The sequence below is a fragment of the Rugamonas sp. GW822-FHT03B10 genome (assembly GCF_058801745.1).
In genome coordinates, this window is the sequence record NZ_JBXANP010000005.1 from 1 (window position 1) to 228,310 (window position 228,310).

Sequence of the window (228,310 nt, forward strand, 5' to 3'; positions counted from 1 at the left end):
CCCCCCCCCCAGATTAACAGTGTTGTCTCGTGGGCTCGGAGATGTGGAGAAGAGACAGACAACGGCGCGACGGCCGGCGCCACGCCCGCCGCCGTGCCGGCCGCCACCGCCGGGGACGACAACGCGCCCGTGGTGGTCCGCGCCGAGCCGGCCCCGGCCGCCGTCAACGGCGGCTACGCCCCGGCCGGCCAGACCCCGGCGGCCGCCGACAGCGTCAAGCTGGCCGGCGCCCCGGACCAGTGGCGGCAACCGCTGCGCGAGGCGCTCGGCGACCGGCTGCAACTGCAGTTGCAGCGCAACGACGAGCACGCCGTGATCCGGCTCGAGCCGCCCAACATGGGCCGGGTCGAGATCTCGATCCGCCACACGGCCGGCGCGCTGCAGGTGAACCTGTCGGCCAACAACAGCGAGGTGCTGCGTCAGCTCAACAGCATCGGCGACAGCGTGCGCCAGGACCTGTCGCAGCGCCAGTTCGCCGACGTGGCCGTGACCGTGTCGGCGTCGCCGCGCGGCATGCTGGCCGGCGGCGACGGCAACGGCCGCGGCCAGCAGCACCAGCACGAGGATGCACGCACACCGGGCCGCGCCCTGTCCGACGACAGCGACGCGGCCGCCTCTTTTGCCATGTCGACCGAGCGGGAGTAAGTTGTAGATGAAAAATATGAAAATGATCATTGCGTTCGTGCTGGTGGCCGTGATCGGCGCGGGCGTGGCCGGCGGCGCCGTCTGGTACCTGTCCCGGGGCGCGTCCGCCGGCACCACCGAGGCCAAGAAGGCCGAGCGCCACGACGACGGCAAGCCGCCCAAGTACCTGACCGTGGAAAAGGTGATCATCATGCTCAAGCGCAGCCCCGGCGACACGACCACCCACTACATCTCGGCCGACCTGGTGATCACCACCAGCGAGGAAAAGGAGAAGGTGGCCAAGGAGCAACTGCCGATGCTGCGCAGCGTGGCCGTGCGCACGCTGTCGGCGCTGCCGCTGGCGACGGCGCAGAACATGACCATCGACCAGTACGCGGCCGAGCTGAACAAGGCGTACGACGAGACCTACGCCCACGACAAGCGCGACAAGCCGTTCTCCGAAGTCATGATCGGCAAGCTGATCCTGGAATAGCGCGCCATGAACACACTGGGGGCGGGCATGGCCTATAGCGAACCGGATGCGTACGGCGCCCTGCGCGGCGACGGCGCGGCCTCGGTGACGCTGAGCCCGGCGGACGAGCAGAAGCACCTGCTGTCCTACGCGCCGCTGGTCAAGCGCATCGTGCGCCAGCTCAATTCGCAGGTGGCCGGCGCCATCGACCGCGACGACATGGAGCAGATCGGCCTGATGGGCCTGCTCGAGGCGCTGCGCCGCTACGGCGAGCCCGACGCGGCCTTCGGCAGCTACGCCAGCCTGCGCATCCGCGGCGCCATCCTCGACGAGCTGCGGCGCCAGGACTGGCGCCCGCGCGCCGTGCGCCAGCACAGCCACAAGCTGCGCGACGCCGTGCGCGCGCTGTCGCGCAAGCTGGGGCGCGAACCGAGCGAGCAGGACATCATCGCCGGCCTGGGCCTGACGCCGGAGGCCTACCAGGCCTACCAGCTCGACGAGAGCGCCGAGTCGATCGCCAGCTTCGACGAGGTGCTGCAGGACAGCGTCGGCCACGACAGCGCGCCCAGCCCGGAGGAGCAGCTGATGGTGCGGCGCAGCCTGGAGCAGGCGCTGCGCGGGCTCGACGAGCGCGAGCAGCGCGTGGTGCAGATGTATTACGAGTTTGAACTGAGTTACAAGGAAATCGCCGCCGTGCTGGACTTGACCGACGCCCGGGTCTGCCAGCTGAACAAGGCGGCCCTGGGCAAGATGAAAGCGGTGCTGCAGAGCACCTGACACGCCAGCCGGCACCACAAGGATCAGAACATGAAGCAGAAAGGCGCATCATCATGCAACAAATAATCGGCATCTTCATCGTATTGGGCAGCGTCTTCGGCGGCTTTTTCATGATGGGCGGCTCGTTCCATCAGATCTGGCAACCGATCGAGCTGATCGTCATCGCCGGTTCCGGCCTGGGCGCCATCGTGCTCGGCAATCCGCGCCACGTGCTGGCCGAGATGGTCACGCAGATCAAGAAGATCGTGTTCCGCAAGAAGTACGACTCGGAATTCCAGCGCCAGTTGCTGCTGCTCATGTACGAGCTGCTGCAGCTGGCCGCCGGCGGCCTGAAGGCGCTCGACGCCCACGTCGAGGCGCCCAAGGACAGCCCGCTGTTCCAGCGCTACCCGCGCGTGCTCGAGGAGCCCAAGCTGCTGGCCTTCATCGTCGACAACTTCCGCCTGATGGCCATGGGCAAGATCAACGCGCACGAGCTCGAAGGCGTGCTGGACCAGGAGCTGGAGGCCATCCACGAGGAGCTGAACCAGCCGGCCAAGTCGCTCAACAAGATCGGCGAGGCGATGCCCGGCTTCGGCATCCTGGCCGCCGTGCTCGGCATCGTGATCACCATGAACACGGTCAGCGAGGGCGCCAGCTCGGGCGACATCGCCGAGCACGTGGGCGCGGCCATGGTCGGCACCTTCATCGGCATCTTCTTCTGCTACGGCATCCTGGACCCGATCTCCAACATGATGAAGCAGCTGGTGGGCCAGGAGGCGTCCAACAAGGAATGCGTGAAGGTGGTGCTGGTGACCCACGTGGCCGGCAAGCCGCCGCTGCTGGCGATCGACGCCGGGCGCCGCCTGGTGCCATTGAATATCAAGCCCAGCTTCGCCCAGCTGGAACGGTGGATCAACGACCTGGAGGGCCGCGACAGCGAGCCGGAAGCCACGTCGCGTCGCGGAGGTGGCCGTGCTAAAGCCGCATGACAAGGGCCACGACCAGACCATCGTCAAGCGCGGCGGCGGCAAGCACGCGCACGACGAGCACGGCGGCGCGTGGAAGGTGGCGTTCGCCGACTTCTGCCTGGCGCTCAGCTGCCTGTTCCTCGTGCTGTGGCTGATGGCCTCGCGCAACACGGAAAGCCTGCAGCAGATCCTGACCGAGGCCGACGGCGCCAAGACCGACCAGGGCAAGGGCGTGATGCCGGAGCAGGTGGGCGGCCCGCGTGGCAGCCTGATCGAGCGCTTCCCCATGCCGCGCACCGGCAACTCGGACGCCCCCGGCGCCCAGCTGGCCAGCGGCGAGGCGGCGCCCGTGGTGACGCCGGCCAAGGTCACGTACGACAGCCCGAGCGACCTGCAGGCGCTGTCCAAGGCCCTGACCCAGATGAGCGCCGACTTCGGCCTGACCAGCAACCTGGAGACCGTGATCACGCCCTACGGCCTGCGCGTGATGCTGCACGACACCGACCACCAGGGCATGTTCGTGCGCGGCAGCGCGGTGCCGACCGACAAGTTCCGCGCCCTGCTGCGCAAGATGGGGCCGCTGTTCGCGCGCATGGAGAACCAGATGCTGATCGTCGGCCACACCGACTCGCTGCAGTACGCCGACACCAGCTATTCGGCCTTCTCCAACTGGACCCTGTCGAGCAACCGCGCCATGTCGGCGCGCGCCCAGCTGCTGGCCGGCAGCATGAACCCCGAGTCCGTGCTGCAGGTGGTGGGCATGGCCGACCGCGCGCCGCTCGACGCCAAGCGCGCCGACGCCGGCGTCAACCGCCGCATCGAGCTGTTGATCCTGACCACCGGCCAGGCCAAGAGCATCGCCGCCATGTTCGGCGTGCCCAACAACAGGAACGCCCTGACCGAAGAGATAGACACGGCCCTGCCCGACAGCAGCGTGCTGCAGAAACTGCGCGAACGGCTGCTGCCGCAAGCGGACAAGCAAGTCCACCCGAGGTAAACCGCATGAGCAACACCAAGCGCCCCTGCCGGCGACAGGCAGGCTGACATGGACACCAAGCCCACACGAGGCAGCCGCATGAGAATCTCCACCACCACCGCGGACGGGCTGGCCGTGCAGCGCGTGGCCGACAGCGCCCCGCCCGAGGCCGCCGCCCCGGCCGCGCCGGCGCCGGCCGCGGCGCCGTTGCAGTCGGCCGTGCTGCAGCCGGCCCTGGCCGCCCTGCGCGCCATGCCCGACGATATCGACCACGACAAGGTGGCCCTGCTGCGCGACGCGCTGGCCAAGGGCGAGTTGCCGTTCGACCCGGCCAAGCTGGCCGGCCTGATCCAGCGCTTCCACGGGAGCGAGCCGTGACGGCCGCCGGCGCCATGCCGCCGCCATCGTCGGCGTCGCCCGCCCGGCCCGCATCGCCCACCTCGCGCCAGGACGCCATGCGCGCGCTGCTGCACGGCGTGGCCGCCGACCTGCAGGCGTACCAGGGCCTGCGCGACCTGCTCGAACAGCAGTTCGACGGCGCCGTGCGCCACCAGAGCGCCCGCCTGCACGAACTGGCCGAGGCCATCACGGCCCTGGTCGACACCATGGAGGCGCGCCGCGCCGAGCGCGTGGCGCTGGTACAACGCTTGCTGGGTCCCCACGGCACCATGGCCCAGGCATTTGCCTTGCTGAAAAATCCGGCACGGGAGAGAATGGAGGCCGATTGGCGCACGCTCGAAGACAGCGTGCGCGAGTGCAAACGCCTGGGCAAGCGCAACAGCGACTTGCTCGTCGAGCAATACACCATCATGCAGCGCGTGCTGCATGGCGAGGAGCAGATCTATGCGCCAGCTTGACGGCATGCAGGCCACGACCCCGACTGCAGCCACCGTCTCGAACATGCAGGACAGCCGCCCGGCCGGCGCCCTGCCGGCCGCCTTCGGCGGCTGGAGCGCGCCGGCCGGCGGCGCCGGCTTCGGCGCCACGTTCCGCCAGGTGCAGGACGAGGTGGCCGACTTCCTGGCCCACGGCAGCGGCGCGGGCGCGCCGTCGGCGCGGCTGCAGACGGCGCCGTCCGGCGGCCTGAGCGCGGCCGGGCTGGCCCTGCGCCAGCAAATGCAGGGCGGCGCCATCGATGGGGCAACCGCGGGCGCAACAGCCGGCGTCAACAGCGAAGTGCAGCGGCAGTTCCTGGCCTCGATCCAACCGTGGGCCGAGGAGGCGGGCGCGCGGCTGGGCGTGTCGCCCAGCATCGTGGCGGCCCACGCGGCGCTCGAATCGGGCTGGGGCCAGCGGCCGCTGCGCGCCGGCGGCACCGACAGCAACAACCTGTTCGGCCTGAAGGCCGGCGCCGGCTGGGCCGGCGCCGTGGCCGACGCCACCACCACCGAATACGTGCATGGCGCGGCGCTGAAGAAGGTGGAGCGCTTCCGCAGCTATCCGGACGCGGCCAGCGCGTTCCGCGACTACGCCGACATGCTCACCAGCAATCCGCGCTTCCAGGGCGCGCTGCGCACCGGCGACGACGCCCACGCGTTCGCGCGCGGGCTGGCCGGCGGCGGCTACGCCACCGACCCGGCCTACGCCGACAAGCTGGGCAGACTGGCGGCGCGGCTGCAGCGCGGCGCCGCCGACGCCGCCACCGCGCTTCAGTCGGGGGATTGAGCCGTGACCGGCGTGTCGGCAGGCTCCACCGTCCCCTCGCCCGTCACGCGGGCCCGCAGCACGGTGCCGTTGGCGTTGCGCACGCGCACCAGCGCGCCGCGCGCGCCGCTGTCGAGCGCCTCGCCGGCCATGCTGACCTCGATCTGCTCGCGCCGCGCCACGATGGTCACGGCGTCGCCGCGCTTGACGACGACGGGCGCGGCCAGCAGCGCCATGCGCAGCACCTCGCCGGCGCGCAGCGTGCGCTTGCCGCTCAGGCCCACCACCGCGCGCGGGCTGGCCGCCACGTCCGTCAGCGAGGCCAGCTCGTGGCGCTCGAGCAACACGTCCTCGTCGGTCAGCACCTTGCCGGCCGGGATCTCGGTGGCGCTCACCACCACCGGCGCCGACACCTGGGCCCGCACCACGAACTCGTACCGCCAGCCGTCCGTCCCCGGGCACACGGCCGCGAAGCGCATGCGGGCCGGCAGGCGCGCGTCGACCGGCTCGACCGTCACGGCCCGGCCGCAGGCGGCCAGCGGCCGGCTGCCCGGCACCACCGTCACCTCGGCCATCGGCTCGCTCAGGCCGGCGCTGGCCGCCTGCGCCAGCACGTGGGCGCGCGCCGCCTGCCGCACCTGGGCCAGCACCTGCTCGGGTCCGGCGGGCGCCGCCGACACCCCATTGAAAATTCCGATGAGCAACAGCGGCGCGAATCGGGTTACAATAGTTTTGTTGCGCATGAGAAATACCTCTACTATGATGCGGGAAGCGGCTGGGGCGCGTGGCGCCGTCGGCCGCCATTTTACATGGGGAAGCGCGACGCCGTGCCCGCGCATCCATGCTTAGCCAAAAGGGAATGACAATGGGGATCAATTTCAAGGACGCCGTGGGGCTGCACCCGGAGGCGCTGCAATTGCGGGCCGAGCGCACCCGCATCCTGGCGTCGAACATCGCCAATGAGAACACGCCCGGCTTCCAGGCCCAGGACATGGATTTCGGCGCCATGCTGGCCAGCACCCAGGAGGCGTCCGACGGCGTGCCGGCCTTCGACAGCGACGGCAACGCCCTGTACCGCGTGCCCTACCACCCCAGCCGCGACGGCAACACGGTCGAGATCGGCGTCGAGCAGGCCGCCTTCGCCCAGAACGCCAACGATTTCCAGACCAGCCTGACCTTCATCAACATGACGCTGAAGGGCCTGGCCAAGGCCATCAACGGACAATAACGCAGCAACAGATAACGGCGCACGCCCGCGCGCGCCAGGAGACGCCATGTCATTCAAAACCATTTCGGAAATCGCCGGTTCGGCCATGGCGGCCCAGACCGTGCGCCTGAACACCATCGCCAGCAACCTGGCCAACGCCGACTCGGTGGCCGGCACCGAGGCCGACACCTACCGCGCCCGCAAGCCCGTGTTCGCGGCCGTGATGACGGACTCGGTCGACGCGCTCGACCAGGCCAGCGGCAAGGTGCAGGTGCTCGACGTGGTCGAGTCGAGCGAGCCGCTGCGCAAGGTCTACGAGCCGGGCCATCCGATGGCCAACGCCGACGGCATGGTGTTCTACCCCAACGTCAACCAGGTGGCCGAGATGACCGACATGATGTCGGCCTCGCGCGCCTTCGAGACCAATGTCGAAGTGCTGGGGCGCATCCGCACCATGCAGCAATCCCTCCTTAAACTCGGTGAAGGTTAAGCCATGCAAACGAGCCTCCTCAACAACCCGTCGGCCACCCCGGCCGCCTCGAACGGCGCCAACGTCACCGGCAACACGGCCAGCCAGACCCAGGACATGTTCACCAAGCTGCTGGTGGCCCAGATCAAGAACCAGGACCCGCTGTCGCCGACCGACCCGTCGCAGTTCGTCAACCAGCTGACCCAGTTGTCGCAGACCGAGTCGCTGCAGAACCTGTCGACCCTCACCAGCGCCAACGCCAGCGTGCTGCAGAGCATGCAGGTGCTGGCCCTGGGCGCCCAGGTCGGCTCGGACGTGATGGCCGCCAGCGACAGCGTCACGCTCGACGGCGCCACCGTGCACGGCCAGATGACGCTGGCCAACACCAGCACCAGCACCACGCTGGTGCTGACGGACTCGGCCGGCAACAAGCACAACGTGACGCTGGGCGTGCAGGCGGCCGGCACGGTGCCGTTCGCCATCGACCCGACGGCGCTGGGCCTGCCGGCCGGCACCTACACCATGTCGGTGCAGACCAGCACCAAGGAAGTGCCGCCGATCGACCTGGCCGGGCGCCTGAACAGCGTGCGCCTGTCGCCCACCGGCAGCATCGTCATCAGCGTCGCCCACGTCGGCGACGTGGCGCCCACCGCCATCACCGCCTTCAACGGCAAATCCGTCGCCGCCGCCTCGGCCGCTCAATCCAGTCTCTAAGAAAGGACTCCGCCATGAGTTTTGATATCGCCTTGTCTGGCATCCAGGCCATCAACGAGCAGCTCGACACCGTCAGCCACAACATCGCCAACGCCGGCACCTTCGGCTTCAAGTCCGGCCGCGCCAACTTCTCGGCCATGGTGGCCGGCAGCCAGCCGACCGGCACCGAGATCGGCTCGGTCACCCAGAGCATCGGCCTGTCGGGCGGCGTGCTCAACACGGGCCGCTCGCTGGACGCGTCCATCAACGGCCGCGGCTTCTTCGTCACCAAGACCACCGCCGGCGAGACCCAGTACACGCGGGTCGGCATCTTCGACGCCGACAAGTCCGGCTACCTGGTGGACGCCTCGGGCCGCCGCGTGCAGGGCTTCGGCCTCAAGCCGCCCAGCACCATCCTGGGCGCCCAGGGCGACCTGGCCATCCCCACCGGCCAGATCGCGGCCGTGGCCTCGGGCAAGATGAACTACGTGGGCAACATGTCGGCCGACTGGACCGTGCCCGCCGGCGGCGCGTTCGGCCCGATTCCGGCCGCGCCCGTCACGCCCACCGCGCCGCCCGACCCCACCACCTTCAACATGTCGAAGACCTCCATCGTCTACGACTCGCTCGGTTCGCAGCACACGCTGACCCAGTATTTCGTCAAGGACGCGGCGGCCGCCACGATCAACATCCACTATGTGCTCGACGGCACCGAACTGACCGGCGCCGGCTTGCCGGCGCAGCTGGTGTTCGACTCGGCCGGCCAGCTCGGCCCGGCCGCCGCGCCCGTGACCAGCGTGGCGCTGACGCTGCCGACTCCGATCGTGGCCACCGGCGCCACCATGAAGCCGCTGGCCATCGACTACACCGGCACCACTATGTTCGCCGGCGAGGCCACCACCTCCACCAACGCCGTCGACGGCTACGCCTCGGGCGTGTTCGCCGGGGTCGACCTGGCCAACGACGGCTCCGTGATCGCCAAGTACACCAATGGCCAGAAGCAATCGGTGGGCAAGATCGCGATCGCCACCTTCCCCGACGAGGGCGCCCTGACCTCGGTCAGCGACACCAGCTGGGTCGAATCGAACAATTCCGGCACGCCGCTGGTGACCACGCCCGGCAGCGGCATGGCCGGTTCGCTCAACACCAGCGCGCTCGAGCAGTCGAACGTCGACATCACCTCCGAGCTGGTGGGTCTGATGACGTCGCAGCGCAACTACCAGGCCAACTCCAAGGTGATCCAGACGGAATCGACCATGATGCAATCGCTGATGCAGGCCATCTGAGGACTGAACCATGGATGCCCTGATCTACACCGCCATGAGCGGGGCCGAGCGGGCCCTGCGCGGCCAGCAGGTCCACGCCAACAACCTGGCCAACATGGACACCGCCGGCTTCCGCGCCAACATGGAGCTGGCCACCGCCCAGTCGCTGTCGGGCTACGGCTACGACGACCGCCACATGGCGCAACTGCAGGCCAACGCCGTCTCCGTGCGCCCCGGCACCATCAAGGCCACCGGGCGCGAGCTGGACGTGGCCATCAGCGGCAACGGCTATTTCGCGGTCCAGGGCCCCACGGGCGAGGCCTACACGCGGGCCGGCGCCATCACGCTCGACGCCGACGGCACGCTCAAGGTGAACGGCAACCCCATCCTCGGTGAAGGGGGGCCGATCGCGGTGCCCGAATACACCAAGATCGCCATCGGCCAGGATGGCACGGTGTCGATCCAGAGCCCGGGCACGGCCATCATGCAGACCATCGACAAGCTCAAGCTGGTCAAGGCCGAGGGCTCGGAGCTGACCAAGAACGAGGCTGGCCTGCTGGTGGCGCGCAGCGGCCAGCCGCTGCCCACCGACCCCACCGTGCTGGTGCGCTCGGGCCACCTCGAGGGCAGCAACGTGTCGGCCGTGGAGGAGATGGTGGCCACCATGAGCCTGAACCGCACCTTCGAGCTGCAGATGAAACTGCTGACGGCGGCCGATACCAACGTCCAGTCCGGCAACAAGCTGATGGGCGCCTGAGCGCCCGCTTAACGATTACAGGGGAAGACCATGAATCCAGCAATGTGGATCAGCAAGACCGGCGTGCAGGCCCAGGACGAGAAACTGCAGGCCATCGCCAACAACCTGGCCAACGCCAACACGGTCGGCTTCAAGAAGGACCGCGTGATGTTCGAGGACCTGTTCTACTCGATCGAACAGCAGCCGGGCACCCAGCGCGCCGACAACAACACGCTGGCGCCGTCGGGCGTGCAGCTGGGCAACGGCACCCACATGGTGGGCACGCAGAAGGTGTTCACCACCGGCAGCCTGCAGACGACCGGCAACGCGCTCGACGTGGCCATCACCGGCAACGGCTTCCTGTCGGTGCGCCGCCCCAACGGCGACACCGCCTACACCCGCGCCGGCCAGCTGCAGGTGGACGCCAACGGCATCCTCGTCAACGCCCACGGCCTGCCGCTGATCCCGCAGATCACGGTGCCGTCCAACGCCACCGCCATCACCATCGGCGAGAACGGCATGGTCACGGCCACCATCCCCGGCAACACGGCCGGCAGCGAACTGGGCCAGCTGACCCTGACCAGCTTCATCAACCCCACCGGCCTGCAGGCGCTGGGCGAGAACCTGTTCCAGGAGACGGCCGCCAGCGGCACGCCCACCGAGGGCAAGCCCGGCGAAGCCCAGCTGGGCAAGCTCAAGCAGGGCGCGCTGGAGGGCTCGAACGTCCAGGTGGTCGAGGAGATGGTCGACATGATCGCGGCCCAGCGCACCTACGAGATGAACACCAAGGTGCTGACGGCGGCCGACAACATGCTGCAATACCTGTCGCAGGCGGCGCGCTGATGAACACCGTGCTGTGCGCGCTGGCACGGCGCGCGGCGCCCGCCTCGCTGCTGGCCCTGGCGCTGGCCGGCTGCGCCGCGCTGGCGCCGCCGCCGGTGCGGCCCGGCCCCATCGACGAGCCGCCGGCCGTCTCGCGCATCACCGCCCCGCGCGGCACCTCGGGCGGCGTGTTCAGCCCCGACCTGACATTGTCGCTGACGTCGGACTCGCGCGCCTTCCGCGTCGGCGACGTGGTCACCGTCAACCTGCAGGAAACCACCCAGGCCAGCAAGAAGGCCGGCACCAGCTTCTCCAAGGACAGCGCGGCCAGCGTCACCGCGCCCAGCGTGCTGGGCAAGACGCTGCCCAAGCTGGGCCTGGACACGGGCGCCCAGCGCTCGTTCGCCGGCGACGCCACCAGCACCCAGCAGAACGCGCTGACCGGCGCCATCACCGTGATCGTGCAGGAGGTGCTGCCCAACGGCCTGCTGCGCGTGGCCGGCGAGAAGAGCCTGACCCTCAACCAGGGCGAGGAGTTCGTGCGCCTGCGCGGCTACCTGCGGGCGGCCGACATCGACGCCGACAACCAGGTGTCGTCGCAGCGCATCGCCAACGCCCGCATCGCCTATTCCGCCCAGGGCACGCTGGCCGACAGCCAGACCCCGGGCTGGCTGTCGCGCTTCTTCAACGGTCCCCTGATGCCTTTCTGAGGCCGCCGCCATGATTTCGCCCCGCACCCTCCGCTCCCTCCTTCCCCTCCTCCTGTGCGCCATGCTGGGCGCGGCCGCGCCCGCCCGGGCGGCCCAGGTGCTGCGCAACCTGGTCAGCGTCGAAGGCCTGCGCGACAACCCGCTGGTCGGCTACGGCCTGGTGGTGGGCCTGAACGGCAGCGGCGACTCGACCCAGGTCAAGTTCGCCAGCCAGTCCGTGATCAACATGCTCAAGCAGTTCGGCGTCAAGGTGCCCGACGGCACCGACGCGAAAAGCAAGAACGTGGCCACCGTGATGGTGAGCGCGGTGTTCCCGCCCGGCTACCGGCGCGGCCAGAACATCGACGTCACCGTGTCCTCGATGGGCGACGCCAAGAGCCTGCGCGGCGGGGCCCTGCTGCTGACGCCGCTGCGCGCGGCCGACAACGAGGTCTACGCGCTGGCCCAGGGCAACCTGGTGGTGGGCGGCCTGAACGCGACCGGCAAGAGCGGCTCGTCGGTCACCGTCAACACCCCGACCTCGGGCCGCATCCCCAGCGGCGCCACCATCGAGCGCGAGATCAGCACCGACTTCGCCACCAAGCCCACGGTGCGCCTGTCGCTGCGCCACCCGCAGTTCCAGACCGCCATCAACATCGTCGACGCCATCAACAAGCGCTTCGGCGACATCGCCACCACCAGCGACGCCACCTCGATCGACGTGGTGGCGCCGGCCAACCCGACCCAGCGCGTGGCCTTCATGGCCAAGCTCGAGGGCCTGTCGGTGGACGTCGGCGACGATGTGCCCCGGGTGGTGTTCAATTCGCGCACCGGCACCGTGGTGATCGCCGACGGCCTGCGGGTGCGGGCCGCCGCCGTCACCCACGGCTCGCTCAAGGTGGTGATCTCGGAAAGCTCCAAGGTCAGCCAGCCGGCCCCGTTCAGCCAGGGCAACACCACCGTCACGCCGCAGTCGCAGGTGTCGGTGGACCAGGGCTCGGGCCAGATGTTCAAGTGGCCGGCCGGCGCCAAGCTGCAGGCCATCATCGACGTCGTCAACAGCCTGGGCGCCTCGCCGGACGACATCATGGCCATCCTGCAGGCGCTCGACCAGGCCGGCGCCATCGAAGGCGAACTGGTCGTCATTTGAGCATTGATCCGGGACCCGCCATGCAAACACCATTCGATCCCAGCCAGCTGCGCCTGGGCACGGCCGACCAGCTGGGCGACGCCCCGGTGGCGCCGGCCCCCGGCGAGAACGCGGCCGACGCGGCCTACCGCGCCAAGGCCACCTCGGCCGCCATCAAGTTCGAGAGCTTCTTCATCGGCCACATGCTGCACCAGATGCGCGAAGGCACGCGCGCCATGGCCGGCGACGAGGGCGCGCACCACGATTCGATCAACGGCGACATGCTCGACATGGCCGACAACCTGGTGGCCGACAAGATGGCCGGCCAGCGCGCGTTCGGCATCGCCGACGCCATCCTGCGCCAGCTGCTGCCGCCGGCCCCGGCCGCCGCGGCGGCCGCGCCGGCCGGCCCGCCGGCCGCCGCCAGCGCATCCGATACGCGAAATTCCGCGCATTCTCTTAATCGGCGGCAATAAACGGTCGCCCTGTAGCGTTAACGGACCCGGCGCACCGGCCACGGCCAGCGGCCGGGACGCCCGGCCTCAACCAGGAAAGACCCTTGCCCTATGAGCATCTCCTATAACGCACTGACCGGCGCGCTGGCGGCCCAGGCCGCCCTCAACACGTCGAGCCAGAACATCGCCAACCTGCAGACCAAGGGCTACACGCGCCAGGGTGTGCTGCTGGCGGCCGTGCAGCCGGACGCCGGCAGCAAGCTGCCCGGCAACGGCGTGCAGGTGTCGGCGCTGCTGCGTTTCAGCGATTCGTACAAGACCCAGCAGATGTGGCGCGCCAACTCCGACCTCGGCGCGCGCACCCAGACCCAGCCCTACATGACCCAGATGGAACGGGTGATGAACGACAGCCTGTCGAGCATCAGCGCCGGCGTCGACCAGTTCTTCAAGGCCCTCAACGCGGCCGGCGTCGACCCCACCTCCACCCCGCTGCGCCAGCAGGTGGTGACGGCGGCCGGCGCCATGTCGCAGCACTTCAACAGCATCTACAACGTGACGGCCAACCAGCTGATCTCGATCCAGCAGCAACGCGACGCGATGCTGCCGCAGATCAACTCCACGCTGCAGAACATCGCCTCGCTGAACCAGCAGATCGCGGCCGTGGGCGTGCTCGGCACCAACACCTCGGCCCTGGTCGACAAGCGCGACCAGCTGATCGACGGCCTGGCCAACCAGGTGGCCATCGAGGTCAACGAGAACCCGGACGGCAGCCGCAGCATCTCGCTCAAGGGCGGCCAGCCGCTGGTGGTCGGCAACATCGCCGGCACCATGGCGTTCGACACCAGCGCCGGCGCGCCCGTGCTGACGGTGACCTTCGCCAACACCCCGTTCAAGCTCGACGACACCAAGGTCGGCGGCCAGCTGGGCGGGCTGAGCGACTACATGGCCAACACCCTGAAGCCGCTGCAGCAATCGATCGCCGACATGGCCGACCAGCTGGCGAGCAAGGTCAACACCCAGCTGGCCGCCGGCTTCGACGCCAACGGCAATCCGGGCGCGCCGCTGCTGGTGTACAACCCGGCCAGCGCCACCGGCCTGCTGGAGACCACGGCCGGCTTCCAGGCGGCCGACCTGGCCTTCTCGGCCGACGGCACGCCCGGCGACAGCGGCAACCTGCAGCAGCTGATCGACATCAAGAACCAGACCGTGAACCTGAGCTCGATCGGCACCGTGCTGCTGGGCGACGCCGACACCCAGCTGGTGGGCAAGCTAGGCATCGACAGCGCCAAGAACCAGTCGCTGCTCAACACCGCCACCACCGTCCGCCAGCAGGCCGAGGACGACTGGAAGTCGACCGCCGGCGTCAATTCCGACGAGGAAGCGATCAACCTGGTGGAATACCAGAATATGTACCAGGCCAACATGAAGGTGATCGCCGTCGCCAACACGCTGTTCGACGCCACCCTGCAGATGTTCGGTTAAGGAGTTTACGATGCGCATCGCCACCAGCCAGTTCCAGGCCACCATGAACCGCGGCCTGCAATTCAACCAGGACAAGCTGGCCCAGCTGACCGACCAGATGGCCTCGGGCAACAAGATCCAGCTGCCGTCGGACGACCCGGTCACCAACGTGCGCCTGTCGCGCCTGACGCGCGAGGAGGCCATCGTCGGCCAGTACCGCGAGAACATCGGCGCCATCAAGATCCGTCTGGAGAAGAACGAGACCTACCTGACGTCGATGACGGCCGACATCAACCAGGCCCAGGACCTGCTCGTGTGGGCCTCGGACGGCGGCAACGCGGCGGCCGACCTCGGCTCCATGGTCAACCCGCTGACCTCGCTGCGCGACAGCCTGTTCTACAACGCCAACACCAAGGACCAGGAAGGCCGCTACATCTTCTCGGGCACGCTGACCAACACCCAGGCCATCACCTACGACCCGGCCGCCCCGGTCGGATCGCGCTACACCTACACCGGCAACACCAGCCAGCAGCAGGTGGTGGTGGGCAACGGCATCACGCAGGTGGCCAACGCCAACGTGTCGGGCCTGGAGACGCTGCTCAACCAGCTCGACACCTCGATCGCCGAGCTGTCGGCGCCCGGCGTGACGCCGTCCACGCCGTCGCTCAAGGCGGCGCTGTCGGCCAACCTCGACGGCACCAGCAGCACGCTGGACCTGGTGTCGGGCAAGATCGCCGACCTGGGCGGCGCGCAGAACATCCTGTCCACGCTCGACAACAACCACGCCAACGTCAGCCTGTCGAACCAGACCGCCATGACCACGCTGGGCCAGCTCGACTACGGCCAGGCCGCCACCGAGCTCAACGGCTATAACCTGGCGCTGCAATCGTCGTACAAGGCCTACGCCAAGGTCAGCAACCTGTCCCTGTTCAACGTCCTGTAAATCGTATGCAAATCGCTCAATCGACCACCCCCACCGTCATTGCCCCCGGCACTGCCGGCGGCGCCAGCCCGTCCGATGGCACCGCGCTGGGGCTCGACGGCGAACGCGCGGCCACGGCCACCCCGGTCACGCCCACCCCCACGGCGGCCGCCCCGCTGCGCCAGGGCATCGCCAACTGGCGCCAGCCGCTGCAGGGCGACATCTCGGGCGCCCAGCAGGCGCTGGACTTCCTGGAGCAGAGCGCGGCCCAGCTGCGCAGCCTGAAATCGGAGTTGTCGGCCAAGCTGGCCGCCCACCCGGTGCGCGACGGCAGCATCGAGATGCGCGTGCGCCAGTTCGGCGCCACCTGGCGCACGCGCCAGAGCGCCTCCGGCGGCACGCTCGACGCCCGCCTCGGCTACGGCCGCAAGCCGACGCTGCAACATTTCTCCGTGCGCGGCATGAGCCTGGCCCACCTGCGCAGCGGCGGCAAGGAAGTGCTGGCCATCGCCGTGGGCGCCGGCACCCAGGGCCTGCGCTCGGTGAGCCTGGAGCCGGGCTTGAGCGACGACCAGATCGCCCAGCGCTTCGACGACGCGCTGGCGCCGTCCGGCGTGCGCGTGGCCGTCGGCGACGACGGCAACCTCGACTTCTCGACGCCGGAAGCGGACTGGGCCGGCGTGCGCGACAATTTCTCGGTGCAGGGGGCCGGCATCCGCTTCCCCGGCGGCCAGCTGAACCGCATCAAGACCGAGCCGGAAGCGCCGGCCATCAACCCCGACAACTGGCACACGTCGGACGCCGACGCCCTGCGCCAGACGCTGCAGCAGGTGGTGCAGGCGCTGGCCCAGGTGGAGGCGGCCATCGCCAGCGTCAACGGCGCGCTGAGCCAGGCCGACAGCCAGATCCAGGTGGCCGCCCCGGCCGGCGCCGACACGGCCGGCATGGGCCAGGTGGCGCAGAATTTCGTCTCCACGGCCAGCCAGCCCGGCTACCAGTCCTTGCTGTCGATCACCTCGGCGCTGGCCGGCATCAGCCGCGAACGCGTCGTTTCGCTGCTGGGCCTGCGCTGATCAGGCCGGCGCCGGGGGCGGCAGGCCGCGCCCGGCCAGCGCCGTGAACTGGTCGGCCGGCAGGGCCGGCGCATACAGATAGCCCTGCGCGAAGTCGCACCGGGCCAGCGCCAGCAGGTCGCGCTGCGCCGCCGTCTCCACCCCTTCCGCCACCACCCGCAAGCCGAGCTTGTGCGCCATCGCGATGACGGTCTCGCACAGGGCCAGGTCGCCGGTGTCGGCCGCCAGTTCGCGCACGAAGCTGTGGTCGAGCTTGAGATAGTCGATGTCGAAGCGCCGCAGGTGCGACAGCGACGAATAGCCGGTGCCGAAGTCGTCCAGCGCCACCTGCAGCCCCATCCCGCGCAGGGTCCGCAGCCGCGCCGCCACCGGGCTGGCGCCGTCGAGCAGCACGCCCTCGCCGATCTCCAGCACGATGCTGCGCGGCGGCAATTCCAGCGCCCGCACAAATTCCTGCCAGCCCTCGTAGCGGGCCGCGTCGCCGCGCAACTGGCCCGGCGACAGGTTCACGCTGATCTGGAACCCGGGTCCGAACTGCCGCTGCCACTGGCGCGCCTGGGTGGCGGCCTGGCGGAACACCCAGTCGCCCAGCTCCAGCAGCAGGCCGTTCGATTCGGCCTGGGACAGGAACTCGGCCGGCGCCAGCAAGCCGCGTTGCGGATGCTGCCAGCGCAGCAGCGCCTCGGCCCGTTCGATGGCGCCCGTGGCCAGGTTGACGATGGGCTGGTAATGCAGGACGAACTGGCCCTGGGCCTGGGCCAGCCGCAGGTCCTGGATGATCTGCAGCCGGGCCTGGGCCGCCAGCTGCAGATCGGGCGTGAAATAGCTGTAGCGGTTGCGCCCGCCATGCTTGGCCGCGTACATGGCCTGGTCGGCGTGGCGCAGCAGCTCGTCCGGTTCGGTCGCGTCCGACGGGAACAGGGCGATGCCCACGCTGGCCGACACCCGCCCCTGCTGCCCGCCGAGCTGGAACGGCTGGTTCAGGTTGTCGAGGATGTTGCGGGCGATGCGCTCCACGCTCGACACGTGGTCGAGGCCGGACAGGATGATGGTGAACTCGTCGCCGCCCAGCCGGGCCAGCGTGTCGGACGCGCGCACGCAGGCGCCGATGCGGCGCGCCGCCTCGACCAGCAGCGCGTCGCCCTGGGCGTGGCCGAGGGTGTCGTTGACCTGCTTGAAGCCGTCGAGGTCGATGAACAGCAGGGCCAGGAACAAGCCTTCGCGGCTGGCTTTCTTCATCTCCTGGCGCAGCCGGTCCTGGAACATATGGCGGTTGGGCAAGGCCGTCAGGGCGTCGAAGTTGGCCTGGTGCCAGATCAGCTCGGAGCTCTCGCGGCGCGCCGTGATGTCGGTCACCAGCGCCAGCGCGCCCAGGTACTGCCCCTGCGGATCGAAGATGGGATTGGTGGCCAGCGTGGCCCACAGCGCGCTGCCGTCGGCGCGCAGGAACTTGAATTCGTGGCGCTCGGCCACGCCGTCGCGGCGGCGCGCGATGTTGCGTTCGAGGATGGTGCGGCCCTCGTCGTCCATGAAGTTGACCAGCGGCTGCTCGAGCATCTGCTCGATCGTGTAGCCGAGCATGGCCGCCATCTTGGGATTGACGAAGCTGGTACGGGCCTGGTCATCGATCTCCCAGATGCCCTCCTCGGCCGTGTGGACGATGCGCCGGAACCGTTCCTCGCTGCGCTCGAGCGCGGCCAGCTTGCCTTCGGCCAGCTCCAGCACCACCCGCAGCGCCTGGCCGCCGAGGTCGGCGCTCGCGCGCAGCGTGGCGGGGAAACCATGCTGCTCATGCGCGCGCAGCAGCTGCAGGTCGCAATGCTGGGGCTCGCTGCTGTTGAGGGCGGCCTGCACCAGCCGGTCGAAGTCGGCGATGAACCGGGAACTGATGAAATTGCGGAAATGCACGCGGTCGGGATTCAGGCGCGGCACGCCCAGCAAGTCGGCCCCCACCAAGTTCATTTGCAGGATGGTGGTGTCCAGTCCCAGCACGAAATAGCCGACCGGCGCCAGCAGGTAGATGTCGTTGAAATACGCATGCTCCTGCTCCAGCCGCAGCCGCTCCGGCGACAGCCCCTCCCCGGCCCGCGCGGCCAGCGCCGCGCGCGCGCCCTCGCCCAGTGGCACGGCCGTGCCGGCCAGCGGCCCCATGGCCGCCGCGGACACTCCCGGCGCCTGCATCTCGTCGTCCATGATCCCCTTCCGCGCAGCGCGGGCGCAATGGCTAAGTCATGCAATAAGGATAAGAAATTCCGCTCATTCAAGACTAACATCGAAGATGGACGCTGTCGAGCATCCCGCGCAGGCTGGTAGTGACGCCGGGCGCAGCTCAGACGGCGTGGCGGCGGCGGCCGAACGGATGGCCCACCACCAGCATGGAACTGGCGATCAGGCTGCTCAAGCCTATCATCAGCTGGATCAGTTTGTCGTCCGGCAGCACCCACAGCGCGCCGGCCGGCGCCTCGACCCGCGCGGCGGCCATGATCAGCGGCGCCACCCAGGCCGCCTCGGGCGTCACGTCGAGGATGACGGCGCCGTCCGGGCTGGTCTGCAGGTAGATGTCGCCGCCCTCGGCCAGGGTGAAGCACACGCCGTAGCCGGTCTCGTGGCGGCCGATGTTGTCCTGCATGCTGCGGTTGTGCTCCTCTATCCACAGCTCGACGTCGGCCGCGGTCTCGAGCGCCATCCACGGCACCGGCTTGAAGCGCGGCGCCCGGCCCGCCTGTTGATCATCATGCATAGTGTTCCTGTGTTCGGTTCATTGGCGCCAGTCTAACCGATCGCGGACGACGCGCGCGGCGGAAAAGGGCTACGATGGCTGGTATCCGGCAGCTTCAGGGAGGACGCCATGAAACACCGATCCAGCTGGTACGGCCCCGGCGGCGCCGTCTACCAGTCCGAATTCACCCGCTTCATCGACGGCTATCTGCACGACCATCCGGACGTGGCGCGCGACCAGCAACTGGGCTGGCGCATCTGGTGGGAGCGGCCCGTCAAGCTGGACGAGCTGGAAAAGGCGCAGCACGACAGCGTGCCGCTGCCGCCCTACTATTACACGACCTGAACGACGGCGTCAGCCCTTCCAGGTGCGCTTGAGGCCGGTGTCGGCGTGGATCCAGCCGCCGCGCGGTCCGGCGCGGTAGTAGAAGCCCACGCCGCCCTGGCGGAAACTGCGCACCAGCCCGCCCAGCACTTCCGCGTTCAGGTTGGCGATGCGGATGTCGGCCGCCCGCCCCTCGATGTGCAGCGACTGGCGCGCGGCCGGCACGCCGGACTCGATCAGCTTGCGGTTGGAGGTCGCGGTGCGGAAGCCGGACAGGATTTCCAGCGGCTGCTCGATGCCGTAGCGGGCCACGAACGCCTGGGTGCCCCACAGCGTCTCGAACAGCTTGGGGTCGATCGGCGCCGTTTCCTTGCCGTTCACGTCGCGCAGCAAATGGCACAGTTCCTGGTAGGCCGAGTCGATGATGTCGCCGTCCTTCCAATACAGGATCTTGGCCCGCTCGCCGCTGGCCGGGCGTGTGACGTCGATTACGCGCGGCTTGAGCCAGAATTCCAGGTCCAGCGCCTGGGCGTCGAAGATGTCGGGCGGCGGCGCCAGTTCCGCCTGCGGGACCGGCCCGCCGTCCGTCTGCGCCTGGGCCGGCTGTCTGGCGGGCTTGGCCGCCACATGCGGCCGTCCGGCCGTGCCGGCGGTGGCCGTGTGCACGGCGCTGCGGGCCGCGCAACCGATCAGCGGCGTCCCCAGGAAAGCGGTGGTGGTGAGCCCCAGTCCCTGCTGAAGAAAAGTTCTGCGCGTAACCATATTGTTGCCTATTAAAACAATGCGCTTACTATAACGTAGCGGGGGGAAATGGAAAACCACCGCGGCGCGCTGAAACGCATCTTTTTTCTCGTTGCGCCCGGTAGAACCGGGTGGTCCGGGCCGATATCAAAGTTGCAGTTCGGCACTTCCATCGGCTACCATGTGTTTTCCGAGTACGCTTCAACGTTGCAGGACACGATGCCGACGACTATCGCGATCATTGAAGACAACCGCGACTTCCTGCGCCGCTACGCGGCCATGGTCGAGGCGGCGCCCGACATGCGGCTGGTGGGCACGGCCGCCAACGGCCGCGACGGCCTGGCCATGCTCGAACGCGGCCGCGCCGATGTCTACCTGATCGACCTCGGCCTGCCCGACATCAACGGCGTCGAGCTGATCCGCCAGGCCGTGCGCCGCCATCCCGATTGCGACGCCGTGGTGATCTCCGTGTTCGGCGACGACGCCCACGTCCTGGCGAGCATCGAAGCGGGCGCCACCGGCTACCTGCTGAAGGATAGCACGCCGGCCGACATGCTCAACGGCATCCGCACGCTGCGCGACGGCGGCGCCCCCGTCAGTCCCGTGATCGCGCGCAAGATCCTGCAGCGGCTGCAGGGCCGCGCGCCCGGCGGGCCGCGCAGCGGCGCCGACCCGCAAGCCCAGGGCTTGCTGACGGACCGCGAGGTGGAAGTGCTGCGGGCGCTGGCCAAGGGGCTGACCTTCATCGAAATCGGCGAGCTGCACGAGATCTCGCCCCACACCGTGGCGCGCCACGTCAAGAACATCTACAAGAAGCTGGCCGTGCACTCGCGCGGCGAGGCCGTGTACGAAGCGACCGCGCTGGGCTTGCTGTAATGCCGGCCGCCGCGCCCGCGCGTCCCGCCCTGGTGCGCCAGGTGGCCGCCGTGGTGGTCATCCTCAACGGCGTGATCGGCGCCATCCTGCTGCTGTTCCTGCAACAAAGCTACCGCCAGCAACAGGAACACGCGGCCATCACGGCCCACAACCTGTCCACCGTGCTGAAGGAGAATATTTCAGCGACGATACGGGAAATCGACGTGGCGCTCGACGCGCTCGCGCTCGACATCGCGCAACTGCCCGCGCCCCAGGCGGCCGGTCCGCTGGCCGCCCTGCTCCAGCGCCAGCAAGACCGCCAACCCGCGCTGCGCCCGGTGCGCGTGTACGACGCGGCCGGCCGCCAACGCTACGGGCCACCGCTGGACGCGGGCGCGCGCGTGACCGTGGCCGACCAGGACTATTTCCTCGCCCTGCGCGACAGCACGACGCCGGGCCTGGCGCTGAGCCGCCCGTTGCGCGATCCCGCCCTGCAAGCGTGGTATGTGCTGTTCGCCCGCGCCCTGCGCAAGGCCGACGGCAGCTTCGACGGCATCGTCAGCGCCGAAGTGCCGCTGCACCGCCTGGGCAACGCGTTTTCGCTCACCAGGGTCGGCCCGCGCGGCGCCATGACGCTGGTGTCGTCGGACGAACTGGTCTACGCGCGCTACGCCCGCCAGAGCGAGGACGACGCCATGATCGGCAAGGTGATCCCGTCGCCCAAATTGCGCGACTATGTGCGCACGGGCCACCGGCCGGACAGTTACCGGTTCCACTCGCGCTACGACGGCATCGAACGCTTGATCTCGCTGCAGCGCGTGTTCGACCAGCCCGTGCTGCTATTGCCGCGCAACCTCTATTTCAGCGTGGGACTGGCGCGCGACGACTACCTGCAAAAATGGCGCGATGAAGTGCTGCTGGCCACGGTACTGATGCTGCTGTGCCTGCTGTCGAGCGCCGGCGGGGCCTGGGCCCTGCTGCGCTTCTGGCATGAACGTGGCGCCAACCAGGAGCGATTGCGCGTCTTCGAACGCGAACATGCGGCCAACGAAGAACGCCTGCGCATCATGCAGGACTTGCACGACGGCGTCGGTTCCACCCTGGTGTCGACCTTGATGCTGGTGCAGGGCGGCAACGCCGACACGGCGCAAACCGTCGCCATGCTGCAGGAATGCCTGGACGACATGCGCCTTGCGATCGACACCCTGTCGCCGGACGAACCCGATCTGCTGCCCGTGCTCGGCAACTTCCGCTTCCGCATGGAGGCGCGGTTCAAGGGCGTGGGGCTGCCGCTGCGGTGGCACTATCACAACCTGCCCGAGCAATTGCATATCGCCCCGCACGACGGGCTGCAAGTGCTGCGCATCCTGCAGGAAGCGCTGACCAACGCCCTGCGCCATGCCCGCGCGCACGCGGTGACGGTGGACCTGCACTTCACGCCCACCTTGTTTTCGGCCCGGGTGGGCGACGATGGCTGCGGATTCGATGGGGAAGCGGCCAGCCACGGGCATGGGCTCGGCAATATGCGGCTGCGCGCGCAACGCATCGGCGCCACGCTGACCATCCATGCCCTGCATCCCGGCACGGCGGTCGAACTGTCGTTGCCGCTGCCGCCGCATGGCGGCGATGAGGAGCGCTAAGCGCTCAGCTGTTATTGCATTGACAGAAGCGCTTGCGCCCGGCCGTCGGTGCGCCTTCGCCCAGTTGCTTCCAGAAGAAGATGGTTTCCACGCCATACGGCGAACGTACCTTGCCCGAGTGGATATAGCCCTGGCTGGCGAAAAAGCCTTCGCCGGTGGCCGTGCTATGCAATTGCAGGGCCTTGACACCCCAGCTGCACGCCTGCTGCTCCACGCGCGCCAGCAGGGCCTTGCCCGCGCCCTGGCTGCGCGCCTCCGGCAACAGATAGCACAACGCCAGCTTGCCGGCCGCCGTCAGCAGGGCCACGCCGACCACCGCGCCGTCCAACACCGCCACCAGCGAATAATTGGTGGGCGAACTGAACCAGCTCGCCACCATCTGCGGCGTTTTGTTGCCCAGCCAGGCGTCCAGGATGGCCGGATCGTTCTTGTGATCCAGGACACAACATTCCGCGATCGATCGTCGCAGGACGTTGCATGCTGCAAATGCATCTGTCGAAGCAGCAAGTCGAATTTCAAGACTCATGTACGCTCACAAAATATTTCATTAGCAAAGTGAAGAGTGCCAGTGACGCTTCGCCGTGCATGCAGCGACTATACACCAAGCGTGAAAAGCCGTTGCGGACCGCCTCCGGCCGGCCTGGACGGCCGGGTCCGGACCGGCCGGCATTCTACACCAGCGCTCACATTTCCATCCGTTCGCCTGCGCGCGCCACAACAATCGGCGCGCCGGTGTGGTCTGGCCGGGACTGAATGGCCCAAGTACGATAGACGAGATACCACTTTAATGTTATTGTTTATCCTCAGGAAAATATTGCCGCATTGCCAGAAATGTTGTGCGACGCGCCGCGTCCCGCGGTCCGATAGATCCCCCTTTCCTTCAGAAACCACATGCTCAAGAAAATAGTTGCTGTAGTGCTGAGTTCGTTTGCTGTCGCTGCATGCGCAGTACCACTCGGTTCGCAGTCCGTGCTGGTGGTCGAAAACGACACCGGCAAAGTACTGCTCGAAAAGAACGCCAACGTTCAAGTCCCCATCGCCTCGCTCACCAAACTGATGACGGCGATGGTGGTGCTGGACTCCAAACCTGACATGGACGCCATGATCAGCATCGACAAGACGGACGTCGACACGCTCAAGCACAGCACCTCGCGCGTGCCCGTGGGCGCCGAGATCGCCCGCCGCGACGTGCTGCAACTGGCGCTGATGTCGTCCGACAACCGCGCCGCCGCGTCGCTGGCCCGCACCTACCCCGGTGGCCCGGCCGCGTTCGCCGCCGCCGTCAAGGCCAAGATCCGCGCGCTGGGCATGACCCAGACCGTGATCGAGGAACCGACCGGCTTGTCGCCGAACAACCGCTCGACGGCCGCCGATCTGGTCAAGATGGCCACGGCCGCCGCCAACTACCCTGAAATCCGCCGCATCACCACCGACGCCAAGGATGTGATCAACATCAAGGGCCGCCAGGTCGAGTACCACAACACCAACCGTCTGGTGGGTGCCAAGGGCTGGGATATCGGCATGTCCAAGACCGGCTACACGGAGGAAGCCGGCCGTTGCCTGATCATGCGCATCAAGTCGGCAGGCAAGAACGCCACCCTGGTGTTGCTGAACGCGAAGGCCAGTTCCGCCCGTTTGATGGACGCCCTCAACATCCGCCGCTTCATCGCCGGGCCGGGAGAAGAAGCCAAAGTGGTGCCCGTCTCCAGCCGCCATCACAAGAAACACGGCCATACCAATAGCCACCGCCGCCGCACCTGAACCAGGCGAACGCCGCAGCATTCACCAAGAACCGGGCCTCATGGCCCGGTTTTTTTATTCTCCGGACGGTGAACCGCCCCCCTCCAGCGACCGCCCTCTCATGCCAGGAATTGGTCGTTTTACACCAATAATTAGCACGATCCGCCCGCCATTGGCCGGGAACGAGCATACCGTCGTACCCGCGAAGGCGGGTACCCATGGAGAATGTGCGCCGTGCAAGCGCTAGTGTTGCACGGAGGCAATTACGACGCGGCTTAGTTGTCGAGCAGACCGCGCAACCCCGAGGCGCGCTGGGTGCGCTCGATGATGGCTTCCTGCAGCAATTGCGCGCTCGGCGACACCAGCGTGAAGAAGCTGCGCGCCCGCGTGATGCCGGTGTAGACCAGTTCGCGCGCGAGCGCACCGCCGCCCTCGCGCGGCAAGGCCAGCACCGTGTGGTTGAATTCGGAACCTTGTGATTTATGCACGGTCATCGCGAACGCCGTCTCCACGTTACGCAGCCGGGTGGCCAGCACGCTGCGGATACTTTCACCTTCCAGGAAATACACGCGCAAGGCGCCGGGGCGCGCCGGGTCCGCCAGCGTCAGGCCGATGTCGCCGTTGAACACGCCGGTGCCGTAGTCGTTGCGCGTGACCATGACGGGACGGCCCACATACCATTCGCCACGGCGCCGTATCAGCCCGGCCCCCTCCAGCTTGTGCTCGATGACATCGTTCAGCCCGGCCACGCCCCACTCGCCTTCCCGCACGGCGCACAGGATACGGAAGCTGTCGAATTCCCTGAGCACGGACGCCACCCAGCCCTCATGCGCCGCCCCTTCCGGCGCGCCAGCCAGTATCATCCTCAGGTACCCCTGGTAGCCGCCGCCCACGCCGGTCCGGCCCGCCAGCGCCAGTTGCACCACGTCCGATTGCTGCGCCGACTCGATCCACGCCACCGTGCCATCGCCCGTGCCGCGCAACACCTCCTGCGCCTTGACGCTGTCGCCCGCGTTGACGGCCAGCGCCAGCGCGCCGATGGGGCCGCCGAAACGCCGGCTTTGCCGCAGCATCACCGTTTGTTGCGCGATCGGGCCACCGTGGCCATGGAAGGCGGCCGGCAATTCCTGCCCGGTCGCGGCCGCCACATAAGCGACCGTGGCGTCATCGTAGCCGCCCGTCTCGGCCCGGTGGCACAGGTCGCCGAGCACGGCGCCCGCCTCGACGGATGCGAGCTGGTCCTTGTCGCCGAGCAGGATCAACCGCGCATGGGGCGGCAAGGCGGCCAGCAGCGACGCCATCATTTCCAGGTGGATCATGGACGCTTCATCCACGATCAGCACGTCAACTTCCAGCAGATTGCCCGCATGATGCTGGAACGCGCGCGTGTCGGGCCGCGCGCCAAGCAGACTGTGCAGGGTGCGCGCCGCGCCCATGCGGGCGGCCAGATCGTGCAGCGGCAGGGCCGGGCCGACCTTGGCGGCCAGCACGTCGAGCGCCTGGTCGATCGATTGCTTGAGCCGCGCCGCCGCCTTGCCGGTGGGCGCGGCCATGGCGATCCGCATGCCGGCCTGATGCTGGCCTTCGGTCGCGAACAGCAACGCCAGCAGGCGCGCCACGGTATAAGTCTTGCCGGTGCCGGGGCCGCCGGTGATGATGGCGAGCTGGCCGCGCAGGGCCACGGCGCAGGCGATCTTCTGCCAGTCCACCCCGCCCTCGCGCGGCGCGTGGTCGAACAGCACGTCGAGCCAGCGCCGCACGTCGGCCACATCCGGCGTGCGGGCCGCCAGCGCGCGGCTGCGCACGGCGTGCGCGACCTGGGTTTCGTCGCGCCAGTAGCGGCGCAGGTAGAGCCGTTCGCCATCGAGCACCAGCGGCTGCTGGCGGTCCAGGTCGCCCACGGACCACACTTGCGCGGCGCCGGCCAGCACGGCGCGCCAGGCGGCGGCGTTGTCGGGCCAGTCGCCCACGGCGGCGCGCACCGGCTGCCATTGCTCGTCCGTCCAGCCCATCAGGGTGGCCGGCGCGGCGGCCAGATCGGCCAGCAGCAGACAGCTGTGGCCGCGTCCCTCCAGTTCCGACAGCAACGCGCAAGCCAGCGCCAACTGCGGAGTACTGCCGCCAACCGCATCGATAAAGCGCGCAAACGCACCGCTCAGACGCCGCAACTGCCCCGCTTCCATCAACTGGTCGAGGGCGGCGAACAGGGCCGGTTCATGCATCATGGTCATATGCGAGCTCATTGGTTTCGTTCAGCAACTGGTCCAGCCCGTCCAGCAAGGCCGCGTCCGGCGCCAGCAGGTAGCAACCGTGGGTGTGCGGGTTGGCGATGCCACGCAGGAACAGGAAGATGGCGCCGCCCAGATGCTGCGCTGGATCGTAGGCGTCGCCCAACCGGCTGCGCAACAGCCGGTGCAGCGCCAGCATGTAGATCGCGCCCTGGATGTCGTAACGGTGCTCGGCCATGCCGGCCGCGAGCGCTTGCCGATGGTAGGCCGCGTCGCCCGCGCCCAGCGCGTTGGACTTGTAATCCATCACCCAGTACCGATTTTCATGCTCGAACACGAGATCGGTAAAACCTTTCAACATGCCGTGCAACTGCCGCTCGGGCAAGGAAGGACGCGGCAGGCCGTCCAGCAGATGCGCGCGGCACAACCTGTCCAGCCTGCCCGAACTGAGGCGCTCGCTCGGGAACCAGAATTCCATCTCCGGCAAGGCGGTGGCGATCCGGCACAGCGGCGCGTCCAGCACCGGCAGCGGCGTGCCGGCGATGACGCGCAGCCACGCCGCCGTATCGTCGAGCCGGTGGCTCCAGCCGGCCCGCTCCACGCGCCGCGCCAGTGCCGTGTCGAAATAGTCGCGCTCGACGATGTCGAAGCCTTCCTGCCCCATCCACTCCAGTTGTTCGTGCAGGAAATTACCGGGCACGGAACCACGCGGAAAACGGTGCCAGGGCGCATCCTCGGTGCGCACTGCGGACGGACGCTCGTCCGACTCCAGCAGTTTTTCCTGCAAGGCGTGGCGCGGCACGGGCACGCCGGCCGGCCCCGTGCGCCGCGCCAGCGAACTGAAGCTGCCGACCGACCAGTCGCGCTCGAAACTGCCCGTGTAGGGTGCCGTTTCCAGCAACGGCGGACGCTGCTCGACGCGGTTCAGCACCGTGAACTGCCGGTCCGGTTCCAACGCGCGCACGGCGATCGCGGCGCACTCGCCGCGCAGATGCTGCCAGCGTTCCAGCAGCAAGTCGGCCGGCAGGCTCTCGCCGCCCGTCAGCAGATAGCCGAGCGCCGATTCGTGCAAGGTGTTCTCGCCCGCCTTGCGGCCGGACAGCGCGGCCACGCCCAGCCACAGCGCATGCCGGGCGCGCGTGAGCGCCACGTACAGCAGGCGCAAATCCTCCTCGATGCGGGCCCGCTCCACCGCCTCCAGCGCGTCGTCCGTCAGCGCCAGATCGATCCGGCGCTGGCCGGCGTCGTCCGTGTATTCGAAGAAGCTGCGGTTGCGCCGCTCGACCTTGCGGGCCGTGACGGCGAACGGCAGGTACACGAGCGGATATTCCAGCCCCTTGGACTTGTGGACCGTGACCACCTTCACCAGTTCCGCGTCGCTCTCCAGGCGCAGCACGCGCTCATCACCACCGTCCGTGGGGCCGTCGATCTGCTCGGCCAGCCAGCGGATCAGCGCCTGCTCGCCATCGAGCTGGCGGCTGGCCGATTGCAGCAGTTCGGCCAGGTGCAGCAGATTGGTCAGGCGCCGCTCGCCGCCGGCCTGCGCCAGCAACGCGGCCGGCAGCCCCAGTTCGTGGATGAAGCGGCGCAGCATGGCCAGCACGCCCTGGCGCTGCCAGACGATGTGCAGCGCCTTGAGCTGCTCGACCCGCTCCTCCCACGCCAGTTCGTCCGACGTGAGGCGGGCCAGTTCAGCCAGCGGCAGCCCGGCCGTGCGGGTGGCGAAGGCGGCGCGGGCCAGCGCGCCGTCGAGCGGATTGGCCAGCGCCGACAGCCAGCGCAGCACGTCGGCCGCCTCGTCGCTGTCGATCACGGAATCCTTGTCCGACAGGTAGACGCTGGCCACGCCGCGCCGCTGCAGCGCGCGGCGGATGGCGGCCGCCTCCCTGCGGTCGCGCACCAGCACGGCGATGTCGGCCGGCTGCAGGCGCGCGAAACCGGCCGGTCCGTCGAAGCCGGCCCGTTCATCGTTCAGCTGCGCCACGATGTCCTCGGCGCAGTGGTGGGCGAAGAAGTCCAGGTAGCCTTCCTTGCGCAGGTCCGGCGTCGCCGTGCAGCACACGGCCATCGCCGCCACCTCGCCTGCCGCGTTGACCAGCCGCTCGTCGCGCCCGCGCGCGCCCACGGCGTCGAACGGCAGCGGATTGACGCCGTCCTTGCGGAAGCGGAACGCGCCGCGCGGGAAGCCAGGCGACACGCTATCGCCCTCCGCGTGCAGGAACAGGCGGTTGACGGCTTCGACCACGCCCGCCGTGGAGCGGAAGTTGGTGCCCAGCTGGTAGTGGCGCCCCGCCGTGGCCTGCCGCGCCGACAGGTAGCTGTGGATGTCGGCGCCACGGAAGCCGTAGATCGACTGTTTGGGGTCGCCGATCAGGAACAGGCCGAGGCCCCGGTCGTTGTCGGCCACGCGGTACAGCTGGTTGAAGATCTGGTACTGGTTGGGCGCCGTGTCCTGGAATTCGTCCACCATCGCCACCGGGTACTGCCCGGTGATGCGCCTGCGCAGCGCGTCGCCGTTCGCCCCTTGCAGCGCCGCGTTCAGCCGGTCCAGCATGTCGGCGAAACCGAACTGGCCGTTGCGGCGCTTGAGCTCCGCCATGCGCCGCGCCACGCTGGCCGCCGCGTGGCGGTACAGCGCGTGCGACAGCGGCACGATGGCCGCCAGCGCCTGCTGCAGCGGTGCGATGGCGTCGAAATCGTCGGGAATGTCGGCCACATGGTCTTTCGAGAACGCGTCCGCGATGCCGTCTGCCGTCAGGCGCTTCCAGCCCGCCTCCGACAACTCGGGCATCAGCTGCTGTGGCGACAGTGCCCACGTCCGCAGGGCGTCGAACCAGTTCACCAGCGAATTGGCCCGCATCTTGTTCCCGTTGAAGCACTTGGGACTGGCCTCGCGCTGGGCCGCGATCCACTGCTCCATGCGGTTGGCGCGCGCGTGCCAGTCGTGCTTGAGCGCCGCCAGCGCGGCCTGCTGCTCGCGCAGCCCGCGCGCGATCAGGGTCGCCAATGCCTCCCTGCCCTCGTCGCCTTCGATATCGGCCCGTCTGGCCAGTTCGCGCACCGACTTCTTGAGCGCCTCCACGTCGCTCCAGCAAGCCAGCAGCGCTTCCAGTCCTTGCGCGTCGAGCGGATAGACTTGCTGGCGCCAGTAATCGTTGGCCGCGTCGTCGAACAAGGTCTGCTCGTCGCTCACCAGTTCCTCGTCGAACAGGCTGCCGCTGTCGAACGCGTGCTCGCGCAGCATGCGCTGGCACCACGCGTCGATGGTGAAGATGGCCGCTTCATCCATCGTCTCGGCCGCCAGCATCAGGCGGTGCGCGGCCTGCTGGCGCGCCGCGTGGTCGGGGTAGGAGTCGAGCAGCGCGTCGAGATAGTCGTCGCGCCTGGCCGACTGGCCACGGAAGTAGGCGGCCGCCTCCACCAGCCGTTCGCGCACGCGGTTCGACAGCTCGCGCGTGGCCGCGCGCGTGAAGGTCATCACAAGGATATCGGCCGGCAGCAGCGGGCGTTGGTAGCCGTCGTCGCCGCCGTGGCCCAGCACCAGCCGCAGATACAGGGCGGCGATGGTCCACGTTTTGCCGGTGCCGGCGCTGGCCTCGATCAGGCGCGAGCCGTGCAGGGGAAAGGTCAAAGGTGCCAGCAATTGCGTCATGCGTGTTCCCCGTCGGGCGTGATCGGTTCGACCGAAATGTGATCCCGGAGCCATGCGGCGAGCGGGCCATACAGGGCCTGCGCGCAGTCGGCCCACAATTCCTCCGCCGACAGCGCGGCGAAGTCCGGCCACAGGCGCGCCAGGCACAGGTCCGCGTTCTCGCCGTCGACATCGAAGCCGCCGTCGTACACGGGGCGCGGGTCGACGCCCTGCATCAGCGCCAGCGCCGTCTTGCAGGCCGTGGGCAGCGGGCGGTGCATGCCATCGCGCCAGATGCTGACCAGATCGCGCAGCGTCTGCAGCGCCGCGCCCTGCTCCAGCGGCGCCATGGCCACGATGGCGTCGCGCGCCACCAGATAGCCGGTGACGGGCGTGCCGGCCGCCGCCGCCGCCAGCTGGCGCAACCACATGGGAATCAGCTTGTCGCCACGGGCCGCGCCGGCCTTGTCCGTCACCTTGGACGACATCTGCGTCAGCCACACGGTGTCGCTGCCGTTGCTGCGCAAGTGGTCGAGCCAATCGTCCAGCGGCACGCCGGACAGGTCCAGGCTCAGGGCCAGCTTGGGCGCGGCCTGCGGATAATGCTGGCGCAACGTGAGCCAGGCGCAGCGCACGGGCACCAGCGCGTCGACCAAATCGCGCTGCCACTGCTGGCCGATCAGGCCGATCGGCAGCACGCCCTCGCGCGCCAGCCGTCCGGCGCGGGCAGTCAGATGGTCGCGCACCTCGTCCAGCTGCTCTGCTTCGGCGCCCTCATCGTCGAGCATCACGTCCTCGAGCAGATAGCGTTCCAGCGCGTTGAGCGAGAACGGTTCCTCGTCCTCGCCCACCAGCGCCGTGTCGCCGAAGATCACGCCCAGGCGTTGGCGGAAGAAGTAGCGCACCGGCTGGCGCACGAAGCTGGCCAGCGCGGACAATTTGAGCCGGTACTTGTCGTCGATCTCGAACGGCGGCAGCTCGGTCGCCTCCTGTCGCGCATCGGCGTCGGCATGGGCGGCGCGCCATTCGCCGGCGTAGGTGAGCAGACCGCCGGCCTCGAAATAGCGGCGGCTGAACGGCTGCAGCGCGTGTTCCGTGGTGCGCGCGTGCAGGTCCAGCCCCCAGCCGTTGACGAGGTAGTCGCGCAGTTGCGACACCAGCACCGACGGCGGCTGCTCGCTGTTATCGCGCACATTGCGGCCGACCCAGCTCACATACAGTTTGTCGCGCGCGGCCAGCAAGGCCTCCAGCATCAGGTAGCGGTCGTCGTCGCGGCGCGAACGGTCGCCGGGACGGGCCATGCCCGGCTGCGCCAACAGATCGAAATCGGCCTTGGGCGCGCGGCGCGGAAAGTCGCCGTCGTTCATGCCGAGCAGGCAGACGACGCGGAACGGCACGGCGCGCATCGGCATCAGCGTGCAGAAGGTCACGCCGCCGGAGACGAACTGGTGGTCCAGCGTCGGCTCGTCCAGCGCGCCCAGCCACGCCTCGCGCAGCACCGCCAGCGGCACGGCCTCGTCGAAACCGGCCGCCTCGCAGGTGCCGAGCCAGTGGTTGAGCGTGTCGCTGAGCTGGGCCAGCGTGAGGCGGTCGTTCTCCTCGGCGCCGTCGAAGAACGCGGCCAGCAGCGCGCGCGCCTGCACACCCCAGTCGGCCGGGGAACGGGGCTGGGCCAGCAACGCGCGCCAGTGCAGCAGCGCTTCCACCAGTTGCGCCAGCGAGCCGGCCAGCGCCGCATCGAGACCACCCACTTCCGCGTACGGCTCGATGCCGGCGAAACTGGCGCCGTCGCCGCTCGCGTAACCGAGCAGCATGCGGCGCACGCCGAAGATCCACGCGTTCTGCTCGCCGGCCGAGCCCAGGCCCAGGCCATCGCGGTGCGCCTGGTCCAGGCCCCAGCGCACGCCGGCGCCTTCGATCCACAAGCCCAGCGTGGGCAAGTCCTCCGCGCCCAGACCAAAGCGCCGGGCCAGCGCCGGCACATCGAGCAGGTCGCGCACCTCGCTCTGGCGGCAGCGCTGCTGCGGCAGGCGCAGCAGCCATTCCAGCGCCACCAGCAGCGGATTGACGCTGCGGTCCTTCACGTCGGCGATCTCGAACGGGATGTAGCGCGGGTCGCTGCGCTTGTGCTGCGCGAACACGGCGTGGATGGCGGCCGAGCAGGTGTCGATGTCGGGCACCATCACCACCACGTCGCGCGGGCGCAGCGGCGTAGCGCCTCCGGCGGCGAACATGGCCAGCAACTGGTCGTGCAGCACTTCCACCTCGCGCTGCACGCTGTGGGCGATGTGGAATTCGATCGAGCGGTCCGCATCGGGCGGCGCCTGATGCGGATGCTCGGACAGCGGCAGCAGGTCGCGCACGGCCGCCTGCACCTGACCCAGCAGGGTATCGGCATGGCCATCGCTGAACAGGTCCACCCGCAACGGCGCGCTGCCCTCCCCGCCCTGCGCCTCGGCGGCGGCCGCCGCTTCGGCGTCGAATTCGTCGAGCATGCGGATGAAATCGCGCCCTTGCCGTCCCCAGCTGGCCAGCAGCGGGTGGCTGTGCGCGTGCAGTTCTTCCAGCGGGATCTGGCCCAGATCCTGGCCGTTGCGCAGTTGCTGGCGACGGTGGGCGGCGCGCAGCAGGTCGCGCCCCTCGATGATATCGCCCCAGTAGAACTGGCAGGGATTGGGCACGGCCAGCAGCACCTGCGTGTGGCGTGCCAGCGAAGCCAGCGCCTGCAAGCTCTGGTACGGCAGCGCCGACACGCCGAACAGCACGATGCGGCGCGGCAGACGGCCGGCCGGCGCGGCGCCAGCGGCCGTGGCGCGCACGAATTCCGTATGCACAGTGGCGCGGCCCAGGCCACGCTCTTCCGGCGCCACGTCGTCGATCACGGCGCGCCATAACTGGCCTTGCCAGCACTGGTCGGGCGGCAGCGGCGCCGTTTCACCGCGCGCGCTGCGCAACTGGTCGCGGCCGGCGGCCCAGTCCTCCAGCCAGTCGGCGCGGTACACCTGGTACTGGTCGAACAGATCGGCCAGCCGTTCGGCCAGTTGCAGGCGGCGCTCGGGCTGGCCGTCGGCCAGGAAATGGCGCAGCGGCGCGAACACGGGCTGGTCCAGCAGAGTGGGCAGCAAGCGCATCAGTCGCCAGGTGAGCGGGCCTTTGTCGAAGGCCGACACGGCCGGCACGCGCTCGCGTCCCAGCATGCCACGGTAGGTGTCCCACAGGAAGCGGGCCGGCAGCGCCACGCGGGTGGCCGCGCACACGCCCAATTCCTCGGCCAGCGCGATCTTGAGCCACTCGGCCACGCCGTTCGACTGGACCAGGAAGATGTCCTGTTCCAGCGGACCCAGCGGATGGTTGCGCAGCCATTGGAACACAGCCGCGCGCAGTTGTTCCATCTGGTTGCCGTGCAGGATAAGCAGGCCGGGTGTGATGCTCGATTGCATGAGGCTCCGTTTCATGGCGCGCCGGACTGGCGCCATGCGCATTATCGCCGTTGGCGCGTCCGCGCGCAGCATTTTGAGTGGGGGTCGTTCGGGTTTTATCCGTTCGTTGGTAATTGGGGAAATAGACAAGCGTGCTGATCGGTGCAACGACGGACCGCTGGGAGTTGATCCATAAATTGCAGCGTCCTTTTGGCCTCGATCTTTCCACCTACTCGCAAGAGAAACTGGACGAGGTAGCTAGACGACTCAATGAGCGCCCTAGAAAGACGCTACACTATCAAACACCAGCTCAAAGATTTGAACAGTGTGTTGCGCTGACCAATTGAATCCGCACCCCAAAGCGGAAGTTAGCTCTATTCAAAGCTCAAAGAATTAAAGAACCGTTCTTTAGATTTTAGCGACTCAGTCTGACCTTTATTGGTAACTACGCCAAGCATAAACGTGCCACCAGGTACTCTAAACCACAATCCGTGGGTAATCTTTTGGCCGTTACTTCCAGGTATCTCACCCAAGGTTGAAACTGCTTCAGCCCCCTTGAAATTGGATATCGCCGCATTAGGCTTCAAAATAGTAGAATCGAAGGTGCCGCCCATGCCGGAGTTAGGCCCCGAGCGCTCAAAAACAGCAATAAAAGTAGAGCCGTACTTGTCCGTTCCTCGCAGCATAAACGCTGGCTGTTCGCCACTTCCCTTGGTGATATTTTCAAACGGGCCTGGCATCTCGATTGAAAAATGTCCGTCTGTTGAACGCGCTTTTACCCAACCATCTTGTGTCGTAGCCACAGCCTCAGAAGCATGTTTCTTGTCTAAGAATTCCGTTCGGCTCTGTGGTATCGAAGGCATGGGCTGCTGCGCAGGCTGGATAAAGAAAAAACGACGCCCTCGGCCAGATGTTAGCTTAGTCCCAAAAAAACGAATTCGCTTTCCAACAATCTTTTCCGCGGCTTTCCCCCACAGGGTTTTTTGCGCATCTGGGAAACAGGAATCTGCTTGCAACATTGCTGTGAAAAATTGAGGAGACTTTTCACTCTCATAAACCATTTTCACATTTTCAATACTAACATCAATGCGGATCGGGTTGGCGTTCATTTTGACCGTATCGACTACGTCGCCTTCGATTACCCAATCTGCGATATTAGCAGCCTCTTGAGCCGACTTGATAATGGTGGTGCAGCTTCGATTATTCTGAGCTTCGGACGAGGGAGCAACCATGAGAATAAAACAAGCTATTGCAAAAGATAAAAATTTCAACTATCTCCCCTTTAAATTAATTGACTGCTATTGGCCGAACTCAGCCGGAGGTAATCAGGATATCAGCTTACGATTGCACAAAAGTCACGAATACACACGCTGAACCGATAACTCCCCCAAGCGGTAGTTATCAGCTTGGAAAAACGAATTTCAGGAACGCCAGATGAAACGCACGGAACACGCGCAATTCGGCAAAGTGACTTCACAATCTGTTAGATGCGAACTCGCAATTTCTTTCCAATATGGTACAGCGTCTGTGCAGATTGCAACGCTTTTAGTACGTTGCTCCGTTGGCCGTCGAACGACTCGAATCGGTCAACCTGTGGCACTGTCACACGAACCGCAGCAGATTTTCCCACTACAACCACATCTAAGTTAAACCCGTTCACCCAGGAACGGATTTCGTCCAGCCTTTCTGCGGCACCTCGGATTTGGAGATCGACGAAGCCCTGCGCCATCTTGTGAACAATATTTAGCCCATTGCCAAGTCCGCTTGGGCGGAAGTCTGGCCAGTCTGAATTAGCAGGCTTTATACCAGGACGTGGCATTTTTAACACAGGAAATTCGGATCGAGCTAGCTCCCAATAGGATTGCCAGAATGAGGTGACATTTTCGTCGGCAACTGGTAAATAGCCTCGGCGATTTTGTTCGATTGCATCATCAAAGACCTTTGCGCGATATATGTGGCGGGTAGATTCGTGTCCATTGAACCAATCCCGGACTTGCTCGTAGCTAATACGAATATCGTATTGTTGTGCCTCAGAATTTCCTTTTAGGTATCTCTCAGGAGCAACTATGCATGTGATAAAATTATTCCAAGCCCCATCCTTAAGACCTTCCCTCCCTCGGCTTTGGTAACGCGCAGCCTGTTCAGGTTGAGCAGGCGCGTCGACCTTGTTCTCTATTAGAATGGCCGACCCATTCTGGTAAATCACCACCAAATCAGATTCTCCAAGCTGAGGATGAGTTACGGAGTGCCATGCCCCCATGGACATGGGGACACTTGTTACCTTATCGAATGATCGAGTATAGAGCCAACCTGAAAATTCTTGGTTTACATTCAATTCTTCGAGCAAAACTAGATCAACGTCGCGCTCAGCAACATATAGAAGTTTTTTGATATCTTTCATAGCATCTAAAAGATATTTCAGGTGTAATAAAACATCTTGGATATCCTGAATAAATAAACTTCGCGTAATTTAATGTTTCCGACCTTCTCATATCGCTTAATATAATTCATCTTCAAGCTCATTTCCTAGGGACGTTACTGGCCGTTAGGAGGTATCGCTTTTCAGTAGTTCGCCATCGAACCACACATCTTCATAGTCCGGGGCAAGCAAAACTCGCCAACCAGGCGGCAATGCCAAGTAGGGCATAATTTCCGGGCAACGTTCAGCTAAGTGTGAAACGTGAAGTGGCTGATAAAAATCGGCATCCTTTGAATGCTCGCCGCAGTGAATATACCAGCCACAGGTACCGTTTTCTGGACGAAGCCGTGTCGCATGAAGCGGCACTCGTCCTAACGAGCCCAGCGCAATCCCCACCTTCTGCCCAGCCTCTGGCGGCGTATATTCCGTGCCGAATCGGCGGCAAATTTCGCTTGGGTCGCTATGCATGGTGAGAAATACTTTGCGTTGGATTCTGGGTGGCGACTCCTGGACGAACCCGGCTAAGTCGCCTCAAGATAGCACTCTTGCCGAGTGGGAAGGCTCACATTTTTTACACCTAGCGCTTACGCCACGAAAGGCGCGATCCGCAAGTTGAACCGCAGAAATTTACAGTCACTTCCTTCAAATAGCCTCTACTCGCCGCTCACCTTTGAGATCCATTCATGAACAGGTTTTAAGTGGTCGATTGCAGATGACAACTCTTCGATAGAGTCGCGCAATGGATCGATTGGAGTCCATATCGTGAGATGAGGCGAAACCGGCATATCCGTCGTATTCACATCCGGCCCAGCTTTCCTCACCACAGTCACAGCTTGACGACCTCGCCCACGATAACCACGATCTTTGTTGAGGCAATTAATGCCTTCGGTAAGTATCGCATGCCATAAATCTTCTGTGATTTCGGGCAAACGAAATTCTCGTCCACCCAAATTTTTCTCGAGGATGTCCGGCCTTGAAGCTGCCTGCCAAGCGTCGCGAGCGAATCGCAGGGTGATGTCCCTGGGGGCGCGCAGAAGAGACACAAGTCGTAATAATGTCGGCACCTCTAGTTCGGACTTTATCAGTCTAGCAATCGGCCAATCACGATACTCCATGCCTTCTAGATTGACTCCTACACACGCTTTCCGGTCGTTCGGGTATATCGCAAGATTCCATTGAACTCCATCACATCCATCACTAATCCCAAAATACGGCTTGTTTAATTGACCGAATGGACGGCCTTTAACATTCAGCAGTTCATTGAAACCATCTAATAGATTGGCGTATATTGCATCCTTGTTTGAACGCACAGATTGTTTTTGGCGTACAACACTTCTAATTGACGCAACGGGATCTTCTTTCTGATTTTCTGCAATCGCTACTATTCTTACGTCTGGCGCTGAATTCAGTATGGACTGAATTGCAACAATTGCGTCGTCCGGATGAAGATTGAAAAACTCGCGCCTTTTCTGCCGAAGTGGCTGGAGCTTTGTATGAACAAGAGATTCAAACTTCCGGCAGTCGTTCACTGCGATCTGATGTGTTACTTCCCAAAGAAAATCACCAGTCGAACTTTTATTGATTTCGGCACAGCGAACAGATGGATTTCTAGCTGTTCTTCCGATCTTGGATACCGGAAGATCGATGTCCTTTACCCCAAGGACATATAAATAACCTTCCTCAACATCAGGTTGTTTTTCCATATTAGGTTACGCAGTTATTAAAGAAATGAACTCTCGAAAATATCCACATGGCGTGAGGACGGGGACCACAAGTTTGGATTTCTCCCATTGTAATGAGATAGCCTCCTGCCGTCTTGTTATGGCCGAACCTGGCCATAACAATTCACGATAGCATTCTTGCCTGGTCAGAAGTCTCGTATTTTTTCATGCCAAGCGCTTGCGCCTTGAAGCAGTCAGATACTAAGGCCAATGAAGTAGCTTACTCGTCCTTCTATTATTGTGCCGTCCCGTGTAACGAAGCTTTCCGCCCTTCCACGAAAGCAGTGGATGGATTTTTTAAACAATGGTTTTGCCCACGTTAGGAGCGCAGTTGAATCAATCGGTTTTGCAGCAGACCGTAGAGTCAACTGATGAATATCGTCTTTATCACGCTTGTATGCATATGCAGTAATGAAGCGAAAATCCTGGTACGTTGCCCGACTCGCGACAGGTTCGCCTAAGCACTGTAGCTCGGTATATAGGCCGACCTGAATCGATGGAATGCCCAATTTCTCGAGTCGCTCACGGTCTGCTTTGAGCGTCACCTCAAGCCGAGTAAGTGTGCCTTGCTGGCGACTGTGGTGCTTGAGCTCTATCGCAACGATAGGTCGGTATGCACGGTCAAACACCATGATGTCAATGCTGTTGCCGCGACCATTCCCGCTGGCCAGCTCTTCATCGAGCCTGTGATGTCGATATTCCAGTACCGGTCGCAACTGTTCTTGTTGCTTCAAGTAGGCGAACAACTCGCCCTGCATTGTGCGTTCCGGATTGCCCATGCATGCTGTACGGAGCAAGCACGGCTCGCCCGCCTCTGGCCGCAATCCGGTATCGCTTTCCGTACCAGATGCGGCGACGAAGAAATCGGAAACGTGTAGGTAAACATGCTCTGGGGTAATGCTTGTTTCTTCTCGCATATTTTCTCGAATAATATGAAAGCTGGGACCTGATCGCCATCAGCAACGTCACCCCAAAGAAGCCTCGGCTACCTGCGAACGACAGCTTGTGGCCGATTACGGCATTACAAATTTACTTGTCCCAATCAGGGACCGAGTATCCAGAGTCACGGAATATTGGCAGCAATAAGCCGTCAAGACTGGCGTCACTTAGACCTTGCGTCTTGCCGGGGCCCATCCAATGCCAGACGAGCTGCACGGCCTCACTGTTGAGCTCAACGAATTCATCTCCGAGCATTTCTCCGAGGCGAACGTTACTCATCATCGGGTCAGCAGCAAAAATGCGCCGGAACACATCACTTGGTGCACGGCCAGAAAGAATTTCATGTAACACGGCAAACCTTTCTCACTGCTTAAAAAAAACTGACCGGCGGCTTCTGGCCGGTTCCGGCCCAGCTAATCGCGCCGTCGGCATCACCTACCGTTATTCTTTCTTTTTCATCAGACCGGCCAATGAGGCAAACGGATTATGTGTTGCCGGCGCGACCTCGGCCGATTTCAGAGCAAGTCCCCGGTCGGCCTCAAGATAACGCGAGTGCTCGTTATCGTGGCAATAAAGGCACAGCAATTCCCAGTTACTGCCATCAGGCGGATTATTGTCGTGATTATGGTCACGATGGTGCACTGTAAGTTGCGACACATTGGCATGCGTGAATTCGCGCATGCAGCGCCCACACACCCACGGGTACATTTTCAGCGAGCGCTCGCGATAACCCAGTTCGCGCTGGTCGGCAGCACGCCGTGCGTCGGCCACAATTTTGTCCAGCCGCGCGGCGTCCGGCTTTTTTCCAACAGTCATGCTTATTTCCTTCCCTTGCTGTTACTACCCCATCTGCTTTTGGGCGAACGCGGCCGACGGCGATCAGAATAGCAGCTTGCTTATCTGCAAAACTAACGAATTCTCACGCCGGACCGAGAATGCCCCAAAGAGGAACAAAAAATGGAAGTGGCAGCACCGGGCCGCACACTCCCCTGCCGGTAAGCATACAATTCTTGCCAAAATAGAAAATTCTTAAATTCTCACACTATTGGCGACGGAGCACCACGTGGGTCGCCTTTTCCGTGCCGACGAACTCGACGCATCCATAGCCGAGCGCCCGCAAGTCCAGCCCCTCAAACAAGGGCTCGCCCCGGCCCAGCAGGATGGGCGAGATCGCGATATGCATTTCGTCGATCAGCCCCGCCTGCAGATATTGCCGGATCACGTTAGCGCCGCCGCCGATGCGCACGTCCATGCCGTTCGCGGCTTCGCGCGCCCGGTCCAGCGCTTCATGGATGCCGCCGGTGATGAAGTGGAACGTCGTGCCGCCTTCCATCTGGAGGTCGGGACGCGCATGATGGGTCAACACGAAGACGAGGACGTGATAGGGCGGGTTGTCGCCCCACCAACCTTGCCAGCGCAGGTCGGGCCAGGGGCCGCGCATCGGTCCGAACATATTCCGGCCCAGAATCCATGCGCCGATGTTGTGGAAACCCCGTGCGGCAAAATCGTCGTCAACGCCGGTCGTGCCCTCTCCCCCACCGTGGTTGCGCTGGAATGTGCGGGTCGGGATGAACCACTGATGCAAGTCCCGCCCGCCCACGCCGAGCGGATTGTCGACGTCCTGGTCCGGACCCGCCCCATAACCGTCGAGTGAAATCGTGAAGCTTTCAACGCGAATGCGTGCCATGCTGACTCCTTCATTTGTTCGCCAATGGAGAATGCTTCGGGAAGGAAGCTGCCTTGCTCCACCTTAGCGCGGCTTTCTGTTTTGGGAAAGGTGAAATGCAGGCGTGCGCGCCCCCCTTTTTTCCAGACGGGCGGCAGGCCGTAATTGTCCGGCGGACCGCCGCCCGAATAATGCAACATTTGGAGAGAATTCCACATGGCAAGATGCAGTAACATCTACGCCATCACGTTTCCGGAGCACCGCATGTCGTTTCGCCCCGCAGGATTTTGCCTCGTTTGTGCGCTGGGAGTGGCCGCGGCCGCCACGCAGGCCCGGGGCGTCGAGGACGTGCCGCCGCCGCACTTTTCCATCTCCATCCAGGGCACGGGCATCGCCGGAAAGACGCTGGAATTCGATGCGCCGCCCTACAGCAAGACCGTGGTGGAATCGCTCGGCGATCTGACGGTCGAGCTGACGCCGCGCCAGGATACCGATCCGAATGGCCGTGCCGTCGTGCGCTTGCTGCGCAATTACGAGGGTGCCCGCGTGTTGCTGCATACAGCCAAGGTGGCCGGCAACAATCAGGGGAAATGGCAGTTGGCTTATTTGATCTGTAACGACGCGGTGACGTTCCTGTCGCCGGCGCCGCAAAACCTGCCCGGCTGCCGTCCGTAGGCGCCGCGCCGCCGTCCGTGCGGCGCATCATTTCAAGGTTCAGTCGGCCGCCAGCGCGACCAGTTCCTGCGCCACCAATTCATTGAGCTGGGCCAGCATGCTGTGCATCTGCGCGACCAGTTGACGCGCGCGCGCCAGATCGGGCTCCTTGCGCATCTGTTCCAACGCCAGACACAGGTTTCCGAAGCGCATGGCGCCGACGGCCCGCGCCGACGATTTGATGCGGTGGCCCAGTTCCGACAATTGCGCAAGGTCCTCTTGCGCCAGGGCCGTGTCCACCTCCACCATGCCATCGCGGGCCGAGTCCAGGAACAGCATCGCATACTTGCGCATCTTGTCCGGCTTGTTGCCGAAGGTGAGACCCAGGGCGGCCAGGTCGAACATCTCAGCGTCGTCGGCCTCAGTGGCCGGCACGGGCTGGCCTGGCGGCACGGGCGCCGCATTGATAATGTCGGCCGGTGCCGGCGCCGGTGCCGGTGGCGCCACGGCATTTGCGCCCACGGTGACGGCTTTGGGGCCCACCGTCTGGACGGCGGCGGCAACCGCCGGGTCGCCCGTCGTCGTCGCCGGTTTAAAAGCCGCCGCCGGACCTGCACCCGAGCTCGCCTCGGGCAGTGGCACGGCGGGCACGGCCCCCACCCCGGCCGCGACGCCGGCGCTGGCCGGCGGCGGCGTCAGCGCTGCCTTGGTGGCGGCGCCGGCGGCCGTGCTGGCTGTCGCTGTCGCGGGCATGGGGGCGGTCGCCGGCGGCACGGGCACGACCACGTCCGGCACCAGCCCGGTGGGCGACGCATCGGCCGAAGCGAGCGGGCCGGCTGCCCGCGCCCGCTGATTCATCCATTTCGACAACACGTTGAACAGCAATTGCGGCGCGATCGGCTTGGTGACGAATTCATCCATACCCGCTTCGATGCAGCGGCGCTGGTCTTCGCGGCCGGCGTTGGCCGTCATGGCGATCACGAGCGTCGCTTGCATGCGGGAATCGGAGCGGATCAGGCGCGTCGCCTCGAAGCCATCCATCACCGGCATCTGCACGTCCATCAGCACGCAGTCGTAGCGATGGCGCAACAGCATGTCGATCGCCTCCTTGCCGTTGTTGGCCACCGCCACCAAGGCGCCCGCGTCCTCGAGCAACTCCTTGCCCACTTGCTGGCTGAAGACGTTGTCCTCCACCAGCAGGATGGAAGCGCCGCGTATGCTGTCGAGCACGTCCGGTTGCACGGCCGCGTCGTTCGGCGCGAGGAAGCTGGTGCCCTTGGCCAGCCGCGCCGTGAACCAGAACGTGCTGCCCTCGCCCAGCCGGCTTTCCACGCCCACCGTACCGCCCATCAGTTCGGCCAGTTGCTTGCTGATCACGAGTCCCAGCCCCGTGCCGCCATACCGGCGGGTGGTGGACGTGTCGGCCTGGTGGAACGACTGGAACAGGTTGCCCATCTGGCTCAAGGTCATTCCTATGCCCTCGTCCTGCACCTCGAAACGCACCAGGGTGGTGTTGTCGCGGTCCTCCACGGGGCGGGCGCGGATGTGGATCTTGCCGTTTTCGGAGAACTTGATGGCGTTATTGACGAAGTTGAGCAGCACTTGTTCAAGCCGCAATGGGTCGCCGCGCAACTGGTGCGACAGGCCCGGCCATACTTCGTACACCAGCTCCAGCCCCTTCCGGGCGGCGCTTTCGCCGAGCTGGCTGGAAATGTTGGCGAGCAGCGTGTCGAGCGCGAAATCGGCCACTTCCAGTTCCATCTTGCCGGCCTCGATCTTCGAGAAGTCGAGGATGTCGTTGATGATGCCCAGTAAATGCTGGCTGGAATGGAAGATCTTGCTCAGGTAATCGCGCTGCTTGGGGTCGCTCACGGCTTTCAGCGCCAGATGGGCCATGCCGATGATGCTGTTCATCGGGGTGCGGATCTCGTGGCTCATGTTGGACAGGAAGTCGCTCTTGGCCTGGTTGGCTGCGTCCGCCTGTTCCTTGAGGTTGTGCAACTCCGTCACGTCCGTCGACAGCGCGATGACGGCCGTTTCGGCCCGGTCGATCTCGACCGGCACTTTCACCGTCCACAGGTGGTGGACGGCGCCGTCGCTGTCCGTGTACTGTTCCTCGCCGGCGCGCTTGACGTTGTCGGCGATCACGGAACGGTCGTCGGCCCAGGCCGCGTCGGCCGCCGCCGCCGGCATCAGTTCACGGTCTTCCTTGCCGATGATGTCCTGCGCGGGCACGCCCATCACTTGCGCCACCTTGGCGTTGGCGTAGATGTAGCGCCGGTCCTGGTTCTTCATGTAGACGCGCGCGTCGACGTTGTTGAGCACGGTGTCGAGCAGCAAGCGCTGCTTGATGGCGCTGCGCCGCGACGAATACAGCATGAAGAAGTAGCCGTAGATGAGCATGGTGCCGGCGAAGCCCGTGGCCAGCGCGATGGTGGGGAAATAGGTGTCGAACACGGTCAGCAAGTCCGCCTTGCGCACCACGAAATGGGCCTTCCACAAGCTGCCGTTGAAATCGATCGGCAACACGGATTGGTAGAAATCGGCCTCGCGCCCCGCCGGCACCAGGCTCGGCTGCATGGAACCGTTGTCGTTGAACAGCAGCCGGTCGGTCTTCTCGATCACCAGACGGCGCTGTTCCACGTCCGTGCTGCCGTCGGCGTACAGGGTCAGGTGCACCTGGCGCACGGCCATCTCGTCGATGGCGCCCTGCACCAGCTTGGGCACGCTGAAGCCGATGCCCACCGTGCCGAGGTAGGCGGCGCGCCGGCTGACCACGTCGGTCAGCGCCGCGCCGCGCCGGTACACGGGCAGGCGCATGCCGAGCCCGATGTGCGGCATGGGCTGCTTGACGACGATGGGCTGGCCGGAGGCGCCCACCTGGCCGTTGTCGCGCGACAGTTCCATGGCGCGGTCGATGGCGGGATTGGCGGCGATGTCCACCCCCATCTTCTCCTGCGCCAGCGCGGTCGGCTCCAGGTAGGTCAGCACGGCGTAATGGGGCCGCCGGCCCGGCGGCTGGATGTCGAACTTCGGGTAGCCTTGCGGCTCCAGGCTGCGGTCGGCCCGGACGGCGGCCACGAAAGCGTCGCGCTGGGCGTCCGTCACCAGTGGCGCCCAGGTCAGCGCCTCGATGGCGGGGAAGTGCTGCGGCAAGTCCAGGCTGGACACATATTGGTGGAATTGCAGGCGGCTCAGGTTGTCCGTGGTCTGGAACAGCGCCACCAGGCCGCGCACCAGGTCGGAATACGATTTGACGCGGGCCGAGATGCTGTACTGGGTGCTGCGCGTCAGGTTCTGGAAACGCTGCTCGGCGTCGTCCTCCACGGTTTTCAGGGCGGCCGCGTACAGCGTCATGCCGACCGCCAGCGCCAGCGACAAGCCCACGATCCAGATCAGCATGCGCGAGCTCGTCAGTGCCTTACCCAGCTTAACCAATGTGCGCATCGTCCATCACTTTATGTCTGAATAAAAGCCGGCCATGACAGCCCGCCCAGGACGCCAGATCGAAAGAAATTTGCATCACAGCAGCATACTATCAATGACGCCGAGTAACCACGTTTTCCTGCAACAGCCGGCCCCACTCTCCCGTCTTGCGACATGGATCAACATCGATGCACGCTATTTTCCACCTTGCGCGGAACTGGCGGCGGCGCCTTGCACTCTAAACTAAAGTTGCAAGGAGAAAGTCGTGAAGCCAGCCGCCGATCGGCAGGTAGCCGCTATATTAACGGGAAGCGCGCCGGCGCGCAGTGGCGCACATGCGACCTGCAATGCACATGCCTGCGCCGTCCTGCTGACCACCACGCTGGGCTGGGCCAGCGCGGCGCCGCCACCGCCACGCGCACCGTCGCTGCCCGACCACAGCGAATTCGACGCCACGCTCGACGTCCCCTACCATGCCGCGCCTGCCGCGCGGCCGGCCATCGCCATCTATCTAAGCTACCCGGGCCAGCGGCGGCGCCGTCGGGCCAGCTGGCGCCTGGAATTGCGCACGCGCAGCGGCGCCGTATTGCGGCGCTGGCACGGCGCCGTCACGCTGGACGCGCAGCCGCGGACCATCGACCTTGATTGGGATGGCGGCCGCGCCGCCGGCACGGCGCATGGGCTGGCGGCCGGCGGCTACCGCTTGCGCCTGCAAGCGCGTTCCGGCGCCAGCGTCGTCACACAGGAGTGGCCGGTCGCGCCCGGCGCGGCGCCGCGCGTGAAGATGCCGCCGTTCCGGCCGCTGGCGACGGGCGCGGTGCGCGGCATCGCCACCATGGCGTCCTCGCCAGCGGAGGCCGGCATGCCGCCCTATGTCGTGTATTACGGCAACCTGCACAGCCAGACCAACCACAGCGACGGCGGCGGCGACCTGGCCCATTGCACCGGCGCGCAAGATCCGCAAAGCGCCGCGCTCGGTCCGCCCGACGCCTACGCCTACGCCCAGGCCCACGGCCTCGATTTCCTCATGACGTCGGAACACAACCACATGTACGACGGCTCGGACGGCAGCAACCCCAACGCCGATCCGCAACAGGCGATCGCCCTGTACCGGCGCGGCTTGCAGGATGCAATGACCTACAACGCCGGCCACCCCGGCTTTCTCGCCATCTACGGCCAGGAATGGGGCGTGATCGCCAATGGCGGCCATCTGAACGTGTTCAACAGTCCTGAGCTGCTGGGCTGGGAGCGCAACGCCGGCGGCCGCTTGCTGGCCGACACGGCAACCCCGAAAGGCGACTACGCCGGCCTGTACAGCCTGATGCGTGCGCGCGGCTGGCTGGGCCAGTTCAACCATCCGGCCCCGGACCAGTTCAAGGTGGGCGCCGTCCCGCTCGCCTACACGGCCGACGGCGACGCGGTGATGGTGCTGTGCGAGGTGATGAACAGCAGCGCCTTCTCGCACAGCGCCGACGAGGGCGAGACGCACCGCAGCAACTACGAAGCCGTGTGCGACCGGTTGCTGGAGGCCGGCTACCACCTGGCCTTCAGTTCCGACCAGGACAACCATTGCGCCAACTGGGGCGCCGCGTACAGCAACCGCAGCGCCGTGCTGCTGCCGGCCGGCACGCCGCTCGACGACACCAGCCTGCTGGCGGCGCTGCGCGCGCGGCGCGTGTTCGCCACCATGGACAAGCAAGCCCAGATCATGCTCATGGCCAACGGCCACCTGATGGGCGAGCGCTTCGCCAATTGCGGCGCGCTGGCGCTCAGCGTGCGCTACGCCGGCGCGCCGGGCCGCGCGGTGGCCGAACTGACGATCATCGAAGGCGTACCGGGACGCAACGGCGCCGTCAGCGAGCTGGCGCGGACGGCCGACACCGTGATCACGCCCGCGCCCGGCGAACACTTCTACTATGCAAGGCTGACCCAGGACGATGGCAGGCTGTTGTGGTCGGCGCCGGTGTGGGTCAGCCAGCGGCCGGCGTCCCTATCGTGCGCTGCGCCCCCCTAATTTTCGCTAAGATTTTTCGTTCAGGAAATACACCAGCGGCCATTGCTTTCCAGACAGTTGGCGGGTGCCGCATTTGGCTTGACTCCCGCGCGCACTGATGTATCTTTCAGTCAAGAGAACAAGCGCCGACCTCACACCGATGAAGCCCGACCGTGCCAATTCCGAACGTGCTCCTTGTCAACGACGACCGCGCCAGCCTGTATGCGCTGGAGAGCCTCTTGGCGGACTCGGCCAGGCAACACGGCTATCAACTGCTGACGGCCAGCTCCGGCAAGGAGGCGCTGCGGCAGGTGCTGCGCCATGACTTCGCCGTCATCCTGCTCGACGTGAGCATGCCCGACATGGATGGCTTCGAGACGGCCGAGGCGATCCACTCCCATCCACGCTCGGCCGGCGTGCCCATCATCTTCGTCACATCCCATTACGCCGACGAGATGAACCGCCTGAAGGCTTACCAGAAGGGCGCCGTCGATTACCTGTTCACGCCCGTGATCCCGCAGATCCTCCAGACCAAGGTGGAGGTGTTCGTGGAGATGACCAAGCGGACCATCCAGCTGCGCGCCAAGTCGGCCGAGCTGGCGCGCCTGAACGAGGATTTGCGCGTGCAGCGGCTGCAGGAGCTGGAGCGCATCAACCAGGAACTGGAAGCGGAGATCAAGGAACGCAAGCACGCCGAGCAGCGCGCCCACGAGCTGTCCACGCGCGACGCGCTCACCAACCTCGTCAACCGCCGCTCGCTGATCCAGCAACTCGAACATGCGGTGGCCTCGGCCGACCGCCAACGCGGCCAGTTCGCGCTGCTGTTCCTCGACCTCGACAAGTTCAAGGAAGTCAACGACCACTACGGCCACGAGGTGGGCGACGAACTGCTGCGCCAAGTGGCGGCCCGGCTGACGGCCGCCGTGCGCGTGTCGGACGTGGTGGCGCGGCTGGGCGGCGACGAGTTCGTGGTGCTGATCGAGGGCGAGCGGGCCGCCGCCAACGCCGCGCGCGTGGCGCGCAAGATCGAGCAGGCCGGCGCCCGGCCCTATCTGATCGGCAGCCACCGCATCCTCAGCGCGCCCAGCGTCGGCATCGCGCTCTACCCCCAGGATGGCGACTGCGCGCGCACCCTGATGCGCAACGCGGACCTGGCCATGTACCAGGCCAAGCAGGAATGCGGCGGCAGCATCCGCTTCTTCCACGAGGAGCTCAACGCGCGCGAGCGCGAGCGCGAACGGTGGACGTGCGAACTAAGCCGGGCGCTCGACGAGGACCAGCTCGAACTGCGCTACCAGCCGCAGGTGGCGCTGGCGTCGGGCCAGGTGCACCGGGCGGAAGCGCTGCTGTACTGGCGCCATCCGCGGCTGGGCTTGATACCGGCGCCGCAGTTCCTGCCGTGCGTGCACGACCGCTCCCTGCTCGACCGGCTCGACGCCTGGGTCGTCGCCAGCGCCTGCGCGCAGGTCGCCAGCTGGCAGGCGGCGCGGCCGGCCACCGGGCTGGGCGTGGCCTTCAACCTGGCCGCGCCCCAGCTGCGGCCGGAACTGGCGCAGCAGTTGCTGCCGGCGCTGCGCCGGCACCGGCTGCGCGCCGGCAGCGTCACGCTGGAACTGAGCGAGACGCTGCTGCCGGGCGCCGGCGACGCCGCCCTGCCCCTGTTGCGCCAGTTGCGCGACGCCGGCGTGCGTCTCGCGCTCGACCATTTCGGCAGCGCCCACTCGTCGCTCGCCACCTGCAAGCAGCTGCAGTTCGACGCGCTCAAGATCGACCGCGCCTTCGTGCACGCGATCGGCCGCGAGGCAGGCGGCAGCGACATCGTGGCCGCCCTGATCCACCTGGCGCGCGCGCTGGCCATGCAGGTGGTGGCGCTGGGCGTGAACCATGAACAGCAGCTCGAGCAACTGCGGGCCCAGGGCTGCGACTACTACCAGGGCGAGCTGTATTGCCAGCCGATGCCGCCGGCCGACCTGATCGCCCATCTCCACCACACCGGCGCCTGCCAGCCGTGCGCGCCGTGTTCCACCCACCCTCCCAAACCAAGAGGATAGCCTCCATGAACAACATGACCGACATGCGCGAGGAGCTCGACGTCAAGCTGCTGCTGGCCACCCTGATGGCGCTCAAGAAAGGCGATTTCACGGCCCGCATGCCGTCCGACTGGACCGGCATCTCCGGCAAGATCGCCGACACGCTCAACGACCTGATCGAAACCAAGGAGAAGATGGTCAAGGCCGTGGTGGAGGTGAGCCGGGTGGTGGGACGCGAGGGCCGCCTGACGCAGCGCGCCGCCGTGCCCAATGTGGTGGGCGGCTGGGCCACCATCATCAGCTCCGTCAACACGCTGATCGACGACCTGGTGCGCCCCACCACGGAGATGGCGCGCGTGATCGGCGCCGTGGCCAAGGGCGACCTGTCGCAGACCATGGCGCTGGAGGTGGACGGCCACCCGCTCAAGGGCCAGTACCTGCGGGCCGCCACCACGGCCAACACCATGGTCGAACAGTTGTCGTCGTTCTCGTCCGAGGTCACGCGCGTGGCGCGCGAGGTGGGCACCGAGGGCAAGCTCGGTGGCCAGGCCCAGGTGAAGGGCGTGGCCGGCACCTGGAAGGACCTGACCGACTCCGTGAACTCGATGGCCGGCAACCTCACCTCGCAGGTGCGCAACATCGCCGAGGTGACCACCGCCGTGGCCAACGGCGACCTGTCCAAGAAGATCACGGTGGACGTGCGCGGCGAGATCCTGCAGCTCAAGGACACCATCAACGTGATGGTGGACCAGTTGCGCTCATTCGCCTCCGAGGTCACGCGCGTGGCGCGCGAGGTGGGCACCGAGGGCAAGCTCGGTGGCCAGGCCTACGTGCCCGGCGTGGGCGGCACCTGGAAGGACTTGACCGACAACGTGAACTTCATGGCCTCCAACCTCACGGGCCAGGTGCGCAACATCGCGGCCGTGACGACGGCCGTGGCCAACGGCGACCTGTCGAAGAAGATCACGGTGGACGTGAAAGGCGAGATCCTGGAGCTGAAGAACACCATCAACGTGATGGTGGACCAGTTGTCCTCGTTCGCCTCCGAGGTGACGCGCGTGGCGCGCGAGGTCGGCACCGAGGGCAAGCTCGGCGGCCAGGCGCAGGTGAAGGGCGTGGCCGGCACCTGGAAGGATTTGACCGACTCCGTGAACTCGATGGCCGGCAACCTGACGGGCCAGGTGCGCAACATCGCCGACGTGACCACGGCCGTGGCCAACGGCGACCTGTCGAAGAAGATCACGGTGGACGTGAAGGGCGAAATCCTGGAGCTGAAGAACACCATCAACGTGATGGTGGACCAGCTGAACTCCTTCGCCTCGGAGGTGACGCGGGTGGCGCGCGAGGTGGGCACCGAGGGCAAGCTCGGCGGCCAGGCCAACGTGCCCGGCGTGGCCGGCACGTGGAAGGACCTGACGGACGGCGTGAACTCCATGGCCGGCAACCTGACGGGCCAGGTGCGCAACATCGCCGACGTGACCACGGCCGTGGCCAACGGCGACCTGTCCAAGAAGATCACGGTCGACGTGAAGGGCGAGATCCTGGAGCTGAAGAACACCATCAACGTGATGGTGGACCAGCTGTCCTCGTTCGCATCGGAGGTGACGCGGGTGGCGCGCGAGGTCGGCACCGAGGGCAAGCTCGGTGGCCAGGCCTACGTGCCCGGCGTGGGCGGCACGTGGAAGGACTTGACCGACAACGTGAACTTCATGGCCTCCAACCTCACGGGCCAGGTGCGCAACATCGCGGCCGTGACGACGGCCGTGGCGCGCGGCGACCTGTCCAAAAAGATCACGGTGGACGTCAAGGGCGAGATCCTGGAGCTGAAGGACACCATCAACGTGATGGTGGACCAGCTGTCCTCGTTCGCCTCGGAAGTGACGCGGGTGGCGCGCGAGGTGGGCACGGAGGGCAAGCTCGGCGGCCAGGCCAACGTGTCGGGCGTGGCCGGCACGTGGAAGGACTTGACCGAGAACGTCAACCAGCTGGCGGCCAACCTGACCAACCAGGTGCGCGCCATCGCCGAGGTGGCGACGGCCGTCACGCGGGGCGACCTGTCGCGTTCGATCCAGGTGGAGGCGCGCGGCGAGGTGTCCTACCTGAAGGACAACATCAACGAGATGATCCGCAACCTGAAGGACACCACCCTCAAGAACGCCCAGCAGGACTGGCTGAAGACCAACCTGGCCCGCTTCACCCGGCTGCTGCAGGGCCAGCGCGACCTGCAGGCCGTGACCAAGCTGATCCTGTCGGAGCTGGCGCCGCTGGTGTCGGCCCACCACGGCGTGTTCTACATGATGGACTCGCAGGAGCGCGACGCCCGGCTGCGCATGATCGCCAGCTACGGCTACCGCTCCAGCCGCAGGCTGCCCACCTCCTTCCTGCCCGGCGAAGGCCTGGTGGGCCAGTGCGCGCTGGAGAAGGCGCGCATCTGGCTGACGGACGTGCCGCGCGACTATATCGTCGTCTCCTCCGGCCTGGGGGCGGCGCCGCCCACCAACATCGTGGTGCTGCCCATCCTGTTCGAACAGCAGGTCAAGGCCGTGATCGAGATCGCCTCGCTGGACCGCTTCACGGAAACCCACCTGTCCTTCCTCGACCAGCTGATGGAGTCGATCGGCGTGGTGCTCAACACCATCGAGGCCAACAGCCGCACGGAATCGCTGCTGACCCAGTCGCAATCGCTGGCGCAGGAGCTGCAGCAGACCAACCAGGAGCTGGCCGAGAAGGCGCGCCTGCTGTCGGAGCAGAACATCGAGGTCGAACGCAAGAACCGCGAAGTGGAGCAGGCCAAGCTGGCGCTGGAGGAGAAGGCCACCCAGCTGGCGCTGTCGTCCAAGTACAAGTCCGAGTTCCTGGCCAATATGTCGCACGAATTGCGCACCCCGCTCAATTCGCTGCTGATCCTGGCCCAGCAACTGGGCGACAACCCGGAGGGCAACCTGTCGGGCAAGCAGGTGGAGTTCGCCAAGACCATCCACGGCTCCGGCTCCGACCTGCTGACGCTGATCAACGACATCCTCGACCTGTCGAAGATCGAGTCGGGCACCGTCACGCTGGACGTGTCCGAATACCGCTTCCAGAACCTGCGCAACTACGTCGACCGCACCTTCCGCCACATGGCCGAGGCCAAGCACCTGTCGTTCAGCGTGGAGCTGCACGAGGCCCTGCCCACGGCCATGATGACCGACACCACGCGCCTGCAGCAGGTGCTCAAGAACCTGCTGTCGAACGCGTTCAAGTTCACCAACCACGGCCAGGTGTCGCTCACCATCAGCCTGGTCACCAGCGGCTTCACCAGCGACCACCCCAACCTGCTGCACGCGGACGCGGTGCTGGCCTTCGCCGTCAGCGACACCGGCGTGGGCATCGCGGCCGACAAGCTGCAGCTGATCTTCGAGGCCTTCCAGCAGGCCGACGGCTCCACCGCCCGCAAGTACGGCGGCACGGGCCTGGGGCTGTCGATCTCGCGCGAGCTGGCGCGCCTGCTGGGCGGCGAGATCCGGGTCGAAAGCGTGGTCGGCGCCGGCTCCACGTTCACCCTGTTCCTGCCCTATAACCGGGCCGGCTTCGTCAACTACGACATGGGGCGCCAGCCGCAGGTGCGCCTGCCCTCGCCGCCGCCGCAGGTCATCGTCGCCCCGCGCCCCCAGGCCGGGCATGACGGCGCGGAGTCCGATGGCGCCGGCCGCGACGACGAGCTGCCGGCGGACCACGACCTGGCCGGCTACAACGCCAGCGGCGACGACCGCAGCCTGGTCGCGGCCGGCGACCCGTCGGTGCTGATCGTGGAGGACGACGAGCGCTTCGCCAAGATCGTGCTCGACTTCGCGCGCGAGAAGAACTTCAAGGCCATCGTCACCCGCCAGGGCGACTCGGCCCTGAGCCTGGCGCGCGACTACCTGCCCTCGGCCATCCTACTCGACATCGACCTGCCCGACATCGACGGCTTCACGGTGCTGGACCGCCTCAAGCGCGACCCCAGCACGCGCCACATCCCCGTGCACGTGATGTCGAGCCTGCGCGAACGGGAGCGGGCGCTGCGCCAGGGCGCCATCTCGTACATGAACAAGCCGGTCGGCAAGGAGGCGCTGCAGGAGGAGTTCGGCCGCATCCAGAAATTCCTGTTGGGCGGCAAACGCAGCCTGCTGGTGGTGGACGACGAGCAGCCGCAGCGCGACGCCATCGTGGCCCTGATCGGCGACACCGACCTGCGCATCGTCGCCGTCGACACGGGCCAGGCCGCGCTGGCGGCGCTGCGCGAGTCCCATTTCGACTGCATGGTGCTGGACCTGACGCTGCCCGACATCAGCGGCTTCGACCTGCTCGACCGCATCGGCAAGGACCCCGAGCTGCGCGACCTGCCGATCGTGATCAACACGGCCAAGGATCTCAACCGCAAAGAGGTGGCCAAGCTCAAACGCTACGCCAAGACCATCGTCGTCAAGGACGCCCGTTCGCCCGAACGCCTGCTGGACGAGACGGCGCTGTTCCTGCACCGCTCGCAGGCCAGCCTGCCCGAGGCGCAGCGCCGCATGCTGGAGGAAATCCACGCCGCCGAGGGCGGACTGGCCGGACGCAAGGTGCTGATCGTGGACGACGACCTGCGCAACATCTTCGCCCTGTCCTCGCTGCTGGAGCGCCAACAGATGCAGGTGTCGTTCGCCGAGAACGGGCGCGACGGCATCGAAGTGCTGGAGAAGGACCCGACCATCGAGATCGTCCTGATGGACATCATGATGCCGGAGATGGACGGCTACGACACCATGCGTGCGATCCGGCGCATCCCCAAGTTCAAGTCGCTGCCCATCATCACGCTCACGGCCAAGGCCATGAAGGGCGACCGCGACAAATGCATCGCCGCCGGCGCCTCGGACTACATCACCAAGCCGGTGGACGTGGCGCAGCTGCTGTCGCTGATGCGGGTCTGGCTGCACTGATGGCGGCCGTCATGGGAGCGAACCATCCCGCCGCCCGCCTGCCCAGCGCGCCGGCCGTGGAGGAACTGGAACTGGCGCTGCTGCTCGAAGCGCTGGTGCAAGGCCATGGCTACGACTTCCGCGGCCACGAGCGGGCCATCCTGCGGCACAAGCTGGACGCCGTGATGACGCAACTGGGCGCGCGCACCATCTCGTCGTTGCAGGACATGGTGCTGCACGATCCGGGCGCCGTGAACGCCTTGCTGCGGGCGCTGCACGTGCCGCCGGCGCGCCTGTTCGACGACGCGCAGGAGGTGGCGCAGCTGCGCACCGTGCTCGACGCCAGCCTGCGCGGCGCGGCCCTGCCCAAGGTGTGGCTGGCCGACTGCGCCGGCGCCATGCAGGCGTGGACGCTGGCCATCCTGCTGCGTGAACGGCAGTTGGATGCCCACACGGAGATTTTCGCCACCGTCCCCAGCGACGAACAACTGGCCGAGGCGCAGGACGCCAGCCTGGCGCTGGCCGAGCTGCCGGCGCTGCAGGAGGATTACGTCCGCTGCGGCGGCCAGGGCGCGCTGCGCGACCACTTCACCGTCCAGGGCGACCGCGCCGTGCTGCTGCCCCAGCTGCGCAGCCGCATCACGTGGGCCCAGTACAACCTGGTGACGGACGCCTCGTGCAACGAGTTCCAGCTCATCGTGTGCCGCCGCGCCCTGCCCGACTTCGGCCCCATGCTGCGGCGCCGCGTGCTGCGCCTGTTCCACGACAGCCTGGCCCCGTGCGGTGTGCTCGGTCTGGACCGCCCGTTCGACGCCGACGACCCGCTGGCCGCCAGCTACCGGCCGCTGTCGTCGCAGCAAACATGGTACAAGCACATGGGAGACCAGCGGGGGCCGATCCGGCCGGTCCATGCCAGTTTCAAGCAATCCTAAAAATGAAATACGTCAGGCGCTTATCGACCCGACGCCAGGGTTGGCAATGGCCGGCCTTTCCGCGTTAATCGCCTGTCTTTTCAACAGGCGCGCCCGGACGGGGATGGAGGTCAATGTCAGGGCTGCACCAGCGAGAACGTCGGTGATGTAATGGCCACCGACCACCGGCGTGGAAAGCAGGACCGCAATATTCAATGGCACGATAATCAACGCCAACGGCGTTTTGCGTACCGCCCAGGACAGCAATATTGCCATCACAGTGTGGACCGACGGTGCCGACACGAGTCCCTGCATCGCGTTCAAATCGATAAGACGCATTGAGCCAGCCCGTAGCAACTCAAAATGGGACCACCCCGATATATCTGTATGAATTTTTGCGGCATAGAATTTCGGCGCACCCGCCGCCGGAATGAAGATGGACACGAAGATGGAAATAGCGAACAGCGCCGCCGTCAGTTCAAGAAACTCCCTGACTCTGGCCTGGCGCCTTGTCACACACAGATAAATGACGATCAGCCACGATTGCTTTGCCAGGCTGTCGTATGCGGCAACAATTATGCGGTTGAACGTGTCGTGGGAGACTGACCACCGATAATAGTCGACCCAACTAAAGGCGAGGAACTGATCGCATTCGGCCAGTGTCTGATCAACCAGGCTGAAATGCGCCGAAATAGCCAGGTAGCTGAAGACGGCGGCCACTCGCGCAAGCACCAGTGAAAATACCACGGACTCGCAGAGTGTCAACAGCAGCTCGTCCTCGCGGTAGCGTTTAATGGAAAGCGGCGCCGCGAATACAGTCGCAAGAAAAAGCGGCCCGACCAGGCTTCCTTGCTGAAGGTGCCAGCCATTGATAAACATCCACACGATATCGAGACCGGCCATCGCAACAAGCACTGACCACTTGAAATCCAGCTTCCACAACGCCGCGGCAGATCTGTTCATCCGAAGTCCCCGATATCATGTTCCGGCATGCCCGGCGGCCAATCAGCTCGCCGCCGCGCTGGGCCGCTCCGCGATGCGGTCGCGCCACGCCTGCAGATGCGGCATGCCCTCCTCGCCGGGACGGAACTTCATCAGGCCGCGCGCGAACTCCAGCGCGCAGAAGGCCGTGATGTCGGCGATGGTGAAGCGGGCGCCGGCCACGTAGGGCTGGCCGGCCAGGGTCTGGTCCAGCCAGCGCGCCACGTCGCGCATCTTGTTGCCCTCGGACGCGCCGAACTCGGGGAACTGCGGTTGTTCCAGCTTGGCCAGCCCGGGATGGGTGTGGCGGATGCAGTTGGCGATGCCGGCGAACAGGCGCAGCTCCACGCGCCGGTCGGCCATCTCGATGAAGGCGCGTTCCTCGTAGCCTTCGCCCATCAGGTTCGGCTCGGGCGCGTAGCCTTCGAGCCAGGTGCAGATGGCGCGCGTTTCGCACAGCATGCGGCCGTCGTCCAGTTCCAGCGCCGGCACCTGCGCCAGCGGATTCCTGGCCCGGAACTCGGCGCTCTTATGCTCGTTGGTGGACAGGTCGATCATCACTTCCTCGATGCCCTCGATGCCCTTCTCGGCGATGAACATGGCGACGCGGCGCGGGTTGGGCGCGCGGAATGCGGTGTACAACTTCATTGTCAAACTCCTTGTTCGCGGGATTGTCCGGTTTCCAGCATCTTCCTCGCCTCGGCGGCGAACTGCTGGGCTTTTTCGTCGCTGGCCGTGCGGTCCAGTTGCGACGGCGGCAACTGGATGCCGCGCCGCACGGCCGGCCGTTCGGCCACCATGGCCAGCCAGCGCGTCAGGTGCGGCAGATCGTCGGTCGGCACGCCGGACCAGTTGTGGGTGCGCACCCAGGCCCAGTTGGCGATGTCGGCGATCGAATAGTCGCCGGCCAGGTATTCATGCTCCTTCAGGTGGCCGTCGAGCACGCGGAACAGCCGCTTGCTCTCGCCCTGGTAACGGTCGATGGCCGGCTGTATCTTCTCGGGGAAGTAGCGGAAGAACACATTGGCCTGGCCCATCATGGGGCCGATGCCGCCCATCTGGAACATCAGCCACTGCATCACCAGCGAGCGGCCCTTGGGGTCGGCCGGCATCAACCGGCCCGTCTTCTCGGCCAGATAGACCAGGATGGCGCCCGATTCGAACACGGCGAAATTGTCGGCCGCGCGGTCCACGATGGCCGGGATGCGGCCGTTCGGATTGATGGCGAGGAACCACGGCTGCTTCTGTTCGCCCTGCGACAGGTCGAGCGCATGCAGCGTGTAGGGCAGTTCCAGTTCCTCCAGCGCGATGGAGATCTTGTGGCCGTTCGGTGTGGCGGCCGTGTACAGGTCGATCATGGCGGCGTCCTTCCTCGTCATTGAGCAGCTGCGATCATAGCGCCATTTGGCGGCCGGCGCATGTGGTCGCATTGACAAGCATGCGCTTTGCCCGTAGATTGCCGCTACACTCCTCCCCACACCCGACTCCACAAGATAAAGGGCACAGCATGCAACGCAGCTTGATCTCCCTGGCGATCCTCACGATGTTCGCCACGCACCCGTATTCCGCCATGGCGGCCGACACCGCCCCCGCCAAAGCCGGCGCCACAGCCAACGAGGTCACCACCCAGCTGCCGCGCAATGCCAGCCCCACCCATTACGCCCTGTCTATCGCGCCGGACGCCGAGCACGGCACCTTCAGCGCCAGCGTCACTATCGCGCTCGACATCCGCCAGCCCGGCACCAGCCTCACGCTCAACGCCGTCGACCTGGACTTCGCCAGCGCCGCCATCAGCGCCGGCCCGGGCCAGGCGCCGCTGGCCGCCAGCGCCATCACCACCAACGCCGAGCAGCAGACCGTCACGCTGAACTTCGGACGCGAACTGGCGCCGGGCAGCTACCAGTTGCAACTGGCCTACCATGGCAAGATCAGCACCCAGCCGGCCGGCCTGTTCCAGCTCGACTATCCGAACGGCGGCGCCCAGCGGCGCGCCCTGTACACGCAGTTCGAGAATTCGGACGCGCGCCGCGTGCTACCCTGCTGGGATGAACCGAACTACAAGGCCACGTTCGCGCTGGAGCTGACGGCGCCGGCCGGCCAGACCGCCATCTCCAACATGCCGCTGGCCTCGTCCAGCACCCTGCCCGACGGCCGCCAGTTGCTGCGCTTCGCCACCACGCCGCGCATGTCGACCTATCTGCTGTTCTTCAGCCTGGGCGAATTCGACCGCGCCACCACCCGCGTGGGCGCCACGGAACTGGGCGTCGTGACCCAGAAGGGCAAAGTGGAGCAAGCCCGCTTCGCGCTCGACGCCAGCGCCGCCGTGCTGCGCGAATACAACGACTACTTCGGCCTGCCCTACCCGCTGCCCAAGCTCGACAACGTGGCCGCCCCCGGCCGCAGCCCGTTCTTCGGCGCGATGGAGAACTGGGGCGCCATCTTCTCGTTCGAGAACGCCATGCTGCTCGACCCGGCCATCTCGACCCAGGCCGACAAGGAGGAAGTGTTCATGGTGGCGGCGCACGAGATCGCCCACCAATGGTTCGGCGACCTGGTCACCATGCGCTGGTGGGACGACCTGTGGCTCAACGAGGGCTTCGCCAGCTGGATGGAGAGCCGCACGACGGCGCGCCTGCATCCGGAATGGCAGACCGGCTTCAGCGCCGTCGAGTCGCGCGAACACGCGATGGCGCAGGACGCGCTGTCCACCACCCACCCCATCGTGACCCACATCGAGACGGTGGAGCAGGCCAACCAGGCGTTCGACGGCATCACCTACCAGAAGGGCGAAGCCGTGATCCGCATGCTGGAGAACTATGTGGGCGAGGATGCCTGGCGGGCCGGCGTGCGCAACTACATGCGCCGCCACGCGCACGGCAACACGGTGTCGGACGACCTGTGGCGCGAGATCGAAGGCGCGGCCCACAAGCCGGTGCGCGCCATCGCCCACGACTTCACGCTGCAACCGGGCGTGCCGCTGATCCGCGTGCAGGACGCCGTTTGCCGCAACGGCAGCACCACCGTCACGCTGTCGCAGGGCGAATTCTCCAAGGACCGCCTGGACAAGGCGCCGCTGACCTGGCAAGTGCCCGTCATCGCCCAGACCATGGGCCACGCCAGCGCGCGCGCCATCGTCAGCGGCAAGCGCGCCAGCATGACGGTGCCCGGCTGCGGCCCGCTGCTGGTCAACGCCGGCCAGGCCGGCTACTACCGCACGCTGTACGCGCCCAAGGCCTTCGAGCAGCTGGCCGGCCAGTTCGCCACGCTGGCGCCGATCGACCAGCTGGGCCTGCTGACGGACAGCTGGTCGCTGGGCATGGCCGGCCTGTATCCGGCCACCCGTTTCCTCGACCTGGCCAGCCGCGCCCCGCTCGACGCGGCGCCGCAGGTCTGGGGCATGATCGCCCAGATCTACGCCGACATCGACGAACACTACGCCGGCAGCGCGCAGCGCCGCGCCGTCTTCGACCAGTACGCGCGCGCCCGCCTGGCGCCCGTGCTGGCGCGCACCGGCTGGGACGCGGCGCCCGGCGAGGCCACCTCCGTGGCCAACCTGCGCACCGAACTGATCGCCGCCCTCAGCGCCCTGGGCGACGCCGGCACCATCGCCGAGGCGCGCCGCCGCTTCGCGTCCAGCGACCCGGCGGCCATGCCGGCCGCCATCAAGCTCACCGTGCTGGGCGTGGTGGCGCGCCATGCGGACGCCGCCACCTGGGAGCGCCTGCACCAGATGGCCAAGGCGGAGACGTCGGCCATGCTGCGCACCGAGCTGTATCTGCTGCTCGGCGCAACGGAGGACGCGGCCCTGGGCCAGCGCGCGCTCGACCTGGCCCTGAGCGGCGAGCCCGGCGCCACCGACAGCGCCGCCATGATCTCGCGCGTGGCCGTGCGCCATCCTGAGCTGGCGTTCGACTACGCCACGGCCCACCGTGAACAGGTCGAGGGCAAGATCGACGTGGCCTCGCGCAGCCGCTACTTCCCGCGCCTGGCCAGCCGCTCGGCCGATCCGGCCATCATGGACAAGCTGACCGCCTTCGCCAAGGCCCATCTGCCGGCCGGCGCCCAGGGCGACGCGACGGCCACCGTGGCCGCGATCGCCTACCGCATCAAGGTGCGCCAGCGCAGCCTGCCGCAGATCGACAGCTGGCTGACGCGCGCGGCGCCCTGACCGGGAAAAAAAGAGGCCGGCAGCATCGTTCGATGGGCCGGCCTGAAACGCTGATTAAAGCGTAGGGATTTTCGGTTCCGGCGGACTGGGGCCGCCTGGAGAAATCTGTGCCGGAGACTGGAGTCCGGCAGCTCTGCGCCCGGTTGATGCCGTGCGCTACAGGTGTTACTTTGCCACCGATCGGCAGGCGCAGGCTTAGGACTTGATTAAGGCAGTTGAATATTCGCCCCGCAGGGGACGGGATGGGCGCGGCGCGCCGGATGGGCGCGGGCAGGAAATTCTGGTGCCGGTGCTCGAGGCCACCGGCTAACCTGCTGAGTCGTGCTCTGTGAAATCCCGTGCCGGCTCGGACACGGCGACCAGCTCAAGCACGCTGGGACCAGCGGAAGGCATCATATCGGACCATTATGACGGCGGAATGACGGGCGGATATCCATTTGATGACATTTAAAACAACATTGCGTCGCCACCATCACGGATGGCCGGCGGCCCCGCTGCTGGCCAGTCTGCTGGCTTGTCTGCTGGCCGCCTGCGCCCCGGCCGGTTTGCAACGACCGGCCCCTGAAAGCGGCCCGCCGCCGGCCGCCGCGCCGGCGGCCGACTGGCGCGCGCCCTACCGGCAATGGCAGGCGGCGGGCCAGACCGTGCTGTCCATCGACGCGCAGCACTCGCTGATCACGGTGCTGGTGCGGCGCGGCGGCCCGCTGGCCCGCCTCGGCCACGACCACGTGGTGGCCATCCGCCAGTACGACGGCTACGTGGCGCCGGCCCACCAGCGCGCCGACTTCCAGTTCCGGCTCGACCAGATGACGGTGGATGAGGCCGACTTGCGCACGCAAGCGGGCCTCACACCGCAGCCCTCGGCCGACGCCATCGCCGGCACCCGCCACAACATGCTGGCGCGCGTGCTGGACGCCGACCATTTCCCGCTGGTGCACGTGCACGCCGCGCGCAGCGACGACGGGCGATTGCAGGTCGACGTCACGCTGCATGGCGTCACCCGCACGCTGCCCGTGCAGGCGCGGCCCGAGGCGGACGGCGACGGCCTGCGCGTGCGGGGCGAGGTGACGCTCAAGCAGACGGATTTCGGCCTGGTGCCGTTCGCCGTCATGGGCGGGGCCCTGGCCGTGCAGGATGAACTGGCGCTGCGCTTCGACTTGCGGGCGCGCTGAAACCCCGTCCGCCACGGTCAAAAAAAATGCCCGCTCCCCTGGTTGCCAGGAGGCGGGCGAAAGTTTCAAATCGGGAGAGACTTGAAAGAGCAAGTCCATTGTGGCAGCGCAGCATGACGGCTTGATGACATCGCGCGCCATGCGCGCCACGGACGGCCGCGCCCCTCCCCGGCCGCTCAGCGGGCCACGATCAGGCGCACGCCCAGCCCGACGAAGATGGCGCCGGCGCCCCGGTCCAGCCACAGGCCGGCGCGCGGATGGCGGTTGATCCAGGCGCCGACGGTGCCCGAGAAATAGCCGAGCAGGCCGAACAGCAGGCAAGCCTGGGCCGTGAAGATCAGCCCCAGCTGCGCCGTCTGCCAGCTGGCGCCGCCGCGTTCGGCGACCACGAACTGGGGCAGGAACGACAGGAAGAACAGCACCACCTTGGGATTGATGCTGTTGGCGAACAAGCCCTTGGCGAACAACCTGCCCAGCGTCTCATCGGGCAAGGCGCCGCCGTCCACGCGCGCGCCGCCGCGGCTGCGCAAGGCGCCGATCCCCAGCCACACGAGATACAGGCCGCCGGCCAGCTTGAGGCCGCCAAACGCCAGCGGCGACGCCTTGATCAGCGCGCTCACGCCCAGCGCGGCCAGCACCGTGTGGCTCAGGCAGCCGAGCGCGCAGCCGAGGCCGAAAGCCATGCCCTGGCGCCGCCCGCGCGACATGCCCACGCCCAACACCATCAGGTTGTCCGGCCCCGGCGACACGGTGATCAGCAGCGCGGCCGCGAGAAAGGCGAAAAATTGTTCTGGAGCTATCAACACGGCGCGCACCTCGCGAAAAAACGAAAAGCGCCATGATACCTTCCGGCCGTCAATTCCCACCCAAAAATCCGCACACGGTGGCCGGCTGGCGCTGGTCGAAACGACAAGCGCTCGTTTAGAATGGGACGCAGTATGCTTGCCAAACTACAAACACCCTGCCGCAACGCCGGGCATGCACAAGGACCGCCATGAGCGATACCCCGTTTATTGTTCCCATGCTCAAGCAACTGGCCCGGCCCGATGGCGCGGCCACCCTGGCCGACCTGGCGCCGGCCGACACCCCCGTGGTGCGCCCGCTGGCGGCGGACGTGGTGGTCATGTACGCGATGGACCGGCCCAACCGCCTCGAATACATCACCCACAAGGCGTTCGAGCTCATGGGCATGGACCTGGACGCGCTGCACCGGCTGGCCGTGCGCAACCTGCCGCGCTGCCTGGACCGTATCCAGCTGCACGACTGCGGCGACGGCGTGATCGGCATCTCGGCCGGCGGCACCTTCGAGGCCAGCCTGCTGCTGCTGGACGAACTGTGGCCGCGCCTGGCGCCGCACCTGCCCGGCCAGCCGCTGGCGGCCATTCCGTCGCGCGACCTGATCTTCATCATCGGATCGGCGCAACCGCGCGCGTACGAGCTGATCGCGGCGCGGGCCCGCACCCCGCTGGCCGACCGCCGCCACGCGCTGTCCACCGCCGTGTTCATCCGCCAGGGCAACGGCTGGAGCGCCTATAACAACTGAGAACAACTAAGAACAACTGAGGCAACCGAGGCGGCCGAGCCGCCGACCAGGAGAAAAACGACATGGCCAACCGCACCCTCACGCTGGACGACCCGCTCTATCAATACGTGCTCGACCACTCGATCCGCGAGCATCCGGCCCAGACGGCGCTGCGGGCCGCCACGGCGTCCCATCCGCTGTCGCGCATGCAGATCTCCCCCGAGCAGGGGCAATTCATGGCCTTGCTCGTGAAACTGATGGGCGCACGCCGCACGCTGGAAATCGGCGTGTTCACGGGGTACAGCGCGTTGTCGGTGGCGCTGGCCCTACCCGCGCACGGGCGCATGCTGGCCTGCGACCTGAACGACGAATACACGCAGATCGGCCAGCCATACTGGGAACAGGCCGGCGTGGCCGGCAAGATCGAACTGTGCCTGGGCCCGGCGCTGGCCACGCTGGACGCCAGGCTGGCCGCCGGTGAAGCGGGACAGTATGATTTCGCCTTCATCGACGCCGATAAGGTCAGCTACGACGGTTATTATGAGCGTTGTCTGCAGCTGGTGCGCGGTGGTGGCCTGATCGCCATCGACAACACGCTGTGGGGCGGCCAGGTGGCCGCGCCCGCCACCACGGCGGACACGGCGGCCCTGCAGGCGCTCAACATCAAGCTGCACGCGGACGCTCGCGTCGACCTGTCGCTGCTGCCGCTCAGCGATGGTCTGACGCTGGCGCGCAAGCGCTGACGGCGCGCCGGCACCGACAAGGCAACACGGGAAAGGATGGAAAAATGGGTCGCGACACGCGCGCCTGGGTACGCATGCCATCGGGCAAGCGCCTTGATTTGCTGGACCCCACGCCACTGGACTGGGACGATACGGACCTGGCGCTGGGCCTGGCCCGCACCTACCGCTGGGGCGGCCATTCACGCTGGGAGCTGCCGCTGTCGGTGGCCCAGCACTCGATCACCGTGATGCTGCTGCGGCGGGCCATGTCGCCGGCGCCGTTGCCGCCGGAAGTGGAACTGCGCGAGCTGATCCACGATGGCGACGAAGGCCTGATCGGCTTTGACTGCCTGAGCCCGCTCAAACCCTTCCTGGGCGAGCACTTCCAGCAGCTGAGCCAGCGGCTGCAGGACGCCGTGTTCCAGCGCTACGGCCTGCAACGGTGGACGGCCCAGGAATTCATCGCCCACAAGCGGGCCGACCGGGTGGCCGCCGCCAGCGAGGCCGTGCACGTGGTGGGCTGGTCGGAACAGGAGGTCAAACGCACGCTCAGGATCAACGAGCGGCCGCTGCACGACGATCCGCTGCTGGCCCAGTACGGCGGCGTGGCCTGGGAGCCGTGGCCGCCGCGGCTGGCGCAACAACGTTTCCTGGCGGAATTGCATCGGCTGGTCGCCGCCTGCGGGTGACGGGAATACCACAGGACGCACCTGTTTTCTCAGCTTTGGCGTCTAAGCGGGTGTTTCGCAAGCGTTTTTCGCAGATATCCACACCAACTGTGGATAACGTTGTGGGTAACCGCCCCTTGACAGGCCGCAAGGCCAGTATTGGCGCGGGTTTCAACAAAATGCCCGTTCCACAGGCAGAAAAAATAATCAATATAATCAATGGCTTATGCATTGTTAAATCGGGGCTAGCCGGCAATTTTCAAGTCACCGGAAAATATTTTTAATGCCAACCGGAAAACTTTTGCGACGCCGCCGGGAATCCTTTGACAAAACGCCGGGGCAGGAATAGTGTCACTCTAACTGCCGCAGTTCACAGGCGTTGCAGTACACTACGCGCCCCTCCTAGACTTGCCGTGAGAAATTGCATGGACGTGAATAACGACGACTCGACGAACTGGATGATCGAGGACGAGGTGGCGCCAGCCAAGCCGGCCGCCGCCCAGGCGCCTGCGCCGTGGCGCGTGCTGATCGTGGACGACGACGTCGATGTGCATGTGGTGACCAAGTTTTCTCTCAGTAATGCCTGCTTCATGGGCCGGCGCATCAGCTTCCTGCACGCCTACAGCGGCGAGGAAGCGTTGAGCGTGTTGCGCGCCAATCCCGACGTGGCGTTGGTGTTGCTCGATGTCATCATGGAGACCAGCGACGCCGGCCTGCGCGTGGCGCGCCAGATCCGCGACGCCCTCGGCAACCACCTGGTGCGCATCGTGCTGCGCACGGGCCAGCCGGGCCAGGCGCTCGAGCACAGCATCATCCTCGATTACGACATCAACGATTTCTGGTGCAAGACCGACCTGACCACGCGCAAGCTGTTCACGACGGTGATCTCGTCGCTGCGGGCCTACGCGGGTCTGGAAGCGGCCGAGCAGCGCAACCGCGCACTGCAATCGGAACTGAGCCAGGCGCGCCGCCTGCTGGCGGCGGTGGACCAGCATGCGCTGATCATGACGGTCAACGCGGCCGGCAAGATCGCCGACGTCAACGACAAATTGTGCGCCGCGCTGCACTTCGCGCCGGAACAGCTGCTGGGCCAGTCGCCGCGCATCCTGCACGCCGCGCCCTTCCCCCAGGACCAGCTGGACGACGCGCTGCAGGCACTCAAAGATGGCGAAGCATGGAGCGATGTGGTGACGGCCTACACGAGCGAAGGCCAGCCGCTGCGCCTGCGCACCACCGTCATGCCGGCCCTCGACGCGGGGGGCAGGACGGAAGCCTATGTCGTCGTCGCCAGCCTGATCTGACCGGGACGGCGCGCGATAACCACTGTTCGGGCATACAGTAGTGAATTGCTTTCATTTTCGTTCAATTTTCCCTGTACTTGCCCGCATCTTGCCGGCATCGTCACAGCGGCCCGCGCTAAGTCGCGGATTGTTAAGCACTTTTTCGGATATCCACAATGACTGTGGATATCTTTGTGGACAAACCCCTCTTGACAGCCCGAACAGCCTGTAGTGACGGGCCTTTCAACAAACTGCCTATCCAGCAGGCAAAAAATTACATCAATAAAATCAAGTACTTACAATCTCACCGATTGTCACAGTGAAAGTTACCGTAAAAAATCTTTTGCGGCTGTTTTGTGTATAACTGACGCTGCGGCCGGCCGCCCGGGAGCGGGGTCCGGGACTGTCGGCCCCGGCCCGGCGGAAAGGTTGGCGGCGGGAATGGCGGGAAAGGTCGATGCAGGATCAATGGCGGGATTTTCGTCGCTGTTCGGGGTGCAATAGCACACGTTCGATGATATGGGACTGGACATTGTTGGACTTCAGGTACTCGATCGCGCACATGGTGTTGAAACTGGCTTGCACCAGGATGCCGCGGTCGACGACATCGCGGCAGTGCTCGTCGGTTCTCGCTTGATACAGGTCAGCAGGCACGGACGAATCTGTGGGTTGCATGCTTAGCACGTTCATCGCAATCCTCTACTCGATTGTTGAATGGCGGCCAGCTCCTCATCTGACCGGGCGCCTGGCCGGCTGCCACCAACGAGTATTGGCCAGGATGCGCCAAAGTCAATGGCAGCTTTCTATCGTCATCGAATAAAATGTTTTTCCGGCAGCATGCGCCAACGACGCCGTTTTGTGCTACATCAAAGATGCTCCATGGCGTGCCGCGCGGCGCCCGGTCGCCTGTGCCACACGGCAATTCAACCGCCATGCCATAATGGCGCAATGAGCGCTCCACCTGTGCCGCAACGGCCCCGCCCCACATCGCTGACTGACCTGTTCGTGTCGTTTACCATGCTGGCCCTGCAGGGCTTTGGCGGCGTGCTGGCCGTCGTGCAGCGCGAGCTGGTCGATCGCAAGCGCTGGTTGAGCCAGGAAGAATTCATCGAAGAATGGGCCGTGGCCCAGATCATGCCCGGCCCCAATGTGGTCAACCTGTCCATGATGATAGGCGGGCGCTATTTCGGCCTGCCGGGCGCCATGGCCGCGCTGGCCGGCATGCTGACGCTGCCCTTGCTGCTGGTGTTGCTGCTGGCCCTGCTCCATTCCCATTTCGCCAACCATCCGGGCGTGGCCGGCGCGTTGCGCGGCATGGCGGCCGTGTCGGCCGGCATGATCGCGGCCACCGGCCTGAAGCTGACGTCGGCGCTGCGGCGCCACCCGTTGCCGCTGATGTGGTCGCTGACGATCGCCGCGCTGGGCGTGGTGTGCGTGGTGGTGCTGCACTGGCCGCTGATCTACACGCTGGCCTTGCTGGGCGGCCTCGGTTGCTGGCTCACCTACAGGAAGCTGCGCGCATGAACGCGCCGCTGCACCTGACCCTGGACTGGGCCGACTGGCTCAATCTGTTCGGCCATTACCTGATGCTGTCGCTGATGTCGATCGGCGGCGCGATTTCCACCACCGCCGAAATGCACCGCTTCCTGGTCGAGGAACATCACTGGCTCACGCAGTCGCAATTCAACGACTCGATCGCCATCGCCCAGGCGGCGCCGGGGCCCAATGTGCTGTTCGTGGCGCTGATGGGCTGGAACGTGGGCCTGAACGCCGGCAGCTACCTGGCGGCGCTGGCCGGGGTGCTCGTCACGATGACGGGCATCATGGTGCCCAGCACCACCATCACCTACCTGGCGGCACGCTGGGGCCACCAGAACCGCGAATTGCTGGGCGTGCGCGCCTTCAAGCAAGGCATGGCGCCGGTCGTGGTGGGCTTGATGATATCGGTGGGCATCATCCTGGGCAGCGCCCATGGCGACCTGGCGCTGGACTGGTCGCTGTGGCTGCTGTCGGTGGTGGCCGGACTGATCATCTGGCGCACGCGGATACACTTGCTGTGGCTGCTGGCCGCCGGCGCCGTGCTGGGCTGGTTCCAGCTGGTGTGAGGCGCCGGCGCGGGCCGCGCTTACTCCTTGACGGCTTCGACGGCGAAGGTCAGCGTCACGTCATCGCCGACGTAAGGCGCGTATTTGCCGGCGTTGAACTCGGTGCGCTTGATTTTGGCGACGGCGTTGGCGCCGCACGCTTCCTTCTTCAGCATCGGGTGCGGCATGCACATGAACGACGTCACCGTCAGCGTGACGGGCTTGGTCACGCCCTTGATGGTCAGGTTGCCGTCGACCGAGGCCAGCTTGTCGCCGTCGAAGTTGAACTTGGTCGACTTGTAGGTGATGGTTGGGTACTTGGCCGTGTCGAGGAAGTCCTCGCCTTGCAGGTGGCCGTTGAAGGTCGGATAGCCGGTGTCGACGGTTTTGGCGTCGATCGTCACGTCCACCGAGCCCGTCTTAGCGGCGCGGTCCAGCACGATCTTGCCCGTGGTGCTATCAAAACGGCTCAACTGCGTCGAATAACCGAAGTGGCTGTATTCGAAGCGCGAGAACGTGTGGGTGCTGTCCATGACGAACGTTTCCGGGGTGGCCGACGCGGCCAGGCTGAAACCGGCGGCGAACAACAGGGCGACTAACTTTTTCATTCCAAACTCCAGGTAAGCGGTGGTGAGCGGTCCGGATGGCGCAGCTCAAGTGTGACAGCAATTATGCGTTCCTGGCGTTTCGATGTAAAACGCAAAATATGGCGACTTATTATCGAAAAAATCGATCAATTGACGGAATCGCCCGGCAAGCTACCGGCTCAGCCCGGCTGACGTAAAATACCGCTCCAACGAACAAGAAACACGCCATGCATATCCTGCTCACCTTGCTTCTGGCCGGCCTCACAATGGTCGGGCCATTGGCGATCGACACCTATCTCCCCTCTTTCCCCGCCATCACCCGCGACTTCGACGCCACGCCGCTGGCCATCCAGCAGACGCTGAGCCTGTTCATGTTCTGCTTCGCGGCCATGATGCTGTTCTACGGCACGTTGTCGGACTCCTTCGGCCGCCGCCCCGTGATCCTGGCGTCGCTGCTGCTGTACATCGGCGCCTCCATCGGCGGCGCGCTGGCGCCGTCGCTGGGCGTGCTGCTGGTGTGCCGCGCATTGCAGGGACTGGCGGCCGGCGCCGGTTCCGTGGTGGGCCGGGCCATCGTGCAGGACCGTTTCGAAGGCGCGGAGGCGCAAAAGATCCTGTCGCACGTGATGATGGTGTTCGGCCTGGCGCCGGCCATCGCGCCCGTGCTGGGCGGCTGGCTGCAGGTGGGCCTGGGCTGGCGCGCCATCTTCTGGTTCCTGGCCGGCTTCGGGGCGCTGATGTTCGTGGCCGTGCAGCGCGCGCTGCCGGAAAGCCTGCCGCGCCAGTCGCGCCACCCGTTCCACCTGGGCGCGATCGCGGCCAACTACTGGAAAGTGCTGTGCCACGGCCAGTTCCTGCTGCTGTCGGTGGCCATCGGCCTGAGCTTTGGCGGCTTCGCGCTCTACATCGGCTCGGCCGCCTATTTCGTCATCGACATCCTGCATTTGCCCGAGACGGCCTTCGCGTGGCTGTTCGTTCCACTCATCAGCGGCATGGTGGTCGGCTCGGCGCTGGCCGCCAAATTTGCCCACCGCTACGCGCCGCGCACGCTGGTCTGGCTCGGCTACGCGCTGATGGCGCTGTCGGCGCTGGCCAACGTCGGCTACAACTATTACTACCCGGCCGCCGTGCCGTGGGCCGTGCTGCCGCTGTTCGTCTATTCGTTCGCGCTGGCGCTGGCCATGCCGCCGCTGACCATGATGGCGCTCAACCATTTCCCCGACCACCGCGGGCTGGCGTCGTCCATGCAATCGTTCATCCAGATGCTGCTGTTCGCGCTGGTGTCCGGCCTGGTGGCGCCGCTGCTGTTCGACAGCGCCTTCAAGCTCGCCTGCGGCGTGCTGGCGGGGCTGGTGGCCAGCCTGGCCGCATGGATGCTGGGCCGGCCCACGCGCGCCGCGCACTAAGACCGTTCAGGGCCACGGCGTCGGCGTCACGTCCTCGTACTGCGGTCCGCCTTCGGACGGCTCGGGCACCTGCTGGCCGGGCACCGGATGGCGGGCGTCGGCCAGGGCCAGGATTTCCTTGCGCGCCTCCACGAAATCGGCGCTCGACAGCGGGTGTTGCGCATCGGGCCAGTTGTCGATGGCCCACTGCTGCAGCGCCTCGAAGCGGCGCCACAATTCGCCGACGAACTGCCGGCGCTGGTCACTGTTATCCATCATTCCTCCGCTTGTGATGACGGCTTAATTACGGCTCAATATGTGGCAAACTGTCCTCACGACGGCACGCGACCGCGCGCGGGACACCGATGCGACCATCATAACGCAATCGCGCGCGGCGCCAGCGACGGCGGGCGCAATTTCCCTTGCGTGCCGGCCAGCAAGTAAAATAGCAATATGCAAGGGGCACTGCCGCCCGCCCCGCCACCACGGAACCGACGATGCGACTGACTTCTTTCACCGATTACACGCTGCGCACACTGCTCTATTTGAGCGCCCATCGGGATCGCCTGGTCACCATCCAGGATATCGCCGACGTGCACGCGATCTCCAAGAACCACCTGATGAAGGTGGTGTACCAACTGGGCCAGTCCGGCCTGGTGGAAACGGTGCGCGGGCGCAACGGCGGCCTGCGGCTGGGCCGCGAACCGGCCGAGATCAACATCGGCAAGCTGATCCGGGAAACGGAAACCGACTTCTACATGGCCGAATGCTTCGACCGTGACCATAACACCTGCCCGCTGACGGGCGAATGCCGCCTCAAATCCGCGCTGGGCCAGGCCACCCGCGCCTACCTCGACGTGCTCGACCGCCTCACCCTGCAGGACATGCTGCCCGGCGCCGCCCCACCGGCCGAAGGCGTGCCCGTCATCCTGCAGCGCCGCCCCTGAGCGCCCGCCCCGGCGACGCCAGCGACGCCAAGCCGGCGGCGCGCGTCCGCCGCTCCGGTCCGGCCATGCGCGGCGCCGGCGCCAGTCCTTCCAGCACCGCCTTCAGGCGCCGCAGCGCCTCGGCCGATTCGGCCGTCACCTGGCGCCGCACCCGCAACTGGTCCGCCAGCAGGAACAACAGGTTGGGCCGCGCATAATCGAACTGGCGCTCGAACAGCGTGCCGCCCTCGACCGCCGTGAGCCGGTAGCTGACCTTGCCGCTGCCGCCATCCTCGATCTTGCCGGTGATGGCCCAGCGCAGCGGCACCTGGCGTTGCACCACCGTCCAGCGCACCCGTCCCTGGTAGCCGGCCACGATGAAATCCTCATCCACCACCTCGCCCACCCGCAACGCATGGTCGGTCGCGCCCGCGACAGCCAGCGACGACGGATGCCAGCGCGGCCAGTTGGCCGGCGTGGTCACATAGTCGAACACGGCGCCCGGACTGCGGGCGATCACGGCGCTGGTGCGCACGGTGCCTGGCGGCAGCGGCAACGGCGCCAGCAACACGGCGCCCAGCGCCACCAGCAGGGCCACGCCGTACAAGGGAATGCGGCTCATCTTGCCTCCTGTCCGCCGGATGGCGCCGGCGCGCGCGCAACCGCCGCCACAGACGCCGGCCGCGTCGCCTCATTATAGCCACGCCGCGAACCGCTCACGCCGCCCAGCCGTTTTCGATTATCCTGAGCGTTGAGCGTTGAGCGTTGAACGTTGAGCGTTGAGCGCTGAATGTTGAGCGTTGAACGTTGAGCGCTGAATGTTGAGCGTTGAACGCTGAACGTCCCGGCGCAGGCACGCCACAGATACGACCGCGCCGCGATCGGCCAACCCAACCGGAATCCGCACTGCATGCACGCACCAAACATCGACCACCCGCAGCACCAGCGGCGCCAAGGCCATCAGCGCCGCCGGCCCAGTCTGCGCTACCAGCACCACCAGCACCACCGACACGAGCTGCCGCCAATCCGCCGCGCCGGCCGCCCTCGCATGACGGCGCCTGCCCTGCCGGGAGCGACGCCGTGAGCAGCTATCTGACGGCCACAGCGCAGGAGCGCCTGCACAGCGTATTCGACGCCGGCAGTTTCGCGCCCTTCGACGCGCCCGGTGCGCAGATGGCCAGCCCGCACCTGGCCCTGTTCAACCTGCCCGCCGTGCCCGACGACGGCGTGGCCGTGGGCCGGGCGACGCTGAACGGCGCGACAGTCTACGTGGCCGCGCAGGACGGCCGCTTCATGGGCGGCGCCGTGGGGGAGGTGCATGGCGCGCGGCTGACCGGCCTGCTGCGGCGCGCCGCCCGCGACCGGGTGGCGGCCGTCGTGCTGCTGATCGAATCGGGCGGCGTGCGCCTGCAGGAAGCCAACGCGGGTCTGATCGCCGTGTCCGAAGTGATGCGCGCGCTGTTCGACGCGCGCGCCGCCGGCGTGCCGGTGGTGGCACTGGTGGGCGGCGCGAACGGCGCGTTCGGCGGCATGGGCATCATCGCCTGCTGCGCCAATGTGGTGGTGATGTCGGCGCAGGCGCGGCTGGCCATGTCCGGCCCCGAGGTGATCGCGAGCACCAACGGCGTCGCGGAATTCGACCCGCGCGACCGCGCCCTGGTGTGGCGCACCACGGGCGGCAAGCACCGCCAACTGTTGGGCGACTGCCAGCGATTGGTGGCCGACGACATGGCGGCGTTCCGCCAGGCCGCGCACGAGGCCATCGCCATGTGCGCGGGCGGGCCGGTGGCATTGACGCTGGACGCGCTGGAACAGGAACAGCGGCTGCTGGCCGGCCGCATCGAGCGCTACGGCCAGCTGCGCGATCCTTTGGACATCTGGCGGGCGCTCGGCATGGGCGATGCGCAGCCGTTCCCCACCGGCGAACCGCAAGCCTTGAACGACGTCGCCGCGCCGCACCGCCGGGAGGCGCCATGATGGCGTGGAGCGATCTGGCGGCGGCCCTGTTCCCGCAAGGCCACGCGATCACGGAACAGGACGACTTCCTGAGCGGCACGGCGCAAGTGGACGGCCGGACGGTGGCCGTGATCGGCACCACGCGCCACGCGGAGATCGGGGTCGAGATCGCGCTGGCGCAAGCGCAAACCGTGCTGCGCACGGTGCGCGAGGCGCCGGGCCGTCCCATCGTGCTGCTGGTGGACACCCAGGGCCAGCGCCTGCGCCACCGCGACGAAATGCTGGGCATCCAGCGCTACATGGCGCACCTGGGCAAATGCCTGGAACTGGCGCGCCGGCACGGGCACCGCATCGTCGCGCTGGTGTATGACCAGGCGCTGTCGGGCGGCTTCGTCAGCAGTGGCCTGATGGCCGACGCCTGCTACGCCCTGCCCGACGCCGCCATCCGCGTCATGGGGCTGGCCGCGATGGCGCGCATCGCCAAAGTGCCGGAGGCGGTGTTGTCGGAACTGGCGCGCGACCATCCCGTGTTCGCGCCGGGGCCGGACAATTTTTGGCGCATGGGTGGTCTGGAAGCCATCTGGCACGGCGACCTGGCCGCCGCGCTGGCCGGCGCGCTGGCCCGGGCGCAGTCCACCGACGACCGCGCCGCGCTTGGCCTGGCGCGCGGCGGCAGGACCAGCGCTTATCCGGTGCTGGCGACCGTGCTGGGTGATGACGGCGCCGGCCCGGCCTGAGCGGCCGCCCGGCGATCAGAGCGCTAGCGGCGCTGGTGCTGCACGGCCCAGTTCACAATGTTGCTCGCGTCCATGGCGCCGGGTTGGCGCGCCACTTCGCGCCCTTGCTGGAACAGCGCCAGCGTGGGGATGCTGCGGATCGCATAGCGCGCGGCCAGCTCCTGCGCCTCCTCCGTGTTGAGCTTGACGACGCGGAAGGCCGGCTCCAGCCGCTGCGCCGCCTGTGCGTAGTGCGGCGCCATGGCGCGGCACGGCCCGCACCACGGGGCCCAGAAATCGACCAGCACGGGAATGTCGCTGCGTTCGATGTGCTTGAGGAAGCGGGCCGCCGGCAGTTCCAGCGGCTGGCCCGTGAACAGGGCGGCCTGGCACTTGCCGCACACGGGCTGCTGCTGCAACCGCGCCGCGGGCACGCGGTTGACGGCGTCGCAATGGGGGCAAACGATGTGCAGCGATGGGCTGGAGTCGGCGGTCATGGGCAGTGCCTTGTAAAAATGGTCAGGTGGCGATAGCAAACGTAGCGGAAATACCCGCGCTCCCGCGCCAGCGCCCATACGGCCGGGCGGCGACGAAGCTATGAAGCGGGTGCGCGTACAGGTATGATGTGGCCGATATGTCAGATTCCAAGGGCCAGCGCTGGCCCGGTCAGCCCCCCGGTGGAGAACACGATGGAATTCATCAACACGGAACGACTGCGCATCGGCTACCGCGAACACGGCATGCCCGACGGCGAACCGCTGATGCTGTTGCACGGCTGGCCGGACGACCTCCATACCTGGGACGCGCTGATCCCTTCGCTGGCCAGCGTGGGCTACCGCATCATCGTGCCGTTCCTGCGCGGCGCGGGCGAGACGCGTTTTCTCGATCCCCACACACCGCGCAGCGGGCAACTGAGCGCGCTGGCGCAGGATGCGCTGGACCTGGCCGACGCCCTGCGGCTGGCACCGTTCACCATCATCGGCCATGACTGGGGCGCCCGCGCCGCCTACAACGCGGCCCTGCTGGCGCCGCAGCGGGTGCGGCGCTGCATCGCGCTGTCGGTCGGCTGGGGCACCAACGACGCGAGCCAGGCGCTGAGCCTGGAGCAGGCGCGCAACTACTGGTATCACTGGTACATGGCCACGGAACGGGGCGCGGAGGCCGTGCGCAAGGAGCGGCGCGAACTGGCCTGCCTGCTGTGGCAGACGTGGGCGCCGGACTGGCAGTTCACCCAGGCCGAATTCCGCAGCACGGCACATTCGTTCGACAATCCGGACTGGCCGGCCATCACCGTGCACTCGTACCGCCACCGCTGGGGTTTCGCGGCCGGCGACCCCTACTACGCGCAGCAGGAGGCGGCCCTGCGCAGCAGCAGCGTGATCACCGTGCCCACGCTGCTGCTGCATGGCGATCAGGATGGCGCGAACGGCATCGCCACCTCCGCCGACAAGGAACACCTGTTCTCCGGCCCGTACAAGCGCATCGTACTGGCCGGCGCCGGCCACTTTCCCCAGCGCGAACAACCGGAGGCCGTGGCCGGTCACATCATGGACTGGCTGCGCGAAATGCCCTGAGCGCCAGCCCACGGGCGATCAGGTTTCCTTGCGCGCGCCCGGCTTGCCCGTCGTCGCGGACTGATTGCTCTGGTGCATGCCCTGGGTCGACGAACTGCCCTGGTGCATGCTCGTCCCGGCCGATCCGCCCTGCATGCCGGACGGGTTCTCGCGGCCTTCCATGCCGTCGCCGTGGGCGCTCTGCAGCGTGGACGTGCCCCGCATCTCGTTGCCCCGCGCGGCCTGGCGCATGCCCTGCTCGGCCAGGCGCTCGAACGGATCGGTGAACTTGCGCATCGCGTCCTGCTGGTCGCGCATGGTCTTTTCCGTCTCCTCCGTGGCCACGCGCGCCACCTCGTCGGCCAGGGCCTTGGCGGTGCGCGTCGTTTCGGCCACATGCTCCTCGGCCACCTTGGCCAGGTCCACATGGGTGTCGGCGGCGATGCGCGACACATGCTGCTGGTAGGCGCGCAGCTTCTCGGCGGCCGGCTGGGCATGGGCGGCGGCGGCGGCCAGCACTTCGGCCGGCCGGTTGGCCGTCAGCATTTGCTGGCCGGCCACACTGCTTTCCTCAAGCATGGTTTGGGCCAGTTGCAAGTTCAGGTCGGTGTACTGCTGCATGGTGCGGAACAGCGATTTGGACATGTCGTTAAAGTACGACAACTGCGCCTCCAGGTGCGTTTTGGCGGCGGGCGTTACGGTTTGCTGAAATGGGTACATGGATGCCTCGATTGGTGAAGATGGTGCGTGATTGGATGGCGGAATACCCCGTTGCGACGGGGTGATCGGCGATCGGTGGGATAGCCGATACGCGGTTGAAGCGCGAGTCCAAGGCTACGTTAGCAGCACCATCGAAGCATGATCTGGATCAAACGTGCGACCCTTTCACCAGCGCCAGCCGCCCCCAGCGTTCACAGCGGCAACGACAATTGCGGCGCGGTTTCCGACGCCAACTCCTGCGTCACTTTCGGCGTCGCGTCCGGCGTCAGCGTGGCCGGCTCCCAGGCGAAGCGGTCGGCCCCCAGCGCCAGGGCGCGGGCCAGCGCGGCCGCCTGTTCGGGCGACAGGTCCGGGTCCAGCCAGGTGGCCGCGTCGGCCGCCTCCAGCACCAGCGGGCTGCGGTCGTGCACGTCCACCATGCCGCCCTGGGATTCCGTGGTCAGCAGCACGAAGCCCGCTTCGGCCGGATGGTCGCGCGCGGGCGCGAAGCTGGCCAGCGCCAGCATGAACAGCGGCGCGCGGTCCTTGCGGTGGATGTGCCAGGCCTGCCGCTTGCCCTTCTCGCCCGTCCATTCGTACCAGCCGTGGGCCGGCACCACGGCGCGGCCCGTCTGCAACAGCCGGCGCCAGTAATTGCCGTGGATTTTCTCCAGCCGCGCCTGATAGGCGACGGGCAACTTGCCCACGGCCCAGGCCGGACGGTAGCCCCAGTACACGTCCTCGGCCGCCGGCGCGCCCCGGTGCTGGTGGAAAATCAGCCGCGCCGTCCCCGGGGTGGCGTTGCGGGTGGGCTCGGCCTGGCCACGGTAGGCCGCGTCGGCCCAGCCGAAGGCGGCCACGTAACGACGCGCAATGTCGTTCTGATCGAATCGTCCGCACATGATGGCACCGGCCAGATAGTTGATCACACAACTATTTTATCGCCGAACGGGCCACGCCGTACTCGGCGGCCGGTCCGCCCGCCCCCGCGACGGCCTGCCCAAATTTTCAGCAGCCGCCGCGCGCGCAAAGCGAATGCGGTGTACACTATGGTTTCTTGCTGAAGGGAAATTACATGAGCATCGCCGCCCTCAACGCCGGCCAGTCCGGTATGATCGCCAGCCAGCGCGCGCTGGACACCGCCGCCCACAATGTCGCCAACGCCAGCACCCAGGGTTTCCAGCCCCGGCAGGCGCAATTCCAGGAAGCCAGCCCGGCCGGCAGCGGCGTGACACTGTCGCAACAGGCGCGCGCCCAGGCGGCGGCCACGCCGGCGGCCACCTCGGGCGCCCTGCAAGGCAGCGGCACCGACCTGGCCAAGGAGACGAGCAACGCGCTGGTCTACAAGGCCCAGTTCGACCTGTCGGCCAAGGTCGTCAAGAGCACCGACCAGACGCTCGGTTCGCTCATCAACATCAAAGCCTGAATCGGCCGGAATGACCGCCCGCGCGCGGCAAGGTTTCCGAAAAAACATTGACAGCGGCGGCCCCGCAGGGGCACACTGCGCCGGACTGGCGTGGCGCAGCGCCGTTCCCGGCCCGGCGCAGTGTGCCCCTGCGGCGTTCCCCACCCCCGGCCAGGCACCTCCACCTCCACCACGATCAGGGCCAGCACGCGCCCGGCACCCGCGCGCGCATGGCAGCCATGCCCGCAATACTGCAATTCAACCGCCGGCCATTCCCACGAAAGGACGCCCTTGATACGCGACCAGGAAACGCTACCGCTGCCCGACAGTGCGCCCCGCGACGTGTCCGCCTCGCCGGTGGACACCCTGCCGGCCCGCCTGTGCGCCATCGTGCATGCCGGCGCCGCCCGCGCCCCGCACGACCCCGCGCTGCATGACGGCCAGCGCCACTGGACCTACGCCGAACTGGCGCGGGCCGTGGACGACACGGCCGCCCGGCTGCGCGAACTGAAGGTGCGCGGCGGCGACCGCGTGATGGTGGTGGCCGAGAACTGCGTGGCGCAGGTGGTGCTGACCTTCGCCTGCGCCGCCGTCGATGCCTGGGTGGTGCACGTGAACAGCCGCCTGTCGCCGCGCGAGGTGGACGTGATCCGCGACCACAGCGGCGCGCGGCGCGTGTTCTACACCTCGGGGTGTTCGCCGGAAGCGGCGGCCCACGGCCGGCGCCACGGCGCGCGCGCGGCCGACACGCCGTTCGGCCAGTGGATGATCGGCCCGCTCAACGCGACCTGCCTGCCCGAACCCGTGCGCGCCGACGGCGCCGCGCAGACGGCGGCCCTGCTGTACACGACCGGCACCACGGGCCAGCCCAAGGGCGTGATGCTAAGCCACCGCAACCTGCTGTTCATCGCCGCCGTCTCCAGCCGCCTGCGCGGCCTGGTGCCAAGCGACCGGGCCTGGGGCGTGCTGCCCATCTCGCATGTGTACGGCCTGGCGTCGGTCATGCTGGGCACCCTGTACGCGGGCGCCTGCCTGTACCTGTGCCCGCGCTTCCAGCCCGCGCTGCTGCTGCAGGCGCTCGAACGCGACCGGCTCACCATCCTGCAGGGCGTGCCCGGCATGTACGCGCGCCTGCTCGAAACGCTGGCCACGCCCGGTCAACGGCTGCGCACCGAACTGCGCTTCATCTACGCCGGCGGCTCGCCGCTCACGCCCAGCCTGAAGGCGGACGTGGAACAGTTGTTCGGCCTGCCCCTGCACAACGGCTACGGCCTGACGGAATCGTCGCCCACCGTCAGCCAGACCCGCCTCGACCAGCCGCGCGCCGACACCTCGGTGGGCATGGTGATCCCCGGCGTGGAAGCGCGCATCGTCGATGCCGCCGGCGCCGAGGTGGCGCCCGGCGCGCCCGGCGAACTGTGGGTGCGCGGCCCCAACGTGATGCTCGGCTACTACCGCGAGCCGGCCCTGAGCGCGGCCGTCATGCGGGCCGATGGCTGGCTCGACACGGGCGACATCGCCCGCCGCGACGCCGACGGCGCGCTGTTCATCGCCGGCCGCACCAAGGAGCTGATCATCCGTTCCGGCTTCAACGTCTACCCGCTGGAGGTGGAGACGGTGCTCAACGCCCATCCGGGCGTGACCCAGTCGGCCGTGGTGGGCCGCAACGCGGCCGACGGCAACGAGGAAGTGGTGGCCTACGTGGAACTGGACCCGCGCCGCGACGTGGCGCTGGACGAACTGCACCGCCACCTGGCCGGCGCGCTAGCGCCGTACAAGCGGCCGGCCGAGATCATCGCGATGGCGGCGCTACCGGCGGCGGCCAGCGGCAAGATACTGAAAAACCAGCTGCGCCAGATGGCGCAACGGGCGGCCGCGCATCCGGCCGAACAATAACAACCAAGGGAGAGAGTGATCCTATGCGAACGACATTGAAGCGCGCCACACTGGCGGCACTGGTTTTGGGAGCGTGCGCCACGGGCGCGGCGCGGGCCGAGGAATTCCTGGTCGGCGTGGAGCTGCCGCTGACGGGCAGCCTGGCCCGCGTGGGCAACGGCATGCAGGAAGGCGTGGCGGTGGCGGCCGAGGTGTTCAACAAGACCAACGGCAAGCACAAGATCAAACTGACCACCGTGGACGACGAATCGGCGCCGGCCAAGGCCATCGCGGCGGTGGAAAAGCTGGCCAGCCAGGGCGTCGTGGCCATCACCGGCGGCTACGGCTCGAACAACATCTCGCCCGCGTCGGACGCGGCCAACAAGCTCAATCTGGTCTACATCACCTCGGGCGGCGTGGACGACAGCCTGGTCAACAGCGGCCGCAAGAACTTCTTCCGCATCAATAACACGGCCGGCTACGAGCGCGCCGTGCTGGGCCTGCTGAGCGACCTGGGCGCCAAGTCCGTCTCCATCATCTACTCGACCAAGGAGGCCACGTCCGACCTGACCGCCTCCGTCACCAAGGCGCTGGGCGCGCGCGGCGTGAAGGTCAACGGCCACGCGTTCGATCCGGCCATCACCGACTTCAAGCCCATCGTCAACAAGATCAAGCTGCAGGACAAGTCCGACGTGATCCTGATGGTCGGCTACGAGAACGACTACGTGGGCATCCTGCGCGCCGCGCGCGTGCTCAAGCCCGGCGTCAAGGCCATGGTCGGCGTGTGGTCGCTGGCCACGCCCAAGATGGCGGCCGAGTTCCCGGACCTGATGCCCAATGTGTACGGCACCGCCCTGCTGCCCTTCCCCGCCACGTTCGAGACGGCCGACGGCAAGGCCTTCGCCGACGGCTACCGCCAGCTGTACAAGAAGGAGCCCGATTACCTCGGCCAGTTCGGCTACGTGCAGGCCTCGCTGCTGTTCGACGCCATCGCGCGCGCGGCCGACAAGGGCACGATCAAGAAAGGCGGCATCGCGGAGGAACTGCGCAAGACCGACCGCGACACCCTGATCGGCCGCGTGCAGTTCAACGCCAACGGCGACAACCCCAACTTCGTGCACCGCATGGGCCAGCACCAGGACAAGAAGATCGTCATCGTGTGGCCGAAGGACCACGCCACCGGCAAGCCGGTCTATCCGGGCCTGCCGTGGTAAGGCCGGCATGACGGAACTGCTGCTCCAGGCCCTGTATTCGGGCCTGCTGCAAGGCTGCTCGTATGCGCTGGTCGCGCTCGGCCTGGCGCTGGTGTTCGGCAGCACCAGGGTGATCAACCTCGCGCACGGCGAGCTGGTGCTGCTGGCGGCCTACGTGGCCTACACGCTGGAGTCGGGCTTCGGGCTGGGCCCCGTGGCCGCCATTCCGGCCGCGCTGCTCGTCACCTGCCTGGCCTCGGCCGGCGTGTATGGCGTGGTGCGCCGCATCCGCCACGACCGCGAAATCAACTCCCTCATCCTCACCTTCGGCATCGGCGTGATCCTCACCAATGTGATGCTGCTGGTGTGGAAGGCCGACGTGCGCTCCACCAGTTCCAGCTGGCTGCAGGATGCCGTGGTGCTGGGACCGTTCTACAGCATGCACAGCGAACTGCTGTTCGCCGTGCTGGCCGTGGTGCTGCTGGCCGCCCTGTGGTGGTGGCTGGCGCGCAGCTGGCAGGGCCGGGCGCTGCGCGCGGTGGCCAGCAACCGCGACGCGGCCGCGCTGATGGGCATCCGGCCGGGCCGCGTGGAACTGCTGTCCTTCCTCGTCTCGGGCGCGCTGGCCGCGTTCGCCGGCGTGGCGCTGTACTGCTACGGCGTGATCCAGCCGGCCTACGGCGGCGCGCTCACCATCAAGGCGTTCGTCATCACCGTGCTGGCCGGCGTCGGCTCCATCCCCGGGGTGCTGCTGGGCGCCGTGCTGCTGGGCGTGTGCGAGGCGCTCACCGTCACCCTGGCCAGCTCCGCGCTGCAGGAACTGGCCGGCATGGTGCTGTTCCTGCTGGTGCTGTTCGTGCTGCCCAACGGTCTGCTGGGCACGGCCCGGAGGCGCGGATGACGGCCCGCCGGCTGGGCATGCGCCGCGCGCCCGCGCTGGTCGCCGGCCTGGCGGCGGTCTACCTGCTGGTGCCGCTGCTGCTGGGCGCCAACCACTACGTCATGAGCCTCGTGGTGGCGGCGCTGGTGATCGCCTGCGTGGCGCTGTCGTGGGCCCTGCTCGGCAATCTGGGCGGCATGGTCAGCTTCGGCCACAGCGCGTTCGTCGGCGTGGGCGCTTATGTGTCGGCGCTGCTGACCACCAAGGCGGGGCTGGGCGTGCCGCTGGCGATGGCGCTGGGCGGCGTCGGCGCCGTGCTGGCCGCCGTCGTCATGCTGCCCGTGCTGCGGCTGCGCGGGCCCTACTTCGCGCTGGCCATCCTGGCCTGCGCCCACATCCTGCGCATCGTGGCCACGGAATGGAGCACGGTGACGGGCGGCGCGGCCGGCATCGCCGGCATCCCCGTGCTACCTTCCGTGTTCGGCATCGCCGCCGGCGACAAGACCGGCGCCTACCTGATCATACTCACCATCGTGCTGCTGTTCGCGTGGACCTACCAGCGCGTCCGCGCCAGCCACTACGGCCTGGCCCTGCGCGCCATGCACGACAGCGAAGACGCCACCCGCGTGGTGGGCGTCAACAGCACGCTGCTCAAGGGCGCCATGCTGCTGCTGTCGGCCTTCATGGCCGGCGTGGCGGGCGCCTTCAACGTCCACTACATCAATTTCCTGGAACCCGATTACGCGTTCAACAGCGTGTGGATCACGGTGCCCATCGTGGCCGCCATCTTCGGCGGCTACCGCACCATCGCCGGGCCGGTGCTCGGCGCGCTGGTCGTGTACCTGCTCGACCAGCTGCTGTTCAAGGCGCTGATGCCCACCGGGCACCAGCTGGTGCTGGGCGCGCTGCTGGTGGCGATGATGGTGGCCAGTCCGTCCGGCCTGCTGCCGCTGCTGCGCCGCCGGGGAGCGCGCCATGCTTGAACTGGACCAGCTGAGCGTGCGCTTCGGCGGCCTGGCCGCCGTGGACGGCGTGTCGCTGCGCGTGGACAGCCACGAGGTGCTGGGCCTGGTCGGCCCCAACGGCGCCGGCAAGACCACGCTGTTCAACGCCATCTCCGGCCTGGTGCGGCCGGCCGCCGGCGCCATCCGCTTCAACGGCGCCAACATCGTGCGCAGCGCCCTGTTCCGCCGCGCGCGGCTCGGCATCGGCCGCACCTTCCAGATTCCGCAGCCGATGCACGAGCTGACGGTGCGCGAAAACCTGATCGTCGCGCAGCGCTTCGGCACGGGCCGCGTGGACGACGGCCGCATCGCCGAGATCCTCGACTTCACGGGCCTGGCGGCCAAGGCCGGCAGCGACGCCGCCACCGGCCTGGCGCTGACGGAGCTGAAGGCGCTGGAAGTGGCCAAGGCGCTGGCCACCGCGCCGCGCCTGCTGCTGCTGGACGAAGTGCTGGCCGGGCTGGAGACGGTGGGCAAGCGCCGCTTCATGGCCATGCTGGGCGAGCTGCACGCGCGCTTCGGCGTGGCCATGGTGATCATCGAGCACGACATCGAAACCATCAGCACGCTGTGCCAGCGCGTGGCCGTGCTCGATTTCGGGCGCCTGATCGCGGACGGCACGCCGGACGCCGTGTTCCGCGACCCGGCCGTCATGCGCAGCTATACCGGCACATCGGCGGGAGCTTCCCATGCTTGAAGTGCGCGGCGTGCGGGCCGGCTACGGCGCCATCAACGTGTTGTGGGACGTGTCGCTGACGGCCGCCGCCGGCCAGCTGACGGCCATCATCGGCCCCAACGGCGCCGGCAAGACCACGCTGCTGCGCGCCATCATGGGCCTGCTGCCGCTTGGCGCGGGCCAGGTGGCGCTGGACGGCCAGCCGCTGCATGGCGCGCCGGCCTGGCGCATGGCCGAACTGGGGGTGGCCATGGTGCCCGAGGGGCGCCTGGTGTTCCGCGACATGAGTGTGGAGGAAAACCTCGTCATGGGCGCCTTCCTGCCGGCCCACCGGCCGCATGTGCGGCAACGGCTGGAGCAGGCATACGCCACCTTCCCGCGCCTGCGCGAGCGGCGCAGGCAGGCGGCCGGCGCGTTGTCGGGCGGCGAGGCGCAGATGCTGGCACTGGCGCGCGGCCTGATGTCCGAACCGCGCCTGCTGATCGTGGATGAACCGTCGCTGGGACTGGCGCCGCTGGTGGTGAACGAGTTGTTCGAGATCCTGGCCGGCCTGAAGGCGGCGGGCCGCACCATCGTCCTCGTCGAGCAGAACACGGAGCGGGCGCTGGCCATCGCCGACCATGTGTACCTGCTGCGCAGCGGAACAGTGGCCCTGTCCCGGCCCGCGCGCGAGGTGGACCTGGCCAGCCTGCATGCGCTGTATTTTGCCCGCTAGGAGACAGCCCGTGCGCTTGCGGTGCGCCATTCCGCCCCCGGCTGTGGCACACTAGCATCTTTGCACGCAAGGGCCCCGGCATGGACCAAGGTGACAACCACGGTGGCAACAAGGGCGGCAACCAAGGTGGCAACCAAGGTGGCAGCGATCAGCAACCACGGCGCCGCCGCAAGGAAGACGCGGACGACGCCATGCCGCGCTATCTCGATCCGGGTGACACCGTGTTCAGCCTGTGGGGCCGCGTGCTGCGCGCCCGCTACCAGCACCTGGCCGCCGCCGTCACCCGCCACATCATCCAGCGCCCGCTGCACATCGGGATCTCGGCGCGCATCTTCCACCCGGAGCCGGGCGCGCGCGGCCTGCGCAGCAAGAAGCTGCAATACCTGGAGGAGTCGATCGCGCAGTGGGTGATGTCGCGCGACGTGCTGGTGTTCATGATCCCCACCGTCAACACGGACGGCCTGCTCCACCCCAGCAACATCCGCCTGCGCGACTACGCGCGCCACCTGGACGGGCTGGTGCTGCAGGGCGGCGCCGACGTCTCGCCGCAAAGCTACTCGGAAGCGCCGACCCGGCCCGAATGGAGCGGCGACCGCGCACGCGACATGTACGAGCTGGAACTGCTGCATGAATTCGTCGAGGCGGGCAAGCCGGTGCTAGGCGTGTGCCGCGGCTGCCAGCTGATCAATGTGGCCTTCGGCGGCACGCTGTACCAGGACATCGCGTCCGACGTGCCCACGGCCCAGGCCCACGTCCACGAAGACTACGACCGCCACCGCCATGCCGTCACCTTCCCGCGCGGCTCGTCGCTGGCGCGGCTGTTCACGGGGCAGGCGTCGGGTCTGGTGAACTCCATCCACCACCAGGCCGTCAAGACGCTGGGGCGCGACATGATGATCGAGGCGCTGTCCGAGCCGGACCAGATGGTGGAGGCGATCCGCTACCGCAAGGCGCCCTTCGTGATGGGATTGCAGTGGCATCCCGAATTCCACCGCGCGGGCGGGATCGAACTGCTCGACTGCACGCCCATCCTCGACAACTTCCTGCGCGTGGCGCGCGAGACGCGGTTCTGATGGACGTGGGTGATTAAATCTACCGGCCTGGCTTGCCGGCGTCGGGCCTTTTCGGCGCTCAGCCCCGGAAGCGGGCGATGGCCTCCTCGACCATGCCCTCGGCGCTGCCGCGCGCCTGGAACGCCGTGCGCAGAAGCTGCGCGTCGCCGCCCTCGCGCACCACCTGCTCCAGATGCGCCAGCGCCGCGCTGCCGCCCAGCGCATCGCCTTGCGGCGCCATCGCCTCCAGCGTGGCCAGGATGTCGTCGCGCAGGGCCAGGTTCTCGTAGCTGCGCGGATGCACGAGCGTGCCGTCCAGCCCGAAGCGGCAGGCCTGGAAGCGGTTGTAGTTGTAGACCAGGTAGTCATCCTCGCCCGGCTGCTCGTGCCGATGTTCGAGCAGGTAGCCACATAACGCCTGCAAATAGGCGGCCAGCGCAGCGGCCCGCTGCACCGTCAGCGGCGTGTCGCACACGCGCAGTTCGATGGTGCCGTATTCGGGCTTGGGCCGGATATCCCAGTAAAAGTCCTTCATGCTCTTGATGACGCCCGTGTGCTCCATCTTGGCGAAGTAGTCGTCCGTGAACTGGCTCCAGCGCAGCATGAACGGCGCCCGCCCGCTCATGGGGAAGGCGAACACGGAGTTCAGGCGGGCCGAATGGAACAGCGTGTCGTTACCCTGCACGAAGGGCGACGAGGCAGACAGCGCGATGAAATGCGGCACGTAGCGGCCCAGCGCGTGCAGCAGGTACAGCGCGTCGTCGCCGTTGGCGCAGCCGATGTGCACGTGCTGGCCGAACACGGTGAACTGCTTGGCCAGGTAGCCGTACAGGGCCGACACCTGCTGGAAGCGGGGCTTGGCGAAGATGCGCTGCTCGGACCATTTCTGGAACGGGTGGGTGCCGCCGCCGCACAGGCCGATGTTGAGCATCTCGCCGGCCTGCACCAGCGTGTCGCGCACCTGTTCCAGCTGCGCCAGCAACTCCGTGTGATTGGTGTGCACGTCCGAGTTAATCTCGATCATGCTCTCGGTGATTTCCGGCGTCACGTTGCCGGGGAAAGGCTTGCGGGCCAACAGGTGCAGCAGGTCCGGGCTCGACGCCGACAGGTCGAAGTCCGACAGGCTGACCAGTTGCAGCTCCAGTTCCACGCCCATGGTCAGGGGCGTGGAGTTCTTGAACGGTTCCAATGCCATGTCAGGCCTCCGGTCGCAGGGTTTCGTTGGCCCACACCAGCGCGCGCTGGGTGAGGATGGGACCCGCCACTTCCAGCAGCAGGATCATAGCGGCCAGCGCCGCCAGCTCGTCCACCAGCACCACGCCCATCTGGCGGGTCTGCTCCAGCAGCAGCGTGATGAACACCGACATGGGCGACAGCGCGATCCCCGTCAGCATCCCCTTGCGCCACGAGGTGCCGCCCGGATGCGAGAACAGCGCCACGGCCGCCGTCTTGACGACGAAGCGCGCGCCCACCAGCACCGCGCCCAGCGCCGCGCCCTCCACCACCCGCTCCCACGGCAGCACGGTGACGGCGAACACGAACAGCAGCACCGTCAGCAGCTCGCCGATGCTGCCGAAATTGCGCTCGGTGCGGGCGAAGGCAACGCGCCGGTGGCGCGCCACCAGCCCGAAGGCCAGCGTCGCCAGCACGGGCGACAGGGCGGTCGCATGGGTCAGCGCCACCAGCAGCACCACGCCCAGCGCGAAGCCGACCGTGCCGTCCTGCGACAAGGCGCCCAGGCGGCGCAGCAAGGCCGGCGCGCCGTAGCCGAACAGCGCACCCAGCGCGGCCGACGCCAGCAATTCGATCAGGCTGTGCGACACCGCCTGCCACAGGTTGCCCGAGGTCTGGAACACCCACACGCCGACGATCACCTTGAACACGAACACGGACAGCACGCAATTGATGGCCACCAGGTGCAGCAAGCGCTCCGTCACCTGGCCGGAGCTGTTCTGCTCGTTGACCACCCGCAGCACGCCGGCCGGCGAGGTGGACATGGCCAGCGAGGCCAGCAGCAGCGACGTCAGCGGCGGCATCGCCGTCAGCTGCGAGATCGCGTACACGGCGCCGAACGTGGCGGCCGCCTCGGCCAGCCCGCTGACGGCGATCCACGGATTGATGCGCAGCCAGTGCAGGTTGATGCGGTAACCGAATTCGAACAGGATCAAGCCGAAACCGAGGTTGGCCAGCAGCGTGACGGTGCTGGAGGCGCCGCTGGCCAGCGCACCCGGCCACACCTGCGCCAGGCCGAAGCCCACCAGCCCATACACGCTGATGCGGGGCACGCGGCACCAGCGATAAGCGCACTCCCCCGCCAGCCACGCCAGCGCGATCGCGAGCGGCCAGCCCAGTTCAGTCAAGACGAGATCAAGATTCGGCATGCGCCTCCCTATTGTTGTGGTCCTAGTACAATTCTGCCCATCAACGCCTCCCCCCACCGTGCGGTACTGAACATAAGGACAGCAGATGCCAGAACTCATCAGCGAACACGCCTGCTTCGGCGGCACCCAGCGCTTCTACCGCCATGCGTCGCGGGCCATCGGCCTGCCGATGCGGTTTTCCGTCTTCCTCCCGCCCCATGCGCCGGGCGCCAGGCTGCCGGCCCTGTTCTACCTTGCCGGCCTGACCTGCACCGAGGAGACGTTCATGATCAAGGCCGGCGCGCAGCGCGTGGCGGCCGAACTGGGACTGGTGCTGATCGCGCCCGACACCAGCCCGCGCGGCGCCAACGTGCCCGGCGAGACCGCCGATTGGGACCTGGGCGCGGGCGCCGGTTTTTACGTGGACGCCACCGAGCAGCCATGGGCCGGCCACTACCGGATGGACAGCTATCTGCTGGAACTGCATGCGCTGGTGTGCGCCGCGCTGCCCGTGGATGCGGCGCGGGTGGGCATCTTCGGCCATTCGATGGGCGGCCATGGCGCGCTCACGCAGGCCTTGCGCCGGCCGCAGCTGTTCCGTTCCGTGTCGGCCTTCGCGCCCATCGCCGCGCCCACGCAATGCCCGTGGGGACGCAAGGCGTTCAGCGCCTACCTGGGCGACGACGAGGCAAGCTGGCGCCAGCACGACGCCAGCGCCCTGATGGCGGAACTGCATACGCCGTTCCCGGACGGGATACTGATCGACCAGGGGCTGGCCGACAAATTCCTGGAACAGCAGCTGCACCCGGAACAATTCGAAGCGGCCTGCCGCGCGGCCGCCCAGCCGCTGCGGCTGCGCCGCCACGAAGGTTACGACCACGGCTACTACTTCATCGCCACCTTCATGGAGGAGCACCTGCGCTTCCACGCCCGCAACCTGGGTGCGGCGACGGGCGTGTGACGCTCACAGCTTGATCTCGGTTCCCAGCCGCTGCAGGAACTGGCCCAGCCAGGCCGGATGGGCGGGCCAGGCCGGCGCGGTGACGAACTGGCCGTCCGTCACGGCCTGGTCGACGGGGATGTCCGCGTATTCGGCGCCGGCCTGCCGCACTTCCGGCGCGCAGGCCGGATAGGCCGAGATGCGCTTGCCGCGGATGACGTCGGCCGCCGTCAGCAACTGGGCGCCGTGGCAGACGGCGGCGATCGGTTTGCCGGCCGCCGCCATCTGCTGCACGATCTCGATCACGCGCGCGTTCAGGCGCAGGTACTCGGGCGCGCGGCCGCCGGCGATCATCAGGGCGTCGTAGTTGGCCGCGTCCACGCCGTCGAAGGCGGCGTTGATGGTGAAGCGGTGGCCCGGCTTTTCGGTGTAGGTCTGGTCGCCTTCAAAATCGTGGATGGCGGTCTTGATGGTGTCGCCCGGCTGCTTGCCGGGGCACACGGCATGCACCACATGCCCGACCATCTGCAGCGCCTGGAACGGCACCATGGTCTCGTAGTCTTCCGCGAAATCGCCCGTCAGGAACAGTATCTTCTTAGCTGCCACGATAACTCCTTGTCGAAAAGGTTGAGGGCCGTGCCAGCCCGGCAATGTTAGCCAGACCACCACGACCCTCGCAGTGTAACCCGATTCGAAACGGCGCGCCGCGGCGCCTTATTTTTGCAGCACCTGACGGATGGTGGCGGCCAGGTCCTCGGCCACGAACTTGGCCACGTAGGCGTCCGCGCCCACGCCCTTGACGTGGTCCTCGTTGGTCTTGCCCGACAGCGAGGAGTGGATCACCACGGGGATCTTGGCGAAGCGGGCGTCCTGCTTGATCAGGCGGGTCAGCGTGAAGCCGTCCATCTCCGGCATCTCCAAGTCGGTCAGCACCAGCCCCACGCGCTCGTCGACCGGCACGCCCTCGGCCTTGGCGCCGTCGGCGATGTGCTGCAGGCGTTCCCACGCCTCCTTGCCGGACTTGGTCATGATGAAGTGCGCGCCCATGGCCGTCAGGCCCTTCTCGATCAGGCTGCGCGCCACCACCGAGTCGTCCGCCGCCAGGATGATCTGGCCCGGCTTGAGCAGCAGTTGCGGGCCGATGGTTTCCGGGTCCACGTCCTTGCCTTCGGGCGGCACCAGTTCGCGCAGGATGGTCTCCACGTCCAGCACCTGGGCCAGGCGGGTGTTCTGCACGTCGCCGTCCACGCGCGCGATGCTGGTCACGCGGCCGCCGGCCGTGCCTTCGGCCGTCAGCACCTGGCTCCAGTCCAGGCGCACGATCTCGTCCACCGATTCCACGGCGAAGGCCTGGGTGGTGCGGGCGAATTCCGTCACCAGCATGATGTTCAGGCCCGTCTTGGGGATCACGCCGACGATGGACGGCAGGTCCAGCACGGTGATGATCTGGCCGCGCAGGTTGACCACGCCCAGCATGTGCGGCGAGGAGCCCGCCACGGCCGTCACTTCCGGCATGGCGACGATTTCACGGATCTTGAAGACGTTGATGCCAAACAGCTCGGAGTGTTCGCCGTTGGCGTCGCCACCGAGGCGGAACAGCAGCAGTTCGAATTTATTGGAGTTGGTCAGGTTACTGCGTTCGTCAACTTCCTGTTGAACTGATTTCATTTCTCATCTCCGTGTTCGGTCATAGTGGCGACCCGGCCGTGGCCGGTCACTGGCGCGCAGGGTAAAGCCCTGCCCAAGCAATCCTAACATTGCGTTGCAAGTATAGCCAATAAGCATGCAATGGCGACAGTTTTGGGAGGACGGCGCCGTTATTCACGCGATGTTATACAACGTTCGCGCCGGGCGCGATGGACTGCTTGAACAAAGATTGACGCGGAAGCCACAGCGGTGTGGCCGGCGATGCGGGTGGACGTAAAAAAAGGAAGCCATCGGGCTTCCTTTCTTCGAATCTGGAGCGGGAGAAGAGTCTCGAACTCTCGACCTCAACCTTGGCAAGGTTGCGCTCTACCAACTGAGCTACTCCCGCGGAGAGCCCGAATTATGACAGAAAGATTTCCGCTTGACCAGAGTCGTTGCCGAGTTTCTCAAAAACCATGATTGCCACCCATCCCCTATAATCTGGCGGCTCAACACTGAACAGGACAAGGGACGGGAATGGATGCGATCGAAGTGGTGCTGGCCATGTTGCTGGCCGTGGTGGCCAGCGCCTTCATCGTGCGCGTGATGCCGCGCGCGCCGCTGCCGCTGGTGCAGATCGGGCTGGGCGCCGTGATCGCGGCCAAGTCCAGCCACGGCGTGGACCTGGAGCCGGAACTGTTCTTCCTCACCTTCCTGCCGCCGCTGCTGTTCCTCGATGGCTGGCGCATCCCCAAAAGCGGCCTGCTGCGCGACAAGGGCACGATCCTGGAACTGGCGCTGGGCCTGGTGGTGTTCACCGTGGTGGGCGCCGGCTTCCTGATCCACTGGATGATCCCTGCCATGCCGCTGCCGGTGGCGTTCGCGCTGGCCGCCATCGTTTCGCCCACCGACCCGGTGGCCGTGTCGGCCATCGCCGCGCGCGCGCCCATCCCCAAGCGCCTGATGCACATCCTCGAAGGCGAATCGCTGCTCAACGACGCCAGCGGCCTGGTCTGCTTCCGCTTCGCCGTGGCCGCCGCCCTCACCGGCCATTTCTCGCTTGGTTCGGCCGCCCTCACCTTCCTGTGGCTGGCCCTGGGCGGACTGGCCGCCGGCGTGGCCATCACACTGCTGGTGACGGGCGCCCAGCGCTGGCTCACGGCCCGCTTCGGCGAGCCAGCCGGCTCGCCCATCCTGGTCAACCTGCTGCTGCCGTTCGGCGCCTACCTGGGGGCCGAACACCTGCACGCGTCCGGCATCCTGGCCGCCGTGGCGGCCGGCGTCACCATGAGCTACGTGGAGCTGAGCGGCAGCGCGCTGGCGGCCACCCGCATCCAGCGCGCCGCCGTGTGGGACACCGTGCAGTTCGCGTTGAACGGCATCATGTTCGTGCTGCTGGGCGAACAACTGCCCGACATCTTCCACGGCGCGCGCGAGTCCATCGCCCAGGGTGGCCACGACACCCCATGGTGGCTGGCCGCGTACGCGCTGGCCATCAGCGCCGGCCTGCTGGTGCTGCGCTGCGGCTGGGTGTGGGCGTCGCTGCGGCTCAGCATCTTCAAGCAGCACATGCGCGGCCAGCCGCGCATCAGGATCAAACCGCGCCTGCTGCTGGCCATGTCGCTGGCCGGCGTGCGCGGCACCATCACGCTGGCCGGCGTGCTGACGCTGCCGCTGGCCCTGCCCGACGGCACGCCCTTCCCCGCGCGCGACCTGACCGTGTTCCTGGCCAGCGCCGTGATCCTGATCTCGCTGCTGGCGGCCAGCATCGTCCTGCCGCGTCTGCTGAACGGCATGCACTTCCCGCACGAACCGGCCGAGCAGCTGGCCGAGGACCGGGCCCGGCGCGAGGCGGCCACGGCCGCCATCATCGCCGTCGAAACGGCGCAGGCGACGCTGATGCCGCGCACCGCCGACGCGCAGGCGTGGCCGCAGGCGGCCGCGCGCGTGATCGCGCTGTACCGGCACCGGCTGCACGAGGCCGACGGCGAGGGCGAGAACGACAGCGGCAGCCGCGCCGCCCTGCGCGAGCTGGCCGGAGCGGAACAGGCGCTGCGCCTGGCCGCGCTGGCCGCCGAGCGCGACGCCATCTTCCGCCTGGCACGCCACGACCTGCTGCCCGACGACGTGACGCGCAAGCTGGTGCGCGAGATCGACCTGGTCGAAGCGCGCTATCACTGACCTCCGGGCGCCGCGCTACAATGGCCGTTTTCGTCACTCCACGCACAAGCACACCATGATGACCATTTTTGCCGCCCCCGTATTCGACGCCACCGTCATTTTCCAGGACAAGGAATTATTCAAGGGCCAGGGCGCCGCCAAGGGCTGGGCCGAAAAACTGGCGAAGGAACTGGAAACCGAGATCACCGTGCAGAAGATCGGCACCGGCTGGGCCCTGTGCGGCACCGTCGATGGCGAGGCCTGCCAGTGGGGCATCCACGGCCAGCGCCTCAAGCGCATCAACTGACTTTTAGCGTTCAGTTAAGATTAACTTAACAACAGCGCTGGCTTTTCGGGTATTTTATGGGTCGGCGCCGCCACGAGCCGCGCCACTCAACCTAACCTGAAGGGGACGTCCACATGCACCACCAACCACGCTTTTCGCAACGCCTGACCCGAGCCGCGCTCGCCCTGAGCCTGGCCGCCCTGATCGCGCCGGCCACGGCGCTGGCCGACACCACGGCCACCGCGCCCCAGTACGCGCCCGTCATCGCCAGTCCGCTGCGCACGGCCGACGATGTCAAGGGCGACGCCAAGCGCAAGCCGGCCGTGTTCCTGGCCTTCACCGGCGTGCAGCCGGGCATGAAGGTGCTGGACGTGGCCGCCGGCGGCGGCGCCACCTCGCAGTTGCTGGCGCTGGCCGTGGGCGGCACGGGCGAAGTCTGGGCGCAGAGCCAGAAGGCCAATCCCGGCATGGAGAAACGTCTGGCCGAACATCCGCAATCGAACCTGCACCCGGTGCTGCAAAGTTTCGACAATCCCGTGCCGGCCGGCGCGCCGCCGCTGGACCTGGTCACGCTGATCATGAACTACCATGACATCGTCAACCTGCCGACCGACCGCGCGGCCATGAACAAGCGCATTTACGACGCGCTCAAACCGGGCGGCCACTTCGTCGTGATCGACAATGCGGCCAAGGCCGGCGCCGGCCTGAGCGCCACCAACACCCTGCACCGCATCGACGAGGCGACGCTGGTGGACGAGGTGAGCAAGGCCGGCTTCACTGTGGAGGCGACCAGCGACTACCTGCGCGCGCCTTCCGACCCGCGCGAGCAGCCGTTCTTCAAGATGGACGGCAAGCCGGACGACAAGTTCGCCATCCGCTTCGTCAAGAAGTAAGCCGGTACCGGACTCCCCCCGTCAGCGCACGAAGGTCAGCGTGTGCGCGGCGGGGCCGGGCAGCAGCGGCGTCTGGCGGCCCGCCACCCAGTCCTCCCGGCCGTCGAGGAAGTACGGCGACAGCGGATGACCGCTCTGCCCGCCCGGCATGTTGAAGATGCCCTGCTCCTCCTTGCCCGGCGTGACCGTCAGGCGTTCCGACTGGCCGAAGGTCGGTCCCGCCACGCGCGGCATGTTGCTGTCGCCGGGCAGCATGTCGGCCGGCACCTTGAGCCAGCGGCCCAGCAGCGGCACGGCGCTGGCGAACGGATGGGCGCTGGCGGCCGTGTTGCGCTGGCCCCAGGTGGCCGCCGCCAGCGGCTGGCCGTCCTTGGTCAGGTCGGCCGTCACGCGGTCGATCGCCGCCAGCTGCACGTCCTGCCAGCTGGCGTACGGCGCCGGCAGCCACGCGGCCGGCTGCGCATCCAGCAACCGCGCCAGCGCCACCGGCCAGCGCTGCGTGACGGCGGCCATGTTGGCTTTCGGATCGAGCCTGGCCAGTTCGTCGTTGGCATGCTCGAACATGATGTCGTACAGCGCGTGCATGTAGCCGCGCGCGATGCGGTAGCCGGCCGAGTCGACGCTCGCATGGCCGGTCCAGTTGTCCTTCAGCAGCCGCAGCGCCTCGGCGCGCTGCGCGTGGCCGGCCACGGCCTTGCCGTCGTCCGCCATCAGCGCCTTGATGGCGCGCTCGCGCCAGCCTTCCATGAACACGGCCCGGTCATCCAGCCCCACCGCATACACTTGCGGCACGCCGGTCCTGGCGCCCAGCGCGCGCAGGTCGTCGCGCACCTGGCGCGTGCGCGCGCCGAGGTCGAAGCCGCCGTCGCCGATCAGCTGCGCGCCGGCGCCGGCCAGCTGGCGGCTGTTGGCCGTGGCCAGTTGGCCGCCGGCCGGATTGAACACGCGCGGATAGTCGGCCGGCGCCAGCCAGCCTTGCCACACGCCGGCCGCGTCGTCCGCCGTCAGCGGGTAGGTGGCCGCCTCGCCGGTGGCGGCGCGGCGCGGCAGCGGGCCGGCGATGGTCCAGCCGATGTTGCCCCGGTCGTCGCCGGCCACGAAATTCTGGGCCGGGATGCCCAGCGTGGGCGCGATCGTCAGCGCCTGCTGCACCGAGTTGGCCGCTTCCAGCTGCATGGCGTTGAAGTTGATGGCGGCGGCCGTGTGGGCCGTCCAGTGCACCGCGTACTGGCGGCCGGCCACTTCGCGGATCGGCCCCAGCGACGTCTCGCGCACCAGCAGCTTGTCGGCCGGCGCGCCTTTGACGAGGATGGTTTCCTCATGCGACGCCGGCGTCTCCCAGCCGGCCTGGGTGCGCACCTGGCCGCGGTGGGCGCCGTCCGTGTCGAGGGCGATCAGATCCAGGTAGTCGCCGTAGCTGTTGGTGAAGCCCCAGGCCACGCGGCCATTGCTGCCCACCACCACGGCCGGCGTGCCGGGCAGGGTCACGCCCACCACGCGGCGCTGGCCGCCGCCCGCGTCCGGGAATTGCAGCGCGGCCCGGTACCACGTGTTGGGCAGCTGTATGCCCAGGTGCATATCGTCGGACACGATGGCGCCGCCGTCGGCGCTGCGGCTGCCCGCCACGGCCCAGTTGTTACTGCCCACCATGTCGAGGAAGGCGACGGACGCCGTTTGCGGTGCGTGCGCGGCGCCCTGCGCGCGCGGCCTGCCCCACCACGCGGGCGGCGCGGCGGGGATGGGCGTGTCTGCCAAGGGCAGTTGATCGGCGTCCAGCGGCGCATCCCACTGGCTGGCCGCCGGCGCCAGGAAGGCGCGCTGCGCGGCGTCGGTGTGCTCCATCAGCCAGCCGCGCGCCAGCTCGCGCGGCTCCTGGCCGCCCTGCAGGTCGAAATACATGGCCCAGATCACCAGCAGCGTGTCCTCGGGCGACCACGGACGGGGCGCCATGCCGATCAGCGCGTATTCGAACGGCCGCGCCTTCAGCGCCTGCAAGCCGGCGTTGACGCCGCCCACATAGCGCTCCAGCAGCGCGCGCTGGTCGGCCGGCATGCCCCGCAGCGCCAGCGCCGCGCGGGCGCGGAAACGGTGCAGCCGGTGGGCGCGGTCCAGGCCCAGCGCGCGGGCGCCGAACAGTTCGGACAATTCGCCGGCCGCCACCCGACGCAGCAAGTCCATCTGGAAGTAGCGGTCCTGGGCGTGCACAAAGCCGGTGGCGTAGGCCACGTCGAGCCGGTCGGCGCCGCTGATGAGCGGCACGCCATGCGCGTCGCGCGCCACGCTGACCTGGGCGTGCAAGGCCGGCGCATGCAGTTCGCCGTCCAGCTGCGCCATGCTGGCGCGCAGGTACAACCAGCCGCCCAGCGCACTCGCCGCCACCAGCCCCGCCGCGCCCAGCGCGACGCGGCCCGTCCACACCCCCACTCTGCTCTTCCGCATGCATTCCCCTCTCGTCAACGACCGGCGCCGGCGGCAACCAGCGGGGAAGTGTGCCAGAATTCGGCGCGCCGGCATAGCGCACGGACCGCACAAAAGTGACCGCAAGCGCGCCCGCATCTGCTACATTGAACGCACCATCGACTCGCTTTCAACCGACTAGCCGCCATGCTCACCGCCCCCATACCCGACGACGAAGCCCAACGCCTGGCCGCGCTGCGCGCGCTGCTGATCCTCGACACCCCGCCCGAGGAGCGTTTCGACAAGGTGGTGGCGTTCGCCCAGACGGAATTCGATGTGCCGGTGGCGCTAATCTCGCTGATCGACAGCGACCGCCAATGGTTCAAGTCCAACGCCGGCCTGCCCGTGTGCCAGACGGCGCGCGACATCTCGTTCTGCGGCCACGCCATCCTGCGTCCCGACATCATGCAGGTGCCCGACGCGCTGGCCGATCCGCGCTTCGCCGACAATCCGCTGGTGACGGGCGAGCCGCACGTGCGCTTTTACGCCGGCGCGCCGCTGATCGCGCCGTCGGGCCACGCGCTCGGCACCCTGTGCCTGATCGACCACCGCCCGCGCCGGCTCGACGCGGTGGAACTGTCCATCCTGGCCACCCTGCGCGACCTGGTGGTGCAGGAACTGTACCGGCCAACGGAGGCGTCCCATGGCTGAACGCGCCGCGAGAACCCTGCTGCTGGTGGAACCGGAGACGCTGCTGCGGCGCACCGTGTCGCTGACGGCGCGCACGCTGGGGCTGGGCGAGGTGCACGAGGCGGCCAGCCTGGCCGAAGCGCGCCGCCTGCTGCGCGAATTGCCGTTCGACGGCGCCATGATCGCCATCGACTGCGAAAGCTGCGCCAACACGCCCTACGACCTGGGCCTGCTGGACCTGGTGCGCCATGGCCGCTCGGCCAGCGCGCCGACGATACCGATCGCCGTGCTGGCCGACAACGCCACCGCGTCCATGCTGCACGACCTGCGCGAGCGCGACGTCAAGCGCGTGATCCTCAAACCGTTCCGCGCCCGGGTGCTGCTCGACGCGTTCGCGGAACTGGGCGCGGCCGGCGCCTGAACCGGCGCGCCGCGCCGCCGTCCTACTGGAACGCCACCTCCGTGAAGCTGCGCAGTTTGCGGCTGTGCAGTTTATCCACGCCCAGCGCGCGCAGCATCTCCATGGCGCGGATGCCGATGCGCAGGTGCTGGTCGACCCGCTCGCGGTAGAAGTGGTTGGCCATGCCGGGCAGTTTGATCTCGCCGTGCATCGGCTTGTCGCTCACGCACAGCAAGGTGCCGTACGGGACGCGGAAGCGGAAGCCGTTGGCGGCGATGGTGGCGCTCTCCATGTCCAGCGCCACGGCGCGGCTCTGGCTGAAGCGGCGCTCCGGGGTGCGCTGCGGCAGCAGCTCCCAGTTGCGGTTGTCGGTGCTGGCCACGGTCCCGGTGCGCATCACGCGCTTGAGGTCATGGCCGGTCAGCTGCGTCACCTCGGCCACGGCGGCCTCGATCGCCACCTGCACCTCGGCCAGCGGCGGGATCGGCACCCACAGCGGCAAGTCCTCGTCCAGCACGTGGTCCTCGCGCACGTAGCCGTGCGCCAGCACGTAGTCGCCCAGTTGCTGGGTGTTGCGCAAGCCGGCGCAGTGGCCCAGCATCAGCCACGCGTGCGGCCGCAGCACGGCCACGTGGTCGGTGATGGTCTTGGCGTTGGCCGGCCCCACGCCGATGTTGACCATGCTGATGCCGCTGCCGTCGGCCCGGATCAGGTGGTAGCCGGGCATCTGCGGCAGCCGTGGCAACGGCGCGCCCAGCGCGTCGCCCGGCTCGGCGGCCGTGCCGGCCCGGCGCGTGACCAGGTTGCCCGGCTCGATGAAGGCGATGTAGTCGTCCTGCCCGTCCTTGAGCGGCTCGCGCATCAGGTCCAGTCCCAGCTTGACGAATTCGTCGATGTAGAACTGGTAGTTCGTGAACAGCACGAACTTCTGGAAGTGCTCGGGCGAGGTGCCCGTGTAGTGGCGCAGCCGCTGCAGCGAATAATCGACGCGCGGGGCCGTGAACAGGGCCAGCGGCTCGGCCTTGCCCGGCGGCGTCTCGTGGGTGCCGTTGGCGATGCCGTCGTCCATCGCGCCCAGGTCCGGCAAGTCGAACACGTCGCGCATCAGCAGGCGCCGCTCGGCGCTCAGGTTGCCCTCGATGTGCTCATGCTCGGCGAACGAGAAATGGATGGGGATGGGCTGGGTGCTGATGCCCACCTGCAGATGCACGGACTGGCGGCTGCCGTGGTTCTTCAGCAGCAGGCGGAATTGCTGCTGGTAGTAGCGCTCGTACAGGTCGGGCCGGGTCAGCGTGGTCTCGTAGGTGCCGGGGCCGGCCACGAAGCCGAACGACAGGCGCGAATCGGCGCGCGCCACCGTGTCCGTGTGCACGCGCACGAACGGGTAGCAGGCGCGCACCCGCTCGCCCACGTCCTCGCCGGCCACGAAGCGGCGCATGGCCTCGCGCAGATGGGCGATGCTGCCATCGTAAATGGTCTTGACCTGCTCCCACGCGGCGACCGGATCGTCGAACAGCATGGGGGCGATGAACGGACGGTGGTGCATGGCGGCTCCTTCCACGGTGATAACGCAAGGCAATTATCGCCAGTGTATGCGAACCGCGGGGTCAGTGCCAACATTCGTACACGAGCTCAGCCGGCTACGGCCGAGGCCGTGTATGAATGCCGGCACTGACCCCGGTTCTTGACCCCCGTTATTATTTGCCGAGCACGTACTGGCCCGGCGCGGCGCACAGGGCTTTAGGCATCTTGGGCGGGGCCACCAGTTCGGGCGCGGAGTGGCGCGCCAGCCAGGCGTGCCAGTGCGGCCACCACGAACCGTCCGTCACCTGCGCCGTCTGCTGCCATTCGTCGGGACTCAGGAAGTGCGAGCCGGGCGGCCGGTGCTCCATCGACTTGAAGCTGCGGTTGGCGTGCCCCGGCTCGCTGACGATGCCGGCGTTGTGGCCGCCCGAGGCCAGCACGAAGTCCACCGGCGCGTCGGCCATCAGGTGGATCTTGTAGACCGACTTCCACGGCGAGACGTGGTCGCGCCCCGTGCCCACCACGTACATCGGCGCCTTGATGTCGGAGATGGCGGCCGCCTTGCCGTCCACGCAGTAGCGCCCTTCGGCCAGGTCGTTGTCGAGGAACAGGTGCTTCAGGTATTCGCTGTGCATGCGGTACGGCATGCGGGTGGTGTCGGCGTTCCACGCCATCAGGTCGTTGGGGATGTTGCGCTGCCCCATCAGGTACTCGCGCATGATGCGCGACCAGATCATGTCGCGCGAATTGAGCAGGCGGAACGAGCCGGCCATCTGCGAGCCGTCCAGGTAGCCGTGCTGCCACATCATGGCGTCCAGGAAGGCCAGTTCGCTGTGGTCGATGAACAGCCCCAGTTCGCCCGGGTCGCTGAAATCGGTCTGCGCGGCCAGCAGCGACACGCTTTTCAGCTTGCCCGCGTGGCGGTGCCGGCCCGACCCGTACACGGCCGCCGCGATCGACAGCAGCGTGCCGCCCAGGCAGTAGCCGACGGCGTGGATCGGCTGGCCCGTCAGGCGGTCCACCTCGCGCACCGTGTCGAACACGCCGTGCTGCAGGTAGTCGTTCATGCCCAGGTCGCGGTCGGCCGCCACCGGGTTGCGCCACGAGGCCATGAACACCGTGTGGCCCTGCTCGACCAGGTAGCGCACCATGGAGTTGTGCGGCGACAGGTCGAGGATGTAGTACTTCATGATCCACGACGGGATGATCAGCACCGGCTCGCGGTACACCTTGGCCGTCTGCGGCGCGTACTGGATCAACTCCACCAGCTCGTTGCGGTACACCACCTTGCCCGGCGTGACGGCCACGTTGCGGCCCACCTCGTAGGCGCTGTGCTCGTCCTTGGACGCCTGCCCGCCGCCGCCCAGGTCCTGCAGCCAGTTGGCCCACCCTTTGAGCACGCTCTGGCCCTGCGTCTCATAGGCCTTGTGCAGCACCTCGGGATTGGTCCAGAAGTAGTTCGACGGCGACACCACGTCCAGCAGCTGGCGCGCCGTGAAGCCCACCACGTCCGCGTGGTGGGCCGACACGCCGCGCACGCCGGTGGTGGCCTCGCGCCAGAACTGCTCGCTCTGCAGGAACGCGTGCGACATGGCATTGAACGGCCACGCGGCCCATTCCGGCGCCGAGAAGCGGTTCTCGCCTTCGCGCCGCTCGGGCGCGACGGGGGCGACGTCGCCGGCCATCTTGATGGCCAGGTCCAGCAATTCCATCTGCTTGCCCGGCGACGTGGCCAGGTGCAGCAGCCAGTCCTGGAACGCCAGCGACATGGCGATCGGCGATACCCCGCCGGTGATCTTGGCCACCGCGCTTTGCAGGCGCAAGTCGAGCGGGTTGGTGGAGACGCCATGGTCGTCGATGTAGCAGGCCGGATGCTGCTCGGCCTTGGCGGCGGTCAGGGGTTCGGTCTGGGTGGTCACGTCGTTCAGGTTCACGATTGCTCCTACAAGAATTGATTTTCATTATGACAAGTGCCGAACGTTGATGTATTTGATCTAGATCAAATACAGCTGCATGATCCGTCCCCTACACTGCGCTGCATCAATACCAACCTTATCGGTATCCATGAAGAACAAGAATATTCAGCGCCTCAGGTGCTGCCAGGCGATCGCCGCCTGTTTGATCGGTGCCTTGTGCAACCGCAGCATAGCATCCGAAACGCTGGCCCAGGCCTGGGCCAGCGCGCAGCAGGTCGACCACACGGTGGCCGCCGCCGCCGAACGCGAGACGGCGGCCCGCGACGGCCTGGCCGCCGCCGAGGCGCACCGGCTGCCCAGCGTGAGCCTGTCGGCCGGCTACACCCGGCTGCAATCGGAGCCGGCCGCCGCCGTCGCCATCCCCGCCCTGCGCATCAACGGCCTGCCGTTCGCCCAGGATGAAGCCTACTCCGCCGCCGTCAGTTTCAGCGCGCCGCTGTTCACGGCCGGCCGCATCAGCCACGGCATCGCGGCCGCCGGCGCCATGACGGACGCGGCCCGCGCCGCCAGCGCGCTGAGCAAACAGGAACTGAAGCTGGCCGTGGCCGAAGCCTACGTCAACGTGCTGCGCGCCCAGCACCTGAACGGCGTGGCGGCCAGCCACGTGACGGCCATCACCCGCCACGCGGACGACGTCGAACAGTTGTTCAAGCAAGGCTACGCGGCCAAGCACGACGTGCTGGCCTCGCAGGTGGCGCTGGCCGACGCGCGCCAGCAGGCGCTGCAGGCGGCCAACGCCGTGGCGCTGGCCGGCGCCGCCTACAACCGTCTGCTGGGCCGGGCCCAGGACGCGCCGACCGATCTGGCCGAGTTGAACGATGCGGAACAGCCCTCGGCCGGCCAGCTGGCCAGCCTGATCGCGGCCGGCCGCGCCCAGCGCCACGAACTGACCCAGCTCGGCGCGCAGGAGACGGCGCTGCGCCGCCAGTCCGACAGCGTGGCGGCCCAGCGCGCGCCGCAAGTGGGCGTGAACGGCGGCTGGGGCAAGCTGCAGAACCGCTACCTGGTCGAGGACAAGGGCTGGTGGATAGGCGTGGCCCTCAAGTGGGACGTGTTCGACGGCGGTCTGGTCAAGCGCGAATCGGCCCAGCTGGCGTCGAACGCGCGCGCCGTGGCCGAACTGCGCGCCGACGCGGCCGACAAGATCGAGCTGCAGGTGCGCCAGGCCTGGCTGCGCTGGCAGGAGGCGACGGCCCGTATCGACGTGGCGCGCGCCGCGCTGGCCCAGGCCGACGAGACGCTGGACCTGTCGCGCGAACGCTACCGCGCCGGTCTGGCGCCCAACAGCGAGGTGCTGGACGCGGAAACGCGCCGCGCCGGCGCCTACGCCAACCGCGACAACGCCTGGTACGACCGCGCGCTGGCCCGCCTGCGCCTGCAATACGCGAGCGGCAGCCTGTGAGCGCCGCCCTTCCCCCCAATTCCGAAAGCCAACCATGACTGACAAACGCAAATACCTGGGCCCCGCCGTGATCACGCTGGTGCTGTGCGCCGTGGGCGGCGGCCTGGCCTACTACCTGCTGCACGCGCGCAGCCTGCCCGACGGCCTGATCGCCGCCAGCGGCCGCATCGAGGGCGACCGCATCGTCGCGGCCAGCAAATTCCCGGGCCGGATCGCCACCATGCTGGTGCACGAAGGCGACAGCGTGAAGGCCGGCGCCGGCGTGGCCCAGCTCGACGACCAGCAGATCGCCACCCGCCTCGAACAGGCGCGCCAGGCCTACAACGCGGTGCAGGCGCAGGTGCAGTCGGCCGAGGCCAACCTCGCCATCGCGCGGCGCGAGGTGCCGCTGGCCCAGGCCAGCGCCAATGCCGGCGTGAGCCAGGCCGAAGCCGTGCTGGCCAAGGCGCAGGCGGTGGAGGCGCAGGCGGCGCGCGATGCGCAGCGCCACCGCGAATTGTTTGAACACGGCAGCATCGAGCGCCACCGCGCCGAGCAGGCCGACCTGGCCTGGCGCGTGGCCCAGGCCGACGTGGCCGCCGCGCGCGAGACGCTGGTGCGCGCGCGCCAGGGCGCGAGCGAGGCGGGGCTGGGCGGCGACAAGGTCAAGGCCCGCGAGCAGGAACTGGCCGCGCTCAAGGCGCAACTGGCCCGCGCGGCCGGTGCCGTGGCCGAGGCGCAGTCCGTCAACGGCGATCAGCTGGTGGTGGCGCCCGCCGCCGGCGTGGTGGTGGCGCGCCTGCGCGAACCCGGTGAAGTGATCCAGGCCGGCAGCGCCATCGCGGAACTGGCCGACCTGGACGCGCTGCATTTGAAGGTCTACGTCCCCGAAGCGCAGATCGGCAAGGTCAAGCTGGGCCAGCCCGTGCGGCTGTACGTCGATTCGCAGCCGGGCAAGGCCTACGAGGCCAAGGTCAGCTACATCGCCTCGCGCGCCGAATTCACGCCCAAGGAGGTGCAGACGGCCGATGAACGGGTCAAGCTGGTGTACGCCGTCAAGCTGGCCATCGTGGCCAACCCCGAGCACCGGCTCACGCCCGGCCTGCCGGCCGACGCCGTGATCCGCTGGGACGAGCATGTGGCATGGCAGAAGCCAACGTGGTGAGCGCGCCTTCCCTGCTGGTTGAAGCGCGCGGCCTGGGCAAGCGCTATGGCGCCGTGTGCGCCGTGGACGCGGTGGAGCTGGAAGTGCGGCCCGGCGAGATCTACGGCCTGATCGGCCCGGACGGCGCCGGCAAGAGCAGCCTGCTCAAGGCCGTCGCCGGCATCCTGCGCTTCGACAGCGGCACGCTGGACGTGTTCGGCGTGCGCCTCGATAGCGAGCGCGCGTGCGAACGCATCAAGGACCGCATCGGCCTGATGCCGCAGGGCCTGGGCCAGAATCTGTACGGCGATCTGTCGGTCGAGGAGAACATCGATTACTTCGGCGGCCTGCGCCTGCTGGGCCGCGACGAGCTGGCCAAGCGCAAGGACAGCCTGCTGCGCAGCACGCGGCTGGACGCGTTCCGCGACCGGCCCATGAAGAACCTGTCGGGCGGCATGAAGCAGAAGCTGGGCCTCGTGTGCACGCTGATCCACCAGCCGCAACTGGTGATCCTGGACGAGCCGACCACCGGCGTCGATCCCGTGTCGCGCCGCGAATTCTGGGCCATCCTGGACCGGCTGCTGGCCGAAAACGGCACCACGGCCCTCGTATCGACCGCCTACATGGACGAGGCGAGCCGCTTCCACCGCGTCTCCATGATGCACGAGGGCCGCATGCTGGCCAGCGGCACGCCCGAGCGCATGCGCGCGCTGAGCGCCGGACGCATCGTACGCAGCGCGGCCGACGGCCGCCAGGCCGAGGCGCTGGAACGGCTGAAGCGCAGCTATCCGCAGGCGGAGGCGCTGGGCCGCGAACTGCGCGTGTTCGTGGACGGCGACGACGCCGGCGCGGCGCTGGTGCAAGTCGAACAGACGCTGGACGGCCTGCCGCACGACCCGTGCGAAGTGCTGGAGCCGGAACTGGAGGACGTGTTCATCGCCCTGCTGCGCCAGCGCGGCGCACCGGCGGGGGGCGCAATTGCCGGACCCGGTCGCGACGCGCAGGCGACCGGCGTCGCGAACACAGACGCAAATGCCGCCTCATCAGCGTCCGCCAACGCAGCGGCCAGGTCGGCCGGCGCCGCGCCATCGCCGACGCCCGCGCCAACGTCTGCCCCCGCGTCCGCTCCCGCACCCGGCTCCGCGCCCGCGCGCGCGACCGACGCCACCCCCGCCATCGAGGCCGACCAGCTGACCCGCACCTTCGGCGCCTTCAAGGCCGCCGACGCCGTCAGCTTCCGCGTGCCGCAAGGCGAAATCTTCGGCCTGCTGGGCGCCAACGGCGCCGGCAAGAGCACCGTCATCAAGATGCTGACGGGGATATTGCGCCCCAGCGACGGGCGTGGCCGCGTGGCCGGCGCCGACATGCGCGACGCCGGCCGCCAGATTCGCGAGCGCATCGGCTATATGTCGCAGGCGTTCTCGCTGTACCTGGACCTGACGGTGATGGAGAACATCCGCCTGTACGCCGGCATCTACGCCGTGCCGCGCCATCTGGAGGCCGAGCGCATCGCCTGGGTGCTCGACATGGCCGGCCTGCACCCGTTCGCGGGCGCGCTGGCGGCCAGCCTGCCCATGGGCCTGCGCCAGCGCCTGGCGCTCGGCTGCGCGCTGCTGCACCGGCCGCAGGTGCTGTTCCTCGACGAGCCCACGTCCGGCGTGGACCCGGTGGGCCGGCGCGCGTTCTGGGACATCCTGTTCCGCCTGTCGCGCGAGGACAAGGTGACCATCCTCGTCACCACCCACTACATGTCCGAAGCCGAGCACTGCGACCACATCGCCCTGATGTACGCGGGCCGCGTGGTGGCCGACGCGTCGCCCGAGCAGCTCAAGGCCGACGTGGAACGCGACGGCGGCAAGCTGTACGAACTGACCACCAGCGCGCCGCAACCGCTGCTGGAGATGCTGCGCGCCGAGGCGCTGGGCCAGGCCGCCCTGTTCGGCTCGCACATCCACCTGCTGCTGCCCGATCCGCAGGCGGGGCTGGCGCAGCTCGATACCCTGCTGGCCAAACACGGCATGCAGGTGGACGCCATCACGCCACGCCGGCTGTCGATGGAGGACGTGTTCGTCCACCTCGTCACCAAGCTGGAGGCGGCCGACCAGGCCCGCGCCAGCGCAGCCGCGGCCGCGCGCACGGCCGCGAAGGCCGCGCTGTCCGCACAGGGAGCATCCGCATGAACCTGCACCGCATCGCCGTCGTCGCCTACAAGGAGTGGCGCGAAATCGTGCGCGACCGTCTATTCTTCGCGCTGGCCTTCATCGTGCCCTCGCTGCTGATGCTGCTGTTCGGCTACGGCCTGTCGCTGGACGTGGAGAACATCCCGCTGGCCGTCGTCGATTACGACCAGAGCGTGCAATCGCGCGACTACGCGCACCGCTTCACCGACTCGCGCTATTTCGAATTCCACGGCTACGGCCAGAACGAGGAAGCATTGCGCAAGCTGGTGGTCAACAACACGCTGCGCGCCGTGATCGTGATCCCGCCGCAGTTCGGAGCCCGGCTGGCCAGCGGCCACCCGGCCGAGGCGCAGACCTGGATCGACGGCACCTTCCCGTTCCGCGCGCTGACGGCCAAGGGCTACGTGACCGCCATCAACGCGGCCGCCACGCTCGACCACATGGCCCGCTGGCTGGGCGACGCCAACGGCGTGCCGGCCGCCAGCGTGCGCGCCCTGCTGCAGCCGGTGCGGCTGGAGACGCGCTACCTGTACAACCAGGAAGTGAAAAGCATCTGGTCGATCGCGCCCAAGCTGATCATGGTGATCCTGATGCTGTCGCCGCCGTTCCTGACGGCGCTGGGCGTGGTGCGCGAGAAGGAGTCGGGCGCCATCTACAACGTGTACGCGTCCACCCTGTCGCGCGGCGAATACCTGGTCGGCAAGCTCACGCCCTACGTGGGCATCTCCATCATCAACGCCACGCTGCTGACGGCCATGGCCGTGCTGCTGTTCGAGGCGCCGTTCAAAGGCAACCCGCTGCTGTTCCTGTTCGCCACCGTGCTGTACGTGATCTGCACCACCGGCATCGGCCTGCTGGTGTCGGTGCTGGTCAACACGCAAGTGGCGGCCATGGTGGGCACGGCCATCGTGACGGTGGTGCCGGCCGTGCTGTACTCGGGCATGATCATCCCCATCCCGTCGCTGTCGGCCGAGGCGGCGCTGATCGCCCACCTGCTGCCGGGCATGTACTACGCCGACATCGCCACCGGCAGCTTCCTCAAGGGCGCCGGGCTGGCCGCGCTGTGGCAGGACTTGCTGATCCTGGCCCTGTACGCGGCGGCCCTGTTCACGGCCGGCTTCCTCGGCTTCCACAAGCGTCCCGCCAACTGAATGACGATGATGATACGACTCTGGCCTGCTAACAACGCAAATGCAACCTGGTGGCGCCGCCTGCGCGTGATGACGTGGAAGGAGCTGGTGCAACTGATGCGCGATCCGCTGCTGCTGCTGTTCGTCGTCTACGCCTTCTCGGCCGACATCTACAACGCCGCCGCCGGCGTGACACTGCAACTGAACAACGCGGCGCTGGCCGTGCTGGACATGGACCGCAGCGCCGCCTCGCGCGAGCTGGCCGGCCGCTTCCTGCCGCCCGAGTTCCGCCAGATCGGCAGCGCCGGCCACGCCAGCACGGGCCAGGCCCTGCTCGACAAGGGCGGAGCCATGGCCCTGCTCGACGTGCCGCCCGGCTTCGGCGCGGCGCTCTCGCGCGGCGAACCGGCCGCCGTGCAGATGCAGATCGACGCGTCCAACTCGGTGCAGGGTTTCCTCACGTCGGTGGACGCGGCCCAGATCGTGGCCCGCTTCGGCCTGGAATCGGCCGCCGCCCGGCTCGGCCTCAATCCAAGCGGCGCCACGCTGGACGGCCCGCTGATCGACAACCGCGTGCGCGTGTGGTTCAACCCCAACCAGAACGACGCCTGGTTCATGGGCATCTCCGAGCTGCTCAACGTGATCACGCTGTTCTCCATGCTGCTGCCGGCGGCGGCCATGGTGCGCGAGAAGGAGCGCGGCACCATCGAGCAGTTGCTGGTGTCGCCGCTGGGGCCATTGCAGATCATGCTGCCCAAGATCGTGGCCATGGTGGCCGTGATCCTGTGCGGCACGGCGCTCGGCCTGTTCGGCTTGCTGATCCCCGTTTTCGGCGTTCCCGTGCAAGGCAGCCTGCTGCTGTTCCTGGCCGTGTGCACGGCCTACATCTGCACGCTGGCCGGCATCGGCATCCTGATCGCCACCGTCACGCGCAACATGGCGCAGGCGGGCATGATGGTGATCCTGATCCTGGCGCCGATGATGTTCCTGTCCGGCGCCTGGACCCCGCCCGAGGCCATGCCGGCCGTGATGCGGGCGCTGATGTACATCTCGCCGCTGTACTATTTCATCAACGCCAGCTACGGCATCCTGCTCAAGGGTGCCGGTTTGCTCAGCCTGTGGCCCATGATCGCCGGCATACTGGGGCTGGGCCTGGCCGTGGGCGTGGCCTGCACGCTGCGTTTCACCCGCCAGTTCGGCTGACCGCTCGCCCCCCCCATCCACCAACCATCGACCAAGCCACCATGAACACGAACGCAAACACTGACGCCTCCCCCTTCTCGCTGGCCGGCAAGCGCGGCCTGATCGTCGGCCTGGCCAATGAGCACAGCATCGCGGCCGGCTGCGCGCGCGCCGCGCACGCGCTGGGCGCCAGGCTGGTGCTGTCCTGCCTGAACGACAAGGCCGTCAGCTACGCCGGCCCCGTTGCCAGCGCGCTGGACGCGCCGCTGCTGGTGTGCGACGTGGAGCAGGACGGCGCGCTGGAAAGCCTGGTGCAACAGGCCGTGACCCAACTGGGCGGCCTCGATTTCGTGATCCACTCGATCGCCTGGGCGCCGCTGGCGGACCTGCGCGGGCGCGTGGCCGACAGCTCGGCGGAAGGCTTCCTGCGCGCGATGAACATCTCGTGCCACTCGTTCGCGCGGCTGGCGCGCCTGTGCGAACCGCACATGGCCAGCGGCGGCAGCCTGATGACGATGAGCTACCTGGGCGCCGACGAAGCCGTGCCCCATTACGGCGTGATGGGCCCCGTGAAGGCCGCCCTCGAATCGCTGGTGCGCTACCTGGCGGCCGAGCTGGGGCCGCAGGGCTTGCGCGTGCACGCCGTCTCGCCCGGCCCCATCCCCACCCGCGCCGCTTCGGGGCTGGAGGACTTCGACGGCCTGATGGCGCGCGCCGTGGAACGGGCGCCGCTGCGCCGCCTCGTCACGCTCGACGAGGTGGGTCGGCTGGCCGCCTTCCTGGCCGGCGACGCCGCCTCCGGCATGACCGGCCAGACCATCTACGTCGATGGCGGTTACCATATCGTCAACTGACATCCTTTGAACCCCACTCCGCAACCCGCGAACGAGCCCCCGACATGAACGACCATATCCACGACGACCTGCCCGAGATCATAGAGAACGTGACCTACGCCGAGCTGCAGGTGGGCCAGAGCGCGCGCCAGACGCGCACCCTGACGGCCGACGACATCGCCGCCTTCGCCGCCGTCTCGGGCGACGTCAACCCGGCCCACCTCGACACCGACTACGCCGACGCCACCCTGTTCCACGGCGTGATCGCGCACGGCATGTGGGGCGCGGCCCTGATCTCCAAGCTGCTGGGCACCGCCCTGCCCGGCCCCGGCACCATCTACCTGGAGCAGTCGCTGCGCTTCCTGAAGCCGGTGCGCATCGGCGACACGCTGCGCATCACGGCCACCGTGCTGACCAAGGAAGACGCCAACCACCACGTCACCCTCAACTGCGAAGTGAAGAACCAGACCGGCGCGCTGGTGCTGGCCGGCGTGGCCACCGTGATCGCCCCCGTGGAAAAGGTGCGCCGCCCGCGCGCCCAGTTGCCGCTGCTGCGGCTGGTGGACCCGAGCGACCGCTTCGGCATGCTGCTGGCCAGCGTGGCCTCGCTGGAGCCGGTGCGCTGCGCCGTGATCCACCCGTGCGACGCCGAATCGCTCAAGGGCGCGCTGGACGCGGCCCGCCGCAAGCTGATCGTGCCCGTGCTGATCGCTCCGGCCGCCCGCCTGCGCGCGGTGGCCGACGAAGCGCGTGAATCGCTGGACGGCATCGAGATCGTCGATGTGGCGCACAGCCACGCGGCGGCCGAGAAAGCGGCCGCCATGGCCGCCGCCGGAGAAGTGGAGATGCTGATGAAAGGCAGCCTGCACACGGACGAGATGATGCAGGCCGTGCTGGCGCAGCCTTCGCTGCGCACCAAACGCCGCTTCTCGCACGTGTTCCGGCTGGAAGTGCCGATGTACGACAAGGTGCTGCTGATCTCCGACGCCGCCCTCAACATCCAGCCCACGCTGATGGAGAAGGCCGACATCGTGCAGAACGCCATCGACCTGGCGCACGCGCTGGGCACGCCCGAACCGAAGGTCGCCATCCTGTCGGCCGTGGAAACGGTCACGCCCAAGATCGCCTCCACGCTGGACGCGGCGGCCCTGTGCAAGATGGCCGAACGGCGCCAGATCACGGGCGGCGTGCTCGATGGCCCGCTCGCCTTCGACAACGCCATCTCGCCGCAGGCGGCCCGCATCAAGGGCATCGACTCGCCTGTGGCCGGCCACGCCGACATCCTGATCGCGCCCGACCTCGAAGCGGGCAACATGCTGGCCAAGCAGCTCGAATACCTGGCCGGCGCCGCCACCTGCGGCGTGGTGCTGGGCGCCGCGCTGCCGATCGCCCTCACCAGCCGCGCCGACGCGGCCGACGCGCGCGTGGCCTCGGCCGCGCTGGCGCTGCTGCTGGCCCACCGCTACCGCAAGGAACGCCCATGAACAACGGACAGCACGCCATCGTCGCCGTCAATGTCGGCTCCTCCTCGATCAAGTTCGCGCTCTACCCGTGCCACGCCGGCGCCACCGGCGCGGCCCTGCTGACGGGCACCATCGCCGGCCTGGAGCCGGACGGCGAGCCATGCGTGGCGTTCAGCACGGACGACGGCGTCAAGCTGAGCGAAACGTTGGCGCCCGGCCCCGGCGACAGCTTCGAGCGCGCGCTCGACGCCATGCGTGCGCTGCTGGCGCGCTACGCGGCCCCGGCCCGGCTGATGGCCGTGGCGCACCGCATCGTCCACGGCGGCGAGCGCTATGCCCGGTCCGTGGTGCTGGACGATGCCGCGATGGCCTACCTGCGCACGCTCGAACCGCTGGCGCCGCTGCACCAGCCGCACAATCTGGAAGGCGTGGAGTTGTTCATGCGCGCCTTCCCCGAGCTGCCGCAAGTGGGCTGCTTCGACACCTCGTTCCACACCACGATGGACCCGCTGGAGCAGCGCTTCGCCCTGCCGCAAGCCATGCACGGCGAAGGCATCCGCCGCTACGGCTTCCACGGCCTGTCGTACCGCTACCTGGCTGCGCGGCTGGCCGAACGCAGCGGCCGCAGCGGCCGCAAGGTGCTGATGGCCCACCTGGGCAACGGCGCCAGCGTGTGCGCCATGCGCAGCGGCGTGAGCGTGGCCACCAGCATGGGCTTCTCCGCGCTGGACGGGCTGATGATGGGCAGCCGCTGCGGCGCCCTGGACCCCGGCGTGCTGCTGCACCTGATGCGCCAGGGCTGGGATGCGGACCGCATCGAAAAACTGCTATACCGTCAATCGGGCCTGTTGGGCGTATCGGGCCTGTCGGCCGACATGCGCACGCTGCGCGCCAGCGACCGGCCCGAGGCCCGCATCGCCATCGACCTGTTCACGCACCGGCTGGTGCGCGAATGCGGCGCGTTGAGCGCCTGCCTGGGCGGGCTCGATCTGCTGGCCTTCACGGGCGGCATCGGCGAGCACGACGCCGCGCTGCGCATGGCCGCGTGCGACCAGTTGCTGTACCTGGGCGTGCGCATCGACACCGCGCGCAACCAGGCGGCCGACGGCAGCCAGATCATGGCCATCCACGCCGACGACAGCAGCGTGGAAATCTGGGTCGTGCCCACCGACGAAGGCCGCGTGGCGGCCGGCGACGCGGCGGCGTTGTTGGCGCAATAAGAAGTCCATGCACGGCGGGCGGATGCGGGCGCGCGAGCGCCGCTCCCCCCTACGGCAACAGCCGGCAAGCCGTCAGACAGCGCGACGAACTTTTTTGTTCCGGCAAGGACTCAACCGTGCCCTATTGGCGTCGTTTGCGCGCCACCGCGCCCAGCAGGCCCAGTCCCGCGAGCAGCATCGCATAGGTGCCCGGTTCGGGTACTGCGGCGACCTGTACGGTCAGCAGCAACGGCCCGCTGAAGCCAATCGAAGCGGAGGTATCCAAAGTCCGGTAATTGTCCCAATCCTGGCCCGGGATATGGTAGTAGACATACCCCGATTCGGCAAACGTGCTGTAGTACGCTTTGAGGCCGAGGCTGAAATTACCCACCAGTTTTTCCGTCATCTTCACCGCCGCCGATTCGGTGCCGTTCACGTTACTCTTTGTCAAAGACGCCTCTACCGGGGCGCCGCCGTTCGGGGTCGCGGTCAAGCCCAACAGGGTCGTGTTGTTCACATGGCCCGCGGAGCACAGGTAATCGATAGGGTCCGATGCGCACCCGTCAGGCAACGGCGCATAACCCATCGTGCCGACTAGCGTGGCGCTCAGGGTCAACGACTCGATCCGATATCCATTTCGGACCGTGCCAGCAACAAGCGCGTCCGTGTAATTTGCATTCGGCGGCGACCCCGATGTGGTGGAAATGGGGAACATCTCATCCCATAGGCCCGTGAGCAGAATCTGGGTAGTGCCATGATCTTGCGAAACGATTACCGGCTGCAGCCACGCATCGTAACCAAGGCTAAAGCCGGGGATGTCGAGCGATTCTGCCTGGGCCATGGAGGCCGCACACAGTCCTGCACCGATCATCAGAACTTTGATTTGTTTTTTCATGATATTTGAGGGATAAGAATGTTGGAAAGTCGGCCAACGATCGGTGCGTTGATCGCAAACAAAGCATAACATGCAATATTGCAATAAATATCATCAAATAATCACTGCGACAAGAAGATGAACTGGCCGGCATATGCCGCAGCCGGCCACCTATCCCGGGCTTTTAGCGCGGACGCTGCGCCAGTTCGAGGATGACCCGTTCCAGCGGCGTCGCACCTGTCCGCACGGCCGCGTCGCCATCGCTGTCGATATTGATATGCGCGTTATTGAGGCCGCGCGTCATTTCCGTGAATCCGGCCAGCGCCGCTGCCGAGAAATGGGCATCGGCCAGCGCCTTGGGCCACGCCACTTCCGGCACGACTGCCACGCTGACCGGTGTTCCGCGCATGGCGGCAATGATCGCCGCGACATCGTCCGGGGCATAGTCCTGCGGTCCCGAGAGCGTGACTGCGCGCGTGCCGGCCGTTTCTTCCTGCAACATGGCGGCCGCCGTGCGCCCCACATCCACCGTTGCCACCATCGGCATCGGGCGCTGCGGCGGCGCCAGGAACGTTGGCAGGACGCCGTCGCGCATAGCCAGTCCGACCATCGGCGTCCAGTTCTCCATGAAATAGGCCGCGCGCAGGAAGACGGTGGGCACACCGGCCGCGACCAGACGCTGCTCGAACCTGCGGTTCATGCCTATCCACCCCGTTCCGCTGGCGCGGTCGGCGCCCACCGAGGACAGGGCCACCAGCTTGGGCACCTCCGCCGCGACCGCGGCGCGCGCCGTGGTCTCGGCAATCAGGTCAGCCCGCTCGAACAAATCTTCACGGTCGTAGTGCTGCGGGCAGATGACGTAGGCGCCCCGGGCATGCCGGAGCGCCCCGATCATCGCGGCCAGCTCGGTCAGGTCGGCCACCGCGATCTGCGCGCCGCGTTCGGCCCACGCGCGGCCCGAGGCCGGGTCGCGCACGACAACGCGCACCGGCTGCCCGGCGCGCAACAGCGCATCGGCCGCCGCAGCCCCGGTACGGCCGGTCGCACCGAACACCACGTAAGGACGTTGAGAAGTAGCAGTCATACAAAAATCTCCTGTTAAGTTGAAACAGAAGCGTGCATGATTGCCTTATATGCATCAATGCCATGAAAGACATAATCAAAATGCAGCAAGTGGATTTAGCGGCCGTTGACCTCAACCTGTTAAAACTATTCGCCGCGCTCGTCCGGGAGCGCAGTGTCACCCAGGCGGGCCTGCGCCTGGGTTTGAGCCAGCCGGCCGCCAGCCGCGCACTGGGACGACTGCGCGCGATGCTGGGCGACCGTCTGGTCGTGCGCGGCAAACTCGGGCTGGAACTGACGCCACGTGGGGAGATGTTGGCCGGGCCGGTGGTCAGCTTGCTGGAAGACGCCCGCAGCATCGTCTCGCCCGCCGTCTTCGATCCCGCCACCGCGACGGGGCGCATCGCCATCGCCGCGCACGATCATTTGAGCGTGGTGGTCCTTGCCGGCTTGATGGCCCGCCTGGAGCGCCATGCGCCCGCGCTAAGTCTCCATATCGCGCAACCAGTTGGCGACAACGTGCGGCTCATCGAGCAAGGCGGCGCGGATCTGGCACTGGGCATTTTCCAGGCGCTGCCCGGCAGCCTCCATCAACGCGGCCTCTACACGGACAGCATGGTGTGCGCGGTGCGATTCGATCACCCCGGCGTGGCGGGAGGTCTGAGCCTGGAGCGCTATGTGACCTTGCGCCACGTGGCCGTGACGATTTCCGGCGTGGGTGAAAGCGCGGTCGACACCGCCCTGTCAGCATTAGGGCTGACCCGCCACGTCGCGCTGCGCGTTCCCCACTTTCTGGCCGGTGCGATGCTGGTGGCCGACAGCGACATGATCCTCACGCTGCCCAGCCGGTTGGCGCGCCGGCTTGCGGAAAGGCTCCCGCTCAAGCTGCTGGACTTGCCGCTGCAAGTCGCGCCCTTGTCACCAGCCATGATCTGGCACGAGCGCTTCCATCGCGACCCGGCGCATGTCTGGGTCAGGCAGCAACTGGTCGACGTCGTCGCGTCGTTCAATGCGGTTGGCTAGATTCCGCTGAGGTCGCAACTCCCCTATCTCACATTTCCTTCGTTTTTCCTGCCGAAAACTGTGGGCATGGGGAGTGGGGTAAGGCCATGCGGCTCCCTCCGGCAACGTGTCTCGTTCGCCTGTCTCGTTTTGTCTCGTTTTGTCTGGTTTGGACTCGGCCCGAATTTCCCTGTCTAAATAGACAGAACGAGACAAGACCAGACAACTCTAACAGGGGAAACGAGTACGAATGCCGGAGGGAGGAATACGACCGTACCACCCGGGCGTGCGCGTGCACGGTGGGGAACACTGGCATTACGGCTCACAGAGGAAACTCGGCGATGAACTTAACGACCCGACGGCTCGAGCCATCCGTCATGGCTCTACCTACCCCGACATGCAAGCCGACCTCATCGATTTTGATGTCCGCCGTCAAAAACAGCAACTCACTGCGCTGGCTTCTTGGCAGCAGCTTTTTCAGTGGCCCCGCCTCGACAAAGTATTCCAGTCCGAGCGCGTGACGTTGGTCGACATGCCAGGCCAAGCCGGCCGCAGGCTCAAACCGTACCTCACGGTCATCGCCGGTCAGGGGAATGTCGAGGCCCGGATTGAGCGCCAGATTCAGTGGCCCGTTGCGCCAACCGAATATGCCCACCAGTTGCGCGTGCCAGGCCTTGTCCTCGTCGATAGGCGCCGCATAGCCGGCTTCCGCGCGCACGCCCCAGTAAGCGCCAGCGTCGGCGTCGTGCGGCGCGATGTATTGCGCTTCGGCGAACAGCCCCGTCACTTGCCACGCGCCAGCCCGGCGGGCAAGCGGCAACTGAACGCCGAGTTCGATGTCATCACGCCAGCCATAGGCATATTCGCCCATCGTATTGACCGTCGTGCCTTGCGGGATATTCCGCTTGGGCGCTCGGGCGAAGGTTGTCTGCCATTCGAGCGCATGTTCGCCCAACTCGGCAATATCGTCCGTATAGACTTTGATTTCCTCCGGCGCGGCGCGCGCGGATGTGGCGCCGGCCAGCACAGCACCAAGCAACGCGAGCACGCCACCCATGCGAAACACTCGTCGGACCATGCGAACTTCTTTCGTAATGGAAATTGGAATCGGCGGTAACAGCGCCGCAAGCACTCTAACCAAGAGTTGCCTGCAATGCAAATCTCAGCAACAACAAATGCTGGGCAGCATGTGTCGCGCTACGATGGCCGGCGGCGGCCGTTCTATGCCGTAACGGTCCAATGACCAGCACAGTCATGCTAAGCGATTGATAAACTGTATAGGTACTGTACTGGTCTTGTGCTCTAGTATGGCAGCTCATCAACGGGAGCTTACATGGACGCACTGATCACTTTCGCACCGCTGGCGACCTTCGCCTTCGTTTCCTCGATCACGCCGGGGCCGAACAACATCATGCTCACCTCGTCGGGCATCTGGTTCGGCTTCCGTCGCTCCATTCCACACATGCTGGGGGTCACGGTGGGCTTCGGCGTGCTGCTGGGGATATGCGCGGCGGGCATCGGCGCGCTGGTGATGGCGGCGCCGTCGGCGCAGACGGGGCTGCGTGTCGCGGGTTCAGTCTATCTGCTCCACCTCGCGTGGCAGATGCGCAATATGCGCTTCGACCGCAAGGCGGAGCAGACGCAACAGCCGCTCAGCTTCATGGGCGCGGCGGCGTTCCAGTTCCTGAATCCGAAAGCCTGGGTGATGGCGATCACGGGCGGCTCGGCCTTCCTGCCGCATATCGTGCCGACCTGGCTGGCGGTGGCGGTGTACTGCCTGGTGTTCTGCGTCGTCAACCTGCCTTGCATCTCGGTCTGGGCCGGCGCGGGCGCGCTGCTGCGACACTGCCTCGCCCGGCCGGCATGGCGCATCACCTTCTGCGCCGTGATGATGTTGCTGACCGCTTATTCCGCCATCGCGATCTGGCTGTAGCCCGCACGCGTTCAGCGGCGCCCCAACCCCGGCATCATGCGCGCCAACACGCCATCCTTGAGCAGGTACTGGTGCGCCAAGCCGGCCACCGCATGCAGACCGGCCAGGATCAGCAACAGATTGGCGGCGAACTCATGGTATTCCTCGAACGCGGAGCGCAGGGCCTTGTTGCCGGGATCGTAGGCCGGCACCTTGAACAGGTTGAACAGCGTGTCGCCGCGCACCCAGACGTTGGCCACGCCCAGCACGACGGCCGCCAGCAGGCACGCGTACAGAACGATGTGACCGACTTTGGCCAGCATTTGCATCGCATCGCTGCCCACGCCCGGCAACTTTTTGCCTTGCGTGACGCGCCACCGGATGCGCACCAGCACCACCAGGCCGAGCAGCACTCCCAGGCTGATGTGCACGCTGCGTGCGAACACCCGCGCCGTGCCGCGCGGGAACCAGTCGATTGTTTCGCCCAGGCACCACAACGCGATGACGAGACCCGCTGTCAGCCAGTGCAGGCGTATCGTCTGGGCATCGTATTGCTGGACGGTGGCATGAACAGTTTTCATCGCAAACCTCTTTTCCTTGAAATCAGATAAGAGTCGCAACGCGCCGGGCGCGATGGACATCCCAAGGCGGACGCGCCAACACCGCGTCCACAGTGAGCATGATGTCACATTTTCCCTGTTGGCAACAGGCCGCCGGATCACGCAAGCGCGATCCGCCGCCCGCGCCCATCCACCTCAAGCCGCCCGGATCACGCCCGTCCCGCGCGCGGCGGCGCCGCCGAGACCAGGGTGAAACTGGCCACCAGTTCCTCCAGCTTGTGCGCCTGCTGGCGCATGCTGGCCGCCGACTCGGCCGCCTGCTCGACCAGCGCCGCGTCCTGGCGCGTCACGCTGTCCATCTCGGCGATGGCGCCGCGCACCTGTTCGATGCCTTCGCTCTGCTCGCCGCTGGCGCGCTTGATCTCGCCCATGATGCCGGTGGCCTGGTCCACCGCCGCCACGATCTCGCCCATGGTCTTGCCGGCCTGGTCGACCAGCGCGGCGCCCGCCTCCACCTGCGCCACCGCGTCGCCGATCAGGGTGGCGATCTCCTGCGCCGCGCCGGCCGAGCGCTGCGCCAGGCTGCGCACTTCCGATGCCACCACCGCGAAGCCGCGGCCCTGCTCGCCGGCCCGGGCCGCCTCCACGGCCGCGTTCAAGGCCAGAATGTTGGTCTGGAACGCGATGCTGTCGATCACGCCGATGATGTCGGCGATGCGGCGCGAGCTGTCGCGGATCGAGCCCATGGTCTGCACCACCTGCCCCACCGCCTGCCCGCCACGGGCCGCGATGCCCGAACTTTCCTCCGCCAGCCGGGCCGCGTGCTGGGCCTCGGCCGCGTTGTGCTGCACGGCGCTGGTGAGCTGGGCGATGGAGGCGGCCGTCTGCTGCAGCGAACTGGCCTGCGCCACCGTGCGCTGCGACAGGTCGGCGTTGCCGGACGCCATCGCGTGCGCGCCGCGGTTCACGATCCCCGTCACCTCCTTGATCTGTCCGACCAGCAGCTTGAGGTTGACCTGCAGCACCCGCAGCGATTGCCGCACCTGGCTCACCTCGGCCGCGCCGTGCGCGTCGAGCCGGCCGCTCAGGTCGCCCGTGCTCATGCGCTCCAGGTCGCGCCGCATGCCCGCCAGCGGTTCCACGGCGCGCCGGTAGGTGAGCCAGCCGCCCACCATGGTCAGGGTGGCGCCGGCCGCCGCGCTGGCGTCGGCCACGGCCGGGCTGCCGGTCGCCGTCAGCGCGAACAGCGCCACCAGCAGCAGGCCGGCGCCCAGCATGCCGTGCCGGATCGACAGTCCGGCCACCCGGTCGCGCACGCCATGGCGGGCGCGCTGGACCACGGCGCCTTCGCGCACGGCCAGTTTGCCGTCGCTGGCCGCCAGCGCCCGGTAGGCCGCGTCGGCCGCCGCCACGGCCGCGCGCTCGGGCCGGATGCGGATCGACGTGTAGCCCACCACCTGGCCCCGCTCGAACAGCGGCGCCGCGCTCACGTCCACCCAGTAGAAGTCGCCGTTCTTGCAGCGGTTCTTCACCAGCCCGCTCCACGCCTTGCCGCTTTTGAGCGTGCGCCAGAAATCCTCGAACGCGGCGGCCGGCATGTCCGGGTGGCGCACGATGTTTTGCGGCGCTCCCATCAATTCCTGTTCGGAATAACCGCTGATGTTGATGAAGTCCTGGTTGACATAGGTGATATTGCCCCGCAGATCGGTCTTGGAGACGACCGTCTCATGGGGTTGCAAGATGTATTCGATGTCGGTCACGTAGGGGCGGTTGCGCATCTCGTTCAGTTCCAGGAGGTGAAAGGGGTAGCGGCGGAAGGCCGGGGGCGGTTGAAAGGCGCCAGTCTAATGAGGCCGTAGACAAAAAAATATGATCCTTATCAAAGATTCACAATCCATCTTTAAAAGTTGTAATTAAAAAAATTAAGAAAAGCGCGCACCGCGCCCCGCTTTCCCTATGGTGCGGACTATGCTTGCCGTACAATGACAGCCCCTCCGCACAGTCTGTCGGTGCAGGGCAATTCGACACTGAAAACCACCGCATGAACGATCTGACCCCACAGCCCCTCGCACAACTGCATCCCGACATCCTGTACGGTCCCCGTCGGGACGAGCTGCTACGCGAGGAGATCCTGGCCGACCTGCTCGAAGCGAGCGCGGCCCGCGCGCCGGCCCACACGGCCATGGTGTGCGGTGGCCGCCGCCTCAGCTACGGCGAGCTCGACGCCCAGGCCGAGCTGGTGGCGGCGCGGCTGATCGCGGCCGGCGTGGGGCCGGGCCGGATCGTGGGCTTGTGGCTGGCGCGCGGCGTCGAGCTGCTCGTCATGCAAGCGGGCATCGCCAAGGCCGGCGCGGCCTGGCTGCCGGTGGACGAGGACACGCCCGTCGAGCGCCTGCAGGTGTGCCTGGACGACGCCCAGGCGGCCGGCGTGCTGACCAGCGCCGCGTTCGCGCCGCGCCTGGCCCAGCTGGGCCGCCCGGTGTGGACGGCCGAGGCCATGCTGGCCGCGCCGGCGCCCGGCGAAACGCTGACCCGGCGCGGCGCCGTCTCGCCCGACGCGCCGGCCTACGTGATCTACACCTCGGGTTCGACCGGCAAGCCGAAGGGCATCCTGATCAGCCAGCGCAGCATCTGCCACTTCCTGCGCAGCGAGAACGCGGTGCTCGGCGTGCGCGCCGACGACACCGTCTACCAGGGCTTCTCGGTGGCGTTCGACATGTCGTTCGAGGAGATCTGGATCGCCTACCTGGTGGGCGCCACGCTGTTCCTCGGCCCGCGCGAAGTGAGCGCCGACCCGGACGCCCTGCCCCAACTGCTGGCCGACAACGGCGTGACCGTGCTGCACGCCGTGCCCACCCTGCTGGCCCTGTTCAACCAGGAAGTGCCGACGCTGCGCATCATCAACCTGGGCGGCGAGATGTGCCCGGAATCGCTGGTCGCGCGCTGGTCGCGCGCCGGGCGCCAGATGTTCAACACCTACGGCCCCACCGAGGCGACCGTGTCGGCCAGCCTGGCGTCGCTGGCGCCGAACCGCCCCGTCACCATCGGCACCCCGCTGCCCAACTACGGCCTGCTGGTGGTGGACGCGGAGGCGGCGCAGGCCGGCGCCCCCTTGCGCCTGCTGCCGCGCGGCGAGACGGGTGAGTTGTGCATCATCGGCCCCGGCCTGGCCGAGGGCTACCTGGGCCGGCCCGACCTGACGGCCGAAAAATTCCTGGCCAACCCGTGGCGCGCCGGCGAGCACGACGCGCGCCTGTACCGCACCGGCGACCTGGCCCGCATAGCCGACGACGGCGAGGTGCTGTGCCTGGGCCGGGCCGACGACCAGGTCAAGATCCGCGGCTTCCGCGTCGAACTGGGCGAGATCGAAGCGCTGCTGGCCCAGCAGCCGGGCGTGGGCACGGCCGCCGTCCTGCTGCGCAAGGACGACGGCATCGACCAGTTGGTGGCCTACCTGGTGCCCGAGGCCGGCGCCGCGCTGGAGGCGCGCGCGCTGCGCCAGGCGCTGGCCGCCGTGCTGCCGCCCTACATGGTGCCGGGCCGCTACGAACTGCTGGCGGCCATGCCGCGCCTGACCTCGGGCAAGATCGACCGCAAGGCGCTCAAGGCCACGCCCCTGAGCGCGCCGGCCGCCGGCGAGGCGGCCGACTCCGACCTGCCCGAAACGCCGGCCGAGGCGGCCCTGTTCACGGCGCTGGCCACGCTGTTCCCCGGCCAGCCGATACTGCGCCAGGCCGATTTCTTCACCGACCTTGGCGGCCACTCGTTCTTCGCCGCGCGCCTGGCCTCGGCCCTGCGCGCCGACCCGCGCTTCGCCCACGTGACCGTGCGCGACATCTACCAGCAGCGCCAGGTGGGCAGGATCGCCGCCGTGCTGGCCGACGCGCCGGCCGCCGTGGCGGCCCAGGCGCCGTGGACGCCGCCGTCCGCGCTCAAGCGCTGGACCTGCGGCCTGGCCCAGGCGGCCGCCATGCCGGGCCTGGTGGCGTTGCGCATGGCGCAGTGGCTGGCGCCGTTCTTCACCTACCACTTCTTCACCGGCGACCCGGGCGACTCGGTGGCGCGCGCCATCGCCGCCTCGGTCGGCGTGTTCCTGCTGGCCACGGTGATGGAATTCGCCATCGCCATCGGCGGCAAGTGGCTGATCGCGGGCCGCCTCAAGGCCGGCGACTATCCGCTGTGGGGCCTGACCTACTACCGCTGGTGGCTGGCCGACCGGCTGGTGGAGGCGGCGCCGGCCTACCTGCTGAGCGGCTCCTCGCTCAACGCGTGGTGGCTGCGCGCGCTCGGCGCGCGCATCGGCAGGGACGTCATCGTCGGCTCGTTCACGCTGCGCGCGGCCGACCTGCTGACCATCGGCGACGGCGTCAGCATCGGCAACGCCGTCAACCTGGAGAACGCGCGGGTGGAGCGGGGCCGGCTGCGGCTGGGCCGCATCCGCCTCGACGACGACGCCTGCGTCGGCTCGTTCGCGGTCCTGGAGGGCAACACCCACGTCGGCGTGGCCGGCCACCTGGAGGGCCAGTCGGCGCTGGGCGACGGCATGGCCGTGCCGGCCGGGCGCGTGTGGAGCGGCTCGCCCGCGCGCGACGCCGGTCCGCACGACGCCAACCGCCTGCCGCCGCGCCCCGCGGTCAGCGACGCGCGCCGGCTCGGCGAGGGCGTCTTCTTCGTGTTCGGCATCCTGCTCATCGTCACGCTGTTCTTCATGCCCGTGTTCCCCAGCTTCGTGCTGATCGACTGGTTCGACGAGGCCGGCTGGCTGCGCTGGGTGCAGGGCGACGACGTGCGCATCCATCTGCTGCGCTACTTCCTGCTGGCCTTCCCCGCCAGCACCGTGCTGATCGTGCTGACGGCGCTGCTGTCGGCCGGCATCCGCTGGAGCGTGCTGCCGCGCCTCACGCCGGGCCGCTTCGCCGTCCACGGCAACACCTACTGCGCCAAGTGGCTGGTCAGCCAGATCCAGGAATCGAGCCTGAACGTGCTGCACGGGATCTACGCCACCATCTACGCGCCGTTCTGGTACCGCCTGCTGGGCGCCAAGGTCGGGCGCGACGCCGAGATCTCCACCGCGCTGGGCGTGGTGCCCGACATGCTCACGCTGGGCGACGAGACCTTCATCGCCGACGCCGTGATGCTGGGCGACGAGGAGATCGACGGCGGCTGGATGACCATGCAGCCGACCGTCATCTCGCACCGCAGCTTCGTCGGCAACGGCGCCTACATCCCGGACGGCACCGTGCTGCCCGAGCACGTGCTGATCGGCGTGCACTCGCGCGCGCCGGACAACGACCAGATGCGGAGCGGCGACACCTGGCTCGGCTCCCCGCCCATCAACCTGCCCGCGCGCGAGACCACCAGCGGCTATCCCGAATGGCTGACCTTCCACCCGTCGCCGCTGCGCCGGCTGGGGCGCGGCCTGATCGAGGCGTTCCGCATCGTCGCCCCGCACGCGCTGGTGATCGCCGTCGGCTACACGCTGGTGCTGTCGGTGATGCCGGTGGCCGGCGCCGGCCGCTGGGCCGAAGTGACGTGGGACCTGACCCTGGCCGGCCTGGCCTACGGCATCGGCAACTACTTCTTCGTGGTCGGCTTCAAGTGGCTGCTGCTGGGCCGCTACCGCAAACAGTCGGAACCGATGTGGACCCCGTTCGTGTGGCTGTCCGAGGGCGTGACCAATATGTACGAGGGCATCGCCGTGCCCAACTTCATGCGCTACCTGCGCGGCACGCCGTGGCTGCCGCTGGCGTTCAACCTGCTGGGCAGCCGCATCGGCCGCGGCGTCTACCTCGACACCACCGACATCACGGAATTCGACTGCGTCCACATCGGCGACTACAGCGAGCTCAATGCGCTGTGCTGCCCGCAGACCCACCTGTTCGAGGACCGGGTGATGAAGATCGACCATGTCGACATCGGCGCCCGCGTCTACCTGGGTCCGCGCAGCGCCGTGCTGTACAGCGCCAAGGTGGCCGACGATGCCCACCTCGGCCCGCTCACGCTGGTGATGAAGGGTGAGCACATCCCTGCCGGCAGCCGCTGGGTCGGCTGCCCGGCCGCGCCGACGCGCGGCTGACGGGCGGCGGACGGACGGAGGGGAAGCATGACCAACGGCGCCGCGCCGCCCGTGCAGCCGTGGCCCGGCCCCACGCCGGTGCTGCATGACGGGCGCTGCGTGATCGCGTTGGCGACGGCCGGCCGCACGCGCCCGCAGGCGCGCCAGCTGGCGCGGCAGGCGATCCGCGAGGTGCTGGCCGCGCTGCTGTCGATCGACCCGGACGAAATCGGCCTGCCCGCCACACCGGGCCAGCCGCAGCGCATCACGCTCGATGCCGCGCCGGCCGGCGGCCCGCTGGCCACGCCCTGCTGCTCGATCAGCCACGAGACGGGATGGACGCACGTGGCCATCAGCCTCGCCGGGCCGGTCGGCATCGACGTGATGGCGCCGCTGGAGATCGACGATTGGGCCGCGCTGGCGCGCGACTATCTGGGGCCGGACGTGGCGCGCGATCTGGCCGCGCGCGCCCCGGCCGCCCGCGCGCGCGCGCTGGCGCAGGCGTGGACGGCGCGCGAGGCGGGCCTCAAATGCATGGGCTTGGGACTGGAGGAATGGGGGCGGCCACCCGCGCTGGCCTGCCGCGTGGCGCCGCTGGCGCTGCCGTCCGGCCTGGTGGGCACGCTGGCGTGGCCTGGGAGCACGTAGGGCCGGAGAAGAAAAGTCGGCTGCGCCGGCGCCCTACCGCGCCGACGCATCTGGTGCCAACCGTTACAAGGTTAGCACCTCCGCCCCCGATCACAACATAAAGTAGTTGAATCGCAACACAAATTTGTCCTGGATAAATCGATCCCCCACCAACACGCGGCCGGACGGTGAAATCCGCGACACCACCGGGCGTTTTCCGCGCGGGCCGGGCTGGCCGGGCCAGAAAGCCATTGAGCCGGGGGCTGGCTTCGGGTACAGTATGCGCGCACCACCACAGGCATCGCACCCGCTGCAACCGCCGCGCGCGCCAACCTCACACATCATGACGACTATCGCAGTTATCGGCGGCGGCATCACCGGCGTCACCACGGCCTACGCGCTGGCCAAGCGCGGCTACCAGGTCACCGTGTTCGAACGCCACCGCTACGCGGCCATGGAAACCTCGTACGCCAACGGCGGCCAGTTGTCGGCCTGCCACGCCGAGGTATGGAACCACTGGGGCACCATCGCCAAGGCCCTGAAATGGATGCGGCGCGGCGACGCGCCCTTGCTGCTCAACCCACGGCCCAGCTGGCACAAGCTGTCGTGGTTCGCCCAGTTCCTCGCCGCCATGCCGCGCTACGAGCGCAACACCATCGCCCTGGCGCAGCTGGCCATCGCCGCGCGCCGCCACCTGTTCGCCTGGGCCGAGGAGGAAGGCATCGCGTTCGACCACCGGCGCGAAGGCATCCTGCATGTCTACCGCGACCGGGCCGGCTTCGAGCACGCGGCCGGCGTCTCGCGATTGCTGGCGCGCGGCGGGCTGGAACGGCGCGCCGTCACGCCGGACGAGATGCGCGCCATCGAACCGGCGCTGGCCGGCAGCTACTACGGCGGCTACTTCACCGAGAGCGACAGCACGGGCGATATCCACCTGTTCACCACCGGCCTGGCGCGGGCGGCGGCGCGGCTGGGCGTGGAGTTCCGCTACGAGCAGGATGTGCGCGCCGTGGCGACCGATGGCGCCACCGCCCTCGTCACCGTGCATCAGGACGGCGAAGGCCGCACCAGCGATTACGACGGCATGGTGATCTGCGCCGGCACCGCCAGCCGCGCGCTGGCGGCCATGGTGGGCGACCATGTCAACGTCTATCCGGTCAAGGGCTATTCGATCACGGTGCGGCTGGACGACGCGGCCAGCCAGGCCGCCGCGCCCACCGTCAGCCTGCTCGACGACGCCACCAAGCTGGTGTCGTCGCGGCTGGGCGAACAGCGGCTGCGGGTGGCGGGAACGGCCGAATTCAACGGCGACAACCGCGACATCCGCGCCGACCGCATCCGCCCGCTGGTGGACTGGGTGCGGCAATGCTTCCCCGGCGTGAGCACGCGCGACGTGACGCCGTGGGCCGGCCTGCGGCCCATGCTGCCGGACCTGATGCCGCGCGTGGGCAGGGGCAAGGCGCCGTGCGTGTTCTACAACACGGGCCACGGCCACCTGGGCTGGACGCTGTCGGCCGCCACGGCCGACATGGTGGCCGAGGAGATCGTCCGGACGCTGGGCGCGCCCCGCCTCGACACCCAACAGTTCGGAACGTAAGCCATTTGAATTGGGGCAGGTCCCGGCTGGCGTCCGGGTTTGCCCTGGTTGACCCGAACGTCAGGCCGCCGCCACGCCGCAGCGCCGCACCAGTTGCTCGAACTCCTCCAGCGGCAAGGGCCGGCCGTACAGATATCCCTGGTAATGCCGGCAGCCGGCCGCCTCCAGCCGCTGGCGTTGCAGCTCCGTCTCCACCCCTTCGGCGATCACGTCCAGATGCAGGCTGGCCGCCATGCCCGTGATGGTGCTGACGATGGCCTGGTCGCTGCCATCGGTGGCCAGGTCGCGCACGAAGGACTGGTCGATCTTGAGCTGGTCCAGCGGCAGCCGCTTCAGGTACTGCAGCGACGAATAGCCGGTGCCGAAATCGTCGAGCGAGAACTTGATGCCCAGCGCCTTGAGCTCCTTCATGGTGGCGATGGTTTCCTCGATGTTGTCGACCAGGATGCTCTCGGTCAGCTCCAGCTTGAGCAGACCGGGCGGCAGGTGATAGCGCGCCAGCGCGTTCCGCACATGCTCGACGAACTGGTGCTGGCGGAACTGGCGCGCGCTCACGTTGATGGCCAACGCCAGATCGCGCGTGCCCGCGTCGCGCTGCCACGCGTGCAGTTGCGCGCACGCCGTTTCGAGCACCCAGTCGCCGATCGGCAGGATCAGCCCCGTCTCCTCGGCCAGCGGAATGAACTGGGCCGGCGACACGAAGCTGCCGTCGACCCGCTCCCACCGGATCAACGCCTCGGCGCCCAGCGCCCGGCCCTGCTGGTCGACCTGCACCTGGTAGTACAGCCGGAACTGGTCGTCCTCCAGCGCCTGGCACATCTGCTCCTCCAGGTGGGCGCGGGCCGTGATGTTGTCCTGCATCTGCTGGTCGAAGAAACGCATCGCGTTGCGGCCCGCCTTCTTGGCCTGGTACATGGCGATGTCGGCCTGCACCAGCACCTCGTCGGGCTGCTGGCGGGGATCGGCGAACAGGGTGATGCCGATGCTGGGCGTGCTGCGGCAGTTGTGGTGGGCCAGCTGGTAAGGCTGGTTCAGGCTGGTCAGGATCTTGTGCGCCACCATCTCGGCCTTGGTGGCCGCGCCCATGGGGTCGATGTCCAGCCCTTCGATCAGCACCACGAACTCGTCGCCGCCCAGCCGCGCCACCGTGTCGCACTCGCGCAGGCAGTCCTGCAGCCGCTCGGCCACCTGCTGCAGCAGCAGGTCGCCCACGTTGTGGCCCAGCGTGTCGTTGAGGGTCTTGAAGTTATCGAGGTCGATGAACATCAGCGCGTTGATGCTGTGGCTGCGCGACAGCACGTGCAACGCTTGCTTGAGGCGTTCGAGCAGCAGGCGGCGGTTGGGCAGGCGCGTGAGCGGATCGTAGAACGCCAGGTTCTTGATCTCGTCGGTGGCGGCCTTGCTGAGCGAGATGTCGCTCAGCGAGGCCACGTAGTGCGTGGCCAGCTGGTCGGCGTTGCGCACGGCCGTCACGGTCAGCCGTTCCGGATACACCTCGCCGTTCTTGCGGCGGTTCCAGATCTCGCCATCCCAGCGCCCGCGCACGCGCAGGCAGTGCCACATGGTCTTGTAAAAATCGGGGCCGTGGCGGCCCGAGCTGAGCACGGCCGGGGTCTTGCCCGCCACCTCGTCCGAGCCATAGCCGGTGATGGCGGTGAAGGCCTTGTTGACGCGCAGGATCACGCCGTTGGCGTCCGTCACCAGCATGCCCTCCGTGGTCTCGAACGCGACGGCGGCCACACGCAGCGCTTCCTCGGTGCGGTGGCTGGCCGTGACGTCGGTGAGCGTGATGACGGCGCCGGGCCAGCCATGACGCACCGGCACGGCGCGCAAGCGCCACCAGCTGTCCTGGCGCGGATGCGCGCTGCGGTATTCGACGCTGTAGCTTGGGCGCCGTCCCGCCAGCACATCGAGCACGCCGTCATGGGCGGCCTGCGCCTGGCCGGCGCCGTGCCCGCCGTCGCCCAGGCCCGCGCGGCACAGGCCGGGAAAGTCGCTGCCCACGGCGGCCTGGATGGCCGCGCCGCAGCCGGCCGCCGGCGCGGCGCCAAGGCGCCAGGCGGCGTTGACGGCCACCACCATGCCGTTGCCGTCGAGCACGGCCATGCGCTCGTCGAGGGCATCGAACACGGCCCAACAGAAATCGGGCCGCCCGGCCGGCGCGTCGGTCGCGCCGCCGCCGGGCAAGGCGCCGGCCGACTGCTGCCAGTCGCAATGATGGGAACGCGGGCTGAAATCAGGGTCGCATGGGGTATCGGCCTGGGCATGACGGCGCTGCAGGGCGCCGTGGCCGGGCGAGGCATCTGCCATCGTGGACAAATCCGATGGCAGCAAAGGTGTGGTCATGTTAACGGCTACGAGGGTAAACTGGGGATGCCGAACAGTGTATGGACTCTAAACAAAAATAAACTTGATCCATATCAAAGCGGCCCAAATATTGCCGTATGCAAATGTTAATGTGGAGAAAAAATTACGCCATGCGGCGACTCTTGTAAAATCCACCGCCGCCCCTATCTGGTGCCCATCTCTCACGGAGGCTTTAACCATGACTGCACTGAAACTCGTCCGCACCACCCTGATCGCTTCGGCGCTGGCGCTGAGCGCGCCCGTGTTCGCGGCCGATCCCACCATGCACGAGGTCTATCTGGCCGCCGAAGCGGGTAAATTCACGGAAGCGCAAGCGATGATGGACCAGGTGCTGCGCGACCACCCCAACAGCGGCAAGGCCCACTTCGTGGAAGCGGAACTGCTGGCCAAACAAGGCAAGATGAGCCAGGCCCAGGCTGAACTGAGCAAGGCCGAGCAACTGGCGCCCGGCCTGCCGTTCGCCAAACCGGGCACGGTGGAGAAGCTGCGCCTGGTGCTGTCCACCCCCACGCCGGCCCAGCGTGCGGCCGCCGCCCCCATCACGCATCCGAACTATGGCCAGCAGCAGTCGGCACCGCGCCCCGCCAATAGCGGCCTGCCCTGGGGCATGCTGCTGATCCTCGGCGCCGGTCTGGTCGGCTTCATCGTGCTGGCCAGCCGCTTCATGGCGCGCCGCCAGGCGGCGCAAGGCCCGGCCGGCATGGCGCCGTACGCGCCGGGCGCGCCCCAAGGCTACAACCCCGGCTACAACCCCGGCTATGGCCAGCCGCAGGGCTGGGGCCAGCAAGGCATGGGCCAGCAGCAAGGTCCGGGCATGGGCTCGCGCATCATGGGCGGCCTGGCCACGGGCGCGGCGGTGGGTGCCGGCGTGGTGGCCGGCGAAGCGCTGATGCGCCACTTCACGGACGGTGACAACGCCAACCGCGAACGCGGCCACAGCGACACCCGCAACGACATCATCTACGACGACCCCACCCAGCGCAACAACCTGGCCGGCGACGACATGGGCGGCACCGACTTCGGCGTGAGCGACAGCGGCTCGTGGGATGACAACAGCGGCGGCGGCGGCGACGACTGGTGATCCCCGTTCCGGCGGCGCCGTCCGCGCGCCGCCAGCCCCACCCCGCGCCACCGATCCGCGCGCCACGCAACACTCCCCCCTTCTTTTCAACGGCCCGGCACAGGAAATCACCTGCCGGGCCGGCATTTTTGCGATACTTGCCGGTGCAGCACTGTTGTCCGATCCCATAACGATCACGGAGACCAGCATGGCACCCATCCCCAAGTCCCCCACGGCGGCCACGGCACGGCGGCGCGCCTTCCTTAAACAGGCCGGCACCCTGGGCGCAGCCGCCCTGGGCGGCAACGCCCTGACGGCGTGGGCCGCCGCGCCGGGCACGGTGACGCTGCCGTTCGAAAACGGCGAGCGCGAACTGGTGGCCTATCCGCAAAAGCGGCCGCTGATCCTGCTTTCGGCCCGCCCGCCCCAGCTCGAAACCCCGTTCGCCCTGTTCAACGAGAGCGACATCACGCCCAACGACGCGTTCTTCGTGCGCTATCACTGGAGCGGCATCCCCACCTCGATTGAACCGCAGGACTACCGGCTGAACGTGGGCGGCAATGTCCAGCATCCGCTGTCGCTGTCGCTGACCGAGTTGCGCCAGCTGGGCGACGCGGTGGAAGTGGTGGCCGTCAACCAGTGCTCGGGCAACAGCCGCGGCCTGTTCACGCCGCGCGTGAATGGCGGCCAGCTGGCCAACGGCGCCATGGGCAACGCGCGCTGGACCGGCATCGCGCTCCGGACGGTGCTGGAGAAGGCCGGCGTGAAGGCCGGTTCGGTGCAGGTCAGCTTCAACGGACTCGATACCCCGCCCACCGGCGACGGCCCCGACTTCATCAAGGCGCTCAGCGTGGACCAGGCCATGGACGGCGAAGTGATGCTGGCCTGGCAGATGAACGGCGCCGACCTGCCGTTGCTGAACGGCTATCCGTTGCGGCTGGTGGTGCCGGGCCATTACGGCACCTACTGGGTCAAGCACCTGTCCGACATCACGGTGCTGGACCGGCCGTTCGACGGCTTCTGGATGAACCCCGCCTACCGCATCCCCGACAACGCCTGCGCCTGCACGGCGCCCGGCGTGGCGCCCGCGAAAACGGTGCCGATCAGCCGCTTCAACGTGCGCTCGTTCATCACCAGCGTGACCGATGGCGCGCCCATCCAGCGCGGCCGCGCGCTCGAGGTGCGCGGCATCGCGTTCGACGGCGGCTACGGCATCGCGGAAGTGGCGTTTTCGGCCGACGGCGGGCGCAACTGGCAGGCCGCGCGGCTGGGGCCGGACCTGGGACGCTACTCGTTCCGGCGCTGGAGCATCGCCTTCACCCCGCCGCGCAAGGGCAGCTACGAACTGAAGGTACGCGCCGTCAACCGCATCGGCCAGAGCCAGCCCATGACGGCGCTGTGGAACGCGCCCGGCTACATGCGCAATGTGGTTGAAACCGTGCGCGTCGTCGCCGTTTAAGGAGAACGCCATGCGTATCGAAGCCCTGATCGCCATCCTGGGCGCGGCCGTGCTGGCCGGGCCGGCCGCGCGCGCCGCGCAGATCGACCTGCCCCCGGAAACGGCCGTGTTCAAGCCCAGCACCCTGCCCGGCTACGCGCTGGCCCAGCGCAACTGCATGCTGTGCCACTCGGTCCATTACATCCAGACCCAGCCCCCGCAAATGACGCGCGCCTACTGGGAAGCGACCGTCAAGAAAATGAAGAAGCCGTTCGGCGCGCCGTTCCCGGAGGCCGACATCCCGGCCATGGTCGACTATCTGGTCAAGACCTACGGCGCCGAGCGCAGCGGCGCGGTGCCGGCCACCGCCGCGAAATAAGCGCCGCAAAAAGGGGACCAACAAGGGCATGCCCCCCTTTTTGCCGGAGTCCGTCCCGCTGCGCGTTTCTAAGAGTCCGGCCACCTCCCCTTTTGGGGGAGGCGGCGCTCATCATTTTTGGTCGGCGCGCCGCATCATCGCGCGAAGTCAGGCAAAATATCGAAAATTCCAACATTAACGCGACTACTACGCCAGCAAAGGACGGACATGAACACCGACATCCCATCGCTGTCGGCATGGCTGCACATGGGCTGGTTCCACCTGCTGTTCCCCATCATGGTGGCCGGCCTGCTGTACCTGGCCTATTTGTGGCGCATCCGGCAAATCACCGAGCGCGTCCAGGCCCAGCTCAAGGCGCGCCAGCTTGAGCGCGAACGCATCGCCCGCGCCCTGCACGACACCTTGCTGCAAGGCGTGCAAAGCCTCACGCTGCGCTTCCAGACCGCCATCGACCAGCTGCCGCCGGAGGCGGCCGCCGCGCGCGCGACCATGGAGCAGATCCTCGACAGTGCCGACCAGGTGGTGGCGGCCGGCCGCGACCAGGTGATGGACTTGCGCGGGAGCCTGGAGATCGGCAGCGACCTGACGCAGTCGCTCAACGCCGCCGGTTGCGCCATGGGTGGCGAATATGGCGTGCGCTTCCTGTTCACCGTGGAGGGCCCGCAGCGGCGCATGCAGCCGTTGTTGACCGACGAGGTGAACTGCATCGCCCGCGAGGCGCTCTCGAATGCCTTCCGCCACGCCCGTGCGCGCACGGTCACGCTGACCATCGTCTACGGCTGCGACGATTTTCGCCTGCGCGTGCACGATGATGGCCAGGGCATCGACGAGCAGACCGTGGCCAGCGGCCGGCGCCATGGCCACTGGGGCCTGACCGGCATGCGCGAGCGCGCGCACGGCCTGGGCGGCAAGCTGGAGATATGGAGCCGCCCCGGCCAGGGCACCGAAGTGGCGCTGACCGTGCCCGCGCCGCTGGCCTACGCGGACGCCGACCAGCACCCGCTGCGCCGCTGGCTGGACCGCACTATACTGAAGCTGTTGGGCCGCCATTGAGGCGCCTGCACCGAACCGGAACGCCGCATTGAACGCAAACCACGCCATGCGGGACAGCCCCGCCCCCCGCCCCATCAGCGTGCTGGTGGTGGACGATCATCCGTTGATGCGGACCGGCCTGATCGAGGCCATCGCCAGCCAGCCGGACATGCGGGTGGCCGGCGAGGCCGGCAACGGCCGGGAGGCGGTGCAGCAGTTCCGCGCCTGCCCGCCGGACGTGACGGTGATGGACATCGCCATGCCCGAGCAATGCGGCGTCTCGGCCCTGCTGGAGATCCGTCGCGAGTTCCCGCAGGCGCGCATCATCATGCTGACCACCTTCAAGGGCGACGCCCAGATCCTGCGCGCCGTGCAGGGCGGCGCGGCCGGCTTCCTGCTCAAGAGCACCCTGCGCAAGGAACTGCTCGACACCATCCGCGCCGTCCACGCCGGCGCCCGCCGCATTCCACCCGAGGTGGCGATGGAACTGGCGCAGCACATGGGCCAGGGGCCGCTCAGCCCGCGCGAGACGGAGGTGCTGCGCTACGCCGCCACCGGCCATTCCAACAAGCGCATCGCGGCGCAGATGGCCATTTCCGAGGAGACCGTCAAGGCGCACATGAAGAACGTGCTGGCCAAGTTGATGGCCAACGACCGCACCCACGCGGTCACCATCGCGCTCAAGCGCGGCATCATCAGTATCTGAGCGCCAGCGCCAGCAGGATCGCGCAGGGCGCGAGCAGACCGCCGAAGCCGGCCAGCACGAAGGCCCAGGCGCCGCAGACGGCGCCCGCGGCGAAGGCCAGCGCGGGCCACAACAGGGCGGCGGCGCGCGCCCGCGCGGCCGTGTCGCCGCGCGCCGCGTCCACCAGTTCGATCACCAGTTGCGTCACATTGCCCGTCATGACGGTGGTGGCGGCCTCGCGCCCCAGCAACAGCTTCCCATAAGCGTTCTGCACCGCCATCGCCGCCGCGCACGCCATGCCGGTGGCCAGCGTCAGCGGCGCGTCGGGCCGCTCGACGGGACTGGCCAGCCAGCCCAGCCCCGCCCCGGCCAGCAGCAAAGCCAGTTGCAGCAGCAGGCAGCGATGCAGGGCCCGGGCCGGCCCGCCGTCGCCCTGCCAGCGCAGCACCAGCATGCGCGTCAGCGCGACGAAGCCGATGAACACCGGGAACACCAGCAGCTTGATGGCGATGTCGGGCGCCGGCCGCACCAGGCCCCGGCCGATTAGCACGAAATTACCCGTCACGTGGGCCGTGAACAGGCCGAACAGGCCGATGAAGCCGAGCGTGTCGACATAGCCGGCCAGGTAGCCCAGCGCCACGCCGCGCAGGCCGTCGCGGCCCGCCGCCGGCGTGGCCTCCGTCGCGGCGCCGTCCATCAACCGCCACCCGCACGCTTGCGCGGCTGCAGATCGTGCCAGGCCACCAGCAGGAAGGCGCCGGCCAGCCCCAGGTGCTCGAAGAAGCTGTTGGCGGCCATGAAGCGCTCCATGCCCGCCAGTTCCCAGAAGCGGTTCGCCACCAGCGTGGCCATGACCGTGAACAGGGCCAGGAAGGTGGCGCCCAGCCAGCGGTAAAAGCCGCTCAGCACCAGCGCCGAGGCGCCCAGTTCACCGGCGATCACCAGCGCCGCCAGCGGCGCGGCCGGCGCCAGCCCGAAGTGCTGCATCTCACCGATGGCGCCGTGGAAGTCGGTCAGCTTGTTCAAGCCTCCCTGCAGGTAGGCGCCGCACAGCAGCAACAGGCAAAGCCAGCGCAGTGGCGGCGCGCCGGCCAGCGCGCGCCAGCCCTGTACGGGCACCGTGGTGGTGGTTGTGGTTTGCATGGTGATGTCCCTCCCCTCGCCCGTCATACGGCCCAGCACGCGCAACCGAGCGCGCCCCAGAAGCCCTTCAGGTCGGACACCGGCAGGGAACTGGTCCACGCCGTCGCGTGCTGGTGGCCGTGCAGATTGCACTGGTGGGCGCAGCCGCAGGCGGCCTGCTGCCGGCGGTTGGCCTGCTCCTGCTCGCGCGCCTTCTCTTGCTCGCGCCGTGCCGCCGCGCCCCTGGCCGGTTCGCGGCCCCAGCCCGCATAGCCGCCGTAGCGCCGCACCGGCGACCAGTCCGGCATGGCCGGCGGCGGCGGCTGGTCGTACTCGGCGAACGCGCCGGCCCCGTACACCACCTTGCCGCCGACGATGGTCAGCAGCGCGCTGGTGTCAGCAATGTCGCTCTCGGCGCAGGCGAAGAAATCGCGGTCCGACACGATCAGGTCGGCCAGCTGGCCCACTTCGATGCGGCCCTTCTTGCCCACCTCGTTGGAGAACCAGGTGGTGTTCTCGGTCCACATGCGCAGCGCCGTCTCCCGGTCCAGGCAGTTGGCGCGCGGGTACAGCTGCATGCCGCCCACGGTCTTGCCGGTGATGAGCCAGGCCAGCGACACCCACGGGTTGTAGGACGCCACCCGGGTGGCGTCGGTGCCGGCCGACACCTTGACGCCGGCCGCCAGGATCTTGGCCACCGGCGGCGTGGCCTCGGCCGCGCCGTGGCCGTAGCGTTCGACGAAGTATTCGCCCTGGTAGGCCATGCGGTGCTGCACCGCGATGCCGCCGCCCAGCGCGGCGATGCGCTCGATCGAGCGGCCCGAGATGGTTTCTGCATGGTCGAAGAACCAGTTCAGCCCCGCCAGCGGGATCTCCTGGTTGACCCGCTCGAACACGTCGAGCGCGCGCGAGATGGTCTCGTCGTAGGTGGCGTGCATGCGCCACGGCCAGCGGTTCTGCGCCAGCACGCGGATCACGCCGTCCAGGTCATCCTCCATGTTGGCCGGCATGTCCGGGCGGGGCTGGCGGAAGTCCTCGAAGTCGGCGGCCGAGAAGGTCAGCATCTCGCCGGCGCCGTTGTGGCGGAAGTAGTCATCGCCCTGCTGGTAGGTGGAGTTGCGCGTCCAGTTGAGGAAGTCCTCCTTCTCCTGCTGCGGCTTTTGCGTGAACAGGTTGTAGGCCAGGCGCACCGTCAGCTGCTTGGCCTCGGCCAGCTGCTCGATCACCTGGTAGTCCTCGGGATAATTCTGGAAGCCGCCGCCGGCGTCGATGGCGCCCGTCACGCCCAGCCGGTTCAGCTCGCGCATGAAATGGCGGGTCGAATTGAGCTGGTATTCCATCGGCAGCTTGGGGCCCTTGGCCAGCGTGGCGTACAGGATGGAAGCGTTGGGCTTGGCCAGCAGCAGGCCGGTGGGATTGCCGGCGCCGTCGCGCAGGATCTGGCCGCCCGGCGGCTCGGGCGTGTCGCGCGTGTAGCCGACGGCGCGCAGCGCGGCGCCGTTGAGCAGCGCGCGGTCGTACAGGTGCAGGATGAACACCGGCGTGTCGGGCGCCACGGCGTTCAGTTCCTCCAGCGTCGGCAGGCGTTTCTCGGCGAACTGGTGTTCACTGAAGCCGCCCACCACGCGCACCCATTGCGGCGCGGGCGTGACGGCCACCTGGGCCCGCAGCATGGCCATGGCGTCGGCCAGGCTGCGCACGCCGTCCCAGCGCAGCTCCAGATTGAAGTTCAGGCCACCGCGGATGATGTGCAGGTGGTTGTCGATCAGGCCGGGCAGCACGCGCCGCCCGCCCAGGTCGATCACGCGCGTGGCCGGGCCGGCCAGCGCCATGATCTCGTCGGCCCGGCCGACATGGGTGAAGCGGCCATCCTTGATGGCGACCGCCTCGGCATGGGGATTGCTCCGGTCCAGCGTGGTAAACAGGCCGCGATGCAGGATCAGGTCCGGCGTGGCGTTGGCGTTCATATAGTTGACTCCTCAATAATTGCAACGCGGGCCATCAGGCCCGCCCTTCCGGCGCGGCCGGCTTGGCCGGGCGCTCGGCGCCGGGCAACTGGCCGAAACAATGGGGCTTGACCTGCCCGTCCAACCACGCCACCTTGTGCTCCGGCTGGCGCCACTGGCGCACCAGTGGCGGCACCTGCTCGCCCAGCAGGATGCCCAGCAGGCCGACCAGCGCGATCACCGGCGGCGCCGGCGAGCGCACTTCCAACACGCCGTAGATGACGCCCACCAGCAGGCCGGCCGCCAGCGATACCAGATAGATTTTCATGATTGTGCTCCTGAAAGGGGCGCCGGGCCCGCCGACCGTGCGCCGGCCGGCCCGACGGGTGGATCAGCCCTCGTGGGCGTTGAACATGGTCTGGGCGTAGATGATGCCCAGGCCGTAGGCGCCGCCGAACTTCTTGGCGATGCCGGTGGTCAGCTCGTAGGTGTCGGTGCGGGCCCAGTCGCGCTGCAGCTCCAGCATGTATTGCAGCGACGTCATCGGACGCACGCCGGCCTGGATCATGCGCTCCATCGCGCGCTCGTGCGCCTCGGTCGAGACGTCGCCGCAGCAATCGGAGATCACATAGACCTCATAGCCCTGGTCCAGCGCCGACAGCGTGGGGCCGACGATGCACACCGAGGTCCACAGGCCGCAGATCACCAGGCGGTCCTTGCCGATGGCGTTGACGCGGGCGATGACGTTGGCGTCCTCCCAGGTGTTCATCGAGGTGCGGTCGGTGATCTCGGCGCGCGGGAAGGCGGCCTTGATCTCGTCGAACACGGGGCCCGAGAAGCTCTTCTCGGCCACCGAGGTGACGATGGTGGAGACGCCGAAGCCGGCCGCCGCGTGGGCCACCAAGGCGGCGTTGTTGCGCAGCGTGACGGCGTCGATCGAGTGGGTGGCGAAGGCCATCTGCGACTGGTGGTCGATCATGATCAGCGTGTGATCCTTGGGCGAGACCAGCTGCGAACCGGGGGTTGGGGTTGCCTTGATGGACATGGTGTTTTCCTCGTGAGTGGATGAAGTGGCGGTTGAAACCGGCCCGCCACGCGGCGGCGGGCCATGACGACAGTGTGGGGCCGCTCCGCGTGGCCGCCATCACCGTTTGGGGCGGCGGCGGACTCCCTCTTTCGAGGGGGGGCGGCGCCCGCTCAGCCTTTGATGAAGCCCAGCAGGTCGGCGTTGAGCTTGTCCTTGTGGGTGTCGGTCAGGCCGTGCGGCGCGCCGGCGTACACCAGCAGCGTGGCATGCTTGACCAGCCTGGCCGCCGCCCGGCCGGCCGCGTCGATCGGCACGATCTGGTCGTCGTCGCCGTGCACGATCAGCGTGGGCATGGTGAACTTCTTCAGGTCCTCGCTGAAGTCCGTCTCCGAGAACGCCTTGATGCAGTCGTAGGTGTTCTTGTGGCCGGCCTGCATGCCCTGCGCCCACCAGGCGTTGATCAAGCCCTGCGAGACCTTGGCGCCGGGCCGGTTGAAGCCGTAGAACGGGCCGCCGGCCAGCGTCAGGTAGAACTGCGAACGGTCGACCAGCGAGGCGGCGCGGATGTCGTCGAACACCTTCATCGGCAGGCCGCCCGGATTGGCCGGCGTCTGCAGCATCTGCGGCGGCACCGACGAGATCAGGCCGGCCTTGGCCACCCGCTTGCCGCCGTGGCGGCCGATGTAGCGCGCCACCTCGCCGCCGCCGGTGGAAAAGCCCAGCAGCACGGCGTTCTTCAAGTCCAGGTGGTCCATCAGCTGGGCCAGGTCGTCGGCGTAATGGTCCATGTCGTTGCCGTCCCACGGCTGGCTGGAGCGGCCATGGCCGCGGCGGTCGTGGGCGATGCAGCGGTAGCCTTGCGCGGCCAGGAACAACATCTGCGATTCCCAGCTGTCGGCGTTGAGCGGCCAGCCGTGGCTGAACACGATGGGCTGGCCGGTGCGCGGGCCCCAGTCCTTGTAATACAGTTCGACGCCGTCGCGGGTGGTGATGGTGCCCATGGGTTGGTTTCCTTTCGGTTGCGGTTGGTGGGGCGCGGCCTGGGCGGCGCCGGTGTGCACGGCCATGGCGGCCAGCGGCAGGCTGGCGGCCGCCGTCGCGCCGCCCAGCAGCACGGTGCGGCGGCCCCGGTCCGGTGCGGACGCGGTGGGTTGCGGTGAAGTTTTGCTCATCTGGTTCTCCCTCTGGTGGACCGTCGGCGCGGCGGCAAGCGCGCCGGCGGCAGGTGTGACCAGATTAAGCAATGTCGCCCGGCGCCGGATCACCATAAACTGCTAAGCGCCCGTCCCCCTTTGGGGAGAGCGGAGAGCGGCGCGGCGGCCGGAATTGAGGCTGCGGGAACGTCGGCCCGGTGTTACTATCACGACACCATTAACATCCATTTAACGCATGCCGTCCACGTCCGCCCTCGCCGCCCCGCCGCCGGCCGCCCGCGCCGTTCGCCGCCGCCCGCTGGCGGCGGCCCTGCTCCTGCTGGCGGCGACGACGGTGGCGGCCGCGCCCCGTCCGCGCCTGCTGGACGACTACACCCACACGGCCTGGGGTGCGCTGGACGACGCCCCGGTGGACGTGCTGAAATTCGCCCAGACGGCCGACGGCTGGCTGTGGCTGAGCACAGCCACGGGGCTGTTCCGCTTCGACGGCCAGCGCTACGAACGGGTCGACGCCATCGACGGCCAGCCCCTGTTGTCGAGCAATGTGCTGGCCCTGTGCGCGCCGCCGGAGGGCGGGCTGTGGGTGGGCTACCGCTTCGGCGGCATCAGCCATTTCCACCAGGGCCGGGTGCGCCACTACGGCGTGGCCGAGGGTGTGCCCGGCGGCGCCGTGATGAGCATCACGCGCGCGCCCGACGGCGTGCTGTGGGCCGCCACCCGCGACGGCTTCACCCGGCTGCTGGGCGAGCGCTTCGTGCCGGCCGGGGCCGAACTGGGCCTGCCCACGCGCGGCGCGCGCCAGATCCTGTTCGACCACGACGGCACGCAATGGATGTCGGTGCAGGGCAACGTCTACTTCCGCAAGGCCGGCGCGGCGCGCTTCGAACCGGCCTGGCCGCGCCTGGACCTGATGGGCATGGCGCTGGCGCCCGACGGCACCGTGTGGGCCTCGGACGCCGTCGACAGCTACTACCGCATGCGCACCAGCGCGCCGCCGCCGGGCCAGGCGCCGCGCCCCGAGCTGCCCGGCAGCGGCATGGATTTCGACCGCGCCGGCGACATGTGGCTGATGCGCGTGAGCAGCGTGCAGCGGCGCCAGCCCGGCCAGCCGCTGGCGCCGGGCCAGGAACTGACGCCCGACCATGGCCTGAGCGGCGGGCTGCCGCAAACCTTCTTCCAGGACCGCGAGGACAACGTGTGGATCGGCACCTCGGCCGGGGTCGACCGCTTCCGCCGCAACCGCCTGATGGCGCTGCCGATAGCCGGCGACTTCGACCACGCCGCCATGGCGCCGGCCGGCGGCGGCGCGATCTGGGTCATCGACCACGCCGGCCCGGTGCGCCAGCTGGGCACGGACGGCGTGCGCCGGGTGGCGCTGCGCCGCTACGGCTCGACCGCCTACCGCGACCCCGACGGCGTGCTCTGGCTGGGCAACGGCGACGGCCTGTGGCGCCAACGCGGCGGCGGCGGCGGTAGCGGCATCGGCGGCGATAGCGGCAACGGCAGCGGCAGCGGCAGCGGCGGCGCCGTCATCGCCTACCCGCCCGGGCTGCGCGGCTACGACACCCAGGCCCTCAGCCGCGCCGCCGATGGTGGCCTGTGGGTGTCGGTGGTGCGCGCCGGCCTGTACCTGCTGCGCGACGGCCGCTGGCAAAAGGACGGCGGCCTGACCGGGCTGCCGGACGACTACCCGCTGTGCCTTTCCCGTGAGGCCGGCGGCGCCGTGTGGGCCGGCTACAGCGGCAGCCAGATCGTCCGCATCGCCGGCGGCCGGGTCGTCCGCTACGGGCCGGCGCAGGGCGTGGCGCTGGGCGTGGTGCTGAGCCTGTTCCACCGCGACGGCCAGCTGTGGGCCGGCGGCGAACGGGGCGTGGCCTGGTTCGACGGCCAGCGCTTCGTACCGCTGCGCGGCCAGGATGGGCAGGAGTTCGCCGGTGTGTCCGGCATCGTGCGCACGGCGGCCGGCGACCTGTGGCTGTTCGGCGCCGACGGCCTGACCCACATCGGCGCCGCCGACCTGGCCACGGCCATGCGCCACCCGGGCCAGGGCGCCGTCTACGAACGCTTCGACGCGCACGACGGCCTGGTCGGCATGCCATCGCAGTTGCGGCCCCTGCCCTCGCTGATCGAGGCCGACGATGGCCGCCTGTGGCTGGCCACCGCCAGCAAGGTCAGCTGGATCGACCCGGCCCGCATCGCGCGCAACACGCGCGCCCCGACCGTGCAGGTGCGCGCGCTGGTGGCCGACGGCCGCGCCTACCCACCGCGCCCCGACCTGCGCTTGCCGGCGCAAACGCGCGCGCTGCGCATCGACTTCACGGCGCTCAGCCTGGCCATGCCCGCGCGCGTGCGCTTCCGCTACCGGCTCGACGGCTTCGACCACAGCTGGCAGGACCCGGGCCGGCGCCGGCAAGCCTTCTACACCAACCTGGCGCCCGGCGCCTACCGCTTCCGCGTGCTGGCCGCCAACGAGGACGGCGTGTGGAGCGAGCAGGCCGCGCAGCTGCCGTTCCGCATCCCGCCCACGTTCACGCAGACGCCGTGGTTCGTGGTGCTCTGCCTGCTGGCCGGGGCGCTTCTGCTGTACGGGCTGTACCAGTTGCGCATGCGCCAGGTCACGCGCCAGCTGCAACAGCGCATGCAGGCGCGGCTCGACGAGCGCGAACGTATCGCCCGCGCGCTGCACGACACCTTCCTGCAAAGCGTGCAGGGGCTGGTGCTGCGCTTCCACACGCTGCTCAAGCGCCTGCCCGACGACGACGCGCGCGCGCTGGCCGGGCGCATCCTCGACCAGGCCGACGCGGTGATGGCCGAGGGCCGCGACCAGCTCACCGGCCTGCGCACGGCCGCCCTGCATGACGGCGACCTGCAAGGCTCGCTGGCCGCCTTCGGCCAGGCGCTGGAGCAGGAACAACAGGACCGGCCGGCCAGCGCACACGACGCGCGGCCGGGGCCGCCGGGGCCGCCGGGGCCACGGTTCACGCTGGCGGCCGTGGGCGCCTACCGGCCGCTGACCGAGGCCGCCAACGAGCAGGCCTACCACATCGCGCGCGAGGCGCTGCTGAACGCCTACCAGCACGCGCAGGCCGCCAGCGTCGCCGTCGAGCTGACCTACGACGTCGACCACTTCCTGCTGCAGGTGCGCGACGACGGCTGCGGCATGGACCAGCAGGTGCTGCAAGCCGGCCGGCGCCCCGGCCACTGGGGCCTGGCCGGCATGCGCGAACGGGCCCGCCAGCTGGACGGCACGGTGGCGTTGTGGAGCGCCCCCGGCAAGGGCACCGAGATCCGGCTCAAGCTGCCGGCCGCGCGCGCCTACGCGGACGCGCCCGCGCGCGTCTGGCGCCAGCGCCTGGGCGCGTGGCTGGGGCGCACGGGCGGTGGCGGCTAGCGTCAGACCGGCGCGCGGCAGTCGGCCAGTTCGAGGATGCCGCGCGCCAGCGCCAGCGTCACGGCATGGGTGCGGTCGCTGGCGCCCAGCTTGGCCAGGATGCTTTTCATGTGGACCTTGACGGTCTCCTCCGAGATGACCAGGTGCACGCCGATGCGCTTGTTGCTCTGCCCGCCGGCCGCCAGCCGCAGCACCTCCACCTCGCGCCGGCTTAGCGCCTCCAGATGCCATTGCCCGACCAGGCTGCAGGCCACGACCGGCGCGATGCTGCGCAGGCCGGCGTGGACGTTGCGCACCGTCGACAACAACTCCTTGCGCACCATGCTCTTCAGCAGATAGCCGGCGGCGCCGGCCTTGATGGCGCGCTGGGCGTGCACGTCACCGTCGTAGGTGGTCAGCACGACGACGCGGGCGGCGGGGCATTCGCCCAGGATGGCGCTGGTGGCGTCGATGCCGTTCATGTCCGGCATCTGGATGTCCATCAGCGTCACGTCCGGCCGCAGCCGGCGGTGGAGCTCGATGGCCTCGCGGCCGCCGCATGCCTGCGCCACCAGCCGCATGTCGGCCTCCTCGGCGAGCACGCTGGCGATGCCCTCCCTGAACAAGGGATGGTCGTCCACCGTCATCACGGTGATGGGCGGAGCCGGGTCGGCGCTGGTCAACATTCTCATCCGCATAGCCTGCCACAACATTGACTTTTATGCCATCACTCCATGGTGGTAGCGGCGCGCCACCGGAACGGGGCGTGGCGCGCGCGGGCCGCCGCGCTAAGCTGGCGCCCTGACTGTTCGACAGCACTGGACCGCCCCACATGCATGGCTACCATTCAAGCTTCCCGGCAGGCGGCGCCGGCGCCGGCCTGCTGCTGCTGCGCCTGGCCGTCGCCGCCCACCTGCTGCACGCCGCGCTCGACGCGGGCCGGCCGTTGCCGTGCTGGTGGCTGGCCCTGCTGGCGCTGACCACGGGCCTGCTGCTGCTGGGATTGCTCACGCCGCTGGCGGCCGGCGCGGCGGCGGCCGGCCAACTGCCGGCGCTGGCCGACCCGCACGGCACGGTGGCCGCCATCGGCATCGTGTGCGCGCTGGCGCTGCTGCTGCTCGGTCCCGGCGCCTGCGCGCTCGACGCGCGCCTGTTCGGCCGGCGCCGCCTGCTGCTGCCGGACGACCCCTACCACACCGATTTTTGAAGGAGCCACACCATGCGCATGGAACCCCTGCCCTGCCTCACGCAACGCGGCGGCGCCGCCGCCGAATCCATCCGCGTGCAGATCGACCACGACGACGCCATCGTCCGGGCCGGGCTGGCCGCCCTGCTGCGGGCCTGCCCCGGCGTGGCCGTCGGCGTGGACGGCGCCGGCCCCGGCACGGACGGGCCAGCCCAGGTACTGATCACCGACTATCACCGAGGCGTGGCCCGCATGCGCGCGGCCGGGACAGCGGCCGGGCCAAGGGTGCTGATCGTCAGCTGGCTCGACCGCGAATGCCATGTGCACACGGCCATGACGGCGGGCGTGCAGGGCTACCTGCTGCAATCGGCCTGCGCCGGCCAGGTGGAGGCCGCCGTGCGGGCGTTGCATCGGGGCCTGCGCTACCTCAGTCCGGAACTGGGCCGCTGCGTGGCCGACAGCCTCGCGCGCGTGGGTCTGACCAACCGCGAGACCGACGTGCTGCAACTGATGGCGCAAGGACGCTGCAACAAGTCGATCGCGCGCGAACTGGGCATCGGCGTGGGGACGGTCAAGACCCACGTCAAGGGCCTGTTCGACAAACTGGGCGCCACCGCCCGCACCCACGCCGTGGTGCTGGCCGCGCGCCGCGGCCTGGTGGGCGTGGCCGAATAGGCCGCACAGCCGGCGCGGGGCCGTTGTGCAGCACGGACGAGGGAGTACCCATGCGGGTCCGCCCCTGGCGCCGGTCGCTTGCCCCGCCGCATAAAATCGGTCACTTGACCTATTTTTGAAAATGGCGCACCATGGCCTTTTCCAACCATGGATCAGGCCATGCACATCCAGCCGCTGCGCAGCAAGGAATCGCACACCACCACCAAGGGCCAGGAGCGGGCCGACGCCATCCTGGAGGTGGCGCGCGCCACGCTGGCGCGCGATGGCTACGCGGCGCTGTCGATGCGCAGCGTGGCCCAGCAGGCCGGCATCAGCCTGTCCACCGTCCAGCACTACTACCCGAGCCGCGACGACCTGGTCGAGGCGCTGCTGACCCGCTTCCTCGACCGCTACCAGCGCGTGATCGAGCAGCGCATGGCGCAGGCCGGCGACAGCCCGCGCATGGCGCTGTTCGCATCCATCATCGACCTGTGCCTGGAGGAGTTGCGCGACCAGATCGCCAGCGGCCTGTTCTTCGAAGTGGCGGCGCTGGCCCACCGCCATCCGTATGCGGCCCAGATGTTCGACGCCGTGCTCACGCGCGCGCGCCGCACCGTGCGCAACCTGATCCGCGACATCGTGCCCGACCTGCCGCCCGCCCAGTGCGAACTGCGCAGCGCCCTGATCGTGGGCCAGATGGTGGGCGTGATGACCTTCGTCTCCAGCCAGCGCCCGGCCCACGCGGAGCTGGACGGTCTGCGCCAGGCCAGCGTGGACGCCATCATGCACATCGCCTTCGCGTCCTGACGCCCCCCATAAAAACAAACGACAACCAACAGCACGGAGACCAGCAGCATGACCACCCCCACCCAAGCGCCGTCCCGGCGCAAGCTCAGCGACATTTTCAGCGGCGACGAGATCGCCGCCCTCACCGCCCGCTCCGACCTGATGGGCTGGCGCGCCGTGCTGTTCACCTGGGGCGTGATCGCGCTGTGCTTCGTGGCGCTGGCGATCTGGCCGCATCCGCTCACCTGGCTGCTGGCGATCGTGGTGCTGGGCGGGCGCCAGCTGAGCCTGGCGATCCTGATGCACGACGCCTCGCACGGCACGCTGTTCCGCAGCCGCCGCCTGAACGATCTGGTGGGCGACTACGCCTGCGGCAGCGCCATCGGCGTGGACTTGCGGCGCTACCGGCGCCACCACCTGCAGCACCACGCCAAGACCGGCACGCCCGAGGACACCGACCGCAGCCTGGCCGCGCCCTTCCCCACCACGCCGGCCTCGCTGGCGCGCAAGCTGCTGCGCGACTTGGTGGGCATCGCCGGCCTCAAGCGCGAACTCGGCCTGCTGCTGATGAACGCCGGCGTGCTGCGCTGGACCGTGGCCAGCGACATCGAACGCTTGCCGCAGCAAGGCCGCACCTGGCGCGACCGCCTGCGCGACCTGGCCCGCAATGGCTGGAAATATTTCCTGTTCCACGCCCTGTTGCTGGGCGCGCTGGCCGCCAGCGGCCACGCCTGGCTCTACCTGGCCTGGCTGGCCGCCTATCTGACCACCTACAGCCTGTACATGCGCATCCGCTCGATGGCCGAACACGGCTGCACGGAACCGGGGCCGGACATGCTGCGCAACACCCGCACCACGCGCGCCGGCCTGCTGGCGCGCGCCACGGTGGCGCCGCTGCGCGTGAACTACCACATCGAACACCACCTGATGCCGGCCGTGCCCTACTTCCGCCTGCAGGCGGCCCACCGGCTGCTGCGCGCACGGGGCCTGTGCGCCGCACCGCCCGGCTACCTGGACGTGCTGGCCCTGATGTGCAAACCAGCCCCGGGCGAACTGATTTCCAACCTCCACCGCCATGCAGATGGCACGAAAGGACCGCAATGACCGAAGTGACCGCAATGACCTATGAAACCCTGAACGTGACGCTGGAGGACCACGTCGCCGTCGTCAGGCTCAACCGCACCGACAAGGCCAACGCCATGAACCTGGCCATGTGGCATGAGCTGCGCAAGGCCTTCCAGTGGGTCGACGCCACGCCCGAGGCGCGCGTGGCCATCCTGGAGGCGGAAGGTAAATTGTTCACGGCCGGCATCGACCTGCAAATGATGATGGGCCTGGGCGGCCAGATCCGCAACGACTGCGACGGCCGCACGCGCGAGGCGCTGCGCCGCGTGATCCTCGACCTGCAGGACACGCTGACCAGCCTGGAACGCTGCCGCAAGCCCGTGCTGGCGGCCATCCACGGCGCCTGCGTGGGCGGCGGCATCGACCTGATCACCTGCGCCGACATGCGCTACTGCTCGGCCGACGCCTATTTCACGATCAAGGAGATCGACATCGGCATGACGGCCGACGTGGGCACGCTGCAACGCCTGCCGCGCCTGATCGGCGAAGGCATCACGCGCGAACTGGCCTACACGGCGCGCAAGGTGGACGCGGCCGAGGCGCGCGAGATCCGCCTCGTCAACCGCGTGTTCGAGAGCAAGGAAGCGCTGCAGGCGGGCGTGCGCGAGATCGCCAACGTGATCGCCAGCAAGTCGCCGCTGTCGGTGCGCGGCTGCAAGGAGATGATCAGCTACGCGCGCGACCACAGCGTGGCCGACGGCCTCAACTACGTGGCCACCTGGAACGCGGCCATGCTGATGTCCAACGATTTGCAGGAAGCGATGATGGCCGGCATGGCCAAGCGCGAAGCGAGCTTCAAGGACTGAAGCGCCGGAATCAAATAAACGTGGCCGCGCAAGGCGGCCACATCGGGGCAGCGGCCGCGCGCCGGCGCCGCTGTCGTCGCAACGTGCGGCGCGTCAGGCCGCGATGGCCTGGGCCGCCACCTGGCCGTAGGCGCGGTTGGCTTCGGCCAGCGAGAAGGCGGACGGGCTGTCGGCCAGCGCCGCCAGCCGTTCGCTGCTGCGGTAGGTGAGCGGCGCCACGAAACGCATGCGCTCGTCGTCGCTGACTTTCCCGTCATGGTTGGTGTCGGCCGCCAGCTCATCGCCCGATTCCATCTGGGCGGGCGCCGGTTTGGCGTCGGCCGCGTGGCTGTCATTGGCGGCCGGCGTGGCTTGCCGCTCCGCCGCCGGACGCACCTGGCCCGCCAGGCGGGCTTGCAGGATTTGCGTCTCGGGCCGGTTGGCCAGCCGTTGCAGGCCCGCGTCGAACTGCTCCCTGGCTTGCCGCGCCGCGTCGTCGGCCGACTTGCGGGCCACGTCGGCGCCCGTCTGCGAGGCGCCCGCGTATTGCACGGGCACGACGTTGGCCGCATCCTGGGCCGGAATGGCCGGATGGGCGTGGGCGGCCGCCGCGTGGCGCGCGGCGATCTGGTCCGTGTTGGGCGCACGTTCAGGGTAAGTGCCAGTCGCGGTCACGGTGGCCGCGAAGGACGGTCCGTTCATCTGCATAGTCGACTCCGGAAAAAGAGGCAAAACACGCTGTGCGGACCGCTGACCGCGCCCGCATCGGATAGTAACCAAAAGGAATACTAATTAACACACATTGTAACAGCGTTTCCTACCATATTTCCCAGAATCCAGACAAGAAGCCCGAAGTTACTTGCAGGAACACCACACTTATTTGCCACCCGGAAACCAGTTAGCGCGCCAGCCCCTGTAACAACTTCTGTCCATCGGGGCCCCCCCAGCCCGTGCAGGCATCCCAGCCGGTGCCCGCCTGCTGTTCGCCATTGTTGCCCACCGTGACGTCGCGGGTGACGCCCTCGCAACGCAAGGAGCCGTACAGCAAGGGATTGATGAAGCCCACCGGCTGCCCCAGCTGCTGATTGACCAGCGCCAACAGCCCGGCCCACAGCGGCGCGACGGCGCTGGTGCCGCCGAACACCAGTTCGCGCCCGTCCACCCGCACGCGGTAGCCGGTGGCCGGGTCGGCGTCGCCGGCCACATCCGGCACGCCGCGCATGGTCACGTCCTCGCCCAGCACGCCCTGGTAGTCGGGGCGCGGGAAGAACGCGCTGAAGCCGCCGCCGGTGGCGCTGTTGGGCCCCTCGTTCCACACGGTTTCCGTGGTCGCGCCGTCGGCCGCCACGTCGATCCGGGTGCCGCCGCAGGCCAGCGCGTGCGGCGCCGAGGCGGGAAAGTCGACGTGCTGGCGGCCATCGGTCTCGCCGTCCGTGGAACCGTTGTCGCCGGCCGCGCACAGCACCGTCACCCCCATCGCCGCCGCCTCCGTGAACGCCTGCTCGAACGCCGTCATCGCCTGCCCGGTCCAGCGCGACTCCGGCGCGCCCCAGCTGATCGACAGCACCGATGGCCGGTTCACCTTGTCGTGCACGGCCGCCGTGATGGCGTCCAGGAAGCCGCGCTCCGAGTTGGGCGCGAAGTAGACGGCGATCGTGGCCCGGGGCGCGATGGCGCCGGCCACTTCGATGTCGAGCATGACCTCGCCATCGGCGCTGTCGGCCGTCGTGGGGCGGTTCTTGGCGTGGTCGACGGAAATGGTTTTCACGACCGGCAACGGCAAGCCCAGCTCCTCGAAATACGTCTTCAGGTCGCGCGGCCGGCTGCCGCCGCCCAGCTCGATGATGGCGATGCACTGGCCGGTGCCGTCCAGCCCCGGCGGGAAGTTGTACAGCCTGGCCAGCTGCGGCGGCGTGTACGAGGTGCCGGCGGCGGCCGCCTGCAGGCGGCTGTCGGGCGCCTGGCGCCGCAGCTTGGGCGTGGCCACGGGGCGGTCGTCCAGGCCGAACACGCCCTCCACCACCCCGGCCAGCGCCGCCGGCACATGCAACTCGCCTTCGCGGCCCCGGTAGGTGCCGTCCGGGAATTCGTAGTCCTGCAATTGCACGCCGAACGCGTGCTCCATGGCCGCGGCCGTGCCCGACAGCACCACGCGGCGCTGGGCCGCGTCGCTGTGGATCACGGCCATGCCATGCTGGCGCGCGAACGTTTCCACGGTCACGATGTCGCTATGGCTGGCGCCATGCTGCTGGCAGTAGGCTTCGCGGCTCAGGTAGCGGCGGCTGGCCGGCGGCTGGTCGGCCGCCAGCGCCTGCAGGTCGGGCCCGCCGCGTTCGGGCGCGGCCCGCAGGCGCACCGTGATTTCGATGATCTGTCCGGGATCGACGGGGCCGCGCGCGACGGCGCCGACCAGCGCCGTTTGCGTGCTGCCCGGAATGACATGGGTGTGTGCGGTGGTAGCCATCGGGGTTCTCCTGTGCGGGTGTCGTCATGCCGCTCCGGGCGGCGCCAGCATTGACGATACTGGCCGCGGCGCAGCGACCTTTGAGCCAGCGCAGAGGTGCGCGGCGGCGGGCCGGCGCGCTCGCGTCCAAAGCGCAACACAAAATTACATCAAAAATAACACCTGTTTTTTTGTAGAAACTTTTATCGTGAAATGGTCTATACTGTTTTCACAGTTCGAACCAGGAAAGTGAGCGCCACCTTGAGCCCCGACCATGTGTTGATGCAGTCCGAACAAGCGGCCGTGCAAGCGCTGATGCAATTGCTGCCCGTGTGGTATGACGAGGCGGGCCTGCCCGGCATGCTGCGGGCGCTGGAGGCGGCGCTGGCCGAGTGCCTGGCCATCCGCGACGAGTTCGCGCTCGACGACGACCCGCAGCGGCGCGCCGAACGGGGCGCCGTCAGCCAGCACCTGAGCTTCCTGCGCAACCTGTGCGCGCACTGAGGCGGCACCGTCCGGCCAGCGTATCGGCGGGGCGATCCGTCATTCAAACGTAACCCAAACGATAACTATTTTTCCTTTCCGTTAAGTTTGTAATCAGCCAGTAACAAAGCGGCACTAGCATGGCCGACATCCGTCACCAACCGCTACAGTTCCGCAAAGGTTATAGGCCGTGGAGTTCAACGCCTCTCGTCTGCATCTGCCCCGTTTCCGTCTGTCCGTCGCCGCCGACCTGTGCGAGGAGACCGTCGCCGTCCCTTCCGACCTCAGCAACTTCGCCGTGCTGGAGCTGTTCACGGAGCGGCGCGACCTGATGAGCCTGCCCGTGACGGAGCAGCAGCGCCCGATCGGCCTGATCAGCCGCAACCTGTTCATGTCGCAGATGTCCAAGCCCTACTACCAGGAGGTGTACGGCAAGAAGAGCTGCATCGCCTTCATGGACAAGAACCCGCTGATCGTGGACGCGGCCATGAGCATCGAGGCGCTCACCTTCCGCGCCGTGGAATCGGGCGAGAAGGCGCTGGCCGACGGCTTCATCATCACGCGCGACGGCGCCTTGGCCGGCGTCGGCTTCGGCCTGCAGCTGATGAACGTGGTGGCCACCATGCAGGCCGAACGCAACCGCCAGATCATGCACAGCATCGACTACGCCAGCGTGATCCAGCGCGCGCTGCTGCGGCCCTCGGCCGAGACGCTGGCCGCCACGCTGGCCGACGCCCGCCTGGAGTGGCAGCCGCGCGACGTGGTGGGCGGCGACTTCTACCACTTCGCCCGCCACGACGACGGCTGGTTCGCCGCCGTGGCCGACTGCACGGGGCACGGCGTGCCGGGCGCGTTCATGACGCTGATCGCCTCGTCCACCCTGGCTCAGGCCCTGCAGCAGCACGGCCCGCGCGACCCGGCCGCGCTGATGGGCGCCGTCAACCGCGGCATCAAGACCATGCTGGGCCAGCTCGCGCACGACGGCGCCGCCCCCGCCTCCAACGACGGCATGGATGCCGCCTTCCTGTGGTACGACACGGCCGCGCGCCAGCTCCACTACTGCGGCGCGCGTCTCGCCCTGTACCTGCTGGCGCCGGACCAGCCGGCCGTGCAGGTGATCGAGGGCGAGCGCACGGGCGTCGGCTACGTGGACACCGCGCTCGGGCACGCGTGGCCCAGCGTACGCCTGACCGTGGCGCCGGACAGCCTGCTGTTCCTCGCCACCGACGGCCTGACCGACCAGATCGGCGGCGAACGCGACATCGCCTACGGCAAGCGCCGCCTGCGCGAACTGCTGCTGTCGCGGCGCGACGACAGCGCCAGCCACACGGGCCAGGCCGTGCTGGACGACCTGCAGCGCTGGCAGGGCGGGCAGCCGCGCCGCGACGACCTGACGTTTTTCTGTTTCCGCCCGTGACCACACCAGGAGCCTGTCTTGCTGTACGAAGAATTCAATGAGTTTTGGGACGTGGCCCGCAAGCGCCACATCATCTTCTTTTACGCCGGCTACTTCTCGCAGCACGTGGTGGCGGCCATCTCCGAAACCATCCGCGCCCGGCTCGACACGGCCGGCGCGGCCGGGCCCACGCGCCGGCGCATCTTCTCCTCGTTCGTGGAAATGGCGCAGAACATCATGCACTACTCGTCCGACACGCTCACGCCGGGCGCCGACGACAGCCAGATGCGGCGCGGCTCGTTCTGCATCGGCGTCAAGGACGACAGCTTCTTCCTGCTGTGCGCCAATCCGGTCGACAGCACCAACGTGCAGCGCATCCGCAGCCGGCTCGAACCGCTGCACACGATGACGATGGAGCAGATCAAGTTCGCCTACAAGAAGGCGCTGCGCGAGGAGACGCCGGCCGACAGCAAGGGGGCCGGCATGGGCTTTCTGACCATGGCGCGCGACGCCAGCGGGCCGCTGGAGTTCGAGTTCGTGCCCGAGCCGCACGACGCCGGCACCACCGTGTTCTGCATCAAAGCCATCATCTAGCAAGATCGGGAAAGACCATGGAATCACTGTTCATCAACGCCTCGCCCACGTCGCCGGAGATCGACTTCCGCTTCGCGCAGGACGTCCTGTCGATCAAGGGCGAATCGTATCCGGAGAACGCGGCCGCCTTCTACGGCCCCGTGATCGAGCGCGTGCGCGCCTACCTGGCCGCGCGCAGCGGCGCCGTCATCACGGTGCACGTGTCGCTGGCCTACTTCAACAGCTCCAGCACCAAGATGCTGTTCACGCTGTTCGAGGCCTTCAACGGCGCCGCGCTGGCCGGCAACGCCGTGCGCCTGCACTGGTACCACGACGAGGACGACGACACCATCTGCGAATTCGGCGAGGAGTTGCGCGACGATTTCGCCGCGCTGGACTTCCACGCCCACGCGATCGGCGCGGCCGGATGACCTCCCCGCCGATCGCGCGGGCGGCGCAGGCCGACCTGTTCGCCAACGAGCGCGCCGCGCTGGCGCAGGCCCGCGAAGCGTACGGCGACGCCGCCACGTGCGGCGCCGACCAGCGTCACGCGCTGGGCCAGCTGATCGTCCACTATGAACGGCTGATGCGCGAGAGCGCGCGCCTGATCGCCCGCAGCGACCGGGCCGAGCGCGACATGAACCTGCTCAACCGCCGGCTGCAGGACATGGCCGCGCAACTGGCCTACCGCGCCAGCCACGACCCGCTCACGGGCGCGCTGAACCGCGGCGCCGTGATCGAACAGGCCAGCGCCAGCCTGCAACGGGCCGACACGGCGCTGATCGTGCTCGACATCGACCTGTTCAAGCGCATCAACGACGACTACGGCCATCCGGCCGGCGACGCCGTGATCCTGGCCGTGGTGCAATGCATGCGCCAGTTGCTGGGCGAGGACGCGGCCATCGGCCGGGTCGGCGGCGAGGAATTCTCCGTCGTGCTGCCGGCCGCCAGCGCGGGCGAAGCGCGCGCGGTGGGCCAGCGCATCTGCGACGCCATCGCCGCCCACGTGTTCGCCGCGCCCGTCGCGCGCCAGGTCACGGCCAGCGTCGGCGTCAGCTGGTGCCGCGCCGGCTCCAGCTTCGACAGCGCCTACGCGCGCGCCGACGAAGCGCTGTACGCGGCCAAGCGGGCCGGCCGCAACCGCGTCCAGCTGGCAAAACCGGGGTCAGGTCATGCTATTCCGCAAGATGCGCGATAGCATGACCTGACCCCGGTTATGGGGTCTGGGCGGCCAGTTCGGGATGGTCGCGCAGGATCAGGCGGCGCTGCTGTTCGATGCGGCGTATCTTCTCCTCGACCTTGGCGATCTGCGCGGCGGGCACGCCGGCCGCGCGGCCACGCTCGACATCCGCCTGCAAGCGCGGCAGCTCGGTCGCCGCCGCGCCCACGAACGCGCCCAGCACGCGCAGCTGCTGACCTTGCTGGTACTGCTGGTAGGCCTTGGGATCGGCCAGCTCCGCCGCCGTGGGCGGCGTGCGGGGCTCGTCGCGCTGCAGCGGCGGCGTGCGCGCATCGCCATGCTCGCGCGTGTCGGCCATGCTGAGCCACGCGGAACCGCTGCTGTCCACAGGCGGCAACGGCACCCGCTGCAATTGCGCGTCGCGCTCGGGCACGGCCTCGAACCATTGCCGCCCTCCCGCGCCCGTGCCCGCATCGGCGCCGCCCGCGCGCGCGGACGACGCGCCCGGGGCGCCCGGCATGCCCGTCTGCCGGGCGATGGACGGCCAGGCCACCCAGCCCGCGGCGGCGGCGGCCACCACGGCGGCCAGCATCACTTGCCGCTTCATGAGCGCGACTCCTGCAGATGCAGCGGCTGATCGAGCAGGCTGCGGTTGATGTCGATGCGGGCCGCGCCCAGCAGACGCTGGCGCAGCGCGGCCAGTTGGGCCGCCGCCTTCTCACGCGCCACCGCGTTGCCGGCCACATAGCGCACGGTTTCGGAGGCGGGATCCTGATAGCCTTCCACGCGCTGGTCGACCAGCACGATTTCCCACACGGCCTTCTCGTTCGGCCCCACCGGGCTGCGGATCGGGCGCGATGGCTGGCCTTCCGCCTGCGCGAACGCCAGCTGCGCCAGCCAGTCCGGCGCGCCGCTGTGCTGCAGCCATCCGAGTTCGCCGCCGGTCTGGCTGTCGGCGGCGGACGAATAGCGGCGCGCCAGCGTGCCGAAATCGGCGCCGCCGGCCAACTGGCCGGCCACCGTCTGCGCCGTGGGCTCGTCCAGCAGACGGATGTGGCGCGCCTTGACTTTCTCGATGCGGCGGAATTCCTCGCGGTGACGGCGGTAGTATTGCTCGATCTCGGCCGCGCCCACCTGGGCCACCAATTGTTTGACGACGGGACTGGCCGCGTCGATATCGTTGCCGATGCCGTGCAACTGCTGCAGGGCCTGCACCACGTCCTGCTCGTCGAGCACGCGCCGCAGGTCGGCCACGGTGGCCGCGCCGAAACGCCGCGTGCTCCAGTGCCGCACATACAGGGCGGCCAGCGCCAGCCTGGCCTGCTGCTGCAGATGCGCGGACTGGCGCGAAAACAGCGCCACCCTGCCCTGCACGTTCTGGCGCCGGTAGACGTCGGCCAGCGTGATGGCGCCGGCCGGCCCTTGCGGCAACTGGTAGCGCAGCACCACGATCTCCTGCGCCCGCGCCAGTTGTTCGGCGCCCAGCGTGTATTCGAGCCGCAACTGGCCGGGACGGCCGAACACGACGTCCAGCGCGGCCGGGGCGATGGCCGGTTGCGCCGTCACCAGCCCGGCCAGGCTGCCGCCGGGCAGACGCTGCATGGCCTGCTCCAGCTCCTTGCCGTACAGGCCGCGCAGCGTGGCGACCAGTTGATCGTCCACCATCACGTCATGCGCGAACGCCACGCGCTGGCCGGCGAACAGCACGGCGTCCCCATAGGTCTTGCGCGCCGATCCGGCCAGCAAGCGGTTGACGACGGCCAGCTCCAGCGCCGCGCTGCGGCTGGCCCTGGCGTCGCCCTGGCGCGCCGTGCGCCACATGGCGTCCACGCTGAACGCGAGCAGCGGCGCGCCATCGATGCGCGCGGCCAGCGCGGGATCGCTGAGGCGGTAGCCGACGGCCGCCTGCGCCGACAACGGCAACAGCACGGCCGCCAGCGGCATCGACAACGGTATCGACAAAGGCAGCGACAACGGCAGCGACAACGACAGCGCCGTCGTCAGCGCGCCCGCCAGCGCCCGCGGGCGCCCGCCAGTGGTCCGGATCGTCATGGCGCTTAGTTCGCCAGGCGCTCGGCGGCGCGGTTCAGCACATGCACCACCATCGCGATCGAGTGGGGGATCATCTGCTGGCCCACGCGGCGGCGGTCGTTCTGGTCGGTGGACGACAGCACGATGCCGCCGTTGGCGTACGAGTAGGTGCCGCCCTGGGTCAGCAGCGGACGGATATCGACGGCCGCCGGCGCCACCGGCGTGAAGTCGGCCATGGCGGCCGCCACCAGCGCCGGATCGTTCAGGTGCTCGGTGTCGTAGTAGTCCTGCACCCACTGCTCCCACGAGGCGTGGTTGTTGGCCGAGGTGGTCCAGGTGTGGTGCGGCTGCAGCAGGTCGGTGGTGTGCAGCGTGAAGCCCAGCGTTTGCGCGGAAGGCTGCGCCAGGAACTGCTGGAACCAGTACTGGCCCAGGTTGTCGATGGGCTGGAACGGCATGGTTTCGAAATCGGCGTACTGGCTGTTGCTGGACGCGCCGCCAAAGCGGTAGTGCGCCTCGGTCAGGCCGTAGCTGTTGTACTTGGTGCCGTCGCCGAACCAGCCGCCGTTGCCGCCGGCGCCGTCGTCGAGGTAGTCGCCATACAGCCAGCTGGCGGCCAGGTTGTCGATGTCGCCGGCCACGGTCAGCTTGGCGTAGTTGTAGCCGCCGAACGGGTTGCCGTGCACGTCCTTGCCGGCCGTGTGGTTCTGGAAGTGCCAGTACGACGTGTATTTGACGATGCCCGAGCCCAGGCCCCACACGGGCGCCATCTGGCAGTTGCCGGTGGTGGCGCCGCAGATGTAGGTGTCGGCGAAATCGTCGACGTCGTAGGCGCCCTGGCCCAGGGCCTGCGCGAACTGGTCGATGGTGTAGCCGGCCCGGGTCACGCCCGCCACCAGTTTGTTGTAATTGGTGCTGCCCGGATTGTTCTTCATGAAGGTCACCGCGTCCAGTACGATGCGGCGGTGGGTTTCCTGCTGCCATGCGTGCGCGGGTGCGCTCGCCAGCGTTGCCAAAGTCGCCAGAGCCAGGCTAGTGGCCATCAGTCCAGTCTTTTTCATTATTTCCCCATTAAATAAACCGCACGGGCGTGCGGATTTTGTTTAACCAGTTTAACAAGGGAATATGTCAATATTGTGATTTCAGTATTAGAATTGTTGCTCGATTGAAACAACGTGAACGATTCCATGTCACGCAATTGTCATTTCCATCATGTACGATGCTGCCGGCGCGCGGCCTCGGTCGCGCCCTTCCATCCACACCACAGAACAATGAGCACATGATGAAGAAACGGTCCAACTTCCCGCCCCTGCTGCGCCCCCTGGTGCTGGCCTGCTGCCTGGCCGGCGCGCTCGGCGCGCATGCCGTCACGCCCGCCGTGGCGCCTGCCGCCACGTCCGCGCAACCGAAACTGGTGGTGGTGCTGGTGGTGGACGGCCTGCCCAACGAGCAGGTGCTGCGCTACCGCGACCAGTTCGGCCAGGGCGGCCTGCGCCGGCTGATGGACCAGGGCGCATGGTTCAGCAACGCCCACCAGGCGCACGGCGTGACGGTGACGGCCGTTGGCCACAGCGCCGTGCTCACCGGCGCCTACCCGTACCAGCACGGCATCATCGGCAACAACTGGATCGACCCCGTCACCAAGCAGTCGATCTACTGCACGGAAGACCATGCCTACCACTACATCGGCGCCCCGACCAAGAGCGACGACGGCACCTCGCCCGCGCGCCTGCACGTGAGCACCGTGGGCGACGAACTGCGCTACGCCACCGGCAACCGCGCCAAGGTGGTGGCCGTGTCGGGCAAGGACCGGGGCGCCATCCTGCTGGCCGGTAAAACGGGCACCGCCTACATGTACATGGAAAGCACGGGCGACTTCGCCAGCAGCACCTACTACATGCAAAGCCACCCGGCCTGGGTGCAGCGCTACGACGCCGGCAAGCCGCAGGACCGCTACTACGGCAAATCGTGGGTGCCGCTGCTGGCCGATTCCGCCTACGCGGGCGACGCCGCCGACAACCTCACGCCGTCCAAACCCGGCGTGCGCAACACCTTCCCGTTCGCCTACTACAGCGAAAGCGGCGCACTGGATGGCAGCTACTACAAGCGCCTGAAGAGCGGTCCCTTCCTCGACGAGCTGACGCTGGACTTCGCGCGCGCCGCCATCGAGGGCGAGCAACTGGGCGCCAATCCGGCCGGCGTGCCGGACCTGCTGGCCGTGAGCCTGTCCGCGCACGACTACGTGAACCACGCGTTCGGCCCCGAGAGCAAGATGTCGCACGACCATCTGCAGCGGGTGGACCGCATGCTGGCCGGCTTCTTCAACTACCTGGACAAGCGCGTGGGCCTCGACAACGTGCTGGTGGTCCTGACGGCCGACCATGGCTTCCCCAACGTGCCCGAATTCGCGCAAGGCCAGCATCTGGACGCGCAGCGGCTCGATGGCGACAAGCTGATCGCCGCGCTGAACCAGCACCTGGAAGCCAAATACGGCCAGGCCAAGCTGGTGAACGCCTGGTCGCTGCCCAATGTGCACCTGGACTACGCGCTGATCGACAAGAGCGGCCTGCGCCGCGAGGAGGTGGAAACCACGGCCGCCCGCTACATCGAACAGCAGGCCGGCGTGGCCGAGGTCTACACGCGCACCCAGTTCGAGCATGGCGCCGTGGCCGGCACCCGCATCGCCACGCTGATGCGGCGCGCATGGAACCGCGAAGCGTCGGGCGACCTGATGGTGGTCACCAAGCCGTACTGGTACTTCGGCACCGGCACCACCGGCACCTCGCACGGCTCGCCCTACGCCTACGACACCAACGTGCCGCTGATGATCATGGGCAAACGCTGGATCAAGCCCGGCTACTACGGCCAGTACGCGGAAGTGGTCGATCTGGCGCCCACGCTGGCCAACCTGCTGCACGTGCGTCCGCCAGCGGCAGCCGAAGGCCGCGTGCTGACGGAAACGCTGCGCTGAAACAGCGAGTGGGGACCAGTTAGTGCCACGTCCCCATTCGCGCCGTTTCAATCCGTCACTTCGAACGCGGCCGGGTCGAGCGCGGCCAGCGTGCGGGCGCCGCCCGGCGCCGGCCGTCCGGCCTGCTGTTCCAGCCGCTCGCGCAGCTTGGCCAGGTAGTCGGCGCGGCAGCGGCGCAAGGCGAAGTCGCGGAAATTGTCGTGCTCCAGATCGTGCCACGCCTGTTCGCGCGCGGCGTCCGAATGGGCTTTGGCCTGCGCTTCCATGGCCGGCGTGATCACGCTGGCGCCGGGCGTCATCGGCGTGTAGCCGTAGCGCCGCATGTATTCACCCGTCACCGTTTCGATCACGCCGATCTCGTCCAGCGACAGCTGCTGCTTGAATTTGTCCGCATGGGCCGGGATCGGCGCATAGCAGTTCGACGACCACAACGCCGACAGCTGCGAGATCTGGCGCGCCTCCTGCGAATGGGCCACGTCCAGCATGCCCGGCAGGTAGTCGATCTCCATGAAGCGGCACAGCGCCTCCAGCGTGGCCTGCTGCTGCGACAGGAAGTCCTCGTAGCGGATGGTCAGCACGCGCTGCGGATAGCGCTGCATCACCGCGTCGGCGGCGCGGTGCGCGGCCAGCCAGGTGCGGGCGTTGAGCAGGGTGTCGAAGTCGTGGATGATGGCGCGGTTCATCGACGCCACCTGGGCGCGCGGATCGCGCACCACGTTCACGAACAGCATGTCGGGCAGCAGCGCCATCAGCTCGGCCGCGTAATGCACGCTGTCGAGCGATTTGTCCATCACCACGCTGGCGCCTTGCGCCTCGCCCGAGCGCAGCAGCAGCTCCCACACCACGCGGTGCACGCTGCGCGGCTGGTTGCGCAAGGTCTCGAAGATCTCGACCGGATCGAACACCAGTTGCGGCCACTTGACCATGCTCACCGCCTGCAAGCCCACCACGTCCACCACCAGCCGGAAATAGGCGCGGTCGTCGGTCAGGTCGCCATACAGCGGCAGCAGCGGCACGAAGTCGACGATGTGCAGCGGATACGGCGAATAGAACTGCGGCGACATGTTCAGGCGCAGGCGCAACGCATGGCTGCCGCAACGGCGCAGCGGGATCATCATGACGGGACGCGGGCGCTTGGCCACCGGGGCGGCTTGTGGTTCGGACTTCATTGCTCTCTCCATGGGAACTGACGGTGTGTCGAAGATAAATTCGGTATTCAGCCGGCCTGGCAGGCCAGGCCCTCAAGCTCGAAATGCTGGCGGAACTGATCGATGAACCGACCGAGCTGCGCCTGCGGCAGGTGGTTGATGCCGGCCGCCGCCATGCGGCCGCCCCCCGTGTCGAAACGGCGGCACAGATCGCAGGCGCTGTAGCTGCGCGGCAGCCCCGAACGCACGCTGACGACGAAGCTGCCGTCGGCGCGTTCGCCGAGGATGGCGAACGAGGCGCCCGGGCGCTGCGCGGCCAGCCGGTTGGCCAGCACGCCGCTGACGCGACGGGCCCAGGGCGCGTCCGGCAGCAGGTAGACGGCGCCGCCGCCGCTCTCCCAGTGCGGCCGCAACCCCTGCAGGCGCGCGCAATCGTCGCGGTAGCCGGCGCACAGCACCTGGTATTGCTCGCTGTCGGCGATGAACTGGAACGGGTCGGCATACGGGCCCAGCGCGCGGTACAGTGCGGCAGGCGCCATGTGCAGATCGGCCACGCTGTCGCCGTAGGCGTTGTAGTTGATGACCTGCCCCAGTTGCGCCAGCGCGGCCACGCCCTGCTCGCGCACGCCGGCGTCGCGCGCCAGCGCGCTGGCCACGGCCATCAGGTTGTCGCCATAGGCGGCCACCACGGCCCAGCGCCGGTAGCGCCCGCCCAGCTGGCGGTCCACCAGGATGCTGGTGCACACGTCGGGCGCGGGGTCCCAGTGCAGGCGCAGGCCCGGATGGGCGAACGCCTCGTCGGCCGCGTGGTGGTCGTAATAATCGACGGTGGCGCCGCCATCCAGCACGCGCCGCAGGTCGGCCGTGTTGGCGTCGAGCGAGATGTCGAGCGCCACCACGTGGCGCGCGCCGGTGGGCACCTGGCGCAGCAGCGCGATGTCGCGCTTGACGCCCGTGACCAGCACGGCGTCGTCGGCCGGGCGCGCCAGGCGCAGCTGGTGCAGAGCGCAGATGCCGTCCGCGTCGCCGTTGAACACGTCGTAGCGCGCGGCGGGAGTGAGGGGTGTCGGCGTCATGGCGTCAGATGTAGCGCTTGGCCAGATGTTGGAACAGCAGCTCGCACGCTTGCGCCAGCGGCATGCTGCCCGTGTCGATGGTCAGGGCCGGCTGCTCGGGCGCCTCGTACGGCGCCGAGATGCCCGTGAATTCGGGGATCAGGCCGGCCCTGGCCTTGCGGTACAGGCCCTTGGGGTCGCGTTCCTCGCACACGCCGCACGGCGTGCTGATATGGGTTTCGATGAAATCGTCGGCGCCGATGATGGAGCGCGCCAGTTCGCGGTCGCGCCGCAACGGCGAGATGAAGGCGGCGATCACGATCAGGCCCGCGTCGTTCATCAGGCGCGCCACTTCGGCGCTGCGGCGGATGTTCTCCTGCCGGTCCTCCGGCGTGAAGCCGAGATCGCGGTTCAGGCCATGGCGCAGGTTGTCGCCATCGAGCACATACGACGGCCGGCCCGCCTCCACCAGCATCTTCTCCAGCGCGCAGGCCAGCGTCGATTTGCCCGCCCCGCTCAATCCCGTCAGCCACACGGTGGCCGCGCGCCGGCCCACGCCGCCCATGCGGGTCTGGGCCGTGACCTGGCCCGCATGCCAGTAGATATGGGGGGACTGGCCGCGCGCCGGTTCACCTTCGCGCAGCAGTCCGTCCAGCTTGTCCAATTTGCTCATCGCTCGCTCCTGGCCGACCCGGTGGCCGGCGTTATCGTGTTGGATGGACCACCGTGGTCCCTGTCAGAACTGCTCCCACTCCTCGTCGACGGGGGCCGCTGTCCGGCGCGCGCCACTGGCGGCCAGCGCGCGCCGCGCGGGCGCTGGCGCGGGCGTCGATGCGCGCGTGGCCTTGGCCACCCTGGCCGGCGCCGCCGGCTTGGGCAGCGCCTGCACGGCGGGCGCCTGCGGCAGCAGCGGCCGTCCCGCCTCCGCCTCCAGCCGGAAGATGCCCACCACTTCGGTCAGGTTGTTGGCCTGGTCGCGCATGGCCTGGGCGGCGGCCGCCGCCTCCTCCACCAGCGCCGCGTTCTGCTGGGTCACGGAATCCATCTGCATCACGGCCTGGTTGATCTGCTCGATGCCGCTGGACTGCTCCTGGCTGGCGGCCATGATCTCGGACATGATCTCCGTCACGCGCCGCACGCTGTGCACCACCTCGTGCATGGTCGATCCGGCCTGCTCCACCAGCCGGTTGCCCGCCTCCACCTTGTTCACCGAATCGCCCACCAGCTCCTTGATCTCCTTGGCGGCGGCGGCCGAGCGCTGGGCCAGGTTGCGCACCTCGGTGGCCACCACGGCGAAGCCGCGTCCCTGTTCGCCGGCCCGCGCCGCCTCCACGGCCGCGTTCAGGGCCAGGATGTTGGTCTGGAAGGCGATGCCGTCGATGACGGCGATGATGTCGCCGATCTTGTGGGCCGAATGGTCGATGGCGGCCATGGTGTCGACCACCTGGGCCACCACGGCGCCGCCACGCTCGGCCACGTCGGACGCCGACACGGCCAGCCCGTTGGCGGCGCGCGCGTGGTCGCTGTTGATGCGCACGGTGCTGGTCAGCTCCTCCATCGAGGACGCCGTCTCCTCCAGCGTGCCGGCCTGCTGCTCGGTGCGCGAGGACAGATCGAGGTTGCCCGAGGCGATCTGGCCGGCCGCCGTGGCGATGGTCTCCGTGCTGCTGTGGACCTGGCTGACGATCAGCGCCAGGCTGTCGCGCATGGATTTCATCGCGTGCAGCAGGCTGTGGTCATCGCCCGGACGGGTGTCGATGGCGATCGAGAGGTTGCCGGCCGCGATCTGGCCGGCGATGGCCGCCGCCTCGGCGGGTTCGCAACCGAGCTGGCTCACCACGCCGCGCGTGATCAGCAGGGCCGCCGCCACGCTGGCCAGCAGCGCCAGCGCGCCGATCACCAGCATCTGGGTGCGGGCGGCCGAGTAGGCGGTCGCCGCGTCGGCGGTGGCCGTGTCGTTCTGCTTCTCCTCCACCGCGATCAGCCGGCGCAGCAGATCCCACCACGCCTTCTGCACGGGACGGAACTGGTAGCGCAGCAGCTGGTAAGCCTCGTCCTGCTTCTGCTCCAGCGCCAGCGCGGCCGCCTTGTCGATGAAGGGCAAGGCCAGCTGCCCCTGCTTGCGGATCTGCTCCAGCAAGTCCTTTTCCTCGGCCGACGTGCCGGCCTTGGTGAACATCTGGCCCAGCTTGTCCTGCGCCGCCGCGTATTTCCTGGCCTGCGCGGCCAGGCGGTCCACCTCGATCTGGATTTCCTTGGCTTCCTTGAGCAGGATCAGGTTGCGCAGGGCGAGCGCCCGTTCCGTCACCGTCAAGTCCATGGCCGCGGCGAGCTTGGTCTCCACGTCGTTGACCTTGGTGATATCGTCCAGCCGCTGCTGGATCTGGCTCATGCTCGACAGCGCCAGTCCGATGATCGCCATCAGCAGCAGCGACACCACGCCAAAGCCCAGTCCCAGCCGCGTCGCGACCCCCATGTTACGCGTTTTCATGCCCACCTCCCGAACACTGCGATCCACGTCCCGGCGGCCCAGCGGCCATTGCCTATCGGACGACATGCAGCGATCTTAGAGGATTCCGTACGGCAAAATTGTCTCGAAAAGTCACCTGTGGGCGCGTCTGCAACGGCCCAATGACGGGCATTGACGTTGATCGAATTTCTGCTTGTGCGAGCGCAGACCAGGCAGATCAAGGGGAAGCTTGCGTCTCAACCCATGCGAATCTTGCGACATGCAAGTATGGTGGTCAAAAATAAAATTATGCACTGAGGAAATTTTGTGGCATGAAGAGCATCAATTGGCGCCTCGCAAAACCCACATCGCCCGGTCTGCCCGTCTGCGCCCCTGACACAATCGGACTGGCGTGGCTTGACCTGGATCAGATAAATTTTCGTTAGTCCGGCCTATAGTCCTTGTATGCTCAAGTATTGTGGCCAAGGAAACCGTCATGTACACCCGCCAACCGCCCCGGGAAAACGTCATCCGCCTGATCCAGCAGGAGCACACCAACCTCACGGCCGTGATCCACTGCATGCAGCAGTTCGTGCGCGCGCTCGGTCAGGGCAACACGCCGGCCGACCTCAAGATCATGCGCGCCATGCTGCTGTATGTGATCGATTATCCCGAGCGGGTCCACCATCCGAAGGAGGAGGAGCACCTGTTCGCCCGGCTGCGCCAGCGCACCCACGATGTCGACAGCACACTGGACGAACTGACGCGCCAGCACGTGCGCGGCACCGCGCTCACGCGCGAACTGGAACACGCGCTGGCGCGCTATGAGTTCCAGGGCGCGCCAGCGCTGCCGGCGCTGCGCCTGCTGGCGGAGGAATATGGCAGGTTCTTCTTCGAGCACATGCGGCTGGAGGAGGACGTGGTGCTGCCGGCCGCGCTGCACCACCTCACCGAAGCCGACTGGATCGTGATCGACCTGGCGTTTTCCGCCAACGGCGACCCGCTCACGGGCGCCCCGATCCAGAATAACTTCTCGCGTCTTTACCAGCTGATCGTGCACGCCCAGCCCGGCCAGCACTGAGTGCCTGCGGTGACGCGTGGCGTCAATTGTCAAGCGCCACTTGCACGCATTCGAATATTTCGCTTGCGCTGTCGCGCCACGCGCACAGTGCATTGCATGGTGCATCGCAAGCCCCTACAATCAGAGCCGGCCCTGAGCGGCCCGCGCGCGCCGCCGGCACGCCGTCCACCGAAGGAAAGCTCCGACAATGCCCACCCTGGTTCGCGCCGCCGTACTGACCAACTATCTGGAAGTGGCCCAGCACCTGGGCCTGAACGCGCAGGCCGAACTGGCCAGGGTAGGCTTGAACCGCAAGATGCTGCAGGACCCCGAGCAGCCCATCCCCATCAGCAGCGCCGTGCAATTGCTGGAGAACTCGGCCACCGACAGCGGCTGCCAGACCTTCGGCCTGCGCATGGCCGAATCGCGCCAGTTCTCCGACCTGGGCGCCGTCAGCCTGCTGCTGTCGCACCAGCCCACGCTGCGCGACGCGCTGCAGGTGCTGGTGCAGTACCGCCATCTGCTGAACCGCTCGCTGGCGCTGTATGTGGAGGAAGCGGGCGACCTGGTGATCATCCGCGAGGAAGTGGTCAACGACGATCCGGTGCCATGCCGCCAGTCCAACGAACTGGCCATCGGCGTGATGGCGCGCATGTGCGCCACCTTGCTGGGCCAGCACTGGCGGCCCGTCAGCGTCAACTTCACGCACGACGCGCCGGACGACTTGCGGCTGCACCGCCGCCTGTTCGGCTGCCAGGTGCAGTTCGGGGCTGAATTCAACGGCATCGCCTGCCCGGCCGCCAACTTCGACGCGCCCAATCCGAACGCCGATCCGGCCATGGCCCGCTACGCGCAGCGCTTCGTCGACTCGCTGCAGGACCAGGGCGAACCGTCCATCTCGCACGAGGTGCGCAAGGCGATCTACCTGCTGCTGCCGATGGGACGGGCCACGATCGAACAGATCTCGCAGGCGCTGGGCATGAACGTGCGCACGCTGCAGCGGCGGCTGGGCGAATGCGACGCCAACTTCAGCGACTTGATCAACGAAGTGCGGCGCGAGCTGGTGCAGCGCTACATGAACAACCCCAGCTACTCGCTGGTCCGCATCGGCGACCTGCTCGGCTACTCGCTACCGAGCAGCTTCACGCGCTGGTTCGCCAGCCAGTTCGGCGAAACGCCGGCCGCCTGGCGCGGCACGCACGGCAAGCCCTACCAACCGCCCGTCTAAAAAACCGGGGTCAGGTCATGAATCCACGCAAGTTGCGCGGATTCATGACCTGACCCCGGTTTTTTTATGTGGCCCAGCGCATCAGCCCCATCACCAGCGCGGCCAGGAACACGGTCTCGCCCACCATCAGCGCGATCGGCTTGATGCCGACGGCGGCCAGCTCCTTCAATTGCGTCTTCATGCCCAGCGCGCTGATGGCGATCACCAGCGCCCAGCGCGACGCCTCGTTGCCCGCGTGCTGCACGGCGGCCGGCACCCAGCCCGTGCTGTTGATGCAGGCCAGCACGAAGAAGCCCACGGCGAAACCGGGCAACAGTGGCGGCCGTGCGCTGCCCGCCTGCGCGCCCTGGGCCCGCGTGATCAGGGCCGCGCACAGGATCACCGGCAGCAGCATGGCCACCCGCATCAGCTTGACGACCGTGGCGGCGTCGCCCGTCTCGCGCGACATGCTGTAGCCGGCCCCCACCACCTGCGCCACGTCGTGGATGGTCCCGCCCAGGAACACGCCGGCCTGCAACGGCGACAAGGCGAAGAAGCTGGCGATCATGGGATAGGCGATCATGGCCGTCGTCGACAGGGCCGACACGCAGATCACCGTGAACAAGGTCGCCTTCTCCTTTTGTTCATGGGCCGGCAGCGCGGCCGCCAGCGCCAGCGCGGCGGAGGCGCCGCAGATGGCCGTGGCGCCTCCCGTCAACATGCCGAACAGCTGGTTGAAGCCGAGCAGCCGGGCCACCAGCACCGACACCAGGATCGTCACCGTGACGACCACCACCACCAGCACCACCGGCTTCCAGCCCAGCGCGGCGATCTGGGCCAGCGTGAGCCGCAGTCCCAGCAGCGCCACGCCCAGCCGCAGGATGGTGCGGGCCGTGTATTCGATGCCTGGCTTGCACTGCCCTTCGCCCGACAGGAAGTTGAGCGCCATCCCAAGCAACAGGGCGAACAGCATCACGGGCGCGCCGTAGTGCTCGGACAGGAAGCTGGCCGCCGCCGCCACCATGGCGCTGACGATGAAGCCGGGCGCCAGCTGGCGCACGCGCACGTTCAGGCCGGAGAAGAAGGTGGGATTCATGCTGCGCTCTCCTCGCCGGGCAGCGTCAGGTAGACGCCGTCCGCTACAACGGTGATCGGATAGACGGCCACCTTCATCTCCGGCACGTTGGCCAGGCAGCCGGTGCCAATGTGGAAACGCAGGCCGTGCGCGGGGCAGCGCACATACATGCCGTCCAGCTTGCCGCCGGCCAGCGACGAACCCTGGTGCGGGCAACCGTCCTCGATGGCGTGGTAGGCGCCATCGACATGGAACAGCACCACGCAACGGCCGTCGATACGCACGATGGCGCGCCCGCCGTCCGGCGGCAGTTGGGCCGCCGTCAGCGCCACGCGCCGGCTCATGGCGCCACCGCGTCGGCCGCATCCGCCACTTCGAGCGCGGCCAGCATGGCCGCCAGCAGCACCTCGGGCGGCTGGGCGCCGCTGGCCACCAGCCTGCCGTTGACGACGTAGTACGGCACGCCGCCATTGCCGCTGCCCTCGCCTTGAGCATGGAACGGCACGGCCGCGCCCAGCATCAGCGCGGCGATGTCGGCGCGCTCCATGCCGCAGGCCAGGCCGTGCGTCAGCAGCACGGCGGGGTCGCCCACGTCCTCGCCGCGCTGGAAGTAGCCGGTGAACAGCCGTTCCAGCAAGGCGTCGCGCTGGGCCGCGCTGCCGTTCAACGCCGCGTGTTGCAGCAGACGGTGGGCGTTGGCCGTGTTGGGCATGTTGCGGATGCGCTGGTAGTCGATGTGCACGCCGGCGGCCGCCGCCGCCTCGCTGACCTGGGCCTGGCGCCGCCGCACGGCCGCGTCGCCGCCCAGACGCTGGCGGTAGAACTCCATGAACGGCCAGCCGGCGTCGGGCACGTTGGGCAGCAACTGCACGCCGCGCCAGCGCACGTGCACGGCCGCCTCGGGCGCGCACACGCGCAGGCGCGCGATGGCGGCCTGCAGGTTGCGCATGCCGATCAGGCACCAGGGGCAGATCACGTCGAACCCCACCTCGATTTGCAGTACGCGCGTCATGCCCGCACCTCCACGGCGGGCGCACGCGCCGCCAAGGCGGCTGCCGCCGCGGCGGCGCAACTCGCGTCGTGCGCGTAGTGCCGGCGCGCGTACCAGAACACGGCGGCCGCCGCGATGCTCAGCAACGGCACCAGCCGGAACGCCGTGGCCAGGCCGAGGTGGTCGGCCACCACGCCGGTCAGGAACGGCCCCGGCGCGAGGCCCAGCAGGTTGTTGGCCAGCGTCAGCGTGGCGAACGCGGTGCCGTGGATGGAGCGGTGCGTGAGGTTGGCCACCATGGCGCCGGCCGGCCCGGTGGTGCCGGCGGCCAGGAACATGCCGGCCCCGATCAGGGCCAGTTGCAAGGCGCCCGGCGCCATGGCGAACGCCACCGACAGCAGGACGCAGCTACCGAGGCAGTAGGCGATGGCCAGCGTGATCTTGCGTGGCGGCGAGTGGCGGCACAGGCGGTCGCTCAGCATCCCGCACAACACCATGCCGGCGCCGCTGGCCAGCACCACGGCCGCCGCGCCGGCGCCGGCGCGGTCGGCGCCCATGGCGTAGTAGCGGTTCATGAAGCTGGGCATCCAGACGATGAAGGTGCCGCCCACGAACAGCTGCAGGCCGCTGCCGACGTAGGCCGCCCGCACGGAACGGCTGCCGAACAGGCTGCCCAGTGGCAGGCGGGCCGGCTTGCCGTCCGCGCCGCCGCTGGCGCTCGCGGCGCCTCGCGGCGAAATACGGCCTTCCTTGACGATGATGGGGTACAGCACGGCCAGCGTCAGCCCGAACAGGGCCATGCCGGCGAACGCCCAGCGCCAGCCCACGTGGGCCGCGATGCCGCCGCCGAGCGCCATGCCCAGCACGGAGCCGAACATGCCGCCGGCCATGAAGGCGCCCGTCAGCGTGGCCCGCATATGCTTGGGGAACACGGACAGCACCACGGCGATGCCCACGCTGCCGTAGGCCGCCTCGCCCACGCCCACCAGGAAGCGGGCCGCGAACATCTGGTTGTAGTCCTGCGCCAACCCGCAACCGAGCGTGGCCAGGCTCCATAGCACGGCCATCAGGGCCAGGCTGCGCACCCTGCCCCAGCGGTCGGCCAGCAGCGACAGGGGGAACGTGAGCAGCCCCACCATCAGGGCCACGATGCCGCTCAGGAGGCCGAGCCGGGCGTCGCTCAATTGCCATTCCACTTTCAGCAGGGGGAACACGGCGTTGAGCACCTGGCGCGACATGTAGTCGGAGATCAGCAGGCCAAAGCTCAGCGCGAATACGATCCACGCGTAGTAGCGCGGCACGTTGGGGTTGTCGTCGGCCAGGCCGTCGTCGGAGGGAGTGTGATAAGCCATGATCTGCCTTCAATCCGTTTCACGAGATGAAAAAAAAGCCGGCACTGGCATTATGCACCAGCACCGGCTCCGGTTGCGGGATCAGGTCCGCAGCGGCACGTTCTTCTGGCCGGGCTGGCGGTTCGGCGCCATGCCGTTCATGCGCAGCGTCTCCTCGGCATCCTTGTACTGCACGCCGATCTTGTAGATGGCGCGCGCCTCCTTGCCGTTGGCGACTTCACGGCCCAGTTCACGGGCCACGCGCACGCACTGCTCGATCTGCTCGACCGACGACATGCGCTGGCCGTGCTGGCCGACGATGGTGTCCTCGATGCCGCAGCGCGGATGGAAGCCCATCGCCATCGACATCATGTTAAACGGCAGCACGTTCTTGAGCAGCGATTCGGCCGTGATGCAGGCCCCTTCCGGCGCGCGGCGGATGAAGTCCATGAAGTTGAACGGATTGGGGCCGTCGAAGCCGCCGCCGATGCCGATCCAGGTCAGGTTCAGCGGGCCGTGGTAGACGCCACGGCGCACCAGCCGGTCCAGCGTCTCCAGCGCGTGCATGCCGGTCAGCTGGAAGTGCGGCTGGATGTTGGCCGCCTGCAGACGGCGCAGGTGCTCCTCGACCCAGGCCGGACCGGCCGGCACCGTCATTTCACTGTAGGCCGCGTGCATCATGGGCGAGGCCAGCGAGGTGCCCGCCAGATACTCGGGATAGAGCAGCTCCATGATGTTCATCTGGGTGGTGTTGATGGCCACCGTCACCTGGTCCGGCTTGGGGTCCAGTTCGGCCAGCATGTGGCGCGTGTCGTCGCTCAGCCACTTGGCGGCCTGGCCGTCGTCCTCCGGCGCGAACGAGATCGAACCGCCGACCTGGATGATCATGTCGGGCACGCGGGCGCGCACGCCGGCGATCAGCTCATTGAACTTGGACAGGCGCTTGGAGCCCTTGCCATCGAGTTCGCGCACGTGCAGGTGCAGCACGGTGGCGCCGGCGTTGTAGCAGTCGACGGCCTTCTGCACCTGTTCCTCCATCGTCACCGGGATGTCTTCCGGGAAGTCCTCCGGCGCCCACTCGGGGCCGTACGGCGCCACGGTGATGACTACTTTGTCCTGGTTCTCGGGGTGCAGGGAATCGTCGAGAAATTGCATGCTGGTCTCCTAATGAATGGGTACGTGTGTTTTTATGTGTGCGGTGTTCAGTACGGGACGTCGCCGACGATGCCGGCCCGCTCCATCTTGCGGTGGCAGGGCGGGTAGTCCATCACGGCGTAGTGCTGGGTCGAGCGGTTGTCCCAGATGGCCACGCTGTTCGGCTTCCAGCGCCAGCGCACCTGGAACTCGGGCACGTAGGCCTGGCTGATCAGGTAGCTGAGCAGGTTGCCCGCGCCGGGATTGGCGTCCTGGCCGAAGCGCACGCGCTCGGGCGTGTGGTAGTTCGTGATGTGGGTGGTGAAGGCGTTCACGAACAGGATCTTCTCGCCCGTCTCGGGATGGGTGCGCACCACCGGGTGCTCGGCGTCCGGGAACTGGGCCTTGAGCGCCAGCCGGCGTTCGATCGGCATGGCCGCGCCGAAGCTCGCTTCGATGCTGTGGCGCGCGCGCAGGCCGTCGATGCGCTGCTTGACGTCCTCCGGCAGCCGCTCGTAGGCCAGCGCCATGTTGGCCCACATGGTGTCGCCGCCCACGGGCGGGCACTCGATGCAGCGCAGCACGGCGCCGAACTGGGGCGCGGCGCGCCAGGTGGTGTCGGCGTGCCAGGCGTTCTCGTAGCGGTCGTTGGGCTGGTCCGGGTTCTTGTAGATGCGCACCAGGCCGGGATTCTCCGGATCGCTGCCGGCCACCGGATGGTCTTCCAGCTCGCCGAAGCGGCGCGCGAAGGCCACGTGTTCGGCGCGGCTGAAGTCCTGGTCGCGCAGGAACAGCACGCGGTGCTTGAGCAGCAGCGAGCGCAGTTCGGCGAACAGGCCGTCGTCATGGATGGCTTGTTCCAGCTTGATGCCCGACAGTTCGGCGCCGATGGCGCAGGTCAGTTGTTCCACTCGCATGGCGTTCTCCTCAGATCACGAAAATGGACGAGCCGGTGGTCTTGCGCGATTCCAGGTCGCGGTGCGCCTGGACGGCGTCGGCCAGCGGGTAATGCTGATTGATCTCGATCCTGATGCGGCCGGCGCCCACGTGGTCGAACAGTTCGCCCGCCAGTTCGGCCTTCTCGGCCGGATCGGCGATGTAGTCGGCCAGCGCGGGACGGGTCAGGAACAGCGAGCCTTTCATGGCCAGCAGCACCGGGTCGAACGGCGGGATCGGGCCGGAGGCCGTGCCCACGCACACCATCAGGCCGCGCTTGCGCAGCGAATCGAGCGAGGACATGAAGGTGTTCTTGCCCACGCTGTCGAACACCACGTCCACGCCCCGCCCGCCCGTGATCTCGCGCACGCGCTTGGCCACGTCCTCGGTGCTGTAGTTGATCACGTGGTCGCAGCCGTGCATCAGCGCCATCTCGGCCTTGGCGGCGGTGGACACGGTGCCGATCACGGTCAGGCCCAGCAGCTTGGCCCATTGCGACACGATCAGGCCCACGCCGCCGGCGGCCGCGTGCAGCAGGATGGTGTCGCCGGCGCGGAAGTCGTGGATGCGGCGCATCAGGTAGGCCGAGGTCAGGCCGCGCATGGTCATGGCGGCCGCCGTCTCGAAGGCGATCGTCTCGGGCAGCTTGATCAGCGGCGCGGCCGAGATCACGCGCTCGGTGCTGTAGGCGCCCAGCGTGTTGAGGAAGCCCGTGTAGGTCACGCGGTCGCCCAGCGCCAGTCCGGTCACGCCCTCGCCCAGCGCCACCACCACGCCGGCCGCCTCCACGCCGATGCCGTTGGGCAGCGGGACCGGATAGGTGCCGTTGCGGAAGTAGGTGTCGGCGTAGTTCAGGCCCACCGCCACATGGCGCACGCGCACTTCGCCGGGACCCGGCTGGCCCACTTCCACATCTTCCAGGTACAGCACTTCCGGTCCGCCGGTCGCATTGAAACGCACTGCTTTTGCCATGTTGGTTCTCCTCGGATTTGTTGTAACGCCTTGCCTACTGTGATTTCAGTATAGTCGGGGCGAATTGCCCCAACCATGCATAGGGCGACAGTGACTTTTCATTTGACGACAGAGTGGGCCAAAAGCTGCACTTGCGCGATCAGCGCCTCGGCCCGTGGCCACGGCCCGTAGCCGGCGGCCGGGTTGAGGTGGCCCACGGCGCCCAGCTCCACCACCTGGCTGCCCCAGTCGGCCGCCATCGCATGCACGGCCTCCAGGCTGGCCAGGTGGTCGTTGCTGCTGGCGGCCACGATGCTGGGGAACGGCAGCCGGGTGCGCGGCAGCGGCGACCAGCCGTGCTCGCGCAACGTGTCCGGCTGCGGGTAGTTGGCCGGCCAGCTGGCGTCCAGGTCGGGCGGTGTGACCAGCAGCGCGCCCAGGATGGGACGCTTGTGGCGCGCCGCCCAGTGGGCCACCATCAGCACACCGGCGCTGTGGGCCACCAGGATCACGGGGCCGTCGATGTCGGCCAGCGCGCGCTCGATGGCCTCCACGCGGGCCGCGCAACTGAGGCCATTTTCCGTCAGCGGCGGCACCGAGCGCGCGCCGGGCGTGCCGGCCTGGAGCAGGGTTTGCCAGTGCTGCGGCACGTGGTCGCGCAGGCCGGGAACGATCAGGAGCGTAGGAGTGGTTTTCGTGGTCATCATGTCTTCCTGTTCGCGTTGAAATCAGTTCTGGCCCGGCAGGCGGTAGTCGCGGAACATCTCGCGCAACTTCATCTTCTGCAGCTTGCCGGTGGCCGTGTGCGGCAATTCCTCGACGAACACCACGTCGTCCGGCCGCCACCACTTGGCCACCCGGCTTTCCAGGTGGGCCAGCAATTCATCGCGCGTGACCTCGCGGCCGGCCTTGCGCACGGCCACCAGCAGCGGGCGCTCCTGCCAGGTCGGGTGGGCGATGCCGATCACGGCCGCCTCGGCCACGTCCGGGTGGTCCATGGCCGCGTTCTCCAGGTCGATCGACGAGATCCACTCGCCGCCGGACTTGATCACGTCCTTGGCGCGGTCGGTGATGAGCATGTAGCCGTCCGCGTCGATGGTGGCCACGTCGCCGGTGTCGAAGTAGCCCTGTTCGTCGAGCACCTGGCCGCCTTCGCCGCCGAAGTAGCCGCTGGCGATCCACGGGCCGCGCACTTTCAGGTGGCCGAACGCCACGCCGTCGTGCGGCAGCGCGTTGCCGTCGTCGTCCGTGATCTTCAGCGTCACGCCGAACACCGCCCTGCCCTGCTTCATCTGCAGCTTGTGGCGCTCGGCGGCCGGCAGCGCCGCGTGCTTGGGCAGCAGCTTGCACACCGTGCCCAGCGGCGACATCTCCGTCATGCCCCACGCGTGGATCACGGTGGCGCCGAAGCGGCTCTCGAACTGCTCGATCATGGACAAGGGCGCGGCCGCGCCGCCGATCACGCAGCGCGTCATGCACAGCTCCGCGCGCGGGTCCAGCTGCTGCGTCTCCACGTGGCGGAACAGCATCAGCCACACGGTCGGCACGCCCAGCGACAGCGTCACGCGCTCGTCGCGCATCAGCTCATAAATGCTCTTGCCGTCCATCTGCGGGCCGGGCAGCACCAGCTTGGCGCCGCACAGCGCGCCCGCGTACGGCATGCCCCACGCGTTCACGTGGAACATGGGCACCACCACCAGCGCCGAATCGGCGGCCGACACGGCCAGGCCATCGGTGCTGCACACGGCCATCGCGTGCAGCACGGTCGAGCGGTGCGAATACAGCACGCCCTTGGGGTGGCCCGTGGTGCCGGACGTGTAGCACAGGGTGGCGGCGCTGTTCTCGTCGAACTCCGGCCATGCGTACTGCTCGCTCTCGTCCGCGATCAACTCCTCGTAGCACAGCAGGTTGGGGATGTTCGCGGCCGGCATGTGGGCGCGGTCCGTCATGGCGATGAAGCCCTTCACGCCGGTCATGGTGGGCGCCAGCTGTTCGATCAGGGCGGCGAAGCCGATATCGAAGAACAGGTACTGGTCCTGGGCGTGGTTGGCGATGTAGGTGATCTGCTCGGCGAACAGGCGTGGATTGATCGTGTGCAGCACGGCGCCCATGCCGGAGACGGCGTAGTACAGCTCCATGTGGCGGTAGCCGTTCCAGGCCAGCGTGGCCACCCGCTCGCCGGGCTGCACGCCCAGCCGCGTCAGCGCGTTGGCCATCTGGCGCGCACGCCGGGCCACGGTGCCGTAGGTGCTGCGCTGCAGCGGCCCCTCGCTGGAGCGCGAGACGATTTCGCGTTCGGGGTGGTTGAGACAGGCGTGTTCGATCAGCGAAGACACCAGCAACGATTGATGTTGCATCAGGCCTAGCATTGCAGACTCCTTGGTTTTATTTGACTGAATTCTTGCGCGCCGCCATGGGCGCGGCGGGCTGCAGGTACTGGCGCACCGTGGCAGGGAACCAGCGCCCGCCCATGCGGCCGCGCAGGCCGCGCCGGTTCATGGCGGCGGCGATGGCGCCGAACGAGGCGCCGGCGGCCCGCAGCCGCCGCAGCTCGGCCACCAGGGCCGGCTCCGGCGGCGGGGCCGCGGGGCAAGTGGATGGCGAGTCAGGCGGCATCACGCCTTACGCAGCAGGAAGTGCGACAGCGCGGGCACCAGCACCAGCGCGCCGATCATGTTCAGGGTGAACATGAAGGTGAGCAGGATGCCCATGTCGGCCTGGAACTTGATGGGCGACCAGGCCCAGCACACCACGCCAGCGGCCAGCGTCACGCCCACCAGCGCCACCACCTTGCCCGTGAACTGCAGCGCGTGGCGGTAGGCCTCGGCCAGCGACTGCCCCTGGCGCTGCTGCACCAGCTGCACCGACACCAGGTACAGCGCGTAATCGACGCCGATGCCGACGCCGAGCGCGATCACCGGCAGCGTGGCCACCTTCACGCCCATGCCCAGCATGACCATCAGCGCCTCGCACAGGATGGAGGTGAGCACCAGCGGCAGCACGGCCACCAGCACGGCGCGCCAGCTGCGGAAGGTGACGAAGCACAGCACGATCACGGCCGCGTACACGTACAGCAGCATCTTGTGGTTGGCCTCGCGCACCACGATGTTGGTGGCCGCTTCGATGCCGGCGCTGCCGGCGGCCAGCAGGAACTGGCGGTCCGGCCCGTTGTGGGCCTTGGCGAAGGCGTCGGCCGCCTGCACCACGCGCTCCAGCGTTTCGGCCTTGTGGTCGGCCAGATAGGCGATCACCGGCATCAGCGAGCAGGCACGGTCGAACAGATCCGGGTTGTTGACGGAGGCCTGCTGGGCGCCGTAATTGAGCACATCCTGGTTGCGCGAGATGGTCAGCCATTTCGGGCTGCCCTCGGACGTGCCGGCCGTGACCTGGCGCACGGCGTCGGCCAGCGACACGGTGGTCTGCACGCCCGGCACCTGCTGCAAGGTCCAGGCCAGGCGGTCCGCCTCGATCAGGGTCTCGTATTTGAGGCAGCCTTCGGGCGCGGTCTTGATCATCACCGCGAACTGGTCGGACGACAGCGAATAATTGGCCGTGATGTAGGCGTTGTCGCGGTTGTAGCGCGACTCGGCGCGCAGTTCGGGCGCGCCCGGATCGAGGTCGCCGATCTTCAGGTGGGTGCTGACGATGAAGCCGCCGACGGCCAGCGCCAGCGCGACGGCCACGGTGGCGCCGGCCCAACGCGGTTCCGTGAAGCGGTCCAGCATCAGCCACAGCTTGCCCAGGCCGCGCCCAGTCTCCTCGTCATGCTCCTCGCGGATGCAGCGCTTGGCGGCGGCGGCCGACACGCCCACATAGGACAGCAGCACCGGCAGCAACAGCAGATTGGTGAAGATCAGCACCGCCACGCCGATGGAGGCGGTCATGGCCAGGTCGCGGATCACGGGGATGTCGATCGTCATCAGCACGGCGAAGCCGACGGCGTCGGCCAGCAGCGCCGTCAGACCGGCCAGGAACAGGCGGCGGAAGGTGTAGCGGGCCGCCACCAGCAGGTGCGTGCCACGGCCCACGTCCTGCATGATGCCGTTCATCTTCTGGGCGCCGTGCGACACGCCGATGGCGAACACCAGGAACGGCACCAGGATGGAGAACGGATCGAGCTCGAAGCCGAAGGCCGCCACCAGCCCCAGTTGCCACAGCACGGCCACCAGCGAGCACGCCACCACCAGCACGGTGGAGCGCACGCAGCGGGTGTAGGCGAAGATCACGGCCGTGGCCACCAGCGCGGCCACGCCGAAGTACATGATGACCTTGGCCATGCCGGCCAGCAGTTCGGCGATCAGCTCCGCGAAGCCGATCACGTGGATGCGCACCGGATAGGCGCCGCCCTGGCGCGCCTGCACCGTCTTGTCGATGGCGTGCGCCAGCGCGGAATAGTCGATCGCCTTGCCGGTGGCCGGATCCTTGTCCAGCAACGGCACGAAGATCATGGTCGACTTGAAGTTGTTGCCCACCAGGCTGCCCACGATGCCGGAACGGGCGATGTTGATCTTCAGCTGTTCCACGCTGCGCGGCGAGCCGTCATACCCGTCCGGCATCACGGGGCCGCCCTGGAAGCCCTCCTCCGTCACCTCGTTCCAGCGCACGGACGGGGTCCACATGGACTTCATCCAGGCCCGGTCCACGCCCGGCGTGAGGAACAGTTCATCGTTGACCTGCTTGAGCGCCTCCAGGTAGCGCGGGTCGAAGATGTCGCCCTGCGGGTTCTCCACCACCACCCGCAGCGAGTTGCCCAGGCCGCGCAGCGCGTCCTTGTTGTGCAGGTAGTTCTGGATGTAGGGCTGGCCCTGCGGCAGCATCTTCTCGAAGCTGGCGTTCAGGTGCAGCCGGGTGGCCGCCAGCGCGCCCAGCACCAGCGTGATGACCGCGCACAGCACGATCATCCACAGCCGGTTGTTGAACACCAGCCGCTCCAGCAGATTGCCGGAGCGCTGGTCGAAATGCGCCAGATCGCGCACCACCGGCATGGCGTCGATCCCGTCGGTTGACATGTCCATTGTCTCGTTCCTCGTTAAGTTGGTCGGCCAGGTGTGCCCGGCTCTGATCTGCGTATTTGCTTCGTGATCATTGCTTCATGATGCGTGCTTCGTGATGAAATCGGTGCGTCTACTTCGTGGCCAGCGCCTGCAGCCGCGCGCCGCGCGCGCCCGCGATCAGCAACTGCCCGGGTGCGGCCACCAGCGCGGCCGACGCCGGCCCCGGCTTGACCTCGGCCAGTGCCTGGAACGTGGCGCCGCCGTCGGCGCTATGCAGCAACTGGCCGGACTGGCTCACCAGCAGCAACGAGCCGTCGGCCAGCGCCAGGCCTGCCGTCAAGCCGGTCTGGGTGCCGGTGGTGGCGCGCTCCCAGTGCTTGCCGCCGTCGGCGCTGTGCAGTGCCGTGCCGCGCAGGCCGAACACGAGCAGGCTGTCCTTGGCGCCGGTCACGCCGAAGAAGCTGCCCTGATACGGCGACGGCACGGCCTCGAAGCGTTCGCCGTCGGCGCCGCGCTTGAGGATCAGACCCTGTTCGCCCACGATGTACAGCGCGCCGCCCACGGCGCGGATCGCGTTCAGGTGCAGCGCCTTGGGATTGTCCATGTGGCTCTCCCAGTGCTGCCAGCTCTTGCCGCCATCGTCGCTGCGCAGCGCCAGGCCGAACGCGCCGACGGCGAAGCCGTGGCCGTGGTCATCGAACCAGACGTCCAACAGCGGCTTGTCGCCGACCTCGGCGTCCTTGCGGCCGTCGAACTGGCGTTCCCAGGTGGCGCCCGCGTCGGCGCTATGCAGCACCACGCCATCGTGACCGACGGCCCAGCCTTCGCGCTCGGTGGGGAACACCAGCGCCACCAGGTCGGTCGACACCGGCACGCTGGCCTGGCGCCAGTGCGCGCCCTGGTCGTCCGAATACAGCACGTGCCCGCGCTGGCCGACGGCGACGATGCGCGCGCCGGCGTGGGCCAGCCCGTTGAGCAAGGCGCGCGGCGCCAATGCGCTGGCCATGGCCGGCGTGTCGAGCGGGTCGGCGAACGGGGCCGCCTGGGCCGGTGCCGCCATCAGCAGGACGGCACCCGCCAGTGCGCCGGCGGCGGCGCGTGAAAATCGGTTCATGTGGAACTCTCAAAAAAAGACTGCCAGCCACCACGGCGATACGGGTCGCCCGCCGGCAGTCAAACGAGAAATGGAAACAAGTGGCGGGTGGCCGCGCGCCCGGCGCGGCCACCGCGGCCTTAGCGCACGCCGGAGCCGGCCAGCGCTTCAGGCGACCACTGGTTCGGCTTGAGCGCGTCGATGTACTTCAGGCCACCATACGGGCCGGACATGCCGGTCAGGTTGTAGGCGCCGCTCACGAAGTCGTAGATCACATGGTTGCCCGTGTAGGTCGCTTGCGCGTCGTAGGCGTAGATCAGGTGATCGAACGACGAGCGGTACAACTGGCCGCGCGCGTCGTACTGGTCCGAAGCCAGCGCCACCCAGCTGTCCTCGTCGATGTAGAACACGCGCTTGCTGTAGATGTGGCGCTTGCCCGGCTTGAGCGTCGCTTCCACCACCCACACGCGGTGCAGTTCCCAGCGCACGAAGTCCGGGTTCAGGTGGTTCGGCTTGGTGACGTCGGCCGACACCTTGGCGGCGAACAGCTTGTACTCGCCGTAGGGCACGATCATCTCCTTCTTGCCGATCAGCTTGAAGTCGAAGCGGTCCAGCGCGCCGTTGAAGACCCAGGCGTCGTCGTAGGTCGAGGCGCCGGCCGAACCGGGGTTGGGCGTATCGTAGGCCACGTCCGGCGCCAGCTTCACGCGGCGCTGGCCGGGCAGGTATTGCCACACTTTGCGCGGCTGGGCAGCGGCGTTGACGGCGTCGAACACCATCAAGCCCTCGCCGGCGCGGCGGGCCGGCGCCAGGTAGGTCAGCTTGGTGCGGAAGAACACGTCGGTCTGCTTGGCCACTTCCGTGTGCTTCGGGTCCGACAGCGGGAATTCCTCGTAGATCTCGCCGGCCGTGGCCAGGCTGGGCACGCCGGACGAATCGACGTTCCACGATTCATACTTGGTGGTCAGCGCGTGGCCCTGATAGCGCAGCAGGTGGTTCCACATCACCTCGTAGCCGCTCTTCGGAATCGGGAACGGCACCCCGGCCAGCGCGTTCTCCACGCCCACGCCGCCATCGACGGTCTTGGCGTTGACGGCGTTCTTGGCCGTGTTCTCCAGCAGCGCCTTGGGCAGCGTGACGGGGCGGTGGGTCGGATACACGTCCACCCGGAACGTGGGGAAGCGCTTGAGCAGCTCGCGGGTGCCGGCCGTCAGCTTGTCTTCCTGGCCGGCCAGGTTCTTGCCGGTGATGACGAGGCGCGGCTTGTCGGCGCCATACGGGTCGGGACGGATGCCGCTGCCCTTGACGAAGCCGGCCGGCGCGGCCGTCAGACCGCCCGTGTATTCAGGGATGGTGCCGTCCTTGTTGCCGGCCTTCTCGGCGCCCACGGCCGTCAGCGTGGTGCCCAGCTGCTTGGCCTCTTCCGGCGACACGCCAGCTTGCGCGGCCGCTGCCGCCGCCAGCGCGGCGGCCATGATGGTGAGTTTGAACATGGTGTTGTCTCCTGTCTGTTATCAGAACGTGGTCTTGAACGTGGCGGCGAGGAAGCCGCGGTCCTTCAGCAGCGAAGTCACGCCGCCGAACGACGTGATGGCGCCGCTGGCCGGGTCGGTGACCAGGGGGCCGAAGAAATTGACGTACTTGATGTCGAAGCGGTACTTCTGGCGCACGTCGAACGCCACGCCGGCCGCGTAGTTGCCGGCGCCCTTGTTGCCGCCGGCCTGCACGCCGGAGTTGCCCTTCAGGCCCACCGAGTAGCTGAGCGGGGCCGACATGTCCACGCCCGGCAGCACCTGGAACCAGGTCGGGGTGAACGTGAGGGCCAGGCCGAAGTAGTCGTGCGTGACCTTGTCCACGCCCTTGTAGTCGTCGCGGCCGCGGTAGAACTGCGCGCCCTGGGTGACGCTGGCCACGCGGTTCCACACCAGCTCCGTGGCCCAGGTGGCCGAGTCGGACAGCGGCGTCTTGGCCATCGTGCCCAGGAAGTTCAGCACGCCGTGGATGGTGTTGCCGCGCGCGCCGCTCACCTCGCCCTGCTGCGGCAGATCGGCCGCCTTCACCACCAGCGTGGGATTGACCTTGGCGTTCAGCGCGGCCACGATGGCCGGGCTGGTCCCCACCGGCATCAGCAGCGCCGGCGTGCTGTAGATCGGCATGTCGCGGCGGTACGACAGGTCGGCGCCGACGGCGATGCCGGCCACGCTCTTGGACAGCGAGAAGCCCAGCACGTCGATGTGGTTGGCGTACTCGAACTGGTACTGGCTGGTGCCGCCCAGCGTGCTCGGATAGAACAGGCAGTTGTTGCCGACGACGGCGGCGCCCGGAATGGCGGCCTTGCAGACGGCCGCGCCGTTGGGGCCGAACAGGGCCGCCGGCAGGCCGGCCAGGCGCACGTTCGCCTGCGGCAGCAGGTCCGAGGTGCGGCGGACATAGACGCCGGCCGTGCCGTCCAGCCACTCGGGGCTCCAGCGCGCGGCCAGACCCCAGTCGCCCGTGTTGGGCGCCCGGCTGTCTTCGCGGCGGATGGCCGGCGCGCCCAGTGGGCCCAGGTAGAACGATTCGGCGCCCTGGAACGCGTAGTCGTAGAAACCGAGGAAGGAGCCCGATTCCGGCAGGCGGGCCGGTTTCCAGTTGAAGAAGTACTGGGCCGCGATGCCCAGCTCCGGCGTGATCGACGACTGGGCCGAGATGGCCTGGCGCGGCAGGAACAGTTCCTTGGCGTCCGTGCCCGGCACCGAGTAGCCCTTGAGCAGGTCGACCGGCGACTGGCCGTAGTTCACGCCGTGGATCGGCGACAGCAGGCTCTCGCCCCAGTACAGCGTGTGCTGGCCCAGCTTGACGTTGACCGGCATGTCGGCCACTTCGAAATTGGAGAACACGAACGCGTCGAGGATCTCGCCCGAGCCGCGGTGGTAGCGCTTGGCGTAGTCGGACATGCCCAGCGCCGCCTTGCCGTTCTCGCGGTGGTTGGAGCTGGCCACGTTGGTGTTGTCCAACTGGTCGTAGGCGCGGTCGTACCAGGCCGCGGCGGACACCCGCATGCCCATCTTCTGCTGGAACACGATGTCCAGTTCCGACAGCCAGTCGATCCGCTCGGACACCAGGCCCTTGTTGAAGTTGCGGTCACCGTCGTCGTAGTTGGCCGACTTCAGGATGGCCTCCTTCTGGCCGTTCACGCGCTGGCCGACATTGAGTTTGACGGTGTTGTCGAAGCGGATGGCGACATCGGGATTGCCCGTGTCCAGTTCCGCCGCGTGGGCCGCGCCGATCGCGCACAAGGCCGCTGCCAGTGCCGTCAACGCCAATGGATGGTGGGTTTTTGCTGGTTTCATGCTGCGCCTGCTCCTCTATTTTGTTGTAATGAACGCTGCTGGTACGGTGCTGCTTGCCGCTTGGGCGGCAACTCCGTGGCTGAAGGCGGATGCGTCAACTGGCGAGGGGGCGTGGGCATGATGCTGTCTCCTCATCGTTTGAGCCCCGCTGTCCTGGCCGGGCTATGTTGTCCGGTCCGGGTCAGCGATGACTCATCATAGGATCGAAAGAGAAAAACACTGTTTCCATTTCACGACGTGCACTTCGCATTTCGTGACACCACGCCGGTGTGTGGCGTCCGATGCACAGCGGCCCGCGCGGGCCGCTTACACCTGGCCTGCCTGCGCGGTGCGCGCGGCGCGGCGCAGGGCCGGCGCGTCCGCCTCGGCCACGGTGGCCTCGCCTGCCTTGAGGCGGAAGATGCGCACCGAATCGTTGACGTTGTCGGCCTGCTCGCACAGCGCGCCGGCGGCGGCCAGCTGCTGCTCCACCAGCGCCGCGTTCTGCTGCGTCATGGCGTCGATATGGCCGATGGCCGCGTGCACTTCGGCCATGCTGGCCTGCTGCAGCTGGGCCGCCTCGCTGATGCCGCCCAACACCGAGGCCAGCTCCGTCACCGACTGCACGGCCTCGCGCATGCGGGCGCGCGCCTCGTCCGTGCGGCCCGCGCCCTGGCGCACGTGGTCGGCCGATTCGGCCACCAGCTGCTTGATCTGCTGGGTCGCCGCCGAGGTGCGCTGGGCCAGCGTGCGCACCTCCGTGGCCACCACGGCGAAGCCGCGCCCGGCCGGGCCGGCGCGGGCCGCCTCCACGGCCGCGTTCAGCGCCAGCAGATTGGTCTGGAACGCCACCGACTCGATCAGGTGGATGATCTCGCCGATATGGCTGGACGAGGCGGAAATATCCGTCATCGCCCGGGCCGCCGCGTCCACCGCCGCGTCGCTGCGGTGCGCCACGGCGCCCGTCTGGCCGGCCAGGCCGGTGGCTTCGCCGACGGCGTGCGCGCCGTGCCGCACCTTGTCGTTGATGGCCGCCAGCGCGGCGGCCATCTGCTGCAGGCTGCCCGCCTGGGCCTCGGTGCGGGCCGACAGGTCGGCGTTGCCGGCCGCGATATCGTGCACGCTGGTGCGCAGATGATCGACCTCGTCGCGCACATCGCGCACCACGGCGCGCAGGTTGACCGACATCTGCAGCAAGGCCCGCTGCAACTGCCCCGCCATGCCGCTGGCGCCGGTGCCGACCCGATGGGCCAGATCGCCGGCGGCCAGCTGGTTGGCGTCGCGCAGCACGGCGCGCAGCGGCGCCACGTTCAGGTGCCAGATGCGGGCCGTGACGGCCGCCGCCACCAGCGCCGCGCCGGCCGCCTGCAACCACAGCGGCAGGCCGGCCCGCCCCAGCGCCAGCAGGCCGGCCGCCGCCAATAATTGCAGCGCCAGCATGCGGCCCCGCGTGGACGGCGTGAGCAGCCGGCGCAGCCGCCCTGCCCTGCCGCGCACCACGCGGCCGTGGTGGAGCGTGATGCGCGGTCTGGCGCTGGCCGCGTCGGCCCGCATCTCCGCGTACAGCTGTTCGGCCATGGCCACGGCGGCCGGATCGGGCGCGGTGCGCACCGACAGGTAGCCCGTCACGCGGCCGCCGTCCATCATCGGCGCGGCGTGCGCCAGCACCCAGTAATGGTCGCCGTTCTTGCGCCGGTTCTTGACCAGGCCACTCCACGGCCGCCCTTCGCGCAGCGTGTCCCACAGGTCGCGGAAGGCCTCGGCCGGCATGTCCGGGTGGCGCACGATGTTGTGGGGCTGGCCCATCAGCTCCGCGTGCGTGAAGCCGCTGATGTCCACGAAGGTGGGGTTGCAGTACACGATGCGGCCCTTGGTATCGGTCACGGACACGATGGTCTGGTCGGCGGGGAAGGTGTAAGCGCGCTGGCTTACCGGCAAATTGGTGCGCATGTTCGTCCCCTGATGATCGGGCCGGCGCGCCGCACGGGCGCTCGGTGGGCGCCGCTGCACGGTCGTGGCAGGCGCGGGCGATGGATGGCGGCGGCGCGGGCGGCCCGAACCGGCCGCACCGCCGGCCACGCGGCTATTTGCTTTGAGTTGTTGTTTTCCGCGCAGCAAGAGCAGTGTCCGCCCGCTGGTGGCGCGCTGTCAACGGTCGCTGTGGCGTGGCGCACACCATGTCGGCAATTGGCAAATCGTTGTCATGGGAAGCGAAATACCCTTACATTTAGTATTGTTATTACCAGACGCGCAAGTACGAGCAGGCCGCGCGCCGTTCCAGCGCCGTGTGGCAAAGCTTCTATTCCCGCCCCTGTTTTCTTCTGCTTTCTCCTGCTTTCCCCTGTTTTCCGCTTACCGGCGAAAATAGAAGAAAGCAGAAAAGAGCAGGAGCAGAATCAGAAAGGAATCCAGAGAGGGCGCGGCGCCGCATAAGCCCGTCCCTGTCCAGCACACTGATCGGCAGATTATGGCTGGAGCAAAATTATTCGTATCACATAATTCATAATAATTCCGCAAATCAAGATCGTTGCCCGGCCGGGTGATGCAAAAGCACCATCTTGCCCGGCGCCGCGCGGCGCCCCACCAACTCTTGCCGCAGACGCTATAATGGAAAGTTGAACCGAGCCCGGCGGCCATGTCGTCCCCATCGCCGCGCTGTTCCGCCGCTCGCGCCGTCCTGCCGTTCGCGCCGCGCGTTTTTAACACTGCTCCGCTTTTTGGTCCGCCACGTGAATCCACATCTCGACAAGCTGCAATCCTACCCGTTCGAAAAACTGCGCCAGCTGTTCAGCCAGGTCCAGCCCAATCCCCAGCACACGGCCATCAGCCTGGGCATGGGCGAACCCAAGCACCCCACGCCGCCGTTCATCCAGCAGGCGCTGATCGACAACATCGCCGGCCTGGCCAACTACCCGACCACGCTCGGCACCGAGGCGCTGCGCGGCGCCATCGCCGGCTGGCTGGAACGACGCTATGGCATCCCGGCGCTCGACCGCGCCACCCAGGTGCTGCCCGTGAACGGCTCGCGCGAGGCGCTGTTCGCGCTGGCCCAGACCGTGATCGACCCGGCCGCCGGCTCGCTGGTGGTGTGCCCGAACCCGTTCTACCAGATCTACGAAGGCGCGGCCTACCTGGCCGGCGCCACGCCCTACTTCGTCAACTCCGACCCGGCCCGCAACTTCGGCTGCGATTACGACAGCGTGCCGGCCGACGTGTGGCAGCGCGTGCGCCTGCTGTATGTCTGCTCGCCCGGCAATCCGACCGGCGCCACGCTCACGCTGACGGACTGGGAACACCTGTTCGCGCTGTCCGAACGCTACGACTTCATCATCGCGGCCGACGAGTGCTATTCCGAGATCTACCACGGCGACGAACCGCCGCTGGGCGCGCTGCAGGCGGCCCACATGCTGGGCCTGTCCACGGTGGAGCGCCCGTACGCCCGCCTGGTGGTGTTCTCCAGCCTGTCCAAGCGCTCCAACGTGCCCGGCATGCGCTCGGGCTTCGTGGCCGGCGACGCCCAGGTGCTGAAGAAATTCCTGTTGTACCGCACCTACCACGGCAGCGCCATGAGCACCGCCGTGCAGGCTGCGTCGGTCGCGGCCTGGAACGACGAGACCCACGTCGAACAGAACCGCGCCCAATACCGCGCCAAATTCGCCGCCATCACCCCGCTCTTGCGCGAGGTGATGGAGGTGGAGCTGCCCGACGCCGGCTTCTACCTGTGGGCCGACGTCAGCCGCACCGGCCTGTCGGACACCGAATTCGCGCAACGCCTGTACGCCGAATATAATGTCACGGTACTGCCGGGCAGCTTCCTGGCGCGCGAGGCGCACGGCCTCAATCCGGGCCGCAACCGCATCCGCATGGCGCTCGTCTCCGGCACCGAGGAAGGCCTGGAGGCGGCGCGGCGCATCGTCCAATTCTGCAAAACCCTGAATCCCTAAAAGCGAACCACATCATGAGCCAACAACTCCAGAACATCATCGACCAGGCATGGGAAGACCGCGCCAACATCAACCCGTCCAACGGCAGCGCTGAACTGCGCGACGCCGTCTCGCACGTGATCGCGGGCCTGGACGCGGGCACCATCCGCGTGGCCGAGAAACCAGGCGCCGAGTGGATCGTCAACCAGTGGGTCAAGAAGGCCGTGCTGCTGTCGTTCCGCCTGGAGAACAACGTGGCCATGCCGTCGGACGGCACCATGCAGTTCTACGACAAGGTGCCCACCAAGTTCGCCAACTACACGGCCGACGATTTCGCCAAGGGCGGCTTCCGCGTGGTGCCGCCGGCCGTGGCCCGCCGCGGTTCGTTCATCGGCAAGAACGTGGTGCTGATGCCGTCCTACGTCAACATCGGCGCCTACGTCGATGAAGGCGCCATGGTCGACACCTGGGCCACCGTCGGCTCCTGCGCCCAGATCGGCAAGAACGTCCACCTGTCGGGCGGCGTGGGCATCGGCGGCGTGCTGGAGCCGATGCAGGCCAACCCCACCATCATCGAGGACAACTGCTTCATCGGCGCCCGCTCCGAGATCGTGGAGGGCGTGATCGTGGAGGAGAACTCGGTGATCTCGATGGGCGTGTACATCGGCCAGTCGACCAAGATCTACGACCGCGCCACGGGCGAGGTCACCTACGGCCGCGTGCCGGCCGGCTCGGTGGTCGTGTCGGGCAACCTGCCTTCGGACGACGGCAAGTACTCGCTGTACTGCGCCGTGATCGTCAAGCGCGTGGACGCCAAGACCCGCGCCAAGACCGGCATCAACGAACTGCTGCGCGGCATCTAAGGCCAGCACTTAAAAGTCCGCGCGCACCCGGCTGCACACGCACCGCGCGCGCGGCGCCCGACCGCACCACACGAGGAGAACGCCATGGCCATGGAGCGCCTGTTCCAGCTGATGAAGGAAAAAAACGCGTCGGACATGTTCTTCGCGGTCAATTCCCCGGTCCACATCAAGATCAACGGCAACCTGATCCCCATCAACCAGCAGAAGCTGGAGCCGGACAACATCACGGTGCTGCTGTCGGAAGTGTGCAGCGCGGCCGAGATGGCGGAACTGGAGCGCGAGAATGAGCTCAACATCGGCATCTCGGTGCCCAACCTGGGGCGCTTCCGGCTGTCGGCGTTCCGCCAGCGCGGCAGCATCTCGGCCGTGTTCCGCTTCGTGCCGGCCACCATCCCCGTGCTGGGCGAACTGGGGCTGCCGCCCGTGCTGTCGGACCTGATCATGGAAAAACGCGGCCTGCTGCTGCTGGTCGGCTCCACCGGATCGGGCAAGTCCACCACCATCGCCTCGATGCTGGACCACCGCAACGAACTGCGGCCCGGCCACATCCTCACGCTCGAAGACCCGATCGAGTACCTGTTCAAGAACAAGAAGTCCATCGTCAACCAGCGCGAGATCGGCAGCGACGCCAAGGACTACGCCACGGCGCTGCGCAATTCGCTGCGCCAGGCGCCGGACGCGATCCTGATCGGCGAGATCCGCGACAAGGAAACCATGGCCGCCGCGCTGGCCTACGCCCAGTCCGGCCACCTGGTGCTGGCCACGCTGCACGCCAACAACAGCTACAACGCGCTCAACCGCATCATCTCGTTCTACCCGATCGAGAACCGCCCCGCCCTGCTGCAGGACCTGGCGTCCACCGTCAAGGCCATCGTGTCGCAGCGCCTGGTGCGCTCGATCAACGGCGGCATGCGCACGGCCGCCGTGGAGGTGATGCTCAACACGCGCCACATCGCGGACCTGATCGAGAAGGGCGAAATCGGCCAGATCAAGGAGGCGATGGACAACAGCATGTCGCCCGGCTCGCAATCGTTCGAGCACTCGCTGCTCAAGCTGGTCAACGAGGGCGCCATCAGCCAGGACGAAGCGCTGGCCAACGCCGACTCGGCCACCAACCTGCTTTGGCTGCTCAACAACGGCCCGGACAGCAAGCTGGCCCAGGCCGACGCCGAGCCGGAAGCGCCCGCCAAGCCGGCCGCCGACACCTCGTTCACGGAATTCACGCTCAACACCTGAGGCGCCGGCCGCGCCTTGCAAAGCCTGCGCCGGCCGCGCCTCGCAATGCCTGCGCCGGCTGCGCCTCGGAATGCCTGCGCCGGCCGCTCCTCGCCATGCCTGCGCCGGCCGCTCCTCGCAATGTCCGAGCCGGCCGCGCCCCGCATTGTCCGCCCCGGCCGGGCGAAGCCAGGCCCGCGCCACGTGCGCGCCGGACGGTCCGGCCACTGCCGGCCCGCCAGCCATGGTATCCTAACGGGTTTCGCTGCGCCGGCATCCGCCGCCGGCATTTCAGCGGCGACCATGCGAACAACTGACAGAACATGACCATTACCCTCTACGGCATTCCCAACTGCGACACCGTCAAGAAAGCCCGCGTGTGGCTGGGCGAGCAGCGCCACGATTTCGCCTTCCACGACTTCAAAAAGCAGGGCCTGACGGCCGACATCGTGGCCGGCTGGCTGCGCCACGTGCCGCGCGACGTGCTGGTCAACCGCAAGGGCACGACCTGGCGCGGCCTGTCGGACGAACAAAAGGCGGCCGTGGTCGATGACGCCAGCGCCATCGCACTGGTGCTGGAATACCCGTCCATCGTCAAGCGCCCCGTGCTCGACCGCGACGGCCAGGTGGCCGTCGGCTTCTCGCCCGCGCAATACGCCCAGATTTTCAATCCCTGATACGAACTCCCCCATGATGACTTCCAAGACCCTGGCGCTGACGGAAAAACTGATCGCCCTCTCCTCTGTTACCCCGGACGACAAAGGCTGCCAGCAGCACCTGATCGACCTGCTGTCGCCGCTGGGCTTCGCCTGCGAAGTGATCGAATCGAACGGCGTGACCAACCTGTGGGCGCGGCGCGGCACGACGGCGCCGTTGCTGGTGTTCGCCGGCCACACCGACGTGGTGCCCACCGGCCCGGTCGAACAATGGCGCTCGGAGCCGTTCAACCCCACCCACCGCGACGGCAAGCTGTATGGCCGTGGCGCCGCCGACATGAAGACCTCGATCGCCGGCATGGTGGTGGCGTGCGAGGAGTTCATCGCCGCCCACCCCGACCACAAGGGCTCGATCGGCTTCCTGATCACCAGCGACGAGGAAGGTCCGGCCATCGACGGCACCGTCGTCGTCTGCAACCTGCTGCGCGAACGGGGCGAACAACTCGACTACTGCATCGTGGGCGAGCCGACCTCGGACGAGACGCTGGGCGACATGATCAAGAACGGCCGCCGCGGCTCGCTGTCGGCCAAGCTCACCATCAAGGGCGTGCAGGGCCACATCGCCTACCCGCAACTGGCGCGCAACCCGATCCACCTGGCCGCGCCGGCGCTGGCCGAACTGGTGGCCGAGCGCTGGGACGACGGCAACGAGTACTACCTGCCCACGTCGTGGCAGATGTCCAACATCAACGCCGGCACCGGCGCCAACAACGTGATCCCCGGCGAGATGGTGGTCGACTTCAACTTCCGCTTCTCGACCGCCAGCACCCACGAGGCGCTCAAGCAGCGCGTGCACGCCATCCTCGACAAGCACAACCTCCACTACGACATCAAGTGGACGCTGGGCGGCCTGCCGTTCCTGACCCCGCGCGGCCCGCTGAGCGACGCGCTGGCCGCCGCCATCCGCGCCGAGACGGGCGTGGAGACGGAGCTGTCGACCACGGGCGGCACCTCGGACGGCCGCTTTATCGCGCAGATCTGCCCCCAGGTGATAGAATTCGGGCCTCCCAACGCCAGCATCCACAAGATCGACGAGCACATCGAACTGCGCTTCGTCGATCCGCTGAAGAACATCTACCGTCGCACGCTGGAAAACCTGCTGCGCTGATGCCCGGCCCGGGGCGCCCGCGCGCCCGGCCGAGGGCCAACCATACCGTTACACCGAGATAGCCATGACCACGACTCCCTTCACCACGCCGCGCGACCTGCTGCGCTACGCCGTCACCCGCTTCAACACCGCCCAGCTGTTCTTCGGCCACGGCAGCGCCGAGGCGCTCGACGAGGCGGCCTACCTGATCCTGCACACGCTCAAGCTGCCGCTCGACAAGCTCGACCCGTTCCTCGACGCGCGCCTGCTGCCCGAGGAAGTGGCGGCCGTGCTGGCCGTGATCGAACGGCGCACGGTGGACCGCGTGCCGGCCGCCTACATCACCAACGAAGCGTGGCTGGGCACCTACAACTTCTACGTCGACGAGCGCACCATCGTGCCGCGCTCGTTCATCGCGGAACTGATCCCCGACTACTTCGCGCCGTGGGTCAATGAGCCGGACAACATCGCCAACATCCTGGAACTGTGCACCGGGTCCGGCTGCCTGGCCATCATGCTGGCCGACGCCTTCCCGGACGCCCAGGTGGACGCCGTCGACATCTCGGCCGACGCGCTGGAGGTGGCGCGCCGCAACGTTTCCACCTACAAGCTGGAGGACCGCGTGCACCTGATCCAGTCCGACCTGTACGCCAACGTGCCGGACAAGAAGTACGACCTGATCATCACCAACCCGCCGTACGTGAATTCCGGTTCGATGGCCAAACTGCCCAAGGAATACCTGGCCGAACCGCAGATCGCGCTCGACGGCGGCAGCGACGGCATGGACCTGGTGCGCAAGATCGTGGCCGGCGCCGCCGAGCGTCTGACCGACGACGGCATCCTGATCGTCGAAATCGGCAACGAGCGTGAATTCGCGGAAGCGGCCTTCGGCCACCTGGGCCTGACCTGGCTCACCACCAGCGCCGGCGACGACATGGTGTTCCTGCTCACCGCCGACCAGCTCAAACTGTAAAGAACCACCCGATGATCCGTTTTATCAATGTAAGCCTGATGCGCGGCGTGAAGCCGCTGCTCGAAAGCGTCGATGTCACGCTCAACCCCGGTGACAAGATCGGCCTGATCGGCGCCAACGGCGCCGGCAAATCGAGCCTGTTCGCCATGCTGCGCAACGAGCTGCACCCCGACCAGGGCGAAATCGACTTCCCCGCCAAGTGGCGCATGGCCTACGTGGCCCAGGAAACCCCGCCGCTGGAACGGGCCGCGCTCGACTATGCCATCGACGGCGACGTCACGCTGCGCAAGCTGGAGGCGGAACTGGCGCGCCTGGAGGCGGAGCCGGAGTCGCACGACAACGGCATCGCCATCGGCGAGATCTACAGCGCGCTGGCCGACGCCGACGCCTACACCGTGCAGTCGCGCGGCGAACAGCTGCTGCTGGGCCTCGGCTTCACGCTGGACCAGATGCAGCAGCCGGTGGCCAGCTTCTCGGGCGGCTGGCGCATGCGCCTGAACCTGGCGCAGGCGCTGATGTGCCCTTCCGACCTGCTGCTGCTGGACGAACCGACCAACCACCTGGACCTGGACGCCATCATCTGGCTCGAGGACTGGCTCAAGCGCTATGCCGGCACCCTGATCATCATCTCCCACGACCGCGACTTCCTCGACGAGGTGGTCAACGTGGTGGTGCACATCGACGAGCGCAAACTGAAGCGCTACTCGGGCAACTACTCGAGCTTCGAGCGCCAGCGCGCGGCGCAGATGGTGCTGGCGGCCGGCGCGCTGGAAAAGCAGCAGCGCAAGCGCGCCCACCTGGAGTCGTTCGTCAACCGCTTCAAGGCCCAGGCCTCCAAGGCCCGCCAGGCGCAAAGCCGCATGAAGGCGCTGGCCAAGATGGAGGAGCTGGCGCCGCTGCGCGCGGCCGCCGAATTCTCGTTCGAGTTCCGCGAGCCGCTGAACGCCCCCAACCCGCTGCTGGTGATGGAGGACGTGGACGCCGGCTACCGCATCGAGGACGACAAGACCGGCGACGTGGCCACCAAGAGCATCGTCCACGGCATCAACTTCTCGCTGCAGATCGGCCAGCGCATCGGCCTGCTGGGCGTGAACGGCGCCGGCAAATCGACGCTGATCAAGACCATCGCCGGCGACCTGTCGCCGCTGACGGGCAGCGCCACCACCGGCAAGGGCCTGACCATCGGCTACTTCGCCCAGCACCAGGTGGAGATGCTGCGCCACGACGAATCGCCGCTGTGGCACCTGGCCAAGATCGCGCCCACCACGCGCGAGCAGGAGCTGCGCAACTTCCTGGGCGGTTTCAACTTCCCCGGCACCATGGTCACCAGTTCGATCGCGCCGTTCTCGGGCGGCGAGAAGGCGCGCCTGGCGCTGGCCCTGATCGTGTGGCAGCGCCCCAACCTGCTGCTGCTGGACGAACCGACCAACCACCTGGACCTGGAAACGCGCGAGGCGCTGACGGAAGCGCTGGCCCAGTTCGAGGGCACGCTGGTGGTGGTGTCGCACGACCGCCACCTGCTGCGCGCCACCACCGACCAGTTCATCATCGTGGCCGACGGCAAGCTGCAACCGTTCGACGGCGACCTGGACGACTACAAGGACTGGCTGTTCCAGACCAAGCTGGGCAAGGGCACGGACGTGCTGCCGGCCGCCGGCAAGGCCAACAAGACCGACTTCCCGGTGGCCTCGCCCGTGGCGCCGCCGCCCGCGCCGGCCGTGGACCGCAAGGACCAGAAGCGCCAGGCGGCCGAGGACCGCCAGCGCCTGGCCGCGCTGCGCAAGCCGCTGGAGCAGAAGATCAAGCGCCTGGACGACCAGATCGCCAAGCGCAGCACGCAAAAGTCGGAAGTGGACGCCGTGCTGGCCGACGCGGCCATCTACGAGCCGGCCAACAAGGCCAAGTTGAAGCAGGCGCTGGCCGACCAGTCCTTCTTCACCAAGGACCTGGCGCAGCTGGAAGGCGAATGGCTGGAGTTGCAGGAGCAGCTGGAAGCGCTGGTCTAGCACCAACCGCCTAAAACCGGGGTCAGGTCATGTAGTCGCGCGATCCGCGCGACTACATGACCTGACCCCGGTTTTTTTTCGTCGGGAGCCGGCGCGCTCACGCGGCCTGGCGCGCGCCCACGGGCACTTTGCGGATCGACATCAAGCGGTCGATGTCGACCACGATCAGGCGCCGCCCGTCCACCTCGCCCAGCCCCAGCAGGTAGTCGACCGGCTGGCCGGCCCCGGCGCCGGGGATGGGCTGGATCTGTTCCGCGCTCAGGCTGACGATGTCCGTCACGCCGTCCACCACCATCCCCATCACGCAGCTCGACAGCTTGAGGATGATCACGTCCGTCAGCGGATCGTGCCGCTCCGGGCGGGGGCCGAAGGCGATGCGCATGTCGACGATGGGCATGATGACGCCGCGCGACACGGCCACCCCGCTGACGATCTCGCCATCCGTGGCGAAGCGCTCGAGCGCCTTCAGCGGCCGCAGCTCCTGCACCTTGCGAAAGTCGAGCGCGTATTCGAGACCGCCCAGCTGGAAACTCAGATATTGCTGGACGCCGACCTCCACCGGCTCCGTTCCCGGCACGGTTCCCGGCAGCGGCGGCGTGGCGCTGGCGCATGGCGTTTTCGCGATTGGCATGGTGTTCCTTTCGTCCGAGGTGCGGCGCTGCGACGCCGGCCGCGCCACAGCCTCCAGTAACAGGCATGTGCCATCCTAACCGCGCCCCCACGGGCCGTCGTTGAGAACGCTCAACTGTGCCCGCGACTTCCAGTTTGCTACAATGGCTGTCCCTCCCCCACCGGCATCCCGCCCCGCCGCCATCCGCGCCATGAACCGGCAGCCATCCGTCACCGTCGACCCGCAGCAAGTGGAGCTGATCGCCATCCGCGCCCAGGGGCCGGGCGGGCAGAACGTGAACAAGGTGTCGAGCGCCGTGCACCTGCGCTTCGATATCGGCGCGTCGTCGCTGCCGCCGCACGTCAAGGAGCGCTTGCTGGCCTTGCGCGACCACCGCATCACGCGCGAGGGCGTGGTGGTGATCAAGGCGCAGCAGTCGCGCAGCCAGGAGGCGAACCGCGAGGACGCGCTGCGCCGCCTGCAGGAACTGGTGGACAGCGTGGCCGTGCTGCCGCCGCCGCGGCGCGCCACCCGCCCCACCCTAGGCAGCCAGCGCAGACGGCTGGAGAGCAAGACCCTGGCGGGCGCGCGCAAGCAATTGCGCGGCAAGGTCGCGTTTTAAGGGGACGCCGCCGGCGGCGACTCGTCCAGCGCCCAGTCCACGGCGCCGCTGCTGCCCGAGAAGATCAAGGGCATCCGGCCGCCGGCCGCGCGCAGCATGCTCTTGATGGCCTTGGGCGCGCTGTCGTACAACGGCCCCATGTCCGGGTTGAACACCATGGAGCGCACGAACACGTCGCCATCGACCAGCCGCACGATGCAGCGCGTGCCGCGCATCACCAGCCGCTTCTGGCGCTCCACCAGCGCCATCTGCTCGCGCACCTGGTCCTGGCGCACCTGCTCGGCCTTGAGCGCCAGCGACAGTTTGGCCACCGCCTTGAGCGTGGGCCCCACGGCGCCGGCCATCTTGTGGAACAGCTGCTCCTGCTCCGGCGTGAGCACCACCTCGTGCTTGCGCACGCGCGTGGCCAGGGTCAGGTAGTTGCGCACCTCGGTCTGGCCCGTCAGGCCGTCCATTTCCGTCTTGCGCTGCGCGGCCTCGCGCTCGTGGCGCGCCAGTTGCGCGCCCAGTTCGGCCAGTTTGAAATCGTATTTCGACGTGTCCGGCACCAGCGCGAACACCAGCATCTCCGACTGCTTGCGCGGTCCCGCGCTGGCGATCTCGATCCGGCGGCCGGCCACGGCGCAGCCGATGGCCAGCTTGATCACCACCTCGTCGCCGATGATGTCGCAGTTGACGGCCTCGCCCACCAGCACCCGGGTGCCGGAGATGACGCAGTTCTCGGCCCGCGCCAGCGTGATCTCGCCCTTCTTCGTCTGCAGCACGGCGCCCGAGGCCACGCCCTTCATGCGGATGTCGCCGTCGGCGTTGACGGCGCTGCCGCCCACCAGGTTGCGGTGCAGGAGGATGGTGCCGCCGCGCGAACTGATGTTGCCGAACACGTCGCCGTGGATGGTGATGCTGCCGCCCTCCACCACGCGCTGCTCCTGCACCTCGCCGAACTCCTCGTACTCGCCGGCCAGCTGCAGATTGCCCGTGGTGCGCGCGCTCACGCCCTCGCGGCTGACGATCTTGGGGCCGATCGAGATGCGCTTGCTGGACGGGTCCACGTTCAGGAAGCCGTCCACCGCCGCCACCAGGTATTCGCCGTCGGGCTGGTGTTCGATCACGGTGCCGGTGCCGGCCACGGTGCCCAGTTCAACGTCGCGCGGCGGCGGCGGCTCGATCACGATGCCCGACAGTTCGAAGCCGCGCACGCCCGCCACCCGCGGCGCCTTGCGCAGCAGCCGCACATGGGCCTTGACCTGGGGGAAGCGGTTCTGGAACGTGTGCCAGTCGAGCCGGCCGTCGGCCATCTCGCGCGGCGCGTTGCTGCGGTGGATATCGCGCGACACTTCGACGAACGAGGCGTCCACGCCCGGCGTGGGGGGCAGCCGCCGCGCCGCCACGATGCGCATCGCCTTGCCCGAGGCGATGGCCGCCTTGACGGCCGGCGCGTCGATGCCGAAGCGGATGCCCTTGACCCACATGTCGGCCACGAACTCGTCGAAGCTGAGGCGGGCCGGTTCGGGCGGCGCGTCGGGCAGCTCCAGGAACACCGGCTCGAAATAGTATTCGGCTTCGCCGTCCACGATGCGCACGGCCTTGTACAGCGCGCGCCGCGCCGCCAGGAAAGGCTGGATGTCGTCGGCGAAGCGGATCAGCGCCTGGTTCCGCAAACCCTCCGGCAGCGCCGGGCCGCAGTTGTACAGCACGCGGATGAAGACGGAATAATCGAGCCCGCCGAAGCAGGCGCTGGACAGGAACACCTGGTTGACGGCAGCCTGGCGGGCCGCGGCCGGCGCGTCGGCCTGGAAGTACACGCCATCGGCCCGGCGGACGACGGCCGACGGCAGCCCGTCATCGGCAAGTTCAAAGTCGGCCAGGGCTTCGTCGGACACGGTCTTCCTCGATCGGGTGTGGTGGCAAGGCGCCGGAAGCGGCCGCGCTGCTGTTGGTCAGCGCCTGAAGCGTACCATGAGAGCGCACGCGCCGTCACCTTCCCGCCCCGCCCATCGCGCGCTAGATTGCGCTGCCGTGGGTCGCCAGGTGCCAGTCGAGCGAACCGCTGGCGCGCGCGAACAACTCCTCGCCGCCGCCCGGGGTGCCGCGCAGGCGCTGCTTGATGTCCTTGGCCGCCAGGTGGTACAGCGCGCCGCTGTCGGCCAGGAACGGCATGGTGCGCACCACCGTATCGCCGGCCACCATGTGCAGGCCGCAGCGGGCGTGGCCGGCCGCCTCGGCCCGCAATGCGGCCACCCGCGCGCTGCGCTCGACCAGCAATTTGTGCTGGGTCTGGCCGGCCTGCAGATCCTGGGTCAGCTTGCCCAGCGCCTGCACCTCGGCCGCCACGGCGGTGGCGATCTTGCGCAGGTGCTGGCCCTGCTCGGCGGTCAGCGTCAATTCCTGGGTGCGCAGCTTGGCCGCCAGCGCCAGGTAGCGCCGCATGTCCGGCTGCTGCGAGATGGCGTCGATCTCCGCCTGCAACGCGGCGTTGGCGTCGGCGAAGGCGGCGCTGCGCGCGCGCAGGTCGGCCAGCTCCTGGTCGACCTGGCTCACGTCGCGCACCAGCACGTAGACCACCATCTCGGTGCGCTTGCGCGGCCCGCAGCTTTCAATTTCGACATTGCGGCCCGCGATGGCGCAGCCCTCGGCCACGCCCACGCGCACCTCGTCGGCCACGATCTCGCAGTTCGACGCCTCGCCCACTTCCACGCTGGTGGCGGCCAGCACGCAGTTCTCGGCCCGCCCCACCACCAGTTTGCCGGCGCGCGTCTGCAGCACGGCGCCCGAGGCCACGCCCTTGACGTGGATGTCGCCGTCCGCGTTGTGGATATTGCCGCCCACCAGGTTGCGGTCCAGGATCACCTGGCCGCCCTTGGAGTGGATATTGCCGTACACGTCGCCGTGCACGGTGATGTCGCTGCCGTGCACCTCGCGCATCTCCTGCACGTCGCCGAATTCCTCGTAGCCGCCGGCCAGCTCGAGGTTGCCCGTGGTGCGCCCGCTCACGCCCTCCTTGCTGACGATCTTGTCGGTGATGGCGATGCGGTGCGACTTGGGGTCGACGCTGAGGAAGCCCTCCTTGGTCGACACCAGGTATTCGCCATCGTCCTGCTGCTCCACGGCCGTGCCGTCGCCGGCCAGGTGGCGCAGCTCCAGGTCCCTGGGCGCGTCCGGCGCGCTGGGCATGCCGGCCAGGTCGTAGCCGGGCAGGCCGGGCACGCACGGCAGCTTCTTCAGCAGCCGCATGTGCTGCTTGATCTGGGGGAAGCGGTTCTGGAAACTGAGCAGGTCCACCCGCCCGTCCGCGCGCTCGCGCGGGGCGTCGCTGCGGTGGATGTCCTGCGACACCTCGACCACCATGGCGTCCTGCCCCTTGGCCGGTTCCAGCTCGCGCGCCACGGTGATGCGTTCGCTCTTGCCGGTGCCGATGGCGTGGGCCACGGCCGCCACGTCCACGCCGAAGCGCACGCCCTTGAGCCACAGGTCGGCCACGAATTCATCGACGTCCAGCGTCGCCTGGCGTTCCGGCAGCACGCTGCCATCGGGCAGTTCCACGGCGTCCAGGAAGATCGGGGCGAAGAAGTATTCCGCGTAGCCATGCCCCATCTTGACCGTCTTGTACAAGCCCTGGCGCTCGGGCGTGAACGGCGCCACGCCATTGGCCAGGCGCAGCAGCGGCGGCTGGCCCGGCATGGGCGGCGGCAGGGCCGGCCCGACGTCGTACAGGGCCTTCATCAGGGCGGCGTAATCGAGGGTGGTGAAATAGCGGTGCGACAGGAACACCTGGTTGACGGCGGCCACCCGCGACGGGGCCGGCACGGCCAGGTCGGCGTACACGCCGTCGGCGCGCTGGATCAGGCCAGCGGGCAGCGCGCTTGCCGGCTCGGCCGGCGGCGCCGCCTCGGTAACTTCTGGGACCACGGTATTCCTCCAGCCAGACGCTCCGCCTCGGACGGGCGCGCCGCGGCGCAGTGCGATTGGAAATGGGAACGGGCGCAACAGCCCGAAAGCCGTTGCGCCTGATAAATTAATATTACACCCAAGTCAAGCCGGGATTGAAAATTTAACGTGGCGAAACCCCGAAAACCGGCGCGATGTGTGCGCAAAATCAACGGTGCGGCGGGTTGGCGTAGATATCCTGCCCCACCTCGTTGATCTGGCGCCGCAGGTCGCGCCGTTCGTCCGGCGTCAGACGGCCGGCGCGGCGGTCCGCGTTATGGCCATTCTCCTGCAGCAGGCGGCGCTGCTCCTCGGCGCGCCCCTCGAACGAGCGGGGATCGAACTGGCGCGGTTCGGCCTGGCGTGGATCGACCTGGCGCTGCTGCATGCGCTCGGCGCGCAGCATCTCGCGCATGGGCTGGACGGGCCGGGCTTCGTCGTGGGGGCCGGCGATGGCGGCCGGGGCGCCCAGCAAACCGCAGCAGACGGCCAGGGCGCCCACGGAGGATCGAACGCAAAAACTTGCGCTTGTTGCCGCGTAACGTGTTTTGTGATCGATGTGCATGCTGTTCCTCATCCCTGATACTGGCCCTGGCGGACGCGCGGTACGCATCCATGACCGCAGTGTATGATGCTTTATCAGACGCGGTAAGACCAAATGGGTAAAGTTTGTAACAGTTTGTAATGCCCTGCTGCAAACATTTTCGTCCGTCAAATATGACGTTACCATAGCAACATAAATATGACAAATCTGGCAGGATCATGACAACAAACGCAACGGAACTGAACAACACCCCGGCCAATCAACATGGTCATCAGGCCAAGATTATGGTAGTGGACGACGACGTGCGCCTGCGCGACCTGCTGCGCCGCTACCTGACCGAGCAGGGGTTCAACGTCTTCACGGCCGAGAACGCGACGGCCATGAACAAGCTGTGGCTGCGCGAGCGCTACGACCTGCTGGTGCTGGACCTGATGCTGCCGGGCGAGGACGGGCTGTCGATCTGCCGCCGCCTGCGCGGCGCCGGCGACCAGACCCCGATCATCATGCTGACGGCCAAGGGCGAGGACGTGGACCGCATCGTCGGCCTGGAGATGGGCGCCGACGACTACCTGCCCAAGCCGTTCAACCCGCGCGAGCTGGTGGCCCGCATCGGCGCCGTGCTGCGCCGCAAGGGACCGGACGAGATCCCGGGCGCGCCGTCGGAAACCCCGCAGACGTTCGAGTTCGGCCAGTTCGTGCTGGACCTGGGCACCCGCACCCTGAAGAAGAACGGCGAGACGGTGCCGCTGACGACGGGCGAGTTCTCGGTGCTCAAGGTGTTCGCGCGCCACGCGCGCCAGCCGCTGTCGCGCGAGAAGCTGATGGAACTGGCGCGCGGGCGCGAATACGAGGTGTTCGACCGCAGCCTGGACGTGCAGATCTCGCGCCTGCGCAAGCTGATCGAGCCCGATCCATCGAGCCCGCTGTACATCCAGACCGTGTGGGGCCTGGGCTATGTGTTCATTCCGGAGGGCCAGCCCCGCTGACCGGGACAGGCGCGCATGAAGCTTTCCGCAACGCTCCCGCTCCGCTACCTGTTCAATTTCAGCTGGCTCAAAAGTGGCCTGTTCTGGCGCACCTTCGTGCTGCTGGGGGCCTTGACGACGATGAGCATGACGGCCTGGGTCGGCATGATCAGCATCGTCCAGCACGAGCCGCAAGTGCAGCAGATCTCGGCCCAGGTGATCTCCGTGGTCACCATCACCCACGCCGCCCTCACCCACTCGGCGCCCGAACTGCGGCGCGAGCTGCTGTTCGACCTGGTGTCGAACGAGGGCATCCGGGTGTTCCCGCTGGAGGAGGACGACAAGGTGGCGCCGCCGCCCGACAACGCGCTGATGCCCGACATCGCCGCGCTGGTGCGGGCCAAGCTGGGCGCCGACACCCGCTTCTCGTCCGAGGTGAACGGCGTGGCCGGCTTCTGGGTCAGCTTCAAGATCGACGACGACCAGTACTGGCTGATGCTGGAGCGTAACCGCATCCGCGGCCTGACCGGCATCCAGTGGCTGGGCTGGGCCAGCGTGGTGTCGATGCTGTCGCTGCTGGGCGCGGCCCTCATCTCGAGCCTGATCAACCGCCCGCTGGCGCGCCTGACGGCCGCCACCCGCGCCTTCGCCCAGGGCAAGCGCCCGGCGCCGCTGCCGGAGAAGGGGCCGCGCGAAATCCGCGAGGCCAACCGCAGCTTCAACCAGATGGTGGACGAATTGCAGCAGGTCGAATCGGACCGCGCCGTGATCCTGGCCGGCATCTCGCACGACCTGCGCACGCCGCTGGCGCGCATGCAGCTGGAGGTGGAGATGGCCAACCTGTCGGCCGAGGCGCGCGACGGCATCCAGTCCGACATCGGCCAGATGGACGCCATCATCGGCCAGTTCCTCGACTACGCCAAGCCGACCGAGGCGTCGAGCTTCATCAATGTCGACATCGGCGCGCTGCTGCAGGACACGGTGCGCGAAGCGGAACGCCTGCCCGACGTGCGCATGCACGCCGAGATCGCGGAGCGGGCCCACGTGATGGGCAACGCCACCGACCTGCGGCGCGTGATCAACAATCTGATCGAGAACGCGCGCCGCTACGGCAAGACGGCCGGCACCGACATCACCGAGATCGACGTGCGCTGCACCGTCAAAGGCATGCACCTGGCCAAGCGCGTGGTGATCGAGGTGGCCGACCACGGCAGCGGCGTGCCGGACGACCAGATCGAGAACCTGCTCAAACCGTTCACCCGGCTCGACACGGCGCGCGGCCAGGCCAACGGCGCCGGCCTGGGGCTGGCCATCGTCGAGCGCGTGCTGCAGCGCCACGGCGCCGAACTGCACGTGCGCAACCGCGACGGCGGCGGCCTGCAGTTCCAGATCGTCATGCGCGCGCTGGCCTGACCGTCCATGGCGCCGTTGACGTTGCCGCGGACGATGGCGCCCGCCGCCTGCCTCCTCTGCCTGGCCGCGGCCGCGGCCGCGGCCAGCGCCGCGCCGCTGGCGGCGCCGCGAACCCGTCCGGCCAGCGTGGCCGAGCAGCGCTCGTTCGACCAGTTCCTGCGCCGGTACGACCCGGCGCCGGGCGCCGCCCCGGCCACGCTGATGGCGGAACGGCCCGCCGGCCAGGGCCCGTGGCAACTGAGCGCCACCATGGAGACGGCGCCCCGGCTGGCCATGCCCGGCGTGTGCCAGCTCGAACGCAGCGTGTTCCGCCACGTGCCGCGCGCGCCGGACGGCCAGCCCTGGCGCGCCGACGGCCTGGCCCTGCCCTATGTGTGGCTGGCCGTGGACGGGCCGTGCGTGGCCCCGGCGCGGCCGGTGCGGCTGCTGCAGGCGCTGCCGCCGCATCTGGTGCTGCAACTGTTGAAGGAGAACGCTGCGCTGTTGAACCGGGCCCGCCTGCTCTTTGCCGGCAATACCCAATGCGCGCGGCTGCGCGCGCTGCCGTTCGCGCTCGAGGCGCTGGGCGCGGGCGCGCGCGCGAACGGGGCGCCCACCATCTACACGCTGCTGTACCGCAGTGAACGGGGCGACCTGGCCCAGGTGGATGCCCGCTACAGCCGCGCCGAACTGACGGCGTGGAACGTGAGCTGCCCGGCGCCCTAGCGGCGGACCGGGCTCGTGCATGTCGCGCGCTCAGCCGCGCACGGGGGCCCCTTCCAGCAGCCGGGACAACAACAACTCCGCCGAGCCGTAGCCGTACAACGAATCGGTTTCCATCCCCTGGGTATCGTAGGGCACGGACTCCTCGCGCTCGGAACGGCTGGGATCCTGGTCGGAATAGGTCACGCGCCAGGCGCGCCGCAACGCGTCGGCGCGGCGCAGGTAGGCGGGCATCGGCCACGAGGCCGGGTTCCAGTCGGGGCTTTCGCCCAGCACCGGCCAGCGTCCGCTGGCCAGCGCCATGTCGCCCACGCGCAGCACGCGCAACGCGTCCCCGGCCCGCAACCGGAGCAGCGACTCGAACGGCGGCAGATGCGCATGGCGCGGCCCGAACAGGTAGGCCAGCATGATGCGGCTCGACGGCGCCAGCCGCGCCACCAGCCCGCAGCCGTAGCCGCCCTCCAGCAGCGGCACCGCGAACCAGCTTCCTTCGTGATATGGCTGCTTCATTGATACCTCATCGTTCAACACGGCGCCGTCCCGCGACCGCATCGGCGCGGCGGCGCAAAACCGCAGTGTAGCGGCGGCGCGACGAAGGCGGCGCACGCCACCGGCCGGGAAAACATGGCTTTATGTTACACTGCTGCCTCGCTAGGGGTCCTGGAACGCTGTTCCGGGTGAGAGATACCCTCCGTACCTGATCTGGATAATGCCAGCGAAGGAAAGCGCAAAGTGCTCCCCCATCTTTGACAGCTCCCCCCGCTGGTTCCAGCCCGACAAGCAACGAACAACCAGCGCCGCGCCAAGCCGCGCATCAGAGAGCACCAAAGAGCACACCATGTCCACACCCAATCTCACCGTTTCCGCCCTCACCCTGGCGGTCCTGAACACGCTGTCCGGCAACGCCTGGGCCGACGCCGCATCCGCCGACGCCGCCATCCCCGAAGTGATCGTCAGCGGCGCCCGCGTGGCGCCCGGCCACGCCTCCGTGGCCGGCTTCAGCGACATGCCGCTGATGCAGACGCCGGCCGCCGTCACCGTGCTGACCTCGCAGCAGATGCTCGACCGCGACATCCGCAGCACCACCGACGCGGCCCGCTACGAGGCCGGCCTGAGCGACGCCTACAACGCCGTCGGCTACTCGGAGCAGTTCTCCATCCGTGGCTTCAAGCTCGACAACGCCACCAGCTACCGCAAGGACGGCATGGCCATCTCGGGCGACACCCAGATCCCGCTGGAGAACAAGGAACGGCTGGAAGTGCTCAAGGGCCTGTCCGGCCTGCAGGGCGGCGCGTCCGCGCCGGGCGGCATGATCAACTACGTCGTCAAGCGCCCCACCAGCGCCGCGCTGCGTTCGTTCGTGCTGGAGGAGCGCGAGCGCGGCACCGTGTACGGCGCCGTGGACCTGGGCGGCCGCTTCGAGGACAGCCGTTTCGGCTACCGCTTCAACGCCGCCGCCGAGCGCCTGCGCTCCTACATCAAGGGCGCCGACGGCAACCGCAAATTCATCTCGGGCGCCATCGACTGGCAGATCTCGCCGCAAGCCCTGCTGCGCCTGGACGCCGACTACCAGACCAAGTCCCAGGTGTCGGCGCCCGGCTTCCAGCTGCTGAACAACGTCTCGCTGCCCGACATCGCGGCCGACAACATGCTCAACAACCAGCCCTGGAGCCGTCCGGTGGAGACCACCAGCAGCAACCTGGGCCTGAGCTTCGAATACCAGCTGGCGCAGGACTGGCACGCCACCGTGCGCGCCAACCAGCATGAGTTCAAACGCGACGACTACACGGCCTTCCCGTACGGCTGCTCGGCCCAGCAACTGTACCCCGGCTTCTGCGGCAACGGCGACTACGACGTGTACGACTACATCAGCCTGGGCGAGAAGAAGTCGCCGCTGAACGTGCAGGCGCTGCTGCAGGGCAGCCTGGCCACGGGCGCCGTGCGCCACGCGCTGACCGTGGGCGCCACCTGGTTCCGCAACAGCGAGAAATGGGGCGACTACGTGTATGACTACGCCGGCGTGAGCAACATCTACCATCCGGTGGTGGTGCCGCCCGTCGACCGCACCAGCGGCCCCGTGTCCGAACGCCGCCGCAGCAGCGAGAGCGCCGTGCTGGCCCAGGACATCGCCAGCCTGACCGACACGCTGGCGCTGCACGCGGGCGCCCGCTACGCCAAGCTGAAGCGCGATGAGGTGGTCGACGCGACGCTGCCGGCCGTCCACACCGACAAGGGCTACTGGCTGCCCAACGTGGCGCTGGTCTATAGTCCCGCCGCCAACCTGTCCGTCTACGGCTCGTATGCCCAGGGCCTGCAATACGGCAGCGTGGCGCCGATCGGCACCAGCAACGCCCAGCAGGCGCTGGACGCCGGCAAGTCCAAACAGTTCGAAACGGGTGTGAAGGCGGCGCTGGCGCCGGACCTGAGCATGACGGCCGCCCTGTTCCAGATCCGCCAGGGCCTGGAATACATCGACGCGTCCAACACCTGGGTGCGCAACGGCCAGGACCAGCACCGCGGCATCGAGTTCACGCTCGACGGCAAGGTGACCAAGCAGCTGGCCATGGGCGTCACGGCCACGGCCCTGCACACGCTGGCCAGCGACACCGGCCGCGCCGACATGGACGGCAAGCGCGTCACCAACGTGCCGGCCTTCAAGTCCAGCGTCTACGCCGACTACGCCGTGCCGCAGGTGCGCGGCCTGAACCTGAACGCCAACTGGCAGTACGCCGGCAAGAAGGCCTTCGACGCGGCCAACACGGTGATGGTGCCGGCCTACCACGTGGTCAACCTGGGCGCGGCCTACGCCACGCGCGTGGCCGGCACGGCCACCACCTTCCGCGCCCACATCGACAACGCGTTCGACCGCTTCTACTGGCGCGACGTGACCCCGGACCTGGGCGGCTACCTGTTCCCCGGCGCCAAGCGCACGTTCCGCGTGTCGGCCCAGTTCGACCTGTAATCAGGGATGCCGCCGCGCCGGCATGGCGCGGCGGCTGAAACGATCAGAAGATGTATTGCAGGCGCATGGTGAAGCTCTTCGCCGCGCGCCCGCTGTTGCGGCCGATCAGATAGGCCGCCTCGTATTTGAGTTCCTGCCTGCCGATGTCGCGGCTGCCGAAGACGGCCGGCCCCGCGCGGTGCGACTGCCGGTTCAACGGCAACCAGTCATTCCACTTCCCCACTTCGCCGAACGCCTGCAACCCCGGCTGCAACCAGCTTTTCCAGCGGTGCTTGACCTGCAACTGGTACGCCATCTCCATCGGCCCGCCGGCTTCGGTGCGGTAGTCGCGCTGGAAGAACACGTTGGCGTTGAACTGGGTGCGGCCGATTTCCGTTTGCAGCACCGGGCCGATCTCCAGCGCATAGCCCTCGGCGCGGTCGCGCGGGCGCTCGATCTTGGTGTGGATCGCCAGGTCGAACGGATACTGGCCCTGGGTCAGCATATAGTCGTTCTGCCACGCCAGCTCCTCGTACACGGCGCCGCCACCATTGAACTTGACCCAGGTGCCATACAGCTCCGTGTACCAGCGCGACGTGACGCCGTAGCCGACGCCGATCTCCGGCGCGGCCACGGTGCGGCCGTGGTAATGGGCGTTCCAGTATTTGTAGTCGACGGAGGCCTGGCCTTCCACATCATAGGCGGTGACCATGTAATAGCCGGTATCGGCCAGGGCGAGGCCGGGCAACAGGGAGGCAAGCGCGATGAGTTTTTTCATGGCCGGCGATGGTGGGCGAGTGGCGGATGGCTCAATTTAGCGCGCCGCCCGGCCGATTGCAACGAAAAAGGCCTGCGCCGTGTCAGCCGCCTGACAGATCGCCGGAGTGCGCGCCCAACAGCGCGTCCACCTGCGCCAGCCGCTGCTCCAGGCTACCCTGCACCATCGTATAGGGCATGGCGCGCCGCGCCAGCTCCTCCAGCAGCATATCCTGGACAATGCGGCTGACCTGTTCACATTCACGGTGCAAGCCGTCGGCCACCCATGGGATATCGGGCGCCATCACCAGCGTGCGGTGGTAGCGGTGCTGATCGACCAGCCGTTCGAGCTGGGCGTCGATCCCGCCGAAATAATGGCGGCTGTAGACGGCCGTCATCAGCGGCGTCGTATCGCAGAACAGCAAGGCGCGCGCATGGGCGGCGGCCGCGTCCTCGCGCTCGACCTGGGTGCGGGCGATCGGGTACTGGTCTTCGGCCACGGGAACGCGGCCATGCGTGTCGACGAACTCGCGCAGGTATTCCGGCACCCACAGCGTGCCGTGGCGTTGCGCCAACGCGGCCGCCAGCGTGGACTTGCCGGACGACGCCGTGCCCAGGATGGCGATGCGCAGCGGCCAGGCCGGTGCGCTCACTTGAACACCATGCCCGGTTGCGGCGTCTTGCCGTCGGCGCCGCCCTCGCCGCCCTCGTCCTCCGCCACGCGGTTCCAGGCCAGCAGGCCCGCCACCGCCATGGCCACGAAGGCGCCGTACAGCACGGCCGTCAGCAGCAGGTGCTTGTGGACGTAGAGCGCCACGTACAGCACGTCGACGATGATCCACACATGCCAGTTCTCGACTTTTTTGCGCGACAACAGCAACTGGCCCACCAGGCTGCCGGCGGTCAGGAAACCGTCCGCGCGCGGCACGTCGGTGTCCGTGTAGGTGCGCAGGAACCAGGCCAGCAGCACGAAACCGATCAGCCAGCCGGCCGCGCACGCCACGCGCCCGCGCGCGCCCAGGCGCGTGACGGGCAACTCGGCGTGGCGCGCGTCGCCATGCAGCCACTGGTACCAGCCCCACACGGAAACGGCGATGAACACCAGTTGCAAGCCCATGTCGCCATACAGGCTGGAGCCGAAGAACACCATGCCGTAGGTGGCCGAGGACAGGATGGAGAACAGCCAGGCCCAGTGGGTCTGGCGGATATTGAGCCACACCGTGATCACCGACAGGACGAAGGAAATCAGCTCCAGCGGCGTGGTGACAAAGCCCATCAGGACCAGGATATCGTTCATCGGGAGGAAAGGCGGCGGGCGGAAAATGGAAGGGAAAGATTATAGACCATTGCGCCGTAACAGGGACAACGGTGGGGGACAACGGCGGGCACAACGGCGGGCACAACGGCGGGGCCGGCGCCGCGCCGTCCCCGCCCCTGTTTTACTGCTTCGGATACTTGATGCGCATTTCCTGCAGCAGGTTGTCGGCGTGGTCCACCTCCTTCATCACCCACAGCATGTAGCGGATATCCATGTGGATGGCGCGCGTGATGTCGCGGTCGAAGTACCAGTCCTTGGTGATCGATTCATAGGTCGAATCGAAGTTCAGGCCCACCAGTTCGCCGCGGCGGTTCATCACGGCCGAGCCGGAATTGCCGCCCGTGGTGTCGGCGCTGGTCAGGAAATCGACCGGCACCGTGCCCAGCACGGGATCCTTGAACTGGCCGTAGCGCTTGGCCTTGATCGCCTCCAGCAGCTTGGCCGGCGCGTTGAACGGCTCCTTGCCCGTGTGCTTCTCGACGATGCCCTCGACGGTGGTGAACGGACCCTTGGTCACGCCGTCGCGCGGCGAATACGGCGACACCGTGCCGTAGGTCACGCGCAGGGTCGAATTGGCGTCCGGGTACACCGGCTTGCCCTGCGACTGCTTCCACGCGATCACGGCCTGCATGTATTGCGGGATCACCCGTTCCAGGTTGCCGTCCACTTCCTTGCGCCGCTCCTCCAGCGCCATCGCCACGTCATTGAGCTTGACGGCCAGCTTGAGGAAAGCGTCGTCGGAGGCGGCGACGGCCGCCGCGTCCTTGCCCAGCCAGCCCAGACGGGTGGCCGTGTCGCCCAGTTGCGACTGCTTGTACAGCGCGGGCACGGCGTCCACGGCCGGCAGCAGCGCGTCCACGCCCCGCGCGTGCATGGCGGCGGGCAGGCGCGCATAGCGCTGCAGCGCGGCCACGTAGCGGGCCTGGTCCACGGCGCCCACGTACGACTGTTCCAGCCGCGTCAAGCGCGCCTTGATGAAGGTCAGGTCGCGCTGCTGGTAGCCCGGCTCACGCGCGGCGTCCGGTTTGCGTCCTTCCAGCGCCAGCCGGTACAGGGTGCGCGCGCTTTTCAGCAGGTCGCTGTTGGTGGCCACGTACAGGCCGAATTCCTCGTTGCTGAGCGCGATGTCGGCGGCGATCGCCGCATCGAGTTCGGCCAGCAGCGTCTTCGACACCTTGGGCTGGGCCGCGTACCAGGCGCGGAACTGCGCGTCCTGCACATCCTTGATGGCGGCGATGTCCTTGCGGGCGAAGCCATCGAGCAAGCCCTGGGTCTTCTTCATCACGTTGTTGAGGCCCTTGGCCACGCTGGCGTAGCGCACCGCGTCGGCCGCGCTGCCCTTGGTGGCGGCCGCGATCACGTCCAGGTCGGCCTGGAGCTCGGCCGCCTTGGCCGGATAGGACACGTCGCGCGCGTCGCGGATCTCGGACGGCAGCTTGTAGCGGCTGGTGCGGCCCGGATAGCCGGCCAGCAGGATAGGGTCGCCGTTCTTCAGGCCCTCGGCCGACACCACCAGGAAGTCCTTCGAGTGGTAGGGCACGTTGTCGGGCGACGGATCGGCCGGACGGCCATCCTTGCCCACATAGGCGCGCAGGAACGAGTAGTCGCCGTCGTGGCGCGGCCATTCGTAGTTGTCGATGTCGCCGCCGAAGTTGCCGATCATGTCGGCCGGCGCGTACACCAGGCGCACGTCGCGTATCATCATCTGGCGGATGCGGTAGTACTCCAGCCCGCGGTGGAAGGCCGGCACCGAGCAGCGGTACATCTTGTCCGTCTCGCATTCGGCGATCAGGGTCTTGATGGCCGCCTCCACCGCCTCGTGGCGCTGGCGGCCGCTCATGTCCGGCTTGACGGCGCCCAGCACGCGCGCGCTCACGTTCTCCACCTTGTCGGTCACGTAGACCAGCGTGTTCGGGCCGCCCGGCAGTTCCTCGGCGCGGGTTTTGGCCAGGTAGCCGTTGGCGATGTAATTATGCTCGGGCGTGGAGTTGCGCTGGATCGCGCCGTACGCGCAGTGGTGGTTGGTGACCACCAGCCCGGCGTCGGACACGAACGAGGCCGAGCAGCCGCCCAGCGACACGATGGCGCTCATCGGATGGCGCGACAGGTCGGCCAGCTTCTCGGCCGGGATCTCGATCCCGATCCGCTTCAATTCGGATTTCAACTGCGGCAGCTGGTGCGGCTGCCATTGCCCTTCGTCGGCGTGGGTCGTGCCCGCGCATAACAGGACGGCCGGGAATACTAATTTTTTGAACAAGATTTGCCCCCTGAAAGTAAATTCAGCGGGAGTATATGCCTTCTTCCCGTGGCTGAACATGGTTTTCCGCGCCCCGCACCCGCACCCCGTCGAAGCGCAGGGTCAGCACGCCGCCGCGGCCCGCCACGAAGGGCTCCACCTCGAATCGCCCGCCGAGCGCCGCCACCCGCTCGGCGATGCCGATCAGACCGAACGAGCCGGTCTTGGTCCGTTGCCCGGGCGCGATGCCCACGCCGTTGTCGGCGATGCGCAGTTCGAGCCGGCCCCCGTCCACCGTCAGCCGCACGTCGACGTCGGTGGCGCCGGCATGGCGCAGCACGTTGACCAGCGCCTCCTGCAAGCTGCGGAACAAGACGATGGCCAGCTCGGGGTCGACCGCCTCCACCACGGCCTCGGGCGGCAACTGCAGCCGGCATGCCAATCCGCTGCGCTTGCGGAATTCGGCCGCCTGCCATTCGAGCGCCGGCTGCAGCCCCAGGTCCAGCACGGCCGGGCGCAAGTCGTTGATGATGCCGCGCACGCTGCGGATGGTGGCGTCCACGTTGCCGAGCACAGCGTCGACCCGCGCGCGCAAGCGCGGGTGGCGCGCCTGCGTGCGCGCGCGCAGGGAAGCGATGTCGAGCCGCAGCGCCAGCAGGTTCTGGCCCAGTTCATCATGGATTTCGCGGGCGATGCGCTTGCGCTCCTGTTCCTTGATGGTGGCCAGATGACCGACCAGCTGCCGCTGGCGCTCGCCCGCGCGCTGCAGGGCCGCCTCGGCGCGCTTGCGCTCGGCCACCTCGCGCCGCAGGCGCACGTTGGCCGCCGTCAGCTCGGCGGTGCGCGCCACCACGCGCGCATCGAGCTCGCGCGACAGCTCGAGCAGGGCCTGCTCGGCGCGTTTGCGCTCGGTGATGTCGGCGAAGACGGCGATGTAATAGTCGACCACGCCGTCGTCGCCGCGCACCAGCGTCATCGACATCTGTGCGGTGAACGGTGTGCCGTCGCGCCGCTGGTTGTGCACCTCGCCCTGCCACACGCCATGCGCCAGCAAGTGGTCGCGCGCCGCCGTGTGGTAGCCGGGCGGATGGGCGCCGGGCCGCCCCAGGAAGGCGGGATCGCGTCCCAGCGCCTCCTCGGCCAGATAGCCGGCGCAGCGGGTGAAAGCCGGGTTGACGGCCACGATGCGGCGCGCGCTGTCGCACACCAGCACCACCTCCTCGATGCTGTCGAGCACCTGGAAGGCGCGCCGCCGCGCCGCGTCGCGCGCGTGCTGGTCGCCCATGGCGGTGAGCACCATGCGGCACACCGGCCCGGCCGGATCGAGATTGGCTTCGATGCGCACGGTGCAGCCGTCGTCCGCGCCGTCGCCGCCGAACAGCGGCAATTCCAGCGCGCCATGCGTACCGCTGGCGAACATCGCGGCCAGGAAGCGGCGCAGCGCCGCCTGCGCGTCGGGCGCGACGAATTGCTCGAACGGCCGCTCCAGCAGTTGCGGCCGGGGACGTCCCAGCAGGCTGGCGGCGGCCAGGTTGGCGCGGCAGATGCGCCCGTCCAGCGTCACCGACAGATAGCCGGCCGGCGCCTGGTCGTACAGGGTGGCGAAGCGTTCCAGGTCGGCCTCGGCCGCATCGCGCTGCTGCTGGATGGCGGCCAGCGCCGCGTTCTGCATCTCCAGCTCGATCTGGCTCACCTGCAGCAGCTGCAGCTGGCGCCGCAGGTCGGCCTGGCCGTCCGCCGGCGCGCCGGGCGCGGCCGGATCACGCGCGGCGCGGCCGGTCATGGCTCGCTCGCCCCGCCCTGCACTGCGCGCAGGCGCGCCTCCAGCTGTTTGGCCTCGGTGATGTTGATGAAGGTGACCACCACGCCGTCGATCACATTGTCCACCGTACGGTAAGGCATGATGCGCACCCGGTACCAGCGCCCGCTGCGGGTGGGCACCTGGTGTTCGCAGTACACCAGCGTGCGCAGCACTTCCCGCGCGTGCTGCTCCAGGTCCGGATAGTCGAGGTCGTTGACGATGTCGCCCAGCGGCCGATTCAGGTCCGACGCGATCAACTTGTAGATCTGGGTGGCCTGGTTGGTGAAGCGCCGGATGCGCAACTCGTTGTCGAGGAAGATGGTGGCGATGTCGGTGCTGTTGAGCAGGTTCTTCATGTCGCCGTTGACCATCGACAGGTCGTCCACCTTCGACTGCAGCTCGGCGTTGACGGTGTACAGCTCCTCGTTGAGCGACTGCATCTCCTCCTTCGAGGTGGTCAGCTCCTCGTTGGTCGATTGCAGCTCCTCGTTGGTCGACTGCAGCTCCTCGTTGGCCGATTTGAGCTCCTCGCGCGAGGCCTGCATCTCGTCGCGCACGGTCTGGATATCGAGCCGCGCCTGCATCAGCTGCTGCTCCAGCTCCTGCACCCGGGGATTGCTGGAACGGCTGCGGCGACGCTGCGGCGGCAGCGCCGCCACGGCGAACGTGACCAGGATCATGCCGGTCATGGGGGCGCCTTCCGGCATCGCCTCGGCCGTCAGGTCCACCGCCAGCGGCGCCGCGTCGCCCTCCTTGAGCACCAGGCCGCGCACGGCGATGATGCCGGCGCCGTGCGCGGCGCGCGCGATCAGGTCGGCCAGTTCGAAACGCAGCCCCTCGCGCGCCATGGCATGGATGTTCCAGTTGGCCTTGCCCGCGGCCGGCTCCAGGAAGGCGCCGGTGCGGCCGTGGATGTACAGGATGTCGCCCTGCGGGTTGAGCAGCGCCGCCGCCGGCGTGTGCTTGCGGAGCAGATGCTGCTCCACCTGGTGTTGTAGGTTGCCGCTCATGGATGGTGTGCGCGATTCATTCGCGGAAGGTGGGATCACGTTGCTGGCCCGGGTGGGGAAATAGTGTGACACGCGCTGGTCGGCGCCGTCCAGCCGCCGGTAGATCCGGCCCGAGCCCGGCAGCGCCGCGAACAGGTCGGTGAAGCGGCCGGGGGTGTCCGCGCTGCCCAGGATCAGCAGCCCGTCATGCTTGAGGGCATAGTGGAACAAGGGGATCAGCTGCTCCTGCAGCTTGATGTCGAAGTAGATCAGCAGATTGCGGCAGCACAGGATATCGAGCTTGCTGAACGGCGGATCGGAGATGATGTTCTGCGCGGCGAAGATGATGCTGTTGCGCAGTTCCTTGCGGATGCGGTAGCCCTGCTCCTCGGCCACGAAATGACGCTGCAGCCGCTCCGGCGACACGTCGGCCTCCACGCTGCGCGGGAAGCGCCCCTGGCGCGCGCGCTCGATGGCGTCCGGATCGAGGTCGGTGGCGAAGATCTGCAGCGTGTAGTCGGCCGCGGGCGCCAGCCGCTCCACCACCTCGGCGAACACGATGGCCAGCGAATACGCCTCCTCGCCCGTGGAGCAGGCCGGCACCCATGCCTTCAGCGCCAGCCCGTCGGGATGGGCCGCCAGCATCTCCGGCAGCGCCGTCAGGGACAGGTAGTCCCACACCTTGGCGTCGCGGAAGAACTGGGTCACGCCGATCAGCAGCTCCTTGAACAGCAGCGCCACCTCCTGTGGATTGTCGCGCAGGTAGTCCACATATTGCTCTATGGCGCCGCACTGGCGCAGCGTCATGCGACGCTCGATGCGCCGCAACACGGTATTGAGCTTGTAGCCGGAGAAGTCGGCGCCCATCTGCTCTTGCAGCAGCTGGTACAGCTCGTGCAACGCGTTGCGCCGGCCATGGTCGGCTGCGGCCAGCGTGAAGGACGGGCGGCGCCAGTGCTCCAGGATCAGGGCCGGCATATCGGCCGGCGGCGCCACGATGTCGGCCGCGCCGGCGTCGATGGCGCTGCGCGGCATGGGGTCGAACCTGGCCGTTTCGGGCGTTTGCGCCAGCGTCAGGCCGCCCTGCACCTTGATGGCCTGCAGGCCGCGCGTGCCGTCCCCGCCCATGCCCGACAGGACGACGCCGATCGCGCGCTCGCCGCAGGCGTTGGCCAGCGCCTCGAAGAACACGTCGATCGGCAGGCGCAGGCCGCGCGTGGCGGCACGCGGCAGCAGGGTCAGGGCGCCGTTGGCCAGGCCAAGGTCGTGGTTGGGCGGAATCACGTACACGCAATCGGCCTCGATCGTCATGTGATCGGCGATCTCGCGCACCCGCATCGGCGTCACGCGCTGCAGCAGTTCGGGCAGCATGCCCCGGTGCTGCGGGTCCAGGTGCTGGATGACGACGTAGGCCAGGCCGCTGTTGGCCGGCACGCTGGCCAGCAACTCGCTGATCGGTTCCAGCCCCCCGGCGGAGGCGCCGATGGCCACCACCGGCACGGCATCGCCCGCCACGGCGGCGTCGGAGGGGGCGGAAGATAGCGCGGTGGCGTGCTTGGTCATCGTGGCATGCGTTGGGCTGGAGATGGGCCGCCGGGCACGCAACGGCGGGAGAATGTTATATTTCTGGTCATCTTGCCAGCCGATTATACAAAGCCCCGCCCCGATCGCCAAGCACCGCGTACCGGTGCGAAGTCACACCGGCTCGTTATGGTGGCGCGTTACTCGGGCTGGCGCCAGCCGCCGCCCAGCGACTGGATCAGCGCCACGGCCGTGGTCTGGCGGTCGGACTGGGCCTGCACCAGCGCGCGGCGCGCGGTCAGCGCCGTGTTCTGGGCCGTCACCACCTCGGTGTAGGCCACCTGGCCGGCGCGGTAGCGGTTCAGCATCTGCGCCTCCACCTGGTCGGCCGCCTCGGACGCGGCGCGGCGCAGCTCCTGCTGCTCGGCCAGCGCGCGGCTGGCGGCCAGTTGGTTCTCCACGTCGGCGAACGCGGCCAGCACGGTCTGACGGTAGTGGGCGATGGCCGCGTCGCGGCCCGCCTCGGCGCCGCTCACGCGGGCCGCCGTGGCGCCCGCGTTGAACAGGTTCTCCGCCGCCGACAGTCCCAGCGACCACAAACTGTTGGACGCGTTGAACAAGCCCGCCGCCTGGCCCGCGCCGACGCCATACGACGCCGTCAGGTTCAGGCTGGGGAAATAAGCGGCGCGGGCGACGCCGATCTGCGCGTTGGCCGCCGCCACCCGGCGCTCGGCGGCGGCGATGTCGGGCCGGCGCTGCAGCAGCGTCGACGGCAGCCCGGCCGGGATCTCCGGCACGGCCGTGTGCCATGGCGCCGGCGCCAGCGTGAACGCGCCGGCCGGCTTGCCCAGCAGGACGGCGATCGCATGTTCAAGCTGGGCGCGCTGGCGCGCCACGTTGGACAGGTCGATGCGGGCGCTGGCCAGCTGGGTCTGCGCTTGCAGCACGTCGGACCTGGCGGCCAGCCCCGCGTTGAAGCGGTTGGTGGTGATGGTCAGCAGCCGCTGGTAGCCATCCACCGTGGCCGCCAGCAGCGTCTGTTGCGCGTCCGTCTGGCGCAGCGCGAAGTAGTCGGCCGCCAGTTCGCCCTGGGCCGACAAGCGGGCCGCCGCCAGATCGGCCGCGCTGGCCTGCGCGTTGGCACCCGCGCTGTCGGTGCCGGCGCGCAGCTTGCCCCACACGTCCGGCTCCCAGCTGCCGCCGATGTTCATGCGGTACTGGCCGGCGGTCTTGGTGTCGCCCCCGCCGCCGGAGCGGCCGGCGCTGCCGTTCAAATCCACCGCCGGGAACAAGGCGGCGCGCTGCTCGCTCACCAGCGCGCGCGCCTGCGCGTAGGCGGCGGCGGCAGCGGCCACGTTCTGGTTCGACACCTCGACGGCGGCGGCCAGTTCGTTGAACACCGGGTCGCCGAACAGGGTCCACCACGGGCCGCGTTCCAGCGTGTCGGCCGGCGCGGCGGGCTGCCAGCCTTGCGCCTCCTTGTAGGCGTCCGGCTGCGCCACGGCCGGCACATGGTAGGCGGGGGCGACGGCGCAGCCGCTGGCCACGCTGGCGGCAAGCGCCATGGCGGCCAGGCGCGCGCGCGTTGGAAAGTTGAGCTTCGGTTTCATGGTGGGGTCGGCGACGCAGTTGCCTGCTCGCCGTGCAGACGGCTTAAATGTTGTTCGGAGGGGCTGCGGCGGCGCAGCTTGTCGAGCAGGATGTAGACCACGGGCGTGGTCAGCAAGGTCATGAGCTGGCTGGCGATCAGGCCGCCGATGATGGCGATGCCGAGCGGCTGGCGCAGCTCCGAGCCTTCGCCGAAGCCGATGGCCAGCGGCAGCGCGCCCAGCGCGGCGGCCAGCGTCGTCATCAGGATAGGCCGGAAGCGCAGCAGGCAGGCTTCACGCACGGCCTGCACCGCGCTCAGCCCCCTGCCCCGCTCCGCCTCCAGCGCGAAGTCGATGATGAGGATGGCGTTCTTCTTGACGATGCCGATCAGCAGGAACACACCGATCAGCGCGATGATGGAGAACTCCATTTTGAACATCAGCAACGCCAGCACGGCGCCCACGCCGGCCGAGGGCAGCGTGGACAGCACCGTCAGCGGATGCACGAGGCTTTCGTACAGGATGCCCAGCACGATGTAGATCACCACGATGGCGGCCAGGATCAGCAACGGCTGCTGGCGGTTGCTCTCATCGGCGCTGCGGGCCGTGCCCTGGAAACTGCCGCGCACATTGGCCGGCATGGCGATGTCGGCCTCCGCCTGTTTCACGGCCTGCTGCGCGTCGCCCAGGCTGTAGCCGTCGGCCAGGTTGAACGACACGGTGGTGGCCAGCTCGCCGTCCTGGTGCTCGACGGAGGTGGGCGCCGAGCGTTCGGTGAAGCGCGCCAGCGCCGGCAGCGGCACCATCACATTGGCCGCCGGGTTGAGCGCGGCGCCGGTGGCCGCATCGCGCGCGGCGCCGTTGTTGCCGGCGCCGGTCGTGGCGGCGGCCGTTCCCGCCGTCGCCGCAGTGGTGATCCCGGTGGCGCTCGCAGCGGCGCTTGCCGTGGGCTTGCCCGGCACGTACACGTCGCGCAGCGCCTCCGGGCTTTGCGCGTAGCGCGGCGCCACTTCCATGATCACGTGGTATTGATTGAGTTCGTCGTAGATGGTCGACACCTGGCGCTGGCCGAAGCCGTTGTAGAGCGCATTGTCCACGTCGCGCACCGTCATGCCCATCCTGGCGGCGCTGTCCTTGTCGATCTCGACCAGGGTTTCCACGCCGTTGTCCGCCTGGTCGGTGTCCACGTCGATCAGCGCCTTCTGGGCCTTCATGGCGTCGGCCAGCCGCGCCGCCCACACTTTGAGGGCGGCGCGGTCATCGCTCTTGAGCGTGTACTGGTAGGTGGAATTGGACTGCCGCCCGCCCATGCGCAAATCCTGCACCGGGTTCAGGAACAGCGAGACCCCGCTGATGCGCGCCAGTTGCGGCCGCAGCCGCGCCATCACGGCCTGTCCCTTCTCATGCCGCTGCGATGGCGGCTTGAGCGTGATGAACATGAAGCCGCCGCCGGCGCGCGAACCGCCGGTGAAGCCGACCACCGTGTCGACGGCCGGATCGTTCCTGATCACGTTGACCAGCTGCCGCAGCTTCTTCTGCATGGCCTGGAACGAGATGCTCTGGTCGGCCCGGATGCCGCCGCTGATCTGGCCCGAGTCCTGCTGCGGGAAGAAGCCCTTGGGCGCGGCCCGGAACAGGTACACGTTCAAGCCGATCACGAACACCAGGATCAACATCACCAGCCACAGGCTGGACAGGGCCCAGTCCAGCGAATGGGCATACATGCGGTGCATCCAGTCGTAGCCGCGCTCGGCCCAGCGCGCCAGCCGGCCCGGCGGGCGCTGGTGGCCGCCCGGCTTGAGCAGCCACGCACACATCATGGGCGTGGTGGTGAGCGAAATCACCAGCGAGATCAGCACCGCCACCGACAGCGTGACGGCGAATTCGCGGAACAGCCGTCCCACCTGGCCGCCCATGAACAGCAGCGGAATGAACACGGCCACCAGCGACAGGCTGATGGACAGCACCGTGAAGCCGACCTCGCGCGCGCCCAGCAGCGCCGCCTGGAAGCGGTCCATGCCCTGCTCGATGTGGCGCGCCGTGTTCTCCAGCACCACGATGGCGTCGTCCACCACGAAGCCGGTGGCCACGGTGAGCGCCATCAGGCTCAGGTTGTTGAGGCTGAAACCCATCAGATACATGACGCCAAAGGTGCCCAGCAGCGACACCACCGTGGCCACGGCCGGCACGATAGTGGCGCGCGTGCTGCGCAGGAAGGCGCTCACCACCAGCACCACCAGCACGATCGAGATCAGCAGCGTGATCTCGATCTCCTTGAGCGAAGCGCGGATCGAATTGGTGCGGTCCGACGCCACCTGCAGCTTGACATCCTGCGGCAGTTGCGCCTGCAGTTGCGGCAGCAGCGCGCGCACGCTGTCCACCGTCTCGATCACGTTGGCGCCGGGCTGGCGCGTGATCAGCACGATCACGGCCGGTTGGCCGTTGAACAGACCCAGCGTGTTGTTGTTCTCCGTGCCGTCGATCACCTCGGCCACGTCCTGCAAGCGGATCGCCGAGCCATTGCGCCAGGCCACCACCAGCGTGCGGTAGTCTGCCGCGCTGCGCCCGCCGCGCGCGCCGTTGGGCGCGGAGTACAGCTGCAAGTGGCGCCCTTCCCCTTCGATGGCGCCCTTGGGCCGGTTGGCGTTGGTGGCCTGGATGGCGGCGCGCACGTCCTCGGTGGACACGCCGTAGCGGTTGAGCGCATACGGCAGCAGCTCCACGCGCACGGCCGGCAGCGAACCGCCGCCGATCTCCACGTCGCCCACGCCCTGCACCTGCGCCAGCTTTTGCTGCACCAGGTTGGACACGGCCTCGTAGATCTGGCCCGGGGTGCGGGTGGGCGAGGTCAGCGCCAGGATCAGCACCGGCGCGTCCGACGGGTTGACCTTGCGGTAGGTGGGATTGCTGCGCAACGTGGCCGGCAGGTCCGCGCGCGAGGCGTTGATGGCCGCCTGCACTTCGCGCGCGGCCGAGTCGATCTTGCGGTTCAGGTCGAACTGCAGGCTGACCCGCGTTTGCCCGGCGCCGGAACTGGACGTGACCTCGTTCACGCCCGCGATCACGCCCAGCCGCCGTTCCAGCGGCGTGGCCACGTTGCTGGCCATGGTTTCCGGGCTGGCGCCGGGCAGCGTGGCCGTGACAGCGATGGCGGGAAAGTCCACCTGCGGCAGCGGCGACACGGGCAGCACGAAGAACGCGGCGATGCCGGCCAGCGCGATGCCGACGGTCAGCAGCACCGTGCCGATGGGCCGGCGTACGAAGGGCGCCGACAGGTTCACGGCGCCACCCCGTCCGGCTCGTCCAACTGCGCAGGGCCGCCGGCGGACGTGCCACGACCGCCCCAGCGCCGCGCCAGCGCATCGAAGCCCAGGTAGATCACCGGCGTGGTGAACAACGTCAGCATCTGGCTCACGATCAGGCCACCGAAGATGGACAGGCCCAACGGCCGGCGCAGCTCGGCGCCATCGCCCCAGCCCAGCATCAGCGGCACGGCCGCGAACAGGGCCGCCAGCGTCGTCATCAGGATAGGACGGAAGCGCAGCAGCGCCGCCTGGTGGATCGCCTCGCGCGCCGACTTGCCCTCCTCGCGCTCGGCCTCGATGGCGAAGTCGATCATCATGATGGCGTTCTTCTTCACGATGCCGATCAGCAGGATGATGCCGATGATGCCGATCACGCCCAGATCCTGTCCGCTGACGCCCAGGGCCAGCAAGGCGCCCACGCCGGCCGACGGCAAGGTGGACAGGATGGTGAGCGGGTGGACATAGCTCTCATACAGCACGCCGAGCACGATGTAGACGCAGATCACGGCCGCCAGGATCAGCCACAATTGATTGGACAGCGAATTCTGGTAGGCGCCCGCCGCGCCGAGGAAGGTCAGCGACACGGACGGCGGCAGCTTGATTTCCTCGGCCGCCGCGCGCACGGCGTCCACCGCGTCGCCGAGCGCCACGCCAGCGGCCGTGTCGAAGCCCAGCGTGGTGGCCGGATACTGGGCCACGTGCGTGATCTGCAGCGGCGCCGGGCGCTCGACGATGGTGGCCACGGCCGACAGCGGCGTGGTCTTGCCGGAGCTGGTGCGCAGCTGCAGGTCGCCCAGCGTGGCCGGCGTGGTCAGCGCGTCCTGGCGCGCCTCCAGGATCACGCGGTACTGGTCGGTCTGCGCGAAGATGGTCGAGACGATGCGCTGGCCGAAGGCGCTGTACAGCGCGTCGTCGATGGCGGCGGCCGTGATGCCGAGCCGCGCGGCGCTGTCGCGGTCGATGCTGATGAAGGCGGCGCTGCCGGTGGCGCCGGCGTCGGACACCACGTTGCGCAGCCGGGCCTTGGCGCGCATCTGCTGCGCCAGTTTCGCGGCCCAGCCGTTGACGGTGGCGTAGTCGGCCCCTTCGAGCGACACGCGGTACTGGGTCGGCCCCGTCTCGGCGTCGATGGTCAAATCCTGGGTCGGCTGCAGATACAGGGCCACGCCGGCCACTGCGCTGGCGCGCTGGCGCAGCCGGTCCATGGTGGCATCCTGGCTGGACGTGCGCGTGCGCTTCAGGTTGATCAGCATGCGGCCCGTGTGCAGCATGGTGTTGTTGGCCGCGTCCACCCCGACCAGGGAACTGAGCGACTCCACGTCCGGATCGGCCAGCAGCGCGCGCGCCGTGGCCCGCTGCAGTTCGGCCATGCGGGCGTAGGACACCGATTGCGCCGTCTCCACGCGCGCCTGCAACTGGCCCGTGTCCTGGGTCGGGAACAGGCCTTTGGGGATGAAGATGTACATCGCCACCGTCAGCAGCAAGGTGGCCAGCGCCACCAGCAGCGTCAGGCCCTGGCGCTCCAGCACCCAGCGCAAGGCGCGGTCGTAGTGGCCGATCACGGCGTCGAAGAAGGCCTGCGTGCGGCGGGCCAGCGCGCCCGGATGCTCGTCCGCGTGGCTGCGCAGCCAGCGGCCCGACATCATGGGCACCAGCGTCAGCGACACCACGGCCGAGATCAGGATCGTGATGGCCAGCGTGACGGCGAACTCGCGGAACAGCCGCCCCACCACATCGCCCATGAACAGCAGCGGGATCAGCACGGCGATCAGCGACACGGTCAGCGAAATGATGGTGAAGCCGATCTGGGTGGCCCCCTTGAGCGCGGCCGCCATCGGCGTCTCGCCCTGCTCGATGTAGCGGGCGATGTTCTCGATCATGACGATGGCGTCGTCCACCACGAAGCCAGTGGCGATGGTGAGCGCCATCAGCGACAGGTTGTTCAGGCTGTAACCGAGCAGGTACATGACGCCGAAGGTGCCCACCAGCGAAATCGGCACGGCCAGGCTGGCGATCACGGTGGCCCGCACGCTGTGCAGGAAACCGAAGATGACCAGCACCACCAGCACCACGGCCAGCAGCAGTTCCGTCTCCACGTGCTCCACCGAGGCGCGGATGCCGGTGGTGCGGTCGCTCAGCACGTCCACCCGCAGCGCGCCGGGCAGGCCGGCCGTCAGTTCAGGCAGGCGGCTCTTGATGGCGTCCACGGTGGCGATCACGTTGGCGCCGGGCTGGCGCTGCACGTTGAGGATGATGGCCGGCTGCATGCCCGACCACGCGCCCAGCTTGACGTTCTCCGCGCTGTCGACCACCTGCGCCACGTCCTCCAGCCGCACGGGCGCGCCGTTGCGGTAGGCCACGATCAGCCGGCGGTAGTCGTCCGCCGTCAGCAACTGGTCGTTGGCGTTGATGGTGAACGAGCGGGTCGGGCCGTCGAAGCTGCCCTTGGCGCTATTGGCGTTGGCGCTGGCGATGGCGCCGCGCAGCGTGTCCAGACCCAGGCCGGCGGCGGCCAGCGCTTGCGTGTCGGCCTGGATGCGCACGGCGGGCCGCTGGCCGCCGCTCAACGTGACCAGGCCCACCCCACTGACCTGGCTGATCTTCAGCGCCAGCCGGGTGTTGACGATGTTCTGCACCTGCGTGAGCGGCATGGTGTCGGAGGTGATGGCCAGCGTGAGCACGGGCGCGTCGGCCGGGTTGACCTTGGCGTACACGGGCGGCGCCGGCAGATCGGTCGGCAGCAGCGAGGCGCCGGCGTTGATGGCGGCCTGCACTTCCTGCTCGGCCACGTCCAGCGTCTGGCCCAGCGAGAACTGCAGCGTGATGATGGAGACGCCGGCCGCGCTGGTGGAACTCATGCGCTGCAAGCCGGCCATCTGGCCGAACTGGCGCTCCAGCGGCGCCGTCACGGTCTGGCCCATCACCTCGGGGCTGCCGCCCGGGTACAGCGTCTGCACCTGGATCGTGGGGAAGTCCACCTGCGGCAGCGCCGACAGCGGCAGGAACTTGAAGCCCACCAGGCCCGCCAGCACGATGGCCAACATCAGCAGCGACGTGGCGACCGGGCGCTGGATGAATGGCGCGGACGGACTCATGGCATGCTCTCCACGCGCATCGCGTCCGGCAGAAGGCTAGCCTGCGTCATTGCGCGCTCCCGCGCGGCGGGCGTTGCCCACCCTGTCCATGCTGCCCACCTTGCCAGCCACTGGCGCCGGCGCTGGCTCCCGCGCCGCCCGCACCCGCACCCGCGCCCGTGCCCGTGCCCGCGTCCGTACCTGCGCCTGTGCCCGCGCCCGTACCTGCGCCTGAACCTGTGCCTGAACTTGCGCCTGCGCCAGCGCCTCCGCCTGCAGCCGGACGGCGACCGCCATGCCGTCCGCCACCGGCGCCGGCAGCCGGCTTGTCGCCCGCCAGCACCACGCGGGCGCCGTCCTTCAGCCGGTCCGCCCCTTCCGTGATCACCTGCTCACCGGTCTGCAGGCCAGTCTTGATCTGCACCTTTTCCGCCGTCGCCTGGCCGCGCGTGACGGGCCGCAGCGACACCGTGCGGTCGGCGTTCAGCACGTACACGAAGTCGCCGCTGGCGCCGTGGCGCAGCGCCGTCACAGGCACCATCACGGCATCCTTGATGGTGAGCAGTTCCAGCCGCAGGTTGACGAACTGGCTGGGGAACAGCGTGGTCTTGTCGTTGGCGAAGCGCGCCTTGGCCTTGACGGTGCCGGTCTGGGTGTCGACCTGGTTGTCGAGCGCCGCGAATTTGCCCTCTGCCAGCGCCGTGCTGCGCGTGCGGTCGAACGCGACGGCCGGCAAGGCCGCGCCCTCGTTCACGCGCGCCAGCACGTCGGGCGCCTGGTCCTGCGGAATGGTGAAGGTGACGTCGATCGGCGCGAGCTGCGTGATGACGGCGATGCCGGCCGCGTCGCCGGGGTTGACCAGATTGCCCACGTCCACCCCGCGCAACCCCACCCGGCCGCTGATGGGCGCCACCACTTTCGTATAACCGAGGTTCAGGCGCGCCAGCCCTTCGGCCGCGCGGTCCGTCATCACCGTGCCCTGCAACTGCTTGACCAGCGCCGCCTGGGTGTCGACGTCCTGGCGCGCGATCGAATCCTGGCCCAGCAGCGTGCGGTAGCGCTCCAGCGTCAGCTTCGCGTTCTCAAGCTGGGCCTCGTCGCGCTGGCGCTGGCCGCTCGCCTGCAGCAACGCCATCTCGAACTGGCGCGGGTCGATCTCGGCCAGCACCTGACCAGCCTTGACCAGTTGCCCCTCCTTGAACAGCACCCGCCGCAAGATGCCCGACACCTGCACCCGCACGGTGGTGGTGGCGGCCGACGTGACGGTGCCCAGCGCATCGAGCGACACCGGCACATCGGCCTTCTCGGCGGTGGCCACGCCGACCGTGGTGGCCGGGCCGCCGCGCCGTCCGCCGCCTCCGCCTGGGCCACCGGGCCCGCCGGGGCCAGCCGCCATGCCGGGCGCGCCGCCGGGACCGCCCGTGCCAGCCGCCGGATGCGTCAGATACCACGCCAGCCCGCCCAGCGCGGCCATCACGGCAATGGCGATCACGCCGCCGGCCAGCCTCGCGCGGCCACCGCGCCGGCCTGGGGTTGCGTTGGATTCCTTGCTCGCTTGCGTATTCATTGCCCGTCCTCGTCATGGCCGCCGCAAGGGCGGATTGGTCCTGTCTGAAGCTTGCCATTTTACGGTCGCGCACAGCCGTTCTGTGGGCAAGTTACAAACTCGCTACAAATCCTCCCGGGGCAACACCGCTTCACAGAACCGCCTTACAAATCCGCTTTACAAATCCGCTTTACAAATCCGCTTTACAAATCTTTACCTGCGCGACATGGCAGCGTTACGGTGCCCTCGCATACTGGATTCCGTAGTCTCCTCAACCCAACCAAGGAATCGAACATGAGCATCTTCAACCGTAACACCATCGCCGCCTTCCTGCTCGGTGGCGCCCTTGCCGCCGGCGCCGGCGCCTACGCCGTGGACCGTCACCTGAACAGCGCCGGCCCCCACAGCGCCATCGACGCCACCGCCCACGTCGACCGCATGCTCAAGCACATGTACGTGGAAATCGACGTCACCGACGCCCAGAAGACCCAGATCGACCCGATCGTACGCCAGGCCATGCAGGATCTGCTGCCCATGCACGAGCAACTGCACAAGGCCCACGCGGCCGCGCTGCAATTGCTGACGGCGCCCACCATCGACCGTGCCGCGCTGGAGGCGGCGCGCGCCCAGAACATGCAGCTGGCCGACCAGGCGTCGAAACGGCTGGTGCAACTGATCGCCGACGTTGGCGACCAGCTCACCCCGGCCCAGCGCCAGAAGCTGGCCGACCACCTGTCGCGCATGCATGGCCACGGCGGCCGCATGCACCACGGTTAAGCCCTCGACTCCAGCGGGTACCGACCGGCGGCCGCTTGTGGCGGCCGCCGGCTGTCCGTAGAATGAATCCCATGGCCGACCACATCCTGCTTGTTGAAGACGATCCCCGCCTGGCCGAGATGCTCACCGAGTACCTGGGCCAGGCGGGCTTTCGCGTGCGCGCCGCGTCCACGGGCGCGGACGCACTGGCGCAACTGGCCGCCGCGCCGGCCGACGCCGTCGTGCTGGACCTGATGCTGCCCGACATGGACGGCCTGGACGTGTGCCGCCAGCTGCGCACCCGTTCCGACATTCCCGTGCTGATGCTGACGGCGCGCGGCGACGCCGTGGACCGCATCGTCGGTCTGGAGATCGGCGCCGACGACTACCTGCCCAAGCCGTTCGAGCCGCGCGAGCTGCTGGCGCGCCTGCGCGCCATCCTGCGCCGGCGCGTGGACGGCCAGCGCGACGGCCCGCCGGTACTGCGTTTCGGCCGGCTTGAAATCGACCCGGCCGGCCACCGCGCCAGCGTCGCCGGCGCGCCGTGCGAGCTGACCGCGCACCAGTTCGACCTGCTGCTGGCGCTGGCCCAGCATGCGGGCCGCGTGCTCTCGCGCGACGCGCTGATGGAACTGGTCAAGGGCGAGCAGATCGAGGCGTTCGACCGCTCGATCGACGTGCACATGTCGCGCATCCGCGCCGCCGTCGAAGACGATCCGAAGAAGCCGCGCCGCATCATCACCGTGCGCGGCGCCGGCTACCTGTTCGCCAGGGCGCAGGACTGATGTCGCGCCTCTACTTCCGCTTTTATATCGCGCTGCTGGCCAGCCTGATGCTGTTCGCGCTGGCCGTCTCGTTATTGTGGCACCGCGACGGCGGCCCGATGGACCGGGCCGACGCCACCCTGGCGCGGCTGGTGCAGAACACGCTGGCGCCGGCCGGCGCGCCGCCAGCGCAACAGCAGGCGGCGCTGGAGCGCGTGGCCAGCGGCATCCATGCGCGCATGACCTTGTATGGCCCGGACTGGACGCCGCTGGCCACCGTGGGCCCGCCGCTGCACCGGACCGAGTGGCCGCTGCGCGGCGTCGGTGGGCCGCCGCGCACGTCGTGGCTGCACCTGCCGGACGGACGCCAGCTGGTGTCGAGCCAGCCGCTCGGCTTCGCCAGCGCGCGCCAGGTGCTGCACGCCATGCTGCTGTTGCTGGTGCTGGGCGTGGCGGTGGCCGCCTACCCCATCGTGCGCCAGCTCACGCGGCGCCTGGAGCGGCTGCAGACGGGTGTGGAATCGCTGGGCGCGGGCGACCTGTCGGCCCGCGTGAAAGTGGAAGGCAAGGACGAGGTGGCGCAGCTGGCACGCAGTTTCAACCGCGCCGCCGACCAGATCGAACAACTGGTGGGCGCCCACAAGACGCTGCTGGCCAACGCCTCGCATGAATTGCGCACGCCGCTGGCGCGCATCCGGCTGGCGCTGGAACTGGTGAAGGAAACGGTCGACGCCAAACGCCGCGCCGGACTGGAACAGGACATCGCGGAACTCGACCACCTGCTCGACGAGATCCTGCTGGCCAGCCGGCTGGGTGCCATCGACGATGCGATGACGGTGGAGGATGTGGATCTGCTGGCGTTGGCCGCCGAGGAATGCGCGCATTACGACGGCGCGGAGCTGGACGGCGTCGGCGCCACCGTGCGCGGCGACCCGCGCCTGCTGCGCCGCCTGCTGCGCAACCTGCTGGAGAACGCGCGCCGGCATGGCGTGGCGCCGGCCCATGTGCGGATCGAACGCGATGACGCGGCCGGTGCGCCCACCGTCACGCTGAGCGTATGGGACAGCGGCCCCGGCATCCCGCCCGACGAATTCGAGCGCGTGTTCGAACCGTTCTACCGCCGCGCCGACGCGCGCGACGGGCACGGCGGCGCTGGCGCCGGCCTGGGCCTGGCGCTGGTGCGCCAGATCGCCCGCCGCCACGGCGGCGATGCGCGCTGCGCCACCATGCCCGACGGCCGCAGCCGCTTCGCCGTCACCCTGCCGCTGGCCTAATTCGTAGTACCGCGCAGGCGGGTATAGAACGCATGATCTATCTCATCGCTCGCGTTCGCTGGCGCAATTCGTCGTTCCCCCTGCGCGGGTACGACGAACTTAACGGCTAGGGGCTGCCGCTCTTGCCCGCTACGTCAGGGCGATTCGCACAGGCAGTGCGTGATCGCCATGAACGGCTTACGCCCCGCGCTCACCTCGTTGAGCCAGCCCAGTTCATGGGCGATGTCGGCGGCCGCGCCCGGCGGCAGGCCGGTCGTGGTCAGGCCCAGTTTCACCTGCGCGCCCACGGCCTGGGCCACGGAACCGCCGAACAGTTCGATCAGCTTGTCGAACTTGCTCGATTCACGCTCGATGTAGGTGACGCGGTAATCGTCGCCCAGCTTGGCGCGGCGGGCGGCCGACCGGATGGCATCGTTGTAGCTGCCCAGCGTGTCGACCAGGCCGCGCTCCTTGGCCTGCTGGCCGGTCCACACGCGGCCCTGGGCCACGGCGTCGATCTTCTCGGGCGTGGTCTTGCGCGCCTGCGCGGCCTTGGCGGTGAATTCACCGTAGATGTGGTTGATGCTGCTCTGGATCACCTGGCCGAAACGCGGATCGAGCGGACGCAAGGGATTGCCGGCGTCGCCCAGCCACGTGGTCGGCGCGCCGGCCGTGTGGATGCCCAGCTTGTCGATCACCTTCTCGGCCGTCGGCAGGATGGCGAACACGCCGATCGAGCCCGTGATGGTGGTGGGATCGGCGATCACCTCGTCCGACGACATGGAAATCCAGTAACCGCCCGAGGCGGCCACGTTGCCCATCGACACCACCACCGGCTTGCCGGCCTCGCGCGTCAGTTCCAGCTCGCGCCGGATCAGTTCGGACGCGAACGCGCTGCCGCCGGGCGAATCGACGCGCAGCACCACCGCCTTGATGCGGTCGTCCTCGCGCGCCATGCGGATCAGCTTGGAGGTCGAATCGCCGCCGATGGCGCCGGGGCCGGCCGTGCCGTCGCTGATCTCGCCGGCCGCGATCACCACGCCCACGGCGTCGCCGGTCAGCTTCGGATGCAAACGGGCCAGGTAGTCGTCGAACGCGATCTGGCGGAAGCTCTTGCCGTCGGGCGCGCCGCGCTGCGTCATCATCTGGCGCACCTGGTCGCGCGTCTTCAGGCCGTCCACCAACTTGGCCGCCAGCGACAGCTGGGCCAGGTCGCCGTGCACGGCCGCCAACCGGGCCGGCAGGTCGTTGATGGTCTTCATCACCTCGCCCTGGGGCAGCTTGCGGGCCTTCTCCACCTCGCCCGTGTAGGCGGTCCACAGGCCGTTGTTCAGGTAGGCGTCCGCCTCGGCGGCGGCCGGCGACGGGCCGTTGGCGATGAACGGCTCGCCGAAACTCTTGTAGGTGCCCACGCGCAGCAGGTTGACCGTCACGCCCAGCTTGTCGAGCGCGTCGCGGTAGTAATTGCGGTAGCGGCCGAAGCCCTCCAGCATCACCATGCCCATCGGGTGCAGATAGACCTCGCTGGCGTGCGCGGCCAGCAGGTACTGGCTCTGGTCATAGCTGGCGCCCCACGCCACCACCGGCTTGCCGCTGGCCTTGAAGCGGTCCAGGCCGGCCGCCACCTCGCGCAGCATGGCCTGGCCGCCGCCCTGCAGGTCGTCGGCCAGCAGCACGGCCGCGCCGATGTTGGGGTCCTTGGCGGCCGCGTCCAGCACGGCCAGCACGTCGCGCAGCTGCACCATCTTGCGCGCCTCGCCGCCGCGCACGCTGGTCAGCAGCGCCTCGCGCGCGCCGCCGCTGGTTTGCTCCACCAGCGTCCCCTTCAAGTCCAGCACCAGCGTCGTCTTCGGCGACAGCGGCTTGATGCCGCCGCCGAACAGGGCGTAGGCGATGGCGATCAGCAGCCCCAGGAACAACAGGTTCAAGACCGTGCGGCGGCCGGCGTCGATCAAACGCCAGCAAAACGCGACACCGCGGCGCGCTGCGGAAAGTGGTGAAAATGACATGGGTACTCCTGGGCGATGTAAAGCGTGACAATGTAATCCAAAAAGCAAGTCCGTGGCTAGGATGGTGCGACGGCCCCCTGCTCCTGCGCAATATACACCGGCCGCCGGAGAACGGCGTGCGCCGGCTCCCCCAGATGCGGGCCGCCACGCGCTTTTCCAGTATGATGGCGCGCCATGGAAACGGAAAAACTTCTGCTGCTGGTCGAACGTGAAATGCCGTATGGCAAATACAAGGGCCGGCTGCTGGCCGACCTGCCCGGCCACTACCTGGGCTGGATGGCGCGCGCCGGCTTCCCCGCAGGCGAGCTGGGCGGCTTGCTGGCCCTGATGTACGAGCTCGACCACAACGCGCTGCGCCATCTGCTCGATCCATTGCGCCCCCGCCGTTGAGCGGCTCGCGGGACAATGTTGCCAAAATAATACATACCACCCTTTCGGCTTGCCTATTTGGCACGCCTTCAGCATCATCGTTGACGGGGGCATGGCCGGCGCCGCGAATGTGTGGCCGCCCTGTCTCAGCGTGTGACAATGTGCGTACATTTGCAATGATATAAAGACTATATTACCGGGGAAGTGCACCACAATGAGCGGCTCGGCCGCCATCGCCATGCGCCCGTCGCGCCCGCCACAGGGGATGGGGCCCGCCACCGTGGATCCGGGTTGTTTGCTGTCTTGGAGGAAGTTCGTCATGGCTACCCATCACCACCATTGCACCTGTTTCATCATCCCGTCGGGCATGCTGCGCAAGCTGGCCGACGCCGCCGCCACGGAGGCGGAACGCCAGTGCCTGCTGGACCAGGCCGAGCATTCCGCCTATCTGCGCGGCCAGCGCTCCATCGCGCCGGCCGTGATGGGGATCAGCGCCGGCGAAAAACGCCGCACCGTCTTCGACGCCAGGCATGGCGCCACCCTGCCCGGCAAGCTGGTGCGCGGCGAGACCGACCATGCCAGCCGCGACCTGGCCGTCAACCAGGCCTTCGACGGCGCCGGCGCCACCTACGATTTCTACCTGAGCGTGCTCAAGCGCAACTCGATCGACGACAAGGGCCTGCGCCTCGATTCGACCGTGCACTACAACAAGAAATTCAACAACGCGTTCTGGAACGGCCAGCAAATGGTGTACGGCGACGGTGACGGCAAGCTGTTCCTCGGCTTCACCGGCGCCATCGACGTGATCGCCCACGAGCTCACGCACGGCGTGACCCAGTACACGGTGCCGGGCGGCCTCGTCTACCGTGGGCAGAGCGGTGCGCTGAACGAGTCGATCTCCGACGTGTTCGGCAGCATCGTCAAGCAGTGGTCGCTCAAGCAGAGCGTGGACCAGGCCGACTGGCTGATCGGCGCCGGCATCATGGCGCCGTCCGTGGGCAAGGCGCTGCGCTCCATGGCCGAGCCGGGCAACCGGGCCCTGACCTGGTCCGGCGACGACCAGCCCGCCAACATGTCCGGCTACCAGGACGACGCCGACGTGCACACCAGCTCCGGCATCCCCAACCACGCCTTCTACATCGCCGCCACCATCCTCAAAGGCAACGCCTGGGACAAAGCGGGTCCCATCTGGTACCGCGCGCTGCCGCTGCTCACCGCCAACGCCACGTTCGCGGACGCGGCCAAGGCCACCATGCAGGCCGCCGGCATGCTGTTCGGGGCCGATTCGGCCGAGCAGAAGGCCGTCCAGACTGCCTGGAAGGAGGTTGGGGTGATTTGAACGGGAGAGCCATGCGCCTCGTCTTGCGGAGTACGGGAGGTTTCACCGGGCCGGCCGGCGCGCAGACGCGCACGGTCGATACGGCGGCGGTGTCCGCCGGCGACGGCGCGCGCCTGCGCCAGCTGGTGCGCGACTGCGATTTCTTCGCCCTGCCCGGCCAGTTGCTGTCGCCGGCGCCGCAGTCGTGGGACTTCCTCTACACGCTGACGGTGCAGGCCGACGATGGCGCCAGCCACACCGTGAGCTACCACCTCGATGCGGCGCCGCCGGCGCTGCGCGAGCTGACGGCCGCCCTCGACGCGCGGGCGCCGGACTGACGCAGGCAGGAGACGGCATGAACGAGCCCGGAAACCGGCCCCGCATCCTCATCGTCGATGACGAGGCGGCCCACATGCAGGCCCTGTGCAGCACGCTGCGCGACCATGGCTACGACACGCGCGGCCACGACACCGGCCAGGCCGCGCTCGACGCGCTGCGGCCGGGCGAGTACGACCTGCTGCTGGCCGACCTGATGATGCCGGGCATGGACGGCATCACGCTGGTGCAGGCCGCGCGCGCCATCGACCCGGACCTGGCCAGCATCATCATGACGGGCGAGGGCTCGATCGCCTCGGCCGTGCGGGCCATGAAGGTCGGCGCGCTCGACTACATCATCAAGCCGTTCAAGGTGTCGACCATCCTGCCGGTGCTGGCGCGCGCGCTCGAGACGCGCATGCTGCGCCTGGAGAACGCCAAGCTGGAAAGCCAGCTGCGGGCCCACGCGGCCGAGATGGACGCGCTCAACAAGGATCTGGAGCTGGCGCGCCAGCAGGCCGAACGGGCCAACCAGGAGAAGTCGACCTTCCTGTCGCACATGAGCCACGAGCTGCGCACGCCGCTCAACGCCATCCTCGGCTTCGCCCAGATCCTCACCTCCGACAAGCTGCCGTCCACGCCCGACGAGAAGCAGGCGTTCGCGCGCCACATCCTGCAGGCCGGGCGCCACCTGCTGACCCTGATCAACGAGGTGCTGGACCTGGCCAAGATCGAATCGGGCGCCATGACGCTGTCGCTGGAGCCGGTCGCGCTGGCGCGCGTGTTCCAGGAGTGCCAGGCGATGGTCCAGCCGCTGGCCACCCGGCGCGGCATCGAGCTGCGCTTCCCGGCCCGCGTCCCGGCCCACGTGCTGGCCGACCGCACCCGCGTCAAGCAGGTGCTGATCAACCTGCTCTCGAACGCCATCAAGTACAACCGCGAACGGGGCACGGTGGCGCTCGACTGCGTGGCGGCCCAGCCGGGCCGGGTGCGCATCGCCGTGCGCGACACCGGCGCCGGCCTCACGGCGGCCCAGCTGGAACTGATCTTCCAGCCGTTCAACCGGCTCGGCCAGGAAGGCTCGGCCGAGGAAGGCACGGGCATCGGCCTGGCCCTCACCAAGCGCCTGATGGAGGCCATGCGCGGCCAGATCGGCGTGGCCAGCATGGTGGGGGTGGGCAGCACGTTCTGGATCGAGCTGCCGGCCACCGACGGGGCCGCCGCCGTGGCCCCCGAGCTGGTCGCCTTCACGCCGGTGGCGGTGCCGGCGCCGCCGCAGGCCGGTCCCGGGCCGGCCGCCGCGCCGGCCGGCGGCCACACGCTGCTGTACGTGGAGGACAACCCGGCCAACCTGCAACTGATCGACGACCTGCTGCGGCTGCGCCGCGCCAGCCCCTGCACGCTGCTGTCGGCCACCGGCGGCGAGCAGGGGCTGGAGCTGGCCCGCCAGCACCGCCCGCAGCTGATCCTGCTCGACATCCACCTGAACGGCATGGACGGCCTCGAGACGCGGCGCCGCCTGCAGGCCGACCCGGCCACGGCCCACATCCCCGTGATCGCCATCAGCGCCAGCGCCATGCCCGAGCAGGTGCGCCAGAACATGGCGGCCGGCTTTTTCCGCTATTTGACCAAACCCATCGACGTCGCCGCGTTCACCGAGGCGGTGGACAGCGCGCTGCGGCTGCCGGTGGCCACCACGGAGGAACGAGATGACACAGCCATCGGGGCCACGCTTGACCGCTAGAGGCGCCATCGCGGCGCTGGCAGGATTGCTGATCCTGATCGCGCTGGCCCTGCTGGCCGGGCGCTACGGCTGGCTGGACCTGGGCGCCACCACCCGCCCGGTGGCGGCGCTCGAGCAGGTCTCGATCGCCACCAACAGCGCCTACGCCGGCACCTGCCCGGTGGCGGCCGCGCGCGAGAACGGCTATTTCGCCGACCAGGGCCTGCTGGTCACGCTGCAGGCGCGCTCGAGCGGCAAGGCGGCGATGGAGGCCGTGATGCAGGGCCAGGCCAACCTGGGCACGGTGGCCGACATCCCCGTCATGTTCGCCGGCATCAACAACGACCCGGTGACGGTGATCGCCACCATCTTCCGCACCGAGCGCGACCACGGCCTGGTGGCGCGGCGCGACCGCGGCATCGCCACCCCGGCCGACCTCAAGGGCAAGCGCATCGGCGTCACGCTCGACACCTCGGCCCACTTCGCGCTCGACGCCATGCTCAACCGGCACGGCCTGGCGCCGTCCGACGTCACCATGGTCAACTACCGGCCCGAGGACCTGTACGACGCCATGGCGCGCGGCGAGATCGACGCGGCCGCCACCTGGGAGCCGTTCCTCGACGCCCTGCTGACCCAGCTCGGCGACAACGGGCGCGCCTTCTACGGCAAGGACATCTACGAGAGCCTGTACAACATCGCCGGCCTGCGCGACTACGTGCGCCAGCAGCCGCGCACCATGGAGAAGGTGCTGCGCGCGCTCGACCGCGGCGCGCGCTACTGCAGCAGCCACCCGGAGGCGGCGCGCGCGCTGATGAGCAGCAGCTCGCAGAGCGACGACCGCCAGCTGCGCGCCTCGTGGCCGGCCTACCGCTTCGGCGTGGTGCTCGACCAGGGCCTGATCCTGGCGCTCGAGGACGAGGCGCGCTGGGCCATGAAGAACAAGCTGACGGCCCGCACCGACCTGCCCAACTACCTCAGCTTCATCTACCTCGACGGCCTGGAGGCGGTGTCGCCGGCCGCCGTCACCATCATCCACTGACGGGGGCCCGGTGAAGATCTCAACCCGCCTCAAGCTGGCCGGCGTGCTGGCCCTGCTGCTGGTGTCGGCCATGCTGGCCGTGCTGCTGTCGACGGCCGTGCAGACCCGGCGCGAACTGGCCAAGAACGAGGCGGCCGGCGACCTGCTGCAGGGGGTGACGGCGCTGCGCTACCTGATGATGGAATACGCGCTGCGCCACGAGGAGCGCACGCGCGTCCAGTGGCAGTGGCGCAGCGCCTCGCTGAGCCAGTTGCTGCAGGCCATGCCGGCGCCGGCCGACAGCCAGGAGGAGGAATTGCTGGCCGACCTGCGCAGCAACCAGAGCAGCGTGGAGCAGCTGTTCACGCTGCTGGTGGCCAACCAGCGCCAGCTCGAAGAGGACCAGCAGCGGCGCGCCATCCACGAGGTGCTGGCCACCCGGCTGTCGGGCCAGATCACCAACAAGACCCAGGCCATGATCTCGGGCGCGCTGGTGCTGTCGCAGCGCAGCCGGGCCGGCGTGGTGCAGGCCCAGCAGCGCGCCAACGGCGCCGCCATCGCGTCCGGCGCGCTGGTGCTGGCCTTCGTCGGCATGACCTTCCTGATGGTGCGCCGGCGCGTGATCGCCCCGCTCACCACGCTGCGCGAGGGCACGGCCATCGTCGGCGCCGGCAACCTCGATTTCGCGCTCAGGATGGACACCGGCGACGAGATCGGCGAGCTGGCCAACGCCTTCGACAACATGACCGACAAGCTCAAATGGACCACCGTCTCGCGCGATGAGCTGGGCCGCAGCAACGACGCGCTGCAGACCGAGATCGTGGTGCGCCAGCAGGCCGAGCACAAGGTGCAGGCCCAGCTGGGCCGGCTCAACCTGCTGCACCAGATCACGCGCTCGATCGGCGAGCGGCTCGATCTGCGCAGCATCTTCCAGGTCGTCATCCGCAGCCTGGAGGACCAGCTGCCGGTCGACTTCTGCTGCATCTGCCTGTACGACCAGGGCCAGAACATGCTCGACGTGAGCAGCGTGGGCCTGCGCAGCTCGGCCCTGGCGCTGGAGTTCTCGATGACCGAGCACAGCCGCGTGCCGATCGACCAGAACGGCCTGTCGCGCTGCGTGGCCGGCCTGCTCGTGTACGAGCCCGACATCCAGGCCGTCGACTTCCCCTTCCCCCAGCGCCTGGCGCGCGGCGGCCTGCGGGCGCTG

At 68.1% G+C, this 228,310-nt stretch carries 198 protein-coding genes, 1 tRNA gene, 1 pseudogene and 1 riboswitch (1 of these 201 cut by a window edge); of the genes and pseudogenes, 110 read left to right on the forward strand and 90 right to left on the reverse strand.

Annotated elements, in window-relative coordinates; genetic code table 11:
- The 8 genes from AC1RQG_RS09880 to AC1RQG_RS09915 all read left to right on the forward strand — a co-directional run.
- The coding region (locus AC1RQG_RS09880) for a flagellar hook-length control protein FliK (protein ID WP_493130761.1) at positions 1-645 on the forward strand (645 nt) is incomplete at its 5' end.
- Between the two features lie 16 nt (positions 646-661).
- The gene (locus tag AC1RQG_RS09885) at positions 662-1,117 is read left to right on the forward strand and encodes a flagellar basal body-associated FliL family protein (protein WP_493130763.1); all 456 of its coding nucleotides are present in this window, start codon (positions 662-664) and stop codon (positions 1,115-1,117) included.
- A 27-nt stretch (positions 1,118-1,144) separates the two neighbouring features.
- On the forward strand, positions 1,145-1,873 hold the full coding sequence (locus AC1RQG_RS09890; protein WP_493131351.1) for a FliA/WhiG family RNA polymerase sigma factor: 729 nt from the start codon (positions 1,145-1,147) through the stop codon (positions 1,871-1,873).
- Positions 1,874-1,926: 53 nt separating this feature from the next.
- Positions 1,927-2,844 carry a flagellar motor stator protein MotA gene (gene motA, locus AC1RQG_RS09895; RefSeq protein WP_182154822.1) on the forward strand — a complete coding sequence of 306 codons (918 nt, stop codon included), beginning with the start codon at positions 1,927-1,929 and terminating at the stop codon, positions 2,842-2,844.
- Positions 2,828-3,820, forward strand: coding sequence for a flagellar motor protein MotB (locus AC1RQG_RS09900; protein WP_493130766.1), 993 nt, complete (start codon positions 2,828-2,830; stop codon positions 3,818-3,820). The genes motA and AC1RQG_RS09900 overlap by 17 nt, the downstream gene beginning before the upstream one ends.
- A 78-nt stretch (positions 3,821-3,898) precedes the next feature.
- A complete protein-coding gene (locus AC1RQG_RS09905) occupies positions 3,899-4,177 on the forward strand; it encodes a flagellar biosynthesis anti-sigma factor FlgM (RefSeq protein ID WP_493130768.1) in 279 nt (92 codons plus the stop codon).
- Positions 4,174-4,656 (forward strand): flagellar export chaperone FlgN, encoded by a 483-nt coding sequence (gene flgN / locus AC1RQG_RS09910; protein WP_493130770.1) that lies wholly within the window; start codon positions 4,174-4,176, stop codon positions 4,654-4,656. The genes AC1RQG_RS09905 and flgN overlap by 4 nt, the downstream gene beginning before the upstream one ends.
- Positions 4,643-5,464 (forward strand): glycoside hydrolase family 73 protein, encoded by an 822-nt coding sequence (locus AC1RQG_RS09915; protein WP_493130772.1) that lies wholly within the window; start codon positions 4,643-4,645, stop codon positions 5,462-5,464. The genes flgN and AC1RQG_RS09915 overlap by 14 nt, the downstream gene beginning before the upstream one ends.
- Here AC1RQG_RS09915 and flgA read toward each other — a convergent pair.
- Positions 5,449-6,147, reverse strand: coding sequence for a flagellar basal body P-ring formation chaperone FlgA (gene flgA, locus AC1RQG_RS09920; protein WP_493130774.1), 699 nt, complete (start codon positions 6,145-6,147; stop codon positions 5,449-5,451). The genes AC1RQG_RS09915 and flgA overlap by 16 nt on opposite strands.
- A gap of 161 nt (positions 6,148-6,308) precedes the next feature.
- On the opposite strand from flgA, the gene flgB reads away from it, so the two are divergent.
- From flgB to AC1RQG_RS09980, 12 genes are all read left to right on the forward strand, one after another.
- Positions 6,309-6,671: a flagellar basal body rod protein FlgB gene (gene flgB, locus AC1RQG_RS09925; RefSeq protein WP_182163121.1), complete on the forward strand. Its 363-nt coding sequence runs from the start codon at positions 6,309-6,311 to the stop codon at positions 6,669-6,671.
- A 46-nt stretch (positions 6,672-6,717) separates the two neighbouring features.
- A complete protein-coding gene (flgC, locus tag AC1RQG_RS09930; protein WP_493130776.1) occupies positions 6,718-7,140 on the forward strand; it encodes a flagellar basal body rod protein FlgC in 423 nt (140 codons plus the stop codon).
- 3 nt (positions 7,141-7,143) lie between these two features.
- Positions 7,144-7,833 carry a flagellar hook capping FlgD N-terminal domain-containing protein gene (locus AC1RQG_RS09935; RefSeq protein ID WP_493130778.1) on the forward strand — a complete coding sequence of 230 codons (690 nt, stop codon included), beginning with the start codon at positions 7,144-7,146 and terminating at the stop codon, positions 7,831-7,833.
- A gap of 14 nt (positions 7,834-7,847) precedes the next feature.
- Positions 7,848-9,098, forward strand: coding sequence for a flagellar hook protein FlgE (locus AC1RQG_RS09940; RefSeq protein ID WP_493130780.1), 1,251 nt, complete (start codon positions 7,848-7,850; stop codon positions 9,096-9,098).
- A 10-nt stretch (positions 9,099-9,108) separates the two neighbouring features.
- The gene (gene flgF / locus AC1RQG_RS09945; RefSeq protein WP_493130782.1) at positions 9,109-9,834 is read left to right on the forward strand and encodes a flagellar basal-body rod protein FlgF; all 726 of its coding nucleotides are present in this window, start codon (positions 9,109-9,111) and stop codon (positions 9,832-9,834) included.
- Positions 9,835-9,864: 30 nt separating this feature from the next.
- Positions 9,865-10,656, forward strand: a complete 792-nt coding sequence (gene flgG / locus AC1RQG_RS09950; protein WP_493130784.1) for a flagellar basal-body rod protein FlgG — start codon at positions 9,865-9,867, stop codon at positions 10,654-10,656.
- Positions 10,656-11,345: a flagellar basal body L-ring protein FlgH gene (gene flgH, locus AC1RQG_RS09955; RefSeq protein WP_493130786.1), complete on the forward strand. Its 690-nt coding sequence runs from the start codon at positions 10,656-10,658 to the stop codon at positions 11,343-11,345. Before flgG ends, flgH begins: the two co-directional genes overlap by 1 nt.
- Positions 11,346-11,355: 10 nt before the next feature.
- Entirely contained in the window at positions 11,356-12,474 is a 1,119-nt protein-coding gene (locus AC1RQG_RS09960) for a flagellar basal body P-ring protein FlgI (protein WP_493130788.1), read from the forward strand.
- 20 nt (positions 12,475-12,494) lie between these two features.
- Positions 12,495-12,929 (forward strand): rod-binding protein, encoded by a 435-nt coding sequence (locus AC1RQG_RS09965; RefSeq protein ID WP_493130790.1) that lies wholly within the window; start codon positions 12,495-12,497, stop codon positions 12,927-12,929.
- A 90-nt stretch (positions 12,930-13,019) separates the two neighbouring features.
- Positions 13,020-14,390, forward strand: a complete 1,371-nt coding sequence (flgK, locus tag AC1RQG_RS09970) for a flagellar hook-associated protein FlgK (protein WP_493130792.1) — start codon at positions 13,020-13,022, stop codon at positions 14,388-14,390.
- Positions 14,391-14,400: 10 nt separating this feature from the next.
- Complete coding sequence (flgL, locus tag AC1RQG_RS09975) at positions 14,401-15,312, forward strand: flagellar hook-associated protein FlgL (RefSeq protein ID WP_493130794.1); 912 nt, start codon at positions 14,401-14,403, stop codon at positions 15,310-15,312.
- 5 nt (positions 15,313-15,317) lie between these two features.
- Positions 15,318-16,364, forward strand: coding sequence for a hypothetical protein (locus AC1RQG_RS09980; RefSeq protein WP_493130796.1), 1,047 nt, complete (start codon positions 15,318-15,320; stop codon positions 16,362-16,364).
- On the opposite strand, the gene AC1RQG_RS09985 is transcribed toward AC1RQG_RS09980, so the two are convergent.
- Together AC1RQG_RS09985 and AC1RQG_RS09990 are read right to left on the reverse strand one after the other, a co-directional pair.
- Entirely contained in the window at positions 16,365-18,557 is a 2,193-nt protein-coding gene (locus AC1RQG_RS09985) for a putative bifunctional diguanylate cyclase/phosphodiesterase (RefSeq protein WP_493130798.1), read from the reverse strand.
- Between the two features lie 136 nt (positions 18,558-18,693).
- Positions 18,694-19,104, reverse strand: coding sequence for a hypothetical protein (locus AC1RQG_RS09990; RefSeq protein ID WP_493130800.1), 411 nt, complete (start codon positions 19,102-19,104; stop codon positions 18,694-18,696).
- A 108-nt stretch (positions 19,105-19,212) separates the two neighbouring features.
- Here AC1RQG_RS09990 and AC1RQG_RS09995 point away from each other — a divergent pair, with 108 nt between their 5' ends.
- Positions 19,213-19,428 carry a DUF3460 family protein gene (locus tag AC1RQG_RS09995; protein ID WP_493130802.1) on the forward strand — a complete coding sequence of 72 codons (216 nt, stop codon included), beginning with the start codon at positions 19,213-19,215 and terminating at the stop codon, positions 19,426-19,428.
- Between the two features lie 9 nt (positions 19,429-19,437).
- Here AC1RQG_RS09995 and AC1RQG_RS10000 read toward each other — a convergent pair whose 3' ends face one another.
- Positions 19,438-20,169 carry a YcbK family protein gene (locus tag AC1RQG_RS10000; protein ID WP_493130804.1) on the reverse strand — a complete coding sequence of 244 codons (732 nt, stop codon included), beginning with the start codon at positions 20,167-20,169 and terminating at the stop codon, positions 19,438-19,440.
- Between the two features lie 198 nt (positions 20,170-20,367).
- Here AC1RQG_RS10000 and AC1RQG_RS10005 point away from each other — a divergent pair, with 198 nt between their 5' ends.
- On the forward strand, positions 20,368-21,024 hold the full coding sequence (locus tag AC1RQG_RS10005; protein ID WP_493130806.1) for a response regulator: 657 nt from the start codon (positions 20,368-20,370) through the stop codon (positions 21,022-21,024).
- Complete coding sequence (locus tag AC1RQG_RS10010) at positions 21,024-22,643, forward strand: cache domain-containing sensor histidine kinase (RefSeq protein WP_493130808.1); 1,620 nt, start codon at positions 21,024-21,026, stop codon at positions 22,641-22,643. The genes AC1RQG_RS10005 and AC1RQG_RS10010 overlap by 1 nt, the downstream gene beginning before the upstream one ends.
- A gap of 4 nt (positions 22,644-22,647) precedes the next feature.
- Here AC1RQG_RS10010 and AC1RQG_RS10015 read toward each other — a convergent pair whose 3' ends face one another.
- Positions 22,648-23,169, reverse strand: a complete 522-nt coding sequence (locus AC1RQG_RS10015; protein WP_493130810.1) for a GNAT family N-acetyltransferase — start codon at positions 23,167-23,169, stop codon at positions 22,648-22,650.
- 365 nt (positions 23,170-23,534) lie between these two features.
- Here AC1RQG_RS10015 and AC1RQG_RS10020 point away from each other — a divergent pair, with 365 nt between their 5' ends.
- Positions 23,535-24,404 carry a serine hydrolase gene (locus AC1RQG_RS10020; protein WP_493130812.1) on the forward strand — a complete coding sequence of 290 codons (870 nt, stop codon included), beginning with the start codon at positions 23,535-23,537 and terminating at the stop codon, positions 24,402-24,404.
- 254 nt (positions 24,405-24,658) lie between these two features.
- Here the strand turns inward: AC1RQG_RS10020 and recD are convergent, their stop codons facing one another.
- From recD to recC, 3 genes are read right to left on the reverse strand one after another with little or no spacing between them, the layout of a single operon-like run.
- Positions 24,659-26,614, reverse strand: a complete 1,956-nt coding sequence (gene recD, locus AC1RQG_RS10025) for an exodeoxyribonuclease V subunit alpha (RefSeq protein ID WP_493130814.1) — start codon at positions 26,612-26,614, stop codon at positions 24,659-24,661.
- Positions 26,598-30,263 carry an exodeoxyribonuclease V subunit beta gene (gene recB, locus AC1RQG_RS10030; protein WP_493130816.1) on the reverse strand — a complete coding sequence of 1,222 codons (3,666 nt, stop codon included), beginning with the start codon at positions 30,261-30,263 and terminating at the stop codon, positions 26,598-26,600. The genes recD and recB overlap by 17 nt, the downstream gene beginning before the upstream one ends.
- Positions 30,260-33,682 (reverse strand): exodeoxyribonuclease V subunit gamma, encoded by a 3,423-nt coding sequence (recC, locus tag AC1RQG_RS10035; protein ID WP_493130818.1) that lies wholly within the window; start codon positions 33,680-33,682, stop codon positions 30,260-30,262. Before recC ends, recB begins: the two co-directional genes overlap by 4 nt.
- Positions 33,683-33,867: 185 nt before the next feature.
- On the opposite strand from recC, the pseudogene AC1RQG_RS10040 reads away from it, so the two are divergent.
- Positions 33,868-34,008 (forward strand): annotated as a pseudogene (locus AC1RQG_RS10040) (IS30 family transposase); the annotation flags it as partial.
- A gap of 27 nt (positions 34,009-34,035) precedes the next feature.
- Here the strand turns inward: AC1RQG_RS10040 and AC1RQG_RS10045 are convergent.
- The 8 genes from AC1RQG_RS10045 to AC1RQG_RS10080 form a co-directional block, all read right to left on the reverse strand.
- Entirely contained in the window at positions 34,036-34,932 is an 897-nt protein-coding gene (locus AC1RQG_RS10045; RefSeq protein ID WP_493130820.1) for a hypothetical protein, read from the reverse strand.
- A gap of 212 nt (positions 34,933-35,144) precedes the next feature.
- Complete coding sequence (locus AC1RQG_RS10050) at positions 35,145-36,062, reverse strand: PD-(D/E)XK nuclease family protein (RefSeq protein ID WP_493130822.1); 918 nt, start codon at positions 36,060-36,062, stop codon at positions 35,145-35,147.
- A 144-nt stretch (positions 36,063-36,206) separates the two neighbouring features.
- Positions 36,207-36,548, reverse strand: coding sequence for an immunity protein Imm33 domain-containing protein (locus tag AC1RQG_RS10055; protein ID WP_493130824.1), 342 nt, complete (start codon positions 36,546-36,548; stop codon positions 36,207-36,209).
- Between the two features lie 185 nt (positions 36,549-36,733).
- Positions 36,734-37,783, reverse strand: a complete 1,050-nt coding sequence (locus AC1RQG_RS10060) for a GIY-YIG nuclease family protein (protein WP_493130826.1) — start codon at positions 37,781-37,783, stop codon at positions 36,734-36,736.
- 212 nt (positions 37,784-37,995) lie between these two features.
- Complete coding sequence (locus AC1RQG_RS10065; protein WP_493130828.1) at positions 37,996-38,718, reverse strand: hypothetical protein; 723 nt, start codon at positions 38,716-38,718, stop codon at positions 37,996-37,998.
- A gap of 112 nt (positions 38,719-38,830) precedes the next feature.
- Positions 38,831-39,091, reverse strand: a complete 261-nt coding sequence (locus tag AC1RQG_RS10070) for a hypothetical protein (RefSeq protein ID WP_493130830.1) — start codon at positions 39,089-39,091, stop codon at positions 38,831-38,833.
- A 90-nt stretch (positions 39,092-39,181) separates the two neighbouring features.
- On the reverse strand, positions 39,182-39,556 hold the full coding sequence (locus AC1RQG_RS10075) for a YajD family HNH nuclease (RefSeq protein ID WP_493130832.1): 375 nt from the start codon (positions 39,554-39,556) through the stop codon (positions 39,182-39,184).
- 226 nt (positions 39,557-39,782) lie between these two features.
- Positions 39,783-40,427, reverse strand: coding sequence for a dihydrofolate reductase family protein (locus tag AC1RQG_RS10080; RefSeq protein ID WP_493130834.1), 645 nt, complete (start codon positions 40,425-40,427; stop codon positions 39,783-39,785).
- A 243-nt stretch (positions 40,428-40,670) separates the two neighbouring features.
- Between AC1RQG_RS10080 and AC1RQG_RS10085 the strand changes: the two genes are divergently transcribed.
- Positions 40,671-41,081 carry a hypothetical protein gene (locus AC1RQG_RS10085; protein ID WP_493130836.1) on the forward strand — a complete coding sequence of 137 codons (411 nt, stop codon included), beginning with the start codon at positions 40,671-40,673 and terminating at the stop codon, positions 41,079-41,081.
- Positions 41,082-41,120: 39 nt separating this feature from the next.
- On the opposite strand, the gene AC1RQG_RS10090 is transcribed toward AC1RQG_RS10085, so the two are convergent.
- Positions 41,121-44,462: a CHASE domain-containing protein gene (locus tag AC1RQG_RS10090; RefSeq protein WP_493130838.1), complete on the reverse strand. Its 3,342-nt coding sequence runs from the start codon at positions 44,460-44,462 to the stop codon at positions 41,121-41,123.
- A 289-nt stretch (positions 44,463-44,751) separates the two neighbouring features.
- Here AC1RQG_RS10090 and AC1RQG_RS10095 point away from each other — a divergent pair, with 289 nt between their 5' ends.
- The 4 genes from AC1RQG_RS10095 to AC1RQG_RS10110 all read left to right on the forward strand — a co-directional run bounded on the left by AC1RQG_RS10095 (position 44,752) and on the right by AC1RQG_RS10110 (position 54,360).
- Positions 44,752-46,500 carry a CehA/McbA family metallohydrolase gene (locus AC1RQG_RS10095; RefSeq protein ID WP_493130840.1) on the forward strand — a complete coding sequence of 583 codons (1,749 nt, stop codon included), beginning with the start codon at positions 44,752-44,754 and terminating at the stop codon, positions 46,498-46,500.
- Between the two features lie 152 nt (positions 46,501-46,652).
- The gene (locus AC1RQG_RS10100; protein ID WP_493130842.1) at positions 46,653-48,530 is read left to right on the forward strand and encodes a putative bifunctional diguanylate cyclase/phosphodiesterase; all 1,878 of its coding nucleotides are present in this window, start codon (positions 46,653-46,655) and stop codon (positions 48,528-48,530) included.
- 5 nt (positions 48,531-48,535) lie between these two features.
- Positions 48,536-53,449, forward strand: a complete 4,914-nt coding sequence (locus tag AC1RQG_RS10105; protein WP_493130844.1) for a hybrid sensor histidine kinase/response regulator — start codon at positions 48,536-48,538, stop codon at positions 53,447-53,449.
- A gap of 11 nt (positions 53,450-53,460) precedes the next feature.
- A complete protein-coding gene (locus tag AC1RQG_RS10110; protein ID WP_493130846.1) occupies positions 53,461-54,360 on the forward strand; it encodes a CheR family methyltransferase in 900 nt (299 codons plus the stop codon).
- A gap of 12 nt (positions 54,361-54,372) precedes the next feature.
- Here AC1RQG_RS10110 and AC1RQG_RS10115 read toward each other — a convergent pair whose 3' ends face one another.
- From AC1RQG_RS10115 to AC1RQG_RS10125, 3 genes are read right to left on the reverse strand one after another with little or no spacing between them, the layout of a single operon-like run.
- The gene (locus tag AC1RQG_RS10115) at positions 54,373-55,302 is read right to left on the reverse strand and encodes a phosphatase PAP2 family protein (protein WP_493130848.1); all 930 of its coding nucleotides are present in this window, start codon (positions 55,300-55,302) and stop codon (positions 54,373-54,375) included.
- A gap of 42 nt (positions 55,303-55,344) precedes the next feature.
- On the reverse strand, positions 55,345-55,968 hold the full coding sequence (locus tag AC1RQG_RS10120) for a glutathione S-transferase family protein (RefSeq protein WP_493130850.1): 624 nt from the start codon (positions 55,966-55,968) through the stop codon (positions 55,345-55,347).
- Positions 55,969-55,970: 2 nt separating this feature from the next.
- Entirely contained in the window at positions 55,971-56,678 is a 708-nt protein-coding gene (locus AC1RQG_RS10125) for a glutathione S-transferase family protein (protein WP_493131353.1), read from the reverse strand.
- A 149-nt stretch (positions 56,679-56,827) separates the two neighbouring features.
- On the opposite strand from AC1RQG_RS10125, the gene AC1RQG_RS10130 reads away from it, so the two are divergent.
- Complete coding sequence (locus AC1RQG_RS10130) at positions 56,828-59,488, forward strand: M1 family metallopeptidase (protein ID WP_493130852.1); 2,661 nt, start codon at positions 56,828-56,830, stop codon at positions 59,486-59,488.
- A gap of 440 nt (positions 59,489-59,928) precedes the next feature.
- The gene (locus AC1RQG_RS10135) at positions 59,929-60,660 is read left to right on the forward strand and encodes a YceI family protein (RefSeq protein ID WP_493131355.1); all 732 of its coding nucleotides are present in this window, start codon (positions 59,929-59,931) and stop codon (positions 60,658-60,660) included.
- Positions 60,661-60,836: 176 nt separating this feature from the next.
- Here AC1RQG_RS10135 and AC1RQG_RS10140 read toward each other — a convergent pair whose 3' ends face one another.
- Positions 60,837-61,466 (reverse strand): LysE family translocator, encoded by a 630-nt coding sequence (locus AC1RQG_RS10140; RefSeq protein ID WP_493130854.1) that lies wholly within the window; start codon positions 61,464-61,466, stop codon positions 60,837-60,839.
- Between the two features lie 188 nt (positions 61,467-61,654).
- On the opposite strand from AC1RQG_RS10140, the gene AC1RQG_RS10145 reads away from it, so the two are divergent.
- The 4 genes from AC1RQG_RS10145 to AC1RQG_RS10160 all read left to right on the forward strand — a co-directional run bounded on the left by AC1RQG_RS10145 (position 61,655) and on the right by AC1RQG_RS10160 (position 64,873).
- Entirely contained in the window at positions 61,655-62,203 is a 549-nt protein-coding gene (locus AC1RQG_RS10145; protein ID WP_493130856.1) for a DUF1444 domain-containing protein, read from the forward strand.
- 62 nt (positions 62,204-62,265) lie between these two features.
- Positions 62,266-62,925, forward strand: a complete 660-nt coding sequence (locus AC1RQG_RS10150) for a class I SAM-dependent methyltransferase (RefSeq protein ID WP_493130858.1) — start codon at positions 62,266-62,268, stop codon at positions 62,923-62,925.
- Positions 62,926-62,969: 44 nt separating this feature from the next.
- Positions 62,970-63,593 carry a phosphohydrolase gene (locus tag AC1RQG_RS10155; protein WP_493130860.1) on the forward strand — a complete coding sequence of 208 codons (624 nt, stop codon included), beginning with the start codon at positions 62,970-62,972 and terminating at the stop codon, positions 63,591-63,593.
- A 404-nt stretch (positions 63,594-63,997) separates the two neighbouring features.
- A complete protein-coding gene (locus tag AC1RQG_RS10160; RefSeq protein WP_493130862.1) occupies positions 63,998-64,873 on the forward strand; it encodes a PAS domain-containing protein in 876 nt (291 codons plus the stop codon).
- 444 nt (positions 64,874-65,317) lie between these two features.
- On the opposite strand, the gene AC1RQG_RS10165 is transcribed toward AC1RQG_RS10160, so the two are convergent.
- Positions 65,318-65,527, reverse strand: a complete 210-nt coding sequence (locus AC1RQG_RS10165) for a hypothetical protein (protein ID WP_493130864.1) — start codon at positions 65,525-65,527, stop codon at positions 65,318-65,320.
- A gap of 273 nt (positions 65,528-65,800) precedes the next feature.
- Between AC1RQG_RS10165 and AC1RQG_RS10170 the strand changes: the two genes are divergently transcribed.
- A complete protein-coding gene (locus tag AC1RQG_RS10170) occupies positions 65,801-66,376 on the forward strand; it encodes a chromate transporter (protein WP_493130866.1) in 576 nt (191 codons plus the stop codon).
- Positions 66,373-66,957: a chromate transporter gene (locus AC1RQG_RS10175; RefSeq protein ID WP_493130868.1), complete on the forward strand. Its 585-nt coding sequence runs from the start codon at positions 66,373-66,375 to the stop codon at positions 66,955-66,957. Before AC1RQG_RS10170 ends, AC1RQG_RS10175 begins: the two co-directional genes overlap by 4 nt.
- A 20-nt stretch (positions 66,958-66,977) precedes the next feature.
- Here the strand turns inward: AC1RQG_RS10175 and AC1RQG_RS10180 are convergent, their stop codons facing one another.
- Entirely contained in the window at positions 66,978-67,544 is a 567-nt protein-coding gene (locus tag AC1RQG_RS10180) for a YceI family protein (RefSeq protein WP_493130870.1), read from the reverse strand.
- 206 nt (positions 67,545-67,750) lie between these two features.
- Between AC1RQG_RS10180 and AC1RQG_RS10185 the strand changes: the two genes are divergently transcribed.
- Entirely contained in the window at positions 67,751-68,929 is a 1,179-nt protein-coding gene (locus AC1RQG_RS10185; RefSeq protein WP_493130871.1) for a multidrug effflux MFS transporter, read from the forward strand.
- A gap of 6 nt (positions 68,930-68,935) precedes the next feature.
- On the opposite strand, the gene AC1RQG_RS10190 is transcribed toward AC1RQG_RS10185, so the two are convergent.
- Positions 68,936-69,187, reverse strand: a complete 252-nt coding sequence (locus AC1RQG_RS10190) for a hypothetical protein (RefSeq protein WP_493130873.1) — start codon at positions 69,185-69,187, stop codon at positions 68,936-68,938.
- A 218-nt stretch (positions 69,188-69,405) separates the two neighbouring features.
- Between AC1RQG_RS10190 and AC1RQG_RS10195 the strand changes: the two genes are divergently transcribed.
- Positions 69,406-69,855, forward strand: coding sequence for an RrF2 family transcriptional regulator (locus AC1RQG_RS10195; protein ID WP_493130875.1), 450 nt, complete (start codon positions 69,406-69,408; stop codon positions 69,853-69,855).
- Here AC1RQG_RS10195 and AC1RQG_RS10200 read toward each other — a convergent pair.
- Both AC1RQG_RS10200 and AC1RQG_RS10205 read right to left on the reverse strand, forming a co-directional pair.
- A complete protein-coding gene (locus AC1RQG_RS10200; RefSeq protein WP_493130877.1) occupies positions 69,833-70,456 on the reverse strand; it encodes an SRPBCC family protein in 624 nt (207 codons plus the stop codon). The genes AC1RQG_RS10195 and AC1RQG_RS10200 overlap by 23 nt on opposite strands.
- A 117-nt stretch (positions 70,457-70,573) precedes the next feature.
- Positions 70,574-70,846, reverse strand: coding sequence for a hypothetical protein (locus AC1RQG_RS10205; protein ID WP_493130879.1), 273 nt, complete (start codon positions 70,844-70,846; stop codon positions 70,574-70,576).
- A gap of 68 nt (positions 70,847-70,914) precedes the next feature.
- On the opposite strand from AC1RQG_RS10205, the gene AC1RQG_RS10210 reads away from it, so the two are divergent.
- Entirely contained in the window at positions 70,915-71,811 is an 897-nt protein-coding gene (locus tag AC1RQG_RS10210; RefSeq protein WP_493130881.1) for a biotin-independent malonate decarboxylase subunit beta, read from the forward strand.
- Positions 71,811-72,527, forward strand: coding sequence for a biotin-independent malonate decarboxylase subunit gamma (locus tag AC1RQG_RS10215; RefSeq protein ID WP_493131357.1), 717 nt, complete (start codon positions 71,811-71,813; stop codon positions 72,525-72,527). Before AC1RQG_RS10210 ends, AC1RQG_RS10215 begins: the two co-directional genes overlap by 1 nt.
- 23 nt (positions 72,528-72,550) lie before the next feature.
- Here AC1RQG_RS10215 and trxC read toward each other — a convergent pair whose 3' ends face one another.
- Complete coding sequence (gene trxC, locus AC1RQG_RS10220) at positions 72,551-73,003, reverse strand: thioredoxin TrxC (RefSeq protein WP_493130883.1); 453 nt, start codon at positions 73,001-73,003, stop codon at positions 72,551-72,553.
- 192 nt (positions 73,004-73,195) lie between these two features.
- On the opposite strand from trxC, the gene AC1RQG_RS10225 reads away from it, so the two are divergent.
- Entirely contained in the window at positions 73,196-74,080 is an 885-nt protein-coding gene (locus AC1RQG_RS10225; protein WP_493130885.1) for an alpha/beta fold hydrolase, read from the forward strand.
- An 18-nt stretch (positions 74,081-74,098) separates the two neighbouring features.
- On the opposite strand, the gene AC1RQG_RS10230 is transcribed toward AC1RQG_RS10225, so the two are convergent.
- Both AC1RQG_RS10230 and AC1RQG_RS10235 read right to left on the reverse strand, forming a co-directional pair.
- The gene (locus AC1RQG_RS10230) at positions 74,099-74,779 is read right to left on the reverse strand and encodes a phasin family protein (protein ID WP_493130887.1); all 681 of its coding nucleotides are present in this window, start codon (positions 74,777-74,779) and stop codon (positions 74,099-74,101) included.
- 191 nt (positions 74,780-74,970) lie between these two features.
- Entirely contained in the window at positions 74,971-75,687 is a 717-nt protein-coding gene (locus tag AC1RQG_RS10235) for an SOS response-associated peptidase (RefSeq protein ID WP_493130889.1), read from the reverse strand.
- 146 nt (positions 75,688-75,833) lie between these two features.
- Here AC1RQG_RS10235 and AC1RQG_RS10240 point away from each other — a divergent pair, with 146 nt between their 5' ends.
- The 8 genes from AC1RQG_RS10240 (at position 75,834) to AC1RQG_RS10275 (ending at position 83,579) form a co-directional block, all read left to right on the forward strand.
- Positions 75,834-76,184 carry a flagellar basal body protein gene (locus AC1RQG_RS10240; protein ID WP_493130891.1) on the forward strand — a complete coding sequence of 117 codons (351 nt, stop codon included), beginning with the start codon at positions 75,834-75,836 and terminating at the stop codon, positions 76,182-76,184.
- Between the two features lie 297 nt (positions 76,185-76,481).
- On the forward strand, positions 76,482-78,059 hold the full coding sequence (locus AC1RQG_RS10245; protein WP_493131359.1) for a class I adenylate-forming enzyme family protein: 1,578 nt from the start codon (positions 76,482-76,484) through the stop codon (positions 78,057-78,059).
- 23 nt (positions 78,060-78,082) lie between these two features.
- Positions 78,083-79,252, forward strand: a complete 1,170-nt coding sequence (locus AC1RQG_RS10250) for an ABC transporter substrate-binding protein (protein ID WP_493130893.1) — start codon at positions 78,083-78,085, stop codon at positions 79,250-79,252.
- 7 nt (positions 79,253-79,259) lie between these two features.
- Positions 79,260-80,132, forward strand: a complete 873-nt coding sequence (locus AC1RQG_RS10255; RefSeq protein WP_493130895.1) for a branched-chain amino acid ABC transporter permease — start codon at positions 79,260-79,262, stop codon at positions 80,130-80,132.
- Complete coding sequence (locus AC1RQG_RS10260; protein WP_493130897.1) at positions 80,129-81,094, forward strand: branched-chain amino acid ABC transporter permease; 966 nt, start codon at positions 80,129-80,131, stop codon at positions 81,092-81,094. The genes AC1RQG_RS10255 and AC1RQG_RS10260 overlap by 4 nt, the downstream gene beginning before the upstream one ends.
- Positions 81,087-81,812 carry an ABC transporter ATP-binding protein gene (locus AC1RQG_RS10265; protein WP_493130899.1) on the forward strand — a complete coding sequence of 242 codons (726 nt, stop codon included), beginning with the start codon at positions 81,087-81,089 and terminating at the stop codon, positions 81,810-81,812. Before AC1RQG_RS10260 ends, AC1RQG_RS10265 begins: the two co-directional genes overlap by 8 nt.
- Positions 81,805-82,506, forward strand: coding sequence for an ABC transporter ATP-binding protein (locus AC1RQG_RS10270; RefSeq protein WP_493130901.1), 702 nt, complete (start codon positions 81,805-81,807; stop codon positions 82,504-82,506). The genes AC1RQG_RS10265 and AC1RQG_RS10270 overlap by 8 nt, the downstream gene beginning before the upstream one ends.
- 80 nt (positions 82,507-82,586) lie before the next feature.
- A complete protein-coding gene (locus AC1RQG_RS10275; RefSeq protein WP_493130903.1) occupies positions 82,587-83,579 on the forward strand; it encodes a gamma-glutamyl-gamma-aminobutyrate hydrolase family protein in 993 nt (330 codons plus the stop codon).
- A gap of 58 nt (positions 83,580-83,637) precedes the next feature.
- Here AC1RQG_RS10275 and AC1RQG_RS10280 read toward each other — a convergent pair whose 3' ends face one another.
- A complete protein-coding gene (locus AC1RQG_RS10280) occupies positions 83,638-84,753 on the reverse strand; it encodes a YbdK family carboxylate-amine ligase (RefSeq protein WP_493130905.1) in 1,116 nt (371 codons plus the stop codon).
- Position 84,754: 1 nt separating this feature from the next.
- On the reverse strand, positions 84,755-85,939 hold the full coding sequence (locus tag AC1RQG_RS10285) for a cation:proton antiporter (protein WP_493130907.1): 1,185 nt from the start codon (positions 85,937-85,939) through the stop codon (positions 84,755-84,757).
- An 85-nt stretch (positions 85,940-86,024) separates the two neighbouring features.
- Here AC1RQG_RS10285 and fghA point away from each other — a divergent pair, with 85 nt between their 5' ends.
- Positions 86,025-86,879 carry an S-formylglutathione hydrolase gene (fghA, locus tag AC1RQG_RS10290; RefSeq protein ID WP_493130909.1) on the forward strand — a complete coding sequence of 285 codons (855 nt, stop codon included), beginning with the start codon at positions 86,025-86,027 and terminating at the stop codon, positions 86,877-86,879.
- 3 nt (positions 86,880-86,882) lie between these two features.
- On the opposite strand, the gene AC1RQG_RS10295 is transcribed toward fghA, so the two are convergent.
- From AC1RQG_RS10295 to AC1RQG_RS10305, 3 genes are all read right to left on the reverse strand, one after another.
- Positions 86,883-87,464, reverse strand: a complete 582-nt coding sequence (locus AC1RQG_RS10295; RefSeq protein ID WP_493130911.1) for a DJ-1/PfpI family protein — start codon at positions 87,462-87,464, stop codon at positions 86,883-86,885.
- A 108-nt stretch (positions 87,465-87,572) separates the two neighbouring features.
- On the reverse strand, positions 87,573-88,526 hold the full coding sequence (locus AC1RQG_RS10300) for a chemotaxis protein (protein ID WP_493130913.1): 954 nt from the start codon (positions 88,524-88,526) through the stop codon (positions 87,573-87,575).
- 291 nt (positions 88,527-88,817) lie between these two features.
- Positions 88,818-88,893, reverse strand: a tRNA-Gly gene (locus AC1RQG_RS10305).
- Between the two features lie 128 nt (positions 88,894-89,021).
- Here AC1RQG_RS10305 and AC1RQG_RS10310 point away from each other — a divergent pair.
- The 3 genes from AC1RQG_RS10310 to AC1RQG_RS10320 all read left to right on the forward strand — a co-directional run bounded on the left by AC1RQG_RS10310 (position 89,022) and on the right by AC1RQG_RS10320 (position 91,823).
- A complete protein-coding gene (locus AC1RQG_RS10310) occupies positions 89,022-90,665 on the forward strand; it encodes a Na+/H+ antiporter (protein ID WP_493130915.1) in 1,644 nt (547 codons plus the stop codon).
- A gap of 58 nt (positions 90,666-90,723) precedes the next feature.
- Positions 90,724-90,951, forward strand: coding sequence for a hypothetical protein (locus AC1RQG_RS10315; protein ID WP_493131361.1), 228 nt, complete (start codon positions 90,724-90,726; stop codon positions 90,949-90,951).
- 113 nt (positions 90,952-91,064) lie between these two features.
- Positions 91,065-91,823 carry a class I SAM-dependent methyltransferase gene (locus AC1RQG_RS10320; protein WP_493130917.1) on the forward strand — a complete coding sequence of 253 codons (759 nt, stop codon included), beginning with the start codon at positions 91,065-91,067 and terminating at the stop codon, positions 91,821-91,823.
- Positions 91,824-91,844: 21 nt separating this feature from the next.
- Here the strand turns inward: AC1RQG_RS10320 and AC1RQG_RS10325 are convergent, their stop codons facing one another.
- Positions 91,845-94,262: a penicillin acylase family protein gene (locus AC1RQG_RS10325; protein WP_493130919.1), complete on the reverse strand. Its 2,418-nt coding sequence runs from the start codon at positions 94,260-94,262 to the stop codon at positions 91,845-91,847.
- Between the two features lie 165 nt (positions 94,263-94,427).
- Here AC1RQG_RS10325 and AC1RQG_RS10330 point away from each other — a divergent pair, with 165 nt between their 5' ends.
- Positions 94,428-94,931, forward strand: a complete 504-nt coding sequence (locus AC1RQG_RS10330) for a GAF domain-containing protein (RefSeq protein WP_493130921.1) — start codon at positions 94,428-94,430, stop codon at positions 94,929-94,931.
- Positions 94,924-95,331, forward strand: coding sequence for a response regulator (locus tag AC1RQG_RS10335; RefSeq protein ID WP_493130923.1), 408 nt, complete (start codon positions 94,924-94,926; stop codon positions 95,329-95,331). The genes AC1RQG_RS10330 and AC1RQG_RS10335 overlap by 8 nt, the downstream gene beginning before the upstream one ends.
- 22 nt (positions 95,332-95,353) lie before the next feature.
- On the opposite strand, the gene AC1RQG_RS10340 is transcribed toward AC1RQG_RS10335, so the two are convergent.
- Both AC1RQG_RS10340 and AC1RQG_RS10345 read right to left on the reverse strand, forming a co-directional pair.
- Complete coding sequence (locus AC1RQG_RS10340) at positions 95,354-96,856, reverse strand: AMP nucleosidase (protein WP_493130925.1); 1,503 nt, start codon at positions 96,854-96,856, stop codon at positions 95,354-95,356.
- Positions 96,857-97,007: 151 nt separating this feature from the next.
- A complete protein-coding gene (locus AC1RQG_RS10345; protein ID WP_493130926.1) occupies positions 97,008-98,768 on the reverse strand; it encodes a PHA/PHB synthase family protein in 1,761 nt (586 codons plus the stop codon).
- Positions 98,769-98,898: 130 nt separating this feature from the next.
- Here AC1RQG_RS10345 and AC1RQG_RS10350 point away from each other — a divergent pair, with 130 nt between their 5' ends.
- The 8 genes from AC1RQG_RS10350 to AC1RQG_RS10385 are packed head-to-tail and all read left to right on the forward strand — an operon-like array spanning position 98,899 to position 109,343.
- Positions 98,899-100,212, forward strand: coding sequence for a TolC family protein (locus tag AC1RQG_RS10350; protein WP_493130928.1), 1,314 nt, complete (start codon positions 98,899-98,901; stop codon positions 100,210-100,212).
- A 34-nt stretch (positions 100,213-100,246) separates the two neighbouring features.
- Positions 100,247-101,356 carry an HlyD family secretion protein gene (locus AC1RQG_RS10355; protein WP_493130930.1) on the forward strand — a complete coding sequence of 370 codons (1,110 nt, stop codon included), beginning with the start codon at positions 100,247-100,249 and terminating at the stop codon, positions 101,354-101,356.
- Entirely contained in the window at positions 101,335-103,515 is a 2,181-nt protein-coding gene (locus AC1RQG_RS10360; RefSeq protein ID WP_493130932.1) for an ATP-binding cassette domain-containing protein, read from the forward strand. The genes AC1RQG_RS10355 and AC1RQG_RS10360 overlap by 22 nt, the downstream gene beginning before the upstream one ends.
- Positions 103,512-104,666, forward strand: coding sequence for an ABC transporter permease (locus tag AC1RQG_RS10365; RefSeq protein ID WP_493130934.1), 1,155 nt, complete (start codon positions 103,512-103,514; stop codon positions 104,664-104,666). The genes AC1RQG_RS10360 and AC1RQG_RS10365 overlap by 4 nt, the downstream gene beginning before the upstream one ends.
- A gap of 6 nt (positions 104,667-104,672) precedes the next feature.
- A complete protein-coding gene (locus AC1RQG_RS10370) occupies positions 104,673-105,848 on the forward strand; it encodes an ABC transporter permease (protein WP_493130936.1) in 1,176 nt (391 codons plus the stop codon).
- Positions 105,849-105,889: 41 nt separating this feature from the next.
- Positions 105,890-106,681: an enoyl-ACP reductase FabI gene (gene fabI / locus AC1RQG_RS10375; protein WP_493130938.1), complete on the forward strand. Its 792-nt coding sequence runs from the start codon at positions 105,890-105,892 to the stop codon at positions 106,679-106,681.
- Positions 106,682-106,725: 44 nt separating this feature from the next.
- Positions 106,726-108,144 (forward strand): bifunctional enoyl-CoA hydratase/phosphate acetyltransferase, encoded by a 1,419-nt coding sequence (locus tag AC1RQG_RS10380; protein ID WP_493130940.1) that lies wholly within the window; start codon positions 106,726-106,728, stop codon positions 108,142-108,144.
- A complete protein-coding gene (locus AC1RQG_RS10385; protein ID WP_493130942.1) occupies positions 108,141-109,343 on the forward strand; it encodes an acetate/propionate family kinase in 1,203 nt (400 codons plus the stop codon). The genes AC1RQG_RS10380 and AC1RQG_RS10385 overlap by 4 nt, the downstream gene beginning before the upstream one ends.
- Before the next feature lie 121 nt (positions 109,344-109,464).
- Here AC1RQG_RS10385 and AC1RQG_RS10390 read toward each other — a convergent pair whose 3' ends face one another.
- Both AC1RQG_RS10390 and AC1RQG_RS10395 read right to left on the reverse strand, forming a co-directional pair.
- Positions 109,465-110,217 carry a PEP-CTERM sorting domain-containing protein gene (locus AC1RQG_RS10390; RefSeq protein ID WP_493130944.1) on the reverse strand — a complete coding sequence of 251 codons (753 nt, stop codon included), beginning with the start codon at positions 110,215-110,217 and terminating at the stop codon, positions 109,465-109,467.
- Positions 110,218-110,380: 163 nt separating this feature from the next.
- Complete coding sequence (locus tag AC1RQG_RS10395) at positions 110,381-111,280, reverse strand: NmrA family NAD(P)-binding protein (RefSeq protein ID WP_493130946.1); 900 nt, start codon at positions 111,278-111,280, stop codon at positions 110,381-110,383.
- Positions 111,281-111,342: 62 nt separating this feature from the next.
- Here AC1RQG_RS10395 and AC1RQG_RS10400 point away from each other — a divergent pair, with 62 nt between their 5' ends.
- Complete coding sequence (locus tag AC1RQG_RS10400) at positions 111,343-112,281, forward strand: LysR family transcriptional regulator (RefSeq protein WP_493130948.1); 939 nt, start codon at positions 111,343-111,345, stop codon at positions 112,279-112,281.
- Positions 112,282-112,582: 301 nt separating this feature from the next.
- Here AC1RQG_RS10400 and AC1RQG_RS10405 read toward each other — a convergent pair whose 3' ends face one another.
- A complete protein-coding gene (locus tag AC1RQG_RS10405; RefSeq protein ID WP_493130950.1) occupies positions 112,583-113,317 on the reverse strand; it encodes a hypothetical protein in 735 nt (244 codons plus the stop codon).
- Between the two features lie 276 nt (positions 113,318-113,593).
- Here AC1RQG_RS10405 and AC1RQG_RS10410 point away from each other — a divergent pair, with 276 nt between their 5' ends.
- Positions 113,594-114,193, forward strand: coding sequence for a LysE family translocator (locus tag AC1RQG_RS10410; RefSeq protein WP_493130952.1), 600 nt, complete (start codon positions 113,594-113,596; stop codon positions 114,191-114,193).
- Positions 114,194-114,204: 11 nt separating this feature from the next.
- Here the strand turns inward: AC1RQG_RS10410 and AC1RQG_RS10415 are convergent, their stop codons facing one another.
- Together AC1RQG_RS10415 and AC1RQG_RS10420 are read right to left on the reverse strand one after the other, a co-directional pair.
- Positions 114,205-114,753: a cytochrome b gene (locus AC1RQG_RS10415; protein WP_493130954.1), complete on the reverse strand. Its 549-nt coding sequence runs from the start codon at positions 114,751-114,753 to the stop codon at positions 114,205-114,207.
- Between the two features lie 188 nt (positions 114,754-114,941).
- A complete protein-coding gene (locus tag AC1RQG_RS10420; RefSeq protein ID WP_493130956.1) occupies positions 114,942-116,510 on the reverse strand; it encodes a methyl-accepting chemotaxis protein in 1,569 nt (522 codons plus the stop codon).
- A 263-nt stretch (positions 116,511-116,773) separates the two neighbouring features.
- On the opposite strand from AC1RQG_RS10420, the gene AC1RQG_RS10425 reads away from it, so the two are divergent.
- The 3 genes from AC1RQG_RS10425 (at position 116,774) to AC1RQG_RS10435 (ending at position 123,011) form a co-directional block, all read left to right on the forward strand.
- On the forward strand, positions 116,774-120,808 hold the full coding sequence (locus AC1RQG_RS10425) for a Pls/PosA family non-ribosomal peptide synthetase (RefSeq protein WP_493130958.1): 4,035 nt from the start codon (positions 116,774-116,776) through the stop codon (positions 120,806-120,808).
- Positions 120,809-120,835: 27 nt separating this feature from the next.
- Positions 120,836-121,435 (forward strand): 4'-phosphopantetheinyl transferase family protein, encoded by a 600-nt coding sequence (locus AC1RQG_RS10430; protein WP_493130959.1) that lies wholly within the window; start codon positions 120,836-120,838, stop codon positions 121,433-121,435.
- A 124-nt stretch (positions 121,436-121,559) separates the two neighbouring features.
- Positions 121,560-123,011 (forward strand): D-amino acid dehydrogenase, encoded by a 1,452-nt coding sequence (locus AC1RQG_RS10435; protein ID WP_493130961.1) that lies wholly within the window; start codon positions 121,560-121,562, stop codon positions 123,009-123,011.
- 60 nt (positions 123,012-123,071) lie between these two features.
- On the opposite strand, the gene AC1RQG_RS10440 is transcribed toward AC1RQG_RS10435, so the two are convergent.
- Positions 123,072-125,321 carry a putative bifunctional diguanylate cyclase/phosphodiesterase gene (locus AC1RQG_RS10440; RefSeq protein ID WP_493130963.1) on the reverse strand — a complete coding sequence of 750 codons (2,250 nt, stop codon included), beginning with the start codon at positions 125,319-125,321 and terminating at the stop codon, positions 123,072-123,074.
- Between the two features lie 235 nt (positions 125,322-125,556).
- On the opposite strand from AC1RQG_RS10440, the gene AC1RQG_RS10445 reads away from it, so the two are divergent.
- The 5 genes from AC1RQG_RS10445 (at position 125,557) to AC1RQG_RS10465 (ending at position 129,993) form a co-directional block, all read left to right on the forward strand.
- On the forward strand, positions 125,557-126,459 hold the full coding sequence (locus AC1RQG_RS10445) for a tetratricopeptide repeat protein (RefSeq protein ID WP_493130965.1): 903 nt from the start codon (positions 125,557-125,559) through the stop codon (positions 126,457-126,459).
- Between the two features lie 187 nt (positions 126,460-126,646).
- A complete protein-coding gene (gene sorA / locus AC1RQG_RS10450; RefSeq protein WP_493130967.1) occupies positions 126,647-127,897 on the forward strand; it encodes a SorA family sulfite dehydrogenase catalytic subunit in 1,251 nt (416 codons plus the stop codon).
- Positions 127,898-127,907: 10 nt separating this feature from the next.
- Positions 127,908-128,255 (forward strand): SorB family sulfite dehydrogenase c-type cytochrome subunit, encoded by a 348-nt coding sequence (gene sorB / locus AC1RQG_RS10455; protein ID WP_493130969.1) that lies wholly within the window; start codon positions 127,908-127,910, stop codon positions 128,253-128,255.
- Positions 128,256-128,462: 207 nt separating this feature from the next.
- On the forward strand, positions 128,463-129,308 hold the full coding sequence (locus AC1RQG_RS10460) for a sensor histidine kinase (protein WP_493130971.1): 846 nt from the start codon (positions 128,463-128,465) through the stop codon (positions 129,306-129,308).
- A gap of 28 nt (positions 129,309-129,336) precedes the next feature.
- Entirely contained in the window at positions 129,337-129,993 is a 657-nt protein-coding gene (locus AC1RQG_RS10465; RefSeq protein ID WP_493130973.1) for a response regulator transcription factor, read from the forward strand.
- Here AC1RQG_RS10465 and AC1RQG_RS10470 read toward each other — a convergent pair.
- The 6 genes from AC1RQG_RS10470 to AC1RQG_RS10495 form a co-directional block, all read right to left on the reverse strand.
- A complete protein-coding gene (locus AC1RQG_RS10470) occupies positions 129,983-130,669 on the reverse strand; it encodes a YoaK family protein (RefSeq protein ID WP_493130975.1) in 687 nt (228 codons plus the stop codon). The two genes, AC1RQG_RS10465 and AC1RQG_RS10470, sit on opposite strands and share 11 nt — an antisense overlap.
- Positions 130,669-131,115, reverse strand: a complete 447-nt coding sequence (locus AC1RQG_RS10475; protein ID WP_493130977.1) for a DoxX family protein — start codon at positions 131,113-131,115, stop codon at positions 130,669-130,671. Before AC1RQG_RS10475 ends, AC1RQG_RS10470 begins: the two co-directional genes overlap by 1 nt.
- Before the next feature lie 23 nt (positions 131,116-131,138).
- On the reverse strand, positions 131,139-133,061 hold the full coding sequence (locus tag AC1RQG_RS10480; protein WP_493130979.1) for an amidohydrolase: 1,923 nt from the start codon (positions 133,059-133,061) through the stop codon (positions 131,139-131,141).
- Between the two features lie 34 nt (positions 133,062-133,095).
- Positions 133,096-133,368 carry a DUF1427 family protein gene (locus AC1RQG_RS10485; RefSeq protein ID WP_493130981.1) on the reverse strand — a complete coding sequence of 91 codons (273 nt, stop codon included), beginning with the start codon at positions 133,366-133,368 and terminating at the stop codon, positions 133,096-133,098.
- Between the two features lie 63 nt (positions 133,369-133,431).
- Entirely contained in the window at positions 133,432-134,085 is a 654-nt protein-coding gene (locus tag AC1RQG_RS10490) for a hydrolase (RefSeq protein ID WP_493130983.1), read from the reverse strand.
- Between the two features lie 152 nt (positions 134,086-134,237).
- Positions 134,238-135,239 carry an alpha/beta fold hydrolase gene (locus AC1RQG_RS10495; protein WP_493130985.1) on the reverse strand — a complete coding sequence of 334 codons (1,002 nt, stop codon included), beginning with the start codon at positions 135,237-135,239 and terminating at the stop codon, positions 134,238-134,240.
- A gap of 217 nt (positions 135,240-135,456) precedes the next feature.
- Here AC1RQG_RS10495 and AC1RQG_RS10500 point away from each other — a divergent pair, with 217 nt between their 5' ends.
- A complete protein-coding gene (locus AC1RQG_RS10500) occupies positions 135,457-138,612 on the forward strand; it encodes a sensor histidine kinase (RefSeq protein ID WP_493130987.1) in 3,156 nt (1,051 codons plus the stop codon).
- Positions 138,613-138,614: 2 nt separating this feature from the next.
- Here AC1RQG_RS10500 and AC1RQG_RS10505 read toward each other — a convergent pair whose 3' ends face one another.
- Entirely contained in the window at positions 138,615-139,283 is a 669-nt protein-coding gene (locus tag AC1RQG_RS10505; RefSeq protein ID WP_493130989.1) for a response regulator, read from the reverse strand.
- Between the two features lie 140 nt (positions 139,284-139,423).
- Between AC1RQG_RS10505 and AC1RQG_RS10510 the strand changes: the two genes are divergently transcribed.
- From AC1RQG_RS10510 to AC1RQG_RS10530, 5 genes are all read left to right on the forward strand, one after another.
- The gene (locus AC1RQG_RS10510; RefSeq protein ID WP_493130991.1) at positions 139,424-139,798 is read left to right on the forward strand and encodes a hypothetical protein; all 375 of its coding nucleotides are present in this window, start codon (positions 139,424-139,426) and stop codon (positions 139,796-139,798) included.
- A 12-nt stretch (positions 139,799-139,810) separates the two neighbouring features.
- A complete protein-coding gene (locus AC1RQG_RS10515) occupies positions 139,811-140,452 on the forward strand; it encodes a LuxR C-terminal-related transcriptional regulator (protein WP_493130993.1) in 642 nt (213 codons plus the stop codon).
- A gap of 159 nt (positions 140,453-140,611) precedes the next feature.
- Positions 140,612-141,238 carry a TetR/AcrR family transcriptional regulator gene (locus tag AC1RQG_RS10520; RefSeq protein ID WP_493130995.1) on the forward strand — a complete coding sequence of 209 codons (627 nt, stop codon included), beginning with the start codon at positions 140,612-140,614 and terminating at the stop codon, positions 141,236-141,238.
- 48 nt (positions 141,239-141,286) lie between these two features.
- Entirely contained in the window at positions 141,287-142,321 is a 1,035-nt protein-coding gene (locus AC1RQG_RS10525; RefSeq protein WP_493130997.1) for a fatty acid desaturase family protein, read from the forward strand.
- On the forward strand, positions 142,318-143,148 hold the full coding sequence (locus AC1RQG_RS10530; protein WP_493130999.1) for a crotonase/enoyl-CoA hydratase family protein: 831 nt from the start codon (positions 142,318-142,320) through the stop codon (positions 143,146-143,148). Before AC1RQG_RS10525 ends, AC1RQG_RS10530 begins: the two co-directional genes overlap by 4 nt.
- Positions 143,149-143,241: 93 nt before the next feature.
- Here AC1RQG_RS10530 and AC1RQG_RS10535 read toward each other — a convergent pair whose 3' ends face one another.
- Both AC1RQG_RS10535 and AC1RQG_RS10540 read right to left on the reverse strand, forming a co-directional pair.
- Positions 143,242-143,835, reverse strand: coding sequence for a hypothetical protein (locus tag AC1RQG_RS10535; RefSeq protein ID WP_493131001.1), 594 nt, complete (start codon positions 143,833-143,835; stop codon positions 143,242-143,244).
- A 190-nt stretch (positions 143,836-144,025) separates the two neighbouring features.
- Positions 144,026-145,591: a S53 family peptidase gene (locus AC1RQG_RS10540; protein WP_493131003.1), complete on the reverse strand. Its 1,566-nt coding sequence runs from the start codon at positions 145,589-145,591 to the stop codon at positions 144,026-144,028.
- 228 nt (positions 145,592-145,819) lie between these two features.
- On the opposite strand from AC1RQG_RS10540, the gene AC1RQG_RS10545 reads away from it, so the two are divergent.
- The 5 genes from AC1RQG_RS10545 to AC1RQG_RS10565 all read left to right on the forward strand — a co-directional run bounded on the left by AC1RQG_RS10545 (position 145,820) and on the right by AC1RQG_RS10565 (position 149,220).
- On the forward strand, positions 145,820-146,074 hold the full coding sequence (locus AC1RQG_RS10545) for a hypothetical protein (protein ID WP_493131005.1): 255 nt from the start codon (positions 145,820-145,822) through the stop codon (positions 146,072-146,074).
- A 169-nt stretch (positions 146,075-146,243) separates the two neighbouring features.
- Positions 146,244-147,470 (forward strand): SpoIIE family protein phosphatase, encoded by a 1,227-nt coding sequence (locus AC1RQG_RS10550; protein ID WP_493131007.1) that lies wholly within the window; start codon positions 146,244-146,246, stop codon positions 147,468-147,470.
- Positions 147,471-147,488: 18 nt separating this feature from the next.
- Positions 147,489-148,043 carry a SiaB family protein kinase gene (locus AC1RQG_RS10555; protein ID WP_493131009.1) on the forward strand — a complete coding sequence of 185 codons (555 nt, stop codon included), beginning with the start codon at positions 147,489-147,491 and terminating at the stop codon, positions 148,041-148,043.
- Between the two features lie 17 nt (positions 148,044-148,060).
- Positions 148,061-148,453, forward strand: a complete 393-nt coding sequence (locus tag AC1RQG_RS10560; RefSeq protein WP_493131011.1) for a DUF1987 domain-containing protein — start codon at positions 148,061-148,063, stop codon at positions 148,451-148,453.
- The gene (locus AC1RQG_RS10565) at positions 148,450-149,220 is read left to right on the forward strand and encodes a GGDEF domain-containing protein (RefSeq protein WP_493131013.1); all 771 of its coding nucleotides are present in this window, start codon (positions 148,450-148,452) and stop codon (positions 149,218-149,220) included. The genes AC1RQG_RS10560 and AC1RQG_RS10565 overlap by 4 nt, the downstream gene beginning before the upstream one ends.
- 16 nt (positions 149,221-149,236) lie before the next feature.
- Here AC1RQG_RS10565 and AC1RQG_RS10570 read toward each other — a convergent pair whose 3' ends face one another.
- Genes AC1RQG_RS10570 through AC1RQG_RS10580 form a run of 3 tightly spaced genes read right to left on the reverse strand, consistent with a single transcriptional unit; the run spans position 149,237 to position 152,294 of the window.
- Positions 149,237-149,809 (reverse strand): hypothetical protein, encoded by a 573-nt coding sequence (locus AC1RQG_RS10570; RefSeq protein ID WP_493131015.1) that lies wholly within the window; start codon positions 149,807-149,809, stop codon positions 149,237-149,239.
- Positions 149,806-151,254: a peptidylprolyl isomerase gene (locus AC1RQG_RS10575; protein ID WP_493131017.1), complete on the reverse strand. Its 1,449-nt coding sequence runs from the start codon at positions 151,252-151,254 to the stop codon at positions 149,806-149,808. Before AC1RQG_RS10575 ends, AC1RQG_RS10570 begins: the two co-directional genes overlap by 4 nt.
- Positions 151,255-151,259: 5 nt before the next feature.
- On the reverse strand, positions 151,260-152,294 hold the full coding sequence (locus tag AC1RQG_RS10580) for a phospholipase C/P1 nuclease family protein (protein ID WP_493131019.1): 1,035 nt from the start codon (positions 152,292-152,294) through the stop codon (positions 151,260-151,262).
- A 218-nt stretch (positions 152,295-152,512) separates the two neighbouring features.
- On the opposite strand from AC1RQG_RS10580, the gene AC1RQG_RS10585 reads away from it, so the two are divergent.
- Complete coding sequence (locus AC1RQG_RS10585; RefSeq protein WP_493131021.1) at positions 152,513-154,204, forward strand: alkaline phosphatase family protein; 1,692 nt, start codon at positions 152,513-152,515, stop codon at positions 154,202-154,204.
- A 47-nt stretch (positions 154,205-154,251) separates the two neighbouring features.
- Here AC1RQG_RS10585 and AC1RQG_RS10590 read toward each other — a convergent pair whose 3' ends face one another.
- The 4 genes from AC1RQG_RS10590 to AC1RQG_RS10605 form a co-directional block, all read right to left on the reverse strand.
- Positions 154,252-155,385, reverse strand: a complete 1,134-nt coding sequence (locus tag AC1RQG_RS10590; protein ID WP_493131023.1) for a sulfotransferase family protein — start codon at positions 155,383-155,385, stop codon at positions 154,252-154,254.
- A gap of 35 nt (positions 155,386-155,420) precedes the next feature.
- Entirely contained in the window at positions 155,421-156,428 is a 1,008-nt protein-coding gene (locus AC1RQG_RS10595) for a DHH family phosphoesterase (protein WP_493131025.1), read from the reverse strand.
- Positions 156,429-156,432: 4 nt separating this feature from the next.
- A complete protein-coding gene (cysC, locus tag AC1RQG_RS10600; RefSeq protein WP_493131027.1) occupies positions 156,433-157,080 on the reverse strand; it encodes an adenylyl-sulfate kinase in 648 nt (215 codons plus the stop codon).
- Between the two features lie 63 nt (positions 157,081-157,143).
- Positions 157,144-158,898, reverse strand: a complete 1,755-nt coding sequence (locus tag AC1RQG_RS10605) for a methyl-accepting chemotaxis protein (protein WP_493131029.1) — start codon at positions 158,896-158,898, stop codon at positions 157,144-157,146.
- A gap of 454 nt (positions 158,899-159,352) precedes the next feature.
- Between AC1RQG_RS10605 and AC1RQG_RS10610 the strand changes: the two genes are divergently transcribed.
- A complete protein-coding gene (locus tag AC1RQG_RS10610; RefSeq protein WP_493131031.1) occupies positions 159,353-159,937 on the forward strand; it encodes a hemerythrin domain-containing protein in 585 nt (194 codons plus the stop codon).
- Positions 159,938-160,124: 187 nt separating this feature from the next.
- Complete coding sequence (locus AC1RQG_RS10615) at positions 160,125-161,144, forward strand: AraC family transcriptional regulator (RefSeq protein WP_493131033.1); 1,020 nt, start codon at positions 160,125-160,127, stop codon at positions 161,142-161,144.
- A 64-nt stretch (positions 161,145-161,208) separates the two neighbouring features.
- On the opposite strand, the gene AC1RQG_RS10620 is transcribed toward AC1RQG_RS10615, so the two are convergent.
- The 15 genes from AC1RQG_RS10620 to AC1RQG_RS10690 all read right to left on the reverse strand — a co-directional run bounded on the left by AC1RQG_RS10620 (position 161,209) and on the right by AC1RQG_RS10690 (position 178,889).
- On the reverse strand, positions 161,209-162,219 hold the full coding sequence (locus AC1RQG_RS10620; RefSeq protein ID WP_493131035.1) for a YeiH family protein: 1,011 nt from the start codon (positions 162,217-162,219) through the stop codon (positions 161,209-161,211).
- Positions 162,216-162,542, reverse strand: a complete 327-nt coding sequence (locus tag AC1RQG_RS10625) for a Rieske (2Fe-2S) protein (protein ID WP_493131037.1) — start codon at positions 162,540-162,542, stop codon at positions 162,216-162,218. The genes AC1RQG_RS10620 and AC1RQG_RS10625 overlap by 4 nt, the downstream gene beginning before the upstream one ends.
- A complete protein-coding gene (locus AC1RQG_RS10630) occupies positions 162,539-163,210 on the reverse strand; it encodes a DsbA family oxidoreductase (RefSeq protein ID WP_493131039.1) in 672 nt (223 codons plus the stop codon). The genes AC1RQG_RS10625 and AC1RQG_RS10630 overlap by 4 nt, the downstream gene beginning before the upstream one ends.
- The gene (locus AC1RQG_RS10635; protein ID WP_493131040.1) at positions 163,207-164,541 is read right to left on the reverse strand and encodes an MFS transporter; all 1,335 of its coding nucleotides are present in this window, start codon (positions 164,539-164,541) and stop codon (positions 163,207-163,209) included. Before AC1RQG_RS10635 ends, AC1RQG_RS10630 begins: the two co-directional genes overlap by 4 nt.
- A gap of 81 nt (positions 164,542-164,622) precedes the next feature.
- On the reverse strand, positions 164,623-165,675 hold the full coding sequence (locus tag AC1RQG_RS10640; protein ID WP_493131042.1) for a beta-keto acid cleavage family enzyme: 1,053 nt from the start codon (positions 165,673-165,675) through the stop codon (positions 164,623-164,625).
- Between the two features lie 47 nt (positions 165,676-165,722).
- Complete coding sequence (locus AC1RQG_RS10645) at positions 165,723-166,571, reverse strand: TauD/TfdA dioxygenase family protein (RefSeq protein WP_493131044.1); 849 nt, start codon at positions 166,569-166,571, stop codon at positions 165,723-165,725.
- Positions 166,572-166,581: 10 nt separating this feature from the next.
- The gene (locus AC1RQG_RS10650) at positions 166,582-167,562 is read right to left on the reverse strand and encodes a quinone oxidoreductase family protein (protein WP_493131046.1); all 981 of its coding nucleotides are present in this window, start codon (positions 167,560-167,562) and stop codon (positions 166,582-166,584) included.
- 98 nt (positions 167,563-167,660) lie between these two features.
- A complete protein-coding gene (locus tag AC1RQG_RS10655; protein ID WP_493131363.1) occupies positions 167,661-168,245 on the reverse strand; it encodes an RBBP9/YdeN family alpha/beta hydrolase in 585 nt (194 codons plus the stop codon).
- 24 nt (positions 168,246-168,269) lie between these two features.
- Positions 168,270-169,910 (reverse strand): 3-(methylthio)propionyl-CoA ligase, encoded by a 1,641-nt coding sequence (locus AC1RQG_RS10660; RefSeq protein ID WP_493131048.1) that lies wholly within the window; start codon positions 169,908-169,910, stop codon positions 168,270-168,272.
- 16 nt (positions 169,911-169,926) lie between these two features.
- Positions 169,927-170,157 (reverse strand): recombinase family protein, encoded by a 231-nt coding sequence (locus tag AC1RQG_RS10665; protein WP_493131365.1) that lies wholly within the window; start codon positions 170,155-170,157, stop codon positions 169,927-169,929.
- A complete protein-coding gene (locus AC1RQG_RS10670; RefSeq protein ID WP_493131050.1) occupies positions 170,157-172,556 on the reverse strand; it encodes an efflux RND transporter permease subunit in 2,400 nt (799 codons plus the stop codon). The genes AC1RQG_RS10665 and AC1RQG_RS10670 overlap by 1 nt, the downstream gene beginning before the upstream one ends.
- 109 nt (positions 172,557-172,665) lie before the next feature.
- Positions 172,666-173,649 carry a WD40/YVTN/BNR-like repeat-containing protein gene (locus tag AC1RQG_RS10675; RefSeq protein ID WP_493131052.1) on the reverse strand — a complete coding sequence of 328 codons (984 nt, stop codon included), beginning with the start codon at positions 173,647-173,649 and terminating at the stop codon, positions 172,666-172,668.
- A 119-nt stretch (positions 173,650-173,768) separates the two neighbouring features.
- Positions 173,769-175,121: a DUF1329 domain-containing protein gene (locus AC1RQG_RS10680; RefSeq protein WP_493131054.1), complete on the reverse strand. Its 1,353-nt coding sequence runs from the start codon at positions 175,119-175,121 to the stop codon at positions 173,769-173,771.
- 21 nt (positions 175,122-175,142) lie between these two features.
- Entirely contained in the window at positions 175,143-176,960 is a 1,818-nt protein-coding gene (locus tag AC1RQG_RS10685; RefSeq protein WP_493131056.1) for a DUF1302 domain-containing protein, read from the reverse strand.
- Between the two features lie 306 nt (positions 176,961-177,266).
- Positions 177,267-178,889, reverse strand: a complete 1,623-nt coding sequence (locus AC1RQG_RS10690; protein ID WP_493131058.1) for a methyl-accepting chemotaxis protein — start codon at positions 178,887-178,889, stop codon at positions 177,267-177,269.
- A 779-nt stretch (positions 178,890-179,668) separates the two neighbouring features.
- Between AC1RQG_RS10690 and dapC the strand changes: the two genes are divergently transcribed.
- From dapC to AC1RQG_RS10725, 7 genes are all read left to right on the forward strand, one after another.
- Positions 179,669-180,883: a succinyldiaminopimelate transaminase gene (gene dapC / locus AC1RQG_RS10695; protein ID WP_493131060.1), complete on the forward strand. Its 1,215-nt coding sequence runs from the start codon at positions 179,669-179,671 to the stop codon at positions 180,881-180,883.
- A 14-nt stretch (positions 180,884-180,897) separates the two neighbouring features.
- On the forward strand, positions 180,898-181,725 hold the full coding sequence (gene dapD, locus AC1RQG_RS10700) for a 2,3,4,5-tetrahydropyridine-2,6-dicarboxylate N-succinyltransferase (protein ID WP_493131062.1): 828 nt from the start codon (positions 180,898-180,900) through the stop codon (positions 181,723-181,725).
- 84 nt (positions 181,726-181,809) lie between these two features.
- Complete coding sequence (locus AC1RQG_RS10705) at positions 181,810-182,961, forward strand: PilT/PilU family type 4a pilus ATPase (RefSeq protein ID WP_493131064.1); 1,152 nt, start codon at positions 181,810-181,812, stop codon at positions 182,959-182,961.
- 302 nt (positions 182,962-183,263) lie between these two features.
- Positions 183,264-183,617 (forward strand): arsenate reductase, encoded by a 354-nt coding sequence (locus AC1RQG_RS10710; RefSeq protein ID WP_493131066.1) that lies wholly within the window; start codon positions 183,264-183,266, stop codon positions 183,615-183,617.
- A gap of 13 nt (positions 183,618-183,630) precedes the next feature.
- On the forward strand, positions 183,631-184,764 hold the full coding sequence (gene dapE / locus AC1RQG_RS10715) for a succinyl-diaminopimelate desuccinylase (RefSeq protein WP_493131068.1): 1,134 nt from the start codon (positions 183,631-183,633) through the stop codon (positions 184,762-184,764).
- Between the two features lie 64 nt (positions 184,765-184,828).
- The gene (gene prmB, locus AC1RQG_RS10720; RefSeq protein ID WP_493131070.1) at positions 184,829-185,716 is read left to right on the forward strand and encodes a 50S ribosomal protein L3 N(5)-glutamine methyltransferase; all 888 of its coding nucleotides are present in this window, start codon (positions 184,829-184,831) and stop codon (positions 185,714-185,716) included.
- An 11-nt stretch (positions 185,717-185,727) separates the two neighbouring features.
- Positions 185,728-187,722: an ATP-binding cassette domain-containing protein gene (locus tag AC1RQG_RS10725; RefSeq protein ID WP_493131073.1), complete on the forward strand. Its 1,995-nt coding sequence runs from the start codon at positions 185,728-185,730 to the stop codon at positions 187,720-187,722.
- A gap of 97 nt (positions 187,723-187,819) precedes the next feature.
- On the opposite strand, the gene AC1RQG_RS10730 is transcribed toward AC1RQG_RS10725, so the two are convergent.
- The gene (locus AC1RQG_RS10730; RefSeq protein ID WP_493131075.1) at positions 187,820-188,353 is read right to left on the reverse strand and encodes a chemotaxis protein CheW; all 534 of its coding nucleotides are present in this window, start codon (positions 188,351-188,353) and stop codon (positions 187,820-187,822) included.
- A gap of 190 nt (positions 188,354-188,543) precedes the next feature.
- On the opposite strand from AC1RQG_RS10730, the gene arfB reads away from it, so the two are divergent.
- The gene (gene arfB, locus AC1RQG_RS10735) at positions 188,544-188,954 is read left to right on the forward strand and encodes an alternative ribosome rescue aminoacyl-tRNA hydrolase ArfB (RefSeq protein WP_493131077.1); all 411 of its coding nucleotides are present in this window, start codon (positions 188,544-188,546) and stop codon (positions 188,952-188,954) included.
- On the opposite strand, the gene AC1RQG_RS10740 is transcribed toward arfB, so the two are convergent.
- The 3 genes from AC1RQG_RS10740 to AC1RQG_RS10750 all read right to left on the reverse strand — a co-directional run bounded on the left by AC1RQG_RS10740 (position 188,951) and on the right by AC1RQG_RS10750 (position 193,380).
- Entirely contained in the window at positions 188,951-190,834 is a 1,884-nt protein-coding gene (locus tag AC1RQG_RS10740; protein ID WP_493131079.1) for a flagellar assembly protein A, read from the reverse strand. The genes arfB and AC1RQG_RS10740 overlap by 4 nt on opposite strands.
- 121 nt (positions 190,835-190,955) lie before the next feature.
- Positions 190,956-192,860 (reverse strand): flagellar assembly protein A, encoded by a 1,905-nt coding sequence (locus AC1RQG_RS10745; protein ID WP_493131081.1) that lies wholly within the window; start codon positions 192,858-192,860, stop codon positions 190,956-190,958.
- A 187-nt stretch (positions 192,861-193,047) separates the two neighbouring features.
- Entirely contained in the window at positions 193,048-193,380 is a 333-nt protein-coding gene (locus AC1RQG_RS10750; RefSeq protein WP_493131083.1) for a hypothetical protein, read from the reverse strand.
- Positions 193,381-193,640: 260 nt separating this feature from the next.
- Here AC1RQG_RS10750 and ompR point away from each other — a divergent pair, with 260 nt between their 5' ends.
- Genes ompR through AC1RQG_RS10765 form a run of 3 tightly spaced genes read left to right on the forward strand, consistent with a single transcriptional unit; the run spans position 193,641 to position 196,505 of the window.
- Positions 193,641-194,408, forward strand: a complete 768-nt coding sequence (gene ompR / locus AC1RQG_RS10755) for an osmolarity response regulator transcription factor OmpR (protein WP_493131085.1) — start codon at positions 193,641-193,643, stop codon at positions 194,406-194,408.
- A 15-nt stretch (positions 194,409-194,423) separates the two neighbouring features.
- The gene (locus tag AC1RQG_RS10760) at positions 194,424-195,800 is read left to right on the forward strand and encodes a sensor histidine kinase (protein WP_493131087.1); all 1,377 of its coding nucleotides are present in this window, start codon (positions 194,424-194,426) and stop codon (positions 195,798-195,800) included.
- Between the two features lie 6 nt (positions 195,801-195,806).
- Positions 195,807-196,505, forward strand: a complete 699-nt coding sequence (locus tag AC1RQG_RS10765) for a hypothetical protein (protein ID WP_493131089.1) — start codon at positions 195,807-195,809, stop codon at positions 196,503-196,505.
- A gap of 30 nt (positions 196,506-196,535) precedes the next feature.
- On the opposite strand, the gene AC1RQG_RS10770 is transcribed toward AC1RQG_RS10765, so the two are convergent.
- Positions 196,536-197,012, reverse strand: coding sequence for an Imm26 family immunity protein (locus tag AC1RQG_RS10770; protein WP_493131091.1), 477 nt, complete (start codon positions 197,010-197,012; stop codon positions 196,536-196,538).
- 133 nt (positions 197,013-197,145) lie between these two features.
- A riboswitch (TPP riboswitch) is annotated at positions 197,146-197,243 on the forward strand.
- A gap of 97 nt (positions 197,244-197,340) precedes the next feature.
- On the opposite strand from AC1RQG_RS10770, the gene AC1RQG_RS10775 reads away from it, so the two are divergent.
- On the forward strand, positions 197,341-199,464 hold the full coding sequence (locus AC1RQG_RS10775; RefSeq protein ID WP_493131093.1) for a TonB-dependent siderophore receptor: 2,124 nt from the start codon (positions 197,341-197,343) through the stop codon (positions 199,462-199,464).
- Positions 199,465-199,507: 43 nt separating this feature from the next.
- On the opposite strand, the gene AC1RQG_RS10780 is transcribed toward AC1RQG_RS10775, so the two are convergent.
- The 10 genes from AC1RQG_RS10780 to AC1RQG_RS10825 form a co-directional block, all read right to left on the reverse strand.
- Complete coding sequence (locus AC1RQG_RS10780; protein ID WP_493131095.1) at positions 199,508-200,221, reverse strand: hypothetical protein; 714 nt, start codon at positions 200,219-200,221, stop codon at positions 199,508-199,510.
- An 82-nt stretch (positions 200,222-200,303) separates the two neighbouring features.
- Positions 200,304-200,852, reverse strand: a complete 549-nt coding sequence (locus tag AC1RQG_RS10785; protein WP_493131097.1) for an AAA family ATPase — start codon at positions 200,850-200,852, stop codon at positions 200,304-200,306.
- Complete coding sequence (gene pnuC, locus AC1RQG_RS10790) at positions 200,849-201,496, reverse strand: nicotinamide riboside transporter PnuC (RefSeq protein ID WP_493131099.1); 648 nt, start codon at positions 201,494-201,496, stop codon at positions 200,849-200,851. Before pnuC ends, AC1RQG_RS10785 begins: the two co-directional genes overlap by 4 nt.
- Before the next feature lie 142 nt (positions 201,497-201,638).
- The gene (locus AC1RQG_RS10795; protein WP_493131101.1) at positions 201,639-203,834 is read right to left on the reverse strand and encodes a S46 family peptidase; all 2,196 of its coding nucleotides are present in this window, start codon (positions 203,832-203,834) and stop codon (positions 201,639-201,641) included.
- A complete protein-coding gene (locus AC1RQG_RS10800; RefSeq protein WP_493131103.1) occupies positions 203,797-205,536 on the reverse strand; it encodes a PAS domain-containing sensor histidine kinase in 1,740 nt (579 codons plus the stop codon). Before AC1RQG_RS10800 ends, AC1RQG_RS10795 begins: the two co-directional genes overlap by 38 nt.
- Entirely contained in the window at positions 205,533-208,106 is a 2,574-nt protein-coding gene (locus AC1RQG_RS10805) for a chemotaxis protein CheB (RefSeq protein WP_493131105.1), read from the reverse strand. The genes AC1RQG_RS10800 and AC1RQG_RS10805 overlap by 4 nt, the downstream gene beginning before the upstream one ends.
- A 158-nt stretch (positions 208,107-208,264) precedes the next feature.
- Positions 208,265-209,674: an efflux transporter outer membrane subunit gene (locus AC1RQG_RS10810; RefSeq protein WP_493131107.1), complete on the reverse strand. Its 1,410-nt coding sequence runs from the start codon at positions 209,672-209,674 to the stop codon at positions 208,265-208,267.
- The gene (locus AC1RQG_RS10815) at positions 209,671-212,934 is read right to left on the reverse strand and encodes an efflux RND transporter permease subunit (RefSeq protein WP_493131109.1); all 3,264 of its coding nucleotides are present in this window, start codon (positions 212,932-212,934) and stop codon (positions 209,671-209,673) included. Before AC1RQG_RS10815 ends, AC1RQG_RS10810 begins: the two co-directional genes overlap by 4 nt.
- Entirely contained in the window at positions 212,931-216,053 is a 3,123-nt protein-coding gene (locus AC1RQG_RS10820; protein WP_493131111.1) for an efflux RND transporter permease subunit, read from the reverse strand. The genes AC1RQG_RS10815 and AC1RQG_RS10820 overlap by 4 nt, the downstream gene beginning before the upstream one ends.
- A 46-nt stretch (positions 216,054-216,099) precedes the next feature.
- A complete protein-coding gene (locus AC1RQG_RS10825) occupies positions 216,100-217,599 on the reverse strand; it encodes an efflux RND transporter periplasmic adaptor subunit (protein WP_493131113.1) in 1,500 nt (499 codons plus the stop codon).
- 273 nt (positions 217,600-217,872) lie between these two features.
- Between AC1RQG_RS10825 and AC1RQG_RS10830 the strand changes: the two genes are divergently transcribed.
- The 3 genes from AC1RQG_RS10830 (at position 217,873) to AC1RQG_RS10840 (ending at position 220,372) form a co-directional block, all read left to right on the forward strand.
- A complete protein-coding gene (locus AC1RQG_RS10830; RefSeq protein WP_493131115.1) occupies positions 217,873-218,355 on the forward strand; it encodes a Spy/CpxP family protein refolding chaperone in 483 nt (160 codons plus the stop codon).
- 71 nt (positions 218,356-218,426) lie between these two features.
- Positions 218,427-219,119, forward strand: a complete 693-nt coding sequence (locus tag AC1RQG_RS10835) for a response regulator (RefSeq protein WP_493131117.1) — start codon at positions 218,427-218,429, stop codon at positions 219,117-219,119.
- The gene (locus tag AC1RQG_RS10840; protein WP_493131119.1) at positions 219,119-220,372 is read left to right on the forward strand and encodes a sensor histidine kinase; all 1,254 of its coding nucleotides are present in this window, start codon (positions 219,119-219,121) and stop codon (positions 220,370-220,372) included. The genes AC1RQG_RS10835 and AC1RQG_RS10840 overlap by 1 nt, the downstream gene beginning before the upstream one ends.
- A gap of 134 nt (positions 220,373-220,506) precedes the next feature.
- Here AC1RQG_RS10840 and sppA read toward each other — a convergent pair whose 3' ends face one another.
- Positions 220,507-222,360, reverse strand: a complete 1,854-nt coding sequence (sppA, locus tag AC1RQG_RS10845; protein WP_493131121.1) for a signal peptide peptidase SppA — start codon at positions 222,358-222,360, stop codon at positions 220,507-220,509.
- A 174-nt stretch (positions 222,361-222,534) separates the two neighbouring features.
- Here sppA and AC1RQG_RS10850 point away from each other — a divergent pair, with 174 nt between their 5' ends.
- From AC1RQG_RS10850 to AC1RQG_RS10875, 6 genes are all read left to right on the forward strand, one after another.
- Entirely contained in the window at positions 222,535-222,750 is a 216-nt protein-coding gene (locus tag AC1RQG_RS10850; protein ID WP_493131123.1) for a DUF3820 family protein, read from the forward strand.
- A 298-nt stretch (positions 222,751-223,048) separates the two neighbouring features.
- A complete protein-coding gene (locus AC1RQG_RS10855; RefSeq protein WP_493131125.1) occupies positions 223,049-224,068 on the forward strand; it encodes a M4 family metallopeptidase in 1,020 nt (339 codons plus the stop codon).
- Between the two features lie 11 nt (positions 224,069-224,079).
- Positions 224,080-224,385 (forward strand): protealysin inhibitor emfourin, encoded by a 306-nt coding sequence (locus AC1RQG_RS10860; protein WP_493131127.1) that lies wholly within the window; start codon positions 224,080-224,082, stop codon positions 224,383-224,385.
- Positions 224,386-224,402: 17 nt separating this feature from the next.
- Positions 224,403-226,106: an ATP-binding response regulator gene (locus AC1RQG_RS10865; RefSeq protein WP_493131129.1), complete on the forward strand. Its 1,704-nt coding sequence runs from the start codon at positions 224,403-224,405 to the stop codon at positions 226,104-226,106.
- A complete protein-coding gene (locus AC1RQG_RS10870) occupies positions 226,096-227,124 on the forward strand; it encodes an ABC transporter substrate-binding protein (RefSeq protein WP_493131131.1) in 1,029 nt (342 codons plus the stop codon). The genes AC1RQG_RS10865 and AC1RQG_RS10870 overlap by 11 nt, the downstream gene beginning before the upstream one ends.
- A 10-nt stretch (positions 227,125-227,134) precedes the next feature.
- On the forward strand, positions 227,135-228,310 hold the 5' portion of the coding sequence (locus tag AC1RQG_RS10875; RefSeq protein WP_493131133.1) for a hybrid sensor histidine kinase/response regulator. 1,386 nt of this gene lie beyond the right edge of the window; the window shows 1,176 of its 2,562 coding nt (coding positions 1-1,176); its start codon is at positions 227,135-227,137; its stop codon lies off the right edge, out of view.

Excerpts from the sequence above, each read along its gene's own strand:
- AC1RQG_RS09885 (WP_493130763.1), top strand. The coding sequence starts at position 662 with ATGAAAATGATCATTGCGTTCGTGCTGGTGGCCGTGATCGGCGCGGGC.
- AC1RQG_RS09890 (WP_493131351.1), top strand. The coding sequence starts at position 1,145 with ATGGCCTATAGCGAACCGGATGCGTACGGCGCCCTGCGCGGCGACGGC.
- motA (WP_182154822.1), top strand. The coding sequence starts at position 1,927 with ATGCAACAAATAATCGGCATCTTCATCGTATTGGGCAGCGTCTTCGGC.
- AC1RQG_RS09905 (WP_493130768.1), top strand. The coding sequence starts at position 3,899 with ATGAGAATCTCCACCACCACCGCGGACGGGCTGGCCGTGCAGCGCGTG.
- AC1RQG_RS09915 (WP_493130772.1), top strand. The coding sequence starts at position 4,643 with ATGCGCCAGCTTGACGGCATGCAGGCCACGACCCCGACTGCAGCCACC.
- flgB (WP_182163121.1), top strand. The coding sequence starts at position 6,309 with ATGGGGATCAATTTCAAGGACGCCGTGGGGCTGCACCCGGAGGCGCTG.
- flgC (WP_493130776.1), top strand. The coding sequence starts at position 6,718 with ATGTCATTCAAAACCATTTCGGAAATCGCCGGTTCGGCCATGGCGGCC.
- AC1RQG_RS09935 (WP_493130778.1), top strand. The coding sequence starts at position 7,144 with ATGCAAACGAGCCTCCTCAACAACCCGTCGGCCACCCCGGCCGCCTCG.
- AC1RQG_RS09940 (WP_493130780.1), top strand. The coding sequence starts at position 7,848 with ATGAGTTTTGATATCGCCTTGTCTGGCATCCAGGCCATCAACGAGCAG.
- flgF (WP_493130782.1), top strand. The coding sequence starts at position 9,109 with ATGGATGCCCTGATCTACACCGCCATGAGCGGGGCCGAGCGGGCCCTG.
- flgG (WP_493130784.1), top strand. The coding sequence starts at position 9,865 with ATGAATCCAGCAATGTGGATCAGCAAGACCGGCGTGCAGGCCCAGGAC.
- flgH (WP_493130786.1), top strand. The coding sequence starts at position 10,656 with ATGAACACCGTGCTGTGCGCGCTGGCACGGCGCGCGGCGCCCGCCTCG.
- AC1RQG_RS09960 (WP_493130788.1), top strand. The coding sequence starts at position 11,356 with ATGATTTCGCCCCGCACCCTCCGCTCCCTCCTTCCCCTCCTCCTGTGC.
- AC1RQG_RS09965 (WP_493130790.1), top strand. The coding sequence starts at position 12,495 with ATGCAAACACCATTCGATCCCAGCCAGCTGCGCCTGGGCACGGCCGAC.
- flgK (WP_493130792.1), top strand. The coding sequence starts at position 13,020 with ATGAGCATCTCCTATAACGCACTGACCGGCGCGCTGGCGGCCCAGGCC.
- flgL (WP_493130794.1), top strand. The coding sequence starts at position 14,401 with ATGCGCATCGCCACCAGCCAGTTCCAGGCCACCATGAACCGCGGCCTG.
- AC1RQG_RS09980 (WP_493130796.1), top strand. The coding sequence starts at position 15,318 with ATGCAAATCGCTCAATCGACCACCCCCACCGTCATTGCCCCCGGCACT.
- AC1RQG_RS09985 (WP_493130798.1), bottom strand. The coding sequence starts at position 18,557 with ATGGACGACGAGATGCAGGCGCCGGGAGTGTCCGCGGCGGCCATGGGG.
- AC1RQG_RS09990 (WP_493130800.1), bottom strand. The coding sequence starts at position 19,104 with ATGCATGATGATCAACAGGCGGGCCGGGCGCCGCGCTTCAAGCCGGTG.
- AC1RQG_RS09995 (WP_493130802.1), top strand. The coding sequence starts at position 19,213 with ATGAAACACCGATCCAGCTGGTACGGCCCCGGCGGCGCCGTCTACCAG.
- AC1RQG_RS10000 (WP_493130804.1), bottom strand. The coding sequence starts at position 20,169 with ATGGTTACGCGCAGAACTTTTCTTCAGCAGGGACTGGGGCTCACCACC.
- AC1RQG_RS10005 (WP_493130806.1), top strand. The coding sequence starts at position 20,368 with ATGCCGACGACTATCGCGATCATTGAAGACAACCGCGACTTCCTGCGC.
- AC1RQG_RS10010 (WP_493130808.1), top strand. The coding sequence starts at position 21,024 with ATGCCGGCCGCCGCGCCCGCGCGTCCCGCCCTGGTGCGCCAGGTGGCC.
- AC1RQG_RS10015 (WP_493130810.1), bottom strand. The coding sequence starts at position 23,169 with ATGAGTCTTGAAATTCGACTTGCTGCTTCGACAGATGCATTTGCAGCA.
- AC1RQG_RS10020 (WP_493130812.1), top strand. The coding sequence starts at position 23,535 with ATGCTCAAGAAAATAGTTGCTGTAGTGCTGAGTTCGTTTGCTGTCGCT.
- recD (WP_493130814.1), bottom strand. The coding sequence starts at position 26,614 with ATGACCATGATGCATGAACCGGCCCTGTTCGCCGCCCTCGACCAGTTG.
- recB (WP_493130816.1), bottom strand. The coding sequence starts at position 30,263 with ATGACGCAATTGCTGGCACCTTTGACCTTTCCCCTGCACGGCTCGCGC.
- recC (WP_493130818.1), bottom strand. The coding sequence starts at position 33,682 with ATGCAATCGAGCATCACACCCGGCCTGCTTATCCTGCACGGCAACCAG.
- AC1RQG_RS10050 (WP_493130822.1), bottom strand. The coding sequence starts at position 36,062 with ATGAAAGATATCAAAAAACTTCTATATGTTGCTGAGCGCGACGTTGAT.
- AC1RQG_RS10055 (WP_493130824.1), bottom strand. The coding sequence starts at position 36,548 with ATGCATAGCGACCCAAGCGAAATTTGCCGCCGATTCGGCACGGAATAT.
- AC1RQG_RS10060 (WP_493130826.1), bottom strand. The coding sequence starts at position 37,783 with ATGGAAAAACAACCTGATGTTGAGGAAGGTTATTTATATGTCCTTGGG.
- AC1RQG_RS10065 (WP_493130828.1), bottom strand. The coding sequence starts at position 38,718 with ATGCGAGAAGAAACAAGCATTACCCCAGAGCATGTTTACCTACACGTT.
- AC1RQG_RS10075 (WP_493130832.1), bottom strand. The coding sequence starts at position 39,556 with ATGACTGTTGGAAAAAAGCCGGACGCCGCGCGGCTGGACAAAATTGTG.
- AC1RQG_RS10080 (WP_493130834.1), bottom strand. The coding sequence starts at position 40,427 with ATGGCACGCATTCGCGTTGAAAGCTTCACGATTTCACTCGACGGTTAT.
- AC1RQG_RS10085 (WP_493130836.1), top strand. The coding sequence starts at position 40,671 with ATGTCGTTTCGCCCCGCAGGATTTTGCCTCGTTTGTGCGCTGGGAGTG.
- AC1RQG_RS10090 (WP_493130838.1), bottom strand. The coding sequence starts at position 44,462 with ATGCTGATCTGGATCGTGGGCTTGTCGCTGGCGCTGGCGGTCGGCATG.
- AC1RQG_RS10105 (WP_493130844.1), top strand. The coding sequence starts at position 48,536 with ATGAACAACATGACCGACATGCGCGAGGAGCTCGACGTCAAGCTGCTG.
- AC1RQG_RS10110 (WP_493130846.1), top strand. The coding sequence starts at position 53,461 with ATGGGAGCGAACCATCCCGCCGCCCGCCTGCCCAGCGCGCCGGCCGTG.
- AC1RQG_RS10115 (WP_493130848.1), bottom strand. The coding sequence starts at position 55,302 with ATGAACAGATCTGCCGCGGCGTTGTGGAAGCTGGATTTCAAGTGGTCA.
- AC1RQG_RS10120 (WP_493130850.1), bottom strand. The coding sequence starts at position 55,968 with ATGAAGTTGTACACCGCATTCCGCGCGCCCAACCCGCGCCGCGTCGCC.
- AC1RQG_RS10125 (WP_493131353.1), bottom strand. The coding sequence starts at position 56,678 with ATGATCGACCTGTACACGGCCGCCACACCGAACGGCCACAAGATCTCC.
- AC1RQG_RS10130 (WP_493130852.1), top strand. The coding sequence starts at position 56,828 with ATGCAACGCAGCTTGATCTCCCTGGCGATCCTCACGATGTTCGCCACG.
- AC1RQG_RS10135 (WP_493131355.1), top strand. The coding sequence starts at position 59,929 with ATGACATTTAAAACAACATTGCGTCGCCACCATCACGGATGGCCGGCG.
- AC1RQG_RS10145 (WP_493130856.1), top strand. The coding sequence starts at position 61,655 with ATGAGCGATACCCCGTTTATTGTTCCCATGCTCAAGCAACTGGCCCGG.
- AC1RQG_RS10150 (WP_493130858.1), top strand. The coding sequence starts at position 62,266 with ATGGCCAACCGCACCCTCACGCTGGACGACCCGCTCTATCAATACGTG.
- AC1RQG_RS10155 (WP_493130860.1), top strand. The coding sequence starts at position 62,970 with ATGGGTCGCGACACGCGCGCCTGGGTACGCATGCCATCGGGCAAGCGC.
- AC1RQG_RS10160 (WP_493130862.1), top strand. The coding sequence starts at position 63,998 with ATGGACGTGAATAACGACGACTCGACGAACTGGATGATCGAGGACGAG.
- AC1RQG_RS10165 (WP_493130864.1), bottom strand. The coding sequence starts at position 65,527 with ATGCAACCCACAGATTCGTCCGTGCCTGCTGACCTGTATCAAGCGAGA.
- AC1RQG_RS10170 (WP_493130866.1), top strand. The coding sequence starts at position 65,801 with ATGAGCGCTCCACCTGTGCCGCAACGGCCCCGCCCCACATCGCTGACT.
- AC1RQG_RS10175 (WP_493130868.1), top strand. The coding sequence starts at position 66,373 with ATGAACGCGCCGCTGCACCTGACCCTGGACTGGGCCGACTGGCTCAAT.
- AC1RQG_RS10180 (WP_493130870.1), bottom strand. The coding sequence starts at position 67,544 with ATGAAAAAGTTAGTCGCCCTGTTGTTCGCCGCCGGTTTCAGCCTGGCC.
- AC1RQG_RS10185 (WP_493130871.1), top strand. The coding sequence starts at position 67,751 with ATGCATATCCTGCTCACCTTGCTTCTGGCCGGCCTCACAATGGTCGGG.
- AC1RQG_RS10190 (WP_493130873.1), bottom strand. The coding sequence starts at position 69,187 with ATGATGGATAACAGTGACCAGCGCCGGCAGTTCGTCGGCGAATTGTGG.
- AC1RQG_RS10195 (WP_493130875.1), top strand. The coding sequence starts at position 69,406 with ATGCGACTGACTTCTTTCACCGATTACACGCTGCGCACACTGCTCTAT.
- AC1RQG_RS10200 (WP_493130877.1), bottom strand. The coding sequence starts at position 70,456 with ATGAGCCGCATTCCCTTGTACGGCGTGGCCCTGCTGGTGGCGCTGGGC.
- AC1RQG_RS10215 (WP_493131357.1), top strand. The coding sequence starts at position 71,811 with ATGGCGTGGAGCGATCTGGCGGCGGCCCTGTTCCCGCAAGGCCACGCG.
- trxC (WP_493130883.1), bottom strand. The coding sequence starts at position 73,003 with ATGACCGCCGACTCCAGCCCATCGCTGCACATCGTTTGCCCCCATTGC.
- AC1RQG_RS10225 (WP_493130885.1), top strand. The coding sequence starts at position 73,196 with ATGGAATTCATCAACACGGAACGACTGCGCATCGGCTACCGCGAACAC.
- AC1RQG_RS10230 (WP_493130887.1), bottom strand. The coding sequence starts at position 74,779 with ATGTACCCATTTCAGCAAACCGTAACGCCCGCCGCCAAAACGCACCTG.
- AC1RQG_RS10240 (WP_493130891.1), top strand. The coding sequence starts at position 75,834 with ATGAGCATCGCCGCCCTCAACGCCGGCCAGTCCGGTATGATCGCCAGC.
- AC1RQG_RS10250 (WP_493130893.1), top strand. The coding sequence starts at position 78,083 with ATGCGAACGACATTGAAGCGCGCCACACTGGCGGCACTGGTTTTGGGA.
- AC1RQG_RS10255 (WP_493130895.1), top strand. The coding sequence starts at position 79,260 with ATGACGGAACTGCTGCTCCAGGCCCTGTATTCGGGCCTGCTGCAAGGC.
- AC1RQG_RS10260 (WP_493130897.1), top strand. The coding sequence starts at position 80,129 with ATGACGGCCCGCCGGCTGGGCATGCGCCGCGCGCCCGCGCTGGTCGCC.
- AC1RQG_RS10265 (WP_493130899.1), top strand. The coding sequence starts at position 81,087 with ATGCTTGAACTGGACCAGCTGAGCGTGCGCTTCGGCGGCCTGGCCGCC.
- AC1RQG_RS10270 (WP_493130901.1), top strand. The coding sequence starts at position 81,805 with ATGCTTGAAGTGCGCGGCGTGCGGGCCGGCTACGGCGCCATCAACGTG.
- AC1RQG_RS10275 (WP_493130903.1), top strand. The coding sequence starts at position 82,587 with ATGGACCAAGGTGACAACCACGGTGGCAACAAGGGCGGCAACCAAGGT.
- AC1RQG_RS10280 (WP_493130905.1), bottom strand. The coding sequence starts at position 84,753 with ATGGCATTGGAACCGTTCAAGAACTCCACGCCCCTGACCATGGGCGTG.
- AC1RQG_RS10285 (WP_493130907.1), bottom strand. The coding sequence starts at position 85,939 with ATGCCGAATCTTGATCTCGTCTTGACTGAACTGGGCTGGCCGCTCGCG.
- fghA (WP_493130909.1), top strand. The coding sequence starts at position 86,025 with ATGCCAGAACTCATCAGCGAACACGCCTGCTTCGGCGGCACCCAGCGC.
- AC1RQG_RS10300 (WP_493130913.1), bottom strand. The coding sequence starts at position 88,526 with ATGAAATCAGTTCAACAGGAAGTTGACGAACGCAGTAACCTGACCAAC.
- AC1RQG_RS10310 (WP_493130915.1), top strand. The coding sequence starts at position 89,022 with ATGGATGCGATCGAAGTGGTGCTGGCCATGTTGCTGGCCGTGGTGGCC.
- AC1RQG_RS10315 (WP_493131361.1), top strand. The coding sequence starts at position 90,724 with ATGACCATTTTTGCCGCCCCCGTATTCGACGCCACCGTCATTTTCCAG.
- AC1RQG_RS10320 (WP_493130917.1), top strand. The coding sequence starts at position 91,065 with ATGCACCACCAACCACGCTTTTCGCAACGCCTGACCCGAGCCGCGCTC.
- AC1RQG_RS10325 (WP_493130919.1), bottom strand. The coding sequence starts at position 94,262 with ATGCGGAAGAGCAGAGTGGGGGTGTGGACGGGCCGCGTCGCGCTGGGC.
- AC1RQG_RS10330 (WP_493130921.1), top strand. The coding sequence starts at position 94,428 with ATGCTCACCGCCCCCATACCCGACGACGAAGCCCAACGCCTGGCCGCG.
- AC1RQG_RS10335 (WP_493130923.1), top strand. The coding sequence starts at position 94,924 with ATGGCTGAACGCGCCGCGAGAACCCTGCTGCTGGTGGAACCGGAGACG.
- AC1RQG_RS10340 (WP_493130925.1), bottom strand. The coding sequence starts at position 96,856 with ATGCACCACCGTCCGTTCATCGCCCCCATGCTGTTCGACGATCCGGTC.
- AC1RQG_RS10350 (WP_493130928.1), top strand. The coding sequence starts at position 98,899 with ATGAAGAACAAGAATATTCAGCGCCTCAGGTGCTGCCAGGCGATCGCC.
- AC1RQG_RS10355 (WP_493130930.1), top strand. The coding sequence starts at position 100,247 with ATGACTGACAAACGCAAATACCTGGGCCCCGCCGTGATCACGCTGGTG.
- AC1RQG_RS10360 (WP_493130932.1), top strand. The coding sequence starts at position 101,335 with ATGGCAGAAGCCAACGTGGTGAGCGCGCCTTCCCTGCTGGTTGAAGCG.
- AC1RQG_RS10365 (WP_493130934.1), top strand. The coding sequence starts at position 103,512 with ATGAACCTGCACCGCATCGCCGTCGTCGCCTACAAGGAGTGGCGCGAA.
- AC1RQG_RS10370 (WP_493130936.1), top strand. The coding sequence starts at position 104,673 with ATGATGATACGACTCTGGCCTGCTAACAACGCAAATGCAACCTGGTGG.
- fabI (WP_493130938.1), top strand. The coding sequence starts at position 105,890 with ATGAACACGAACGCAAACACTGACGCCTCCCCCTTCTCGCTGGCCGGC.
- AC1RQG_RS10380 (WP_493130940.1), top strand. The coding sequence starts at position 106,726 with ATGAACGACCATATCCACGACGACCTGCCCGAGATCATAGAGAACGTG.
- AC1RQG_RS10385 (WP_493130942.1), top strand. The coding sequence starts at position 108,141 with ATGAACAACGGACAGCACGCCATCGTCGCCGTCAATGTCGGCTCCTCC.
- AC1RQG_RS10390 (WP_493130944.1), bottom strand. The coding sequence starts at position 110,217 with ATGAAAAAACAAATCAAAGTTCTGATGATCGGTGCAGGACTGTGTGCG.
- AC1RQG_RS10395 (WP_493130946.1), bottom strand. The coding sequence starts at position 111,280 with ATGACTGCTACTTCTCAACGTCCTTACGTGGTGTTCGGTGCGACCGGC.
- AC1RQG_RS10400 (WP_493130948.1), top strand. The coding sequence starts at position 111,343 with ATGAAAGACATAATCAAAATGCAGCAAGTGGATTTAGCGGCCGTTGAC.
- AC1RQG_RS10405 (WP_493130950.1), bottom strand. The coding sequence starts at position 113,317 with ATGGGTGGCGTGCTCGCGTTGCTTGGTGCTGTGCTGGCCGGCGCCACA.
- AC1RQG_RS10410 (WP_493130952.1), top strand. The coding sequence starts at position 113,594 with ATGGACGCACTGATCACTTTCGCACCGCTGGCGACCTTCGCCTTCGTT.
- AC1RQG_RS10415 (WP_493130954.1), bottom strand. The coding sequence starts at position 114,753 with ATGAAAACTGTTCATGCCACCGTCCAGCAATACGATGCCCAGACGATA.
- AC1RQG_RS10420 (WP_493130956.1), bottom strand. The coding sequence starts at position 116,510 with ATGCGCAACCGCCCCTACGTGACCGACATCGAATACATCTTGCAACCC.
- AC1RQG_RS10425 (WP_493130958.1), top strand. The coding sequence starts at position 116,774 with ATGAACGATCTGACCCCACAGCCCCTCGCACAACTGCATCCCGACATC.
- AC1RQG_RS10430 (WP_493130959.1), top strand. The coding sequence starts at position 120,836 with ATGACCAACGGCGCCGCGCCGCCCGTGCAGCCGTGGCCCGGCCCCACG.
- AC1RQG_RS10440 (WP_493130963.1), bottom strand. The coding sequence starts at position 125,321 with ATGGCAGATGCCTCGCCCGGCCACGGCGCCCTGCAGCGCCGTCATGCC.
- AC1RQG_RS10445 (WP_493130965.1), top strand. The coding sequence starts at position 125,557 with ATGACTGCACTGAAACTCGTCCGCACCACCCTGATCGCTTCGGCGCTG.
- sorA (WP_493130967.1), top strand. The coding sequence starts at position 126,647 with ATGGCACCCATCCCCAAGTCCCCCACGGCGGCCACGGCACGGCGGCGC.
- sorB (WP_493130969.1), top strand. The coding sequence starts at position 127,908 with ATGCGTATCGAAGCCCTGATCGCCATCCTGGGCGCGGCCGTGCTGGCC.
- AC1RQG_RS10460 (WP_493130971.1), top strand. The coding sequence starts at position 128,463 with ATGAACACCGACATCCCATCGCTGTCGGCATGGCTGCACATGGGCTGG.
- AC1RQG_RS10470 (WP_493130975.1), bottom strand. The coding sequence starts at position 130,669 with ATGGACGGCGCCGCGACGGAGGCCACGCCGGCGGCGGGCCGCGACGGC.
- AC1RQG_RS10475 (WP_493130977.1), bottom strand. The coding sequence starts at position 131,115 with ATGCAAACCACAACCACCACCACGGTGCCCGTACAGGGCTGGCGCGCG.
- AC1RQG_RS10480 (WP_493130979.1), bottom strand. The coding sequence starts at position 133,061 with ATGAACGCCAACGCCACGCCGGACCTGATCCTGCATCGCGGCCTGTTT.
- AC1RQG_RS10485 (WP_493130981.1), bottom strand. The coding sequence starts at position 133,368 with ATGAAAATCTATCTGGTATCGCTGGCGGCCGGCCTGCTGGTGGGCGTC.
- AC1RQG_RS10490 (WP_493130983.1), bottom strand. The coding sequence starts at position 134,085 with ATGTCCATCAAGGCAACCCCAACCCCCGGTTCGCAGCTGGTCTCGCCC.
- AC1RQG_RS10495 (WP_493130985.1), bottom strand. The coding sequence starts at position 135,239 with ATGAGCAAAACTTCACCGCAACCCACCGCGTCCGCACCGGACCGGGGC.
- AC1RQG_RS10500 (WP_493130987.1), top strand. The coding sequence starts at position 135,457 with ATGCCGTCCACGTCCGCCCTCGCCGCCCCGCCGCCGGCCGCCCGCGCC.
- AC1RQG_RS10505 (WP_493130989.1), bottom strand. The coding sequence starts at position 139,283 with ATGAGAATGTTGACCAGCGCCGACCCGGCTCCGCCCATCACCGTGATG.
- AC1RQG_RS10510 (WP_493130991.1), top strand. The coding sequence starts at position 139,424 with ATGCATGGCTACCATTCAAGCTTCCCGGCAGGCGGCGCCGGCGCCGGC.
- AC1RQG_RS10515 (WP_493130993.1), top strand. The coding sequence starts at position 139,811 with ATGCGCATGGAACCCCTGCCCTGCCTCACGCAACGCGGCGGCGCCGCC.
- AC1RQG_RS10520 (WP_493130995.1), top strand. The coding sequence starts at position 140,612 with ATGCACATCCAGCCGCTGCGCAGCAAGGAATCGCACACCACCACCAAG.
- AC1RQG_RS10525 (WP_493130997.1), top strand. The coding sequence starts at position 141,287 with ATGACCACCCCCACCCAAGCGCCGTCCCGGCGCAAGCTCAGCGACATT.
- AC1RQG_RS10530 (WP_493130999.1), top strand. The coding sequence starts at position 142,318 with ATGACCGAAGTGACCGCAATGACCTATGAAACCCTGAACGTGACGCTG.
- AC1RQG_RS10535 (WP_493131001.1), bottom strand. The coding sequence starts at position 143,835 with ATGCAGATGAACGGACCGTCCTTCGCGGCCACCGTGACCGCGACTGGC.
- AC1RQG_RS10540 (WP_493131003.1), bottom strand. The coding sequence starts at position 145,591 with ATGGCTACCACCGCACACACCCATGTCATTCCGGGCAGCACGCAAACG.
- AC1RQG_RS10560 (WP_493131011.1), top strand. The coding sequence starts at position 148,061 with ATGGAATCACTGTTCATCAACGCCTCGCCCACGTCGCCGGAGATCGAC.
- AC1RQG_RS10565 (WP_493131013.1), top strand. The coding sequence starts at position 148,450 with ATGACCTCCCCGCCGATCGCGCGGGCGGCGCAGGCCGACCTGTTCGCC.
- AC1RQG_RS10570 (WP_493131015.1), bottom strand. The coding sequence starts at position 149,809 with ATGAAGCGGCAAGTGATGCTGGCCGCCGTGGTGGCCGCCGCCGCCGCG.
- AC1RQG_RS10575 (WP_493131017.1), bottom strand. The coding sequence starts at position 151,254 with ATGACGATCCGGACCACTGGCGGGCGCCCGCGGGCGCTGGCGGGCGCG.
- AC1RQG_RS10580 (WP_493131019.1), bottom strand. The coding sequence starts at position 152,294 with ATGAAAAAGACTGGACTGATGGCCACTAGCCTGGCTCTGGCGACTTTG.
- AC1RQG_RS10585 (WP_493131021.1), top strand. The coding sequence starts at position 152,513 with ATGATGAAGAAACGGTCCAACTTCCCGCCCCTGCTGCGCCCCCTGGTG.
- AC1RQG_RS10590 (WP_493131023.1), bottom strand. The coding sequence starts at position 155,385 with ATGGAGAGAGCAATGAAGTCCGAACCACAAGCCGCCCCGGTGGCCAAG.
- AC1RQG_RS10595 (WP_493131025.1), bottom strand. The coding sequence starts at position 156,428 with ATGACGCCGACACCCCTCACTCCCGCCGCGCGCTACGACGTGTTCAAC.
- cysC (WP_493131027.1), bottom strand. The coding sequence starts at position 157,080 with ATGAGCAAATTGGACAAGCTGGACGGACTGCTGCGCGAAGGTGAACCG.
- AC1RQG_RS10605 (WP_493131029.1), bottom strand. The coding sequence starts at position 158,898 with ATGAAAACGCGTAACATGGGGGTCGCGACGCGGCTGGGACTGGGCTTT.
- AC1RQG_RS10610 (WP_493131031.1), top strand. The coding sequence starts at position 159,353 with ATGTACACCCGCCAACCGCCCCGGGAAAACGTCATCCGCCTGATCCAG.
- AC1RQG_RS10615 (WP_493131033.1), top strand. The coding sequence starts at position 160,125 with ATGCCCACCCTGGTTCGCGCCGCCGTACTGACCAACTATCTGGAAGTG.
- AC1RQG_RS10620 (WP_493131035.1), bottom strand. The coding sequence starts at position 162,219 with ATGAATCCCACCTTCTTCTCCGGCCTGAACGTGCGCGTGCGCCAGCTG.
- AC1RQG_RS10625 (WP_493131037.1), bottom strand. The coding sequence starts at position 162,542 with ATGAGCCGGCGCGTGGCGCTGACGGCGGCCCAACTGCCGCCGGACGGC.
- AC1RQG_RS10630 (WP_493131039.1), bottom strand. The coding sequence starts at position 163,210 with ATGACGCGCGTACTGCAAATCGAGGTGGGGTTCGACGTGATCTGCCCC.
- AC1RQG_RS10635 (WP_493131040.1), bottom strand. The coding sequence starts at position 164,541 with ATGGCTTATCACACTCCCTCCGACGACGGCCTGGCCGACGACAACCCC.
- AC1RQG_RS10640 (WP_493131042.1), bottom strand. The coding sequence starts at position 165,675 with ATGCAATTTCTCGACGATTCCCTGCACCCCGAGAACCAGGACAAAGTA.
- AC1RQG_RS10645 (WP_493131044.1), bottom strand. The coding sequence starts at position 166,571 with ATGCGAGTGGAACAACTGACCTGCGCCATCGGCGCCGAACTGTCGGGC.
- AC1RQG_RS10650 (WP_493131046.1), bottom strand. The coding sequence starts at position 167,562 with ATGGCAAAAGCAGTGCGTTTCAATGCGACCGGCGGACCGGAAGTGCTG.
- AC1RQG_RS10655 (WP_493131363.1), bottom strand. The coding sequence starts at position 168,245 with ATGACCACGAAAACCACTCCTACGCTCCTGATCGTTCCCGGCCTGCGC.
- AC1RQG_RS10660 (WP_493131048.1), bottom strand. The coding sequence starts at position 169,910 with ATGCTAGGCCTGATGCAACATCAATCGTTGCTGGTGTCTTCGCTGATC.
- AC1RQG_RS10665 (WP_493131365.1), bottom strand. The coding sequence starts at position 170,157 with ATGCCGCCTGACTCGCCATCCACTTGCCCCGCGGCCCCGCCGCCGGAG.
- AC1RQG_RS10670 (WP_493131050.1), bottom strand. The coding sequence starts at position 172,556 with ATGGACATGTCAACCGACGGGATCGACGCCATGCCGGTGGTGCGCGAT.
- AC1RQG_RS10675 (WP_493131052.1), bottom strand. The coding sequence starts at position 173,649 with ATGAACCGATTTTCACGCGCCGCCGCCGGCGCACTGGCGGGTGCCGTC.
- AC1RQG_RS10680 (WP_493131054.1), bottom strand. The coding sequence starts at position 175,121 with ATGTTCAAACTCACCATCATGGCCGCCGCGCTGGCGGCGGCAGCGGCC.
- AC1RQG_RS10685 (WP_493131056.1), bottom strand. The coding sequence starts at position 176,960 with ATGAAACCAGCAAAAACCCACCATCCATTGGCGTTGACGGCACTGGCA.
- AC1RQG_RS10690 (WP_493131058.1), bottom strand. The coding sequence starts at position 178,889 with ATGCGCACCAATTTGCCGGTAAGCCAGCGCGCTTACACCTTCCCCGCC.
- dapD (WP_493131062.1), top strand. The coding sequence starts at position 180,898 with ATGAGCCAACAACTCCAGAACATCATCGACCAGGCATGGGAAGACCGC.
- AC1RQG_RS10705 (WP_493131064.1), top strand. The coding sequence starts at position 181,810 with ATGGCCATGGAGCGCCTGTTCCAGCTGATGAAGGAAAAAAACGCGTCG.
- AC1RQG_RS10710 (WP_493131066.1), top strand. The coding sequence starts at position 183,264 with ATGACCATTACCCTCTACGGCATTCCCAACTGCGACACCGTCAAGAAA.
- dapE (WP_493131068.1), top strand. The coding sequence starts at position 183,631 with ATGATGACTTCCAAGACCCTGGCGCTGACGGAAAAACTGATCGCCCTC.
- prmB (WP_493131070.1), top strand. The coding sequence starts at position 184,829 with ATGACCACGACTCCCTTCACCACGCCGCGCGACCTGCTGCGCTACGCC.
- AC1RQG_RS10725 (WP_493131073.1), top strand. The coding sequence starts at position 185,728 with ATGATCCGTTTTATCAATGTAAGCCTGATGCGCGGCGTGAAGCCGCTG.
- AC1RQG_RS10730 (WP_493131075.1), bottom strand. The coding sequence starts at position 188,353 with ATGCCAATCGCGAAAACGCCATGCGCCAGCGCCACGCCGCCGCTGCCG.
- arfB (WP_493131077.1), top strand. The coding sequence starts at position 188,544 with ATGAACCGGCAGCCATCCGTCACCGTCGACCCGCAGCAAGTGGAGCTG.
- ompR (WP_493131085.1), top strand. The coding sequence starts at position 193,641 with ATGACAACAAACGCAACGGAACTGAACAACACCCCGGCCAATCAACAT.
- AC1RQG_RS10760 (WP_493131087.1), top strand. The coding sequence starts at position 194,424 with ATGAAGCTTTCCGCAACGCTCCCGCTCCGCTACCTGTTCAATTTCAGC.
- AC1RQG_RS10765 (WP_493131089.1), top strand. The coding sequence starts at position 195,807 with ATGGCGCCGTTGACGTTGCCGCGGACGATGGCGCCCGCCGCCTGCCTC.
- AC1RQG_RS10770 (WP_493131091.1), bottom strand. The coding sequence starts at position 197,012 with ATGAAGCAGCCATATCACGAAGGAAGCTGGTTCGCGGTGCCGCTGCTG.
- AC1RQG_RS10775 (WP_493131093.1), top strand. The coding sequence starts at position 197,341 with ATGTCCACACCCAATCTCACCGTTTCCGCCCTCACCCTGGCGGTCCTG.
- AC1RQG_RS10780 (WP_493131095.1), bottom strand. The coding sequence starts at position 200,221 with ATGAAAAAACTCATCGCGCTTGCCTCCCTGTTGCCCGGCCTCGCCCTG.
- pnuC (WP_493131099.1), bottom strand. The coding sequence starts at position 201,496 with ATGAACGATATCCTGGTCCTGATGGGCTTTGTCACCACGCCGCTGGAG.
- AC1RQG_RS10795 (WP_493131101.1), bottom strand. The coding sequence starts at position 203,834 with ATGTTCAGCCACGGGAAGAAGGCATATACTCCCGCTGAATTTACTTTC.
- AC1RQG_RS10800 (WP_493131103.1), bottom strand. The coding sequence starts at position 205,536 with ATGACCGGCCGCGCCGCGCGTGATCCGGCCGCGCCCGGCGCGCCGGCG.
- AC1RQG_RS10805 (WP_493131105.1), bottom strand. The coding sequence starts at position 208,106 with ATGACCAAGCACGCCACCGCGCTATCTTCCGCCCCCTCCGACGCCGCC.
- AC1RQG_RS10810 (WP_493131107.1), bottom strand. The coding sequence starts at position 209,674 with ATGAAACCGAAGCTCAACTTTCCAACGCGCGCGCGCCTGGCCGCCATG.
- AC1RQG_RS10820 (WP_493131111.1), bottom strand. The coding sequence starts at position 216,053 with ATGAGTCCGTCCGCGCCATTCATCCAGCGCCCGGTCGCCACGTCGCTG.
- AC1RQG_RS10825 (WP_493131113.1), bottom strand. The coding sequence starts at position 217,599 with ATGAATACGCAAGCGAGCAAGGAATCCAACGCAACCCCAGGCCGGCGC.
- AC1RQG_RS10830 (WP_493131115.1), top strand. The coding sequence starts at position 217,873 with ATGAGCATCTTCAACCGTAACACCATCGCCGCCTTCCTGCTCGGTGGC.
- AC1RQG_RS10835 (WP_493131117.1), top strand. The coding sequence starts at position 218,427 with ATGGCCGACCACATCCTGCTTGTTGAAGACGATCCCCGCCTGGCCGAG.
- AC1RQG_RS10840 (WP_493131119.1), top strand. The coding sequence starts at position 219,119 with ATGTCGCGCCTCTACTTCCGCTTTTATATCGCGCTGCTGGCCAGCCTG.
- sppA (WP_493131121.1), bottom strand. The coding sequence starts at position 222,360 with ATGTCATTTTCACCACTTTCCGCAGCGCGCCGCGGTGTCGCGTTTTGC.
- AC1RQG_RS10850 (WP_493131123.1), top strand. The coding sequence starts at position 222,535 with ATGGAAACGGAAAAACTTCTGCTGCTGGTCGAACGTGAAATGCCGTAT.
- AC1RQG_RS10855 (WP_493131125.1), top strand. The coding sequence starts at position 223,049 with ATGGCTACCCATCACCACCATTGCACCTGTTTCATCATCCCGTCGGGC.
- AC1RQG_RS10860 (WP_493131127.1), top strand. The coding sequence starts at position 224,080 with ATGCGCCTCGTCTTGCGGAGTACGGGAGGTTTCACCGGGCCGGCCGGC.
- AC1RQG_RS10865 (WP_493131129.1), top strand. The coding sequence starts at position 224,403 with ATGAACGAGCCCGGAAACCGGCCCCGCATCCTCATCGTCGATGACGAG.